146 protein-coding genes, 1 tRNA gene and 1 pseudogene are annotated in these 166,593 nt (G+C 48.3%); 75 read left to right on the top strand and 73 right to left on the bottom strand.

Annotation, left to right across the window (positions count from 1 at the left end):
• Positions 1–323, top strand: a 323-nt coding sequence (locus tag BM202_RS24875; protein WP_177236673.1) for a transposase, incomplete at its 5' end; no start/stop codon positions are given.
• A gap of 156 nt (positions 324–479) precedes the next feature.
• The gene (locus BM202_RS24880) at positions 480–1,226 is read left to right on the top strand and encodes a PI-PLC domain-containing protein (protein ID WP_093831265.1); all 747 of its coding nucleotides are present in this window, start codon (positions 480–482) and stop codon (positions 1,224–1,226) included.
• A gap of 99 nt (positions 1,227–1,325) precedes the next feature.
• Here the strand turns inward: BM202_RS24880 and BM202_RS24885 are convergent, their stop codons facing one another.
• Both BM202_RS24885 and BM202_RS24890 read right to left on the bottom strand, forming a co-directional pair.
• Positions 1,326–3,854: an ATP-dependent Clp protease ATP-binding subunit gene (locus BM202_RS24885; protein WP_093831267.1), complete on the bottom strand. Its 2,529-nt coding sequence runs from the start codon at positions 3,852–3,854 to the stop codon at positions 1,326–1,328.
• A gap of 64 nt (positions 3,855–3,918) precedes the next feature.
• Positions 3,919–4,485 (bottom strand): WbqC family protein, encoded by a 567-nt coding sequence (locus BM202_RS24890; protein ID WP_245776776.1) that lies wholly within the window; start codon positions 4,483–4,485, stop codon positions 3,919–3,921.
• A 215-nt stretch (positions 4,486–4,700) separates the two neighbouring features.
• On the opposite strand from BM202_RS24890, the gene BM202_RS24895 reads away from it, so the two are divergent.
• Positions 4,701–5,573, top strand: a complete 873-nt coding sequence (locus tag BM202_RS24895; RefSeq protein WP_093831269.1) for a lysophospholipid acyltransferase family protein — start codon at positions 4,701–4,703, stop codon at positions 5,571–5,573.
• A 176-nt stretch (positions 5,574–5,749) separates the two neighbouring features.
• Positions 5,750–6,622, top strand: a complete 873-nt coding sequence (locus BM202_RS24900; RefSeq protein ID WP_093831270.1) for a lysophospholipid acyltransferase family protein — start codon at positions 5,750–5,752, stop codon at positions 6,620–6,622.
• Between the two features lie 41 nt (positions 6,623–6,663).
• On the opposite strand, the gene BM202_RS24905 is transcribed toward BM202_RS24900, so the two are convergent.
• Positions 6,664–7,035 (bottom strand): Rcs stress response system protein RcsF, encoded by a 372-nt coding sequence (locus BM202_RS24905; RefSeq protein WP_093831272.1) that lies wholly within the window; start codon positions 7,033–7,035, stop codon positions 6,664–6,666.
• A 278-nt stretch (positions 7,036–7,313) separates the two neighbouring features.
• Here BM202_RS24905 and ispG point away from each other — a divergent pair, with 278 nt between their 5' ends.
• The 4 genes from ispG (at position 7,314) to BM202_RS24925 (ending at position 10,568) form a co-directional block, all read left to right on the top strand.
• A complete protein-coding gene (gene ispG, locus BM202_RS24910; protein ID WP_093831273.1) occupies positions 7,314–9,341 on the top strand; it encodes a (E)-4-hydroxy-3-methylbut-2-enyl-diphosphate synthase in 2,028 nt (675 codons plus the stop codon).
• Positions 9,342–9,425: 84 nt separating this feature from the next.
• Entirely contained in the window at positions 9,426–9,614 is a 189-nt protein-coding gene (locus tag BM202_RS38325; protein WP_093831275.1) for a DUF6728 family protein, read from the top strand.
• Complete coding sequence (locus BM202_RS24920) at positions 9,611–9,973, top strand: MmcQ/YjbR family DNA-binding protein (protein WP_093831277.1); 363 nt, start codon at positions 9,611–9,613, stop codon at positions 9,971–9,973. Before BM202_RS38325 ends, BM202_RS24920 begins: the two co-directional genes overlap by 4 nt.
• Before the next feature lie 46 nt (positions 9,974–10,019).
• Entirely contained in the window at positions 10,020–10,568 is a 549-nt protein-coding gene (locus tag BM202_RS24925; protein WP_093831279.1) for a tetratricopeptide repeat protein, read from the top strand.
• Positions 10,569–10,597: 29 nt separating this feature from the next.
• Here BM202_RS24925 and BM202_RS24930 read toward each other — a convergent pair whose 3' ends face one another.
• Both BM202_RS24930 and gldC read right to left on the bottom strand, forming a co-directional pair.
• Entirely contained in the window at positions 10,598–11,743 is a 1,146-nt protein-coding gene (locus BM202_RS24930; protein ID WP_093831523.1) for a thioredoxin family protein, read from the bottom strand.
• A gap of 68 nt (positions 11,744–11,811) precedes the next feature.
• Positions 11,812–12,162: a gliding motility protein GldC gene (gldC, locus tag BM202_RS24935; protein ID WP_093831281.1), complete on the bottom strand. Its 351-nt coding sequence runs from the start codon at positions 12,160–12,162 to the stop codon at positions 11,812–11,814.
• 165 nt (positions 12,163–12,327) lie between these two features.
• Between gldC and BM202_RS24940 the strand changes: the two genes are divergently transcribed.
• Together BM202_RS24940 and BM202_RS24945 are read left to right on the top strand one after the other, a co-directional pair.
• Positions 12,328–12,675, top strand: coding sequence for an ArsC family reductase (locus BM202_RS24940; RefSeq protein ID WP_093831283.1), 348 nt, complete (start codon positions 12,328–12,330; stop codon positions 12,673–12,675).
• A 30-nt stretch (positions 12,676–12,705) separates the two neighbouring features.
• The gene (locus BM202_RS24945) at positions 12,706–13,089 is read left to right on the top strand and encodes a group III truncated hemoglobin (RefSeq protein ID WP_093831285.1); all 384 of its coding nucleotides are present in this window, start codon (positions 12,706–12,708) and stop codon (positions 13,087–13,089) included.
• A gap of 56 nt (positions 13,090–13,145) precedes the next feature.
• On the opposite strand, the gene BM202_RS24950 is transcribed toward BM202_RS24945, so the two are convergent.
• Positions 13,146–13,907 (bottom strand): DUF4197 domain-containing protein, encoded by a 762-nt coding sequence (locus BM202_RS24950; protein ID WP_394333805.1) that lies wholly within the window; start codon positions 13,905–13,907, stop codon positions 13,146–13,148.
• 211 nt (positions 13,908–14,118) lie between these two features.
• Between BM202_RS24950 and BM202_RS24955 the strand changes: the two genes are divergently transcribed.
• The 3 genes from BM202_RS24955 (at position 14,119) to BM202_RS24965 (ending at position 17,562) form a co-directional block, all read left to right on the top strand.
• Complete coding sequence (locus BM202_RS24955) at positions 14,119–15,372, top strand: competence/damage-inducible protein A (RefSeq protein ID WP_093831289.1); 1,254 nt, start codon at positions 14,119–14,121, stop codon at positions 15,370–15,372.
• Positions 15,373–15,444: 72 nt separating this feature from the next.
• Positions 15,445–16,905 (top strand): dihydrolipoamide acetyltransferase family protein, encoded by a 1,461-nt coding sequence (locus tag BM202_RS24960; protein ID WP_093831291.1) that lies wholly within the window; start codon positions 15,445–15,447, stop codon positions 16,903–16,905.
• 129 nt (positions 16,906–17,034) lie between these two features.
• Complete coding sequence (locus BM202_RS24965; RefSeq protein ID WP_093831293.1) at positions 17,035–17,562, top strand: 5' nucleotidase, NT5C type; 528 nt, start codon at positions 17,035–17,037, stop codon at positions 17,560–17,562.
• A 131-nt stretch (positions 17,563–17,693) separates the two neighbouring features.
• On the opposite strand, the gene BM202_RS24970 is transcribed toward BM202_RS24965, so the two are convergent.
• The 3 genes from BM202_RS24970 to BM202_RS24980 form a co-directional block, all read right to left on the bottom strand.
• A complete protein-coding gene (locus BM202_RS24970) occupies positions 17,694–18,512 on the bottom strand; it encodes an acyl-CoA desaturase (RefSeq protein WP_093831295.1) in 819 nt (272 codons plus the stop codon).
• Between the two features lie 106 nt (positions 18,513–18,618).
• Positions 18,619–19,278 (bottom strand): DUF4159 domain-containing protein, encoded by a 660-nt coding sequence (locus tag BM202_RS24975; RefSeq protein WP_093831297.1) that lies wholly within the window; start codon positions 19,276–19,278, stop codon positions 18,619–18,621.
• The gene (locus BM202_RS24980) at positions 19,275–19,967 is read right to left on the bottom strand and encodes a 16S rRNA (uracil(1498)-N(3))-methyltransferase (protein WP_093831299.1); all 693 of its coding nucleotides are present in this window, start codon (positions 19,965–19,967) and stop codon (positions 19,275–19,277) included. Before BM202_RS24980 ends, BM202_RS24975 begins: the two co-directional genes overlap by 4 nt.
• 82 nt (positions 19,968–20,049) lie before the next feature.
• On the opposite strand from BM202_RS24980, the gene mtaB reads away from it, so the two are divergent.
• Positions 20,050–21,378, top strand: a complete 1,329-nt coding sequence (mtaB, locus tag BM202_RS24985) for a tRNA (N(6)-L-threonylcarbamoyladenosine(37)-C(2))-methylthiotransferase MtaB (protein WP_093831301.1) — start codon at positions 20,050–20,052, stop codon at positions 21,376–21,378.
• Positions 21,379–21,629: 251 nt separating this feature from the next.
• The gene (locus BM202_RS24990; protein ID WP_093831303.1) at positions 21,630–21,992 is read left to right on the top strand and encodes a DUF1304 domain-containing protein; all 363 of its coding nucleotides are present in this window, start codon (positions 21,630–21,632) and stop codon (positions 21,990–21,992) included.
• A gap of 380 nt (positions 21,993–22,372) precedes the next feature.
• Here BM202_RS24990 and BM202_RS24995 read toward each other — a convergent pair whose 3' ends face one another.
• The 3 genes from BM202_RS24995 to BM202_RS25005 all read right to left on the bottom strand — a co-directional run bounded on the left by BM202_RS24995 (position 22,373) and on the right by BM202_RS25005 (position 25,645).
• On the bottom strand, positions 22,373–23,707 hold the full coding sequence (locus BM202_RS24995) for an ammonium transporter (RefSeq protein WP_093831305.1): 1,335 nt from the start codon (positions 23,705–23,707) through the stop codon (positions 22,373–22,375).
• A gap of 65 nt (positions 23,708–23,772) precedes the next feature.
• Positions 23,773–24,939, bottom strand: a complete 1,167-nt coding sequence (locus BM202_RS25000) for a porin (protein ID WP_093831307.1) — start codon at positions 24,937–24,939, stop codon at positions 23,773–23,775.
• 355 nt (positions 24,940–25,294) lie between these two features.
• On the bottom strand, positions 25,295–25,645 hold the full coding sequence (locus BM202_RS25005; protein WP_093831309.1) for a 4Fe-4S binding protein: 351 nt from the start codon (positions 25,643–25,645) through the stop codon (positions 25,295–25,297).
• Positions 25,646–25,779: 134 nt separating this feature from the next.
• Between BM202_RS25005 and BM202_RS25010 the strand changes: the two genes are divergently transcribed.
• On the top strand, positions 25,780–26,799 hold the full coding sequence (locus BM202_RS25010; RefSeq protein ID WP_093831311.1) for an acyl-CoA reductase: 1,020 nt from the start codon (positions 25,780–25,782) through the stop codon (positions 26,797–26,799).
• A gap of 62 nt (positions 26,800–26,861) precedes the next feature.
• On the opposite strand, the gene BM202_RS25015 is transcribed toward BM202_RS25010, so the two are convergent.
• Positions 26,862–28,793, bottom strand: a complete 1,932-nt coding sequence (locus BM202_RS25015) for a DUF4350 domain-containing protein (protein ID WP_093831313.1) — start codon at positions 28,791–28,793, stop codon at positions 26,862–26,864.
• A 231-nt stretch (positions 28,794–29,024) separates the two neighbouring features.
• Between BM202_RS25015 and BM202_RS25020 the strand changes: the two genes are divergently transcribed.
• On the top strand, positions 29,025–30,623 hold the full coding sequence (locus BM202_RS25020) for an NAD(P)/FAD-dependent oxidoreductase (RefSeq protein WP_093831525.1): 1,599 nt from the start codon (positions 29,025–29,027) through the stop codon (positions 30,621–30,623).
• A gap of 85 nt (positions 30,624–30,708) precedes the next feature.
• Positions 30,709–31,338, top strand: coding sequence for an NUDIX hydrolase (locus tag BM202_RS25025; protein ID WP_093831315.1), 630 nt, complete (start codon positions 30,709–30,711; stop codon positions 31,336–31,338).
• 57 nt (positions 31,339–31,395) lie between these two features.
• Here BM202_RS25025 and BM202_RS25030 read toward each other — a convergent pair whose 3' ends face one another.
• Positions 31,396–33,552, bottom strand: a complete 2,157-nt coding sequence (locus BM202_RS25030) for a hypothetical protein (RefSeq protein WP_093831317.1) — start codon at positions 33,550–33,552, stop codon at positions 31,396–31,398.
• Between the two features lie 469 nt (positions 33,553–34,021).
• Here BM202_RS25030 and BM202_RS25035 point away from each other — a divergent pair, with 469 nt between their 5' ends.
• From BM202_RS25035 to BM202_RS25045, 3 genes are all read left to right on the top strand, one after another.
• Positions 34,022–35,161: an efflux RND transporter periplasmic adaptor subunit gene (locus BM202_RS25035; protein WP_093831319.1), complete on the top strand. Its 1,140-nt coding sequence runs from the start codon at positions 34,022–34,024 to the stop codon at positions 35,159–35,161.
• Between the two features lie 110 nt (positions 35,162–35,271).
• Positions 35,272–38,412, top strand: coding sequence for an efflux RND transporter permease subunit (locus BM202_RS25040; protein ID WP_093831321.1), 3,141 nt, complete (start codon positions 35,272–35,274; stop codon positions 38,410–38,412).
• A gap of 209 nt (positions 38,413–38,621) precedes the next feature.
• Positions 38,622–39,797, top strand: a complete 1,176-nt coding sequence (locus BM202_RS25045) for a glycoside hydrolase family 88 protein (RefSeq protein ID WP_093831323.1) — start codon at positions 38,622–38,624, stop codon at positions 39,795–39,797.
• 137 nt (positions 39,798–39,934) lie between these two features.
• Here the strand turns inward: BM202_RS25045 and BM202_RS25050 are convergent, their stop codons facing one another.
• Positions 39,935–40,633: a hypothetical protein gene (locus tag BM202_RS25050; RefSeq protein ID WP_093831325.1), complete on the bottom strand. Its 699-nt coding sequence runs from the start codon at positions 40,631–40,633 to the stop codon at positions 39,935–39,937.
• A 176-nt stretch (positions 40,634–40,809) separates the two neighbouring features.
• Here BM202_RS25050 and BM202_RS25055 point away from each other — a divergent pair, with 176 nt between their 5' ends.
• Both BM202_RS25055 and BM202_RS25060 read left to right on the top strand, forming a co-directional pair.
• Positions 40,810–41,421 (top strand): RNA polymerase sigma factor, encoded by a 612-nt coding sequence (locus BM202_RS25055; protein WP_093831327.1) that lies wholly within the window; start codon positions 40,810–40,812, stop codon positions 41,419–41,421.
• On the top strand, positions 41,411–43,198 hold the full coding sequence (locus tag BM202_RS25060; protein WP_093831329.1) for a hypothetical protein: 1,788 nt from the start codon (positions 41,411–41,413) through the stop codon (positions 43,196–43,198). The genes BM202_RS25055 and BM202_RS25060 overlap by 11 nt, the downstream gene beginning before the upstream one ends.
• A 108-nt stretch (positions 43,199–43,306) precedes the next feature.
• Here BM202_RS25060 and BM202_RS25065 read toward each other — a convergent pair whose 3' ends face one another.
• The 4 genes from BM202_RS25065 to BM202_RS25080 form a co-directional block, all read right to left on the bottom strand.
• Complete coding sequence (locus tag BM202_RS25065) at positions 43,307–44,623, bottom strand: PQQ-dependent sugar dehydrogenase (protein WP_093831331.1); 1,317 nt, start codon at positions 44,621–44,623, stop codon at positions 43,307–43,309.
• Positions 44,624–44,733: 110 nt separating this feature from the next.
• On the bottom strand, positions 44,734–45,096 hold the full coding sequence (locus BM202_RS25070; protein WP_093831333.1) for a DUF3471 domain-containing protein: 363 nt from the start codon (positions 45,094–45,096) through the stop codon (positions 44,734–44,736).
• A 25-nt stretch (positions 45,097–45,121) separates the two neighbouring features.
• Entirely contained in the window at positions 45,122–45,553 is a 432-nt protein-coding gene (locus tag BM202_RS25075) for a GNAT family N-acetyltransferase (protein ID WP_093831335.1), read from the bottom strand.
• Positions 45,554–45,724: 171 nt separating this feature from the next.
• Positions 45,725–46,672 carry a threonine ammonia-lyase gene (locus BM202_RS25080; RefSeq protein WP_093831527.1) on the bottom strand — a complete coding sequence of 316 codons (948 nt, stop codon included), beginning with the start codon at positions 46,670–46,672 and terminating at the stop codon, positions 45,725–45,727.
• Positions 46,673–46,936: 264 nt separating this feature from the next.
• Here BM202_RS25080 and BM202_RS25085 point away from each other — a divergent pair, with 264 nt between their 5' ends.
• Positions 46,937–49,342: a TonB-dependent receptor gene (locus BM202_RS25085; protein ID WP_093831337.1), complete on the top strand. Its 2,406-nt coding sequence runs from the start codon at positions 46,937–46,939 to the stop codon at positions 49,340–49,342.
• Between the two features lie 73 nt (positions 49,343–49,415).
• Here the strand turns inward: BM202_RS25085 and BM202_RS25090 are convergent, their stop codons facing one another.
• Positions 49,416–50,483, bottom strand: coding sequence for a LacI family DNA-binding transcriptional regulator (locus BM202_RS25090; RefSeq protein WP_093831339.1), 1,068 nt, complete (start codon positions 50,481–50,483; stop codon positions 49,416–49,418).
• A gap of 340 nt (positions 50,484–50,823) precedes the next feature.
• Between BM202_RS25090 and BM202_RS25095 the strand changes: the two genes are divergently transcribed.
• The 4 genes from BM202_RS25095 to BM202_RS25110 all read left to right on the top strand — a co-directional run bounded on the left by BM202_RS25095 (position 50,824) and on the right by BM202_RS25110 (position 60,055).
• Entirely contained in the window at positions 50,824–53,886 is a 3,063-nt protein-coding gene (locus tag BM202_RS25095) for a SusC/RagA family TonB-linked outer membrane protein (RefSeq protein ID WP_093831341.1), read from the top strand.
• Between the two features lie 141 nt (positions 53,887–54,027).
• Entirely contained in the window at positions 54,028–55,503 is a 1,476-nt protein-coding gene (locus BM202_RS25100; RefSeq protein ID WP_093831343.1) for a RagB/SusD family nutrient uptake outer membrane protein, read from the top strand.
• 106 nt (positions 55,504–55,609) lie between these two features.
• Positions 55,610–58,177, top strand: coding sequence for a glycerophosphoryl diester phosphodiesterase (locus BM202_RS25105; protein ID WP_093831345.1), 2,568 nt, complete (start codon positions 55,610–55,612; stop codon positions 58,175–58,177).
• 153 nt (positions 58,178–58,330) lie between these two features.
• Positions 58,331–60,055, top strand: coding sequence for a sodium:solute symporter family protein (locus BM202_RS25110; protein ID WP_093831347.1), 1,725 nt, complete (start codon positions 58,331–58,333; stop codon positions 60,053–60,055).
• Positions 60,056–60,414: 359 nt separating this feature from the next.
• On the opposite strand, the gene BM202_RS25120 is transcribed toward BM202_RS25110, so the two are convergent.
• The gene (locus tag BM202_RS25120) at positions 60,415–60,606 is read right to left on the bottom strand and encodes a hypothetical protein (protein WP_093831349.1); all 192 of its coding nucleotides are present in this window, start codon (positions 60,604–60,606) and stop codon (positions 60,415–60,417) included.
• Between the two features lie 112 nt (positions 60,607–60,718).
• Here BM202_RS25120 and BM202_RS25125 point away from each other — a divergent pair, with 112 nt between their 5' ends.
• Entirely contained in the window at positions 60,719–62,767 is a 2,049-nt protein-coding gene (locus BM202_RS25125) for a glycoside hydrolase family 2 protein (protein ID WP_093831351.1), read from the top strand.
• Positions 62,745–65,030, top strand: a complete 2,286-nt coding sequence (locus tag BM202_RS25130) for an FAD-dependent oxidoreductase (protein WP_093831353.1) — start codon at positions 62,745–62,747, stop codon at positions 65,028–65,030. The genes BM202_RS25125 and BM202_RS25130 overlap by 23 nt, the downstream gene beginning before the upstream one ends.
• A gap of 229 nt (positions 65,031–65,259) precedes the next feature.
• Here BM202_RS25130 and BM202_RS37355 read toward each other — a convergent pair whose 3' ends face one another.
• Positions 65,260–65,409 carry a hypothetical protein gene (locus tag BM202_RS37355; protein ID WP_177236674.1) on the bottom strand — a complete coding sequence of 50 codons (150 nt, stop codon included), beginning with the start codon at positions 65,407–65,409 and terminating at the stop codon, positions 65,260–65,262.
• Positions 65,410–65,479: 70 nt separating this feature from the next.
• On the opposite strand from BM202_RS37355, the gene BM202_RS25135 reads away from it, so the two are divergent.
• Positions 65,480–65,947 (top strand): hypothetical protein, encoded by a 468-nt coding sequence (locus tag BM202_RS25135; protein ID WP_093831355.1) that lies wholly within the window; start codon positions 65,480–65,482, stop codon positions 65,945–65,947.
• 220 nt (positions 65,948–66,167) lie between these two features.
• Positions 66,168–67,094, top strand: a complete 927-nt coding sequence (locus BM202_RS25140; RefSeq protein WP_093831357.1) for a sugar phosphate isomerase/epimerase family protein — start codon at positions 66,168–66,170, stop codon at positions 67,092–67,094.
• Positions 67,095–67,145: 51 nt separating this feature from the next.
• Here BM202_RS25140 and BM202_RS25145 read toward each other — a convergent pair whose 3' ends face one another.
• The 3 genes from BM202_RS25145 to BM202_RS25155 form a co-directional block, all read right to left on the bottom strand.
• On the bottom strand, positions 67,146–67,847 hold the full coding sequence (locus BM202_RS25145; RefSeq protein WP_093831359.1) for an SDR family NAD(P)-dependent oxidoreductase: 702 nt from the start codon (positions 67,845–67,847) through the stop codon (positions 67,146–67,148).
• 96 nt (positions 67,848–67,943) lie between these two features.
• Entirely contained in the window at positions 67,944–68,750 is an 807-nt protein-coding gene (gene folE, locus BM202_RS25150) for a GTP cyclohydrolase I FolE (RefSeq protein ID WP_093831361.1), read from the bottom strand.
• A complete protein-coding gene (locus BM202_RS25155; RefSeq protein ID WP_093831363.1) occupies positions 68,713–69,144 on the bottom strand; it encodes a 6-pyruvoyl trahydropterin synthase family protein in 432 nt (143 codons plus the stop codon). The genes folE and BM202_RS25155 overlap by 38 nt, the downstream gene beginning before the upstream one ends.
• Before the next feature lie 357 nt (positions 69,145–69,501).
• Here BM202_RS25155 and BM202_RS25160 point away from each other — a divergent pair, with 357 nt between their 5' ends.
• From BM202_RS25160 to BM202_RS25175, 4 genes are all read left to right on the top strand, one after another.
• Entirely contained in the window at positions 69,502–70,533 is a 1,032-nt protein-coding gene (locus BM202_RS25160; protein ID WP_317039720.1) for an MBL fold metallo-hydrolase, read from the top strand.
• Positions 70,534–70,624: 91 nt separating this feature from the next.
• Positions 70,625–71,986 carry a Gfo/Idh/MocA family protein gene (locus tag BM202_RS25165; RefSeq protein WP_093831367.1) on the top strand — a complete coding sequence of 454 codons (1,362 nt, stop codon included), beginning with the start codon at positions 70,625–70,627 and terminating at the stop codon, positions 71,984–71,986.
• Between the two features lie 131 nt (positions 71,987–72,117).
• Positions 72,118–73,338, top strand: a complete 1,221-nt coding sequence (locus BM202_RS25170; protein ID WP_093831369.1) for a sugar MFS transporter — start codon at positions 72,118–72,120, stop codon at positions 73,336–73,338.
• Positions 73,339–73,418: 80 nt separating this feature from the next.
• On the top strand, positions 73,419–74,489 hold the full coding sequence (locus BM202_RS25175; RefSeq protein ID WP_093831371.1) for a mevalonate kinase family protein: 1,071 nt from the start codon (positions 73,419–73,421) through the stop codon (positions 74,487–74,489).
• A 10-nt stretch (positions 74,490–74,499) separates the two neighbouring features.
• On the opposite strand, the gene BM202_RS25180 is transcribed toward BM202_RS25175, so the two are convergent.
• Entirely contained in the window at positions 74,500–75,711 is a 1,212-nt protein-coding gene (locus BM202_RS25180; RefSeq protein WP_093831373.1) for an ABC transporter permease, read from the bottom strand.
• Positions 75,712–75,790: 79 nt separating this feature from the next.
• Positions 75,791–76,171, bottom strand: a complete 381-nt coding sequence (gene rbfA, locus BM202_RS25185) for a 30S ribosome-binding factor RbfA (protein ID WP_093831375.1) — start codon at positions 76,169–76,171, stop codon at positions 75,791–75,793.
• 269 nt (positions 76,172–76,440) lie between these two features.
• On the opposite strand from rbfA, the gene BM202_RS25190 reads away from it, so the two are divergent.
• The 4 genes from BM202_RS25190 (at position 76,441) to BM202_RS25205 (ending at position 79,927) form a co-directional block, all read left to right on the top strand.
• The gene (locus BM202_RS25190) at positions 76,441–77,853 is read left to right on the top strand and encodes a hypothetical protein (RefSeq protein ID WP_093831377.1); all 1,413 of its coding nucleotides are present in this window, start codon (positions 76,441–76,443) and stop codon (positions 77,851–77,853) included.
• An 80-nt stretch (positions 77,854–77,933) separates the two neighbouring features.
• Complete coding sequence (locus tag BM202_RS25195) at positions 77,934–78,722, top strand: queuosine precursor transporter (protein ID WP_093831379.1); 789 nt, start codon at positions 77,934–77,936, stop codon at positions 78,720–78,722.
• A 106-nt stretch (positions 78,723–78,828) separates the two neighbouring features.
• Positions 78,829–79,467 carry an orotate phosphoribosyltransferase gene (gene pyrE, locus BM202_RS25200; protein WP_093831381.1) on the top strand — a complete coding sequence of 213 codons (639 nt, stop codon included), beginning with the start codon at positions 78,829–78,831 and terminating at the stop codon, positions 79,465–79,467.
• Positions 79,468–79,492: 25 nt separating this feature from the next.
• Positions 79,493–79,927 (top strand): OsmC family protein, encoded by a 435-nt coding sequence (locus BM202_RS25205; RefSeq protein ID WP_093831383.1) that lies wholly within the window; start codon positions 79,493–79,495, stop codon positions 79,925–79,927.
• Between the two features lie 246 nt (positions 79,928–80,173).
• Here BM202_RS25205 and BM202_RS25210 read toward each other — a convergent pair whose 3' ends face one another.
• The 5 genes from BM202_RS25210 to BM202_RS25230 form a co-directional block, all read right to left on the bottom strand.
• A complete protein-coding gene (locus tag BM202_RS25210) occupies positions 80,174–81,523 on the bottom strand; it encodes a dihydrolipoyl dehydrogenase family protein (protein WP_093831385.1) in 1,350 nt (449 codons plus the stop codon).
• A 364-nt stretch (positions 81,524–81,887) separates the two neighbouring features.
• Positions 81,888–82,334, bottom strand: a complete 447-nt coding sequence (locus tag BM202_RS25215; protein WP_093831387.1) for a DUF6934 family protein — start codon at positions 82,332–82,334, stop codon at positions 81,888–81,890.
• Between the two features lie 109 nt (positions 82,335–82,443).
• The gene (locus BM202_RS25220) at positions 82,444–84,075 is read right to left on the bottom strand and encodes an ABC-F family ATP-binding cassette domain-containing protein (RefSeq protein WP_093831388.1); all 1,632 of its coding nucleotides are present in this window, start codon (positions 84,073–84,075) and stop codon (positions 82,444–82,446) included.
• A gap of 96 nt (positions 84,076–84,171) precedes the next feature.
• Positions 84,172–85,680 (bottom strand): sulfatase family protein, encoded by a 1,509-nt coding sequence (locus tag BM202_RS25225; RefSeq protein WP_093831529.1) that lies wholly within the window; start codon positions 85,678–85,680, stop codon positions 84,172–84,174.
• A gap of 135 nt (positions 85,681–85,815) precedes the next feature.
• Positions 85,816–86,733: a hypothetical protein gene (locus BM202_RS25230; RefSeq protein WP_093831531.1), complete on the bottom strand. Its 918-nt coding sequence runs from the start codon at positions 86,731–86,733 to the stop codon at positions 85,816–85,818.
• Positions 86,734–86,845: 112 nt separating this feature from the next.
• On the opposite strand from BM202_RS25230, the gene BM202_RS25235 reads away from it, so the two are divergent.
• Both BM202_RS25235 and BM202_RS25240 read left to right on the top strand, forming a co-directional pair.
• Positions 86,846–87,262 carry a DUF3052 family protein gene (locus BM202_RS25235; protein ID WP_093831533.1) on the top strand — a complete coding sequence of 139 codons (417 nt, stop codon included), beginning with the start codon at positions 86,846–86,848 and terminating at the stop codon, positions 87,260–87,262.
• A gap of 222 nt (positions 87,263–87,484) precedes the next feature.
• Positions 87,485–88,213: an SDR family oxidoreductase gene (locus tag BM202_RS25240; protein WP_093831390.1), complete on the top strand. Its 729-nt coding sequence runs from the start codon at positions 87,485–87,487 to the stop codon at positions 88,211–88,213.
• Positions 88,214–88,423: 210 nt separating this feature from the next.
• Here BM202_RS25240 and BM202_RS25245 read toward each other — a convergent pair whose 3' ends face one another.
• Entirely contained in the window at positions 88,424–89,164 is a 741-nt protein-coding gene (locus tag BM202_RS25245) for an EcsC family protein (protein ID WP_093831392.1), read from the bottom strand.
• A gap of 106 nt (positions 89,165–89,270) precedes the next feature.
• On the opposite strand from BM202_RS25245, the gene BM202_RS25250 reads away from it, so the two are divergent.
• Positions 89,271–90,020 carry a murein L,D-transpeptidase catalytic domain family protein gene (locus BM202_RS25250; RefSeq protein ID WP_394333806.1) on the top strand — a complete coding sequence of 250 codons (750 nt, stop codon included), beginning with the start codon at positions 89,271–89,273 and terminating at the stop codon, positions 90,018–90,020.
• Here the strand turns inward: BM202_RS25250 and BM202_RS25255 are convergent.
• On the bottom strand, positions 89,987–91,258 hold the full coding sequence (locus tag BM202_RS25255; RefSeq protein ID WP_093831394.1) for a L,D-transpeptidase family protein: 1,272 nt from the start codon (positions 91,256–91,258) through the stop codon (positions 89,987–89,989). The genes BM202_RS25250 and BM202_RS25255 overlap by 34 nt on opposite strands.
• Positions 91,259–91,821: 563 nt before the next feature.
• On the opposite strand from BM202_RS25255, the gene BM202_RS25260 reads away from it, so the two are divergent.
• Positions 91,822–92,763, top strand: a complete 942-nt coding sequence (locus tag BM202_RS25260) for a hypothetical protein (RefSeq protein ID WP_245776778.1) — start codon at positions 91,822–91,824, stop codon at positions 92,761–92,763.
• A gap of 2 nt (positions 92,764–92,765) precedes the next feature.
• Here the strand turns inward: BM202_RS25260 and BM202_RS25265 are convergent, their stop codons facing one another.
• Positions 92,766–94,928, bottom strand: a complete 2,163-nt coding sequence (locus tag BM202_RS25265; protein WP_245776779.1) for a gliding motility-associated C-terminal domain-containing protein — start codon at positions 94,926–94,928, stop codon at positions 92,766–92,768.
• A gap of 473 nt (positions 94,929–95,401) precedes the next feature.
• On the opposite strand from BM202_RS25265, the gene BM202_RS25270 reads away from it, so the two are divergent.
• Both BM202_RS25270 and BM202_RS25275 read left to right on the top strand, forming a co-directional pair.
• A complete protein-coding gene (locus tag BM202_RS25270) occupies positions 95,402–95,869 on the top strand; it encodes an FKBP-type peptidyl-prolyl cis-trans isomerase (RefSeq protein WP_093831541.1) in 468 nt (155 codons plus the stop codon).
• Positions 95,870–95,991: 122 nt separating this feature from the next.
• Positions 95,992–96,942: an L-threonylcarbamoyladenylate synthase gene (locus BM202_RS25275; protein ID WP_093831396.1), complete on the top strand. Its 951-nt coding sequence runs from the start codon at positions 95,992–95,994 to the stop codon at positions 96,940–96,942.
• 70 nt (positions 96,943–97,012) lie between these two features.
• On the opposite strand, the gene BM202_RS25280 is transcribed toward BM202_RS25275, so the two are convergent.
• The 11 genes from BM202_RS25280 to BM202_RS25330 all read right to left on the bottom strand — a co-directional run bounded on the left by BM202_RS25280 (position 97,013) and on the right by BM202_RS25330 (position 111,194).
• Complete coding sequence (locus BM202_RS25280) at positions 97,013–99,103, bottom strand: BatA domain-containing protein (protein ID WP_093831398.1); 2,091 nt, start codon at positions 99,101–99,103, stop codon at positions 97,013–97,015.
• Positions 99,104–99,288: 185 nt separating this feature from the next.
• Positions 99,289–100,335: a hypothetical protein gene (locus BM202_RS25285; protein WP_093831400.1), complete on the bottom strand. Its 1,047-nt coding sequence runs from the start codon at positions 100,333–100,335 to the stop codon at positions 99,289–99,291.
• Positions 100,332–101,972 (bottom strand): NAD(P)-binding protein, encoded by a 1,641-nt coding sequence (locus tag BM202_RS25290; RefSeq protein ID WP_093831402.1) that lies wholly within the window; start codon positions 101,970–101,972, stop codon positions 100,332–100,334. Before BM202_RS25290 ends, BM202_RS25285 begins: the two co-directional genes overlap by 4 nt.
• On the bottom strand, positions 101,962–103,509 hold the full coding sequence (locus BM202_RS25295; protein WP_093831404.1) for a polyamine aminopropyltransferase: 1,548 nt from the start codon (positions 103,507–103,509) through the stop codon (positions 101,962–101,964). The genes BM202_RS25290 and BM202_RS25295 overlap by 11 nt, the downstream gene beginning before the upstream one ends.
• The gene (locus tag BM202_RS25300; RefSeq protein WP_093831406.1) at positions 103,502–103,708 is read right to left on the bottom strand and encodes a DUF350 domain-containing protein; all 207 of its coding nucleotides are present in this window, start codon (positions 103,706–103,708) and stop codon (positions 103,502–103,504) included. Before BM202_RS25300 ends, BM202_RS25295 begins: the two co-directional genes overlap by 8 nt.
• Positions 103,709–103,720: 12 nt before the next feature.
• Positions 103,721–103,912, bottom strand: a complete 192-nt coding sequence (locus BM202_RS25305; protein ID WP_093831408.1) for a hypothetical protein — start codon at positions 103,910–103,912, stop codon at positions 103,721–103,723.
• 9 nt (positions 103,913–103,921) lie between these two features.
• On the bottom strand, positions 103,922–105,202 hold the full coding sequence (locus tag BM202_RS25310; protein WP_245776780.1) for a DUF4178 domain-containing protein: 1,281 nt from the start codon (positions 105,200–105,202) through the stop codon (positions 103,922–103,924).
• Between the two features lie 5 nt (positions 105,203–105,207).
• Positions 105,208–105,561, bottom strand: a complete 354-nt coding sequence (locus tag BM202_RS25315; protein WP_093831412.1) for an S-adenosylmethionine decarboxylase family protein — start codon at positions 105,559–105,561, stop codon at positions 105,208–105,210.
• A 160-nt stretch (positions 105,562–105,721) separates the two neighbouring features.
• Positions 105,722–109,177, bottom strand: a complete 3,456-nt coding sequence (gene infB, locus BM202_RS25320; protein ID WP_093831414.1) for a translation initiation factor IF-2 — start codon at positions 109,175–109,177, stop codon at positions 105,722–105,724.
• Positions 109,178–109,350: 173 nt separating this feature from the next.
• A complete protein-coding gene (nusA, locus tag BM202_RS25325) occupies positions 109,351–110,595 on the bottom strand; it encodes a transcription termination factor NusA (protein WP_093831416.1) in 1,245 nt (414 codons plus the stop codon).
• Between the two features lie 86 nt (positions 110,596–110,681).
• Positions 110,682–111,194, bottom strand: coding sequence for a ribosome maturation factor RimP (locus BM202_RS25330; RefSeq protein WP_093831418.1), 513 nt, complete (start codon positions 111,192–111,194; stop codon positions 110,682–110,684).
• A 339-nt stretch (positions 111,195–111,533) separates the two neighbouring features.
• On the opposite strand from BM202_RS25330, the gene BM202_RS25335 reads away from it, so the two are divergent.
• Entirely contained in the window at positions 111,534–112,508 is a 975-nt protein-coding gene (locus tag BM202_RS25335; protein WP_245776781.1) for an endonuclease/exonuclease/phosphatase family protein, read from the top strand.
• 52 nt (positions 112,509–112,560) lie between these two features.
• On the opposite strand, the gene BM202_RS25340 is transcribed toward BM202_RS25335, so the two are convergent.
• The 5 genes from BM202_RS25340 to BM202_RS25360 form a co-directional block, all read right to left on the bottom strand.
• Entirely contained in the window at positions 112,561–112,971 is a 411-nt protein-coding gene (locus BM202_RS25340) for a molybdenum cofactor biosynthesis protein MoaE (RefSeq protein WP_093831420.1), read from the bottom strand.
• 62 nt (positions 112,972–113,033) lie between these two features.
• A complete protein-coding gene (locus BM202_RS25345) occupies positions 113,034–113,282 on the bottom strand; it encodes a MoaD/ThiS family protein (protein ID WP_093831422.1) in 249 nt (82 codons plus the stop codon).
• 137 nt (positions 113,283–113,419) lie between these two features.
• Positions 113,420–113,701 carry a hypothetical protein gene (locus BM202_RS25350; protein ID WP_093831423.1) on the bottom strand — a complete coding sequence of 94 codons (282 nt, stop codon included), beginning with the start codon at positions 113,699–113,701 and terminating at the stop codon, positions 113,420–113,422.
• A gap of 72 nt (positions 113,702–113,773) precedes the next feature.
• On the bottom strand, positions 113,774–114,790 hold the full coding sequence (locus BM202_RS25355; RefSeq protein WP_093831425.1) for a S1C family serine protease: 1,017 nt from the start codon (positions 114,788–114,790) through the stop codon (positions 113,774–113,776).
• A 134-nt stretch (positions 114,791–114,924) separates the two neighbouring features.
• Positions 114,925–115,512, bottom strand: coding sequence for an RNA polymerase sigma factor (locus BM202_RS25360; RefSeq protein ID WP_093831427.1), 588 nt, complete (start codon positions 115,510–115,512; stop codon positions 114,925–114,927).
• Positions 115,513–115,654: 142 nt separating this feature from the next.
• On the opposite strand from BM202_RS25360, the gene BM202_RS37360 reads away from it, so the two are divergent.
• On the top strand, positions 115,655–115,843 hold the full coding sequence (locus BM202_RS37360; protein WP_177236675.1) for a hypothetical protein: 189 nt from the start codon (positions 115,655–115,657) through the stop codon (positions 115,841–115,843).
• A 159-nt stretch (positions 115,844–116,002) separates the two neighbouring features.
• Here BM202_RS37360 and BM202_RS25370 read toward each other — a convergent pair whose 3' ends face one another.
• From BM202_RS25370 to BM202_RS25380, 3 genes are all read right to left on the bottom strand, one after another.
• On the bottom strand, positions 116,003–117,007 hold the full coding sequence (locus BM202_RS25370) for an NAD(P)H-dependent glycerol-3-phosphate dehydrogenase (protein ID WP_093831429.1): 1,005 nt from the start codon (positions 117,005–117,007) through the stop codon (positions 116,003–116,005).
• 129 nt (positions 117,008–117,136) lie between these two features.
• Positions 117,137–118,555 (bottom strand): efflux RND transporter periplasmic adaptor subunit, encoded by a 1,419-nt coding sequence (locus BM202_RS25375; protein WP_093831431.1) that lies wholly within the window; start codon positions 118,553–118,555, stop codon positions 117,137–117,139.
• Positions 118,556–118,620: 65 nt separating this feature from the next.
• A complete protein-coding gene (locus BM202_RS25380) occupies positions 118,621–120,087 on the bottom strand; it encodes a TolC family protein (RefSeq protein ID WP_093831433.1) in 1,467 nt (488 codons plus the stop codon).
• Positions 120,088–120,168: 81 nt separating this feature from the next.
• Between BM202_RS25380 and BM202_RS25385 the strand changes: the two genes are divergently transcribed.
• Positions 120,169–121,014 (top strand): aminotransferase class IV, encoded by an 846-nt coding sequence (locus tag BM202_RS25385; protein WP_093831435.1) that lies wholly within the window; start codon positions 120,169–120,171, stop codon positions 121,012–121,014.
• Here the strand turns inward: BM202_RS25385 and BM202_RS25390 are convergent.
• Positions 120,979–121,680 carry an ABC transporter ATP-binding protein gene (locus BM202_RS25390; RefSeq protein WP_093831437.1) on the bottom strand — a complete coding sequence of 234 codons (702 nt, stop codon included), beginning with the start codon at positions 121,678–121,680 and terminating at the stop codon, positions 120,979–120,981. The genes BM202_RS25385 and BM202_RS25390 overlap by 36 nt on opposite strands.
• 286 nt (positions 121,681–121,966) lie before the next feature.
• Between BM202_RS25390 and BM202_RS25395 the strand changes: the two genes are divergently transcribed.
• The 3 genes from BM202_RS25395 to BM202_RS25405 all read left to right on the top strand — a co-directional run bounded on the left by BM202_RS25395 (position 121,967) and on the right by BM202_RS25405 (position 125,610).
• Complete coding sequence (locus BM202_RS25395; RefSeq protein WP_093831439.1) at positions 121,967–122,665, top strand: head GIN domain-containing protein; 699 nt, start codon at positions 121,967–121,969, stop codon at positions 122,663–122,665.
• Between the two features lie 95 nt (positions 122,666–122,760).
• Positions 122,761–124,425, top strand: coding sequence for a S41 family peptidase (locus tag BM202_RS25400; protein ID WP_093831441.1), 1,665 nt, complete (start codon positions 122,761–122,763; stop codon positions 124,423–124,425).
• Positions 124,426–124,473: 48 nt separating this feature from the next.
• Complete coding sequence (locus BM202_RS25405; protein ID WP_093831443.1) at positions 124,474–125,610, top strand: 5-(carboxyamino)imidazole ribonucleotide synthase; 1,137 nt, start codon at positions 124,474–124,476, stop codon at positions 125,608–125,610.
• A 79-nt stretch (positions 125,611–125,689) separates the two neighbouring features.
• Here the strand turns inward: BM202_RS25405 and BM202_RS25410 are convergent, their stop codons facing one another.
• Complete coding sequence (locus BM202_RS25410) at positions 125,690–126,526, bottom strand: fumarylacetoacetate hydrolase family protein (protein WP_093831445.1); 837 nt, start codon at positions 126,524–126,526, stop codon at positions 125,690–125,692.
• Between the two features lie 120 nt (positions 126,527–126,646).
• Between BM202_RS25410 and BM202_RS25415 the strand changes: the two genes are divergently transcribed.
• From BM202_RS25415 to recO, 5 genes are read left to right on the top strand one after another with little or no spacing between them, the layout of a single operon-like run.
• On the top strand, positions 126,647–126,976 hold the full coding sequence (locus tag BM202_RS25415) for an ArsR/SmtB family transcription factor (RefSeq protein ID WP_093831447.1): 330 nt from the start codon (positions 126,647–126,649) through the stop codon (positions 126,974–126,976).
• A 57-nt stretch (positions 126,977–127,033) separates the two neighbouring features.
• Positions 127,034–127,873, top strand: coding sequence for an arsenite methyltransferase (locus BM202_RS25420; protein ID WP_093831449.1), 840 nt, complete (start codon positions 127,034–127,036; stop codon positions 127,871–127,873).
• Positions 127,874–127,875: 2 nt separating this feature from the next.
• The gene (locus tag BM202_RS25425; protein WP_093831451.1) at positions 127,876–128,292 is read left to right on the top strand and encodes an arsenate reductase ArsC; all 417 of its coding nucleotides are present in this window, start codon (positions 127,876–127,878) and stop codon (positions 128,290–128,292) included.
• Entirely contained in the window at positions 128,292–129,368 is a 1,077-nt protein-coding gene (gene arsB, locus BM202_RS25430; protein WP_093831453.1) for an ACR3 family arsenite efflux transporter, read from the top strand. The genes BM202_RS25425 and arsB overlap by 1 nt, the downstream gene beginning before the upstream one ends.
• Positions 129,369–129,404: 36 nt before the next feature.
• Complete coding sequence (recO, locus tag BM202_RS25435) at positions 129,405–130,097, top strand: DNA repair protein RecO (protein WP_093831455.1); 693 nt, start codon at positions 129,405–129,407, stop codon at positions 130,095–130,097.
• A gap of 23 nt (positions 130,098–130,120) precedes the next feature.
• Here the strand turns inward: recO and lptB are convergent, their stop codons facing one another.
• Both lptB and recJ read right to left on the bottom strand, forming a co-directional pair.
• Positions 130,121–130,852 carry an LPS export ABC transporter ATP-binding protein gene (gene lptB, locus BM202_RS25440; RefSeq protein WP_093831457.1) on the bottom strand — a complete coding sequence of 244 codons (732 nt, stop codon included), beginning with the start codon at positions 130,850–130,852 and terminating at the stop codon, positions 130,121–130,123.
• A gap of 276 nt (positions 130,853–131,128) precedes the next feature.
• Positions 131,129–132,874 carry a single-stranded-DNA-specific exonuclease RecJ gene (recJ, locus tag BM202_RS25445; RefSeq protein ID WP_093831459.1) on the bottom strand — a complete coding sequence of 582 codons (1,746 nt, stop codon included), beginning with the start codon at positions 132,872–132,874 and terminating at the stop codon, positions 131,129–131,131.
• A gap of 40 nt (positions 132,875–132,914) precedes the next feature.
• On the opposite strand from recJ, the gene BM202_RS25450 reads away from it, so the two are divergent.
• Together BM202_RS25450 and guaB are read left to right on the top strand one after the other, a co-directional pair.
• On the top strand, positions 132,915–133,343 hold the full coding sequence (locus tag BM202_RS25450; RefSeq protein ID WP_093831461.1) for a DUF2141 domain-containing protein: 429 nt from the start codon (positions 132,915–132,917) through the stop codon (positions 133,341–133,343).
• A gap of 167 nt (positions 133,344–133,510) precedes the next feature.
• The gene (gene guaB, locus BM202_RS25455) at positions 133,511–134,983 is read left to right on the top strand and encodes an IMP dehydrogenase (protein ID WP_093831463.1); all 1,473 of its coding nucleotides are present in this window, start codon (positions 133,511–133,513) and stop codon (positions 134,981–134,983) included.
• Positions 134,984–135,050: 67 nt separating this feature from the next.
• On the opposite strand, the gene BM202_RS25460 is transcribed toward guaB, so the two are convergent.
• The 7 genes from BM202_RS25460 to BM202_RS25490 all read right to left on the bottom strand — a co-directional run bounded on the left by BM202_RS25460 (position 135,051) and on the right by BM202_RS25490 (position 142,487).
• Positions 135,051–135,782 (bottom strand): metallophosphoesterase family protein, encoded by a 732-nt coding sequence (locus tag BM202_RS25460; RefSeq protein ID WP_093831465.1) that lies wholly within the window; start codon positions 135,780–135,782, stop codon positions 135,051–135,053.
• Positions 135,779–136,630 carry a nucleoside triphosphate pyrophosphohydrolase gene (gene mazG / locus BM202_RS25465; protein ID WP_093831467.1) on the bottom strand — a complete coding sequence of 284 codons (852 nt, stop codon included), beginning with the start codon at positions 136,628–136,630 and terminating at the stop codon, positions 135,779–135,781. Before mazG ends, BM202_RS25460 begins: the two co-directional genes overlap by 4 nt.
• Before the next feature lie 224 nt (positions 136,631–136,854).
• Positions 136,855–138,198 (bottom strand): sulfatase, encoded by a 1,344-nt coding sequence (locus tag BM202_RS25470; RefSeq protein ID WP_093831469.1) that lies wholly within the window; start codon positions 138,196–138,198, stop codon positions 136,855–136,857.
• Between the two features lie 41 nt (positions 138,199–138,239).
• Entirely contained in the window at positions 138,240–138,791 is a 552-nt protein-coding gene (locus BM202_RS25475; RefSeq protein ID WP_093831471.1) for a DUF998 domain-containing protein, read from the bottom strand.
• 144 nt (positions 138,792–138,935) lie between these two features.
• The gene (locus tag BM202_RS25480; RefSeq protein ID WP_093831473.1) at positions 138,936–140,711 is read right to left on the bottom strand and encodes a CocE/NonD family hydrolase; all 1,776 of its coding nucleotides are present in this window, start codon (positions 140,709–140,711) and stop codon (positions 138,936–138,938) included.
• 25 nt (positions 140,712–140,736) lie between these two features.
• A complete protein-coding gene (locus BM202_RS25485) occupies positions 140,737–141,435 on the bottom strand; it encodes a LytR/AlgR family response regulator transcription factor (protein WP_093831475.1) in 699 nt (232 codons plus the stop codon).
• Positions 141,432–142,487 carry a sensor histidine kinase gene (locus tag BM202_RS25490; protein WP_177236676.1) on the bottom strand — a complete coding sequence of 352 codons (1,056 nt, stop codon included), beginning with the start codon at positions 142,485–142,487 and terminating at the stop codon, positions 141,432–141,434. The genes BM202_RS25485 and BM202_RS25490 overlap by 4 nt, the downstream gene beginning before the upstream one ends.
• A 408-nt stretch (positions 142,488–142,895) precedes the next feature.
• On the opposite strand from BM202_RS25490, the gene BM202_RS25495 reads away from it, so the two are divergent.
• The 7 genes from BM202_RS25495 to BM202_RS25525 all read left to right on the top strand — a co-directional run bounded on the left by BM202_RS25495 (position 142,896) and on the right by BM202_RS25525 (position 150,313).
• Complete coding sequence (locus BM202_RS25495) at positions 142,896–143,606, top strand: DUF1361 domain-containing protein (protein WP_093831479.1); 711 nt, start codon at positions 142,896–142,898, stop codon at positions 143,604–143,606.
• A 29-nt stretch (positions 143,607–143,635) separates the two neighbouring features.
• The gene (locus tag BM202_RS25500) at positions 143,636–144,004 is read left to right on the top strand and encodes a diacylglycerol kinase family protein (RefSeq protein WP_093831481.1); all 369 of its coding nucleotides are present in this window, start codon (positions 143,636–143,638) and stop codon (positions 144,002–144,004) included.
• A gap of 59 nt (positions 144,005–144,063) precedes the next feature.
• Complete coding sequence (locus BM202_RS25505; RefSeq protein ID WP_093831483.1) at positions 144,064–144,708, top strand: hypothetical protein; 645 nt, start codon at positions 144,064–144,066, stop codon at positions 144,706–144,708.
• Entirely contained in the window at positions 144,705–145,004 is a 300-nt protein-coding gene (locus tag BM202_RS25510; RefSeq protein WP_093831485.1) for a winged helix-turn-helix domain-containing protein, read from the top strand. The genes BM202_RS25505 and BM202_RS25510 overlap by 4 nt, the downstream gene beginning before the upstream one ends.
• 102 nt (positions 145,005–145,106) lie before the next feature.
• A complete protein-coding gene (locus BM202_RS25515; protein WP_093831487.1) occupies positions 145,107–147,743 on the top strand; it encodes an XrtN system VIT domain-containing protein in 2,637 nt (878 codons plus the stop codon).
• A complete protein-coding gene (gene xrtN, locus BM202_RS25520) occupies positions 147,730–148,845 on the top strand; it encodes an exosortase N (RefSeq protein ID WP_093831489.1) in 1,116 nt (371 codons plus the stop codon). Before BM202_RS25515 ends, xrtN begins: the two co-directional genes overlap by 14 nt.
• Before the next feature lie 46 nt (positions 148,846–148,891).
• On the top strand, positions 148,892–150,313 hold the full coding sequence (locus tag BM202_RS25525; protein WP_093831491.1) for a B12-binding domain-containing radical SAM protein: 1,422 nt from the start codon (positions 148,892–148,894) through the stop codon (positions 150,311–150,313).
• A gap of 161 nt (positions 150,314–150,474) precedes the next feature.
• On the opposite strand, the gene BM202_RS25530 is transcribed toward BM202_RS25525, so the two are convergent.
• Positions 150,475–151,185 (bottom strand): LolA-like protein, encoded by a 711-nt coding sequence (locus BM202_RS25530; RefSeq protein WP_093831493.1) that lies wholly within the window; start codon positions 151,183–151,185, stop codon positions 150,475–150,477.
• Positions 151,186–151,263: 78 nt separating this feature from the next.
• Positions 151,264–152,559: a sodium:proton antiporter NhaD gene (gene nhaD / locus BM202_RS25535; RefSeq protein ID WP_093831495.1), complete on the bottom strand. Its 1,296-nt coding sequence runs from the start codon at positions 152,557–152,559 to the stop codon at positions 151,264–151,266.
• A 240-nt stretch (positions 152,560–152,799) separates the two neighbouring features.
• Between nhaD and BM202_RS25540 the strand changes: the two genes are divergently transcribed.
• From BM202_RS25540 to BM202_RS25550, 3 genes are all read left to right on the top strand, one after another.
• Positions 152,800–152,985: a hypothetical protein gene (locus BM202_RS25540; RefSeq protein ID WP_093831497.1), complete on the top strand. Its 186-nt coding sequence runs from the start codon at positions 152,800–152,802 to the stop codon at positions 152,983–152,985.
• A 100-nt stretch (positions 152,986–153,085) separates the two neighbouring features.
• The gene (locus BM202_RS39100) at positions 153,086–153,220 is read left to right on the top strand and encodes a hypothetical protein (RefSeq protein ID WP_177236677.1); all 135 of its coding nucleotides are present in this window, start codon (positions 153,086–153,088) and stop codon (positions 153,218–153,220) included.
• A gap of 88 nt (positions 153,221–153,308) precedes the next feature.
• Positions 153,309–153,752 (top strand): site-specific integrase, encoded by a 444-nt coding sequence (locus BM202_RS25550; RefSeq protein ID WP_245776782.1) that lies wholly within the window; start codon positions 153,309–153,311, stop codon positions 153,750–153,752.
• 92 nt (positions 153,753–153,844) lie between these two features.
• On the opposite strand, the gene BM202_RS25555 is transcribed toward BM202_RS25550, so the two are convergent.
• Complete coding sequence (locus BM202_RS25555; protein WP_093831501.1) at positions 153,845–154,453, bottom strand: hypothetical protein; 609 nt, start codon at positions 154,451–154,453, stop codon at positions 153,845–153,847.
• Positions 154,454–154,892: 439 nt separating this feature from the next.
• Here BM202_RS25555 and BM202_RS25560 point away from each other — a divergent pair, with 439 nt between their 5' ends.
• Positions 154,893–155,660: a beta propeller repeat protein gene (locus BM202_RS25560; protein WP_093831503.1), complete on the top strand. Its 768-nt coding sequence runs from the start codon at positions 154,893–154,895 to the stop codon at positions 155,658–155,660.
• Between the two features lie 231 nt (positions 155,661–155,891).
• Here the strand turns inward: BM202_RS25560 and BM202_RS25565 are convergent, their stop codons facing one another.
• A complete protein-coding gene (locus tag BM202_RS25565) occupies positions 155,892–156,347 on the bottom strand; it encodes a hypothetical protein (protein ID WP_093831505.1) in 456 nt (151 codons plus the stop codon).
• A gap of 426 nt (positions 156,348–156,773) precedes the next feature.
• Positions 156,774–157,001 carry a hypothetical protein gene (locus BM202_RS25570; RefSeq protein WP_143100750.1) on the bottom strand — a complete coding sequence of 76 codons (228 nt, stop codon included), beginning with the start codon at positions 156,999–157,001 and terminating at the stop codon, positions 156,774–156,776.
• Positions 157,002–157,236: 235 nt separating this feature from the next.
• Here BM202_RS25570 and BM202_RS25575 point away from each other — a divergent pair, with 235 nt between their 5' ends.
• Positions 157,237–157,827 (top strand): chemotaxis protein CheB, encoded by a 591-nt coding sequence (locus BM202_RS25575; protein WP_093831509.1) that lies wholly within the window; start codon positions 157,237–157,239, stop codon positions 157,825–157,827.
• A gap of 900 nt (positions 157,828–158,727) precedes the next feature.
• Positions 158,728–159,051 (top strand): hypothetical protein, encoded by a 324-nt coding sequence (locus BM202_RS25580; RefSeq protein ID WP_093831511.1) that lies wholly within the window; start codon positions 158,728–158,730, stop codon positions 159,049–159,051.
• Positions 159,052–159,100: 49 nt separating this feature from the next.
• Here BM202_RS25580 and BM202_RS25585 read toward each other — a convergent pair whose 3' ends face one another.
• Together BM202_RS25585 and BM202_RS25590 are read right to left on the bottom strand one after the other, a co-directional pair.
• On the bottom strand, positions 159,101–160,282 hold the full coding sequence (locus BM202_RS25585; RefSeq protein ID WP_093831513.1) for a cation:proton antiporter: 1,182 nt from the start codon (positions 160,280–160,282) through the stop codon (positions 159,101–159,103).
• 76 nt (positions 160,283–160,358) lie between these two features.
• Positions 160,359–161,246, bottom strand: a complete 888-nt coding sequence (locus BM202_RS25590; RefSeq protein WP_093831547.1) for a PE-PGRS family protein — start codon at positions 161,244–161,246, stop codon at positions 160,359–160,361.
• A gap of 600 nt (positions 161,247–161,846) precedes the next feature.
• Here BM202_RS25590 and BM202_RS25595 point away from each other — a divergent pair.
• Positions 161,847–163,052, top strand: a complete 1,206-nt coding sequence (locus tag BM202_RS25595; protein ID WP_093831515.1) for an alpha/beta hydrolase family protein — start codon at positions 161,847–161,849, stop codon at positions 163,050–163,052.
• 185 nt (positions 163,053–163,237) lie between these two features.
• Here the strand turns inward: BM202_RS25595 and BM202_RS25600 are convergent, their stop codons facing one another.
• Positions 163,238–165,151 carry a sensor histidine kinase gene (locus tag BM202_RS25600; RefSeq protein WP_093831517.1) on the bottom strand — a complete coding sequence of 638 codons (1,914 nt, stop codon included), beginning with the start codon at positions 165,149–165,151 and terminating at the stop codon, positions 163,238–163,240.
• Between the two features lie 329 nt (positions 165,152–165,480).
• Here BM202_RS25600 and BM202_RS25605 point away from each other — a divergent pair.
• Together BM202_RS25605 and BM202_RS25610 are read left to right on the top strand one after the other, a co-directional pair.
• Positions 165,481–165,553: transfer RNA gene (locus BM202_RS25605), tRNA-Thr, on the top strand.
• A gap of 771 nt (positions 165,554–166,324) precedes the next feature.
• Positions 166,325–166,585, top strand: a pseudogene (locus tag BM202_RS25610) (transposase); the annotation flags it as partial.
• Positions 166,586–166,593: the final 8 nt, after the last annotated feature.

Raw genomic sequence — 166,593 nt, forward strand, 5'->3', positions numbered from 1 at the left:
TGGGCGAGCAACTCGATAAGCTTTCGTTGTTGATTCATCGCTCGACGGTGGTTGTGTTGGACAATGCCCGGATTCACACAGCGGGCTACATCCAAATGATGCGGCCGATTTGGGAAGCCAGAGGGCTATATTTGTTTTTCCTGCCTGTCTACTGTCCCCATCTCAACCTTGCCGAAACCTTATGGCGACATCTGAAAGGGGGGTGGTTGAGGCCCGAGGATTATTTGACTAATGATGATTTAGCCTATGCCCTGAATCGCTGTTTGACGAATGTGGGTGGAAAGTTAAGCATCAACTTCAGTGCTTTTAATGCAAACCAATAAGCGAGGATTACTTAGAACTCATTACCTATTGCTAAAGGCGCTTTTTACTTCGCCCACGAATATTTATTAAACTTTTCGACCTTTAATCGTCTCAGGACAGTGTACTTTTAGCCGTTTAAATCACTTGTCCCTCCGAGGTACTGAACCGAACGTATCATGCTACTACGTACCCTTGCTATATTCTTTTTGACGGCGTCGGCCGCCTTTGCCCAGAAAATTTATTCCTACAATGATTACGCTAAACCTCGTCCATTTGTAGAGGCCTACGAACAACGCGCCGACTTCATAGAAGCCGACATCTGGTTACAGGATGGCAAGCTAGTGGTGTCGCAGGATAAGCCACAGGCCAACGCGCCAACGCTCGACTCACTGTATATAAAACCAATTGCAAAATTATTTCAGCAGAACAAAGACAAGCCAAGTCCAGACCGTGACTACACATTCAGCTTGGTCGTTGACGTGAAAGATAACCCGGCCGATGTATTACCGAAACTGCTGACTTTGTTGCAGGAAAATCTCATGTGCTTTAACCGATCGGCCAATGCGAAAGCCGTTCAAGTCATCATTAGTGGTAACCGACCCAAAGTTGATACGTACCTGGATTACCCAATTCTTCAATTCGATGGGCGACCCAGTGAAGTATATGATCAGGAGACACTCCGCCGTGTTGCCCTAATTAGTGACAACTTTCGATCGTATTCACGCTGGGACGGTACCGGCGACATTTCGGATGAAGATCGCGACAAACTTAAACGCGTTATCAAACGTGCGCACAGTGACAGCAAACCCATTCGCTTCTGGGCTATTCCTGATGTGCCTAATGGCTGGAAGCAAGTGAAAAAGCTAGGTGTCGATATAATAAACACCGATAACGTAGCAGAAGCAGTTAAAGCAATTCGCTAAACGTATTTCCGTTTCGTGAATGCTACGTTATCAGAAATAGGATTCCAACAAAAAAGGGCCGAACTCACGTCCGGCCCTTTTTATGAAAATCTACTAATTTTATTCTGTAACGGCTTCTGGTTTTTTCACTATGATCGTCAGCGTTTCGCCTTCACCGCTGTAATCGGCCAAAATTACGTCGCCATCTTTTAGCTCGCCTTTCAGAATTTCTTCTGCAACGGGATCTTCAAGATACCGCTGAATGGCGCGACTTAATGGACGAGCACCGTATTGCGGATCATACCCTTTCTCTGCCAGGAAGTCTTTCGCTTTCTCGGTCAGTTCGACGGTATAGCCCAAGTTCGTTACACGGCCCAACAGTTTGCCAAGCATTAGATCAATGATCTTATGAATGTCTTCGCGTAGCAGCGAGTTAAACACAATTACATCGTCCAGACGGTTCAGGAACTCAGGCGAGAACGCTTTACGCAGCGCGCTTTGAATCGTGCTCTTCATCAAATCGTCCTGGCTTTCAGCTGATTTCTTCGTGGCAAAACCGATACCGGCACCGAAATCTTTTAGATCACGAACCCCAATGTTCGAGGTCATGATGATGATCGTATTCCGAAAATCTACCCGACGGCCCAGACCGTCTGTCAGGATACCATCGTCAAGCACTTGCAACAGAATGTTAAATACATCCGGGTGTGCTTTTTCGATTTCATCCAACAGCACGACACTGTATGGTTTCCGGCGAATTTTTTCGGTTAATTGACCACCTTCTTCGTAACCAACGTAGCCTGGAGGTGCACCAACCAGTCGGCTGACGCTAAATTTCTCCATGTATTCCGACATGTCGATGCGCACAAGTGCGTCATCTTTGTCGAATAGATACGTAGCCAGAACTTTGGCAAGCTCCGTTTTACCTACGCCCGTTGGGCCGAGGAAGATAAACGAGCCAATTGGTTTCTTAGGATCTTTCAGGCCAACACGTGTTCGTTGAATAGCCTTCACTAACTTGTCGATGGCTGACTGTTGACCAATAACCCGGCCTTTCAGCTCGTCGCCCATGTTAATGAGTTTCTTGCCCTCATCATTCGACACGCTCGTGACCGGAATACCCGTCATCATCGCTACCACTTCAGCTACGTTGTCTTCTGTAACTGTGTACCGACGCTTTTTGGTATCTTCTTCCCACACCTGTTTTGCGCGGTCCAGTTGATCAATCAGGCGTTTTTCTTTGTCGCGAAGCTGAGCGGCCTCTTCATACTTCTGGCTCTTAACAACTTGGTTTTTCTCCTTCTTGATATTTTCGATCTGCTCTTCGAGCTTCAGAATATCTTCAGGAACCGTGATGTTCGAGATGTGTACGCGAGCACCAACTTCGTCCATTACGTCGATGGCTTTATCAGGCAGGAACCGATCGGAGATGTACCGTTCCGACAACTTCACTGCAGCCTCGATTGATTCTTTGGTGTAGTTAACGTGGTGGTGATCTTCGTATTTGTCCTTGATGTTATTCAGGATTTCAATGGTTTCGTCGATTGACGTAGCGTCTACCATAACCATCTGGAAACGACGGGCCAGGGCTCCATCTTTCTCAATGTATTGACGGTATTCGTCGAGCGTTGTGGCACCAATGCATTGAATATCGCCCCGCGCTAATGCTGGCTTGAACATATTCGACGCATCGAGCGAACCCGACGCACCACCTGCACCCACAATGGTATGCAACTCGTCAATGAACAGAATTACTTCCGGCGATTTTTCCAGTTCGTTCATGACGGCTTTCATGCGTTCCTCAAACTGGCCCCGGTATTTTGTACCAGCCACAAGAGACGCCAGATCAAGCGTAACGACGCGTTTGCCAAACAGCACCCGAGAGACTTTCTTCTGCACGATGCGCAGCGCCAGTCCTTCAGCGATAGCGGTTTTACCAACACCTGGTTCACCAATAAGAATTGGATTGTTTTTCTTCCGGCGGCTCAGAATCTGCGCCACACGTTCGATTTCTTTTTCACGACCAACGATGGGGTCGAGTTTGCCAACTTCTGCAAGTTTGGTCAGATCACGGCCGAAGTTGTCCAACACGGGCGTCCGGGATTTCTCCGTGCCTTTTGGATCTTTACCTGAGCTGGAGCTGCTGCCACCAAACATACCACGGTCGTTGTCGTCATCGTCGGTTTCGGGGCCCATCACTGGACGGCTTCCCGAAGATTGATATTCGAGCATCTCCTTAATGACTTCGTATGTAATGTTAAACTTATTGAGAATCTGCGTGGCGACATTGTCTTCATCACGTAGAATCGATAATAATAGGTGCTCCGTACCAATGAGCGGGCTTTTGAAAATCTTAGCTTCCAGATACGTAATTTTCAGCGTCTTTTCCGACTGACGGGTCAGCGGAATATTAGCTAAATTCTTGACGTTGTTGGTGGCTGTTCCTTTTGTTGCCTGTTCAATAGTGACCCGGAGTTCGTCGAGCGAGATGCCAAGTTTTTTTAGCAACCCGACCGCCACACCCTCACCCTCACGAATCATACCCAGCAACAGATGCTCTGTGCCGATGTAGTCGTGGCCTAAGCGCAAGGCTTCTTCCCGGCTCAGCGTGATGACTTCCTTGACGCGGTTTGAGAATTTTGCTTCCATTCGTTTTAGGGTTCTCCTTAGGTAAGCGTACTTACTGGCCTAACGAAGAGTTTTAAGGATTTGTTCACTCCCGAAAGCCAGCCTTCAACACGTCCAAAGCGGACGGTCCCTGGCAAAACAACAGGTCTATTATACTTAAGTTTGGTACAAAATCAACGCCAAAATTTTGCGGGTAGGCAACCGGCTTATGGAATACATACGTTTCCGGGCCATTTCGCGGATTTACCGTCGACCGGGCGTCAAATAGGCCGACTGGGATGGCCTTATCGTACCATTCTGTCAGGCTTATTGATACCCTTAGACGCATCAGTTTCAGACAAATTGTCAGCAACTCGTAGTTCAAATCAAATAAAAATGTCCAGCTTTTGTGATAAACTGGTTCAAATTCTGGTGCGTAGTATTCAAAAAATGGGGCTTTCCCGTATGCGGCTTGCAAGCATCGCCAGTGATGCATCTGCCAGGCCTGATCATTGGCTACCCTAAGTTCACGGATAGGTTGGTGGTGCGTTCCCTGCTGCACTGGTACTGTGAGGGCCTCCACTTTATTGGCTGTCTGAACGTAGCAGCGATTCCGGTAACTTTGCTTTTGGTAATGCTCGTGAGCTTCAAATCGGACCTCTCCGTATTGCATTAGCCCCGACATATAATCTAAGCAGGGCAAGTAGTGTAATTCAACGAGTAAACCGGTCGAATGGGACGCTGGCTGGTACTTTTCCAATAAAAACAAACATATCCGTTCACAAATAAAGCAAAAAATCAATATCACCAACTGTTTTTGTAAATTTTTAATTTTAGGAATCAATCAGCTAAACGTTCGTGTTGTACAATACGCATTATATACCCTGAATGATATTCTTTCGCCTGCTATCGAGATTACCGCTGGGAGTCCTCTATGGTTTGTCCAATTTCCTGTATTTCATGCTGCTCCATGTTATACGGTATCGTCGTGGGGTTGTTCTCGAGAACCTTAACCTGTCGTTTCCAGAGAAATCGCCCACTGAAATCAAGATGATTGCCCGAGGGTTTTATCGTAATCTGGCCGACCTGATTGTTGAAACGATCAAATTACCCAGCCTCACAGCCGACCAGGTAAAACAACGTGTTCGATTCGTTAATCCAGAGGTATTGCAAGCCAGAATTCAAGCCGGGCAAACAGCAATCGGCATGACGTCTCATCAGGGAAACTGGGAGTGGCTTCCTGCAGCTATGGTCTTGAGAGGAATCCCTGTTGACAGCATTTATAAACCCCTGACAAACCCGTTTTTTGAAGACCTGATGCGCTACATCCGGTCTAGTTTTGGACCGGTCCCAACGCCAATGAACACCTTGCCTCGCCAAATGGTGGCGCGCAAGCATGTACCAAGACTTATTGGTATGGTATCTGATCAAGTGCCCGATGTGCCCGAGCAGGCTCACTGGATAGACTTTTTGAACCACGATACACCCTTTTACCCAGGTACTGAGCGACTTGCCCGTAGCCGAAAGCTTCCGGTATTTTATATCGAAATGGTACGTCTGCGCCGAGGTTATTATGAAGTGAAGTTTCAGCTCATTGCTGAACCACCCTACGATGAGCTGCCTCTAGGCACAATAATAGAACGTTACCGCGACTTAATCGAAGTAACGATACGTAACAAACCCTCAGATTGGTTATGGTCGCATAAACGGTGGAAGCACTGGCGAGAAAAATACGCAAAGGTTGGTGCCAAACTGGCGTAGAATCTTAGGCAATTTACAGTTACCAGGCTACAATTAGTATAGACAATTATTCCTTATTTGAGATAAACAGCCCTATTTCGGGAAAGTCTAACGGTACTATGACCAACTAATCTAGTATTCTTCTTACTTTTAGGTTTGCGAGTTACCGTAACTTGCTAGTTGACCCAAAGTTTCTGATGATTTTTTTCCGGCTTTTATCCCGTTTGCCATTCAAAGTCCTGTATGGCATTTCGGGTATTTTGTACTTTTTGTTAGTGCATGTAATCCGTTATCGTCGGGAAGTAATTCTGGAAAATCTACGACTCTCATTCCCCGAAAAATCACAAGCCGATATTCAGCTTCTTGTAAAAGGGTTTTATCATAACCTGACTGACATTTTAGTCGAAACGATCAAGATGTCGGCTATTTCGTCCTGTGAATTGCAGAAACGATTTCGATATACCAATCCCGAAGTGGTTCAGGCATTCCTGAATGCTGGTCAAACTGTAATCTGCACTGGCTCGCATCAGTGTAACTGGGAATGGGTGCCGTCGGCAGCGGTTGTTATTGGTATACCTGTCGATAGTGTCTACAAACCGCTCACCAACGTAGCGATGGAAGAATTTATGCAGGAGGTTCGGTCCAGTCATGGAGCCGTACCGACACCCATGAATCTACTTCCCCGTCAAATGGTGGCTCGCAGAAACATTCCCCGCGTGATTGCACTCGTAGCCGATCAAGTGCCCGATGTGCCTGAACAGGCCCACTGGATGAACTTTATGCACCGCGACACGCCCTTTTATCCCGGCACCGAACGATTGGCCCGCAGCCGTAATTTACCCGTGTTTTTTCTGGAATTAATTCGGCTGCGTCAGGGGTATTATGAAGGTACATTCACGCTCATTGCCGAACCTTGTTACGCCGACTTACCGCAGGGAGCCATTCTGGAGCGCTATCGCGATAAGCTGGAAAAAAGCATATGTAACCATCCTTCCGACTGGCTGTGGTCGCACAAACGCTGGAAACACTGGCGGGGGAAATATGCAAAGGTTGGCGCGAAACTGGAGTAGAGCCGCAATACATCACGGCTCTTACACACGTAGCAAACTTTCTAGAGCGAATCTTTTCTCGCCTTTTCCGCCCTCGATGAATCCCGTTTGTTTTTCAGTTTGCGAGCTTCCGTCGAAATGGCGTCCGATGCATTATCGAGTCCAGTATTGACTTTCGCCCCTACTTTTCGGGCAGTGGTGTCAATTGCTTCACCCGCTATTTTTGCCTTCCGCTTAATACCCTTGCCCACTTCTGTGGCCGTCTCCCCTGCTGCCTGACTCGTATTTTTGAGATCTTCTTTCATTCGGGCTTTCCGTTCAGCTTTTTCCTGCTGACGCATTTCTTTCTTACTCATCGACGTGCTGTCCTGTGCATAAGCTCCAGCTGTAATACATAGAGCAAGTGTGAACGCACTCAATAGCTTGGTTTTCATAGTATTCCTGATTTAACAATAGGTTGTAGTAAATTTTTATGTAAAGCCATCAGTTGTCGATGATAGACAGCTTTATAACTGACTTTAACATCATTTCTATTCCATTGTTTTTTAAATTCAACTCAATAGACTGATTATCAACAATCTTTCTCCTTATATTGATCCATTAATAAACGAACATTTACGTTAACCCTAACGTTTTCCAGATATACAGGCAAGGATACGAAAACCGCTTTTTCTGTACCTTTGTCTGGTCAAACGGCTCTGCCGATACTTGTATGCTCGATTCGCTGCTTACTCCTTCTTTACCGGTCAACGCGCTTGCTTCGCCAGTTCTTTATACGCCTTCGCTTACTCAGTACATTCGTCGGAAAACCATTACGGTCAATATTGGCGATGTGCCAATGGGCTCTGATTATCCAATCCGGGTGCAGTCGATGACGACGGTAGATACGATGGATACACTCGGTTCCATTGCGCAGAGCATCCGGATGATCGAAGCGGGTTGTGAATACATTCGCATTACAGCTCCGAGCGTGAAAGAAGCTCAGAATCTGGAAAATATTCGTAAAGGGCTTCGGGCGCAGGGGTATATGACACCCCTGGTAGCCGATATTCATTTTACACCGAATGCAGCCGAGCTTGCCGCCCGAATCGTTGAAAAGGTACGTATCAATCCCGGTAATTACGCTGACCGCAAGCGCTTCGAATTTATTGAGTATACAGACGCGGCCTATGCAGCCGAACTGGAGCGCATTCGCGCCAAGTTCCTGCCGTTGATACGTATCTGTAAGGAATATGGGACGGCCATGCGTATTGGCACCAACCATGGCTCCCTCTCCGACCGGATTCTAAGTCGGTATGGCGACACGCCCGTTGGTATGGTTGAGTCGGCACTTGAGTTTCTGCGCATTTGTGAAGACGAGAATTACTACAACATTACGTTGTCCATGAAGTCGAGTAACCCACAGGTGATGGTGCAGGCCTATCGATTACTGGTGCAACGCTTAGATCAGGAAGGACTGAAGCCATACCCACTACACCTTGGCGTTACAGAAGCGGGTGAAGCTGAAGATGGACGTATCAAATCGGCGCTGGGGATTGGCACCTTGCTCGAAGATGGCATTGGCGATACGGTTCGTGTTTCGCTTACCGAAGAACCCGAGCGTGAAGCACCCGTTGCCCAGGCCTTAATTGACCGTTACACAAATCGGGCACAAGACAGCGAAGCCATTCCGGCAATCACTACGTATCCAATCAATCCATTTCAATACACCCGCCGGGCAACCCACGAAGTTGCCAATTTTGGTGGACAGAACGTACCGCGCGTTATCGCTGACTTCAGCCGTGTACCCGTTACGGATCACGACGTATTGCATCCAATTGGTCATTTTTACCTGCCAGTTCCTGATAAGTGGCGCATGAATGACCTGGGTGCTGATTACATATATACGGGATCGCATCCAGCCCAGTTCATGCTACCGAACGGGCTGAAGCAAATTCTCGATTATGCTATTTGGCAGATTAATCCAGATCAGGCAAATGTCTTTCCGCTGTTGACAGCTACGGAGTATCTGGACGCCCGTTCAAACTCCGTTCAACTCCAGCCACGGCTGAATTTCGTACGGGTGGCCTTGTCAGACATTTCAGATGAATTACTGACGACATTACGTAGTGACCAGACGATTGTATTACTGATCACAACCGACAACGCGCATGCCATGCCGGAGTTGCGTCGGTTGTTTGTGGAGCTAATCAATCAGGGACGGTCCGATGCTCGGCTTACAACACCTGTTGTTATTCAACGAAGTTACGCTTCGATACCATCCGAAGACGTACCACTTTACGCGGCAACCGATGTGGGTGGTTTATTGATTGACGGTTTAGGCGATGGCATTCTGTTGTCAAGTCCGCTGGCGCAGGCTGATCAATTAAAAACGCTGAACGGATTAGCTTTTGGCATTTTACAGGCTGCCCGAACACGTATTACCAAAACCGAATACATTTCCTGTCCATCGTGCGGACGAACCTTATTCGATTTGCAGGAGACAACGGCCCACATCCGACAACGTACAGATCATCTTAAAGGCGTTAAAATCGGCATTATGGGTTGCATCGTAAATGGACCGGGTGAGATGGCAGATGCCGACTATGGTTACGTAGGTATCGGGCGGGATAAGATTGCCCTATATCGCGGGCAGCAAGTCATCAAAAAGTCGGTACCAGCCGATCGTGCGGTTGATGAGCTGATAGAACTTATCCGCGAAGACAACCGCTGGCTCGAACCAAGCCTGGTGAATGAATAATGAAAATTGTCTGGTGAAATTTATTCTTTATCGCACTGACTTAAATTACACTTTGTTCATATTATAGTATCAATCAATTCGCCGGTGAACAGATTCATTGATTATTTCAAAATTGGACCCGTTTTTAGTTATTTCTTACGGGTCTTTCGTAAACCAGACCCGAACCAGCCAACAAGCACAAACCTGAAGGTGATGCACGGTATCAACCGTATTTCAATCATCATGTTTCTGTTCGCTGTTATAGTGTATACCGTTCGTCACTGCGTCCGATGAATACCGAAACGTTACGTGACTATTGCATCGCTAAACCCGGCGTCACTGAATCGTTTCCGTTTGGCGGTGATGCGCTGGTGTTTAAAATTGGCGGTAAAATGTTCGCTTTACTGGCTACTGAAAGCCAGCCGACAACCATTAATCTGAAATGCGATCCGGAAAAAGCAGTTCAATTGCGGGAAGAACACGAAGCCGTAACACCGGGTTACCACATGAATAAAACGCACTGGAATACAGTCAGAATTGACGGTCGTGTTCGCAGGTCCGATGTTCAGGAATGGATCGACCATTCCTACGAACTCGTTCGAAAAAGTTTACCAAAAGCAGTAAAAGCACAGCTTGATGCGCTAGGTGCTTAAGGCCAAAATTTGTAATTTCGCAGGGGTAAGAAAACTTGACTGGGTTATGGAAGTTGTTCTGCTAAGTCTTTTATTCGTGATCTATCTGACGATTCGGTACTATCTGATGGACCACGATACGTCGTCTGATAAAGACCGGAAACGATTTCAGCGAGGTATTGATTTAGTTACAAACCGAAATTTCGAGGAAGCTCAGCGCTATTTCGACAACGCCGTTCGTCAATATCCAAAATCGGCTGTTGCTTATGCCTACCGGGGTAAATGCCAGTTGGTTCAGGAGAATTACTTTTCAGCCATTTACGATTTAACCCAGGCCATTAACCGGGACAATACGTTGGCTGACTGCTATTTAGATCGCGGTATAGCTTACTATAAAACCGACGAATTTCAACAGGCTTTTCGGGAGTTTGATAAAGCCGTCTGGCATTTTCGTGATGAACAACCCGATGCCTACCGCTGGCGGGCATTAGCCAGAATTCAGGTCCGACAGCTTCCACAAGCTGAAAACGACCTCCGGCGGGCCGTTTCGCTCGGCGATGAGAACTCATTTCATTTATTACTCCAACCGCCGTTTACAAGACCGGTTAAAGTGTAACCGGGATTTTATCAAATCCCGGTTCAGACTTAGCTTGTCTGCGACAGTTCCGTTGCTCTTTGAGCGGCTTTCTGCGCATCTGCACTTTTACCACCCCGACGATAGGCTTCCGATAGCTCGAAATAGAGACTCGCCTGCTCTTTCTGACCTGGCTTCAGGGCAAGCGCTTTATTGATCCACTTTGCCACAGTCGGCGCATCGACGGCATCAGGGCTATTCCGATTGAAGAGTCGCGAAATATAGAGATACTCAGGCACCGTCATCTGATTGGAGTTTACCTGATTGTCCATACGCTCGACGGCCTTAGCCGTCTGACGAGCCCGAAAATAGGCCTTCACCTCAGGCAATAACGTCCGATTGGCAACTACTTTCGAGTCTAGCCCGATTTTAACCAGATCCTGACGAATCTCCAAAATTTTCGCCACTGGAAACTGCTCCCCCCGTCTGCTGTATAACGATGACATCAGGATATCTTCGGCCACCTTTTTCGCCTGATCGGCTCCATACGCTTTTCGATACGTATCCATATGACTTATCATATACTGAGCCATTGGGTTCTCGAAGTCCAGTACCAGCTTCTGCAAAGCGAGCCAGTTTGTCTGATTCGCAAACGTCGCGGGCGATTGCTGTTTAGCATAGTCGTTCATTGCTGTAATGCCCGCTAAGGTATCGTTCGTAATGCGGGCATACATGGCATAGTCAATCAGGAAGTTGGTCGACCGCTCGCCCTGTTGATAACGCGACTTCATTGTCTGGCTACGTACCTTCGGATTCAGGGCATTCGTTCCATGGCGAATTACTTCATCGGTCGAGTTGGTGCTCAAAGCGAAGTGAATCAGGTTTTGCTGCGGATCGAAATACAGAAACGTCGGTAACGACGGCACGAGCAAATGACGGCTGTCTAAAAATGCCCGCGTAGCCGGTTGTGCAATGTCTAATTTCGTGTTGACAAACTTATCGTTGTAAAATTTTCCTACCCGGCTGTCGGCCAGCGTAGGCATGAAACTCTGGCAGGTATGACAGGTTGGCGAATAAATCTCCACAAACACCGGTTTACCTGCCCTCCGAGCATCTTGGAACACACTTTCGACGGTGGCTGATTTAAATTGAATGCCTCCCGACTTTTGAGCAAGAGACATGTTGGCCACGAGCAGTAGCAAAAGAATATTTTTCATAAAAATTAACGACGATGCGTGAACAAGCGCCAGCAAGTTAACGAGCCAATAGCCTCGCTTTGTGTGCGTTATTTTTGTTTTTGCTGCTGTTTGATTTCTTCTTCAAGACGCTTACTCAGTACGCGACAGGTGTTTTCAATATCGTCTGCCATCCGCTGATCACCAGTAGCTCCCACGGCCGTATCGGCGATGCCACTCATAATTTCAATCAGGAAGCGTTTCATATCGATAACTTCCATTTCCTTTGTCCAAAGGTCAATTTTGAGGGTACTGTTGTGGTATTGATCCCAAATTGCAATGGCAATGGCCCGTGTATCGCTCAAGCCCTCGTTCGGGTTATCGGTAGCCTCCCAATAGATTTTTTCGGGAACATTTTGATTATCTAACTCGACCGCAAAGTGAATGTCTGATTTTTTCATAGACACAAATTTACGGAACACTAGCGGAAATGTCGCGCAAACAATTCTATCTACCAGGCGCTATTCTGTACAATTCTAAATCGGTTAGGTTCACAACTTAGCCCAACGCAGCCCGATTAACATGATGAAAAAACAGCTACTTTCGCCCGAAAGCAACCAAACGTTATGTATACTTTATACGCCATTCCCAATTGCGACACTGTGAAGAAAGCCCGCGTCTGGCTCAGCGAACACGGTGTTGACTACCAATTTTACGATTATAAAAAGCAGGGAATCAATCAAAAAACTATTGAGCGCTGGCTGACTCAAAAGCTGTGGGATGACCTGGTAAACCGAACCGGAACAACCTGGAAAAAACTACCCGATGCCCAAAAACCAACCACTGCTGAAGGTGCGATGGCGCTTATGATCGAAAAACCGTCCGTAATTCGTCGCCCGCTCATTGAGGCCGACGGGCGAATTGTTGCCCTGGGTTTTAACGCGGAGCTGTATGAGGAAACATTTTTAGTCTGATTTGGGGTTCTTCCGATAAAGAGTACTAAAATGTCCAGAAGAACGCTGGATTCGCCGGAAGCTGTTCGGTTTCTGGTGGATTCGTTTTATAAAAAAGTACAGGCTGATACGTTCATCGGACCTATTTTCACCGACGTAGCGCAGGTTGATTGGTCGAACCATTTACCCAAAATGTACGCGTTTTGGGAATCGCTGATTCTGGGGAACAATGCCTATGATGGCCACCCTTTTCGCCCGCATCTGGTTATCAATCAAAAACATACGCTCACCATCGACCATTTTGAGCGATGGCTACAGCTGTTTTCAGAAACGATTACAGAGAACTTTACCGGCGAAGCCGCTGAACAGGTACGACAACGAGCGACACAGATTGCGCTCGTCTGGAATAATAAACTTCAGTACCTGAACAGTTAATTATTACATAGTGCGGCCGGGCTAAACCACCAGTAGAAACCCGGCCGCACTACGTATTACTTACCGCCAAATACCTTCTTCAACAAATCAGTTACACGGGCTGCGGGATTTTCACGAATTTTGGCTTCTTCCTGAGCAACCAGCAGAAACAGCCCATCCACCGCTTTGCCGGTTGCATAGGCAGTCAGGTTGGGATTTGCTTTCTGCACAAACGGCACCTTGTTGTAGGTATTTACCAGGTCGCTGTAATATTTGGTCGCGTTGTTTTTCTTCAACGTACTATCAATGATCGGCGTAAATTCAGTAACCAACTGCTGACCTGAAGTTCGACGGAGATACTGAGTTGCAGCATCTTTCTCCCCCCGCAAAATCCCGACGGCATCCTGGATGCTCATAGATGTTATCGCCTTAATAAACACGGGTTTAGCCTTTTTGGCAGCATCTTCGGCGGCCCGGTTCAACGATAACTCAAACTGATCGACCTGTTTGTTTAACCCTATTTGCCGAAGCGTTGAAGCCACCTTTTGTGCTTCGGGAGGAAATGTAAGTTTCAGCAAGGGATTTTTAAAGTATCCATCCAGCGCCGATGCCTGATCCGATCCTTTCCCAATTCCGATTGTGAGGGCTTGCTTTAACGCCGACGCAATATCAGTATTCGTCAAACTTCCTCCCGTTCCAGCCGACGTATTGGTAACGGCTTCCAGAACTTTACCAAAAATACCTTTAGCAGGCGCCTTCTGCTGCGTTGAATCTTGAGCAAAACTGGTTGTACTAATTGTCAGAGCCAGCAAGGCGGCTGTAAGAACATTTTTTTTCATGATCGAATTAATCAGGTTGCCATTTTATAACGGTCAATGGCTCTAAATCGTTTTTTCGTACTTTTGACTCGAAAGAATGCATAATGTATAATGGGCAATGAATAATTATTTATAACATACTAATTGTCAATTAAATATTTTTTTCATTGCCTCACTTGGAAGCGTTAACCAGCCCATTATACATTGTTCATTACTCATTATTAATTCAAGAATGATCAACACCATACGTGCCGAAGTGATTACTATCGGCGACGAAATATTATTCGGACAAATTACCGATACCAATACAGCCTGGATCGGTACAGAACTCACAAACATTGGCATCCGGGTTGTGCGAAAATCGTCCGTTGGCGACCAGGTTGATGCCATTTTGCAAGTCCTGCACGAAGCGCATCAACGAGCGGATGTGATTATTATTACGGGTGGCCTGGGTCCCACGAAAGACGATATTACCAAGAAAACCTTGTGTACATATTTTGGCGTCGGGGTGGTACGTAATGAAGAAGCTCTGGCTTTGGTAACCAGCTTCTTCGAAAAGCGGGGCCGCGAAATGACCGATCTCAACCGCGCTCAGGCTGACCTTCCGGCCAATGCCATTTACATGCAGAACGACTGGGGTACGGCACCGGGCATGTGGTTTGAGTATGAAGGACGCGTATACGTATCGTTACCGGGCGTGCCGTTCGAAATGAAACACCTCATGATGAACCGGATTTTGCCGAAATTGACCGGTCACTTCAAGACGCCCATCATCAAGCATAAAATGATTCGCACAATCGGCATTGGCGAATCGTTTCTGGCCGAACGTATTGAAGCATGGGAGGATGCACTGCCTGACCATATTAAACTGGCTTATCTACCAAGTTTTGGTGGCGTTAAGTTACGTCTGACAGCCACTGGCGAGGACAATACCCTACTGGATCACGAATTGGCCGAACAAGTTGAAAAGGTAATGCCACTCATCACGAAAAACGTATATGGTTTCGATGACGATGAGATTGAAACAGTTGTGGGGCAACTATTAAAAGAAAAAAATCTCACACTGGGTATTGCCGAAAGTTGCACAGGTGGCTACGTATCGGCACAAATTACAAAAGTACCAGGGTCGTCGGCTTATTTCTGGGGGAGTATTGTTAGTTACAGCAACACCGTTAAGGTGCGGCAATTGGGCGTTAAGCCTGAAACGCTGGAGTTGTTTGGAGCTGTAAGCGAAGAAACTATCCAACAGATGGCAGAAGGTGTTCGCAAAACGCTCGGCACAAACATTGGCATTGCAACAAGCGGTATCGCCGGACCCGACGGCGGCACGCCGGACAAACCCGTCGGCACAATCTGGATTGCCTGCTCTACCGAACAACGCACTGTTACGCGTCTGCTAAAACTCGGAAAATACCGGGATCAGAACATTCAGCTAACCTCCAACTACCTGCTAAATATGCTACGGGAAGAGGTTTTAAACCAATGATAAATGATGATTTATGAATATTATAGCATATAACTATTCATCATTTATCATTCACCATTCATCATTAGAAAGATGGCACTCATCGATATGGTTATGCCCAAAATGGGCGAAAGTATAATGGAATGCACGGTCATCACCTGGCTTAAACAGCCTGGCGACCTGGTTGATGTGGACGAGTCGGTACTGGAAGTTGCTACCGACAAAGTAGATACTGAAGTTCCGGCGTCGCACACGGGTATTCTAAAAGAAATTCTGGTAAACGATGGCGACGTTGTTGCGGTTGGTGCACCCATTGCCCGTATCGAGACGAAAGAATCGGCAGGAAAAGAGCCAGACTTACAGGAACCTACTCAGCCCGCACCCAGTGAGGCAGACCAAAGCCCTAAAGGCATTGGCGACGTAGCAAATGTTCCCGCCGAAGCTGAGTCTGTTGACGTAGCTGAAGATACAGAAGCTCTTAAGGCAGCTAGCGATTTAGAAACTACTATTTCCTTAATGAGCAGTCGCGCGGTTCATGTTCCTAAAGCGGTGGCTGTATCAGCGAATGAACTGGCCGATGAATCCACCAGTTTCGCAGATCGGTTTTATTCACCACTGGTTCTGAAAATTGCCAAAGAAGAAGGAATTTCGCGCGATGAGCTTGACCGGATTCCCGGTTCAGGTGCCGAAAACCGAGTGACGAAGAATGATATTCTAGTCTACGTCAACAACCGTACAGATGGGAATTTACCAGGGGCAGTGGGTAGTGGGAAAGGGGTTTTGCCCATCCCCCCGGAGTCCCAAGCACCAAGTCCTATGCCCCCGGCGACTAGCTCTCTGAATGGTCAGGCCGATATCATTCAGATGGATCGGATGCGCAAGCTGATTGCCCAGCGCATGGTGGAGTCAAAGCAGATTTCCCCTCACGTCAGCTCGTTTGTGGAAGCCGATATGACCCAAATTGTACAATGGCGGACACGTACTAAAGACGCATTCAAACAACAAACGGGTGAAAATCTGACCTATACGCCGATTTTTATCGATGCCATTGTGAAAGCCATAAAAGACTTTCCAATGATCAACGTATCGGTTGACGGCGATAAAATTATTTTAAAGAAAGCGATCAATATTGGCATGGCCGTTGCCCTACCGAGCGGCAATTTGATTGTGCCCGTTATTCACAATGCCGACCAGTATAACCTGGTTGGCCTAACTAAAAAAGTGAATGACCTGACCAAACGGGCCCGGGAAAACAAACTCACTGCCGACGATCTGGCTGGTGGTACCTACACAATCTCCAACATTGGTACGTTCGGCAACCTGATGGGAACGCCCATTATCCTGCAACCTCAGGTAGCGATTATGGCCTTTGGGGCAATTGTAAAAAAACCGGCGGTCATCGAAACACCGGAGGGCGATTTCATCGGCATCCGGCAGTTGATGTTCCTTTCCCATTCCTACGACCATCGCGTGGTTGATGGCTCACTGGGCGGTCAATTCATCCGGCGCGTAGCCGATTATCTAGAGAAATTTGATAATAACCTTAAACTCTGACCGGGATTTTTATGATTTTATTGACCGACTTTGATTTTAAAACAAGGCTTTCAAAGAAAGCAATATTCAAAGTCGGTCAATAAAATCACATAAATACCGGCGGGGCCGCCCGCGCGGTCAGACAACCTCATGAAAAAACGCATTGCCATTGACATGGACGACGTGATGGCCGACACTCACGCCAAGTTTATTAAATTGTATCTGGAAGGCGACATGCCTCGCTATACCCTTGATGAACTGAAAGAGAAGTCATTCCACGAATTATTCGACGAGAATGAATACCAGCTTATATCAGAACGGGTTTATGAACCCGGTTTTTTTCGGGATATTAATGTAATGGAAGGTGCACAGGATGTAATCACCGATCTCATGAAAACATATGATGTCTTCATCGCTTCGGCAGCTCAGGAATTTCCTAATTCACTGCGTGAAAAGTGGGATTGGTTACAGGAACATTTTCCCGCCATTTCGTGGCGTAATTACATTTTTCTGGGCGACAAAAGCGTGTTAAATACCGATTTTCTTATCGACGATCTGCCTCGTAACCTTCGCACCTTTCAGGGAAAAGGCTTACTCTTCGACGCGCTGCATAATCGCGATGACCGAGAATTCCAGCGGGCAAAATCCTGGCAGGATATCGCCACGATTTTGTTGTAATGTAGTAGTGAAGCCGGGCTGGCATATGTGATAAAACTTAGGCTGTGGGTTTCCACTGGTACGCCAGCCCGACCGCACTACATAAAAAAAGCTCCGAATCAATTCGGAGCTTTTTTTATGTAGTATAAAATCTAGGCCTCAATTTCTTTTTCCTTTTCAACCTCAACCCGTCGGTCATGACCTACCTCGAATTGGGCCTTTTTTGCTTCGGCAGATGGTCTTAAGCGAACAATATGCAGTTTGTGCAAAAGCCCGATTACAGGGAAGGTTGGATCGAACTCAAACCATTTAGCCCCGAAATTAGCCGAATTTGGTCGTTTGTGGTGATTGTTCTGAAACAACTCACCCATCATCACGACGTCTAGAATCAGCGAATTCTTCGACTGGTCCTGGTTATCGAAGTTAGAATATCCATACTTGTGGCCGCTCCAGTTGATGATAGCACCGTGCACAGGTCCCATTACAAAGTGAACGGGCAACAGGAAGAAGAACGCCCAGTGCATATCCAGGTAAAGGAAAGCAAATAGGTAGAACATGCTGTAGAACACACCCCAGCCAGCACGTGATACCCACGAATCGCCAACTTTTTCGATGAAACTCCACTCTGGATAATTCCGGTCAAACTGCTTTTCAACGGACTGCTTACGGTGAAGAACAGCATTATAAATGTCTTTCGTTTTCCACATCATCGTGAATATATTTTTCGTATGATGGGGCGAATGTGGATCTCTTTCAGTGTCGCTAAAGGCGTGGTGCATACGATGCAGTACCGCATACGCACGCGGGCTTAGGTACGATGAGCCTTGCGATATGTAGGTTAAGGCATAAAAAAACCGCTCCCAGAATTTGTTCATGACAAACATTTTGTGGGCTGAATAACGGTGTAAAAAGAACGTTTGGCAGAACAGGGACAAATACCAGTGCCCAATGAACGCGGCCAGTACAATCACAATGGCGATTAATTAAAGGGTGAAGACTCTACGTGACTAAGAATATTACTACAAAACTAACGAATTTTCGACCGGTTTGGCTTGCTATCCCCAAATAATACTTTACTTAATTTATGGTAGTGGCGTATTGCAGCAGATTCGCGCCCATTCGCAAGGCCTGCTGACGCACGGGTTCGGGATCGTTATACACACTCTGATCCTCCCAGCCGTTACCTAAATCACACTCATAACTATAAAAACATACTAATCGTCCCTGGTAAATTAGGCCGAACCCCTGCGGTGCTTTGGCATCATGCTCATGTACCTTAGGCAGACCACCCGCAAATTTGAACTTCTGCTCATAAACCGGATGGTTAAATGGCAACTCGATGAAATTTAGTTCAGGAAAAACCTTCTTCATCTCGCGCCGGATAAATTTATCTAACCCGTAGTTATCATCAATATGCAAAAAACCACCCGACATCAGGTACCGGCGCAAATTCTGCACATCGGCATCACTAAATGTTACGTTGCCGTGACCCGTCATGTGAACGAACGGATAACCAAACAAGTCAGGACTGCCGGGCTCAACGATGTCTTCTTCGGGGAAGATGTTCATACGCAGGTTCGCATTAGCAAACTTGATCAGGTTGGGTAAAGAGGTTTTGTTGGCATACCAATCGCCCCCGCCGTTATATTTCAGCTTAGCGATTTTGTAGGCATACTGGCCGTTGGCAATAAGGAACGTTGAATGAAGAATGAAGAGTACGGCAAGCAGCTTTTTCATACGTTCAGGAAGTTTAACAATTGGCAGGCTGTTAGAGCTGCCGTTTCAGTACGCAATCGATTTGAGCCAAGCGTTACCATCTGAAAACCGGCAGCAACAGCCTGTTGAATTTCTTTATCCGAAAAATCACCTTCCGGTCCTATCAGAACACTATATTGCCCGTTTACAGTTGCACGTTTCGCTAAATTAATAGGCGGTTCATCGGTGGGCAAATGAGCAATAAAACGTTGTTCTTCAATACTAGTTTTTAGTAACTCACCGAACGGAAGAGCTTCATCCAACCGGGGTAAAAACGATTGCAACGATTGTTTCATGGCAGCGACGGCAATCTTTTCCAACCGCTCCAGTTTCAGTACCCGACGTTCAGAATGCTGTCCGAAAAAGAAGCTTATTCGCTCGACTCCAATCTCGACCGCCTTCTCTACAAACCATTCGATACGGTCCAGATTCTTGGTTGGAGCCACGCAAATCCGTACCGAAAATGGTCGCGGTACCGTTGTCTGCGTGTCAGTTATGCGAAACGAACAACGTCGGGAATCTACCGTACTAATAACGGCCAAATGTCGGTTTCCGTGTCCATCGGTAACGGCAATATCGTCGCCAATTTGGAGACGTAACGTTTTGATGGCGTGCCGGGAATCGTCTTCGGTTAGGTACTCAACAGCAGCAGGCTGGTAGAATAGATGCATAAGTAATACAAAAGTACAACTGCTTACGAAACTGAACCCGCCCCACCAAAATTTTGTAGTTTTGTAGGATAGATTATTTGCTGTGAAAAAAGTCGCTTTTTATACACTCGGTTGTAAACTGAATTTTTCTGAAACTTCTACGCTAGCCCGATTGATGGAAACGCACGGCTACGAGCGTGTAGAGTTCAATCAACAACCCGATATTTTTATTATTAATACGTGCTCAGTGACCGACAATGCCGACAAAAAATGCCGGAAAATTGTCCGCGAAGCCCAGAAAATTAACCCCGACGGCTACGTAGCCATTCTAGGCTGCTATGCTCAGTTGAAGCCTAAAGAAATTTCGGAGATTCCGGGGGTAGATGCCGTATTAGGAGCCGCCGAGAAATTCCGGCTTCACGAAATCATGTCTACGTTCGAGAAAGTACCGACGGGGCAGCCTGCTCAGGTATTCAACTCACCGATTGAAGAAGCTGTCGACTACCATGCGGCCTATTCGCTTAACGATCGGACGCGCACCTTTCTGAAAGTGCAGGACGGTTGTGATTACCCTTGTGCTTACTGCACGATCCCATTAGCCCGCGGAAAAAGCCGCTCCGACACCGTTGCTAACGTAGTGAAAGCCGCTCGCGAAATTGCCGAACGTGGGGTCAAGGAAATTGTATTGACAGGTGTCAACATTGGCGATTTTGGCTTGGTTGATGGCCAGCGGCAGGAAACGTTCTTCGATCTGGTACGTGCTCTGGATGAGGTCGACGGCATCGAACGGTTTCGGATTTCGAGCATTGAACCAAACCTCCTGACTGATGAAATCATCGCCTTTGTCGCCCAGTCGAAACGGTTTGTTCCGCATTTCCATGTTCCGCTGCAATCGGGCAGCAACCGGGTACTGGGGTTAATGCGCCGTCGCTATAAGCGTGAACTCTACGTTGACCGGGTGCAGAAGATCAAGGAACTTATGCCACACGCGTGTATTGGTGTGGACGTAATTGTAGGTCACCCCGGCGAAACAGAAACGGAGTTTAAGGAAACCTATCTGTTTTTGAACGAGCTACCCATTTCGTATCTGCACGTTTTCACCTATTCAGAACGCCCAAATACGACGGCACTAACTATTAAACCTGTGGTACCGGGCCACCTTCGGGCCGAACGCTCGAAGATGTTGCATATTCTGTCGGACAAGAAACGAAGGGCGTTTTATGACTCGCAGGTTGGCCGGGATGCCACCGTGTTATTTGAAGAGGATATTGAGAACGGACGTATGCAGGGCTTTACCGAAAACTATGTCCGCGTCGTGGCGCAGTACGACCCACTTCTTATTAACGAAACACTACCTGTACACATGACTTCCGTGAATGCTGAAGGCTTAATGGAGGTAACTGAATTAGAACCTGTGCTGGAACATCACTGATTTTCGGGAATCTTACATTACCAAGCTTAAAAAGCGAAATTGTCCACAGCGCCACGGAGAATACGGAGATAAAGCAGTAACTTTTACTTCTCTGTATTCTCCGTGGCGCTGTGGACAATTTTGGTTTATTGTTTATTAATTGCTTGCTGTAAACAATATTGAGTCTCTGCTTTCTCCGGAAGGTTTAAGCCAAAACGGCTACGTATCTGAAAAAAAGTTTTCAGATTGCCCTCCTACTAAACTCCCTACCCATGAAATTACTTTCCGAAATTCTGATTGGCCTGGTGGCGCTAGAACATATCTATATTCTGTGGCTGGAAATGTTCGCGTGGACAACAAGAGGCCGAAAAACTTTCAAATCCCTGGCCCCTAATTTATTTGAGCCAACAAAGGCGCTGGCCGCTAACCAGGGACTGTATAATGGTTTCTTGGCCGCTGGACTTTTTTGGTCACTGCTGATCGACGATGCGGCCTGGAGCATCAACGTTGCCTACTTTTTTCTGGGTTGTGTTATCGTAGCGGGAGTATACGGTGCCCTAACAGCCCAAAAATCCATCTTTTATGTTCAGGCTCTCCCCGCCATTTTAGCGTTACTCGCTACCATATTCATTTAAATACTAGTTTGGCAAAGGGCTCAGGAAGCAGGAACACGAGAAATCTGTTGACGATAGGCTCAACCGGTATGTCGGAAAAGGACTTCACGGACGCTTTGGCCTCTGTATTCCTCACCTCATGGGAACAGTAGGTCTTACTGACGTTGCGCCTAATTCCCCAAACAATCGAACATGGGTAGTATGAGCTATATCCCCTAAAAATAGGAAACCGTCCCCAAGTGGGAACGGCTCCATGAGTACAACAAAACCACAGATAAAGCTGTCAGACATTACGGCCAGACAGGATGCCTGTGGCTCTATTGGTATATGATATATAATATAGGATGTCGATGACGAACCATTTCGCATGGGCAGTCCCGATCCTATATCATACATATATTTTACGCTTCAATTAGGAACTCGTCGTGCTGACTTACGTCCAGGCCTACTTTCTCGTCGTCGGCTGTAACACGTAGTGGCAGAATCAGGTCCGTTACTTTAAGCAGTGCATACGACATAACAAAGGCGAAAACTGACACACCCACTAAGGCGATGATATGGGTAATAAACAACTTTGTTTGACCGAAAGCCAGCCCTTCGTCAACAACAGCCGCGTTGACGCTTTTGCTAGCGAAAATGCCCGTCATCAGCATACCAACCATACCGCCAACACCGTGGCAAGGGAATACGTCAAGCGTATCGTCTAACGTCGATTTCGAACGTAGGTGTGCTACGTAGTTCGATACCATTGAGCCAATCGTACCGATGAAAATAGCCGTCGGGATCGTAACAAAACCAGCCGCAGGCGTGATAGCAACCAGCCCAACGACAGCACCGATACAGAATCCAAGGGCCGATACTTTTTTGCCTTTAGCGGCATCGAACAGCACCCAGGCTAAACCAGCCGCTGCAGCCGCTGTGTTGGTCGTAGCGAAAGCCGATGCGGCAAGTGGTGTTGCGCCAACCGCCGAACCAGCGTTGAAACCAAACCAGCCAAACCATAGCAGACCTGTACCCAGCAGCACAAATGGAATGTTGGCGGGCGGGAAATAGCTTGCTTCGATTTGCGATCTCCGACGCTTCAGATACAAGGCGCCAGCCAACGCAGCCCAACCTGCCGACATGTGAACAACCGTACCACCCGCGAAATCAAGCACACCTAACTTGAAAAGGATACCTTCTGGATGCCAAGTCATGTGAGCTAATGGCGCATACACCAATAGGCTAAACAAGATCATGAACAGTACGTAAGACTTGAAATTAATACGTTCGGCCATTGAACCCGTTACAAGAGCAGGTGTGATAACCGCAAATTTCAGTTGGAAAAAAGCGAACACCACCAGCGGAATTGAAGCCGCCAGCGACCAGGGCTTACCATCCAGCACGCCTTTGAACATGAAGTGATCCATTGGATTGCCAATGAAACCACCAATCGACGTACCAAACGCCAGGCTAAAGCCAACTACAACCCATAATACACTGATAACTCCCATCGCGACGAAGCTTTGCAGCATCGTTGAGATAACGTTTTTGTTATTCACCATTCCACCGTAGAAGTACGCCAGACCCGGCGTCATCAACAATACAAGGGCAGTAGCAACAAGCATCCAGGCTGTATCGCCTGAGTTGATACCTTCCGTCACAATTTGTGTCGGAACACCATTGAAGCCAGGCAGTACGCCAAGTACGGCTACAACCAGCAAAATGATTAGAGGAATGTAAGAAGGCTTTTGCATGATAACTAAGGGATTTTTGTTGTACTAAAAGTGAAAATTTGGGTTAAAACTGGTGAGTAAGGCGATTAGAATTTGAATATAGCCGCCATCCCGAGCGTTGCCTGTGACTTGGTCAGTGCGCCATCATTTTTCTCGAATTTGTTGGCCGAGTAACTATCGACCCTGAATTCCGGCTTGAGCAATACGTGTCCATCACCGGCTGTAATGTTGCCCGTTATCGTAATGGAGTTTACACTAGCCCCGGCACCAGTGGCATCGGTCAGCGCACGCACACCGTTTTTGTTGTCGAATGTTTCGTAGCGTATGCCCAGACCGAATTTATCGGTGAAGGCATAGTTTGCGTATCCAGCAACACCACCCCAGGTTCTCGACGTAGCAGGGCCACCAGCATTCTGATAATCACCCTTTTGCGAGCCAGTAGCCGCGTTCAAGCCAAGCATAAATTTCGACGTGATCTGATACGTAGTGGTCAGGTCGTAGAGTTGATACATGGCATCATCTGCCGATACAGACGGCGTTGTAGAGGTTGGCGCTGAGGCTTCATTCGACATAATACCGTTCAGGTACACATTCCAGCCTGCAACTGGTGAGAAGAAGAATTGCCCTATCACGCCTTTCTTTTTGTTATTGTCAACGATGTTATCAACGTTGTTTACCAGACCCAGCATCAAGGAAGCCCTGTCGCTGAATGCGTATTGAGCCTTCAGACCGATGTGATAGAAGGGACCGTTATTGAAGAGGTTAGAGAGCGAGTAGTTATAATTGACCGGAGCGTCAATCACTTCATATCCGATGTGGGTACCGAACTGGCCAGCCGTAAAGGAGAGTTTAGGCGTTGCTTTAAAAACAATGTAAGCCTGCTTGATTGCAAGTGCTGTCGAGCCAGGCGTTCCGAGTAGGGCAACATTATTGCCATAGTTGCCTAAATCAGCAAATGGGCCGAATGCCAGATCCATCACGGCATCAACTTTATCAGACGTGTAGGTGGCTTTGGCCTGAATCAAACCGATACCAAACTGACCCGCTTTCTGGTCAAACGCCCGTGCATTACCGGGGAGAGAACCGTTTAGTCCTAAGTTCGACTGGCTTTTCGGGTTGTTAAAGTTGCCAAAGTAGTAGGTGTCCATGTAGCCTGAGAAGGTAAATTTCCCTGGCGTAGCAGCCGTTGAGTCTTGCGCTTGAGCGCCATAACCTAAAAACAAAGAACTAATAAGTAAAACTATTTTTTTCATAGCAATAATTTGGTGGAGTACAACTTTCCCTGTGGTCTTATGTCGAAGCAAATTTTGTTTAAAAAATTATTGTACGCAACCTGTAACCCCAAATAATTATGTATATTTTTAATATATGTGCAACTTTGTTGAAATTATACTATTATATCTAACATAAATCCCGAAAAAGGTGGTAATTTTCGTTTTTTCAACATATTTGGCCAATTAAACACTTTCCCAAATATTATTCTTTTCGGGAAAATGGCTTTTTCGCTTCAAAATCGGCTATTTCAGAGGTAGCAAAGGGTACAAAACGCAACAATGCCCGGTCAGCGAACTGATCGGGCATTGCCAGTCTGGTGTATGGACTGTAGTACTACGCTTCGGCGTGGAGCCAGGATTTCTTGGCTAGCAGTGTTTCTTCGTCCTCTTCGTGATCAGGATCGGGAACACAGCAGTCAACTGGACAAACAGCCGCGCATTGTGGCTCTTCGTGGAAGCCTACGCACTCAGTGCATTTATCGGAAACGATATAGTAGAATTCGTTAGAGACGGGATATTGAGGAGCTTTGCCACTCACGACCGTGCCGTCCCCGAAATCTACTTCACTTAATTCGGTTCCACCTCCCCAGGTCCATTCGACACCACCTTCATAGATGGCCGTGTTAGGGCATTCGGGTTCGCAGGCACCACAGTTGATGCACTCATCGGTGATCATGATTGCCATGAGCAGTTCAGATTTATAGACGCTAAATTAGTATCCGTGTGAATTGGACAACAAATATAACTATTTAAAGGTTGGCGACAAACTAAAATTTCATTACATTAGTTGATGGTGTATTCCATTTGTTTATCCAATTCATGCTCCAATTAGAACGCCAGCAAACGTTCGTGGCTTTAGGTGACTTTCTGCGCTCAGCCAATGCCCAGTCCGAACTGGACGAAATTGCCCAGCGGGCCAATTATAAAAATAACTGGTTTACGCCTGCTAACTCACTGATTGCCTTACGCGCTATTGCAGATGAATTCCTGACGGCCGATAAATTAGCAGTCTGGGCAAATCAGTATCGATCCGAACCAGAGATTTCAAAAACGGTCGGTGTTGTCATGGCAGGTAATATTCCGGCTGTTGGCTTTCATGACCTTCTCTGTGTACTGATGAGCGGTCACAAGTTATTAGCCAAACTAAGTAGCCAAGATTTTGTATTAATCCACTATTTAATACAAAAATTAAAGGAGATCAATCCATCTTTTAATACTTGGATCGAAGAAGCCGAACGGCTAAACGCTGCCGATGCCTACATCGCTACGGGCAGTAGCAACACCGCCCGATATTTTGAGTACTATTTTGCCAAAAAGCCGCACATCATCCGAAAAAACCGCACCTCGGTGGGATTGCTGATGGGTGAAGAAAATAGCGACGAGTTTCTGAAGCTCGGCCACGATATTTCGGATTATTATGGATTGGGCTGCCGTAACGTATCAACAGTACTAGTGCCTGAAGGCTATGATTTTATTCCACTGCTACGGGCATTGGAACCACAGGTACCAATTTACCTCAATAACCATAAGTATCAGAATAATTACGACTACAACAAGTCGATATATCTTATCAATGGGGTTCCACACCTCGACAATGGCTATTTGCTGTTAACGGAGAATGATGCGCTGGTCTCCCCTATCTCGGTGCTGTACTTCCAGACGTATCAGACACAGGCAGACGCCACAGCCTGGCTCAACGAACGCGCCGAGCGGATTCAGGTAATAACCTCGGCGCAGGGTTGGTTTTCTGGCAGTATACCATTCGGTCAGACGCAGCGCCCCAGCCTCGAGGATTATGCTGATGGCGTTGATACAATGGCCTTTTTGGCAAGTCTTTAGATAAAGACTGATATAGCGATACTTCAGGCTGGTTCTCAATTGAGAACCAGCCTGAAGTACTTTTATTGGGCCAGCAACCAAGTGGCCAACTCTTTAGCTGCCTGGAAATTTTCGAACTGAGCCGGTATTTTTCGACCGTCTACATACTCGTTATAAAGCCAGGGATCACCCACGGCAAAAACGGTTCCCTTGCCTACTTTAGCAACACCCATAATAACATCGCCCGAATCTGTTATGGCCGCTTTAGCAGGAGCCTTCACATCAAGCGGAGCTAATTCTTTGATATAAACCGTTCGGGTTGTTGGGAAGACAGAATTTCTGGCAGGTATGCTGATTTTGCCCTGCTCAAACTGGTTTCCCTGCACCATATTGCGGTTTTTGGGCAGAAACTGCATTCCGAATCGAGCGGCCAGTTTATTGAAATGAAGATGTTCGCAATTGGACGTATCATTAGCCATCAGCATCAGTGTTCCGCCCGTCTGTACCCAATCGGCTATAGCCTTGATATCGGCATCACTAACGTAATTTGGTTTTGGCGTTTCTTTAGGTGTATCAGGATCGACAATGATGTAAACGTCCACGCCTTTCAGTGAAGCGGCTGTTGGTGCGCTCGAAACCGTGACCGTTTTAGCGCCCAACTTCCGAAATGTGGTTCCCCACCACCAGAAACCCGAATGCTGTCGATCCTCCCAGGTGTAATGGAAAGGCTCCGGTTCGCCCATGTCCCCTTTACGAGACTCGTGGTTGAAGTAATTATCTACGGCAACGGTCTTCCCTTTGCCAACTTTACGCTCGTCCTCAATTTCCATTTCGACGCTGGCCATAATAAACGGCCCTACACCTTTTAAATCATCCTGACGTAGTGGTTCGCTCAGGTAATATTCGTAGCTACCATCACGATAAGGAGTACCGCCTAGTCCACCCACGAGCACCGTTTTTTCCAGGTGAATCAGTCCCTTGGCATCGGTCGAGATAAATTGGTTCAGCATGCCATCGTAGCCTTTGCGTGCCGGTGCCATCAGGGAAGCAGGCAAATAACCCATTCGGACCCCTTTTGCCGTTGCATAGACAAACATGCCCGTACCCGAGGCTTCGAGGTAGTTACCCTTATCGCCAAGTCGGTCTGTCACTTGATACCAACAGCCCGATTTAGGGTCCTGGTATTTCAAAATAGCCGGTATAGTACGTTGTAGAATCGTGATCAACTCGCCCCGGCGAGTGTAATTTGCAGGTATGTAATCCAGTACGTCGACCAGTGCCATAACGTACCAACCCATAGCCCGACTCCAGAAATTAGGCGACTTTCCCGTTTGTGGGTTAGCCCATTTTTGCTCCCGGCTTTCGTCCCAGGCATGATAAAGTAAGCCTGTTTTTTCATCCCGGGCGTGTTTCTCCATCCAGACGAACTGATTAACGATGTCGTCGAAATTCTTGGCTGGTCCATATAACTTCGTGTACTCAGCATAGAACGGTTCGGCCATGTACAACCCATCGAGCCACATCTGATTTGGATACCGCTTTTTATGCCAGAAACCGCCTTCCTTCGTTCGTGGCTGTTGCTCCAGTTGCTTACGAAGCAGGTCGGCCGCTTTGCGATATTTTTCTTTACCGGGCAACGTTTGCTGGGCAAGCAACAAAAGAGATCGACCGGGCGTAACAAAGTCGATGTTATAATCATCCAGTCTGTAGGTTCGAATCGTGCCGTCCGGCCCTACAAAACGGTCCATATTTTTCTGAATATACTGGAAGTATTTATCATCAGCCGTACGATACCAGACCTGTTCAACAGCTTCCAGCATAACCCCCATTTCATACTCCCAATGAGCCGGTGCAGCGCTGCCATCCTTGCGCTTGTAGGAAATAGAATCGGGATTACTGGCCATTATGGACGCAACCATACGCTGCGACCAGGGAGTGCTACGTGGCTGGGCGGTCGGCTGAGCCAGCAGGCAATGGCTGAACACCAGCAGATACCCCAAAAGACTACATTTCATGCTCATTTTCTCTCGCTTGATAAGTTAAATAGCGGGTTGAAGGGAATTTACTTTTCCCTAAATAAAGGAAATAGACAGGCGAAACGAGGCTATACCCTTCGTCTGACAAATAATTTTTCGGATTTACTAAAAAAGAACCCAAATTCTTCTCTGCCTGTTACGCATCAGACAGCTTTGCCAATACCCCATTTTATCAATTTGTTGCCAGATAAAAACTGGCCACTGATGCCAATGATTCATCAACTTTCACTGACTCTCCCCCCCGAGCAGGCTTTAGACGAGACAGCCTTCCGGGAGAAACTATTGAGTCAATTCAGTTTACCCGATACAGACGACGTAGTAGTGCGTAAACGACGCCAGTCAATTGATGCACGCAATCGGCACGTTAAAGTGCTGGTTGAAGTTGAGGTATTTGCCGGAGAAACTCCGCCCCCGCTTATTCAGTATCAAAAACCGCAGCAGGATGTCAGCCGTGCTCCACAGGCGATTGTGGTGGGCGCCGGGCCCGCAGGATTGTTTGCCGCCCTCCGCCTGATCGAACTGGGCATAAAACCCATTGTACTGGAACGTGGTAGCGATGTTCGCGCCCGCCGTCGGGATCTTGCCGCCATCAATAAAGATCATGTCGTTAATCCGGAATCGAACTATTGCTTTGGCGAAGGTGGAGCCGGTACGTATTCAGATGGGAAACTGTACACGCGCTCCACAAAACGGGGTGACGTGCGACGTATTCTGGAAGTTTTTGTAGCACATGGAGCTACAGAACAGATTTTGGTCGATGCGCACCCGCACATTGGCACCAACAAATTACCGAACGTAGTAGCCGACCTGCGCGAAAGTATTCTGAACGCTGGGGGCGACGTTCGCTTCGACACCAAAGTAACAGACCTGATTGTTGAGGGAAGCGAGCTAAAGGGCGTTGTGTTAGCCAATGGTGAATCCCTGATAGGCATCGGTGTTATTCTGGCAACGGGCCACTCGGCACGCGACATTTTTTATCTGTTGCACAAACGCAATGTACGTATCGAAGCAAAATCATTTGCGATGGGCGTTCGCATTGAGCATCAGCAGAGTTTAATTGATCAGTTTCAATATCACCGGTCCAATCGTGGCGAATACCTACCAGCCGCGTCGTATAGTTTGGTGGCCCAAACGCGTTTTAAAGGGGTAGAAAGGGGCGTTTTTTCGTTTTGTATGTGTCCGGGTGGATTTATTGTGCCAGCGGCAACGGCTCCGGGCGAATTGGTGGTCAATGGTATGTCGCCCTCACGGCGGGATTCACAATACGCTAATTCGGGGCTGGTGGTAGCGATCACAGATGATGACCTGCGGCCTTATGGGGATGAGGGCCCATTAGCCGGTTTGGCTTTGCAACAGGACCTGGAACGCTGGGCTTGCCGCATGGGCGCTGGTCAAACCATTGGCGATGCATCCCGGCTCCAATCGCAGACCGCTCCAGCACAGCTTGTTGCCGATTTTGTGGACGGGCGTGTATCGAGCGAATTGCTGCCGACCTCCTATCAACCGGGCCTGGCTTCGGTCGATATGAGCGACGTGTTACCCGATCACATTGCTCAACCGCTTCGCCAGGGATTACGTGATTTCGGCCGGAAAATGCGTGGTTACTTAAGCAACGATGGGCAAATAATTGGAGTTGAGAGCAGAACTTCGTCGCCAGTACGTATCCCGCGCGATCGAAATACGTGCGAACACGTAGCACTTCGGCGCTTGTTTCCTTGTGGCGAGGGCGCTGGTTACGCGGGTGGCATCGTATCAGCAGCTATGGATGGCGAACGTTGTGCTGAAGAATTAGTTAAGCTGTATAAATAGGATTACGGTATTTGGTTTTCGGTTTTCGGTCGGCTGACGCATCCACTGTAAATCGTAAGCCGTAAACCGTAACCCAAATACCAATATGATCGACACTTCCTTTCAAACCTTTACCGAAGACCTGCAGAAACGTTTGAAGAAGCCGTTGCCAGGCGAATCAGCCCATCAGAAAATGGCGTCGGCGGCTCGGTATCGACTTGGTATAAAACCCAATGAACGAACGCGTCGAAGTGCCGTGTTGATCTGTTTCTATCCTTACCAGAATTCGATTTATCTGCCACTGATTTTACGTCCGCAGTACGATGGTGTTCATGCTGGTCAAATGGCATTTCCGGGTGGACGGATGGAACGTATTGACGAAAACCTCACCCGTACAGCGCTACGTGAAGCACAGGAGGAGGTTGGCATTCGGGTGTCTGATGTGAAAGTACTGGGCCTGCTGACGGAGCTATTCATTCCGCCAAGCAATTTCTACGTACAGCCCGTCATTGGTGTACTCCCCTACCGACCCGAATTCTATCCTGATCCGCGCGAAGTTGAGGCCGTTGTTGAAGTCGACCTTGAGCGGCTTCTGGACGAAACGATCGTTGGCGACAGCAAGATTGAAGTTCGGGGAATCACCGTCGACGCGCCCTTCTACCAGATTCAGGAGTATCGCGTATGGGGCGCTACGGCCATGATGATCAGTGAATTGCTTATGGTTTTAAGTCGATAGCTACGTAGTGTCAAAACAACTTTCTGAAACCTGTTAGGTTTCAGAAAGTTGAAAGTCTCAGGGCATTGGCTTCAGCCCTTCCCATTTCACCTGCCACGTACCGTCTTTCGGGAAACCAGGATTCGGGTCTCCTGTGTAGCCGTCCCAGCCGGCGCACATCATCGAAATAGCCATTAATAAACCGCCGTTTCCTGGCAAGTAAATGCGTAAGTTACTCCGCTGGTAATTGTGGCCGTTCGGCAGAAATGTGTTCTTTGTCACCTTCATCAGAAGTACGTCAACAGCGTCCTTGGGTTTACCTAAACGGGCAGCAGTCATCGCGACCAGCGGATAATCCCACCCCCAGGTTTCTTCCCACTTCCAGACGTTCATAATCTTGTCAAACGTACGTTGCATGGTCGGCACATCGAGCTGCGACGATGCAGGCAGGAAACCATAGGCCCCCAATACAGCGGGGTGATCGGTCATGTAGGCTGGGAAGGTATACGAATCTGGTGCACTTTCGGCAGCCAGATAGAGCCCATCCTGTACGGGTAATGGCGAAAGTTTGGTCAATACGTCGTCCCATTGCTTGTTTCGGGGCAGGCCAAGTCGCTGCCGCCATTGCTGAGCGACGGTCAGGCCCCAGCGCCAGTAGGCAAGTTCGTAAGTCGGGTTATATGTATCATCGGCTTTGAAACGTTCCTGCGCCGGAATCAGGCCCGGCCCCAGAATATACGCCTTTTTCGCGGGGTCAAAATAAGCGTAGGAAGCCATGAAATCAGCCGTTTCGAATACCAGGTCTTTGTATTTCTCCAGCACCGCCCGATTATGATGGTGACGGTAACACAATTCGGCGAAATACAGGAAATGAGGCTGCTGCCAGATCAGAAAGGGAGCAATAGTCGATGGGCTTTCATTCCCTGTCTGATCGACCATTTTCGGCCAGCGAACGCCTTTAAAACCTTGTCGGGTGGCGATAGCCTGCGCTTTTCTTCGAACTGACCGATACCAGCCGAGGCTTTTCTCTAGCAAGTCGATCCGGTTCCACTGGGCAAAATGAGCGGCATGCCACCAGTGCATTTCGAGGTGTGGTTTGCCATACCAGCTATTATAGGTCAGCCCCGTTTCCTGCGGGGGAGCCGATCCGGCACACTGAATTTTAGTGAGGTATTGCGATAACACGATACGTCGTTCAAGCTCAGCTGCACGGGGGTCCGTACTCCCCGCCAGATCAATGGCTCCGCCCGTTTGCCAGAATTTCTCCCAGCGCTGTTGACTGTTAGTAAGTGTCTCGGTAAATGAGGCTATTGCCTGACCACCCGGTTTGGGCGAGAACCGACAACTCATCTCAAACGATTCGCTCTGACTCGTTGGTTTCAGGACAAACTGGTGCTTTTCCGGTTGCGTTAGCGAGGCCGTCCCACTCCAACCGATACGTACTGAATAGCGGGTGGTATCGAGCGTACGTTCGATAAGCGCTCCGTGACCCGTAGTGGACATGAGCCGCGACTTATGACGCTGCGGGCTTGTCCAGTCGATGGCATTTTCCCAATCGCCGGACCCATAGGGAAAGCGAAACGTCAGAGTAAGTCGTCCGGTTTTCAGCAACGGCGACTGCACGCGAACCGCTATCTGGTCCTGACTCTGATGCGCCACCGTCAGTACGTCTACGGGTTGCCCTTCCAGTTCGAAATGACTCCGAATTTCACCCGTCCATAAATCCAGTTTCTGCCGGACGTTTTGCAAATCCTTCGGTGTGACCGGCGAGCCATCCGCTTTCGTTAAGCCAAACCCAATCTGGCCTAAATGCAGCCGATGCGGATTCTCCCGAAACCAGTCCGATACTGCTTTGAGCCGATCGGGTTTCGAAAAAGCATAGGTATAGGAAACATCCCGATTGTGCGCTTTATAGGTTTTATATACCTCGTCGAGTTGATACTGTTGTGTGTTCGGAAAGCTATGCCAGCCCCATTGCGACTGCGTACCGAGTGAAACACCCTGCTGATAAATATCCGGAAATGTTTGCAGACCCGTTGGATCAACAGTAAAGGCAAATTCGCCATTACCCACCGAAACCGACTGCATCGAATCGAAGCGGGTAGTCACCACATTATGCCGGGCTACAACTGCTTTTCGATCGATACGTTCTGAGCGTACTTTTTGAGAAAAAACAGGCTTAAAAGCGAGGCTGGCAGTGAGGACTATGGTTATGAGAAATAATTGGGGTTTCATGCGGCAAACGGGCGAATGAACAGGAAAGAAGGAAGTATCTGGCTATTACCCAACGAAGATAGGTAGCCTTGCTGGCTAGTTTTGAGGAATTAGCCAGCAAGGATAAAAAACTGGACGACACTACACAGAAGTTTCTTAATTTTTTTATTATTAACCAAATAAGTACTTCCTGAAAATCAATTCATTCCTGTATTTAAACATACTTGGTCAACATCACGTTGACTACTATGAAAAAGGTCTGATTTTCAGTACAAAAAGTCACAATAGAGAGCCTTATCCACTGAGCATTTTTACGCATAATGAGGAGTGCTTTGCATTGGTTTACAGGCAGAAAGCTCAACTAAAATCCCTTTATGTTCAGTCATCTACGCGTTGATATAGTCGTCAACCTTAATAGATTTGCATTTGAAGAACAATCACGGCCTTTCTACCGTTAAAATTTATAGTCTCTTTTGCTAATAACTTCCCTGTGAAAAGATGGATTGCTATCGGTCTCGTCGTTCTGGTACTCGGCGGGATAATTGTGTATAACAAAGTGTTACATCCGGCTCCCGGCGCTAATCCCGCTGGTGGAGGAGGTGGCGGAAAAGGTGGCGGTGGCGCTGCTGGTGGAAAAGGCGGTCCCGGTGGAGGTGGCCCATCGACAATCAGTGGCTTCGTGGTCGCGTTGCAGCGAATTCGGGAAGACATCGTATCCAGTGGATCACTGCTGGCGGCTGAACAGGTTGACATATATCCCGAAATTTCGGCTCGTATTACAGAGCTTAATATTCAGGAGGGTCGACCCGTGACAAAAGGTGCCTTGCTGGTTAAACTCTTTGACACGGACCTGCGGGCACAACTCCAAAAGCTTCAGGCACAGGCCGATAATGCCCGGCGTACAGAAGAACGTAACAAACAATTGCTGGAACGGGGTGGTATCAGCCAACAGGAGTATGACATCGTTACAACCAACCTGCGTTCATCGCTGGCCGACATTGACCTGGTAAAAGCCAACTTGCAACGTACTGAAATTCGGGCACCGTTTTCGGGCGTGATTGGCTTGCGGAATGTTAGTATGGGGGCTGTCGTTTCACCCAGTACGTTGATTGCCCGTTTGCAGCAGATTTCGTCGCTCAAACTTGATTTTTCGATCCCCGAAAAATACGGTCAGGCAGTACACAATGGCAGTATGATTTCGTTTATGGTAGATGGAGATAGCCAGCCAAGTCAGGCAGTAGTTTATGCCATTGAACCAGGCGTTGAAGAGCAAACGCGTAACCTGCGTATACGGGCTCGGGTAAATAACGCATCCACCCGGTTTCGGCCTGGTGCGTTCGCCCGGGTAACGCTCACGATTCAAAACGATCAAAGTCTGGTCGTTCCAACCCAGGCCGTTATTCCACAAACCCGAACGAATCAGGTTATTGTGGTTAAAAATGGTAAGGCGGTTTTTAAAGACGTGAAAACCGGCCTTCGCACCGCTGGTTCGATTCAAATACTATCGGGCCTTCAAGTAGGCGACACCGTAGCAACAACGGGTTTGCTGTTCATCAAGCCTGATTCACCGGTTAAAGTCAATAAGGTTATAACGTTGCCAGGAACTGGCCCTAAAGTAGCAGCAAACTGAGTTCTTCGTATTCTGTTTACAGTTTTCAGTGGTTGATGCAGACGCACGTTGCAAGGCCGAAAACTAAAAACCGTAAGCGGTAAACCAAACATTATAAACTCAATACAGCAATGAGTCTACCCGAGTTAAGTCTGAACAGGCCCGTGTTTGCGATGGTGATGTCCATCGTTATCGTGTTGTTTGGCATCATCGGTTTCACGTTCCTGGGCGTACGTGAATATCCGGCCATTGACCCACCGGTGATTTCGGTGCGGACAAACTATACCGGTGCAAATCCCGACATTGTGGAGTCGCAGATTACGGAACCTATCGAAAAATCGCTCAACAGTATCGAAGGTATCCGTACGATTTCGTCGAATAGCGCGCTGGGTGCCAGCACCATTACGATTGAGTTTAACCTGGATGCAAACCTGGAGCAGGCTGCCAACGACGTACGCGATAAAGTGGCTCAAGCCCAGCGCCAGCTTCCTCAGGACATTGACGCGCCACCCGTAGTGACTAAGGCTGATGCAAACTCTGAACCGATCATTTTCATGACCGTTCAGAGTACGACCCGCAACCCAACCCAATTGTCGGATTACGCCGAGAACGTACTACAGGAGCGGGTGCAAACGATCCCGGGTGTTAGTCAGGCCAACATTTATGGCCTCAAACGTCAGGCGATGCGGCTCTGGATTGATCCGATCAAACTGGCGGCTTACCGCCTGACAGCCCAGGACATTCAAAGCGCCCTGACGGCCCAGAACGTGGAATTGCCCAGCGGTAAGGTGTATGGCAACAACACTGAACTAACCGTAAAAGCCGTTGGGCGGATCACGACCGAAGAAGAATTCAACAACCTGATTCTGCGGCAGACGAGTAATCAGATTGTGCGGTTCAAAGATGTTGGCTATGCTACGTTAGGCGCTGAAAATGAAGAAACCATCTCGAAGCAAAACGGGGCAGTGGGTGTCATTCTGGTGTTGATTCCTCAACCCGGTGCCAACTATGTGAGCATCGCCGATGAGTTCTACAAACGATTCGATCAGCTCAAAAAAGATCTTCCCGACGACATCATTGTCAGCGTTGGCATTGACCGTAGTATTTTCATCCGGCGAGCTATTGAAGAGGTTGGCGAGACACTGATTATTTCATTTGTTCTGGTTGTATTGGTCATTTACTTCTTCTTCCGTGACTGGCTGATCGCTTTCCGTCCGCTAATTGATATTCCCGTATCGCTGATCGGGGCCTTTTTTATCATGTACGTAGCTGACTTCAGTATTAACGTACTAACGTTGCTGGGAATCGTGCTGGCAACTGGTCTCGTGGTGGATGATGGTATTGTGGTTACGGAGAATATTTACAAGAAGATCGAGCAGGGAATGGACACCGAACAGGCGGCCAAAGAAGGTTCCAACGAGATTTTCTTTGCGGTATTGGCCACGTCCATTACCCTGGCTATTGTCTTTCTGCCCATCATCTTTCTGGAAGGTTTCGTTGGGCGGCTGTTCCGGGAGTTTGGTATTGTAGTCGCTGGAGCTGTACTGATTTCTGCTTTTGTGTCGCTGACACTGACGCCAGTGCTTAGCGTGAAAATGACCAGCAAAAACCACGATAAACGATCCTGGTTTTACGAAAAAACGGAGCCGTTATTCCAGTGGCTCGATACGTCCTACCGTAGTTCGCTCGATACGTTTATGCGTCGGCGCGGTTGGGCATTTGTTATGATTGGCGTGTGTTTGCTGCTTATTTTCGGCTTGGGCTCACTGCTGAAATCTGAACTGGCTCCGCTCGAAGATCGCGGCCGGACTCGGGTTTCTATTACGTCGCCAGAAGGTACCAGCTACGAATCACAGGCGGCTACAACCGACCGCGTTATGAATTTCATGCTTGACTCCATTCCAGAAACTAAGCTGGCATTCAGCGTAGTAGCACCAGGATTTTCAGGCGCAGGCGCGGTTAACTCGTCTTTCGTAATGCTTAATATGGTCGACGTCAGCGAACGAAAACGATCACAGCAGGAGATTGTCGATTTCATCAATAAGGGCGTCAGGCGATTTAGTGAGGCCCGCATGTTCGCTACACAGGATCAAACCATTCAGGTGGGCCGGGGGGGTGGGTTACCCGTTCAGTTTGTCATTCAGAATTTGAATTTTGAAAAACTGCGGGAAAAACTGCCTTTGTTTCTGGATGAGGTCCAGAAAGACCCCACGTTCCAGACGTCTGATGTTGACCTTAAATTCAACAAACCTGAACTGAATATCAGCATTGACCGGGAGAAAGCGACCAATTTGGGCATTTCCGTACAGGATGTGGCCCAGACGCTCCAGTTAGCCCTGAGTAACCGGCGCCTTGCTTACTTCCTGATGAATGGGAAACAGTATCAGGTAATTGGACAGGTAGACCGGGCTGACCGCGACGCTCCCGTTGATTTGGGTTCCTTTTATGTACGCTCCAGCCAGGGCCAGCTCATCCAGTTGGATAACCTGGTCAGGTTTCATGAAGTAAGTAGCCCTCCACAGGTATATCACTACAACCGGTTTAAATCGGCGACGGTATCGGCGGGGCTAGCTCCCGGCAAAACCGTTGGCGATGGTGTAGATGCCATGCGGGCTATTGCCGCACGAACGCTTGATGAATCGTTCCAGACAGCTCTGTCCGGTCCTTCCCGTGACTATGCCGAGAGTTCATCCAATACGTTATTTGCTTTCGGCCTCGCCCTGATTCTGGTTTATCTGGTTTTGGCGGCTCAGTTCGATTCGTTTATTGATCCGCTCATTATCATGATCACCGTGCCGCTGGCCCTGGCGGGCGCTGTTTTCTCGCTCTGGATGTTTAACCAGACACTGAATATCTTCAGCCAGATTGGTATCATTATGCTCGTGGGGCTGGTTACTAAAAATGGCATTCTGATAGTAGAGTTTGCTAACGAACAGCGATTAACAGGCAAGAACAAATTTGAAGCCGCAAGGGAGTCAGCCGCACTACGTTTACGCCCTATTCTGATGACTACGCTTGTCGCGGCTTTTGGGGCTTTACCGCTCGCTCTAGCGCTCGGTTCAGCCTCCAAAAGCCGGATTCCGCTGGGTATTGTTATTGTGGGTGGGCTTATGTTCTCGCTTGTGCTAACGCTCTATGTTGTGCCAGTGATTTATACATACATGACACGTAGAAAAGATGTTGAGCCAGAAGGCGGTGAGCAACAATCGCTTCCACAACCAGAAGGGCTTCCAGGTGATACGAGAAAGCCAAAGGAGTTAGCTGTACATTAATCAAACCAACCATTGCTCTTTGAAAGAGGTGAATTCTGATTCGTTCAGATTCACCTCTTTTGCTATCTGTTATACTAACCACCAGGTTTCAACCCGATGTTGCGACATTTCTTTTTTGCATTAGCTGATTAAAAAAGCTGGCTTTGCTGCTTAGAGCAGTAGTCATTCTTCATAAATCCCATAAAAGCCTATTCAAATACGGCAAATCCATGAAACGTTACCTGCCTTTTATCCTGCTTTTCCTGAGCCCGTTTGCTTTTGGGCAATCTCCCATCGATGTTGACAAAGAATTCGCGTTTGCTGCCCAGCAATATGCGCTCATGCTGAAATCTCATCCCGATACCACCAAATTTCCGCAATCCACAAAACCGGATGGCTCACCTGATGACAGGACATCAGATTGGTGGTGCAGTGGTTTTTTTGGCGGTTCGCTCTGGCACATCTATGAGCATACGAAAGCGCCGGTCTGGAAAGCAGCGGCTCAAAAATGGACAATGGCCGTCGCGAAAGAACAGTACAACACCGGTACGCACGACCTGGGTTTTATGCTCTACTGCCCCTTTGGAAACGGTTATCGGCTGACCAAAAATGCTACGTATCCACCGATCTTGCTAACGGGTGCTAAGTCATTATCGACGCGTTTCGACCCGAAGGTTGGCGTTATCAAGTCATGGAATAAATTTCAGAACTACAATTATCCCGTGATCATCGACAACATGATGAACCTGGAGTTTCTGTTCTGGGCTGCCAAAACATCGGGAAATAAAGAATTCTATAACTTATCGGTGACACATGCTGATAACACCATAAAGAACCATTACCGGCCCGATTACAGCAGTTATCACGTCGTTTGCTATAATCCGGACGGCACGGTCGCTGCCAGGAAAACGGCGCAGGGTTATGCGGACAATTCGGCCTGGGCGCGTGGTCAGGCGTGGGGCTTGTATGGCTTTACGGTTATGTATCGGGAAACAAAAGACAAGAAATACCTGGATCAGGCCCGCCACATTGCCGACTTCTATTTAAATCACCCAAACTTACCAGCCGACAAAATTCCGTACTGGGATTTCAACGCCCCAAACATTCCGAATGAAGAACGCGATGCATCAGCTGGTGCTATTACGTCCTCGGCACTTTTCGAACTCTCTACCTACGGCGGTCCTTCGGCAAAAACGTATTATCAGGCCGCGGTAAAGATGCTCGAGAGTTTATCCAGTCCCGCCTATAAAGCTAATCTAGGCGAGAATAACAACTTTATTCTGAAGCACAGCGTAGGTCATAAACCGCAGAAAAGTGAAGTAGACACACCAATCGTTTACGCCGATTATTACTATCTGGAAGCGCTGCTACGTTACGACACACTACGTAGAAAAGCAAAGAGTTAGTATTGAGTAGTGCCGACCAGGACCGTCGGCTCTCCTGTTTCCGAAGAGCTAAAAAGTCCCCGAACGAATTTTTGTTCGGGGACTTTTTAGTTTCTGTTCGTAAAGCAGACGGTCAAAATAGGTTGGTTACAAATTCTTTATTCCTCCCGGCGGATGGCCTGAATCGTAACAATCGTTGGCGCTGACTGATAAAAATCGAACACTGCGCGTCCCAGTAACTCATGACTGACAGCGCTGAGGTGTTCCTTATCATTCGGCAGAAAATATTCCTCACGTGGCTGGATCACCAAATCGGTATCAAACACACTGAATACATGCGCATCCGCTTCATCAAGCAACACCGCTCGGCTCTGCTTCCGTAACCACCTGTCAATTGCGTTCCGGTGCGGAAAGGGCGTCATCAGTAAGACATTGTGGCGATAGGGCCGAAGTTGTTTCATCAATACCGACAGAGCCGTCCGGGCACGTAGCGGCCACAAAAACGTGAGTAACGCGCTTCCGATGCTTTTTAACTGAGTACCTATGGCTGGTGGATTGGCTCGTGGTGCTAACTCAGACGAATAGGGAACGGCAACATAAGGCGGGCCAGTTAAGGTTGAATCCGTAGGTTGTAGTATCGTCTCATCAAGTTGTAGCATAATCAGATCGTACCGATTCAACGGCAGTCGATCCAACGTAGCGACGATTTGGGTCATCGTTAAATTGGCGTAGGCCTCTACGGAAACCGCTTGGCCAGCCTGGCTAAACTGGCGAATAAAATGCCCTATATAACTAAGCTTTCCTCCCGACAGCCCGTAGCCGTATGTATGTTCGTCGCCAATTACCAGCACATTCATTAGATAACACAAACGGAGTGAGTAAATCCGTTTAATATCTTTACGTAACTCGTTGCGTAAGTGTGGCAATCAATTGAAAAAATTAAAAAAGAACCTGGCCGATCGTTGCAACGTTCTAGAACAGAATGGCGTAGTCTAGTTATAATCAGGGATGTTTACGTAAATCTGCTCGAACTTTGTTTTTCCGAAAATCGTCTCCGTTCGCCGAAAATGACCTCCTCAGCGTCATTAGGGCTTGCCGTACAAACGATCCGCGTGCGCAACGAACGCTGTTCAAGCAGTTTTTTGGTTATGCCAAAAGCATCTGTCTGCGCTATACATCGAACGTCGAAGAAGCTGAAGATGTCCTGAATGAAGGCTTTCTGAAGGCTTTCCAGCACCTGGACAGCTACGATGAAAATCTGCCTTTCAAAGCCTGGCTACGTACTATTCTGGTTAATACGGCCATTAGTCATTACCGCAAAAATCAGAAGTTAGAGCAACATACGTCGTCCCTGGAAACGGGTGAACAGGTTGCCTTCGACGAAGACATTGTCGATCACATTGCCGCCGAGGAAATCCTGGCCTTAGTACAACAGTTAACCCCAACCTACCGAACGGTGTTTATGATGCACGTAGTGGATGGCTATAGCCTCCACGAAATTGCCGGGATATTAAGCCATAACGAGGCTACCGTACGATCAAACTTCGCCCGTGCCCGGCAAAAATTACAAGTACTCATCAAACAAGCGTACCCGTTCCACACGAACTCAGGCCCTACAAACTCCATTCCCTACCATGAAAACTGACCGCTTTTCCGATATTATCCGGCGAAAACTGGAAAGTATTCGGCCGGAATTTTCCGAGAAAGACTGGGCCAAGATGCAGTCCACGCTTCAACAGGCAAATATGCCACAACCGGGCTCATCAGGCACAGGCCAACCGGTTACGGGCAGTATCTGGTCGAGTCATCCCTGGATGATGGCCGCAGCCACCGTCAGTACGGTTGCGCTGGTAACGCTTGGCATCTGGCAACGTCACGAAATCAATGAGTTACGCCAAACCGTAGGCCAACTCAACAAACAACAGGTTCAGTCTGCCCAAAAGCCAGCCGAACAGAAATTGCCGGGCGATGCACGGCCGGATTTGACAAACGCCAATGGTCTTCGCCCTAAGGATGCTGACGTATCTTCGACACCATCCAGAAAAATTGACCGACAGTCAGTTCGTCCTGATACGGTTTACATAAATCGATACGTCGCCGTGCCTTCGCCCTCCCGTTCCCAGTCAGCAGTGCCTGACGAAGCTCCCTTGAAGCAACGCATAGCCTTATCAAAGCAGGAACACTATGCGAAAACGAGTGCGAAACCCGCGTCGACAGACGGGGTACGTCAATCAACTAACCAACCATCTACCGCCCAAACTGCCCCTTATGATGTTACGTCTACTTCTGATAAAATTCTCAATAACAAGCCATTAGAAACCAAAGTCGTTTCTACGAATCAACCCGAAAATAACCGGGCGATAGTCGGCCGAAACGTATCTGGCAGAAAAGGAGAAAGCCAGGATGCAGACCATCTGAAGGAGAAAAATCAGATTGCCGGAAACCTGAACGAAAAAAGTCAGGGCGCCGAGCGATTGAATGAGACAAATCAGGTTTCGGATCGTATAATCGGGAAGAACCGGGAGACGAGAGCTACTACGTTAAATCCGGCAAATGCGATCGATAAAACAAATAACGAAGTCACTCAGGTTACGCCAGTCAAAAATGAGTCTTCTACGGAAACAAGCACGGTATCAGCCAGCTATGAGTTAGTTAATAGCCGTCCGCTATCGACTAAAAGCCTTAATTGGACTGCGCTGATGGCGCAGCGTGCCAAGCGTCTGCAACCAGCCAGAAAAGTGCCTGTACCAACAGTGCCGGCACAGATTGCGGAGAAAACAAACGTAAGCGCCCCAGAAAGTCAACCTGTTAACCGGGCAGCTATCCGCTTCCGGGCAGGTGTGGGTGGTGAAATAGCTTCCAGCTTATGGAGTGTTGGTGTGTTCACCGAAACACTGATTGGCAAGCATTTGACCATTGGTGTGGGGATCAGTCAGGCTACGTACAGCGGTATGTTCATTGACGATTTCGATTTCGATGTTCGAACCCGTCGGGATTTCCGGAAAGAATATGGACTTGGGCGCATGATTGATCCCAAACGTGACATTCTGAACATCGACACAAAAACGGCCCGTGTACAGATTCCGCTTTCGCTCGGCTATCGAATCCCGGTTACGCAAACGTTATCGTTACTACCGACAGTTGGTACATCGCTGAATTTAAAAAGTGCAGAAGATGTAACCTTTTATTGTCCAATATACATACCCCAACGTGGATTCGATCAATTCCAGCTTAGCAACAACAATCGATCGGCTCCTTTAATTAATACACTTGCCTTGGGCCTTGGTCTGGAATGGCAACGTGGTCACTGGGTTGTGCAAACCAGCCCGATGCTCACTTTACCAATGCAGTCGGAAAGCGACCCAAACTGGCAGAACAACGCAACACTCGGTTTACGGGCAAGAGTACTGTTCCAGTTTTAGATAAGTCATAAGATAGAAAGGCGTAAGTCGCTGACGCAAGCATTTTGCTCTCGTGTCAGCGACTTACGCCTTTCTATCTTATGACTTTTACGTCTTTTTACTTACACCTTATTTATTGGCTGTCACCCGCCAGATTCGGCCGGAAGTATCATCAGCAACGAGCATTGATCCATCCGGTAACACCGCCACACCCACAGGACGGCCATAGGCGTCTTTATCTTTGCCGGTCAGAAACCCCGTCAGAAAATCCTCTGGCTCACCGGGTTTTCCACCCTTAAACGGCACAAACACGACTTTGTATCCCGACAATTGCGAACGGTTCCAGGAACCATGCTGTCCGATAAAAGCGCCATTTCGGTACTTTTCGGGGAAGGCCGTCTTGTCATAAAAGGCCAGTCCCAGCGAGGCCGTATGGGCTCCCAGCGGTACGTCGGGAACTGTAGCCTTTTTTACTAGATCAGGACGTTCTCCTTTCCGGCGTGGATCTTCGTTTTGTCCGTAATAGGAGTATGGCCACCCATAAAATGCGCCTTCCTTCACGCTCGTCAGGTAGTCCGGTACGAGTTCGTCGCCCAGTTCATCTCGTTCGTTAACAGCTGTATACAGCATCTTTGTGGTTGGTTGCCAGCCCATTCCCACAGGATTACGCAAGCCGCTGGCGTAAATACGTTCGCCACTACCATCGGGATTGATTTCCAGAATATTCGCCCGCCGAACTTCGTTTTCAGGACCATGTTCACCCACGTTACTACCCGACCCAACCGATACGTATATCTTTTTGCCGTCAGCGCTGGCCAGTAGGTTGCGGGTCCAGTGATTGTTATAACCGCCGGCGGGTAAGTTCAGGATTTTCTTACCGGGGGCCGTTATTTTCGTCTGACCAGGTTTGTAGTCGTAACGCATCAATCCATCGGTGTTGGCTGCGTAGAAGTAATTACCTAAAACCAACGTACCAAAAGGCTGATTCAGACCCGTTAAAAAGGGTTGGCGCAGATCGGGTTTTCCGTCTTTGTCGGTATCGCGTAATAGCGTAATTCGATTGGCGCTGGCGGCCGTCCGCTCCGATTTGTTACGTCCGGTAGCCGCATTGATCACGGCATTTTTGGCCCCCTTTCGCTCGGTGTTCGACTCTGCCACAAAGATGTCACCATCGGGTGCTACATATATCCAGCGGGGACTATCCAGATCGCGGGCAAACTCCGTAACTGTAAAACCTGCCGGAGCCTGGGGCGTTTTACCATCCGGCCAGCCAATTACGTTACTATAATTGATCGTCGATTTCGTCGCATAGGGGGCAGGAAGTACAATCGTCGTATCGGCAGTGGTGACCGCTTCAGCCGTTTGATTGGTGTCTTTTTTCTGGCCACAGGACGCCAGTGCCATCGACAGCGTGGTAGCTGCCAGCATAAAGTTCGTTGTTTTCATCGTTGAGTATAACCGTGTTAAGTTTATTCGTGCCGGGGTCGTGCATTCCAGACACGACTTATCCAATCACAAAACCACATAAATACTCAACTCATCGAACAGCCATTTAGTTAAGGATTGTCTTTTTTAGCCGTCAATTCTGTTCCCTGCGCCGATAGTGTCAGGCCCGTAATGGCTTTTGTGGCGGCATCGCGCACAAAGGTGATCATAGAGCTATAGGAACTGGTAGACTGATACGTATCAGCTTTGGCCTGTTTCACCAGTTTGTTCTTACCGTAACTATCGGCTTCTCCAAATAAATCGCCTTTTTCGGCCGTAATCGTGTATTTCTGAATAGGACTACCGCTAGACAGGGTATATGAGCCAAGGTAAGCTTTCAGGTTTGTCGTGTCACTTGACGCCGTTTGGGCATTCGTTACGTTAGTAATAACCAGCAGACTACCCGCTAACAAAAGTGTCAGTACTATTTTCATGATTTTGTCTGATTAAAGGATTCGTTTACAGCAAACTTCGCGAAAATTTGGCGTATGGAATAGGCCCCTTGTAAAACACATCACTAACGGCCTTCATACCAAACCGCCGATAAAAATCGGCCGCATCAAGCCGGGCATCGCACCAGATCGTAGTCGCTCCAAACCGCCGGGACTGGGCGATTACATGGGTTAGCATCAGGGTTCCAATACCCTGCCGCTGGTAGTCAGGACGGGTAGCAAATTTGCGGAAACGTGCCTCTTTACCATTCACAAACAGGGAAATAACCGAGATTAATTCTCCATTATGAAACGCTCCGCAGTGGCGTCCATCGGCATCATTTTCGACTTTTACATAATCGAATGGCTTATCGGGCCAAAGTACAGCGTGGCGCAGGGCATAAGTTTGTTCAGCCGTAATCGATTGAATGGAAAGGGCCGCGGAGGGGGGTACAATCATCTTTGAAACGTCGTGTTTAGGTAGTATTAGGCGGTCAAGTTACCACTTTTGAAAGCTACGAGCCCTATTAGTCGTTAAATCTATTGGATGGCCAGACTGACGGTTCGTGGTTTTCAACGAACGAAGTACTTGTTCCTGCTTTAGTGGCCACACACTAGCCATCGCCATAAATTAGAACGGTAGCTTTCCCAGATCGACGTTGCCACCGGTAAGGATAATGCCGACCTTTTGCCCCGCAAATTGCTCTTTGTGCTTCAGCACGGCGGCCAGTGGCACGGCAGACGACGGCTCGATAATGATTTTCATCCGCTCCCAAACCAGTTTCATGGCCGCGCTAATTTCCGCGTCCGACACCGTTAGAATATCAGCTACGTGTGCCCGAATAATGGCCAGTGTCCGTTCGCTAAGGCTCGTCATTAGCCCGTCGGCAATGGTGTTTATGTAGGGGGCTTTTTCAACCCGACCACTACGAAAGGATAAGATCGCATCAGCTGCACCTTCAGGCTCCCCAGCAACAATTCGGGTCTTTGGCGATAAATAATGTGTGGTTAAAGCCGTGCCACTCAGTAGCCCTCCCCCACCGACCGGCGCCATAATCACGTCGAACATTCGTTCGATTCCAGCATCTTCGATCAGTTCTTTGGCCGCCGTAGCTTGTCCGGCAATCACGCGATCATCGTCAAATGGGTGTACCAGCACCGCGCCCGTTCGTTCGATAACTTCACGTACTCCCGCTTCGCGGGCCTCAAGCGTGGGTTCGCACTCAATTACGTCGGCACCATAACCAAGCACTGCGTCTTTCTTAACCTTTGGAGCCGTGCGCGGCATCACAATGTAAGCGGGCATTCCCACCTGTCGGGCGGCAAACGCGACAGCCTGCGCGTGATTACCCGACGAATGGGTTGTGATTGCCTTTCCTTCCTTATGTTGAACAACCTGCAATACGGCGTTCAATCCACCCCGCGCTTTGAAAGCACCTATTTTCTGGAAGTTTTCACACTTGAAAAAGATCTCGGCGCCCGCCCGTTCATTGATCGTTTGATTGGTCAGAACGGCGGTTCGGTGGATGTAGGGCCGGATGCGGTCGTGGGCCTCTTGAATGGTATCGAAAGAAATCATCAGGAACATATTGGTCGAATAGCGGCAAATTACGAAGAAAACGGCCGCTACGTGCGTTAGCAAATCTGCTTTTCTTCTAAAAAATGTGGTCTACAAAAAGGAGATTTAGCCAGACTTTACCTTCTGAATACGGTTCCCCTCTTTCGATCATCCACTCACGTGCAGACAACCTATTTTTTGACGCAACGGTCGGTTTACGATACGTAATGCGGCATCAAAATAGTTTATCGGCACCATACTCAACATCAAGTTTTTACGTATCGCATGAAATTTTATTTACTACTCCTGAGTTTTTTTACATTATCAACATTAGCGCAGGGCCAACCAGAACGCCAGTTCTCGATTCGGGGCACCCTGGTCGATGATCAGAATAAACCGGTCCCCTTTGGAACCGTTGCGTTGTACCAGAATGCCAAATCCACACCCGTAACCGGTGCTATTTCCGACGAAGCAGGTAAGTTCGAGATACGTAGTAAGGCGGGTCAATTCTCTATAAAAATCAGTGCAATATCATATCAGGATCGAAGCCTTCCATCAGTTGCTATTGTGGATAAAGACCTTGATCTGGGAAACCTTACCATCAAATCCAGCACCAAAAGGCTGGAAGAAGTTGTCGTGAAAGGCGAACGAAGCCAGATGGAGCTGGCTTTGGACAAAAAGATTTTCAACGTAGGAAAAGACCTGGCTAATGCTGGCGGAACGGCCTCCGATATTCTGAGCAACGTACCCTCCGTTGCGGTTGATGCTGAAGGGAATGTTAGCCTGCGAGGAAGCAACAGCGTCCGGATTCTGATTGACGGAAAACCGTCGGGCTTGGTGAGCTTCAAAGGCGGCAGTGGTTTGCAGCAGTTGCAGGGTAGCAGCATCGAGCGGGTTGAGGTGATCACCAACCCATCGGCACGCTACGAGGCCGAAGGTATGGGCGGCATCATCAATATCGTGTTAAAGAAAGAGCATAAAGAAGGCATCAACGGCTCGTTCGACCTGATTACGGGCTATCCGGCCAATTTCGGGCTGGCTGCCAACGTAAATTATCGACGGAAGAATCTCAATTTCTTTGTCAATTATACCGCTTCCTATCGGAATACGCCGGGCCGCAGTTCGCTTTATCAGGAATTATACCGCAACGATACGACCTTCGTTACGCAGCAAAATTCGACGTCTAACCTTAAAGGGCAGAACAACAATGCCCGCGCCGGTCTTGACTATTTTTTCAATGCAAAGAACGTACTGACGGCCGCTTATACGTATCGACTGAGTAAAGGAAAACGCTTTGCCGACATCAATTACCGGGATTACCAATCTAACCTCAATAATCTACGTAGCATTACCAGCCGCACGCAGGACGAAACAGAAACTGAGCCCAATTCGGAATATACCCTGACCTACAAACGAACATTTGCGCGGGAAGGCCATGAACTCACCGCCGACATTCGCTATCTGGATAACTGGGAAAGCTCGGATCAATATTTCGCCCAGCAGACGTTTCAGCCCGATGGCCGGACGCAAATGATACCGTCCGTTCTGCAACGTTCCATCAATGACGAGACAGAAAAGCAGTTTCTGGTTCAGGTCGATTACATTCGGCCGTTCAGCAAAAATGGCAAAGTAGAAGCCGGTTTACGGAGTAGTTCGCGGGATATGACCAATGATTATTCGGTGACGCAACAGGCCGGAGATGGCGCCTGGTCTCCCCTTCCTGGTCTGACCAATTACTTTATCTATGAGGAACGTATCAACGCGGCCTACGGCATTATTGGCAATAAAGCCCGTAAATTTTCCTACCAGGCGGGGTTGCGGGGCGAAATAACCGACGTAACAACTACACTACGGCAAACGAACGACGTTAATCCGCGCCACTACGCTAACCTGTTTCCGAGCGTACACTTCACCTACGATCTACCACGTCAGCATGCGTTGCAACTTAGTTTCAGTCGCCGGATACGTCGGCCGCAATACAACGATCTAAGTCCGTTCAGCACCTTCAGCGACAACCGAAATTTCTGGAGCGGCAACCCCAATTTGAATCCTGAATTTACGAACGCCTTTGAACTTGGGCATATCAAATATTTTGGGAAAGGCTCGATTAGTTCATCGGTCTATTACCGGCATACCAACGATAAAATCCTGTCGATTCGCCGGGTGAATGATCAGGGATACTCCACTACACGACCCGAAAACCTCCAGAGTGAAAACTCATATGGGGCCGAATTCGCGGGGTCATATGCGCCCTATAAATGGTGGAAACTCGACGGTAGTTTCAACTTTTTTCGGGCGGTCACCAACGGCAGCAACCTGGATGTGAATTACCAGAGTGATACGTATAGCTGGTTTACACGGCTTATTTCCCGCTTTACAATCTGGCAATCAACTGATATTCAGTTACGCGGCAACTACGAAGCACCCCAGCAAACGCCCCAGGGCCGCCGGAAAGCGCTTGCTACGTTAGATCTTTCGGTTAGCAAAGATGTGCTCAATAATAACGGTACATTGACGCTCAATGTGCTTGACGTTTTCAATTCGCGTCGCTTCCGGTCAATTACCGAAGGTCCTAACTTCTACGCCGAAAACAGTTCACAGTTCCGGCTTCGTCAGATTAATTTAACGTTCAGCTACCGGTTACGTCAGGCGAAAAAGAAGCCGAAGGAAGGTGGGGAGGGCGAGTTTTAAACCGTTTGCGCATACTTATTGTGAGACTTTACCCCACGGCAGCGGCCGACCGTCCCAACCCCTCCCCTGCTTTTCAGGGGAGGGGCCGGGGGTGGGGTAATTGCGGCAAAATAGTAGCATCACTTCGCACCGTCGAGCCGCGCACAATAAGGCTCGTTGGCAGCACAATCCGTTCAGGCTGAAACTCGTCTTCCTTTGCTTCCAATTGCCTGATTAACAGTTGAGCCGCCTGCTGGCCAAGTTCGCCAACGGGCTGGGAAACCGATGTAAGACCCGGTTCAATGAGCGACGATATTGGGTCATCACTGAACCCTACGATTGCCAGATCGTCAGGAACGGAAATACCCCGGTGTTTCGCTACGTTCAGGGCTTCGAGGGCCGTGGGGTCATTCATGGCGAAGAGCGCGTCGGGTGGATTGGGCAAATTAAGCAGGTGGTTTACGTAGATATTTGCCTTATCCAGATTCAGGTCATACGCGATAACCAACTCAGGATCAACGGGTAAACCATACTGCGTCAGCGCATCCCGGTAGCCACTTAGCCGATTGCGGCTGTTCATGAGTGTATCTGGTCCAGCCAGATGCGCAATCCGACGACGGCCCGTTTGAATGAGATGCTCGACCGCCCGGAACGCCCCGTTATAATCGTCCACCGTTACGTTCGATACGTTCATGTCTTCGCACACTCGATTGAAAAACACGACCGGAATACCTTTGCGCTGGAATACCTTGAAATGGTCGAAGTTGCGGGTCTCTTTTGTGTGCGACACAATGAGCCCATCCACGCGGCTGGCAAGCAGGGCTTTTGCATTCGCCACCTCGGTTTCGTAGGACTCATTCGAGTGGCAAATCACTACGTTGTAACCCGATCTGGCCATTTCTTCCTGGACGCCAATGATGACTTTAGGGAAGAAAAAGCTGATGAATTCCGGCACCATAATCCCAACCGTCCCCGTACGATTCGTCAGCAGTGAAATCGCCAGTTGATTCCGCTGATAGTCGACCTGAGTGGCCATATCGAGGATTCGCTGGCGCGTTTTTTCGTTCACGTTCGGATGGCCCGTTAAAGCTCGCGATACCGTCGATTTGGAAATTCCTAACGCATGGGCAATGTCAATAATCGTAGTCTGGTGGGTTGCCATACAAACCTGAAATGTAATTTATCCAATTTTTACCCCTGCCAGCATTCAGTACTGACATTAATTGATTTTCAAATTTCCCTTTTTATTGGGAACATTCCCAAAATTTTGGGAATGTTCCCAATAAAAAAAGTCAATTAAATCTTTGCAGAATCACTATTAGACAGTAATATCAACATATAGAGCGAAAAATGAGGTTAAAGCTCTCCTGAAAGCAGCATTCGCTTCTGTAAAGAGATTTTTAACGCATAGGCTCTTCCTATATGATAGCCAGTAACCGTTTTGTACTTTTTCAATTTCACTCATTCCTAAAACCAAAAGAGCAGTTTACGCTGCTTTGCTTATGCAATCAACTTTATCACTACGAACCGTGGTCGGGCTAGTCGGTCTTTTGCTGACCACCCTTATGGGACAGGCGCAGGCTCCGCGCGCAACCACTATTACAGGTCGAGTCACCGACGCTGGCACAAACGATGGCCTGCCGGGCGTCAACGTCGTTGTCAAGGGTTCCCAACAGGGTACCACTACGAATGCTACGGGTCAGTATACCATGTCCGTACCAGCTACGAATGCTACGTTAACGTTTTCGTACATTGGGTACGTACCACAGGAGGTAGCGGTGGCAAATCGCAGCACGATCGACATAGCCTTACAAGCCGATGACCGCTCGCTGAATGAAGTCGTTGTAGTGGGGTATGGTACTCAGCGTAAAATCGAGACGACTGGCTCCATTGCCTCCGTCAAATCAGCCGATCTGGTGCAAACGCCCGTTTCCAACGTAGCACAGGGATTACAGGCACGCGTTTCAGGGGTTCAAGTTAGCCAGAACACGGGTGCGCCGGGTGGAAACATCAGTGTCAGGATTCGGGGCACCAACTCAATTAACGGTAACTCCGAACCGCTCTACATTGTCGATGGGATTCAGATTTCCAACGGTAGCAGCAACAGTAGTGAGATCAATAATGTCAGCCCGTTATCAACTATTAATCCGAATGATATCGAGTCAGTCGAAATCCTGAAAGACGCGTCGGCTTCGGCTATTTACGGGTCTCGGGCGGCTAATGGCGTTGTATTGATTACGACCAAACGCGGTAAAACCGGCGCTACCCGTGTGACCATCGATAGTTATTATGGCGTACAGAAAGTAAACAAAACGCTGCCTCTTCTCAATGCCGCCGAGTTTGCCCAGGTAGAAAACGAGACCTTTAAAAATAATTACTACCAAAATCCATCGTCGCTGGGCGAAGGAACCGACTGGCAGAAAATCATTTTCCGGGAGGCTCCCATTCAAAGTCATCAATTATCGATTAATGGCGGAACGGAGAAAACTCAACTCGCACTTTCGGCCAATTATTTCAATCAGGACGGGATTATCATCAACTCCAATTTCAAACGGTATTCCTATCGACTGAACGTCGACCATCGCATCAGTGACCGGATCAAGATAGGGACCAGTATTTTAGGAAGTTATGCCGTTAACGCAGGGGTGACAACGGGTTCGCAAACCATTGGCGATGCCGCCGTTGTTACAAATACCATTCTGGGTGCGGCCGTTGGTGCGCCACCTACGCTGCAGCCCTACCGCGAAGATGGCAGCATTTTCCCATTTGGTGAGCAGGCGAATGGCCAGTATCGGGAGGTTATTAATCCGCTCAACTACACGGCGATACTGAACCAGACCGCCATCCGGCGGACGCTGGCTAACCTGTATGGCGACGTTTCGATCCTGAAAGGGCTGACGTACCGGGCTTCGTTCAACATCGATATGCAGAATAGCCTTCGCGATACGTATTCCCCCCGCTCGATTGTCAACAGAACAGATTTGAATGACAATTCGGGGACAGGGTCCAAAACGAACACGAATAGCATGGCGCTTCTGCACGAAAGTATTCTGACCTATAACACTACGTTCGCCAAAGACCATTCATTCAAGGCCACGGCGGTGTTTGGTACTCAGGTGGAGAATTATAACCAAAATCAAATCAATGCGAATGGTTTCCCGAATGATGCGACCCAGAACGAAGCGCTGCAATTAGCCCTCAACCGCACCGTTAGTAGCTATCGCTCTACGCAACGGCTGGATTCGTATCTTGGACGTATCAACTACGGTTTCAAAGACAAATATTTTCTGGACCTGACGGCCCGTATTGATGGCTCAAGCCGGTTTGGGGCCAACCACAAATATGGGTTGTTTCCGGCGATATCGGCAGGCTGGCGGCTCATTGAAGAACCATTTATTAAATCGGTTAGCTGGCTCTCCGATCTAAAACTGCGGGCCAGCTACGGTATTACCGGAAATGCCGCCGGAATTGACCCTTATCAGTCGCTGGCAACGGTTTCGGCACCAAATCCGGGCAGTGATTATAACATTAATCACGCTTACATGATTGGCATCAATCCGTCGGGTATTGCCAACCCGGATCTGCGCTGGGAGCGTTCGGGCCAAACTGACATTGGCCTGGATGTCGCTTTCCTGAATAACCGGATTAGCCTAATTATGGATGTCTACAAGAAGACGACCAAAGATTTGCTCTACGTAAAAACGCTGCCATTGAGTTCGGGCTATGCTACGATTACCGGCAATTATGCGTCGCTCGAAAACAAAGGGCTGGAACTGGCCGTCAATGCCCGGATTCTAGAGGGGCCTCTAAAGTGGAGTCTATCAGCCAATGCTACGTTCAACCGCAATAAATTACTGGATCTGGATGGCGGCACAACGCAGGAACGATTCGTAACAGCCTATTCCATTTTGCAGGTGGGCAGTCCACTGGGTTTGTTTAAAACGTATGTTTTTGACGGTATTAACCAAACGGGGGAAACGATTTTACCGGGTTATGGTGGTACATTGGGTAGTCAGAAGGTAAAGGATCTTAACGGGGACGGTACGATCTCGTCGGCCGATCAGATCATTACGGGCAATCCAAATCCGAAATTTATTTACGGATTTTCTACGAATCTCTCCTACAAAGGATTTGACTTCAGTGCATTTCTTTCCGGTTCGCAAGGCAACGATATTTACAACGCCAGCCGTCTGTCGTTTAGCCTGCCCCTGGGGCAACGTAACATGCTGAAAGGCGTAGTGAATCGATGGACACCCACGAATCCGAGCACGGAATATCCTGCGCCAGCGCAGGGAGGCCGTATGCCCGTGAGTAATTACGTAGTGGAAGATGGTTCCTACCTGCGTTGTAAGAACGTAACGCTGGGCTATAGCCTTCCCCGCATCAAAGGCATTCAGCAGATTCGGGTGTATGTAAGTGCCAACAACCTCTTCACCATCACTAAATACAGCGGGTTCGATCCGGAGGTCAATACGTATGCGGGTTCAAATACGGCTATTGGTATTGACAACCTTGTATATCCACAAGCCCGATCGTATCTGGGTGGTTTACAAATTACATTTTAAAAGGTGAAATCGGACCGCCCGGAGCGAATGAGTGAACGAGCGAAAAATTGCATCCGCCACTCATTGACCCGTACACTACCTTTTCAATTTGCGTTGGTGGTCTCGCTCTTTTACTCATTTATTCTTTCGCTCTTTAAGTACATGAAAAAGATACTCATTCCTATACTCGCGGCTTTCTGTCTGGCAAGCTGCAAACTGGACGAAACAATTTATTCGTCCATTTATACCGAAGCCTTTTACAAAACGGCCTCCGATGCCGAGAAAGGGTTAATTGCGGCCTATGATCCCCTGGCCGATATGTACAGCGGCCCGGCGATGACGATGGTGCCCGATTTCAGCGATGATCAAACGTACCCACGGGGCGTTGTTGGCCGTAACACATTGACGCTCTTCTCCTACGACATCAATTACACCGTCCAGAAGAGTAATTCCCGGACCAACGAATCGCCCCAGCAAATATGGGCGTCGGGCTACGATGGCATCGAAAAGACCAACTGGATTATCACCAAAGTGCCCGCGGCCAACATGGACGAAACGCGTAAGAAGCAGATTATCGGAGAAGCCTATTACCTGCGGGCCTTCTATATGTGGGCGTTGACCAAAAACTTTGGTGATGTTGTGATCAAAACAACGCCCAGCTATTCGGAAGCCGATGCAGTTGTAGGGAAGAGCACGAAAGCCGATGTCTACAAGCAGATTTACAGCGATCTGGATCAGGCCTTTGCCGCTGGTCTACCCTCCTATCCGGCCGTGGACAAAGGTCGTCCGTCGAAAGAAGTCGTTAACGCCTTGTATGCAAAAGCCGCTTTGTATAACGAGGATTGGGCGAAAGCGCTTGAAAAAGCACAGGCCGTTATTGCTTCCGGTAAATATTCGCTCATGCCCGATGTACGTAACGTGTACAAATATGATCAGGAAGATGCCGCCCGTGTCGAGAATATGTGGGCTTATGAAGTGGACCCCATTTCACCCGGTCGGTCGCACCAGTTGACGGGACTTTGTGGCCCTGCCGGTAGTGCTGGTGCTGAGTATGGCCGAACAACGTTTGGGTCGATGTTCGCCTACATGTCGTTTTATAAATCCTTTAACCCGGTCGATAAACGGCGCCAACTGCTCGATACGAACTACGTTGATCGAACGGGCAAAGTTATTCCGCAACGTAGCATTACGCCCATCACGACCGAGGGAGTGCTTATTAAGAAATACCAGGACCCGAATACGACAACGGGGATGATTTGCAATATTCCCATTCTGCGCGTGGCGGATGTATACCTGATTGCTGCGGAGGCCGAAGCCCGACTGAACGGTCCATCAGCAACAGCTTATGGCTATATCAACACCGTTCGGAAACGCGCTGGGTTAGCGGATTTACAAACGGGGCTCAGTAAAGATGCATTCGTCGATGCCGTGCTTCAGGAACGTGCCTGGGAGTTTTTCGCGGAGGGAGATCGCTGGTACGACCTCACCCGCACGGGTAAATTCCTGACGGTGATTCCGAAAGCGGTAAACAGTGTGTATCCAAGTCGGCCTGTGCAGGCAAAAAACAAGTATTTCCCCATTCCGCAGGATGAGCTGAATGCGAACCTGAAACTGGAACAGAATCCAGACTGGAAGTAAATAGAACCTTCAACCACCTGAAAGGGGCTCTTGCTGATCTTTGAGTTAGTCAAAGCCCCTTCAGGGGGCGAGAGTTTTCAGTATCATCCTTAACCATTCTCTGTCAATGCGTTATATCTGTAAAATTGCTTTTCTGACGTTGTGTTGGTTAACAACCCAGGCGCAGCAGCCGATTTCGCTGACCAACGATCGCGTAAAGGTCATCTGGACAAATACGCCGAAAGGCTGGGCCATTAGTCAGGTATCCGTGCGAAAAGGGAACCAGTGGGTGAACCTGGCCGCTCCATCCGGCGAAAACACCTTGCTGTATGCTGCCGAAAAGCCCTCAGAGAAGGCCGACACTACGTTCAAAGACATGACGGGCCAAGAATTTCCGGGACCCAAATACCACTACCAACAGGAACAATGGGCTGAAAGCACCAATCCGGTTTCGCTGAATAAAGCCGGGCAGGCGATTTATTTTTTTCCAAAATCCGCCACCCAAACAGGCAAAACGAACGTAGCGTTTCAGCAGGAAACGGACGTAGCGACCATCAAAACAGAATGGTCATTTGATCCAAAATATCCGACGGATATTATTGTTAAACAGACAATTACGCCGAAGAAGGACGGCTATTTTTCTCTCGCTTCCCCGACGCTGGCCAGCACAACCGAACAAAACCTGGCCTGGGCGACGGTGCCGGGTTATTTTCAGGGGAATAAATTCCAGAAAAACTTCGCGCTGGCCTACGCTTACGGCCATGGAATTCCGACGTTGCCCGTCGTGTATCGCGAGCGTTGCGCCAGTACGTTGTGCCCGATGGTGAGCACAAAAAATGGCGTCACGATTTCGGTTATTCCCGAACCGGGGCTGTCACGTGATCCCTGGGCGGTCGACAAAAGCACTCAGACACACTGGAACATTGGGTTATCGCATATGAATCGCAAAGCCCAGCTTTCGCCCACGCTTTACTACCCGGTTTTAGGGGAATCGAAATCAGCGATGAAAACGGGGGATGCAATCAGCTACACATTTCGATACAGCCTGACCGACAGAGACTGGTTCAAAGCCCTGAATCACGCGGTTTATGACATTTACCAGTTTAAGCAATCGCTGGCGTTACGTCAGTCAAAACAATCGCTGACGAACCGTATCGAGAAGATGCACCATTACCTGACCGATTCCAAAACGTCCTTGTGGAACATCGAAGAGTTTGAGGGAAAGAAAATTGGCGCTCAGTCGTATCTAGGCGGTGTGGTTGGCTCAAATAAAGACGCCATGAAAAATTCTGATTATGGCGCCATGTGGATGCTCGCCAACGCCACCCATGATCCGTTACTAACCAAAAATGTGCTTCCCTACGCGGAGAATTTCAAATTAGCGCAACAGGAAACCGCCGACAACTTCTTCAAGGGTGCGCCGGAAGGACAGTATTATCTGGCAAAAGCACACAAGTTTGTGGAGGAATGGGGTGAGGTGGTCGAACCAATGGGGCTGACGTATTACACCATGCTCGATATTGGTAATATGCTTTTGTTCGAGCCTACCAACACCGAACTCAAGGCACGACTTCGCCTGGGTGCCGACCGTTTGTTAAGCTGGCAAAAGCCAGATGGACATTGGGCGGTGGCTTATGACCGGCATTCTGATCAGGAAGTTTTCAAAGACATTCAGGATGTTCGTCCTACGTTTTATGGCCTGATTGTCGCCTATCGAATGCTGAACGATCCTAAGTACCTGGCTGCCGCTCGCAAAGGAGCAGACTGGTTCCTTAAAAACGCCATCGAAACGGGGAGCTTTCTGGGCGTTTGCGGAGATGCCCGCTACGCCCCTGATTTCGCCACGGGACAGTCGGCGCAGGCGCTGCTGGATCTGTATGATTTAACCAAAGACGTTCGCTATAAAAACGCAGCCATCATAGCCGCCAAAATATATACGACGTCGATCTACACACATCCCATTGCCAATCATAACCCAAAGACTGTCAACGGAACGCTCCGTGAAGATTGGGAGATTTCGCAGACGGGCCTAAGCTTTGAACATGGTGGCATTTTTGGATCGGCCAATCGGGCAGGCCCCATTCAGTTGTGCAGCCACGCAGGCTTGTTTATCCGCATGTATCAACTCACGAAAGAACCCATTTTCGCCGATATGGCTCGCGCTGGAGCCATTGGTCGTGATGCTTTCGTTGAACCAAAAACAAGTGTAGCGTCCTATTACTGGAATGCCATGAATCGGGGCGCTGGGCCCTATCCGCACCACGCCTGGTGGCAAATCGGCTGGCTAACCGACTACCTTCTGGCCGAAGCAGAACTACGTTCGGCAGGTAAAGTGACCTTCCCGCGCGGCTTTGTGACGCCTAAAGTGGGACCGCACCAGACATATGGCTTCAAAGCTGGAACGGTATACGGCCAACCCGCTACGTTGCTCATTCAGGATAGCCTGGTCCAACCCAGCAGCCCCGTTATTGACTATGTACTGGCTCGTTCTGCCGATCAGAAAAAGCTGTATGTCGTTCTGCAAAACAACCGGGCGCAACCAACCACGGCAACCATCAAACTGAATCCTGATGTACTGAATAAACGTATCACTGAAGTTAAATGGATTCCTACGAATCAGGTCATTTCTGCTGATGCTATTTCGCTCGATTTACCAGGTTTCGGGCAACAGGTGCTGGAAATTGATTTGCAGTGAGTTCGGTGTTTACCCCTCCCCAACCCCTCCCCTTGAAATAAGGGGAGGGGCTAGTTTCCGCAAGTCACTCCTCTCCTGTTTTCAGGGGCTGGGTTAGGACGGTCGGCCGTTGCCGTGGGGTAATTGCAATAAAAAGAACAGCTAAAACCAATTATGAATACAACCATAGATACCGCCGTCATCGTCATTTTTTCGGCTTTTGTACTAGCAATCGGAATGCTCTTTGCCCGAACGGGGCGGAATCTAAAGTCCTTCTTTGCGGGTGGAGAAGCGGTGCCGTGGTTCATTGGTGGACTATCGCTATTCATGAGTTTTTTTTCCGCCGGTACGTTCGTAGCCTGGGGGTCCATTGCCTACAAACACGGCTGGGTGGCCATTACTATCCAATGGACCATGTGTATTGGCGCACTCATCACGGGGCTTTATCTGGCGCCACGCTGGAAAGCAACGGGTGCGCTCACAGCCGCCGAGTTTATCCGGGCGCGACTGGGCGAAACGGTTCAGAAAGTGTATATCTTCATTTTTACGCTGGTGTCGCTGTTCATCAAAGGATCGGTGCTGTATCCGGTTGCCAAACTGGTCAGTTCGTCGCTCAATTTGCCGCTGGTTCCCTGCACCATCGGGCTGGGCTTATTCATGATTGCCTACACCGCCGTGGGTGGCTTGTGGGCCGTGATGGTCACCGACATTTTGCAGTTTGTGGTGCTGTCGGCAGCGGTGTTTATTCTGCTGCCCCTGTCGCTGGACAAAGTGGGCGGCTGGAACGGATTCACCAGCAATGTACCGGACGATTTCTTCAACCTGCTGAATGGCGAATATACTTTCGGATTCATTGCCGCTTTTGTCATTTACCATATTTGCTACATCGGCGGCAACTGGACATTTGTGCAACGTTACACGAGCGTCGACAGTCCGAAGTCAGCCAAAAAAGTGGCGTTTCTGTTTGCGGGCCTGTATCTCATTAGTCCTGTCATCTGGATGATGCCACCCATGATTTACAAGGCCATCAACCCATCCTTAACCGGGCTTGATACCGAAAACGCCTACCTGATGATCTGCAAACTTGTTCTACCGCCGGGTTTGCTGGGTCTGATGCTGACGGGCATGTACTTCTCGACCTCCGCCAGTGCCAATACCGCCCTGAACGTAGTGTCGGCAGTTTTTACGAACGACATCTACAAAGGGTTGATCAATCCAGCGGCTTCGGACAAGAAACTAATGCGTGTGGCGCGTGGCTCATCCTGGGTCTTTGGCCTGGGCATGATTGTAATTGCGTTGCTGGTTCCGGCAGCGGGTGGTATCGTCAACGTAGTGTTGAGCATCTCGTCCATTTCCGGCGGGCCGCTGCTGGCCCCTCCCCTCTGGGCGTTATTTTCCAAACGTCTGAATAGCCGGACGACACTTTGGGTTACGGGTATTGGCCTGACCGTCAATCTATTTTTCAAGGCATTATCGCCCATCCTTTTCGATGTCAAGCTAACACGGGGCGAAGAAACCATCGTTGGCGTGGGCCTGCCGTTGTTGTTATTACTGGCCTACGAACTCTATGCCCGATCGAAAGACGTAGTAGCCGCCGAGTATTATCAATACCTGATCAGCCGTCAGCAAAAGCGCGACGATGCCCAGGTCGAATCACCGGAAGAGGCCTACGCGGTAAAAAAACAGAACCGCTTTGGGCTACAGGTCATTGCAGGATCATTGGTTTTTACGGCCCTGATGTTGTGCGGCCTGAGTTTCCTAACCACACAGGGAGCCACGATAACAGCCGTAATTTCTGGCGTGGTGCTGGTAGCAGCATTGATTCCCTGGCAGGCGTCGAAACGCGTTCAACTATCAAGTCCGGCACCAGTCGAGAAACTCATCAATTCGAATAACTGATAAGCGGGGAAATTCTATGTCACGGAGGATAGAAAAATGGCGGTCTTCAGAAACCAAATGGTCTGCATTCGCAACCAATGCACAATCAGCGTATTTGTTATCGTCGGGGTCATTATGCATTAATCCCCACTCAAAATATATGGATTGCAACGAGCAGTTTTCAAGCGAGAGGAGAAGCTTTACAACATTATCAGCAACCGAAGGGGAGGCTTACTCGGCTAATTTTTCATGGTATTCCGATAAAATATCATTACTCAGGATCAACTCAAACTTGCCCCCTTTTAAGGAATCAAAAATCGGTCGATATTTTGACGTAACAGGAAGGGAAATCAGTAGAACGTTTATATCCAGTACAACTCTCATCGAACAGAGGAACTACGCAAATGCTCATTTTTCCAGTTCTCGATGGTCTGCTCATTCCACCCTTTTTCTTGCCATAACTGATCCATTTCGCTGTCAATTCGCTGGGCAAAATAATCAGCCAGCAAAAGTCGAATTTCCTTTAACTCTTCTTCAGAAACGGTATAAGGATACAACTTCAGTAATTCCATTTGAAGATTGCTCAATTTGTGGGTATGGTCTGAGAGGTTGCCATAGCGTAATTCTTTTTTACAAATATAATATAAAGCTTACCTGATTTATAAGTCGTTTTAAACCCAATATATGACATACCTACGAAACGTTCTGCCCATTCTCTTGATTCTTTGGCTTACACCGACGGCCTTTGCCCAGTATACCATTCGCAACCCAAATGCAATTCCTCTCAGTGGCGAGTGGGTGTTTGCGATGGACCCGATGGAGGCTGGTGAGCGAGGAAAATGGTATCGGGAAGATGCGCCCCTCGGACGCTGGGATAAAGTGACTGTGCCGCACTGCTTTTCTGTTGATCCACGCTATCAATTTTATACCGGAACAGCCTGGTATCGACGAACTTTTCCCTGGCAACCGACCTCTGGCAAACGCGTACTGCTTCACTTCGATGCGTCTTATTACGAAACATCCGTCTGGATCAACGGCCGAAAAGTGGGTACGCACGAAGGTGGATACACGCCTTTTCACTTTGACGTAACAGAATACGTAAAGGCAGGGAACAACGCTATTGCTGTTTCGGTAAACAATAATACCTGGCGGGTTGGCACCATTCCCGGCGCAAAAGATAACGACCAGCCCAACGACGCATTTCCGGGCTGGGTGAATTATGGCGGTCTGATACGTCCCGTTTACCTGACCGTTGAACCGGATGTCTATGTCGAAAACGTAAAAACGGAAGCAGTACCGGACTTAGCAAAAAACACGGCTACACTAAAAATCAAAACGCGTATCCGGAACGCAGGTGGACAGGCGATCACGCCAAAACTAGCCTTTCGGATCGAGCAAAATGGTAAGCTAATAACGCTAGCCTGGAAACAACAAGCCGGTAACGTAGCCCCCAATCAGACGGCTATCGTAGAGGCAGAAACCGTCTTAAAAGCTGCCGATGTAAAGCTGTGGAGCATCGACCAGCCGGTTTTGTATGATGTGCAGGTAATCGCAGCCACAGATACCGTTCGTACTCATTTCGGAATTCGGAAGGTGGAGGTACGTAATGCTCAATTGTTGCTGAACGGTCAGCCAATAAAAGTGGCGGGTGGCAATCGGGTGGTCGATTATGCTGGTTTGGGATCGCTGGAGCCGGATTGGGTGGTTGAGAAAGACATGCGCCTAATGAAAGAAGCGGGTATGGAACTCCATCGCCTGACCCATTACACACCTTCCGAAACTGTCTACGACTGGGCCGACCGCAACGGGATGCTCATTATCAGCGAAGCCGGAAACTGGCAGTTAACGCCCCGCGAAATGGACAACGACACCATCCGAACCAAATTCCGGCAACAGTTTCGGGAGATGGCCGAGCGCGACTGGAATCACCCCTGCGTAATTGCCTATAGTGTTGGCAATGAATACTTATCCGAGCAACCGGCGGGGCAACGCTGGACGAAAGACATGATCGCCTACGCCCGCGAACTCGACCCGACCCGACTCTATACCTTCGCGTCCATGCGGCTCAATACATTACCCAAAAAGCCGGAAGACGAAGCCAGTCAGTATTGCGATTTCATCTCGACCAATACGTATGGCAACCACACGAATGTCCTGAAACACATTCATTCGCTTTATCCTGATAAACCGATTTTCATCAGTGAATATGGTACGCGGGCTGACGGAAAAGATAACGAAGCGGGACAGGTCAGCCACATCGAGAAATTCCTGACCGATATTCGGCAGTTGCCCTATGTAGTGGGCGCTTCGTGGTGGTCGTTCAACGATTACCTGAGTCGGCATGATGGCACAAATCCTGATGGCACACGCCCCTGGGGACTGGTTCGTGGAGATCGCTCGAAACGACCACTCTACAAAACCCATCAGACTGGTATGGCACCCGTTACGGTTGAAAAAGTGAGTTGGGAAGTTGGGAGCGAAGGCGTCCATACCCTTAAACTCCGGGTAACAGCCCGCAATGATTTCCCGGCCTATGCCATCCGGAATTATCACTTGAAAGCAAATAATACAAGCCTGCTTATTCCCGATTTGCAACCGGGTCAACAGGCTACATTATCTATCCCTGTCCGCGGTTTCGACAAAACATTGGTGGCGGAAGTCATCAAACCGACAGGCTTTTCAATTCTTACACAAACCATTGACTTATCGAATGATACGCGAACAGGCAACTGATAAACGAACCCTGAAAACCATTCGCTACGACGCCGATTTGATTGTTGTTGGCGGAGGATTATCAGGCGTTTGCTGCGCGATTACGGCTGCCCGGGCGGGTACCCGCGTTGTGCTGGTACAGGACCGTCCCGTGCTGGGCGGCAACTCATCGTCCGAAGTGCGGCTGTGGGTGCTGGGCGCTACGTCGCACATGGGCAACAACAACCGCTGGGCGCGGGAAGGTGGAGTCATTGATGAGCTTCTCCTCGAAAATTTATACCGGAATCCAGAAGGTAATCCGCTAATTTTAGACACGATTCTGCTGGAAAAAGTGGTGATGGAAGCTAACATTTCATTGTTGCTCAACACGGCTGTCTATGAAGTTGAGAAATCTGACGAGGAGACGATTAGCGGCATAAAAGCTTTTTGCAGTCAAAATAGTACGCTATACGACCTCGTCGCTCCACTTTTCTGCGACGCTTCCGGCGATGGTATCGTTGGGTTTCAGGCCGGTGCCGCGTTCAGGATGGGTGCCGAAAGTCGGGAGGAATTCGATGAAAAATTCGCGCCCACCGCCGAATATGGAGAGTTGCTGGGGCACTCTCTTTATTTCTACACAAAGGATACCGGACGACCGGTTCGCTTTGTGCCACCCGCCTACGCGCTGGACGACATTACGAAAATTCCGCGTTACAAACGATTCAACGCACAGGAATACGGCTGTCAGCTTTGGTGGATTGAATACGGCGGACGGCTCGATACAGTCCACGACACCGAAGCCATCAAATGGGAACTCTGGAAAGTGGTCTACGGGGTTTGGAATTACATTAAAAATTCCGGTCAGTTTCCCGAAGCCGAAACGATGACGCTGGAGTGGGTCGGACAGATTCCCGGCAAACGCGAAAGTCGCCGATTCGAGGGCGATTACATCCTGAAACAGCAGGACGTAGTAGAACAACGAACCCATCCCGATGCTATAGCATTCGGTGGCTGGTCTATCGATTTACACCCTGCCGACGGCATTTTTTCGGAGAAACCGGGCTGTAATCAATGGCATAGCAAAGGTATTTACCAGATTCCGTACCGTTGCCTTTATAGTCGAAACGTAACAAATTTGTTCCTGGCGGGACGTATCATCAGTGCTTCACACGTAGCGTTCGGGTCGTCGCGTGTCATGGGGACGGGTGCTCACGTAGCGCAGGCGGTGGGCATGGCCGCTGCGTTGAGCGCACGGCACCATCTGCTGCCGCGCGACTTAACCGAACCGGCCCGTATGCAGACGTTACAGCAGGAACTGTTAAAAACAGGTCAGCACATTCCTGGTATTACATTGCATGACGATCAGGATATAGCTCAGACTGCTCAACTATCAGCGTCCAGTGAATTTATCCTGACTGAATTGCCGCCTGATGGCCCATTGCTTCCGCTAACATTTTCGGCGGCTCAGATGCTCCCCTTGCCTGCCGGGCCAATTCCCCAACTGACGGCTTTCGTAACTGCCGACCGGGACACCACGCTGACGGTTGAACTGCGAAAAAGTAGCAAGCCCTTTAATCATACGCCGGACGTAACGCTGGAAACGAAAACGCTGTCGATACATAAGGGAAAGCAGGAGGTCGACCTGACATTTGATAGCCACATCGACGAGCCGCAATATGTATTCATTACGTTCCTAAAAAACGAGCATATCCAACTGCAATACAGCCAGTTGCGCGTTACAGGAATTTTGTCGGTGTTCAATAAGATCAATCCAGCCGTCTCGAACTATGGCAAGCAGGAACCTACCGAAGATATTGGCGTCGATACGTTCGAGTTCTGGTGTCCAGAGCGCAGGCCTGCGGGTCAGAATATGGCACTACGTATCGCAACGGGCATCCAGTTGTTTAGCCCGGCCAATAGTCTAAATGGGATTCAACGTCCAACGAATCAGCCAAATGCCTGGGTGTCCGAACGTAATGACCCTAATCCAGCGCTGACGCTAACCTGGCCAACGAAACAACGCATCAGTCGGGTAGAATTATCCTTCGATAGCGATTTCGATCACCCGCTCGAATCGGTGATTATGATTCATCCCGAAACTGTCTCGCCGTTTTGTGTGGACGAGTTTGTTCTTTGTAATGATCGTCAGGAGCGAATTTTTCATAAGACCGATAATCACCAGAGCCGCAGTACGATTCGCTTTGCACAACCTGTCGAAACCAGTAGTCTGACGATTCATCTAAAAACAAACCATGAAAAGGCTCCGGCAGCCTTGATGGAGGTGCGCTGTTACTCAGTTTCGTAGCCTGGACGGCCACGTTCGGGTTGAAACTGCATTATTCTCCGGACGGGCCATCCAGACTAAAAAACCGAGAAAACTACAATCAGCTCAAAAAACGGTCAGCAGCTTAAGTGAACACGTAATTACCGCGAAAACACGAAAGCTTTTATGCTAAATCCGTTTCAGCAAATGCCAGCAGGAGCCCTTAGACGTACTTAGACTAAAAAAGTAACAGGCTTAGAAAAATATTTTTTTAATCCTTGATTTCGGCATGAAGACCAGGGAGTTTTTCAGCAAAAGCTTCAATGCCTTTGAACGCCATAAAATAACGTTTGATCATGCATTTTCCACTGTTCAGACCGTAACCGTTGCCATTAGGAACGTAGCATTCTTGTTTTGTCATGTCGCATAGGTGAGTTCATCTTCCTACACGAGTCACTATGCTCTTGATAGACCAGAAACTTTTTTACGCTATGCTCTTAAAAACTGCTCAATTCACTCAGATTCTGCTCTTTTGCATTATCGCCGGACAGGCTTTCTTTTATTTCATTGGGGGTACGGCGGCTCTAAAGAACGTATCGGCTATAGCATTTATCGAACAGCGCAAAGCAATAGATGCCGAAATTGCCCCCTATCTGAAAGTTATCTATCCACTGACCATCGTGATGAGTGTAGCGATGCTGGTGTTACTACGTCAGCAAATCGGCTCGGCGCTCTTTATACTTTCGGCAGTGGCTTGTTTGCTAGTAGTCATTGATATGGTTATCGCCATAAAGGGGAATATTCCGCTAAATCAACGGATAAGCACCTGGCCGCTGGATGCTTATCCGGGCAATTGGCACGTAGTACGTGACCAGTGGCTTAACTATATGCATTATCGGCAGTTTTGTGGCATTGCCGGTTTGTTTTGTTTACTGGTTGGTATGATCTGGAAACCGTAATGATAAAGATTGGGTAGTCACAGAAACTGTTCGAAAATTAGTTCTTACTCAGCCTGAAAACCCCTAAATCCCCTGAAGGGAACTTTATCTGAGAGGGAGCAAAGTCCCCTTCAGGGGATTTAGGGGTTTTTCATATAACATCTCAGGAACAGGCACTTGTTTTTTAGACGGGGAAATCGGTCTTTTGCTTAGAATTCTTATCTACTAAACCCGTTACGTTATGACCACCGATCGTCGCTCGTTTTTGAAACAAGCCGCTGGATCACTGGCTACCATGGCCTTGCTGCCATCTGCCTTTGCCGAACCCTCCGCAAAAAAGCTTTTCTTCGACATTTCGCTGGCAGAATGGTCGTTGCACAAAGCGCTGTTCGGCAAAAAAATCACGAATCTAGAGTTCCCTGGCATTGCCCGTAAAGAGTTCGATATCAGCATTGTTGAGTACGTCAATCAGTTCTTTAAAGACAAAGCGCAGGACAAAACCTACCTCAACGATCTGTTGGCTCGCTGCAAAGACAATGGCATCACTAACAACCTCATCATGATTGATGGTGAAGGTAATCTGGGCGCCAGCGATGCCGCTGAACGGGCGAAAGCGGTTGAAAATCACCACAAGTGGGTAGAGTGCGCCAAGTATCTGGGCTGCAAAACCATCCGCGTCAACGCAGCCGGACAAGGTACTGCCGAAGAAGTGTCCAAGGCCGCCGTTGATGGATTGAGCAAGCTGGGTGAGTTTGCCAAAACGATGAACATCAATGTTATTGTCGAGAACCACGGCGGCTATTCGTCGAACGGAAAATGGTTGTCCGGTGTCATGAAACAGGTGAACATGAAAAATGTTGGTACGTTGCCTGACTTTGGCAATTTCTGCATTAAACATGGCGAAGGGCATTCCTGCTTGGAAGAGTATGACCGCTATCAGGGTACGCAGGAACTGATGCCTTTCTCGAAAGGGGCATCCGCCAAATTTTACGATTTCGACGCCAATGGAAATTGCGTCGAAACCGACTACAACCGAATCCTGAAAATTGTGAAAGACAGCGGTTTCAAAGGTATTCTAGGTATTGAATACGAAGGCAACGCCCTGGACGAATACGAAGGCATCCGAAAATCCATAGCGCTGCTCAATCGCGTTGGGGCGACGGTATAACCATAACCGACACATTCAATAATTTACTAGCCTGACTACCTATTAGTCAGGCTATTTTATGGACCCCATACCGCCATCTACGCCAATGATCTGCCCCGTAACCCAACTAGCCTGATCGGACAGCAAATAAGCCGCCATACTGGCAATATCGTCTGGACTGCCAATGCGATTGAGCGGGTGACGTTTGTTAGCCGACTCCCGCTTTTCGTCACTACTTAGCAGGTTCTTCGCTAAAGGCGTATCTGTCAGGGAAGGCGCAATGGCATTGACGCGGATGTTGCTCAGCGCAAATTCAGCGGCCAGCGATTTGGTTAGCCCTTCCACTGCCGATTTGGCGACTGACACCGACGAATGCAAACCCATGCCCAGCTTGGCCGCTACGGTACTGAACAGAACAACGCTGCTTCCTTTAGCCGCCTTCAGGGCTACGTAGGCTGCGTGAACAGCGGCAACAGCGCCCAGCACATTGATTTCCAGGTCGGTTCGGTAATCATCGATAGCCAGGCGGTGAAAGGGCTTTAGGTTAATGGTACCGGGACAATAGACCAACCCGTGCAATACCTCGGGGAGTTGCGTGAGCGCATCAGGGGCCGGTGTCTGCAATACGTCCCAGCTCATATGCGTAGACGGAATGCCTTCCGGTACACGTCGACCAGCCGTGAAGAGCGTTGCGCCCTGTTGGTGAAGTTGGTTGGCCAGTGCATACCCGATGCCCGAGCTACCGCCAATAATCAGAATATTTTTGCCTTGCATCAGTTAAGAATCAAAAAGTTGTAGGGTCACTATGGCATAAAGGGTTGGTGAACAGACCAACTTTACGGCACAGTGACCCTACAACTTTTTGATTACTTAAATAGTTATGCTCGGCTGGGCAACGTAGCGCAGAAACTCCTGCCGGGTTGCCTCTTCTTCGAATTTACCACCGTAGGATGAGGTGATGGTCGAGCTATTAATGTCCCGCACGCCCCGTGTTGATACGCATAGGTGTTTGGCGTCGATGATCACCGCTACGTCGTCGGTTTCCAGCACGCGCTTCAGTTCCTCGGCAATTTGTATGGTCAGGCGCTCCTGCACTTGAGGCCGTTTGCTGAAATACTCAACAACCCGGTTCAACTTCGATAAACCAATCACTTTACCGCTGGATATATAGGCGACGTGGGATTTGCCAATGATGGGCACGAAATGGTGTTCGCAGTACGTCTGAACGATAATGTCTTTTTCGACCAGCATTTCTTTATACCGAAACTTATTATCAAAGAGCGTCGGTGTAGGTTTGTTGGCAGGATTCAGACCGCTAAATATCTCATTTACATACATTTTGGCAACACGCCGTGGCGATCCTTTCAGACTATCGTCGGTCAGATCAAGGCCCAGAATGTTCATAATTTCCCGAAAATGCTCTTCAATGAGATCAATTTTGAAATCATCATCCAGGTTGAATGCATCGGGGCGCATGGGCGTATCAATTGACGACGTACCGTGGGCGTCGCCAATTTCGTCAACCAATTCGTCGGTCAGGCAATCACACGCTACCGAATGACCATCCACTGAGGAACCGTTGTGCGAGACGCCATTGGTGGCCCGGCCATCATGCTGAGCATCCGTAGACGAGTGGCCATTAGATGGGGTATTCGACGAAATTCCGTTCAGTTTCATACAATCGGATTTTAAGATCTAAGCCCTCGCTTAGCTGATTACGTAAAATGTTATAGATAACGATGGCAATGTTTTCGGCCGAAGGATTCAGGTCCGCAAACTCTTCGGTATCGAGGTTAAGATTTTTGTGATCAAAGCGGTCGGTAACGTGCTCTTTGACTATTTCGCCGAGCTGCTTCATGTCCATGACATAGCCTGTTTCGGGATCAATAGGGCCGTTGACCTGCACAATCAATTCATAATTGTGGCCGTGATAATTGGGATTGTTGCATTTGCCATACACACGGGTGTTTTTTTCGTCCGACCAGTTAGGGTTGTTCAGACGGTGAGCCGCATTGAAGTGTTCTTTCCGAAACACAGCAACCCGTGGGGCATCGGCCCTGGTATTTTCCATAAATAAGAATCGAAATAGGATTCGATCAACCTGTCGTTACAAAGTTTGTGTACAACACAGGCAGACAGCAGAGCGAGTAGCCAGATCGCTCTTTCGAATGCGATGAACAAGTAAATGGTAAACCGACACGTATCCTATTTTGTTCAACGTTTTTCAAGAAAGATTAAACAAAACACAAGTCAGTTCGGCTCTATAACATCGGCTTATTTAGTATTGTTCCAATGGCTATGGACAGCTTTGTTGAGGACGGAACCGGATAGGCGTTTCCCCCGTTTGCACCACATGAAACGCTTACGCTTTATTATGTTCGTTACACTTATTTTATTAGCTGGGTTGATTGCAGTAACCGTGATATTTATGCAACAAGGCCCTTTTGGCCGCGACCCGGCCGGTATCCGGTTAGACCGCATTACGCATTCCCCAAATTACCGCGACGGCGCCTTCCAGAATCTAGAGCTTACCCCCGTTATGCCCGAAAACGTATCCTACGTGGGTATGATGAGAGATTTCATCAAAAAAGATAAAGACAACATTCCACCCCAGCCGATACCATCCATCAAAACCGACCTGAAAGCGCTTTCCGACTCCGTTCCCACGATTGTCTGGTTTGGCCACTCGTCCTATTTGATCAAATCAAAAGGGGTTACGGTCCTGGTCGATCCCGTTTTCAGCGGCTATACATCGCCGGTTTCGTTTTTCGGAAAAGCCTTTGCAGGTGCTGATGTCTATAAAGTTGACGACATGCCCGACGTTGACATGCTGGTTTTATCCCACGACCATTATGACCACCTTGATTTCGAGACGATTACCAAACTCATTCCGAAAGTCAAAAAATTCTACACCGCCCTGGGCGTTGGCGCTCACCTCGAACGCTGGGGCGTTCCGGCGGATCGGATCGTTGAATTCGACTGGTGGGAAAGCCAGCCTGTAGCGACCGATATTTCCCTGACGGCGGTGCCGGCCCGGCACTTTTCGGGACGTAGTTTCACGCGGGGAAAAACGCTCTGGACAGCTTTTGTGCTGAAACTACACGGCTACAACCTATACCTGGGTGGCGACTCTGGCTATGGTACGCACTTTCGGGCGATTGGCGAAAAGTACGGTCCGTTCGATCTGGCCATTCTCGAATGTGGTCAGTACGGTAAGGACTGGCCGCATATTCATATGTTTCCCGAAGAGGTTGCTCAGGCGGCTCAGGATTTACAGGCCAAAACAATTTTGCCGGTTCACTGGGCTAAGTTCTCGCTGGCTATCCATGCCTGGAACGAACCCATTCAACGGTTAACGAAAAAAGCCGCGGAAGAAAAACTCAACGTAACGACACCCAAAATTGGCGAACCCTTGATGGTAGATAACTACTATCCGAAAACGGTTTGGTGGAATTTCTGATTACGAAATACCCACGCGTGGTTTTTTGCCCCGAAACATCGTTATTTGATCTATTAACCACTCTCTGGATTATAGCAGGTAACCTATTTCTATGCAAACCCCGTCACGACGTCAGTTTATCCGAACGGCCGCCCTCACCGGTGCAGCAACTTCCATTTTTCCCGCCATTCTGACTGGAGCCAAGCCTGCTGACCCGAAGGTTCGACTTGCTTTTATTGGTGTTGGTGCACGGGGACGCAGCCACGTATCGCAGGCACTTTTCCGTGATGATGTTGAGATAACGGCCATCTGTGATCCTGATGCTGAAGCCATCAGCCGCACCAATGCGATGATTGAAAAGGCCGGCCGGAAAGCACCGGTTGCCTATACTAAAGGCGACAAGGCGTTTGAAGACATGCTCAAGCGCGACGACATTGATGGGGTTGTGATTGCTACGCCCTGGGAATGGCATGTACCCATGGCCGTAGCCACCATGAAAGCGGGCAAATATGCTGGGGTTGAAGTATCGGCGACGGTGACGCTCAAGGAATCCTGGGATCTGGTTAACGCGTTCGAGAAAACGGGATCACACTGCATGATTCTGGAGAACGTCTGCTACCGACGCGACGTACTGGCCATCCTGAACATGGTTCGAAAAGGGATGTTTGGCGAAATGACCTACGCCCACTGTGGCTATCAGCATGACCTGCGGAACATCAAATTCAACGACGGTAAATCCATAGCGGGCGTGGGTGCTGAATTCGGGGCAAAAGGCTATTCAGAAGCGCACTGGCGAACGCAGCACTCGGTCGATCGAAACGGCGATATTTATCCTACGCACGGCCTTGGTCCGGTAGCGCACTGGCTCGACATCAATCGGGGAAACCGCTTCATGCACCTCACCAGCACGGCCACCAAAAGCCGGGGGCTGCACAAATACGTAGTAGACAAAGGCGGGCCTGATCACCCAAATGCGAAAGTAAATTTCAAACTTGGCGATGTAGTCACAACGGTTATCGAATGCGCCAACGGCGAAAATATCGTCATCATCCACGATACGAACTCACCCCGCCCCTACTCACTCGGTTTTCGGGCGCAGGGCACGCAGGGTATCTGGATGGATGACAACGACATGATTTATCTGGAAGGCACCAGCCCCAAGCCCCACAATTGGGAGCCGTTTGCGCCTTATCAGGAGAAATACGATCACCCGCTCTGGAAACGCCACGTCCAAACGGCCGAAAATGCAGGCCACGGTGGTATTGACTTTTTCGTGCTTCGGGCGTTTATCGAATCCATCAAAAACAAAACAGCGCCCCCCATCGACGTCTACGACGCAGCCGTCTGGAGTGCCATCAGTCCACTATCTGAGCAAAGTATAGCCGGAGGCAGCAAGCCTATCGAAATTCCCGACTTCACGCGGGGCAAGTGGAAGACCAACAAGCCCATTTTCGGGCTTACGGATAACTACTAATGAATACTGTTTGATGAACCGTGCGGGCGGCCCCCGCATGGATAATAAAAGCAGAAAAGCGTAGTTTAGCAATTCCATGGCTCACACCCGTTTCCTTGTGCATTACACAGTCTACATTATTCAGTAATACAATGACACCTACTGCCCCTCCTAAAACTCAGAATTACACGGGCCCACTGCTCATCATTGGTGCCCTCTTCTTCATTTTTGGCTTTGTTACGTGGGTCAACAGTGTGTTGATTGCTTTTTTCAAACAAGCCTTTAATCTGAGTACGGTCGGCTCGAATCTGGTAGCTTTCGCTTTTTTCATTTCCTATACCCTGATGGCCATCCCTTCATCGGCCGTGCTGAAACGGACAGGCTTTAAAAATGGCATGTCGCTGGGGCTGGTCGTTATGGCGATTGGCACGTTGATTTTTGTACCAGCCGCTAAAGCGGTTTCTTACCCGTTGTTTCTGGTTGGCCTGTTTTTAATTGGCATCGGCCTAACCGTTTTACAAACAGCCTCTAACCCCTACGCGACTATTCTGGGACCGCGCGAAAGTGCTGCCCAACGTATTAGTTTCATGGGGGTTGCCAATAAACTGGCAGGTATTTTCAGCCAGTTTATTTTTGGGGGATTGTTGCTGACGGGCGCGAATGCCGTTTCGGGAGCCGCTTCGCTGGAAAAAGTTGTATCGCCCTATCTGATTCTGACGGGTGTGCTGTTGGTATTAGCCGCGCTGATTCGCTACTCCAATTTACCCGAAGTATCGGAAGAACAGGACGATACGTCATCGGATGTGTCGGCGCACACCAGCGTCTGGCAATTTCCGAATCTGGTGTTAGGCGTTCTGGCCTTGTTCTGCTACGTTGGTGCGGAGGTCATTGCGGGCGATACGATTATCAACTACGGCAAGGCCTTGGGTTTTCATAATGACGAAGCCAAGTATTTCACAACCTACACACTTTATGGCTTGCTGGCGGGTTATATCCTCGGCATTGTTCTGATTCCCCGCTTTATCTCGCAACAGACGGCCCTGCGTTTTGGAGCTGCCTATGGCTTGGTCTTCACAGTGGCCACCCTACTGACCAGCGGTTTTACGTCGGTACTCTGTGTTGCCCTGCTTGGTTTTGGCTTAGCCCCTATCTGGCCTGCTCTGTGGCCACTGGCCCTCAACCGACTTGGACCATTTACAAAAATCGGATCAGCGTTACTTATTATGGGTATATCGGGTGGCGCTTTGCTACCCTTACTGCATGGCTACCTGACGGATACCGTTAGTCCGAAAATGGCCTATGCCTTGTTGCTGCCGTTGTTTGGGTTTATCCTCTACTACGCGACAGTAGGGTATAAGCGAACAAGCTGGTAAGTAGTCAAAAATAAGGCCCGCAACGAACACAACAGATGTACTTTACGGGCCTTGCATTTATTTCCTCTTCTACCTTTAAAATGACGGTATCAACACCCGGCCGCATCTGCCTCTTTGGTGAACACCAGGATTATTTAGGCTTACCTGTTATTGCAGCTGCCATTTCGCGCCGAATTAGTATGGATGCTCAACAGTCTGAGCAACCCGGCTTTCGCCTGAATCTGCCTGATATTGGCGACGTAGTGACTATTCCCTTTGATGGAAAGCCGCTGCACTATCCTAAAATTCGCGACTATTTCCGTTCGGGGATAAATGTGTTGCTGCGCGAAGGGTTTACGTTTTCAAAAGGCATTGAGGGCGAAGTGCGTGGCAATATCCCGATCAACTCGGGCACATCAAGTTCATCGGCACTGCTTGTTACGTGGCTGAACGTATTGTCCCAACTTTCCGACGAACCTCAACAGCTTTCTCGCGAACGATTAGCGGAACTCGCCTACGTAGCCGAAGTGCTGGAATTTGGCGAACCGGGCGGCATGATGGACCACTATTCAACGGCCGTTGGCGATGTCATTTATTTAGAATCAAAACCGAAGATTGCTCTACGGGAACTGCATCCAAATTTAGGCATCTTCGTTCTTGGCGACTCGCAGGAGCCAAAAGATACAATCGGTATTCTGGGCCGGGTTAAGTTCGGCATGCTAAGGATTATTGAAAAACTGAGTATCATCAATCCAACTTTTTCGCTGGATCATTCTGACATTACGGAAGTAACTGAATTCAAAGATTACCTGCCGAAAGACGAGTACATCCTCTTGAAAGGTAACCTCGAAAACCGCGATATTCTATGCGATGCGCTGACAGTTTTACAATCTCCTGATGGTCTTGACAATGTTCGTTTCGGCCAACTCCTGACTGACCATCAGACCAATCTGCGTGACGCCCAACGTATCAGTACGCCCAAGATTGACCGAATGATCGACGGAGCCTTACATGCGGGCGCGCTGGGTGGCAAAATCAATGGGTCAGGTGGTGGCGGCTGTATGTTTGTCTATGCGCCCAACAAGCCCGAACAGGTGGCCGAAGCCATTGAGCGGGAAGGCGGAAAAGCCTATGTCATTTCGGTCGATGCTGGAACCACCATCCAGGCATAAGTCACTTTACCTACTGTTGACTATTAGCCGCCCGCTGGGCGGGAAACCACGAGGTCAGCACCGTAATGAAAATGATGAGGACGGTAGTCATGACAATATCGCGGATATCAAGGCGGACCGGATAGGCGTCAATGATCGAGCTAACCATGCCCATCCCGACCAGGCCGTATTCTTTCTGTGCCACGCAGAGACCAATGCCCAGCACTAGGCCGGCAAACGCTCCGGTCAGGGCAATAATGGCCCCTTCGGTCAGGAAAATCCAGCGTACCATTTTCCTGGTTGCCCCCAGCGCGTATAAAATTTGAATGTCACTTTTCTTCTCAATCACCAGCATCGACAGCGAAAAGAAAATGTTGATGGAAGCCACCAGAATGATAAACGAAAGCGTCAGGGCAACAAATAATTTTTCAATGTAAATGGCCCGATAGAGATCAACGTTCAGATCGTCACGGCTTTTTACGAGTAGGTTTTCCCCTACTACGTCCTGTAACGTTTTTTGAGCGGCAATTTCGTTGGTACCGGGCTGGAGTTGAACTTCGAGGCTTGTTACCTCATCGGGTTTGTAGCCAAACAATTCGCGTGCTACGTTCAACGGAGCCAGCACAAAATTGTCGTAACGCGATTCAATGAAAAACACGCCCGAAACCGTTAATGCCTGGCGATTGAAAGCATCCGGATTTAGTACACTTAAGGTCTGTCCACTCTGCGGATACAGGATTTCAAGAGGGGTTAGAATATCAATCGATGAAATACTCAAATCACTGCGAACGCCCTCAGCTACAATAGCATAGTTGACCTTGTCGCGACGTAGCAGCAGTTTACCTTCCAGCAGGGCCGAGTCGAGTTGCTGGCGCTGGAGATAATTATCGTCCACGCCTTTAAGCTTGATGACCGTCGTTCCGTTGCCATAACGGGCCAGCGCGTTATCCTGCGCCACCGACGTTAGCAGATGTACCCCCGGCGTCTGCCGTAGCTTCGTTAGCAAGGCAGGAGAAGCCAGGAACCGTTTTCCCTCTTTCGGCGAAATGGTCATATCGGCCTCGAACGTTTTGAAAATCTGTCGGTTCAGCTCTTCCATCCCGTTGAAAACTGATAGTACCACCACCAGCGCCATGGTGCCAACACCCACTCCGAGCATAGACAGAGTCGACAACCAGCTAATGAAGCTGCGTTTTCTACGGGAAAAAAAATACCGACGGGCAATCCAAACGGGAAGGTTCATTCACAAAAAAGCGAAAGAGCGAAAGAGTTAATGAGTGAAACAGCGGCTCTTCCATTCGTTGTTTCACTCATTAACTCTTTCACTCTTCGTCTTCCTCCTCCACCGGAGCGGGTGGGATGTCGAGACCGGAGAATAGTTTATCCATCTTGTCGGCGTAATCGGCGGTGTCGTCCAGAAAGAAATTCAGCTCGGGAACGATCCGGAGTTGATGCCGGACCCGGTCGCCGAGGTGTTGACGGAGTACTTTGCCTTTTTCCTGAATGCTTTCCAGCAATAGCTGCTTATTTTTTGTAGCCAGAAAGCTCAGATACACTCGAGCCACGCTCAGATCCGGCGAAATTCGAACGCTGGTCACGGTGATGAATGCTCCATTAAACAAATGCGGCACGTCGCGCTGAAAAATCTCGCTTAGATCTTTTTGTAACTGCCGGGATACTTTCTGCTGTCGTTTCGATTCCATACTAATCGGTACTTGGGTACTAAAATGAACGGTCAACGGCTCGAATAGTTCATGGGAATTATTTCTGAACGAATCATTAACGGGTCTGACCTTTTTCCAGACTGCAAATATCCACCCATTTTTCCGTTCTGCCGAAATTGACTGTAATTTTACCGGTAATAGTCACGGTCCGCCGTTGCAGTCAGTCAGGAGTCGATAGTAACTGGTGCAGGTAGATGACTGACTGCAACGGTGGACCGTGACTATTGACTTCAAACTAAGAACTTATTTTGCTACGTTTCTTTCAATCGTATTTTCCTTATCAATACGCCAGTCTACTGGGCTTGCTCCTGCTGATTCGGCTACCGTTGCTCCTGCATCCGTTCCCACTGCTCATTCCTGAATTGAACTGGATGATCGTGGGCGAGCAGATGAGCCAGGGAAATCTGCTTTATCGTGATATATGGGACAGTGTCAGTCCGCTGTCGGCAATGGTTTACTGGGGCATAGATAGCGTGTTTGGTCGGTCCCCCCTGGTGCTGCATGGAGCAGCAACGCTCGTTTCGGTATTTCAAATCGTGTATTTCAATTACCTGACCAACAACCGGGATATCTATCCCGATCGAACATTCTGGCCGGGGTTGATCTACATGCTGTTCATGCACCTTTCGTTCGACTGCCTGACGCTCTCGCCCGTGCTTATGTCGACCAGCTTTCTGCTGCTTGCCTTTGGGACATTAATTCGGCAGATGGATCGTCGCGGTGCTACGGATGAAGTGTTTGAAGTTGGGTTTTACATTGGTATTGCCGCTCTGTTCTACCTGCCATCAGCGTTATTCATTCTCTGGTCGATTGTATCATTGCTTTTTTATACCGGTTCGACCTTCCGGCAGTACTCGTTGTCGGTTTTCGGCTTTTTGTTTCCGTTTGCGGCCACAGTCCTGTTCTACTACCTATTTGACGGGCTCAACGATTTCAACCGGAATTTGCTGGCCTCGGTGTTCAGGGTTCGGCAGTATTCCCTGTCCGATTTCCAATCGTTGCTGGCGTCGCTACTGATTCCGCTGGGGCTGGGCGTGCTGGGCTTTCTAAGTTTATTCAGCCGGGCAGGTCGCTACGTCAATTTTCAGCAACGGATACAGCAAATTATGGCCATCTGGTTTGTCGTAGCCGTATTGACCATTGCTCTGATGCCCTTTCTGGCCCCCATGGCATTTTTGAGTTTCGTGCCCCCAATGGCTTATTTTGCGTATTATTATTTTGAGAATATCCGTAAAGTGTGGCTGGCGGAGATGAGTTTCTCGATTGCCTTTGTGCTCATCCTGCTCTTGTTCTATCAGGGGGCGCTGGGCATCATTCCAGGCGCTGAACTGGGCCGCCTAAGTAGCTTGCAGGTACGGTCATCCCCGCTGCCCGCCGATATTCGCGATCAGCATGTACTCATCATCGGCGAAGACTTGAGCGCGTATCGCCAAAATCATCTGGCAACCCCCTACCTGAACTGGGATTTGGCGAAATACGACCTGAAAAATCTGGATAATTACGAAGCAGTGATTAACGTGTTCGACCATTTCCGACTCGATCCACCCGATTATATTATTGACCGGGAGAACGTAGTGGAAAAGCTGTTTCAACGCGCCCCGGCTTTAGCCGCCCGATATGAGAAAACAGCAGTAGCCGACGTGTATAAACGGAAAAATTAGCCGCCGGTCGCCAGTCATCAGTAGTTAGTACCGTAACTTGCCAGTACTGCTCTTACTCACCAAATACTAGTAACTTCTTTATGGCTCCCTCCTTTACCAATAAACGTACGAACCTGTATATTTTCCTGAGTGCGGTTTTCCTGACCAACGCACTGGTAGCCGAAATCATAGGCGTTAAAATTTTCTCCGTCGAAGCGCTATTAGGCACCAAGCCGGCTCAGATTCACCTCTTTAGCGACTTTATTCTGGATTTCAACCTCACAGCGGGCGCGGTCATCTGGCCGTTTGTATTCATTACGTCCGATCTGATCAACGAGTACTTTGGCAAATCAGGTGTTCGGCGAATTTCATTTCTGACGGCTGGGTTTGTGGGCTATAGTTTCCTGATTATTTACGCCGTTACGACGCTCCCGCCCGCCCAATTCTGGCTCGACGTCAATGCCAAAGATGGAGCCGGCCATGTGATCAACATCAACAATGCATTCCAGATGATTTTCCGGCAGGGGCTGGGTATTATTATCGGCTCGCTCACGGCGTTTATGATTGGGCAGATTCTCGACGTTTATGTATTTCATTCCCTCCGCAAAATCACCGGAAGTCGTAAAATCTGGTTGCGGGCTACGGGCTCTACATTAGTATCGCAGTTAGTCGATAGTTTCGTGGTTCTGGGCATTGCCTTCTATGTTTTCGGCAACTGGTCGCTGACCCAGGTGTTGGCCGTGGGCATTATCAATTACATCTATAAAGCTACCTCGGCGGTTGTGCTCACGCCCTTACTCTACGTAGCGCATTACTTCATCGATCGGTATTTAGGTAAAGAATACGCCGAAGAACTGGCTAATGAGTCGGCTATGAGTTCGTTTATGTAGCGAAAAATGGGCTTTTTAATCCTAAACTAAGTAATTCAATACAAGGTCAGTACCGAAGAATAGAGCAGTTTACTTACATTTGATCCCATTATTTTTTCATTACTCTGTGGATTCTCAATTTATTCAACAGTCCGTAGCGCGGCATCTACTCGCTGTGCAGGCTGTGCGACTCCAACCGAATCAGCCCTTTACGTGGAGTTCAGGCTGGAAATCACCTATTTACTGCGACAATCGAGTTACGTTGGCCTACCCCGAAGTACGCAGTTTTATCAAAAATTCCCTGGCCGATGCCATTCGGCAGCGCTTTCCGTCTGTGGAAGTGATTGCTGGGGTAGCCACGGCGGGTATTCCGCAAGGTGCGTTGGTCGCCGATGTGCTGGGCCTTCCCTATTGCTACGTTCGGCCAGAGCCTAAAACGCACGGTATGGGTAAGCAGATTGAAGGCCATCTGAAAGCACAGCAGCGAGTGGTCGTTATTGAGGACTTGATTTCGACGGGCGGCAGTTCGCTTAAAGTGGTCAATTCCCTACGGGCGGCTGGTGCCGAAGTGCTGGGCATGGCAGCCATTTTCACTTACGGATTTCCGGTGGCCGCTCAGAATTTTGAGCAGAAGAACGTACCACTCATTTGCCTGAGTAACTACGATGCCTTACTGGTTGAAGCCCAGGCACTCGACTACATCTCGGCCGATGCGATGGACTCTCTCGCTGCCTGGCGGCAAAACCCATCGACCTGGGGACAATAAGTTTTTAAACTAACCGGTACTACCTATGGCCACTGTCACTGCCCGAATTGAACGAACACCTTACGAGACGCACCTGTCCACTGATTCTCAGGTGATAGTGGCCGACGAACCGATCGACATGGGCGGTCAGGACCGGGGTATGCGACCAAGTGAACTGCTGGCAGGAGCGCTGGCCACCTGCATCGTGATGACGCTACGTATGTATGCCGACCGCAAAGGATTACCCCTCGATTCGGCCGTTGTCCATGTCGAATACACGTACGACCCCATAGCAGGACGGTCTCTTTTTACTACGAAATTGATTTTAAATGGTGATATGACCCCCGAACAACGTAACCGTCTACGCGAAATGGCCGATCGATGTCCGGTGCACAAAACGCTGCAAAGCCCGATGGACTTCGAAACAACGCTGGTTGAGGACGCGGGGATGGGACACCATTTACCAAATGCGATCAAATGAGTTATTGACTACTCTACTACGTTGACGGCCATGAGTGAAACACCAGCTCCCGACCTTGCAAAGACCTGTAAGTCTATGATTCGTACAGCCAGCAAAGTGGAACTTTGGGCGATCTCCGAGAAAGTGGGCAGCGTATGCGGATGAAGGTAGCCGACCTGGTTCAGATCGACTACCTTATCACGAAGTTTCCTGCTGACTTCATTCAGCTTGCACCCTACCGGTCAGGAATAAGCAAGGTTTTGTCGATTAGTCGGGTAACATTGACTTTATATCTGATGCATGCGTTGGATACGCCATTAGCGTACCGCCCAGAGCAGTTGCCGAAATGCCGTGCTTCATCGCGAGCGTAAATACGTTAATCAAGTCGTCGCTGCCGGAGCCCAGTACGTGGGCACCAACAATCTGATCCGTTTCTTTATCGACAAGCGTTTTAAATCCGGTGAATGGCTCATTGATGCGTTTGCTGACGTACCAGTCAGTGGTTTCCTGAAACAACACCTTTACGTTGACGCCTTTTTCTTTTGCCTTCTCCTCCGTCAAACCGACAGAAGCTAATGGAGGCACGGTAAAAACTGCCGTCGGAACGGGGGCATCTGTGTACATCTGGTGATTTTCCTTAAGAATATTTTCAGCCACTATACGGCCTTCATAGCCCGCCAATGGCGTGAGCGGCAAGCCTTTATCTGCTACGTCTCCACAGGCATAAACCTTTGGGTTTGATTCACTTTGCAGATACCGGTTAACCGTAATTCCCTTTTCTCCCAGCTCAACACCGGCCTTCTCCAGATTAAGTTCAGCAACATCGGCGACTCGTCCGGCGGCATGGACAACTAACTGTGTCGAGAGCGAATGTTCTTTTCCCTGCCCCTCGTAGTGAATCTTCAGATCCCCCGGTTTGCCTTCAACAGCCGTTACGCTGGCTTCCAGTACAATCTTGATGCCAATGGCTTCCATTGCCTTAACCAGTAGATTCACTACATCGGCATCGAAGCCTTCGAGCGGGCGTTTCCCTTGGTGGAGGATGGTCACGTTCGCGCCAGCACGAGCCGCAATGTGAGCAAACTCAAAGGCGATGTATCCACCGCCTACCAGCGCGATCTTGTCGGGCAATTGCGGCAGTTCCATAAAACCGGTGCTATCAATTAGCAACTCTTCGCCAGGAATGTTAAGCGGCTTGGGGCGTTGCCCCGTGGCAATGACAATGTGTTTGGCACGTAGTGTATCATCACCAACCTGTAGGGTATCTTCTGACAGAAAGGTAGCTGCGCCGTGGAATGTTTTGATGCCCAGATCGGCAAATTTGGTTTCTGTATCTTCAGGAATTGACTCGGTAAATGTTTTTTTGAATCGAATCAGATCAGGCCAGTTAATGACCGCTTTTTCCTCAATGCCTTTGCCGATTAATTGCGCTGAACGGGCGACTAGTTCTGAGGCTCCTACCAGCACTTTTTTGGGGTCGCATCCACGCTGCGAACACGTACCGCCGAAGGGTAATTTATCAATGATAGCCACGCGCTTACCTGCGTCCCGGACGGTTTGCGCAGCCATTGCACCAGCCGAGCCAGTACCAATTACAACAAGATCAAACGAATGCATAGAATATATTTATCAAATAGATTCTATACATAACGCTCAAACGTAACGTAGTGGCTAAAAAAAAATGGGTAATCCGTGAGTCTCCCCACGAATTACCCATCTTATCTAGTGTACTTTTTATTTACGCTACGGCTTCATACCCCCCCCCGCGTTGCGCTTCCAAACGTCTATGAGGGATTTGATTGTCAGGCTTCGGGCTTTATTGTGAAGGGATCTCGTTTAGTGCCTTTGAGCAGAGTTTTGATTCGCTCAATCTTATGTGGAAAAAGCGGTTCATCTCCGTATCGTTCTTCCAATGTAGGATCAACTGTAATCTTACCTCTTGTTTTTGTCTTTAGATTTTTCATCCTTATTCGGTTGTTTCTCAACTGACTTTATAAATAATAAATGCAGCATATTGAATACCAGTTTCAATATCGACTTCGATGCCTTCCTGGTTCAATCCGGTGATTAACAATCGATCTGAAAACTCGTCATAAAACTGCAACACTATTCGATTGTAAAGCATTGTCCTTCTAGTGTCACTTCCAGTAAAGATAACTGTTTCCGTAGGATGAACTTCAAAAAACTGAAGCAATGTTAAGGCCACAGTTGTAATCACTTTTCGCCCGTCACCGTTGTCAGAAATTACACTATCACTGATTCTACCTGTAGCTGGGTCAAAATCACCAAAACCAAGATTCCATACATTGAGAGAATTCACATAGGAGTATTCAACAATTTTCTGAATGTGCCCTTTGGCACCTATGCTAATGAACTCGTAACGCAACCGATTTTTGGAAACAGCAACCTCATAACTTGGGCGATTCATGAAAAGCAAGGTAAACGTTCAGGCAAACATAAGCTAAATAAATTAAAACGGGTAGAATAGTAACTTTCGAAAGTTACTATTCTACCCGTTTTAATTTATTTAAAAGAAGCTACGCCACGGCTTCATACAGCTCCCCGCGTTGCGCTTTCACACGCTCGTCGGCGAGGTATTCGTCGTAGGTCATCAGTTTGTCGAGGATACCCGCCGGTGTGATTTCGATGATGCGGTTGGCAATCGTCTGTACGAACTGGTGATCGTGCGAGGTAAAAAGAACTGGACCTTTGAAGTCGATCAATCCATTATTAAGGGATTCGATGGATTCGAGGTCAAGGTGGTTGGTAGGCTCGTCGAGCATCAGGAAATTAGCACCCGACAGCATCATTTTCGACAGCATACACCGCACTTTTTCGCCCCCGCTCAACACCGTTGCTTTCTTCAGTGACTCCTCACCCGAGAACAACATACGACCCAAGAAGCCCCGAATGAAGCTTTCGTCTTTCTCGACCGAATACTGCCGTAGCCAATCCACTAGATTCAGATCCGTCTGGAAGAATTTTTCCTTTTCGGAATCCGTCGGGAAATACGACATCGTGATCGTAACACCCCACCGGAACGTACCCGAATCCGCTTTGCGATCACCCGCCAGAATATCCATCAGCGCCGATACGGCCAGCCCATCGCGACTAAACAGGAAAACCTTATCCTGCTTGTTCATGGTAAAGGACAGGTTTTCAAAGAGTTTCGTGCCGTCTTCTGCCATATATGTCAGATTTTCGACCGTCAGGATTTGATCACCGGGTTCACGCTCAGCCTTGAAATTTACGTAGGGATATTTCCGCGATGATGGCTGAATATCCTCCAGCGTAAGCTTTTCAAGCAATTTGCCACGGCTCGTAGCCTGCTTGGATTTCGATGCGTTGGCCGAGAATCGTCGAATGAAGTCTTCGAGTTCCTTGCGCTTATCTTCCGTTTTCTTATTCTGGTCCTGGCGTTGTTTCAGCGCTAATTGACTCGATTCATACCAGAATGAATAGTTTCCGGCGAAGAGTTTAACCTTGCTGAAGTCAACGTCTACGATCTGCGTACAAACCTGATCCAAAAAGTGGCGATCGTGGGATACGACGATAACGGTGTTATTGAAATTGGCCAGGAAGTTTTCGAGCCAACTCACCGATTCGACATCAAGGTTGTTGGTCGGCTCATCCAGCAGCAATACGTCAGGGCTACCGAAAATAGCTTGTGCCAGCAGGACACGCACTTTTTCGGAACCGTTCAGGTCCGACATCATCGCGTAGTGCATATCTTCTTTAATGCCCAGCCCAGATAATAAACTGGCGGCATCAGATTCGGCATCCCAGCCGTTCATTTCGGCAAATTCCGATTCAAGTTCGGCAGCTTTCTCGCCGTCAGCATCCGTAAACTCCTCTTTTGCATACAGGGCATCCTTCTCCTGCATGATATCATACAGGCGTTTGTTGCCCAGAATCACCGTTTGTAGCACCGGATACTCGTCATAAGCCGACTGGTTCTGGTTCAGCACCGACATTCGTTCGCCGGGCGACATCGTAACGGAGCCCGTTTGTGGCTCAATTTCGCCCGACAAAATCTTCAAAAACGTCGATTTTCCCGCGCCGTTGGCACCGATAACCCCATAGCAGTTGCCGGACGTAAATTTTATGGTGACGTCGTCGAAAAGCACCCGCTTACCATAGCGAAGTGAGACGTTTTGTACCGATATCATGGCTTAATTTTCTGTTCAGATTGAAGCACAAAGGTACGAAATTTAGCGGGAAAATGGGCGATTTCCCTGGTGCCAAACTAAGCTAACCCCTAGTTATCAGGGTTTACTTTCCACGATCTTCATCGCTTCATCATCCTTGTACTGCGTGATCTGGCCTTTTAATTTGCTTTTCAAGTCGGCGGTAATAGTTTCGTAGCCTTTCTCACCGTACAGATTATGCAGCTCGTGGGGGTCTTTTTTCAGATCGTATAATTCCCAGAAATCCTGCGGCCCATAAAATCGAACCAGCTTGTACTGGTCAGTACGTAGCCCAAGGTGCGGATAAACATGGTGGGGTTTAGGAAATTCGTAGTAGTGGTAGTACGCTTCTTTCCGCCAGGGTATTGTCTCGCCTTTCAATAAGGGCAAAAAGGATTCACCCTGCATTTCTTTCGGAACGGTCGTGCCAGCCAGGTTTAATAACGTAGGCGCCCAGTCGATATTGGAAATCAGCTCATTGATCTCCGTACCCGGCTTAATGACGCCCGGATAACGAATGACAAACGGCGTTTTCAGCGACTCTTCGTAAATAAATCGCTTGTCGAACCAGCCGTGTTCGCCCATATAAAAACCCTGATCAGACGCATAAATAATGACCGTATTTTTGGCCAGTCCGGTTTTATCCAAATGATCGAGTAATTCGCCAATGTTGCGATCCAGGGATCGAGCCGTAGCCAGATAATCCTTCAGATAACGCTGGTATTTCCACTCGACCAGCGCTTTACCACTAAGCTTTTTAGTCTCAAATTCCTTGCTGATCTTGTTCTCGTAATAGTCATAAAAAGGCTTCTTCTGTTCGGGTGAAAAGCGATTATAAATGTCGCTTTTCACGTAATCGGAGTGAACTTTCAAATCCTCTTTCAGGCGCATCGTTTTGTCGATGGTCATGTCCTGATTTTGGGCCGCTATCCGGCCTTTGTAGTCGTCATAGAACGTAGCAGGCAGTGGAAACGTAACGGTATCGAACGCGCCAAGATCCTGTAGATCGGGCAACCATTCGCGGTGCGTAGCTTTATGGCCTACGACCAGAAAAAACGGCTTTGCTTTATCGCGCTGATTGAGCCAGTCCAGCGAGAGTTTCGTCACGACGTTGGTCACATAACCGGGATACCGAACCGTATCTTTCTTCGCATTGACGAAATCGGGGTTATAATACTGGCCCTGTCCCGGCAGCACATTCAGGTAATCGAACCCATTTGGCAGACTGCCCAAATGCATTTTACCAATCCAGGCCGTTTGGTAGCCCTTTTTCTGTAGTTCCTCAGAGAAAACAGGCTGATTTATATCAAATACTTTCTCGTTCAGCTTGTAGCCATTCAGGTGGCTATATTTCCCGGTCAGCAGCGTCGCCCGGCTCGGTCCGCAAATGGAATTGGTTACTACGTTGTACCGTAGAATGGCTCCCTCATTAGCGATTCGGTCGATACTGGGTGTTTTTGTCAACGTACTGCCATACGCGCTAATCGCCTGATAGGCATGATCATCGGAGAAGACGAAAATAATATTAGGTGGTGTTGTCGCAGCTTCTTCCTTCTTTTTGGTTCTGCAACCAGCCACCGTCAGCATACAGACGAGCAACGTAGTACAGACAACAACGTAACGAACTATAACGTGAGAGGGCATCGTAATTTCATTCATTGGTAGTAAGCGGGTTGTTGATAGTCAAAGGAGAAAGTCCTCCTTTTTTTACTTTCGACGCTATCAGGCTACGTTCGACAACTCCTGCCACGAAATCAGGCCAATAGCCAAAATCGCCAGGCCTAACCCGATCTTATTGGCCGTCGAGAGTTTTTCCCGAAAGAATAAAGCCGCCAGCAAAGCGGCCACCAGAATTACGCCAATGTTGTAGAGCGGATAAACAAAGGCCCCATTGCTGCCAAAGGCCGACAGGGCCAGCAGCAGCGTATAAAAACTCAGAAAATTTGGTACGCCTAGGGTTATGGCTCCAATCAGGCTTCCCGGCTGAAACGTCTCCTTGCCCTGAATCAACCGTAGACCGAGCATCAACAATCCGGCTATAATGGCCCCCAACACCATTGTCAGCGTTACCTGAATCGTTTTGTCCGCCGATGGAATGTAATTCAGATTCATGTAATTGATCATGGTATTTGTAGCTCCATAAAACAAAAACACGCCCACTGGCAATAATACGTTGACGCCTGATCGACTGGCTCGAACCGCCGACGAATCGACCGAAGACTCTTTTTTGTACGTTGTCAGACCCACGGCTACCAACGCCAGCCCTAAACCCGTATAGTTCAGCCAATCGAACGTTTTGCCGCCCGTGCGAAAGACGAACAGGCTGAAACAGACCGGAATGACGAGCGAAAGATTGTTTGCCAGAGACGTAGCGGTTATGCCCATACGTTGCGTCGACGCACCCGACAGCAGAAAGGTGAGAATGAAACCCACACCTAGCCCCAGCGCCAGCCACGTCCAGGTCTGGGTGAGGTCTATTGTAAACGATTGACCAGCGGGCATCAGCAACAGCCCTGTCAGAAAACAGACCGGATAATTGAATACAATCGCCTGAAACGTATTGACATCGTAACGCGGAAACACCCGAAAATTCAGCAGGAGAAGCACCGAAAGCACTATACTAAGGCCTAGAAAAAGCATGAACGTAGCGTAGTAATTTCGGGCTAAGTTACACCAGGCGTTATAGATGGCAAACAAGCTAACCGCCGAGCCAGTTTTGTTTGATGAAGTTAGCCACAAACCAATGACGATCATGGAGAAATCTATCTCAACCAAAATGGGCATTAAACCCGGATGGCGTACTTTTCTCATTAATGCCCCTGAAAAGGCTCAGGATGCAATCGGGCTACCCAACCTCGATATACAGTCAACGCTTGATGGTGACTTTGATTACATTCATCTCTTTGTAACGACTCAACAGGAGATGCATACCTATTTTGCCCATCTAAAAAGCCATCTAAAAAAAACGGGTATGCTTTGGATGTCCTGGCCAAAGGCGGGGAAATTGGAGACCGACCTGACATTAACCAAAGTTATCGAGATAGGCTATAATTACGGCCTTGTGGAAAGTAAGTCTTTGAGCATTGACGCTACCTGGTCAGGGTTGAAGTTCACGCACCCCAAAGAGGGAAAGACCTACAATAACAGTTATGGGAATCTCAAGTTATAGACTCTGTGGGCAACTTGAGAAACTCCCGGGCGCCACCTTACACGTACAACAGAAGATACACTTATTTAAGCTCCTCCAACGCCATACTGATGAGTGTTTGCCTCCACTGTATTGAGTTGTTCAATCTATGATTTGAATCTTGCAAACGTTGGATTGATGTTTGCAAACACATGTCCTGCTTTCTTCCCCAACTTTGTTCCATCAATTTCTAATGAAGACGTAATGAATATCAACAACAATAAAATTCTGATTACAGGTGGAGCATCGGGAATTGGTTTGGGGCTTACCGAACGATTCGTCAAAGAAAACAACACCGTACTTATTTGCGGACGGCGGGAAGACGCGCTGAAAGAAGTATCTGACAAATTTCCTTCCGTAATCACACGGGTATGTGATTTATCTCTTCCTGAAGAACGAGAAGCACTTTATCAGTGGATTTCGGATGAACACAGCGACTTGAATGTGCTGGTCAATAATGCGGGGATTCAACAGTGGATATCGGTTTCAGATGATGACTTTTTCCAGCGGGCCAAAAATGAACTTACTGTAAACATTGAGGCACCGCTTCATCTGACCAATCTGTTCATCAACTTACCATCGCTCACCACAATCATTAACGTAACGTCGGGGTTGTCATTTGTGCCGCTCACGAAAGTGCCGGTCTATTCCGCAACCAAGGCTTTCTTCCACTCTTTCACGCTGTCGTTGCGAGCCTTGCTAGCCCCCAAAGACATAGAAGTTATCGAGATGATTCCGCCCGCCCTCAATACAGACCTGGGTGGCAAGGGCTTACACGATCATGCGCCACCGGTAAGCGATTTTATCGATGCGATTTTTGACCAACTAGCCCAGGACAAAACCGAATTAACGTTCGGCTTCAGCGATGCTATGGCCAAAGCAACGCCCGATGAGTTACGGAATACATTCAACAGAATGAACGCCATAGCGTAAGATCCAGTATTGAATGTAGAAACTGGTAAAGCTCTGCCAGGGGCGAACTGTCATTAATAAAATAGGTTCACATTAGACGTTCAAAGCGCCGTAGGTGCGACCTAAATGATAAAGACAGGTCGCACCTACGGCGCTTTACATACAAACTTATTTTGCTAGTAACAGGCCGCCCTAAACGGGGCTTATTTAATTCAGATGGCTCTCAAACCATTATTCGGTCAGCAATGTACGATTCTCGGCCAGTAACCGCATGCGATAGGCGTTCATAGCCGTTCGACCGAGTTGGTTGACGAGCCGGTAGTTGACCACAATGCCCACAGCCGCCCCAATGCCCGGAATCAACTGCGCCATTTTAGCCAGATCAATATAATCCCGGTACTCCTGCTGAAAGGTCAGCCAGTCGAACTGGTTGATGTCAGTTGGAAGCTGGCGGCTATGTTCGGGCCAATTGGCGATGTATTGATACACCACCTGGCGACTCTCCTGGCTCGAGAAGGCCAGTTGGAATACGTACAAAATATACACTCGTTCGCGATAATCGCTGACCGGGTAACCGTACAGGCTGGCAATCTCGAACAGCATCTTCATTTTCAAACTGAGCAGGATCGGGAAATCAGCCAGACTCATCAGAAACCCACCCGCGCCCGTTACGCCCCCTTCGGCTGCGCTGGTTTTTTTGTAGAATTCAATACGTTTCGCTACGGCCGCATCGCGTTGTGTCAGGGTTAACCCTTCGGCCGGTGGACGCGATAAAAACTCCGCACCAAACAAAACCGCCCGAGTCATTTGCTTAATAGCAGCCGTAATGACATCGTGTACTTTCCTGGGAATGATGCGGTTAATTCGGCGCTGAATGCCCGTTGAGAGTCGCCCAAAGGCTGATGGTGGCTTTTGCATAGCTAGTTGCCAGCGGGTTAGTTCTGTACGAACAGCGATTTCATAAGGAGTCATATCAGAGAATTTGGCAAAAAAGTGGTACCTTCATCGAATGAAAAAGTCGGTTAGGCTGTTCTTAGATAGCATCCTTACAAACTCCCAACAACGCCGATTGCCAAGTATGAAACGACGCCGATTACTAGGTATGAAGAATGTTCTTCTGCTTCTGGTTGCTCTCATCTTCGTTTACTTTGCCAGCACCGGATACAAAACCAGCCGTAACGTAGTAGTCGTTGCCAAGCCAGTAGTAGCCCCTAAGAAAGTGGTCTCTATCGCTCATCTTGATGTGTATGATCAACTACAGCTCAGCCAAACTGGTTTACAGAGGTCTGTATTTGAGTTTGCATTACGTGGCTGGCAAAAGATAAGTCCGAACAAATCGACCCTGACGATTGTAGATCTCAGCCAGCCTTCCACACACAAACGTATGTATGTGGTCGATCTGATCAAGAAAAAATTACTTTTCAATACCTACGTTGCTCACGGGCAAAACTCGGGCGATCTGGTTCCCCGTCAGTTTTCCAATAAGCAATCGTCGTTTCAGAGTAGCCTCGGTTTTTATCAGACCCTCAATACCTATATGGGTAAGCACGGCCTGTCACTCCAACTGAAAGGACTCGAAAAAGGCTTCAATGACAACGTCTTCAACCGGAATATCGTTCTGCACGGTGCCGACTACGTTTGTGAGGATTTCATTCGTAAAACGGGTCGTTTAGGACGTAGTCAGGGGTGCCCGGCGGTACCGTACGCCGATTCAAAAGGCATTATTCAGGCAGTTAAAGGGGGCTCCTGTCTGTTCATTTATTCGCCCAATAACGACTACCTGAAGCAGTCTGCCTATTTATCGTCCAGCGAGTACACGTCTTTATAAAATCGGAGTTTTCCGGCCGCATCTACATCGGCGATGTTGTAAGTGATAAACACCGGAAATCGTTTTGGAATCGGCAGTGTCTTGGGTTTCTGATCCAGCAGGCACTCATCCAAAAATTTGTCATCGAAAGTTTCGGCCCCCAATACCAGGTTAGCCAGCTCGACGGGTTTCTGCACCCGAACACAGCCATGACTCCGCCAGCGCTCTTTGGTGTTTTTAAATAGATCACGGCTGTTGGTGTCGTGCAGGTAAATGGCCAGCGGATTCGCCAGATTAAACTTTAGCAACCCCAGCGAATTCTCGCAACCGGCTCCCTGCCGAACACGAAACGGAAAATTGGTCACCGAAATGCTTTTCCAATCAACTGACTTGGGGTTGATTTCGTGGTTTTTATCGTCAAGTAGCTGGAGATTCTGATAGTTGATATAGGTGCTGCTACGTTTCATTCGAGGCAACATTTCCTCCAGCGCGATATTGCGTGGTACGTTCCAATACGGATAGGTCACAATGCTCTGGATATAGGTCGTCATGCAGGGTGTCTGCCGGTCGGGTTTACCCGCAATAACCTGCATTGGCAGTAAACGCTCCCCCGTCCGGTCGAATACGTTCAGTTCGCCTGCGGGAAGGTTAACCACTACAAACCGATCTGGGTTGAAGCGATTTACATATCGGTAAAAGTTAAGCGTTTGCCGGATCAGACGCAACGAATCGGCAATGGCCGGATTGCTGGCAACTTTACTCTTGAGCCGATCGTAATGACCAACCAACTGATTATAAGGGGCAAATTCTGCAAGTCCTGCCAGCACCTTTGGCTCAACGGCCGTTTCAATATTCCTTGCCCAGGCCGAGTCCACTCTTTCTTTCAGGCCATTATATTCCAGTCCTGATGGTTTTTTTCCATAGCGTATTTCCAGCAGCAGTTGCGTCAGTTTGGCATCGGTTATAGGCTTCTTAGCTGTTGACACGACGGTATAACGGGTTGTATCAATGCCAATGGAATCAGCATAGAGGCATACCTGATGCAAGGTCCGTATTGCTTTTTCAGCCGCAAGTCGCGTGGCTTTTTCTTCGGCCTCTTTCGCTTTTTTCTTAGCCAGTTGAGCTGCTTTTTCAATCTTTGCCTGATTACTCCTTCGTTCGTTATCTTCCTTCTGTATAACGAAATACCGGCCAACAAAGAATAGAATAACCAACCCCGCTACCACCGCAATACCAATTCCAATTCTTCGCTTATTCATGTGCAATCGTTACGTAGTTTGTTCACCACTGCGGTTATACTACTTCTTACTTAACGTTTAGAACCTTAGTTAGGTGGCAAAAATCTCTCTATTAATCAGAAGGGCAACCCTCCATGAGCTGCCCTTCTGATTGCTTACCTGTAAGCCGACTTATCAATAGTTGGACTCAGATGCGTTGCAGGCACCATTCAGCCATAAATCGTCGAGGTATATTTGGGTACCTGGCCGTCAATTTCTGAACAGATCGGCTAATGACGTCATTGGTTTGGCCAGGCTGATGTCCTCTACCATAACCTTTCTGATTTTCAATTAAATTTTCACTATCTCTAACCCTCGGTTAACCGTATTGTTCAAAAAATCAGACGGAGAAACTAGCTATATTAACTCATTAAGAACTATCCTAAACGGGGGAAATCCTAATAAATGGCTTACACCCTAAAAAGTCAACGTATTGGCTTTCATTTGATTAAATAGCCACACACATTAAAAATCCTCCAGCTCTTTCTTCCTTTATTTCCTTTCCGATAGATTTATTGGGGAGAAAGCACCTTAGCGGCTAACTAATGAAATCACTACGTATACATTATCTTCTAGGCCTTCATTTATTGTTCTCTTTAACGGCCTGCACTACGTTCAGAAGCCAACCTATTGCCAGGATAACCGATATATATTGCGAACCAGCTATTCGCTATGAGTACGATTCTACGTTCCTTCCTAAGCCAGACATTGAGAAAATACTGCTTGCCGATACGAGTTTAACCCGACGCTACTCAACCCACGATTTGCTGCTGGCCAATGCTACCGGCATTTTACCATTGTTGCAAAAATTGATTGGCCTGGAGAAAAGCAGTCAGCCGGAAGTTCAGTTGGAAAGCGTTCGTATACATCAGCAAATTCTAAACCGACTTCTGCTTGCGTCAACGCAAATAGCCGGTTTGGCGGCTGAACTGGATTGCGAGGGGGAACGGGCCGACCAGGTTGCTACGTATCTGAACCAGCGAGATACGAAACGAATCCGTCGGTTGACGATTCTGTCTGTTGTTATTGGAGCCATTACGACCGTCGCCACCGCCTTAATTCAGTCTGATGACGCCAGTAAGGTGATTGGTATTGGGGGCGGGGTAGTTAGCGCGGGTTTTGGCGGTCTGGCGGCTTTGTCATCCAACCGGGTGGTTCAGTTTGCTCATCAGCGCAATCTGCTCACCGACATCTGGAATCAGTCTACCCAGTCGTCGATCTATCCACCGATGGTCTGGTATGTATTGAATGAGAAGCAGTTTAGTAACAGCAGTCAACAGTCCATTAGCCACAATATTCGGCAACGCTGGCAGGATTATGTAGTAAACGGAGCGTCATCGGAGCAGCTACAAATGCTTTTTGGGCCAGGGGGCAACTATCAGGCCGACGATTTGCATAGTCGGGCCAACATGCTCAATCAACTCCAGTCGTCGGTACGTTCCATCAATCAGGATTTGCAGAGTCTGGTGCTAACGCTCTCCAGATAAACCTAGTGAATGACTGCCAACTGTCCGCGATAAGTAGTGGTCAATGGGCCGGTTCCCGTGCGAATCTGATACGTGTACATGCCTGTTTCTACAGGTACTTTTTTGTATGTACCATCCCAGGGTTGGGCGTATCCCTGCGAGAAGAAAATCAGCTCACCCCAACGACTAAAAATCGATACTTCGCATTGTGGAAATGCACTAATGTTCGGTATGATCCAGACGTCGTTTCGGCCATCGGCATTCGGTGAAAAAGCCGACGGGATAAAGAGTGGCGTCACCACGACTACCAAAACGGGCAGCGTTGCAAAACAGCCGGGCGCACTCGTCGCGGTTACCTGATAAGGTGTTGTTACAGCGGGGCCGGCCTTCGGGCTGGCGACATCGGACCGGTTAAGTGATGTCGGCGGTGTCCATTGATACGTATTGACCGGCATATCGGTTTGTGTTATCAACTGAACGCTATCCCCCACAATCGTCTGATACGTGGCTTGCCCAGTTAATGTAGGGGCCGCCGTTACGACCGCCCAGCGAGTTTGTGTAGACTTACAGCCATTGTCGCCGATGACCGTGTAGGTTATTTTGTGCCGACCCACACCGGCTGTTGCGGGATTGAATTGGCTGCCCTGTACACCCAGCCCCGCAAAGGTTCCGCCGGAGGGTTGCCCCTGTAACGTAACAACTGCCGGATTGGTAATGCAAATGGGTGCGATGGAATCTAACGATACCGACGGGCGGGCATACTGAGTGAGTGTTACTTGATTTGAATTAGCCTTGCAGCCAGATGACGATGTCACATGAACCAGATACGTACCCGCCTGGCGGGCGACAATATGACTTGCCGTATCAGCCAGTTTTGCGCCGTTTGTTTCCCAGACATACTTATTGCCATTGCCAGGATTTGTAACACTTAGCTGCACGGAATCATCCGCACAAAATGCCAATGCAGACGCTTTGATCTCTGCCGTCAGCGTCCCCAGAGTGACTTTGACGGCCTGGGAAGTCGTGTCACTGGCACATACGTTAGCCAGACTTTTAACAACCGTATAAACACCTGACGACTTAATATTGAGTGTATCAGAGGTAGATCCACGTATGTTGGCCCCATCTTTTTGCCATTGATACGCCCATTTCGAGTCTCTCTCAACCGAAAGAACAACCGATTGATTATCACACCACAAAAGCTCAACAGCGGGTTTCCCGTTAACCAGCACAACAGCTGGTGGTGGCGCATTTTTGGAGCAATCAACCACCGGCAATTGAAAATCACGACGTACTACCCCGATTCGTATACCTTTGCGAAACTCTTCACATTGTACGGTAAACAGATATAACCCTTCCTGAGTCGCACGAACGCTCAACTGACCAGTACTCGAATTGATGCTCAGGGTCGGATTTCCGGGAATGATATTGGTTAGACTGTAGCCTGCCGCCCACATAATTGGTGGGTAACTACTCCGGGGAGAATCGTCAGTGCTGGTTTGGTCATTGCGGGTGGTATATCCGTTTAAGGGGGTTACCAGCGAGTAACGAAGTTGGTCACCGTCGGCGTCAACAGCATCGACATTAAACGTAAAGGGCTTATTGACACAAATGTAGCTGCCATTTGGCAAACGAAAATCGGGAGCTGAATTAATAAAGTTCGTTCCGTTTTTCTGCATTGGCGGAAACTCAAGGTAAAAGACCATGGCTGCACCGGCCGTCGTACTTGTGTTTACATTAGTGAGGGCATCGTTTCGACAACACCGTTCCCAAACGATGTAATAACCACCAGGATCAGTATACTTTTGGGGATCAAACTGATGCGTAATGTAATAGCGAGCCTGTGTAAAACTCAACTGCCGAAGCGTAGCACAAGCGGCATTGTCGAAGGTGAGTGGCAACATTTCCTGAAACGGAATCTCAACACGCTCAACCAGTATTGGATTATCTTTGCGATAAATCAGCACTTTTACCGATAGATCACGATTAACGCTACCGAGTCTTGTTTCGTCCCAGTACTGATTCAATTGTAGTTTAAACAGGCCGGGCGTAGCACCAACGGCCTGCATACTCATGTCGCCACCGATGATGTGCGTTGCCCGAACACCCAACGACAGTAAGAAGGCAACTACAACTAGTAACCCCGCCCCTACCCGGCGCAGTAACTTTCTACTAACCACTTGCATACCGCTACCATCAGATTACCTCATTCAACTTGCAAGCCTTATGGAAATAGTACGGAATATACTCAGGATTAGGTAGTGTTCGCATATACTACCCAATTCTATCTATTTTTTCAGCAACTAGGAAAGACGGTCGTGGTCATTTTATACTGTGAAGGCATCATTTTGAAAAGACTCCTCTAGCAATCAAATAGGGGATCAAAAGCCATAAAAGACCTTTAACCAAAAAGAAAAGGAAGCCCAGCCAACCGACGCGTTTAAGCCAATATTTGAACCGTTCATTCATAAAACAAAGATAACGAATTCCGGCTGTTACGCTTCAACGCTCCTGTTTACAGCGTATGCAGGCCGTACACTACGTAAGTGAAACGCTGCCACTGAAGTCCATTGGAAAGAAATTATATCAGTATAAAAGCAACTTTGTTGGTTTAGTGGTTGTAGTTAAAAGATTAACATTGTGCATTAGACGATTAATCATGAATATTACTAAAAACAAAGTAGCCGCCATCCATTATACCCTGCGGGACAGCAACGGTACTGTATTGGACTCCAGCCAGGGCCGCGACCCATTGTATTACCTGCATGGTGCCAATAACCTGATTCCTGGCATGGAAGAAGGACTAGAAGGCCGCACCAAAGGGGAGCATCTCCAGTTAGATGTTGCGCCCGAAAAAGGCTACGGCAAACGTGATCCGGCTCTCGTTGAAGAAGTGCCCCTTAAGGCATTCGGCGGACAGAATATCGAGGTCGGTATGCAATTTGAAGCCAATGATGGACAAGTTATCACCGTCACTAAAGTCGGGTCCGATAGCGTAACCGTTGACGCCAACCACCCTCTGGCAGATCAGAATCTGTATTTCGATGTAGAAGTACTCGACGTTCGCGACGCTACCGCCGACGAACTGGCCCACGGTCACGTCCACGGTCCTGGCGGCCATCATTAACCGGTTTATAGTATTTGGTTTACGGTTTGACGGACACGGTGGGCTAGTGCTTAACTATTGTTTACGTCAGCTTACCGTATACGTCAAACCGTAAACCATCCCTATCTTTGTGCTACAAAACCATGGCACAAATCGGTACAGACAGGCGGGCGGCAAAAAAATTTCTGGAAGCGGGTAACGTTGTAGGCATTCCAACAGAAACAGTCTATGGGCTGGCCGGGAATGCGCTAAACCCCGATGCTGTTCTGACAATTTTTAGGGTCAAAAATCGTCCCTCCTTCGACCCGCTCATTATCCATACAGACGCGCTGGAAAAAATTCACCAGTTCGTTACAAACATTCCAGAACAGGCTCAGTTACTGGCCGACCAATTCTGGCCTGGTCCCCTGACATTGCTTCTCCCCAAGCGCGATGTGATTCCTGATATCGTTACGTCGGGTCTCCCAATGGTAGCGATCCGCATTCCAAATCACCCGCTCACACTTGATTTGCTACGTTCGCTCGACTTTCCACTGGCGGCACCGAGTGCCAATCCATTTGGCTATATAAGCCCAACGACGGCGCAACACGTAGCAGATCAATTAGGCGATCAGGTTCCCTATATTCTGGATGGTGGCCCGGCTGGTGTCGGTATTGAATCCACGATTATTGGTTTTGAAAACAACGTAGCGACGGTATTTCGGTTGGGTGGCATAGCGTTAGACCAGATTGAACGGGTAATTGGCCCAGTGGTAGTGCATACCCATTCAACCTCAAATCCAAGTGCGCCGGGTATGTTAAGCAGTCACTACGCTCCCCGCAAACCACTTCGGTTACTGGCACCGGGCGAAAGTCCTCGACCTCACGAACGGGCTGGTGCGCTAGTTTTCCGTGAGCCCTTCGGCGGGCTCCATCCAGCGAATCAACGCGTTCTCTCCCCTACCGGCAACCTGAATGAAGCGGCTAAAAACCTCTTTGCTCACCTCCGTGCTCTGGATATGTTGCCTATTGATGTCATTTATGCCGAACCTTTGCCAAATGAGGGTTTAGGCTTTGCCATGAACGATCGGCTCCGACGAGCGAGTGTACAGTGAAGGAGCATTATTTCACAATAGAATTTGTCGTGCCGACGAAGGAAGCATGACAAAAAACACTTATCAACCTTTAACTTTTCATGAACCGCACCAGCCCAATCTCGATCAGCATAAATGCCAGGGCGGCCAGCAAGAAATATTTCCAAAGGCTTTTGCCTAAATTTTCCTGCTCTAAAACCTGCACGAAATCGCCATCCTGAATACTGTCGAAAACTTCCACATTAGGCTGGTTGGCAAAGGCTTTACGTAATTCATCGGCAGAGTAAAAGTCCATCGTCGATTCTTCATTACCATGATTAAAGGCTAATAGTCGCTGCGTTTTGCCTTGCCCGTCCTGGAGTTCATAATAACCGGCTTCTACTTCCTGACCAGCGGCCAGTTCATTACTTTTGGGCATTTCGAACAGGAGCTGATTGCCAACGATACGTTGCACCGGAATAATTTCCAGTTTATCATGCTTCAACTTATACACGGCTCGTTCCGAAGGATTGCTCACCGGGATCGACACCAGATTTTCGTCGAACGCATAGGCGGTACGTTGCGCCTGAACGCTTAAAGCGGCCATTTTATACATGACCGGCACAAAAAGCGCATGCTCAGCCAGATTACCATAAGCAGATTCCAGCGGACTAGCGAGTAAATAAACGTTACCCATCTGACCCGTTGACCCACCTACTTTCGACTGCGTCAACAACGGGCTACCATCACGAAGGCTCAACAAGCGCTCGCCCGCACTCCATCGCCAGACAGGTGCAGCCGTTGGCATATTTAACAATTCAGATTGGTAGCTCTGCTGGAAAACGTCGCGGAAGAATGGGTTCCGGCGGTCAGGCTCAGTCACAGGCAATGGTGAAGGTTCAGATGAGGCACTGGCTAAAGACTGCACATTTCCAATACCTAAAGCACTCAGAAAGGGCGCATACGAAATCATGTTTGGATTCTTGGGCGGGATAATCGCTAAACTTCCGCCCTGGCGCACGAACCGTTCGAGTTCAGTACGCAGCGTACCGGTTACTTCGGCTACTTCTTCCAACACCACTAAATCAGTCCCTTTCAATTGCCCGACGTCAAAATTCTGAACATTGAAACTCTGCCGGACGAAAAGGCTATCATTCGAATAAACAGCCTGCACGTAATCGCGGCTCCCGTTCTGTTGACCAACCAGGTGCAGCACCCGAACCGCCGGTGATGCTTCGATGACAAAGAAATATTGATTGTCGAACGTAATAGGATAATCTTCAAACACAATTCGGCCGCGGTGATATCCTTTAGATGTTACGTTAAAGTTGAGCGAAATCGTTGCCGATCCACCCGGCGGCAACGTAGCGGAAGCCGTCGATGTCTGGGTATCATCCAAATACAAACGTACCGGAAGGTTTTTAACATTCTCCTGCCCAGCGTTATTTAACCTGACATTCAGACTGTTATTCTGCATTTCGCGAATGAACGGCGTACTAAGCCAAACGGAATCAACATAGACGTTTTTGGTCGCCTGCGCATCCAGCGGAACAATAAATAATCGATCAGTTGTGTCAATCTTTAGTCGGGATAAGTCGCCAGCCGTGCTTTTTTGAAAATCCGAAAACCAGAACAACTGGTTGCGCCCACCGGGGTTTAGGCTCGCTAACAGATTACGTTGCCGACGATAAACCGTTTCGAGTGTTCGGGGCGTGTGGGCGAAACGTATCGACGTTACCCGATCCCTGATCGACTCGGTGGAACCAGCCTGTTGCTCCGCAGCCGAAAAATCGTTTGTCAGTAATTGCAGCGACGTAGCATTGCGAAACAGCGTTAATAACTCATCTAATCGGCTGGTTGCAATATCTAAATAGCGTTTTGTATTTCGCTCGTTCTGCATACTGAACGAGTTATCGACATACAGACTTGTAACGCCCTGCCGCGAGACGCCCAACTTGTTTTTACTGGGAATGAAGGGTTGCGCAAATGCCAATACCAAACATACCAGAAACAAACAACGGCACGCTAGTATTAGCCAGTGCTTCAGCCGTCGAAACGATTTGGTTTCGGTCTGAACAGTACGTAGTAGCGCTACATTTGTAAAAAAAACGCGTCGTGTTCGCCGGAAATTGAACAGGTGAATCGCAATCGGAACCGACACGGCCAGCAGGCCAAACAAGAAGGAAGGATAGAGGAAATTCATTCAGGGTAGTTTCGGCAAACAGGCTTTCTTTACTAACGACCCGGCATAGGTCTTTCGTTTCCCAGATGCCCAAGTTAATCAGGGATTATGATTTCCAGAAGTGCCAACTGAAATAGATATGCATTCTGGCACATAAATTACTCACAACGGGTTAGGCTCATAGACTGAATATAGAATGGCAATGATCATAAATGGTCTTTTTGGCGCCAGATAAACCCGTCTAGTACATAATGTGTCATTTGTGGAAGGGCGAGTAAGGGGACCAAAAGAGCCAGTATCTGATCGTTGGTTACGACGGGCAACGCCTGAAACCAGCCAAATACGGCAGTGTGTTCGCGCCAGACGAAACCGTCCCACAAACCTTCTTCAAGATAGGCAATAACAACAAGGAATCCGAGGAAGACAAACCAGTTATTGGTAGTTAGTCTAGCCAATAGACCGGTCGTAAAGCTTTTCGTTTTAGACGTTTGCCTGTCGCTGGACCAAATTAGTGCCATGTATGGAATGCCATGCGACAGGACATTGAGCATGGTAAATGCCATATCGCCGTTGAACTGAACAATGCCGAAATACCAGGAAACAGCGGTGCCCAGTACAAGCAAATTACGCGGCCAATTAAACTCACGGAAGCGCTTGTAAAGCCATATTTCTTTAAGCACGTAGACGACCAGCAACAACTCGTAAACGATTGTAGCCATCAACTTTAGCCCCGCTACGTCAGTCTGAAGAAAATCGCTATCAACAAACCAGTTGAAATGCCGGTCAGGGGTTAAATGCCACCAAATGATGGGATAGACCGTGGCAGCATAGATTACTATTGTATCGATATGGGCGGCAAACACAGGTACTTTTTCTCTTCGACTGTAAATGCGCAGAAAGCCATACTGCTGTCTAACAAAATGAAAAACAGCGAGATACGCTAAGCACCGCCAGAACCAAAGTCCATTAATACTATGCAGTAACACACCTGCCAGATAACAACCCAGCGGTACGATCAGGAACAGCATTCGCTGACGCTGGAAACGTGTTTTATTAAAATAGGTACGGAATAGAGTGCTGTAGACGTGCGCTACATCAACGAATACAACCAGGGCCACCCATCCGATAACCGGCATGGCATCGGTTGTTTTAAACCGATCGGGCAAGATCATGACAATTAGTAAGGCGATGAACGGCGGGGCCAGCACGTAGAGGCCATCGAACAAAGGGCTTTTTATCCAGGGCTGTTTCATAGTGCTTTCATTGCCTCCTTAGCCGCCCGAATCCCCTGATAAAACGCTTCTTCGAAAATGGAAATACCGCTTAAATCTGAGTGCGCGAAAAAAATACTGTCGGCTATGGGCTGGATGGCCTGCTGACGTTCCTGCCCCCAAATGAAGCCGGGCGACGGCGAAATCATACCGTGCCCCCATACCCAGATATCCACCTGCGACACGAAGGCTGTAATACCCGAATGGGCAACCTCCAGTTCATCCAGAATCTGCGTAAGCCATTGCTCATACGTAGTGGTATACGCCCTTCTTCGCGCTACGTCTGGCTCTTCGTCGGTCAAAGGTTTGTAATATGTGATAACCTTGTTTGGGTTGTCGCGCAGGTCCTGATGATTGGCTGAAATATAGCCTACCGAGGCTGTGTCATACATAACGTTATCCCAGCAAAGCGGTAGTCCACGGCCTTGAGGTAGCCCGGAGATCGTCAAGTTAGCAACTACCCAGGGCGCATAGTGGAACCCGGTACAGGTGCTACGTTCCGGCATCAGATGCTGTACCAGATGTTTTGTAATGAACTGAGGGGTAGCCACAATAACCTTGCGAGCCTCCATGACAACAGTACGGTTAGTGGCTACGTCACAGGCCTGCACGGTCACACCAGTGGCACTACGTTGCAAACCGTAACCCAGTAAATTTTGGCGAATAGGTGAGTCGGCTTGTGCGCGAAGTTGATCGGCCAGAAAACCGTTCCCCTGCGGCCAGGTCAGCACCGAAGATGCATTGGCATTTGCGGCCTGGCCTTTGCGTGAAGCAAAGTAGTGAATACCCGCCCAGGCGGAAGTGGTTTCGAGCGTGGAGCCGTAATCGTCGCGGCAACTGTAGGTCAGGTACCACTGTAGGAAAGGGGAAGTAAATCCTTTTTCTGTCAGGTAACTGGCGAACGAGATCGTATCTAACTGACGGAATTTTTCGTCGCGGGAGGAGCGCTCGAGCGGAATCGTAAATGCGTCGAGGCCATCAGCACCTTTGGCCTGTTTGTATTCATCGACTAACTGAAAAAACTGCTTAATCTGCTGTTTATCGCTAGTTGGAACGCCCATTTCTGGTACCAATCCCTCTTGCCAGAAGCCGTTGATGAATAACCGTTCTTCGGGATCGTGGCAGAGAAAATAGTCACTGTAGATAGGTAAGTTCTTCGTATCGAATCCTGTAATGGCACCAACCTCCTCCAAAAAGCGAACCAATTCCTTGTTTCGTAGATCAGGAATTGGGAGGTAATGAGCGCCAAATGGGTAAGCGGAAATGGCATTTTTTCCATAGGCTGCATTCCCACCCGTTTTGGCATCCATTTCCAGCAACAGCACATCCCGAATGCCTTTCTGATTCAACCACCGCCGAGCCGACAATCCCGAAACACCCCCGCCAATAATCAATACATCGGTAGTTAATCGTTCCGAAATCGGCAACTTATACAAGGCCGGAATATTCCGCAATTTGTGCCCAGCCTGATGATTCGCCCCCACCATCCCACCTTGAATATGACTTGTTGAGCGTGAGGAGCAGGACAACGTAGCAGCGCCCGTTAGCAAAACTGCGGCACCTGCACTGGCTTGCACCAGAAACTCACGTCGGCTAATTAGGTCAGGATTATTGTCCATATGGCGCCCATTCTTCTTCAAATGACTGAACCAGAGCCTGATTATTCAGTTTATTGATTGCGGTTGGTACTTCCGCCATATCGGGTGAAAAGTACAGCATATCACGAATCGTTTGTGTGTTTACGTAACGCAAACCCGTCGGCAACGGGCCATCAACCCGCCAATGATGATTCCGTAAGGCCAATACGTAGCCCCATTCGCCAAACGACGGTACGTAGGCATGATACGGAATGGTCTGAAAACCAACAGTCGCCAGCGTGTTCCGAATACACCAGAATGACTTCCGTGCTACGTAGGGTGAGGTCGATTGCACAACAAAGACGCCGTCTGGAGCCAGTCGCTTTTCCAGTTCCGTATAGAACGTAGTACTGTACAGTTTACCAATCGAATAGTTCGAGGGATCGGGGAAGTCAACAATCACTACGTCATAGCGAGCCGTGTCCTGCCGTATCCATGAAAAGGCATCATTATTTGTGATCTGCACTTTAGGCGATAATAATGATCGCTTATTCAATGACACTAACGTCTCGTTCTGCTGAAACAAGGATGTCATTCCTGGGTCTAAATCGACCAAACGAATGTGCTGAATCGCCGGGTATTTCAGAAGTTCCCGCACCGCCATACCATCACCCCCACCCAACACCAATACGCGTTTGGCATTTGGGCGAGCCTGCATAACGGGATGAACGAGCGCTTCGTGGTAGCGGTATTCATCCGCCGAGCTAAATTGCAGATTCCCATTCAGGTATAAACGTAGTTCGCGGTTGTTGCGGGTCAACACAATACGTTGGTAAGGCGTGCTCTTACTGTAAATAACCCTGTCCTGAAACGTAACGCCTTCCGCGTAGGTCATGATCCGCTCGGCGTATACAAAACCCACGGTTAGCATCGTCACCGACGCCAATAAGACAGCTGTAAATCCAGCCCGAAAAGACCGTGTCTCGCTGAAACGATACAGCAAAAAACCAGCAACTCCAATGTTCAATAAACCAAAAAACAGGGAGGTACGTATAAGCCCCAGTTGCGGGATCAGGATCATTGGAAAGATCAGAGATGCCAGCAAAGCACCAATGTAGTCGAATGTAAATACCCGCGATACGAGATCTTTGAATGACAATTGATTCTCCAGAATGCGCATCAGCAGCGGGATCTCCAGGCCAACTAGAATACCCGTTAGTCCTACTAATGTATATAGGATAAATCGAAACGATGCTACGTATTCAAACAGTACAAAAAGCAAAGGAGCACTGAAACCGCCGACCAGACCAACGAGAATTTCTATGCGAATGAACCATTTGAGCAGATTTCCGTCGAGGTATTTGGATAACCATGACCCTATGCCCATCGAGAACAGATATACCCCAATAATGGTCGAAAACTGCATAACGGAGTCGCCCAGCAGGTAACTGGCCAACGTACCGGCAACAAGTTCATAGATCAGCCCGCAGGTCGCAATGACAAACACAGACACTAACAGGAGCCAGTGCAGTGATGTTAAGCCCGGCGGAGCAATGAACTGCTCCTTTTCACTAACCATGAATGGCTGAACTGATAATAATGGACACGGCAATCATGAAGGCAGCCGCGAGGATGGCCAACGCTACGTTCTGATCATCAACAATTTTCTTCCAGAGATTCTCAGGCGCGATTTTTTCGATTACAACGAAGCAGATTACCAAAATGGCAATACCCAGCAATGAGTAAACAACGGAGGCCGTAATGTATTTATATTCCATATGGGATTTAGGTTATTTATGGTAAAATCGGGAACCGTGACCACCCGAATGGCCTGAGTTTCCGTAATAACTATTCTGGTTTTCAACGCTTTCATTATCATCGCCCATCAGACGCATTCCGGTGAGACCAGCCCACATAAACACACCCAGTGCAACAAGAGCAGCGACGACGTAGTATTTTATTTTAGAGAGTTCTTTCAGCATAGCCGTAAATTATTCTTCCTTATCCGCAAAATCACTATTACTCCAACGTCGAGTCTCGAATGATTGCCTACTCCAGAAGAGATAAGCGGGAAAAATGGCGAGTAGTACCAAGATACCAACAAGGTTGGACGTTAGTGTCGTATTCTGCTCGACGATCACCCTGAACGGTATTAGTCTAACTCCTTCTATAGCCGGGTAAATATTCAGATGATAACGACCTGATGGAATACGCGATAGCACAGCATTATCGGTTGAACTACCCTCAGACCAACTCTCTCCGCTTTCCACTCCGTGGTAGTATTCTAACGTCTTTGTAAATTCATAAACTCTACCCGACTGTTCATTAACTAGTGTAATGGGCAACTCAATCCAGGCGTTCGCAAGCGTAGCCGACAGATCAAAGTTTAGGGCTGCCGAACCAGCTACGTCGAATGAAGAAGTGATGACTGGCTTTACAGCCCCAGCCGAATCGACTTCGGTGCGAAACGATTCGTTGAGTAACTGCTTCGACGGTTTAACAATATTAAGAATAACCTGAGCGACGATAACTGCGACTAACATCATACCTGTAAAAGCGAATGCAGCACCCCAACGGTCTTCAGGATCAGCCGGTTCAATGGCGCCTACCCCATAGGAAGCAGGCAAACTCTGTTTGTCAATTGCAAACGCTTTTGCCAGATCTACCTGACTTATATAGTGTGCTTCATACCAGTCAGATCGTTTATCATCTTCTTCGCTTATCAGCATGTAAGGCGGATTAATGTATTCCGAGACACTCAACGTCTTGTCGTCAAGAATATTCCAGTCAAATTCACCGGCGGCATTCAGTATGTCGGCTTTATATCGATTGAAGAGCTTGTATGACTTACCATCTGCATCAATATAATTCGACCCAGGACTAAATTGACGGTAGATGCGCTCCGTTGGCTCAATAACCATCCAGTGCCCCTGGTATTCGGCCAACTGGACGTAGCGACCATCCTGTTGCAAGAGCATGTGTTCGGTCCAGTTATAAGACGTACCAGCTTCCTGTTTATGTATGAACCCGACAACTCGCACAAACTGGTTATTTAAGTAGCCTTCTGTACCAATTGGGAAAACCAGGGAGGGATTGGTATTAGGGAAATCCGTTAGAATCTCAGGCGGCTCTCCGTTTTCGTATTTAAAAAATGTATAGCAGTTTGGACACACGTAGTACAAGCTACCCGATACGTCGTAATACGTAATCGTAGTTTGGCACTTGGGACAGGGAAGCGTGGCCGATGGTGACGTCTGGCCAAAGGTAGCCATATCAATCATCGGAACAGTTCCTGTTTAGTGAGTTCGGTAGCGGCAAAATGAGTCAGAACTTCGTCATAGAGTTGACGAGTCTTAGCTGTATTGTCGTGAAGGTAATTAGAGAGAAACACGTCGAACGTAGCCATTTCAAGCTCTGGCCATGTATGAATCGATACGTGTGATTCGGTCAGGCAAACCACTGCCGTAAAGCCTCCATTCGGAAAAACATGGTAGACTTCGCCAACTTTCGTTAACGCCAACATATCAATAAGCTCATCGAAGGCACGTCGACAGGCTGAGGCATCAGTAAGGCATTCTGCCGAAGCTGAAAACGTAGATAGCAGATGCAGACCCGGACGGTATGCTGTCATGGTTTAGGCTATAGAACGATAGTGAAATATAAGGCACAAAGTTATACGTAGCCGAATAAGTCGGTCAAAAAATAGAATATCGGTCTAAAGTCTGGATAATAGGTATAAAAAAGCCCTAACTGGTTGTCCAGTTAGGGCTTTTTGTTTTTTATCTTGGCGACTACAGCGTCCGTTTCACTTCTTTCAGTTCGAAGCTTTCGATCACGTCACCCACTTCGATGTCATTGAAGTTCTTGATACTCAAGCCACATTCGTAGCCGAATTTCACTTCACTAACATCTTCTTTGAAGCGTTTTAGTGCACTGATTTCACCGGTATGAACCACGATAAAGTCGCGGATGATACGGATTTTGTTGTTCCGCTTGATATTACCTTCCGTTACGTAGCAACCGGCTACTGTTCCGATCTTACTGATCTTGAACACCTCGCGTACTTCAATATTACCAACAATGACTTCTTCAACAGTCGGTGCCAACAGGCCCTCCATTGCATCTTTCACCTCATTGATAGCGTCGTAGATAATCGAGTAGAGACGAATTTCAATCTGCTCCTGTTCTGACAGTTTCCGGGCACTAGCCGATGGCCTTACCTGAAAGCCAACAATAACAGCATCCGAAGCCGAGGCCAGCAGCACATCAGATTCGGAAATCTGCCCAACTGCTTTATGGATGATATTTACCTGTACTTCTTCGGTAGACAATTGCAACAGCGAATCCGACAAGGCTTCAACCGAGCCATCCACGTCACCTTTCACAATGACATTCAACTCTTTGAATGAACCAATGGCCTTCCGGCGACCGATTTCTTCGAGCGTAATGTGCTTACGGGTACGTAGCGTTTGCTCACGCAGTAACTGCTCTCGTTTGTTCGCAATTTCACGTGCCTCTCGGTCCGTTTCCATTACATTGAACTTGTCACCCGCCTGTGGAGCACCCGGCAGCCCCAGAATCTGAACTGGTTGAGCCGGACCGGCTTCTTTAATACGTTCGCCCCGGTCATTTGTCATAGCACGGATACGACCGTAATGCGCACCGACAAGCATGATATCACCCTGGCGCAACGTACCGTTTTCTACCAGTACGGTCGACACATATCCCCGACCTTTATCGAGTGAGGCTTCAATAACCGTGCCTAACGCCCGACGCTCGGGGTTGGCTTTCAGTTCAAGTAGCTCTGCTTCTAATAAAACCTTTTCGAGGAGATCATCGACGCCCAAGCCCGATTTCGACGAAATTTCCTGCGCCTGATATTTACCACCCCACTCTTCAACGAGCATATTCATGGCAGCCAGTTCAGCCCGGATTTTTTCGGTATCTGCCCCTGGCTTATCCACTTTTGAGAAAGCAAAGACAATGGGTACGCCAGCAACCTGCGCGTGGTTAATAGCTTCGCGCGTTTGTGGCATAATACTATCGTCAGCGGCAATCACGATGATAACGACATCAGTCACTTTAGCACCCCGTGCCCGCATGGCCGTAAAAGCTTCGTGACCCGGCGTATCAAGGAACGTGATCATCCGATCGTCGGTCGTTTTAACACTGTAAGCACCAATATGCTGTGTTATTCCGCCCGCTTCACCAGCCGCAACTTTCGCCCGGCGGATGTAATCGAGTAACGAGGTTTTACCATGGTCAACGTGGCCCATGATGGTCACAATTGGTGCCCGCGGCTGTAGATCGTCCGGATCATCGGCTTCAATGTCAATACTAGCTTCTGTTTCATCTTCAGCTGATATGAACTGAACATCGTATCCAAATTCATCGGCAATAACCGTAATTGCTTCAGCATCTAAACGTTGGTTGATCGAGACGAACATACCCAGGTTCAAACAAACCGAGATAACTTCATTAATCGATACATCCATCATTGATGCCAGGTCGTTGGCGGAAACGAACTCGGTAACTTTCAGCGTTTTTGCTTCCAGTTCCTCCTGCTCATTCAAGGAACGACGGTCTTCTTCCCGCTGACTCCGGCGATCGCGTCGGCGGTCAGCCCCCCGGTTTGGCGAGTTACCCGCCATCCGTGCATTCGTTTGCTGAATTGACTTACGAACGTCGGCTTGTGTTGGTGCCTCACGACGACCTCCACCGCCCCGATTGGCATTGCTGCCACCACGGTTGGCATTGTTACCGCCAGCCCCGGCCGGACGATTCCCACCACCAGCACGATTGGCATTGTTACCGCCAGCGCCAGTCTGCCCACTACCACCACGATTGGCATTATTACCACTCTGGTTCGTACCAGTACCAGCGGTGCCCGTACGATTGGCTGGAGTAGCCGTACCACCTGCACGATTAGCTGGTGCTTGGCTATTACCTTGTCCTTGAACTGGTGGACGATTGCCATCCCGCTGGCCGCCCGCTTGATTACGGTCACCTTCGCGCGGAGGACGATCTCCCTGCACTCTATTAACTGGGCCGCGGTCGCCTTCGCGTGGAGGACGATCAGGGCGGTTATTATTGCCACCCTGGCCTTGTGGTTGATTACCGCCACCCTGATTCGGTTGAGCCGTGCTACCAAGAGCCCCTTCTCGCCCACCGCGAATCCGTTTGCGTTTTTTCTTATCAGCGTTGCTATTACCGCCACCACCCTGACGAGGGTTATTAACGGGCAACTCAATTTTACCAAGAATTTTCAATCCACCGAGCTGATGGCTACCAGCCGCCCGAATGGTTTCGGTTGGCTTAACGGGCTCATCTACCGATTCAGAAGCATCTGGTTTGACAGACTGAGGCTCTGGTTTCGTTCGGTTATCTTGACGAACACTCGAACGATTCTCCGGCTGCCGTTCTGGTCTCACCTGATTAACGGCAGGTGCTACTAGCTTGGGTGTTTCCGTTCGTACAGGGGGCTGTTCAGGCTCCACTTTAGCTACAGGAGGTTGAATTGGCTGTGATTGAACTACAGGCGCTTGCGGAACCTCTTTAGGTGGCTCTGGTAGTACGACTGGTGCCTTAGGCGTTTCAACCTTACTGATCGTTGGCTCCGGCTGAACCGGAGTCGATTTAGGGATTTCTGCTACAGGCGGAACATTTATTGGCTGTGGCGCGACAGGCGCAGGCGTATCCACAACTACCGGTTTAGGTGTATCTACAACAGGAGCCTGCACGCGGCTTTCTGGCTGCGTAGGTACAGCAGTTGGTTTTACGTCCTGTGGCACCGCAGGTTTTACTTGCGGCACAGGCGTCGAAGCGGGCTTTGCATTCAGATCAATTTTACCCACCACTTTTAGTCCTGGCAAACCGGTCTGGGCAGTTTGCGGAGTTAATTTCGACTCTACTGGAGCCGACTTGGGTAATTCAGCCGGAGCAGTCTCCGACTTGGGATCAACAATTGGACGTCTCGCGTCATCACGACGGTACAAAACGACATCCTCCTCCTGACGACGCGGTGGCTCGGCGGCTACAACCGGCGGTTCAGCCCGGCGAGTTCCGTTCAGGAGTTCCGTAGATTTATACTCCTTCGCTAACACCTCCAACTGTTCTGTGTTGATTTTGGTGTTAGGATTAATTTCGACCTTAAACCCTTTGGCAGACAGACTACTCGCAACAGAGGATAACCCTTTGTTGAGAATTTTTGCCACTTGGCTCAGGCGCATTGACTTTTCTTCTGCCATACTTTGGTCTATATTCCGCAAATTTAATAGTTGTTGGTATCTTATGAACACCACTTACAACAATAAAAATCCCTCCCTTTGATAATGAACAATGAAAAGTGAAGAATAAATGATTGATCAATATTCTTCATTCTTCACCGCACCAGCGGCCCGGTTTTCATTGTTCATTCATTTTACTCAAATTCCTGCTTCAGAATATTCAAAATCTCCTGAACAGTATCTTCTTCCAAATCCGTACGACGAACGAGTTCTTCATTACTCAAAGCCAATACGCTCTTGGCCGTATCAAGACCTACTTTACGAAGCTCATCAATCATCCACTCGTCAATTTCGTCGGAGAATTCCATGAGGTCAACGTCTTCATCATCTTCCTGGCCTTCGTTATCCCGGAATACGTCAATTTCCATATCAACCAATCGGCCAGCCAGTTTAATATTCTGACCACCTTTACCGATAGCTAACGAAACCTGATCCGGTTTCAGAAAAACCGAGACGCGCTTGGTTTCACGATCAATCTGCATCGAACTGATTTTAGCAGGACTCAATGCCCGGCTAATTAGTAGTTCAAGATTCTCGGTGTAATTTATAACGTCAATATTTTCGTTACCCAGTTCACGAACGATGCCATGAATTCGGGAACCTTTCATACCCACGCAGGCCCCAACGGGATCAATACGGTCATCGTATGATTCGACAGCCACCTTCGCCCGTTCGCCGGGTTCCCGAACGATTTTACGAATGGAGATTAAGCCGTCGTAAATTTCAGGCACCTCAATTTCGAACAGCCGCTCTAAAAATACGGGCGATGTTCGCGATAGAACGATTTTAGGCGTACCATTCAACATCTCCACCCGGCTGATAACGGCCTTTACCGCTTCACCTTTCCGGTAACGGTCTTTGGGAATTTGATCAGTACGGGGTAAGCTCAATTCATTGCCTTCACCGTCAACCAGAATGATTTCATGCTTTAGCAATTGGTAAACTTCTGTACTCACTAAGTCACCCACCTGATCCTTATATTTCTGATAAAGGAGTTCTTTCTCCATATCCTTTATCTTCTGAATCAATGTCTGGCGAGCGGTCTGCACAACCCGACGACCGAAATCCTCCAGTTTAACCTCTTCGGCAACCTGTTCGCCTACCTCAAAGTCATCCTGAATCTTCCGGGCTTCAGCAAGCGGAATTTTGTCATAATCCCAGATGTCTTCAGAGTTGTCGTCCACAATTTCGCGTGTACGCCACATCTCTAAATCGCCACTTTCGGCATTAATAATAACGTCGAAATTTTCGTCGGTACCGTATTTTTTACGAATCATTGTCCGGAAGACTTCTTCCAGAATAGCGATCATGGTCGGCCGGTCAATATTTTTCGACCGGGCAAAGTCAGCAAACGATTCAATTAACAGTCCACTGGTCATTTTAGTGTTGGGTCAGTAGTCGAGAGTCGTTCGTCAATAGTAGTCGTTTGTTCGCACTTACAACTATTGGCTGTCGACTAGCGACATTATTTAAATGATACTTCTACATTAGCTTTTTTAATCTGTCCGAAGGGAATCGGCGTAGGCCCGACTGGTGGTGCTTCAGTAACTAAATCAGCTTCTTTTTTCTTTTTACTCTTCGACTTCTTTTCAGCTTCAATATTCAAAACAATATGATCGTCGGCAACGGACTCGAGTGTACCTTTTCGAGTACTTCCGTCCAAAAGGGTAGCAACCACTGTTCGACCAATATTGCGAACGTATTGCCGCTGAAACGTTAATGGGAAGTCAATTCCAGGTGATGAAACTTCGAGCGTAAACGGAGATTCATCAAAAAAATTTAATTCATCCATTTGCGCACCCAGTCTTCGGCTAATACTGGCGCACTCTTCGATCGTAATACCCGAATCGCTATCGAGCAAAACGGTCACTTTAATTCGTCCTCCCCGACGCCCTACCACCTGAACATCAACAACATACAAATGATCGTCGTTCAGATACGGGTGGAGAAGTTCATTTATTTTCGCTTTATCGTCCATAAGTTACGGCTAACAAAAAAGGGAGTGCGACTCCCTTTTTTGATCAATGCCATATGGTTTTTGTGCCACAAAGATAATACGTTTCCCTGTGCATAGCAAGCCCCTCCTTTTTCTCGATTATGGGCTTTCCAGTCAGAATGCCTTATTTTGGGACTTACAAGGCATTTGTCTTTTCTCAATGACGGTGATATGACGATAAGAATACGAGTCCGCACGATGATTGTCTTTTTTTTTCGGTCCTTGCTGTGGTCTCTCAATCTGTTATTAGTGTTTTACACATGCTTAGCGTACTGGTTGCTCTATAGTTTACCCACACAACATTGGTCGGCCAGCCTAATCATGATCACGATTCCAGTAGCCTGGATGTTGAATTTAGTTGTGGTGTGTTTGTGGCTTACCGATCGCCCCTGGCGGAGCTGGCTTTCAGGGGTCGTGTTAATTGCGGGTGTCGTCTTGTTTGGATCAAGAACCTTTGGCTGGAATCAGATCAAAGACTTGACAGGCACTGGCACTCAAATCAAAGTATTCAGCTACAATGTAAAAACATTTGATCTTAACTTCGGAAGAGACCTCAATAGATACCCAAGTTCACCTCGATTTCGGCGACTGGCTAATTATGTAATACATTATGATGCTCCAGTTAAGTGTTTTCAAGAGTATTATTCGAAAAGAACCAAGCCTGAATACGATTTTATTAAGCGATTTCGTCAGGCTGGCTTCATTTATTCCGTTATTCTACATCCAGAAAATGTTCAAAGCAGTGGAGTTGCTATGGGAATGGCTATCTTTTCTATTTACCCAATTGTGAATTCGGGACGGGAAGCTTTCGACTTGCCCAATGGCCTCCTTTGGGCCGATGTTAAAATAGGGAACGATACAATTCGCGTTATAAATGTTCACCTGCATTCGATGGGTATCCGAATAGGGAAGGTCTTGAAGAAAGATGAAATGAGTGAAGTGAAACACGAGACTCGGGGTATATTGAGTGCACTTCGTACGGGCTTTGTTGAGCGAAACTTACAGGTCACCAAGCTTCAGCAATACGTTAAGGACAGCCCCCATCCAGTAATTATTACCGGAGATTTTAATGACACACCGTACGGTGTTGTTTATGAGCGAATGCGCCGACTATTACCTAACAGTTTCGAAGAAGAAGGGCACGGTTTCGGCTTTACTTATAACCATATGCCTAATTTCATTCGTATTGATCACCAGTTTCATGACCCTCGCCTACCTGTCTTGAATTTCGAAACGATTAATTACGTCTCAGACTCAGACCATTATCCCATCGTGGGGACATATGTAGTGAAATAGTCGTAAGTCGATAGCTATCAACGTCAGTTACTGATGACTCTTAACTATCGACTTATGGATGTGCATTTACCCATTCTTCGCCATCCATAAATACTTCTTTTTTCCAGATAGGCACTGTCTTTTTGATGGTATCGATGATGTAACGGCAAGCCTCAAACGCATCAGCGCGATGAGCCGTAGCGACACCGATCAGGACAGCGATCTCACCGATTTGCAACGTACCTTTCCGATGAATGATCGTGTAACGCAAGATGGGCCAACGCTGGTGAGCCTGATCAGCAATTTTCTCCATTTCATTGATGGCCATACGATCGTAGGCTTCGTACTCGAGCCGATTCACCGAACGCTCCTGCGTATTGTCGCGCACGACACCCAGAAATAAATCAATAGCACCCGCTTGCTCCGATTCGATGGACTTTAGAGCAGCAGCAACGTCAATGGGATCAGTAGTAATAGAAATCATAAATCAATTATCAGTAACCAGACAAAAAACATAACCCGTTGGCTAGGATATGTTAACTGAAATCAACCTCCACTCACAGGGGGAATGAGAGCTATCTCGTCATTATAGCCAATTAACTGATCTTGTTCGGCATATTCACCATTAACAGCGACCAATAGCGATTTAATACCTGCTAATGCTGGATAGTCCTGATGCAATCGGCTAAGTAAATCGATAACACGCGTATGCTCACTAAGGGGCACCACAACCTTCGACTGTCCAGTCAGGTCGCGGGTAATACCAAATAAGAGTACTGAAACGGAAGAAGCCATTCGTTAGACTAGTTTCTGAATTTACTACGTAGTAAAAGAACGTAGCAATGCCCAATTGAAGTTCGCAGGGTACAAACAAAAAACTGTGCCAGCCTCAACGGGCAATGGCACAGTTTGTATTATGAATAAGACAGGCCTTATTTCGAGTTATTCAACTTTCGTTCAGCCTTCTTCATCTTCTTATCGGTTTTATCGAGGGCTTTATTCGTACCATCTTTAACGTCCTCTTTCGTATTTTTGGCGGCTTTGGATATTTTATCTCCTGCCTTATCGGCCTCACGACCAACCTTTTTGCCAGCAGCTTTTGTCGTTTCTTTCACCTGGCTGCCAGCCTCTTTTGCTTTCTCTTTCGTATCCTGAGCGGATACAACGGCAATTGAAAAAACCACCGCAGCGGCTATCATTATGAGCTTTTTCATGACTGTTGAATTAGTTTATTGAACTCAATAACCGATAGCCTTCTCAATTGTTTTGCGATCTAACCGATTACGTTACTCCTTGTGCTTGAAAACTTTCACTTGATAAACGTAGTCCTGCATCCGCTTAATCTGTTGCTTGCGCGGCAAACTTGCCAGCGTACTCTTGCGGTTTAATCGTAATGGCTGCCCTTTAAGCGAATCCGGTGGAATACTATTCAGGGCTTCAAACAGATAATTCGTTTTCACCGCAAAACTGACCCCTTCGGAGGTGGTCTGCTTACCGCTGATAATGCCAATGACGTTACCTTTTTCATCTAAAAGTGGCCCCCCCGAGTTGCCGGGATTGACACTAATAGCCACCTGATAGGCCGTTGAATCGCCCCGATAACCCGTACCGGAACTAAGGTAGCCTTCGCCGTAAACAATTTCTTCGCGCGGGTAACCAAGCGTATACACACGTTCGCCTAGGTCAGACGACTTGGCATCAAAGCTGTAAGGAACTGGAGGCAACGTCCGAAAGGCGCTGTCATCACAGAGTTGCAGAACAGCCAGATCGTGGGCCTGATCGGCATAAACGATACGTGCTTTGTAAACCTCGCCCTTACCACTTTGCACATAGACCGAATCGGCCTCCCGAATTATGTGATTATTCGTTATAAAGTAACCATCGGACGTGAGCAAAAAACCTGATCCAGCTACCTGCGCCGGATTAATACCCAACCCTCGACCTCGTCCATTGAAATCATTCAGGAGTCTACGCTGTGATGTTTTAACAGCCTGAATTTCCTTGCTCAGTAAGCTATACTGTTGCTCCTGCTGTTTATGCCCCTGCAAATAAGAACGGTACAGAAAAATTGAGCCAAACGTAGTAATGATGGCTGCCGAAGCGGCTACTGCCAACGTAGTGCGATACGTATGCCAGAGTTTACGAATCTGGCCCGACGCTTCGGCTGGAGAATTATACAAGTCAGCATCCTGCCGCATAGCGTCCATGTCGATGCTGGCCTGCATCATCTGCAAACGCTGCTTAAACCGGATTCGCTCGCCGTAGGCGTGCAACGCGTTTTCAATATCTTTTTCCTCGTTCATCTCTGTAAAAGAGTTAAAGAGTTATAGAGTTGACAAGTTATAAGGTTGATGGACTGCAAACGCAATTATCAACCGCACGGGCGGCCCCGCGCAACGGTGGACCGTTTATAACTGTACGACTTTATAACGTAGTACTACTGTTTGTATTCCGCAAAGAACAATCGCTTCAGGCGCATCAGACATTTATACTTCTGCGTTTTGGCGTTATCAGCATTGGTATAGCCAAACTTTTCAGTAATATCCTGCATACTCAAATGCTGAATATAAAAATCATCCAGTAACGTTCGACAGGGTTCACCAAGTCGGCCAAGTGAGTCGGCCATGAGGGTAAACTGTCGATCGCGCTCCTCATGGTCAATCAGGTCATCGTTCAGTTGATCAATGGCCATCTCATCCGAAGCGGGCGTTTCTACATCCCGTATCACAAATCGACTACGTTGAGCTAACTGCTTCAGCCACAAACGCCTGCCAATTGAATAGAGGTACGTTTTTAGCTGACAATGCAATTCCAGCGAACCACTTCTTACCTTTTCATACAACACGATCAGTGCTTCCTGGTAGATATCCTTGGCGTCGTCTTCATTCCCACTATTACTGGTAACGAAGTGGAGCACCATTGGAAAATACCGTCGATACAACTGACCTAATGCGTCGTCGGAGCCATCGGCCAAACCCAGCAGCAACTCATCATCAGTTAATACGGGTTGCCTACTTTCCTTCATTGAGTTGAGTCATTACTTAATACGGAAACACCTTGGATGTAACCCAAAAAAAAGTTAAAAATTGTTGGGTTACCTTTTTCTCTATCTAGTATTAACGTTGACATTGAATCATTAATCACTAAACAAAAACATCCCCAAAAATATGAAAGCAATCACGAAATCCGCCTTCTTTTTCATGGCTATGATCGCCCTGGCTACGTCTTGCAGCTCGAAGAAGACCGAAAGCACCGAAACGACTACGACCACGACGGATTCAACTTCGACGATGGCTACGGATTCGACGATGGCTACGGATTCTGCTTCGACGATGTCTGCTGATAGCGCGAAGTAATTTCTACTAAGGCACAACTGCCGGTACAACTTACCGACAACGCTATAAACGATATAAGAGCCTCCTGATGATTCAGGGGGCTTTTGTTTTTTAAGTTGTTAGTGACTGACGAAACAATTTGCTTTCACACCAGCCACTAACAACTATCGACTGACGACTTCATGTCAATACTTCTTTCAACACATTCATGGCACCAGTTGGTGCCGCTTTTTCATACAGTATCGTATATACGGCATTCGTAATGGGCATATCGACGCCAAATTGCCGATTGATTTCAAAAATACTTTTCACGGCGTAATAGCCTTCAGCAATCATGTTCATTTCGGCTTGTGCCGATTGAATTGTGTATCCCCGGCCGATCAGTGTGCCAAATGTGCGGTTTCGACTAAAGGGTGAGTAGGCTGTTACAAGCAGATCACCGAGGTAGGCAGAACCACTTAAATCACGATGCTTAGGGTAAACAGCATCGACAAATCGCTTAATTTCCTGCATGGCATTAGACACCAGTACCGCCTGAAAATTGTCGCCATAGCCGAGCCCTCGTGTGATACCGCACGCCAGCGCAATAATATTTTTCATCACAGCGCTATACTCAACTCCATAAATATCGTCTACGGGTGTCGTTTGTACGAAACGGCAACGTAGCAGATCCGCCACTTCTTCAGCACAGGTATGATCCTGGGAGGCAATAGTCAGATACGAGTGTTTTTCAAGAGCAACTTCTTCGGCATGACAAGGCCCGGCAATGACAGACATCTTGTTCGTTGGAACGCCGTATTGATCACTGACCCAATCCGTTACTAATTGATTAGCCCCAGGAATCATTCCTTTAATAGCCGACACTACGTACTTTCCGGCAAAATGCTCGGGTTTGAGTCCTGTCAACGCATCGGCAATAAAAGCTGTCGGAACGGCCAATACTACGTAGTCACTATCCCGAATGGCATCTCGAATTTTAGTGCAAACCTTCACCTTTCGAGTATTGATCTGCACATCACTCAGGTAACTGGGGTTATGGCCAAATTTTTTAATGTGATCGGCATCAGATTTTTTGCGAAGCCACCATTTAACACTGACATTATTTTCGGAGAGGATTTTGACAAGCGCTGTCGCCCAGCTTCCTCCCCCGACCATCGTCAGCCGAACGGGTTGTGTTACTTTCATGGGGTAAAGGAAGGAAAAAAGCAGGTGCAGGGCAAATTTGCCCTACACCTGCTTTCCTTTCAAAATAATTATGTAAATAAATATCTATTGACTGTTGGTGCGAGCGCCATACTGCCGCCCGTTCACACCTTACTCCTCCTTCTCATCTTTCTTTTTATTCTTATTCGGATCGCGTTTAACGACGAGTTCACCATCTTTTAGCTTCTTGGATACCGCAATGAACGGTCCCGAAATAATCTGTTCGCCCGCCTTCAGGCCCGATACGATTTCAATATTTTCGAAGTCACTGATACCGGTTTTCACTTCACGCTGCGACGCCTTGCCACCAACATTGACGAAAACAATCTCTTTGGGTTTTTCTTTCTTTTCAACCTGCGTAGCTGGCCTTTCATCGACATCCCCGTTTGACTTCGTCTTTATTTCCTCAGTGTCGATGGCGCTTGAATCGGCGGCTCGTGTCGTTACCGCGGCAATTGGCACGGCTAATACACCCATTTTCCGATCGGTAATGATCTCAACCGAAGCGGTCATACCCGGCTTAAATGGATATCCCTTCTTGTCTTTCTGAGCCAGTAAATCACTGTATGAACTGTTCAAAATTTTCACTTTCACTTCAAACTCCGTTACAGCATCGGCAGAAAGTGAGGCAGCCGCAGCCGCTCCTGATGAACTGGTCAGGCCGTTAGCCGTATTGGCAATTTCGTAGACAACGCCCTTGAATTTACGTCCAGCCATTGTGTAGGAGTCCACTTCAATATCAGCCGTGTCGCCCAGATTAGCCCGGACAATGTCATTCTCGTTGACGTTGACACGTACCTCCATATTTTGCAGATTGGCAATACGCATGATTTCCGTACCCGCCATTTGCGATGTACCCACAACGCGTTCGCCCAGTTCGATATTAAGCTTTGAAACGGTACCGTTGACGGGAGAATAAATTGTCGTTTTACGCAGGTTTTCATTGGCGTCGCGTAAACTGGCTTCGGCGCTCTGGATGTTGAACTGCGCAGCCCGGACGTTGGCATTAGCGGCTTCGACTTCCTGTTTTGCTACGTTAAAATTAGCCTCACTGGTTTCCAAATCAGCGGAGGAAACGACTTTATCGGCAAACAGTTTTTTATTACGTTCGTAGTCGGCTTTGGCCCGAATCAGTCGGGCACTCGATTGAGCTACCGATGCTTTCGATTGTTCCAGTTGGGCCCGGCTTTGATTGACCGTTGCCCGTGCCCTCGCCAATAATGATTCGTAGTTATCAGGGCGAATGCGGCACAACAATTGACCCGCTTTTACGGGGTCCCCCTCGTTAACGTATAAGCCAATAATTTCACCAGATACGTCGGGGCTGATTTTCACCTCTACCTGCGGCTGAACACGCCCCGATGCACTAACACGTTCCGTAATATCGGTCCGCTTAACCAAGCCAAAATCAACCTCCGTCGACTTCGGCTTGCCGATCATACCGGCCTGTTTAGCCGCAACGAAACCACCCACCAGCAGGACAACAAGCCCACCTAATATCCACCAAATTCGACTTGACTTCTTCTTCATAGGGAGAGAGCGAAAGAATGAAAGAGCGAATTACACCGGATGGCTTTCGTTCTTTCGCTCTTTCACTAATTAAAACTAAGGGATTTGTTCTGGTAATAATCTAAAATCTTGGTCCGAAATACATAATCATACTTGGCCTGTACAAGGCTGGCACGGGCACGATCAAGGTTCGTTTTGGCAATGCTATAATCCGTTGCATTAATGGCACCCGCATTTAACCGGCTTTCAGCCATCTGAAACGCCCGTTCGAGCGACAACACCTGCACCTGAGTAGCTCGATACTTATTAGCTCCCGCTTTCATCTGGGTATAGGCCGTTTCAATTTGCTGACGCAGCGTTAAACGGGTATTAAGCGCTGTCAATTCGGCGTTCTGCTGCTGAATCTTAGCCGTTGTGATCCGATTTCGTGACAAGTTTCCCTGAAAAATCGGAACCCGCAAAAACAAAGAAGCGGACTGGCTAAAGTTATTGCTCAATTGAGAACCATACGAAATACCAGTACGATCATACCCCGGGGTCGACGCATTGACAGGTATATTCGCACCAGTTACCGGATCAACAATGAAACCAATCGTTGTCTGAGTAGACTGCCCATTGGGTGATGCTACACTCGCAGCACTGGAATAGATCGTGCTCAGATTACCATTCAGCGACAGCGTCGGGTATAGTCCCCCTTTCGCCACCTGAACACCTAACGTAGCACTTTTGACACGTAAATCAGCTCCTTTTACTTCGGGCAGATTTGTTGAAGCCACATCATACAACTGCTGCACAGAGGCCGTGTAAGGATCTAAACCCGGATCAGGCACATTAATAGGTTCTACTTCAAAGTTCTGATTGATCGGTACGTTCATGGCCTGCAGCAACGCTACTTTAGCCAGATCAAGCGTGTTCTGCGCCGTAACAATGTCAACTTCATTGCTGGCCAGCGTAGCCTGAAGATCGAACACGTTCGATTCGGGCGCCGATCCGGCAGCTACCAAGCGTTGCATACGCTCCAGTTGCGCTCGTGTTACGTCAGCCTGACGTTGGGTCACGGCTAATTGCTCCGTACCTGTCAGTACGTTCAGGTAGTTTTGGGCAACCGTCAGCGAGACATTATTCTGCGTAGCATTTAATTCCTGCTGGCCTGCCTGAAGGGCAATTTCATTTTGCTTGACGGTACTACGTAGTACGCCACCATTATACAACGTAACCGATGTATTAAGCTGAAAGCTACTTGAATTAATCGTCTGCTGGACGAATTCGTTGGATTGTGGGTTGATACTGCGTCCTCCATTTATGGACTGGTTGCCCTGAAAAACGGCGGTCGGTAACTGATTTAACCGTGACTGTCGTACTTGCAGATCACTGTTAGCCACCGTTAGTCTTCCCTGTCGAATCAGTATGTTATTCTGCTGAGCAATGTCGATGCACTGCTGTAAATTTACCCGAGCGGGTGCGCTCGCTGTGGTTTGCGCGTATGCTCCCGACAATCCTGTCGTTAACAATAGAGCCATTACGACCCGCATCTGTTTCCACGCCACTTGCATACACATACTATTTGATGGTTCAATGTTACAAACTTACCTTCGGCGCGGCTATCGTTTTGGGATAAACGGCGCAAACTAAGCATGTTTCTGGTTTATAATTCGGATGTACTTCCCGAGAGCGACTTTCAGCTATCGGTAAACGACCGGGCCTTTCAGTATGGCGACGGTTTATTCGAGACAATTCGGTACTCAACTGAACAAATCTGGTTCTGGTCTGACCACTTTGCCCGGCTCTCGGCTGGCATGGACGCTTTGCAGCTAACCCAACCTACCGGATTCTCCGCCGAAGCGGTTCACCAAGCCATTTTACAGGTACTTTCGGCGAACAAACTCATCAATCAACCCGCCCGAATCAAGATTCAGGTCTGGCGGCAATCAGGTGGTTTATATACGCCTTCAACAAACAAGGCTAACGTACTGATCACGGCTCGACCTGGAAGCCCGTTTTCGGTTACTGAAAAAGCCAAAACGGGCATTTATGATCTTTTCCGCTTGTCTCCCTCTCCAGTTTCGGCGTTTAAAACGCTAAACTCGCTACCCTACGTATTGGCCGGACTCTACAAACAACAGCATGGACTCGACGAGATAATTTTGCTCGACTCTCAGGGTCATCTTGCCGAATGTCTGGCGTCGAATCTATTTTGGTGTTCAGGCAAAACGCTCTACACGCCCTCGCTCGACTCTGGCTGCATCAATGGCATTATTCGACAGCAATTGGTACGGTTAGCTCCAGCAGTTAGCCTCACCGTATCCGAAGGGTTATTTCCCCCTGCTATTCTGACAACGGCTGATGCGGTTTTCTGTGCGAACGTTATGGGGATTCAGTGGTTGCGTAGTATAAACGACCTGGATGTTGACACCAGGCCGCTCTCGTTTGGCGACACCGAAAGCCTACTTAACGCCCTCTTCGCTCAGTTTCAGGGCTGAAGAATCTTCCAGCCATCCATCTTTCAGACGGATCACCCGTGAACCGTATTTAGCATTTACTTCGGAGTGCGTCACCTGAACAATGGTCACGCCATCTTTCTGATTCAACTCGCGGAACAGTTCCATGATGTCGCGGGCCTGGTCGGAGTGCAGATTACCCGTTGGCTCATCAGCAAAAATAACGCTTGGTTCGGCCGCCAACGCCCGGGCAATGCCTACCAGTTGTTGCTGACCACCCGATAGTTGCGCCGGGAACAGGTCTTTTTTAGCCACCATGTTGAATCGGTCGAGCAGTTCGGCTACGCGGCTTTTACGCTCCGATCCATTGAGGCCTTTGTAGAGTAGCGGTGTTTCAATGTTTTCATATACGGTTAATTCGTCAATCAAATGATACGCCTGAAATACGAAGCCAATGCGCGTCCGGTGCAGTTCAGTACGTCTCTTTTCGGATAGTTTCTGAACCGGCTGATCGTCAAACAGGTATTCGCCTTCGGAGGGTTCTTCGAGCAGACCCAGAATATGCAGCAAAGTGGACTTCCCCGATCCCGACGGGCCCATGATGGACACAAACTCGCCCTGAACGATGTTGAGGTTGATATTACGCAACACATAGACCCGACCGAAGCCAGCAGGGTAGAACTTGGAAACGTTGCGGAGTTGAATCATAATTAATTACTTTTGAAAAGGTTTTAGTTCGGCAAGAAAGGCTGGTTAGCCATATACGTTCCTGACATTACTCAAATTTAATATGAATTCTTTTCTGTTAAGGCTCAAGCGTCGTGCCAAATACCTAATTTATTGATTAATAGATTTTTACAGATATTCTAAGGCCCATCAACGTCCGCTAGCGGACAAAGTTACTTTTGAAACCGGACACCTTTTTTATACGTCCGATGCAACGTAGTACGTGTTTTTACCATCTTCTCATAAATATCTAAAACTGTCTTCAACAATGAAAGCACTTGTATTATCTATCCTAATGCTAACAGCGGGTATCAACACCACCAGCGACGATTGGAAAAAAGACCGAACCGTTTCGGGCTTCACCGGATTAAGTGTTAGCAGTGGCATCGATGTCTATCTGACCCAGGGAAATTCTGAAAAACTAACCTTCGATGTGAAAGGCGTTGACGAGGATCGAGTCATCTCGGAAGTGAAAAACGGCGTATTGAAACTGTATATAGAACGCAAAGGATTTAGTGGCTGGAATCTCGGACGTAACAACTATGTAAAAGCCTATGTGACCTTCAAGCAGTTAAATAATTTGGAGGCATCGGGTGGGGCCGACGTTTTCGGACAGGGCAGCCTGTCCTTCAAAGACCTTAATCTGGAAGCATCCGGTGGATCTGATGTGAAGTTAGACCTCAAAGCTGACGATCTGAACGTATCGGCGTCGGGCGGTGCCGATGCCGTTTTGCAGGGCTCAGCCCGGACACTCAACGCCAATGGGTCGGGCGGTGCTGATCTGGACGCTCGAAAACTGACTGTCGATGTATGCAATGCTAATTCATCGGGTGGCTCAGACGTCTACGTTAACGCCAGTAAAGAACTGACAATGAAGGCATCGGGCGGCTCGGATATTTATTACTACGGCTCAGCCAAAGTGCTGTCCCAAAGCAAATCAGGAGGTTCGGATATTTCGCGGAAATAGTAGAAAACCCTTCGATACGTTGCTTTAACAAGATTTAACGCACTCAACATAGCCCAGCTATATTGAGTGCGTTATTTTTACCCAAAATCAATCGTATGCGTTTTGGGTACATTTTCGTATTTATATCTTTAAGTTGCTCAGCCCAGTCACTAACAGAAACGCAGAAGCTGGCGTCATTGGGTGAGGTATGGGGATTTCTAAAATACTATCATCCGGCCGTAGCAACAGGCAGACTAAATTGGGATGAACAACTTGTTACATTGGTTCCGCAGATTCAGCAAGCCCATGACCGGAATGAACTATCAACAATTTACTTACGGCTTATTGATAATCTGGGTATAGTTACCCCCTGCCAGACATGTTCATTTGCAGAATCTATTCCTATCCGGCTTCGGCGTAATTTCGATCTATCGTTACTGAACGACTCAACCCTATTTTCGACACCACTACGTGACCGACTGCACTATATTGCCCGAAACCGTAATCAGGGCAAAAATCACTACGTCCAGTGGGTACGTCAAACAGAAAACGCCAACTACAGCAACGAGAAAACGTACGCGGAGATGCGTGTCCCCAACGAAGCGTATCGACTACTGACCCTATTTCGCTACTGGAACGTAGTGCACTATTTCTTCCCGTATAAGTACGCTATTGATAAAAACTGGCATGATGTACTGATGGATCAGATTCCGGTATTCCAGCAAGCGAATAGTGAGCAGGCCTATCAATTGGCACTCTATCGCATGGTAGCCCAGATTCAGGATAGTCACGGCTTTGTGAGCAATACCAACAAAAGCGTCTGTCTGCGGTGCGATCTGGGTCGAAATTGGGTGCCGTTCGAGATGACTATACTTGACGACAAAGCCATTATTACGCGTTTTTACAATGATTCGCTTGCGGCCATTAACAACCTAAAAATCGGGATGGTCATCAGTCACATCGACGGAGAAACTATCCATGACCGCCTTGAGCGCGAACGTCCCTACGTAGCAGCGTCTAATGAATCGGCACTGCGACGTAACATAGCCATCCTTATGGGCATTGGGCCAACAGAAAAAGCGAAACTGACAATTGAAACGGATGGACAGGATTCTGTACTTATCGTACAGCGTTATGCCTATAGTGCGTTCGGCAGACAGGCAAAGGAGTCGATCAACAGCCGAAATCCTGTTAGCCGGTGGCTACCCAACAGCATAGGATACGTAAACATGGGGCGGCTGGCAGCCCATCAAGTCGATAGTGTAATAAATACATTTATGGTGGCAAAGGCCATACTTTTCGATGTGCGCCATTACCCGCAAGGAACAATGGGCCAAGTTTTAAAGCACTTAAACGTAACCGATAAGTTCGTACAGTTTATTGTGCCTGATTTAACTTATCCCGGTATGATGAAACCAGGCCCAGTGAACTCCGTCAGCTACAGAAATAAAGTACACTTCAAAGGCAAGGTGATTGTGCTGCAAAATGAAGAAACCCAGAGTCAGGCCGAATTTACCATTATGGCGTTACAAACGGTGCCAAACGTAATTGTAATTGGCAGTCAAACGGCTGGTGCCGATGGAGGCTACATAGAAATTCCACTACCTGGTGGCTATCTGGCAACCATGACCGGGCAAGGAATTTACTATCCTGATGGTCGCGAAACGCAGCGAATCGGTATTGTCCCCGATGTAGTGGTTCGACCTACGATTCGGGGGATTCAGGCTGGGCGAGACGAGGTACTTGAAAGGGCAATTGAAGCAGCACGACAGAAAAAGTAAACCGTCCTTATAACTGAACTGCTTACTTTTGCAAAAAAAACAATCCTCTTGACACCCACTATCGGTATCCTCGGCGGGGGCCAGCTCGGTCTGATGCTCCTGCAAGCCGCCATTGACTGGAACCTTCGCGTTCATATTCTTGATCCAGATGCAGAAGCTCCCTGCCGCAATCTCTGCACTAAATTCACGCAGGGGTCTCTAACTGACTACGACACGGTCTATCAATTCGGGCAGGCTGTTGACGTACTGACCATTGAAATTGAGCGCGTGAATGTTGAAGCCCTTGAAGCCCTCGAACGTGAAGGAAAGCGGGTATTCCCGCAACCATCCGTTATTCGGGTTATTCAGGACAAACGACTCCAAAAGCAGTTTTACCGCGACCATAATCTCCCCACCGCCGATTTCATTCTGACAGAAACCCGTGCCGACGTGGCTCTGCTGGAAATTGATCAGCCTGATTTGTTCCCCGCTTTCCACAAACTCGGCCGTGATGGGTACGACGGGCGCGGTGTTCAGCGCATAGCGTCCGTTGCCGATGTCGGGAAAGCTTTCGACGCGCCGGGCGTCCTGGAGAAAGCCGTCGATTTTGAGAAAGAATTAGCCGTCATCGTAGCCCGCAACGAACGGGGCGACGTGCAAACTTTCCCAACGGTCGAGATGGTGTTTCACCCCGAACTGAACCTGGTTGATTATCTGTTTGCTCCCGCTCAAATTTCAGATGAGATCAACCAGCAGGCGCAGGCTATTGCGCGACATACTGCCGAAGCCTTCGGGATTGTCGGTTTATTAGCAGTGGAATTATTTCTGGATAAACAAGGCAACGTATTGATTAACGAAGTGGCCCCACGTCCGCACAACAGCGGCCACCATACCATGCGCGCCAACGTCACGTCACAGTTTGAACAGCACTGGCGCGCCATCCTCAACTATCCGCTGGGCAATACGTCGGCTTATCAACCTGCCGCGATGGTCAATTTACTGGGCGAAGATGGCCACACGGGTCCAGCGGTTTACGAAGGGCTGGAAAACCTGCTGGCTATGCCTGGTGTCTTCCCCTTTTTCTACGGTAAAGCCATCACAAAGCCCTTCCGCAAAATGGGCCACGTAACGGTCATGGACGAATCGTTGGATTTATTGCGGGAGAAAGTAGAAGCGGTGAAAACCGGCATCCGAGTGATTTCATAAACACAGAGAGACGGAGGAAGCACGGAGCAAATAGAGAAAATCCTTTGTGTACTCCGTACTTCCTCCGTTCCCTCTGTGTTTACCCCACTACGTTCGTCAGTGTACCAATTCCCTCAATCGTAATGCTTATTTCGTCGCCGGAACGTAGCGTGAAATCATCGGGGGGAACGATGCCAGTGCCGGTCATTAAGAAACAACCGTTTGAGAAAGAACACTCACGGTACAGGAACTCGACGAGTTCGGTATGCTGACGTTTCATCTGGCTAATAGCAATACTATTTGTGAAAACAGCCTGCTCATTTCGGACAATTTCCAGCCGGATCTGTGTATCAGGCGAAATTGGGTTTTCGGGTACGAACAAGCACGGACCTAAAGCAGCTGCGCCATCGTATGATTTGGCTTGTGGCAAGTACAGTGGGTTTTCGCCCTCAATGCTCCGTGAACTCATGTCGTTGCCGCAGGTGTAGCCGACAATTTTACCAGTTGATGTTATAAACAGCGTCAGTTCGGGCTCGGGTACGTTCCAGGTCGAGTCGGCGCGGATACGGACGTTGGCGCCCGGTCCTACTACGCGTTCGGGTGTCGATTTGAAAAATAATTCAGGTCGTTCGGCGTCGTAAACCCGGTCATAAAAATTATCACCCCCCGATTTTTTCGACTCTTCCATGCGAGCATTGCGACTGCGCAGGTACGTAACACCCGACGCCCACACTTCCTGCCGGCCAATGGGTGCCAGCAAACCGGTTTTAGTCCAGGCCTCGTATTGTTCTGACGCCGTTTTCGACGTAGTGATCTGCTGTAAATCAGCGTATAAACTATCCTGATTGATTAACGTATCCCAATTGTCTGATGGAACGGCGTAAAACTGATTGGCGGATTCAAGAACGATGCCGGAGCGGGTATTGTAGAGTTTCATAAATAAAGTCAGAGTACGTTTGGTAAAGAAAATTTGTATCAGATTTTACTTTATCGTATTATTGCGATGAATTAACAGATCAAACTGTAAAATGAACTTATTCAGGCAGTTCACACAGAAATGGGCGTAACAAAAACCGAGATATTTACGGATCACCAGAACCGCGTAGCTGAGTTAGCCAAAGCATTTGCGCATCCGGCGCGGGTAGCGATTCTACAGCTTTTAGCCGAGCGTAAAGCCTGCGTTTGTGGCGATCTGGTTGATGAACTGCCATTGGCACAGGCCACTGTATCGCAGCATCTGAAAGAACTCAAACGTATCGGTATCATCAAAGGTGATATTGATCCACCCCGCGTTTGCTATTGCATTAACGAACCCGTTTGGGAGGAAGCCCGCACCTTGTTTGGGAACGTATTAGACGCCTTCATCAGTAGTCCAACCTGCTGTTAAAAGGGTAACTTTTTTTTGCTTAAATCAATCGTAATATTACAATAAACCAATCGAACTATGAACACGGCAGAAGAACTCAAGGAAATCGTTCGACAGAAGTACGGCGAAATTGCTCAGGCCGATAATGCACAAGGCGTTGACTGCGGTTGTGGACCAACGTCCTGCTGTAATCCCGACTCATCTACAGAGGCATCGTACACAATTTTGATGAACGATGAGTACGCAACGGTCAACGGATACGCAGCCGATGCCGATCTGGGTTTAGGCTGCGGTTTACCAACGCAGTTTGCAAAAATTGAACCCGGCGACGTAGTGGTTGATTTGGGTTCCGGTGCCGGAAACGACTGTTTTGTGGCCCGTGCCGAAACCGGCGAAATGGGTCGCGTCATTGGGCTCGATATGACGCCCGCCATGATTGACCGCGCTCGAAAAAATGCGAAATCACTAGGTTACACCAACGTTGACTTTGTTTACGGTGATATTGAGGACATGCCTTTACCGAACGATCTGGCCGACGTAGTGGTGAGCAATTGCGTGATGAATCTCGTACCTGATAAACCAAAAGCCTTTGCTGAAACGTACCGAATTCTGAAACCGGGCGGACATTTCAGCATTTCCGACATTGTATTGACGGGTGATCTTCCGGACGGTTTGCAACATGACGCCGAACTATATGCCGGTTGTGTATCGGGCGCTATTCAGCAGGACGATTATTTGCAAATTATTACCGATACTGGCTTTACGAATGTTCAGATTCAGAAGAAAAAAGTGATTAATCTGCCCAGCGAATTGCTCCTCAAGTACCTAAAGCCAGAAGAAAGTCAAACCTATCAACAGGCTGTAGAAGGCCATCCAGCCCGGGGAATTTTCAGTATTACCGTTTACGCCGAAAAATAAGCATGAAACGAATCCTTGTTCTTTGCACGGGCAACTCGACCCGTAGCCAGATGGCGCATGGCTATCTCCAGAAGTTTGCGGGCAGCCGCGCTGAAGTACTGAGCGCCGGTGTCGAAACGCACGGCTTGAACCCCAAAGCGGTGCAGGTGATGGGGGAGGATGGTGTTGATATCAGCCACCATACGTCGAACCTGGTAGACGAATACGAGCTCCTTTCGTTCGATCATGTCATCACCGTATGTGATAGCGCGAGTGAGCGTTGTCCGCTCTGGATTGGCCGAACGCACCGGCTCCACCACAATTTTACCGATCCTTCCAAAGCGACCGGATCGCCCGAGGAAATTATGGCATCCTACCGAACTACTCGGGACGAAATCAGGCAATTCAGCCAGGATTTTGTTAGTAAGAACGTACTATAATGACCACAAAAACGATTTTACCAATCAGTCAAAAAAAGCGTCTGTCGTTCCTGGATCGCTTCCTAACGCTCTGGATATTTCTGGCGATGGTACTCGGTGTTAGCATCGGCTATTTCGTTCCACGAACGGAATCGTTTATTAATCAATTCAACTCGGGTTCTACCAACGTACCGCTGGCGATTGGACTGATTTTGATGATGTATCCACCTTTGGCGAAAGTGCGCTATGCTGAATTGCCAAAGGTATTCAGTAACACCAAAATCCTGGGATTATCGTTGGTCCAGAACTGGATTATCGGACCATTATTGATGTTTGGATTAGCCGTTGTGTTTTTGCCTGACAAACCCGAATACATGACGGGTTTGATCCTGATTGGCATTGCCCGCTGCATCGCGATGGTTATCGTGTGGAACGATCTCGCCAACGGTGACCGACTGTATGCGGCTGGTTTAGTGGCCTTTAACAGTATCTTCCAAGTGCTGTTTTACAGCGTCTATGCCTACATTTTCATCACCCTACTCCCTCCCTTGTTTGGCTTGCGCGGATTTGTAGTCAATATTACCATTGGCGACGTAGCGCAGAGTGTATTCATCTATTTGGGCATTCCGTTTTTGGCAGGACTACTGTCGCGATTGATTTTGTCACGGCTGTTCAGTCGACACTGGTACGAAGAGACGTTTTTGCCCGCTATCAGCCCTGTTACGTTGATCGCCCTTTTGTTTACTATCGTCGTGATGTTCAGTCTGAAAGGTAATCTGATCGTTTCCATTCCGTTCGATGTGCTACGTATCGCCCTGCCGCTCACGATCTATTTTGCTATCATGTTCTTCTCGGCATTTTACCTTTCTAAACGAGCCGGAGCCGATTATGGAAAGTCTACGTCGCTCGCGTTTACGGCGGCCGGGAATAATTTTGAACTGGGGATTGCGGTTGCCATTTCCGTTTTTGGCATTAATTCGGGTGCGGCTTTTGCGGCTGTTATCGGCCCACTTATTGAGGTTCCCGTATTGATCCTGATGGTGAATTTCTCACTGAAACAACGTAGTCGGTTTTTACCGTCAAAAGTAGTATCTTAGTACACTACTGCTTACTGCTTCGGCGGTTCAATACAAATGCTGCAAAAAACACGGGGGATTGCCCTTAGCTACATCCGGTATCGAGAAACGTCCATTATTGCCCGTATTTATACCGAAGAGTTCGGATTGCAAAGTTATATCGTCAACAGCGTTCGTACGGCTCGGAATAAGAACAACAAAATTGCCTTATTTCAGCCATTGACCTTGTTAGACATGGTCGTGTACAACAAACCCGACCGCGAGCTTCACCGACTTTCGGAGATGAAGACCAGTTATCCGTTTCAGAGCCTGCCGTTTGAAGTGGCAAAATCGACCATTGCGATGTTCGTAACGGAAATGCTGAACAAAGTATTGAAAGAAGAAGCGGGCAGTCCGCCCCTTTTTAAATTCCTGATGGATTCTGTTTTGTTTCTGGAAGAAGCGAAAACAAACTACGAAAACTTCCATATTGCCTTCCTGCTTAAGCTGTCGTTTTACCTGGGCTTCGGACCGGAGTCGGCCCGCGAGTTCGAAAGTCAGCTTCGGGAGAATTCGTACCCGTTTCTACCCGACGACGAAATGGAAACGGCTCTTAATACGATGCTACGTTATCCACTCGGAACGCCCATAAAACTTGCTCGCTCTGCCCGTAATGAACTCGTAGACGCGTTGGTAACGTATTACCACATTCACCTCGATTCTCTTGGCGAAGTAAAGTCGTTACCGGTGTTGCGGGAGGTGTTAGGGTAAGTTAACGCAGGTTTCCATCCGCGTTATACTTTCCGTTTCAACTCAAAATTCTGGCCCAGATACAGACGTCTGACCTGCTCGTCGTTGGCGAGTTCTTCGGCGGAACCCTGCTTCAGGATTTTGCCCTCGAACAGCAGATACGCCCTATCAGTAATGGAGAGCGTTTCGTTCACGTTGTGGTCCGTAATGAGAATGCCGATATTCTTGTGTTTTAGCTTGGCCACAATGCTTTGAATGTCTTCTACAGCAATCGGGTCAACGCCCGCGAAGGGTTCATCTAAGAGAATAAATTTAGGATCTACGGCCAGCGCGCGGGCAATTTCAGTACGTCGGCGTTCACCACCGGATAATACCTTGCCTTTGCTCTTCCGAACGTGCGTCAGGCTAAACTCCTCCAGCAATTCTTCTACCTTCCCTTTACGTTCTTTTTTAGGCAAATCACTCATTTCCAGCACAGCCAATACGTTCTCCTCAACGGTTAGGTCCCGGAATACCGACGCTTCCTGCGCCAAATAACCCAGCCCAAGCCGCGCCCGCTTATACATCGGCAGATCCGTTACATCTTTGTCGTCGATGAAAACTTTGCCGCTGTTGGGCTTCACTAAACCGACAGCCATATAGAACGAGGTAGTTTTGCCCGCACCATTTGGCCCCAGTAAACCCACAATTTCGCCCGTTTCCACTTGATACGATACGTTATTGTTGACCAACCGCGAGCCGTATTTTTTAATTAAATTTTCAGTTCTGAGAATCATTTCGATACGTTATACGAATACGGCCAGCACTAAATCGCACTAAGCCGTCAACGACCGATGCAAAGGTCGCGGTAATACAACCCTCTGCCAACTATTTTTAGCTACAGCAAAGGCGAATACCCATTTATTAACAATTATTAGGACTCCTCCGTTTGGTCATGAACGCATTTGCGCTTTGAGCGTTGGTCAAAACCCGGTGCTATGCAGGCCGAAAGATGCTGGCTTGGGATCAGTAAAATAGGCAGGGAGATAACAACAAGATCAAGTTGCCGGGGTCTATTCGCTGAACTTTATATCCCGCAGCATGAGCTGTAACGATACGTTCCCATTGAAGAAATTCTGCTCTACCTGATAACAAATCGAAAAGGGTTTACCCAGCCGAAGCTGATCGGCCAGGTGGGCGAAACCGAAACCAATCGCGGTTAATGTCTGCCCCGTTCTGCTCTGCCGAACATTGATTTTCAGGTGTTTTTCCTTCATGATAATCGGCTCGCTAACCAGATACACATCGTCGGTCATAAAGGTCGGCTGCATGTTATGCGGACCAAATGGTCCCATTTGCTTCACAATCCTGACGAGTTTGTCAGTGATCTCGCTAAAGTCAAGCGGAAGATCAATATCAACCAATGGCGTGAGGTGCTCCTCCTTGATGGTACGTGATACAACTTCTTCAAATTTCTGCCGAAAGGCGTCGATATTATCGATCGACATGGTCATGCCGGCGGCAAACGTGTGTCCGCCAAACTGTTCGAGCAAATCGGCACATTCTTCAATGGCTTCGTAGACGTCGAAACCCGGCACCGATCGTGCTGATCCGGCGGCCTTGTTATTCGATTGGGTCAGGATGATGGTTGGCCGGTGGAAATGCTCGATGCAGCGCGACGCGACAATGCCAATAACGCCCTTGTGCCACGTAGCATCGTAAAGCACCGTACTTTTGGCATGGGTCAGCGCGTCACTATCCCGAATCATGGACAACGCCTGTTCCGTGATGCTGCTGTCAAATTCGCGTCGGCTATTATTGTGCTTGTTAATGGCCATGGCAAACTCGTCGGCTTCCTCCTCCGATTCGGCCAGCAACAGTTGTACGGCGGCTTTCGCGTGCTGAATCCGACCAGCGGCATTGATACGTGGTCCAAGGCCAAACACTACGTTCGTAATATCCAGTTCGCGCGAGAAACCAGCTACTTTAATCAACGCTTTCAGGCCCGTACGCGGATTGGAATTCAGGTGTTTTAGCCCATAATAGGCCATCACCCGGTTCTCGCCCGTTAACGGCACAATGTCTGACGCGATACTAACGGCAACCAGATCGAGACTGGGATACAACAATTCCAGCTCAATGTCTTTAAGCATACAGAATGCCTGAAGCAGTTTAAAGCCCACCCCACAACCGCTCAATTCCTTGTACGGGTACTGACAATCGTCGCGCTTGGGATCAAGCACAGCGGCTGCATCGGGCAATTCGGGGCCGGGGCGGTGGTGGTCACAGATGATAAAATCGACGCCCAACGCTTTTGCTTCAGCCACGCGCTCAATCGACTTGATGCCGCAGTCCAGGGCAATGATCAGCGTGAAACCATTTTCGGCCGCCCAGTGAATTCCTTGCTGCGAGATACCGTACCCCTCCTTGTAACGGTCCGGAATATAATAATCGATGGCCGTATGGTAATTTTTTAGAAAACCATAAACTAAGGCTACCGATGTGGTGCCATCTACGTCGTAGTCGCCATAAATCAGAATTTTTTCCTCCCGTTCGGGGAGCATAGCCATTTGCAGGCGCATAATGGCCCGATCCATATCCTTCATGTCGAAGGGATTGTGCAAATGATTTATCTCGGGACGGAAGAAAGTCCGGGCTTCTTCGTAGGTATGAACACTACGCTGTACCAACAAAGCCGCTAAAAAAGGACTTATGTTTAGTGAGCTTGTTAGTGACGCGATAGCTGCCTGCTGTTCTGCCGAATCAGGAAAGGGTTTGGTAATCCATCGTTTGGCAGGAGGTGGGGATTGGGCTATCATAATTGCAAGATAAATCCGTTTTAACAAAAACTTTCAATCTATGCTCTTTTTGCTTTCGACACTTAGCCTTTTTCTGACGGATGATCCCTATTCTTCGTCACCACCGAAAACTAATTTAAAGGTTGATATTCATAATGTTGCACAAAAAAAGGGAGCCGTTTACGTTGCTTTATTCCGTTCCGGCAAAGATTTTCCCACGGGCAAGCCAACTGAAGGAAAAAAAATAGACGCTACCCATAGCCAGCTCCAGACTACATTTTCGGTTGAACCGGGGGAATATGCCATTGCCATTTTTCACGACGAAAACGGCAATGGCAAAATGGACAAAAAATTATTCGGTATTCCCAAAGAGCCCTATGGATTCAGCAATAACTTCCGCCCCAAAATGTCGGCGCCGAAATTCAGTGATTGCCAGTTCAGCGTTGATCATGACGAAAAGAAGATAAGTATTACGTTGAACGGATTCTGACCCCGCAGGCGACTTTGCAGGATTATGTGATTTAAATGATTTTTAGGATTTTACCCTTAACCGATGGTAAAGTGACCAAAATCCTGAAAATCATTTGAGGCATGTGAATCCCGGTTCAGAAATTTTATGTAATTTTACCCGGCAAATAACAAATCTGCTATTTGCTCATGAGCTTAGATACCAGCAAGTTTCTTTACGAGGCTCTCACCTACGACGACGTACTGCTTTTGCCTTCCTATTCGGAAGTTCTCCCGCGCGATACGCAAACCACTACCCAACTTACACGTACCATCCAGCTGAACATTCCGCTTATATCGGCGGCTATGGACACAGTGACCGAATCGGCGCTGGCTATTGCGATGGCGCAGGAGGGCGGTATCGGTATCATTCACAAAAATATGAGCGTTGAAGCCCAGGCCGATCAGGTCCGCAAGGTGAAGCGCTCAGAAAGCGGCATGATTATCGACCCCATCACGCTGCTCGAAACCGCCACACTGACTGATGCGCTCAAGATTATGCGCGAGTTCAAAATCGGAGGAATTCCCGTTGTGGACGAGGATGGTAAGTTGGTCGGCATTCTGACCAACCGTGATCTACGTTTCCAAACGGACTTATCACGGCCGGTTACCGACATCATGACCCGCGAAAAACTGATTACCGCGCGGGAAGGTCTAACACTGGAAGAGGCTGAGAGTATTCTGCAACAGTATCGTATTGAGAAGTTGCCCATCGTTAATGATGCCTACCACTTGGTTGGGCTGATTACGTATAAAGACATTCTGAAGAAAAAGAGCCACCCAAACGCCTGCAAAGACGAATTGGGGCGGTTGCGCGTAGGGGCTGCCGTTGGCGTAACGCCCGACCTGACCCGACGCATTGAGGCCCTCGTGAAAGCGGGCGTTGACGTAATCAGCGTTGATACGGCGCATGGTCACTCGAAGGGTGTTCTGGATGCCGTTCGGAACATTAAACAGCAATTCCCTAAACTTCAGGTAATTGCCGGAAACGTAGCGACAGGTGAAGGCGCCAAGGCCCTTGCCGATGCAGGAGCAGATGCCGTAAAAGTAGGCGTCGGGCCAGGGAGTATCTGCACAACACGTATCATTGCCGGTATTGGCATGCCACAACTGACAGCCGTTTACGAATCGGCTAAAGCGTTGCTGGGAACTGGTGTTCCCGTCATTGCCGACGGAGGTATTCGTTTCTCGGGCGATATCACAAAAGCCCTGGCGGGCGGGGCTAGTACGGTCATGATTGGTTCGCTACTGGCCGGAACCGAAGAAGCTCCTGGCGAAGTGGTGCTGTATGAAGGTCGTCGGTTTAAAACCTACCGGGGCATGGGATCAGTGGAAGCGATGGAAGATGGTTCCAAGGATCGCTATTTCCAGGATGCAGAAGATGATATCAAGAAACTTGTACCCGAAGGTATTGTCGGACGCGTACCATTCAAAGGCAAAGTCGCCGAGATTGTCTATCAAATGGTTGGTGGGCTGAAAGCCGGTATGGGTTACTGCGGAGCCGCCGACATTACCGCCTTGCAGAATGCCAAATTTGTGAAGATCACCACAGCAGGTTCGCGCGAGAGTCACCCGCACGATATTTCGATTCAGAAAGAAGCGCCAAATTATTCGGTGCGGTAGACAACTATATATCCAGTATGAAACAGGCCCTGATGAAGTTTCATCAGGGCCTTTCAGTTAAAGCGATTTAGAGATAATGCACCGTGCTGTTTGTGCCATGCGTTGTCAGGTTAATTTCGCGGATGCCGACGCAATGATTGTCAACCGTAAATTCGGGTGTATCCTGCTTCATCTGGTAAAAGGTCGAGGGAGTGACCAATACCAGCAGATTACTACGCTGTATAACCTTTTCGACATGGTAATGTCCACAGACAACTGTAATATGGCAAGTCGACTCCTCTACCAGCTCCAGAAATTCATCGCTTTGCCGGAATGGATAATGTGAATCCATAAAGGCCACATCCGCAGGAATGGGCGGATGGTGCATAACGATCAATACGTTGGTGTCACGTAGCGCCTTCATATAATCACGGAACCAGGTCCATTGCTCATCGGAGAACTCTCCTTTAGCCGAATCCAGAAACAGTACCGGGCGGCCCTCCAGCGGCAATGCGTAATACAACTCGCCCTGATTCAAGTCGTGCGTCAATTTGAACACCTCGGCGATGAGCGCCGAATCGTCGTGATTGCCCGAAACAATATAGTACGGCAACGGCAATTTATCCAACTGCACTTTCACCCACTCATACACGGCCCGGTCGCCACCGGTGCTGCAAAAATCTCCGCCAATGATCAAGCAGTTCGGCTTCAGTTCGGTCAGGAAAGCTAATGCATTCAGGAAGTTCTGGCGAACATCAACGCCCTGTGGCTTCTCATTTTCGGCACCAATGTGAATGTCGGTTATAAACGCTATTCTCATTTCGTTTTCGCTTCGTTCCAGTATACATCCATTTCGGCTAGTGTCATGTCGCTCAGGAGTTTACCATTAGCGCGGGCTTGCTCTTCGATATACTGAAAGCGTTTAATAAACTTTTTATTGGTGCGTTCGAGCGCCGTTTCGGGATTTATATCAATAAAGCGGGCGTAGTTAACGAGCGAGAACAGCAAATCACCAAACTCGCCTTCGGCCTTATCCACATCAATCGCCCCGGCAACACCATCCAACCCGTTATCAATGTCAAATTCAGCTTTGAATTCCTGCATTTCCTCCTCCACTTTCGCCCACACCTGCTCTTTCTCATCCCAGTCGAAGCCCGCACCCCGCGCTTTTTCCTGAATCCGCATGGCCTTCACCAGGGCGGGCAAGGCACCCGGCACCCCACCCAACACCGACTTGTTGCCTTCTTTGAGTTTCAACTGTTCCCAATTGGCTTTAACCTGCTCTTCAGTTTCGGCGACAACGTTGCCATAAATGTGAGGATGGCGGCTGATCAGCTTGTCGCACACGCTATTCAATACGTCGGCTATATCGAACCGGGCAGTCGCACTGGGACCCGACGTATCATTACTGGCTTCAGATGCGATTTTAGCATAAAAAACCAGGTGTAACTGAATGTCACCCAGTTCTTTGCGAATTTCGGGGAGATTGTTCTCCAGAATGGCGTCGGAGAGTTCGTAGGTTTCTTCGATTGTGAGGTGACGCAGGCTTTCCAGGGTTTGTTTGCGATCCCAGGGGCACTGTTCACGCAACTCGTCCATAATGGTCAGCAGTCTGTCAAAAGCCGTCAGTTGTTCCTGACGACGGGGAGTCAATTGGTCGAACGTCATGACGTAAAGCTACGCACAAAACACGTACCCGAAATCGATTGAAACGTCTCAATCTGGCAGTTTGTCTCTCAGAAAAGCAGAAGTTGAGGAAGAAAATGCCTCACGGGATCAGAAAAGTGTAATGCCCACTGCGTTCTCTGCCGGTTCCGAAGTGCTGTAATGGACAAACAGTCTATGAAATTGCTGACAGGAATCACTACGAGCCATTGGGCAACCAGTTTACATCATTTTTGAGCGGATACGGTCTTACGCCAGGTCTGGAGCTGGTTTAGTAGCTGCTGGCGAACCGCTGGTAACGTATCGGCTAAATCGGTTTGCTCACCAGGATCTTCGACCAGATTAAAGAGCTGTACTTGAGGCTTATCGAAGTACTCAATCAACTTAAAAGCACCACTCCGAATGGCCCCGGCTGATCGGCCACCCAGAAAATGAGGCTTGGGAAGTGGATAATGCCAGTAGAGGGTTCGGACAGAAAGTTTCGCACTTCCTTTTAATACCGGTGCGATACTGACTCCATCAAGTACCAGCTCTTTAGTGGGTTTTATGGCGGCAAGTTCCAGTAACGTGGGATAAATGTCCAACGTATTGATCACCTGTGCAGAAACCCCACCCGGCTTTATGTGGCCCGGCCAATACGCAATAAACGGCTCCCGAATTCCACCTTCGTACAACTCCGATTTGCCGCCACGCAACGGCGCATTCGACGTTACGTTCAATTCTCCCCCATTGTCGGACGTAAACAAAATCAGGGTGTTCTTACTCAATCCAAGTTCGTTGATCGTGTTGACAATCTGCCCAACCCCATCGTCTATACTTTCCAGCATGGCGGCTAATTCGGGGTTGTTCTGCCTGGAACCAGCGCCGGGCTTATTCTGATACTTCGCTACCTTGTCGGGCTTCCCGGCGAGTTTGGTATGCACCGCGTAATGGGATACATACAGAAAAAATGGTTTAGTCTGATTGCGTTTGATAAAATCAACTGCTTCTGCATTCAGTCGATCCGTCAGGTATTCGCCGGTGGTTTTGGCTTCGACGTCCGGCATAAAAAAGTAGGGATGCGTATAATCTCCGTTAGCGATATAGCCTGTTTCGGAGCAGATCACCTCATCCCAGCCGTGTTTAGCGGGCTCGCCTTTTTTCCGGGTGTAATCGCCGGTCAAATGCCATTTGCCAATCAATCCCGAATGATAGCCCGCTTTCGTCAATTGCTCGTTAAGGGTAACGTAGTCCGGCGACAGATACTTTTCATCGTTAGCATCCAGGTAATCCGTAATGCCTACACGCGCCGGATGCTGTCCGGTCATCAGGGCAATGCGGGTAGGCGTACAAACGGGGGCGGTGGCATAGGCCTGCGTAAAACGCATACCTCCCGCAGCTAATTGATTCAGGTTAGGCGTTTCATTAAAGCGCGGTCCGTCGTTAGGGTTTCCATAGCAGCCTAATTCGCTCCAACCCAGGTCATCGGCCAGAATGATAATGATGTTCGGTGGGGTGCTGGATCTCGCGCTTTGGGCGAAGCCAGTTACTATCCAGCCACAAAAAAAGAGCGTGTAAATGAGTCTTGTCATTGGCTTTAATAACTACCGATGGAATGAGTTCAGCTAAAGCCCTACCGCAAGCCAGCCGATCCCCAGGCCATAGTAAGCAAATACCCAAATAGAATTACTTCCATACTTAGCTGGACAAGGCCCCGCAGCCGCAAACCAGCGATGGCCACGAGTACGGTTCCCACCAGTATGCCTATCGCCCCGATCCGAAAGAACGTACCGCCAGCGTCGGTTTGGTTAGCGAACTGAAATAAAATGTAAGCACTACCCAGGTATTCGATGGCCCCGCCCAGGTTGTGAATCTGCTGTCTGGCACTGCCTGATGAAGGGGAACCGACATCACAGGGAAAGAAAGCGGCTGTGGCATAACCGGTACCTACGCAAACGGCCAGCGCTGACCAAAGCATAGGGGAGCTTAACCAGGCAATCAAAAAGAGTAACAAGCCGACGGGTAAAAATAAGCCATAACTAACGCGCCGGGACAACGTACTACCGATCTCGCCTAACTCACTGATTGTATCGGAGAGGTGGCTATAGTTCGCCTTTTTCCGACCGAAGTAAAAAATGCCGACAAACAAATACAAAGCCGTAAAACTCGTTAGTAGGAGAAGCATTTTCCCTTTCTGGTAGATCTGTGACGACAAGGTTATCGCCAGAAATATGCATCGGTGTTCTGGGAAATCGTACGCGTTTTTTAATGACGGATTTTTTTAAGGGTTCAATGGAAAAATCACGACTTGTTGCTTAACCCAATAGAATCAAAAACGTACCAGATTATCCTGAACAGGGAGTTGAATAAAACTATCGGTTGACCACTGAACCGTTAAAGGCAATCCGGCATCGCGGATCGTCTCCTGGCTTACGTCCTTTCCCGTTCCATAATTGATCTGGGCAAAAGGATTTTTATCAATATTCAACACCACGAGCAACCGGCTACCTTTCCTTAGCTGGCGACTGACCAGCCTCGTCTTCGAAAAAGGAATCGTTTCCATAACACCAGACTTTAATAGATTTCGGTGGCTGGCATCCCTGGCGTAACTGGCCCTGCCCAAAAAGTAGGACAATGCGACATACTCGCCCTGCGGTGTCACCTCATAAAGCACCACCCCAATGTCCATATCTTTTTTATTGATGATCGCCTTCAATTCTCCCGAAAACATCCCGTTAATTGAAATCTCATGATCAACCGGCTCGCTGATAAAAAATAAGCCATTGCTCCGGTTTAGTACGTTCCGGATGATCGGGTCTGGATAATAATCGTTGTTAGACGTACTACGGTCGGCCAGGTCAACTTCCTGTTTAAGCGATCGGGGCACGTTAGGTTTTTGTCTGGCCAGTCGATAGTTGTCCCCTTCTTTTTGGTCCGTCAGATACAGTTTTAAATGGGTATTGCTCATTTTTGCGATGGATGGAGCGTGTCGCCACACATTGGCTCCCATTACCTCGTAATTAATCCGGTCTTTCAATAACGCCGGTTTTGGGCCACCCTTCAATACGTAATCCAGCCAGTCGAACGTGATTATCTTCGTATTGATTAACGCTACGGAGTCCACCGAATAACCACGCAATACGGGCACGCCCCCCTTTTGCGCGCCAAAGTGGTCATACGGGCCAATGATCAGGTAATGTTCGGCATCGGGCCGGTATTTGTAGTGCTCCCTAACGTAGTGCATGGCCGAAATCTGTCCGTCATCATAATAGCCCGTAATGCTCAGCACCGGAATCGTGATTTTCGAAAAGTCATTTCCGTAAGGTACCATGCGTTGCCAGTACGCATCGTAGTCAGGATGCTTCAGCCATTTCTGCAGCCACGGATTGGGCGTGCCGTCGATGCTGTCGATCCTGTTATACGCGACACCCGTCTCATACCACCTATTGCGCATCCGTCGCCACCGCTGATTGTCATTATTCATCTCATTATCAACGTACTTGTTGTTAGTCACGTAAAAAGCCCACTGACAATTGGCGTTCAGGAATACGTTGTTTTCCATCGGCAAACCCTGCCCCGGAATGGCCGCTACGTAGGGCACGATTGTTTTCAGCGCCGGGTGCAGGTACTTCGTTGCTGCCCATTGCGCGAAACCGGAATAACTGCCTCCATACATACCCACCTTCCCATTGCTCCAGGGTTGCTGAACGATCCAGTCGATCACCGAATTCACATCCCTGGCTTCATGTTCATAAGGAGCCACTGGATCAGGACTTAGGCGTTTGCCCCTCGTGTCGGCAACCACCCCTACATACCCTCGTGCGGCCGCGTATTTTGCTTCCGCCAAACTTCGGGCCGTATTGGAATACATAAAATAGAGTAACGCCGTGGGCTGCGGAGTTGTAAGTCCCCGTTTACGAACGACCACGGCCGACAACATAGCACCATCTTTCGTTTTGATCAGTACGCTATCTTCGATGATAAACTGGCGTTCATCTTCTGCCAGCCTGAGACTATCGGCCCTAGTTATACTTATAACCTGCTGTGCGGGGGATACGGTGGTCCAGAAAAGGCATAGCAATCCCAGCATGAGTTTTTCCATCATGTCATTTTTCAGTTTACAAATTGACTTAGATTTTCCCCGTCTTTTTTAGTTGAACCGATTGCCGTTGCGACACCTTCAGGGTTTGTCCTGAGTTCAGCGTAATTGTCAGGCGGCCATGCTCGGTCGTGTTAATCGTTTGAATAAAATTCGTATTGACCACCTGCGCCCTGTTGATGCAGATGAACATCGCGTCGTCCAGTGTTTTTACCAGTTGGTTCAGCGAACGTTTTAGCCAGGCATTTTTCCCCTCATAAAATAGCCGGGCGTAGTTGTCCATCGATTCGACCAGATAGACTTTTTCCCAACGGATGAAATGATATTGATCCCGGTCTTTCACAAAAATTTGCCTGCTTTGGATAGAAAGAGCCGCTTTCCCATTCAGCTTGGCAATGGCCTGCGCGAACCGTTCGGCTCTGATCGGTTTCAGCAGGTAATCCAACGCACTCACCTCAAACGCTTTTACGGCGTACTGGTCAAAGGCCGTCGTGAAAATGACTTCCGGTACGTCCTCCAAACTCTGCAATAAATCAAATCCACTACGTTCCGGCATTTGGATATCTAAAAACAGCAGGTCGGGGTGAATATCCTCGATAAGTTGTTGTGCTTCATCGGCGTTTTTTGCCTCGCCAACCAACTCCATCTCGGGAAAACCGGCGATCAATCGCTTGAGCTCCATGCGGGCATAACGCTCATCATCAATGATTAACACACGTATCTTTTTCATGCGTTCGGGATACGTAGTGTGGCAGAAACAATTCCTTCCGGCTCATTTGTTACGTTCAAACTGGCTTTATCGGTAAATGTCAGTTGCAATCGTTCGGCTAGATTGGCCAGCCCTAAACCGCTTACCGGTATACGCGCATCGAGACGACCGGGATTTTGAATCCTAATCTGGATAAATTCCTCCTGCCTGGAAATCTGAATATGGACCAATCCACCGGCCTTCGTCGTGGCTATTCCGTGCTTAAGTGCGTTCTCCACCAACGTTTGAATCGACAGGCGCAGGATACGTACCGATGCCAGCGTATCGTCCATGTCGATCTGATACGTTAATCGTTCTTCAAAGCGAAGTTTTTCCAGTTCCAGATAGTCCCTGACCAGCCCAAGCTCCTCTTTAACCGAAATAAGCACGTCATCCCCCGCGTATAGTCCGGTTCGCAACAGATCCGACAGCAAATCAATAGCCCGCCTGGCCGAATCCGGCTCATCGACCACCAGCGCTTTGATCGTATTGAGTGAGTTGAACAGCAAATGCGGGTTAAGTTGGGTAGAAAGATTACTCAAACGGGCATCCCTGGTCATGATTTCCAGCCGGGCATTCTCTCGTGTCGACTTGACCTCCCGTTGTGCGTAGTGGTACAAATGATAGGCGAGCAGCCATATTGACATCAACCGAATGCCCGCCATAAACAGCGTTACGCCATTAAGCTGAATAAATTGATAACCATTTAGTTGAGGACCGGTGTCGAACCAAACTTGGAACAAAAGGATTTTAGCCGCTGTCACCACCAGATAGATGAACCCCAGCACAAAAGCAGCCGGAATAATCCGCTTCAGCAACGGGTTGATTTCCAGATCCGTCCAGTGATGACGCCGGGCAAAATTCCGATACAGATGCGTAATCAGGCTATAAACAGCGACATCCGTCACAAATTGAAGGATGCCTACTGCCACATTGAACCGCCCACCCGAAATCCCGGTGTACCCCCAATAAAGGGCGGCCAGTGACCAACCGGCCAACTGGCATTTCCAGTAAAGGGACAATCGATTTTTCAAGGGCGTTTCGGCGTATAGTTTTATCAAAGCAACATAATCTGTACCCACTGATAAAATAAAGTACAGGAACGTAGCATTTTGGGGGATAAACGTCAGACATGGGTAACCCTGCTACGTTGCTATTATCTAAAAATAGCGTGCCTATCCAGACTCGACTAGTGCTCTACCAAGGTAAACCTATAAGGCTTGCTCTACAACTTAAGGCTGTGTATCACCAAATGAGATAAAGTTTAGAAGCTTTTTATAGCTTTTCAATGAGGTTCAATTATTTAACAGCCCCGGTGGTCCGACCCGATTAAATTGAAAAGCTTAAGCACTCTTGGCCATCCTCATAAAAATATTTTTGTCCCTTTGCTTGACTGATAGTCTTTTCATTCACTTACTTTGCAATACAAAGTACTTTTATACATGAATCAAGCACTGACATCCTCCTATCATTCACCTTTGCCATTTACCCGGAATAGCCAGTCTGGCAAAGGTCTGCGTGCATTGACGCTGTTGACATTAACCGGGTTAACCTTAGTAACAGCCCGAGGCTTACTAACAGGCAACTGGTGGTTCTTCATCATGCTGAACTGGAATCTGGCGCTGGCCTGGTTTCCGCTAGGTGTCGTGCTGGTTCTGCGTGATCTGCGCACCAGCACCGCCGAACGACCAGCCTTTAGCAGCAAGTGGCTATTAGTGAGCGCTTTGCTTGTCTGGCTGGCGTTTTTACCCAACGCACCCTACATCATTACGGATCTATATCACATAAAAAGTATCGAGCAGTCATTACTTTGGTTCGATACCATGGCGATATTCCTGTATGCGCTAACGGGCTTGCTGACAGGCTTATATTCTACATTGATCGCTCATCGAATGCTACGTCCGCTGGTGGGGAATTGGCGAACCTGGGTGCTGATGCTGAGCAGTCAGATCCTGTCGGGGTTTGGCATTTATCTGGGTCGGGTTGGCCGGTGGAACAGTTGGGACGTACTGACTAATCCCTCATCGCTGACACTGGCGGTTGCCCGTGCCTACCAGGATCATTTAAGTGTGAAACTCACCCTGGCCTACGGTTTCGTACTGGTCGTTATGTACGTCGCGTTTTACTGGTATGTTGAGCACGAGAGCGAGTAACATACCCCCATTCACACTATGTTTGCCGAATGATTGACTTCCGTAAAGTCCTGCGTAGTTTTCGTTTTGCCGGTCAGGGCATTATTGACTTATTTCGCTACGAGAATAACGCCAAAGTGCACCTCTTACTGGCTATTCTGGTCGTTGCCGCTGGCGCTTATCTGGAGTTAAGCCGTACGGAATGGGCCATTATTCTAACGCAGATCGGACTGGTTTGGGCCGCCGAGGCCTTCAATACAGCCATCGAAAAGTTATGTGATTTTGTGTCGCCCGGTCTGCATCCACAAATCAAAGCGATTAAAGACATATCGTCTGGTGCGGTGCTCATTCTGGCCATCACCGCCGTTGTAATTGGCCTGATTATCCTTGGTGGCCATTTACTGGCACTAGCTCAATAAATTTCGTATGAACTACCTATTCACCCGTTCACTTATTCACCCTTTTGCTCTTTAGATCTATGCACGAATCGCGCGAACACCTGCAAACGCTGACGGAAATCCGTAGCCTGATGGAACGCTCTTCCAAATTCCTGTCGCTCAGCGGCTTATCGGGTGTCTCGGCGGGTATAATTGCCCTGGCAGGAGCCGTCAGTGTGTATATGCGAACGCAACTAGGCCTGTTTACGCCCATTCGTGATTACCAGTTAACCCCCACGGATGTACATCATCAGGATGTCAGAGAGTTTTTGGTGAAAGTGGCCGTTACGGTTTTAGTACTGGCCCTTCTATCTGGCATGTATTTCACCGTCCGCAGAGCCCGACGCCATGGACAAACTGTCTGGAACAAGTCGTCGCAGCGTTTGCTGTGGGCGTTGCTTGTCCCCTTGGCAACGGGTGGCGTATTTTGCCTCGCCTTATTGCATTATAACCTGATCTGGCTGGCGTTTCCGGCAACGCTTATTTTTTATGGACTGTCGCTACTTAACGGCAGTAAATACACCCTTCGTGATGTCGAATCATTAGCTTACTGCGAAATTGGGCTAGGGTTGATATCCTTATTCTGGCCGGGCTACAACCTGCTTACCTGGGGTCTTGGGTTCGGCGTCCTGCACATTGTCTATGGGTTGGCGATGTATTTCAAATATGAACGTACTACCGCATGAAGAACGACCTGCTCGCTCAGTTCAACAAAGCCTTTGAAAGCAAAGCGCGGCTAAGCATCATGTCGGTCCTGATGGTCAATGAGTTCATGAGTTTCAACGCCCTAAAAGAACTACTCGGCCTGACCGATGGCAACCTCGCCACGCACCTGCGGGCGCTGGAAGAGTCGGGCTACGTTGCCGTACAAAAACAGTTCATCGGCCGAAAACCCAATACCACCTATTCGGCAACCACGGCTGGGCAGCAAGCCTTTACGGACCACCTGAACGCGCTGGAGGCTTTTATCAAGAATTTGTAGCGTAGCTGCAAGGCCATATTACCGTATTGATTGCCCAGTGATGGACAGCTCATTACACGTGCTTTTTAGTTTATTTTCACTTTGTAAAACAAAGTACTTTTCATGAAAACAGACATCCAGGAATCCTACCTCCGGCCCGAAGCCGACGTACCCGTTGGTCAACCCAGCGAAATCGGGAATGCACTACCACCCTCTCCCCGCTCGCGTTTGCTGGAGCCATTTCGTGATTCAATTTTTGGTATTGGTCTATTGCTGCTACTGATATCAGTCAGCGTATTTTTTCTGTATGATCTGCTAAGCGATCCACGCCAGAAAGTCGAAAACAACGCTATCCTGATAATGCTCCATTACGGCATTGCGCTGACATTTTCGCTGATTTTATGGACGAATGGGTTTCTGAAAAATCAGGGAATCAGAGATGGCAGCGGTCGACCAACCCGGTGGCTGGGTTTGCTGATCTGGCTCATCAGCGCCTATGCTCTAAACCGCGAAATGGCCGTCTTTCAGCAATCCACCGAATGGCTCTGCTGGGCGCTGGTGATCGTTGGTACAGCGATGGTACTGTATGCCTGGAAAGATGGACTGTCGATACGTGTCCAGCAACTATTGTATGCTGTGTTGGCCTTCGGATGGTGGCTGTTTGCCTACATGGCTCTGTATATCGTTGGTCTATACCCGGTTAGCTTTCCCCTTATGATCGGGTTAGGATTGTCAGCCCATACGTTTGTGCCCTTGGCTTTTGCCATTTCGTTGGGCAAGGTACTCTGGCAGGATTCGCGTCAGGAAGAACACCTGAGGCTCGGCGTTTATGCTGGATTGATGATACCGATCCTCGCTGTTGGCATCTTTTTGTCGGGCTGGATCGGTGACGTAACCCGCATCGAACAAACCCGGCAGGAAGCTAGCCTTCGAAAAACCAGTGATCTGCCCGACTGGGTGCTGATTGCGCAGCAACTCAAACTCGGCTGGATCACCAATCGGTTATTACTGAGCAATCGGGTATACGATCTGGGGCGTTTTCTGGGAGGCATGGATTGGGACCTGGGCGGTTTAACAGCACTTGACGATGTTCGGCAACATGATCCTTTGGTTGTCATGGCGTCAAACTTATTTCCGGCTGATGTTTTGCCCGATGCAGACCAGCTTTCGCTCATAAAAACGGTTCTGGCCGAACGGCACAGCACCGTGGAAAAATTCTGGACCGGCCGCCATCTGACCACGGAGGACGTAGTGTCGCAGGTACGTATCTGGCCACAATTCCGGCTGAGCTATACCGAACAAACCATTCGGATTCGCAATCAGGCACGTGGACGTACAGAAGAAGCGTTACTGACATTCCATTTGCCAGCGGGATCGGTCGTATCATCCATGTCGTTATGGGTAAACGGCAAAGAAGAATCCGCCCGGCTAACAACTGTTGCCAAAGCGGATACGGCCTATCGAACCGTTGTGGGCGTTGAATCGCGTGTGGCTGCCCGCGACCCGTCGGTAGTGTTCTGGCAGGAAGGAAATCGCGTAACCGTACGTGTGTTTCCCTGCCAGGCAGGCGCAGATCGGCGCGTGAAAGTTGGTATTACGTCACCGTTGCGGTTCGAAAACAGTACGTTAGTCTATCAGAATCCAACCCTAGAGGGACCTACCAGTAGTTCAGCAGATGAGCTGATTTCAATTGACTTCACATCGGCGCCAACCGCTTTAGAAACACCCTGGTTGCTTGAAAAATCGACCGGCAGCACCATCACGCACCGCGGCCGTTATGATCCCAGCTGGACGCTGCGATTCGATGCCCCTCCCCTATCAGCAGAGCCGTTTGTGCTCGATGGCCGATCGTATCAACTGGAAGCTTATCAACCAACGCTTGAGTCGTTCACCCCAACCGATGTGTTTTTGGACGTGAATGCCGAATGGAGCCGATTTGAATTTGAAATGGCGGTGGAAGCGGCCAAACAACGTCAACTTCCCGCCTGGGTCTTTGCCGATGGATTGCAACGAATCAATACCCAGAATCTCGATGCGCTCTACGACCAGTTAACCCGTCAGTCGTTCAGTCTGTTTCCGGTTTACCGAATTGCCAACCCTGCCACGGCGTTATTGATCACAAAAGGATCGCCTTCGTCGCCAATTCTGTCGGATTTGAAAGGCAGCCAGTTCGCCGAATCGTTCGACCGCCTGAGCGAGCAGACAGCATCCATCCGCACGTTTTGCCTAAGCCCGGAATTATCACCTTACCTTAAAACGCTGGCCGAACTGCGCGTTTTGACCGTAGCAAACGGAACGTCCGACGATTTGACCAAGCTTCTGACAACCACCCGGCAATTTCCGAAACAACCGGACAGGCAGGATCGAATTGTTCTGGCAGATGCGCAGGTGGCTATTCGCGAACGTCAGGCACAGGATGTGAAAGCGTCCCTTGCGCCTGATCATCTGGCACGGTTGTTCACCTACAATCACCTGTTGCAGCAAATAGGACGTCATTATTTTAGTCCGAATTACCAGACTGACGCCCTGATTCAGGAAGCCCAGCATGCACACGTCGTATCCCCTCTATCGAGTTTAGTGGTGCTCGAAACCGTAGCGGATTATGATCGATTCGGTATCAAAAAAGACACGTCGGGCCTGGGCAATGCGACACTGAAAGAAGAGGGTGCCGTGCCAGAACCGCACGAATGGGCGTTGCTGGTCATGGTTTTGGGATTACTTGGCTGGCTATACTGGAGAAAGCGCTATGCCTTCAATTGACCTGACAACACTCCTTTCGTTCGCCTTGCTGGTTTTCGCCTGGTGGCCGGGGAGCACCGGACGAAATCGCTGGACTGGCCGACTGCTGGCATTGGTATTGCTGTCGCCGGGGCTGCGTTACTTTTCGGCTTTGTTCACGTTCCCAATCCGGCTGCAATTAAGCGCCTGGGCTGCCAGTCTGCTACGTATCCTGGGCATGAACGTGCAGGCCGACGGCAATAGCCTTATCAATAATAGCCCAGCAACCGGCCCTATCGAGATGTCGGTAGACCCAGCCTGCATGGGCCTGCAAATGACTGGCGTATCACTTCTGGCGGGCTTGTTTGTCCTGATCTGGCACGAACGGGAGACTAGGACGCAGGTATCCTTTGGCTGGGTTTGTGCCTTTGGGGTAAGCGTTTTCGGCCTGACGATTGTCTGTAATTTGTTCCGGATTGTGCTTTTGGTTGCCTTTGGCGCCATGCCCGATACATGGGCGCATGAAGGCATCGGGTTAGGCTGCGTTGCGGCATACGGCTGGCTCCCCACCTGGAGGCTGGCCCGGCTGCTGGTTCAGCGGACAGGGTGCGACGACGTAGTGGTTGAAAAATCGGGTGCTACGTTGACATCAATGGGTTGGGGCGTTGGCTTGCTGGCCGTTGGCCTGAGTATTATGGCTTTTGCAGCCCGTCCCAACAAACCCATGAAGAACCTTTGCAATTTGGCGCAGATCGCGGCTTCGGGTTGGCAGCAATACGGAGCAGACTGTCAATGCAAAACCCTCTCGAATGGATTCGTGCAACTGGCCAAGCCGGGCGTCCTGATCTACCTCAAACCACAACCCGACTGGTTCAGCGCCGACCATAGTCCAACGGCCTGCTGGCGAGGCAGTGGTTACGAGCTTCGGCGCGTTCATGAAACGATGCTGGACGGTCACCCGGCCTACGTTGGCGAATTGCGCAAAAAGAACAAAATTCTTCATACGGCCTGGTGGTTCAGCAACGGGAACATCAACACGACCAGCCAGATAACGATGCGCTGGCAAATGCTACGTAGTGAGCCTGCCTTTGTGCTGGTGAATGTAACGCTGGAGAAGAAGCAAACCGCTTTATTTTCAAAATAATGACCTCATTCGATCGCAAGACCGGCTGTAATAAAAACCTTACGTCATGAAAGTAAAATTCATATTACCAGCCTTAGCGGAAGCAGAAAGCCCATTTTGGAGACCAATAAAATATTCCTTATTTCCTCCTCTTGGACTTGCCACGTTAGCGGCCTATCTATCCCCCGATGACGAGATTACTTTGCAAGATCAACATGTAGAAGAGCTTACGTTTAATGACACACCCGATCTCGTCATTATTCAGGTTTATATTACGAATGCGTACCGAGCCTATAAAATTGCGGATCACTATAGACGTATAGGTGCTTACGTTTTACTTGGCGGTCTTCATGTTACGTCCTTACCAGACGAAGCCGCAATCCATGCAGACACTATATTTTTGGGGCCGGGAGAAGAAACCTTTCCCCGATTCCTTAGAGACTTTGCGAACAAATCTCCTAAAAAAATATATAGTTCTGCGATTAGAACACTGGACAAAATACCGCCAATAAAGCGAGATCTGATTAAAAGAAACCGTTATCTGGTCCCAAACTCAATTGTCGTTACAAGAGGTTGTCCACATCATTGCAATTTCTGTTATAAAGACGCTTTCTTCGAAGGTGGCAAAACATTCTATACGCAACTTGTTGATGACGCCTTAGCCGAAATAGACCGACTTCCCGGAAGACATTTGTATTTCCTTGACGATCATTTGTTAGGCAACACGAAATTCGCGAGCGAGTTATTTGAAGGCATGAAAGGCATGAACCGTGTTTTTCAGGGTGCCGCCACTATTGACTCTATACTGCGAGGGAATTTAATTGAAAAAGCAGCAGAAGCCGGTTTACGGAGCCTGTTCGTAGGTTTTGAAACGTTCTCGCCAGTCAATTTAAAGCAAAGCAATAAAAAACAGAACCTGGAAAAAGATTATGGCAAGGCCGTAAATCGACTACACTCGCTGGGAATAATGATTAACGGAAGCTTCGTTTTTGGTCTTGATGAAGATGATAGCGATGTTTTCAAACGAACCGTTGAATGGGGTGTCGAAAATTCAATTACAACATCCACATACCATATTCTTACGCCTTATCCCGGCACAAAACTTTACAAGGATATGGAGAATCAAAATCGCATTCTGACAAGAAATTGGGATTTATATGACACTCGGAATGTGGTTTATAAAACAACAAATCTCACCGCAGATGAACTAAAAAACGGCTACGATTGGGCATATAAAGAATTCTACAGCTGGTCAAATATTATCAAGTCAAGTTTTAAACACGATTCGAACAGGCATAAATTAAAACATCTGTTCTATTCGGGAGGATGGAAAAAATTTGAGCCTGTCTGGAATTTTCTGATTAAAACAAAAAGCCTGAATAATATGCTGCCTGTCTTAGAATCTATTCTATCAAAAATCAAAACAACAGACGCGCAACTCCCACCAGCAGAAGTTAAAAATCAAAGTCAACAGTTATTCAGCGATTAGCTAGTGAACGTAACGCTGGATAAGGAAAGTATTCAGTAAATCAGACCATGCCGGGTTGGCTTCCTTTATTAGCAGTGCCGATGAGGATTTACTACGTAGCAAAAAGGCCATTGGGATCACCAATGGCCTTTTTTATAGTAACTAATTCACTCGGCATGTAATCACTTTGCCGTAAAATCTGAATCTTTCAACCCTTTATTCACCTTAACATTATCGACCGACATGGTCATGGGTCCACGGGGCGATTGCTGATTTATGGTCATCGGAAACTTGATACCACCCGTGTCTTTATAATCCGAATAGACCATTGTCGAAGTCATTTCGCCCTGCGGTGACTTGTTCGTCACGACCGACTGCACTTTCAGCCCCGTTGCTACGTCGAAATTATCAGTCCAGGTGGTCGCGCCATCAGCGGTCATATGGCTCAGTTTGTAAGTATCCTTGCCATCCACTTTCTCCGGTCCGACCAGCGTTGTTTTTACGCCATTTTCGGCATAATGCAGTTCCGGGAACAGCGTATTCATTACGGTCATCTGTTGCGCAGCCGGCCCTTCCAAGGTGCGGCTCCCCTGCATACCACCCATCACGACCGTTGACCCATCGCCGGTTTGCTTCATCACTTCCATACCGTTCGCATTGATGACCATCGAGAATTTGTTGGGCAGCTTCTGCTTACGGGTAACAATGATGGCATTGCCGTTCATATCCGACGACATACTCGTCGTCATATCGGTCACTTTCATTAGGGCCTCTTTCCCGCCAATAGCGGCAATATACTTGTCCATCACTTCCTCAGCCGTTGGGGTCGACTGAGCCAGAACCAGCCGCCCAAACGCAACCAGCAGCCATACGAATGTTAGTATTTTTTTCATGATTTCCAGCGAACGTTTTTTTTCAAATGTAACGTATCAGTTATACAACGACAAGGTGTTTTACTAAGCAATTATACTCTATTGAATCAAGGCAAATTCGGCCAGATAAACCACCGCTCCAGCTACGTATCCGATCAGCGCCAGCCAGCTGATTTTACGCAGATACCAGCCGAATTCCAGCTTCTCCATGCCCATGACGGCTACGCCCGCTGCCGACCCTATCAATAAGATACTGCCCCCCGTACCGGCGCAATAGGCCAGAAACTCCCATAGTTTAGCATCCGTCGGATACGTTTGCAGGTCATACATACCCATGGCAGCCGCAACGATCGGTACGTTATCGACCACCGCCGATACGATCCCAATCAGCAGTACAATAACGTCCAGATTACCAACCGACTGATTTAGCGACTCGGCCAAGGCACGTAGTACACCCGTTGATTCCAGGGCGCCAACCGCCAGCAGAATGCCCAGGAAAAACAGAATACTCGACGTATCAATCCGGCTCAAGGCATAGGCCGCCGTAAATTTCTGCCGTTCGGCTTCATCTTTGTCACTGTGCAGCACCTCGGAAACGACCCAGATTACACCCAGCACCAGCAACATGCCCATATAGGGAGGTAAATGGGTGACCGTTTTGAAAATGGGGACAAACAGCATACCACCGAGCCCGGTCGCCAGCATGATCCGTCGCTCACGTCGGGCCATTGGCGTTACGTAGGGACGGCTAATACCTTTGGTAGCGGTTGACGTAGCGGGCAGCGTTTCAGATTTATACATACGAGTCAACAGCATAAGTGGAACCAGCATCGACACCAGGCTGGGCAGCAAAAGCGTACGGATAATGTTAGTGGTTGTAACCTGCTCACCAATCCAGAGCATCGTTGTGGTTACGTCGCCAATGGGCGACCAGGCACCGCCTGCATTGGATGCTACAATGATCATACCGGCTACAATACGTCGTTGCTCTGCATTCCGAATCAATTTGCGCGCTACGGATACCATCACGATGGCCGTCGTGAGGTTATCCAACAGCGCCGATAAAACGAACGCCAGCAGACTAATGATCCAGAGTAAGGTGCGGATATTTCGGCTGGCAACTCGGTCGGTGATCAGCGTGAAACCGTCGTGAACATCAATCAGCTCCACTACGGTCATAGCCCCCATCAGGAAGAACAGAATTTCGGCCGTTTGTGCTAGATGCTCACCGAGGTGATGCATGACGGATTCTGTATGGGCATCAAAAAGTGCATAGGCCGTCCAGCAAACTACGCCCGTAATGAGCGCCGTAGCTGTTTTATTGATCTTGATCGGGTGTTCGAGCGTAATGAGCAAATACCCGACAACGAAGAAACTAATCAGCAAAAAGGTCATACGATAAACTGGTCAACTCGGCAGCGAATGAATAAATTTGTCCACCTTCTTGCTAGAGGAAAGCTGGACTTACAAAATAAGCCCTATACAAGTCATTACTAATCTCCCCTTAGTGGCTGTAAAAGAACAATTTTAAGCGTTGAAGCATATAGTTGAGATATGTTTATTATACAGTTGTTCAGTAGAATACTGTCCCTTTGGTGTATGCTAAGATAAAAATCTTAATGTTCGAAGGTACAAATGAAAGCTACCCTCCGTGAGAAGCCGATCAACGACGGGCGGAAAAGCCTGTATTTAGACTTTTATCCATCGATCCCTCACCCTGAACCGGGAACATCTACGCGCCGGGAATTCCTTAGCCTATATGTATCTGAGAAGGCACGTGGTGATCTGGAGCGCAAACATAACAAAGAGACCGGCTATTGAGTGAGACTATTTGCGCTCAGCGTCAGCCTGCCATTCAGAGTGAGCACTACGGCTTTTTGAAAAATCGGCGCCCAGTGCGGACTTTCTGGATTGGTTTAAAGTGCAGGCCGAAGAGAAAAAGCGGGGGGCTGATGCTGGTAGACGTACCCTATGGACATGTACATACAAACACCTGGAATACTTCAGTGGTAGTACGTTATTAGCCAGCGACTTGACCGAAGGTTTTTGCCCGTAAAGGAAACGCAGCGTGAGTTTGTAACAATGGCCGAACTTCAGTCACTTGCCAAGGCTGATTGCGACCTGGATGAACTAAACGAGCGGCCTTGTTTTCGGCCCTCACCGGACTTCGCTACAGCGATATTGCTAAACTCACATGGTCGGAAGTGTTTAGCGACGCCAGCGAGCACTCGCTACGGTTCACTCAAAAGAAAACCGAAGGTGTCGAAACCTTGCCCATATCTGAGTTAGCTTGTGGGCTCTTAGGGGAACGAATGGCAGGATCTGAAAAGGTATTCCCTAATCTGTCTTATTCGTCCTGGCAGAATTTAAAGCTGCAACAGTGGTGTCTACGCGCTGGCATATCCCGAACCATTAAGTTTCACGCCTTCCGCCATACGTTCGCTACACTACAACTCTCGTTGGGCACGGACCTCTACACCATTTCCAAGATGCTTGGCCATCGGGACATTAGCACGACTCAGATTTATGCCAAGGTGGTCGATAAGTCCAAGCGTGAAGCTGCTGACAAGATTAAACTGACCCTTTAAAAAGTGACAGCAGTGGATTGTCCATATATTACATTTCCGCTGTATCGAAGAATGCTATCAAAAAGTCATATAAACAGTAGTTGGATAAACTGTCAATAACGGTCAGGTACCATAGGCGTAAGGGCCTGGGTTTGGATGGTTCCGTTCGGATACACTGTCACGGCGTTCTGGATCGCTGTATTACCCAGAGACCACTGATTACTGCCTACCAGATGGTCGTCAATGCTGGCAATGACCTTAGCATTGACCGCTGATGCCAAGTAACGCATAAACTTGACGCCCTGCCCGTTCGGATTACCCGTATACTTACCCGACTTTTTGACTCTTCCGGGTTGCAGCATATCCACATGGACGGTCGTCTCACTGGCGATGGCACAGGAATGCAGCTCGACCCGGCCAGCCGAATCGAAGCACCCCCGTAATGTCCACCATTCATAGATGTTGTCCTCGGTATAGACTTTGCCCAGAAAAAAGGCCCCACTATCGCCATGGGCGACAATCCGCAGGATGTGGATTTTATTGGGGCCAATCTGTTGCTTGATCCACTGCACAATGTCGCCCGCTGACATGGCAAAGGGGACGAGCAGTTTGTAGGTTGTCATATGATTCACCCTCTTGCCGTCATCTTTTTGAAACAGGGTAGCGAAGTTCTTGTCGACCTTGTCGAATAGGTGTACGGATACGGATTCAAATTCAGCCATACGAATCGGGAATTACATGGTTTAGCATCGTTATCTTCAGATGAACCGCCCCAGCCTAGCCAGAACGACAGCCCGGCCTGAGCAGATCAGAACCCGCAACCGGTACGGGTAGAGTAATCGGGTTGGATGCGGTCATATAAAGATCTTCACCAAGTAAATGAATCGAACCATTGGAGCCTTTAAGTATTTATTCTATGGTTGATACACCCCGACTTTTATTCATCCATATCGCTCATTAGTATCGCGTTGCCGAGTCATGAATACAATTTGTTTGGGTTATTAAGAAAGCCGGCTGATTGTACATTAGAAAGGGAAGAAGAAAGGCCGGTATTATGTTGATGGAATAGCTGTAGAATGACAGCATGACCGTTGGTTACCTCATAGAGTAAAAGCCATTGTTTTTGCCTTTTAAAAGCAGTACAATCAAGACTCAACAACCATGAAAACGTTGCTTTACGGTAGCCTACTGCTACTAGCCTTGTCGTGTAAAAAGGCTCCAGCTGACATCGTCGATCCTGAGCACGACACCGTGCTGGCCGAATACCCAGACTGGTACACGCTCAAAGCGCCAGTGGACAAAGACATTCAAGGGGTGTGGGGCGATCGAGACAAGACCGTACTCATCACCACGGGCTTCGCCGTATTCCGATCGACCGATCAAGGTCGGCACTGGCAAGAAGTACTGCCCCAACAGTCCATTGGCATATTTGGTATCGTTCAGAATCAGGATACCTTGTTTACCATGAGTGGCCTAAACAATCAATCCGCCGGGGATACCTATCAGCAAGTATTGGTTCATGCCAATCAGTACAGTCTGGACGATGGCGTAACTTGGCAGCCCTATACAAGACGAAATCCACTCCTGAGAGATACGCCTGTTTATGGAGCTGTTGATAAACGTTTACTGATTAATCCTGTTATTACCTCAACGGGCGCTCAATACAGGATTAATCGCGTCTTCTTAGATGGTCCTTCAGCTACGAGTGGTCAATTTGAAACGCCTGGCGTGGTTACCTCGGATGGGCGACGGGTTGACCTACCTCAACTTCATCAACTCAACAGTCTCTTCTTAGATAGTCAGCAACGACTTTACGTAGCGGGTACTGACGCGGTTTGCGGACGAGGCAAAACGGGTGAGCCTTTCTCCTTTTGCAACAGTAAACAGGGTCGGGGCGTGGTCTATATTTCCAAGCATCCATTGCCATAGCTTATTATAATGCCAGTGGCTGTTGCAAAAGTAATCGGATGATTCAGTAAGCCGAATATCAACCAATATTTGACTCGTTTGAGATGGGAAACCAATGCCAAAAGGCGCGCAAGTATGCCTGTACCGACTTTTACAACAGCCACACCGATTATGTTACGAAACTTTAAACAGAAAGTGATTGATCACTCGATGAGTCAGTCGGCTTCTTAAACAAGTTTAACTTAGGGGACTTTACTGATTACGTACATAATCAACTTGATAATCAGATGGTAATTTAGCCACGACCACAAAATTACCACGGCCATCAATTGGAGAGGAATGACTATAGTACTCCTCACTAACCGTATAAGTTATCTTCTTAGCTGTATCATCTCGCTTTACATCATAAATGTATCGGCTGTTACTCCCTTTGTTTACAGTGGTCAAACCCAGAATCTCATACTGAGCGAAATCAAGACTGTCTAAACGGTTTTGGCAACAGTGAGCGAATACCTGTTTGTACTGATTTGCCGTAGAAATTCGGATTCCATCACGGCTTAGGTCCTCTCCCTGTTTCTGATCATAAGCGGAATAACTTCTATCCAGAGTACGAAGAACTAATCCCGTCGTTTGATCAGTCCCTTGCTGGCAGTCAGGTTCTTGACAGGCCCATAAGCTAATGAGTGAAAGTAGATATAGTTTTTTCATAGCTATGTTGACTCTTTTGAATGCAAAAAGGTTGCAACATTCTAAACTATTATATAAGGGCAATTATGTGAAGTTAGGATATCCTATCCTCTATATAACGTTTCTTGAACTGTGGCTTGAGGTTGGCCTACGTAGTATTCAAGAAACCAACCAATACTTTTTTTAGATAAATCGTAACTACTATGTAATGCTTCGATGAACGAATTTATCTCCTCATTGACTCCTGTCGTGACGTATAAGCAAATAGACGTTTCAGGCTCCCCTATTAATGATGTGCTTGATTAGCTCACGCATTTCTTTACTTTCAGCAACATAGTGGCTTTCTATCCCTCTACATGGACGTGATTTGTTAGCATGTGTAAGAGGGTAAAGGCGCGCAAAATCTGTTGTGTAAGTGATTTATTTACGTTAAACCAATGGTCAGTTTTAGCTTATCAGCCATGTCATTATTAAGCCAGCTGCTACCGCCACACTGGTTGTCAGCCAGCCTAAAGCCCTTGATCGAATCCAACCACTTAATCCTAAGCTAACTACCGGGCTGGTTTCATCGCCCCATTTTCGGGCTGCTGCCTGAGCTACGTCATACAGATAACCCGTGATTGTAAATAAATAGAATTCTACGTGATGGTCGGTCAGCCCTTCGGATGACATCATCGCGTTTATCTACTCCAGGGGAATTTCAGGCTCCATCATGAGGGGGCTAGTTTGTCTGAATAGCTATTCCGGCCGTAATTCTACGCGGTGAAGTCATCAAACCCTTATGGTTACTTTTTTCAACGGTACAGACCGGCTCAACCTGCTACCTCTACCCGCTACCACCGACTTTCCCCTTGTAATTACCGACTGGGTTAATAACTTCACCGGCAGTTCCTCTTAAAAGTCGGTTTCTATGATCAATGAAAGTAAATTTTATGTAGTTGCGGTCGGATTATCGGCCGGGGGTTTTGAGCCTCTATGGGACTTCTTTTCCGAGATACCCGGTGACTGTGGCGCTGCTTTTATTGTCATTCAACATTTGAATCGAGACCATCAAAGCATTGCCGATAGACTCTTAGCTAAACACACCAGCATGGCGGTCGAATGGGCAACCAATCAACAACTGGTGAAACCTAATTGTATCTATATGCTGCCAATCAATAAAACGATGACCATCGAAGACGGCTATCTTTACTTACAGGACAGACGGCGAGAGGATAAATCGAATTGGGCGGTTGATATATTCTTCCGTTCCCTGGCTAAAGGAGAAAAAGCCGCAGCCATTGGCATTGTCTTATCAGGGGCGGGTTCAGATGGAACCTTAGGGGCCATTGGTATTTACGACGAAGGGGGCACGGTGATGGTGCAAGACCCCCAAACGGCTACTTTTACGAGTATGCCCGACTCGGCTATTTTAAAAGATCACCCCCAGGAGATTTTAGCGCCTAAACGCCTGGCGCATGCCCTACTGGAGTTTATGGCCGCTCATAGCTTGCCCGCCTAGACTCGTGGCCATCGGACACCAAAAAATCGATCTGGCTTCCGCCTATCCAAAGAGGAGTAGTCTTTGGGCTGAGTGTCGATCAATCTTACAACGATAGTAGGTTGAAGAGAATCCTGTCTGTATTGAACTACTAACGTTCATTCATGGCCATGAGAACTACGTCGCTATTTGTCGCCTTGGTTAGTATCGTTTTATCGAGTTGCTCCCCCAAAGAACCCTTGCCGGAGGTCTGGTCACAGAGCTGTGTGCAACTGGCGCCGTATCAGGGTATATATAGGCTAACCGGTATGTGCTGTTCGACCCTGGATGTACCAAGGATTGACGTCCAAAGTGATCTTACGTTTTCCACGGTGGGCAATTTATATACTAACCGTTTCGCTGATACGGCGGGAAGACCAATCCTGGTTACGGGTAATCTATCACCGGATAGAAGTACGTTAACGATCCATTATTTAACCCAATCCTATACGCTTAAACCGGGGTATGCTACAGCCTCCTGCTATTGCGTCTGTCAGTATTGACACTCACTAAGTAAAATTGCGAGGGATTCTTGGGTTACCTCTTTAACAGGATCGTATATCCCTCAAGCAATCAAGGGCGAAACACCTTTTTTTGTATTCTTCTTGAGCACATCTATGCTAATAGACCTACATAGTATTTATTGCCATCCGTTTACCCCAAGATAATTTGTTGAATTGTGTAAGTGATAAGGTTTGTTTGCAAAGAAAGATAAGGCCCTGACTGATAAATTATATAATGCTGTAAATTCGAATGTATTTTAATTCTTTTTGATCACTATCTGTACCTCAGCCAACAATGAACTAATGTATATTGTTGATAATCAGATATGTAATATCATTTCAACTTCTTGTTACTCTCAATTGTACACTAAAAGCAGGCATGTTTATCGTCCAGATTTCTTCACTTGGCCCCAACGGTATGGCTCTGTTTCCGTTCATTTTGGTACGGCAACCCAATCCAGGTCCTACCTTACTTAACCACGAGCGGATTCATCTGAGGCAACAACTTGAATTGGGCATTTTGCTGTTTTATCTCTGGTATGTCATTGAATACGGCATTCGACGGGTTCAATACCGCAACCATTATTTGGCTTACCGAAATATCTCGTTTGAACGCGAAGCCTTCGCCAATGATCAGAACCTAACCTATTTAAAAAACCGATCTTTCTGGCAATTCTGGCGATACGTAACGAGTGAAAAATGAAGCGTATAGAATGAAGAATATATGCGCTCCGTAATATATTCTTCATTTTTCACTCTAAACTTTTCACTGATTTATCGCCTAACGCACTCACCATCATCACCACCGACGACAGCACCACGACTAATATGGGGATGCCCTCCCGAAAGCCAAGTAAGCGCAAATCTTCGGGAATATTCAGATAAAGCAGGATGGTAATCAGGCCCCGCGGAGCAATCCAGAGTAACGATCCCGGAATGCCCCGATACGTCAGCCGCAGCGTTACCCATCGCCAGCCGATAATAACGATGATAAACAAAATACTCACAATCAGGGCATCTGTATCCAGTAGCGTGCGGGGAACGGCCGCATAGCCAAGAATCAGGAAAAAGAACGTACGCACGACAAAGGCACCTTCGGCCGTCAGGTTTTTCAGTTGATCCAACTCCTTTTCGAATAAATCGTTTTTCAGAATCCGACTTAACCGACCTCGAATAACGAGTTCCGTGTTGTTCAGAAACAGCCCAAAGATCAGAATCAACAGCAGTGAGGACAAGTGATTTATTTCGGCAAGGGCATATACCAGGAATAAAACCGAAATAATAGGCAGAAATTTGATGCGATGGTTAATACGTCCAATCAAATACAAGAGCAAGAAACAGCAGGCCAGCGAAATAATAGCCATAGCGAGCGTATCGCGGGTGAACGACCAAATCGCACCTAGTATAGAATTTCTACTCAGTAACAGGAAGTTATAGGCCATAACGCCTAAAATGCTGGCAAATGCCGACTCATATACGGCAAATTCCTGTTGCCCTGACGATAGATTCAATATACCTGGAATGGTTACCGCGCTGCTAACAATTGAGAAAGGCAAGGCCGCAATCAGGCAATGATAGAACGAGTCATTCAGCAGGAAATACAGCATGCCGGCCATAATCAGGGTTCCCCCAATGATAGACAGCAAAGACGCTACCAGCGTCCGCCGAAGAACACTCAGGTGATCGACCTGGAGTTCCAAATCCAGGCCACCTTCCAGCACAATCAGAATCAGCCCCAACGTACCAAGCGTGGGCAGAATGGAATTGACATAAGGTACCTGGACATTGAAGTACTCGGTTGCCTGCCTTGTTAGTATACCCAGTATCAACAGCAGCAAAACGGAAGGCGTTTTAAATCGGCTGCTGAACAGGTCGAAGGCATAGGAAATCAACACCGACAAGCTCAGAACTATGATCAGAATTGATGAATCCATGCGGGTAAGTCGTCAGTCGGTAGGCGCTGGTCATCAGTAGCTGTTTTCTATTGACTGATGATCAGCGCCTAATGACTTATTTTCTGGCGTAATAAAGTAGATCGACCGACGTAGCACTCGCGCGTTCACTGATCGTAAAAAATCCTTTGCTGTCTTTGTCGAAACAAATGGCTTCGCCCTGTGGCTCCAGGCGGGTAACCAATTGACGGCTGGTTCCCCGCTGAAGCGCATCGGCTACGGACTGACCGGCGCTACGTTTCCAATAAAATACCTGCGTGTAGGTACGTACCAGAATTTCGCTGCCGTCGGGCGAGATGGCAGCTCCCGTTACGTAGTTGGGCAGTCCGCCCCCCCCAAAAGAGGGTAATTCACCAAAGGCTTCAGCAACGGTAACTTCATTGATATTTTGGGGGTAGGCTAGCCGGTACAGATGCACCTTTGCTTCCCGTTTCGAGATAATGTAGATGTCTTTCGTCTGGGGTTCAACAAACATAGCTTCGGCATCACGGGGCCCATCGGGGTAGCGAAAATTGATACGTTCAACCTGCGTAATGGGCGTTTGCAGATTAGCGGGTTCGGGTAGTCGATAAATCTGGCAAAGGGGATAATCGGCATTGTTATCGCCAATCTCGCCAATGTAAATATAATTGATACCATCCTGCGGACCCGGCCCGATGGCTAACTCCTCCCAATCACGGTTGGTGACGCTAGGCACACTGATTTTGCCCTTTACTTTGCCATCATAGCCCAAAAGTGCCAGCTCAGCTGGACTACCGCTGTCCTGTTCGATCCATACATTGCCTGGTTGACTACGGCTGTCGGCCATTCCCGATGCTTCGTCAATGCTCCCCGGCGCTACGGAGGCAGCAGTTGGGGTTGACGAGAATTGAGCATCGCCACCGGCAAGTTCCAGTTTGCAAGAGGCCGTAACCAGCAAACCAAGTAGTATAATAACTAGTCGCATGAGCGCGTTCAGGGTTGATTCTGTGTCAAAGTAACGAAACAGCTTCCGAAATAGTAAACTAACCAGCAATAAAGCATTCATCTACTTAGCGAACGCAGTAAGCCTGGCCAACTCATACACAGTGCGCGCTTAGCTGGTACGAGCATCATTGTGTGAAAGATAATTTCACACTCTTGGGACAGGGCAGCCCGACTAAAACACAAATAATTGAATTTACTACGTAGGTTATAGCTTATAAATCAAGCATTTCGTAGATTGCTCTCCCGAAAACTACCTCCTTATCTCCTTATAAATCAATCTATATATGAAGAATTTTACCTCTGTCATACATCTGCTTTTATAGCCAGCAGGCAGCTATCTTTTTCTTTCCATTTACTCCAGCCAATAAGAACTCTCTTCTTTTTTCATTGGTGCAACCCGTTCAGTTGCCTCTATGGCTTCTTTCTGTTAGGCTGGAAATAAAGCTGTGAGATTTTTATCGGTACTCCGCGCTGGCAAGCGAAGCTCAATAGAATGACCTGGCACATTTAGAATTGTGCCAACCTGTTTAATTATTTATCTCTTTTAACCAATTCCTTATCCTTTAACCATCTCAATCTCATGAAGTCGCTCAGAACAGTCCGCTTCTGGTATCCCGTATGCATCGCGTTGTTTATGTCTTTCGCCTTGGGGAGTTGTATGAATATCCTGCAGGAAGATCATCCCGCCACCAGCTATTTAGTAAGCAGTACAAAAGTGGGTAATGATATTCCGCTACAACAATTACAAGCGATCGTAAGCCAGACAAACCCGACTTATCTAGGCCTGCTAAAGTATGGGATAACGGCCTACAAGCTGGTCTATAGAACGAAAAACTGGGATGGGACAACCATCAATGCGTCGGGCTTGCTGATCGTACCCGCCACTACAAATTCAGTCCCCGTGATCGGTCAGCAACACGGCACCATCTTTACGGACGCCGAAGCCCCCTCCTATTTTGGGCCCGCCAGCGAAGCCTTCCAGTTCTCGTCCATCTTTGCGTCTAATGGCTATATCCTGGCCTGCCCGGATTACATTGGCTTCGGAGAATCCAAAAACGTGATTCATACCTATGAGCACCGGGCTAGCCAGGCCCAGACCAGTCTCGACATGCTACGGGCGGCCCGGGAATATATTAAAGCAAATTCGGCCATTAAATGGGATTCGCGCTTGTATCTGGCGGGCTATTCGGAAGGCGGTTATGCGACTATGGCTCTCTACAAGAAAATGCAGGAAGAAGTACCCACAGAATTTAACCTGAAGGCGGTATCCACGGGAGCGGGAGCTTATGACAAAACCAATTTCACCAAAGCCGTCGTAGGGCTGCCTTCTGCCGGAAATCCCAATTGGAACCGGGCCTTTCTCTGGGTACTGTTCACGTATAATACAATCTATAGCGACTTACGTCGACCCATGGACTATTATTTTGTGGAGCCCTACCTGACGGATGTCAAGACGAATGGGCTGGCCGCCAACCTGAACGTTAGCATTGATCAGACCTTTACGACTGCGTTCAAACAGGGCGTTTTGCTGGGTACGGATAAAGCGTTTCTGGCTGCATTGGCCGACAATGACATCTATAACTGGAAACCGCTGATTCCCCTTCTGTTAACGCATGGTGATGCAGACCAGCAGGTATACCCCCTGAATACCGCCAGCGCTTTTGCGGCTATGACGGCTCAAGGCTCCCAGGTGGTTATCCCAAATATTGTGCCCGGCAAGACTCACGTTGAAACGATTCCGTATTGGTTGGATGCTACGTATGCGTTGTTTCAAAAGTTTCAATAAGTGTAAGCCTTTCGGAGCTTTGACACGGTTTTCCAGGCAGCTCGGTTAAACCCTGGCAAAGCTCCGAAAGGCCTAAATTGACTAAAATCGATGGGGTCTTGTCAGCACTATCAGCACCTGCTGGTTTTTCTGACAAGACCCCATCGATTACCTATAAAGCAAGGCAACCTCCCGACGGCTTTTCATTACGACACAGGCAAGGCAATATAAAAAGTAGCTCCCTCACCCGGGCGTCCTTCCGCCCATATATAACCCTGGTGATTATCAACTACTTTCTGGACAATGGCCAGCCCAATGCCTGTTCCCTTATACTCGCTACGGGTATGCAGTCGCTGAAACACCTCAAAAATTCGTTCAGCCTGGTGCGGATCAAAACCAATGCCATTGTCAGCGACCTCAATAAGGTGAAACTTCCGGTAGGGGTCAATCGAAGAGCCCATTAGTGTGGCCAGTTCATTTCCCTTAACTCGGCGGGTTGTAATGGCAATAGTAGGCGGATCGTCGGTTTTACTCACCTTCGTAAACTTCAGCGCATTGCTGATCAGGTTTTGGAAAAGTTGACGGAGCTGGGCCGCATCGCCACGTACTGTTGGGAGTAGGTCAACCGATACGATAGCAGCTTTATCACTAATAAGCGTATCGATATCACTCAGCACGTAGTCTACGATTTTATTCAGGTCTACAGAGGTAACGGTTTCCCGATTGTTGGCGATGCGGGAATAAGCCAATACGTCTTTAATCAGCAATTGCATCCGGGCTGCTGCCGACTGCATCCGCCCAATCATATCGGCGCCCCCTTCTCCAAGGATTGGCGAAAACTGGGCCTGGATGATATCGCCAAAGGCCTGAATCTTACGGAGTGGCTCCTGTAGATCGTGACTTGCTACATAAGCAAACTGCTCCAGGTTTTTGTTCGAGCGTTGCAGATCAATAATAGAGTTTTCCAGCTGTTGCTGAAGCTGCTTAAGTGGCGTATAATCTGAGAATGTAACCAGTACTTCGTCGCCCATTTTTGTGGACAGAATGTCGAGCCAGGCATTAATACCTCCTCCATCGTAGTGAAAATCAAACCGTTGTGGCTCACCCGTAGCATAGGTTCTGTAATAGGCATCGAACAACCCATTGGTTCTATAATCCGGAAACCATGTGCTGCCTAATGCGCCAATAACGTCATCCGTTTTCTGCCCAACATAAGACGCCAGTTGCTGGTTAGCAACACGAAACCGAAAATCCACTACGTTGCCCGCCGAATTCCGCACCGGACTAAACAGAAAAATACCCGTCTGACTGGTATCAATAACCGTTTGTAACTCACTTGCCGACGCTTCCAGGCGTTGCTGAAGTTTCTTAAAATCAGTATAGTCGGAGAACGTGATTAGTACATCATCCGCTAATCGAACGCCCGTTATGTTTACCCAACTATCAATCGTGTCGCTATGCAGATGGAAATTAAAATGTTGCGTCCGGCCCGTATCAAAAATGGTGACGTACCGCTGGAACAACCCATTGGTCAGATAAGCAGGAAACCATCGGCTTATCAGTTCACCAATAAGGGCATCTGGCTCCTGACCAACGTAGCTGGCAATCATCTGATTAGCCATTCGAAACCGAAAATCAACAATTTTTCCAACGGCATTCCGGACTGGATGTATGAGAAAAATAGCGACCTGGGCTGAATCAATTACCGTTCGTAACTCAGTTGTCGATTGATCATCGCTGTCTTTTAGTGTTGGAATAGTACGTGCAATACTCAGAATTCCATCGGCTAGCTTGGCCAGGCGGATGTGACACGATGCTTCGTAATTCGAGCTAACATACTCAAATTCGTGCGCCTGGTTGGTTTCCATCACCTGGCACAGTTGCTGAAAATTTTTCTTATTTAGTCCTGGATCGTTCAGACTGTCGGTTAATACTCGCAGGCCAGCTTTTAGTTGATTATTCTCTTCGACGTTGTGTTGTGCTTGTTGGTTTACGTAGGTTATTTCAAAATCAATGATCTGATTCGTTTCGTCACGTAGAGCCCGTACCCATACCGCAGCATCTGATAGGGCCTCGAGCAATTGTTTCACTAGCACATCGGTAGGCTGATCTGACAGCATTGAGACGTAAACGTTAGTAAAAACTAAAAGTAGTTAGGTAAAAAGATTGTAGACTCATGGCTACAATCTTTTACTATATACTTCATCTTCTCCTCAGTTGTTCAGGTTTATTACAACGAATTGCGTGTAAAGTCTCATTGAACCTGGTATATTATTAAAAAACTGAAAACCTGTGATAGTGGAAGACGAGGGCAATTTTCGTGCACCAGCCAAACCGACAACCGCAAAAAAAATACCTCTACTTTGGCGTAAAATGGTGTAAAAAATGAATAGGCACTTGCGTTCTTATTATTCACTCTGTTATATTTGCATCCTCAAAAGCGCTAAAAGCCTCCTTAGCTCAGTTGGTAGAGCACTTCATTCGTAATGAAGGGGTCGTAGGTTCAAGTCCTATAGGAGGCTCTATTTTTGAATCAAGGCTAATCAGTGTTAGAGAATCAAACCTCTATATCTACTGGTTAGCCTTTTTCCTTTTAAAACAATACCGGATGGTAAAGCCAATCCGTCTCCTTTTCCGTCCCCACGTATTATTACTTGGTATTGACAAAACCAAGTATTTCTATGAAAACTATATCCGAACAGGATATAAAATTTCTCTTAAAAGAGGCCAACTCCGACCGACCGACCAACCTTGATTAACCTCGTTTTTCGGTATAATAACACCCGCTTTAAATCATCAACGGGCCTCACTATTGAGCCTTTTCAGTGGGATGCTGACCGGTAACAAGCCTATACCAATCAGAAAAATCGGATTGCCCACGAGCCGTTTGAAACGATTAACGCTCATCTTGACCGCTGGCGATCGGCGGTAAAAAAGTACTGACTAATCTCCAGCTCGCTCAAATCACCTTCACCAACGAGACGATTAAGCAGCATCTGGATATAGAGTTAGGGCGCACTAAAGAGACCAAGCCCGCTGGAGATGCAGCGGTGGATCAGAAATTCTTCATCGCCTATACTGGGCGATTCGTCCAGGAAGCGGAAGTGAACAAACAATTTAACTGGCGCAGTATCCACTATACGGCCAATACACTGGCTGGATACATGAAGCTCAAGTGGGTTCTGAAACACTACCATACTGACACTGGCAACTCTGTTTGTCCTGATCCCCTAAATGTGAGCCAGTGAAAAATAGAGTAAAAAACTTAAATTTCACTGGTAATTGGAAAGGGAATGAAAGCAGGACGATTTAGTGAATCGCAGATCGTGGCGATTCTTAAGCAACAGGACAGCGGCCAAACGGTCGCCCAAATCACGCGGGAACATGGCGTGAGCGAAGCTACTTTTTATAACTGGAAAGCTAAGTACGGCGGCATGCAGGTCTCGGAAGTGAAGCGGCTCAAGGATCTTGAGGAAGAAAATAGGCGCTTGAAGAAGATGTACGCTGAGTTGAGTTTGCAACACGAGATTACGAAGGAAGCTCTCCAAAAAAAGTGGTAGGG

The sequence above is a fragment of the Spirosoma endophyticum genome (assembly GCF_900112365.1).
GTDB classification, from domain to species: domain Bacteria; phylum Bacteroidota; class Bacteroidia; order Cytophagales; family Spirosomataceae; genus Spirosoma; species Spirosoma endophyticum.

Bases quoted from the DNA above. Each gene is read 5' to 3' on its own strand.
- BM202_RS24880 (WP_093831265.1), top strand. From the start codon at position 480: ATGCTACTACGTACCCTTGCTATATTCTTTTTGACGGCGTCGGCCGCC.
- BM202_RS24885 (WP_093831267.1), bottom strand. From the start codon at position 3,854: ATGGAAGCAAAATTCTCAAACCGCGTCAAGGAAGTCATCACGCTGAGC.
- BM202_RS24890 (WP_245776776.1), bottom strand. From the start codon at position 4,485: ATGCAATACGGAGAGGTCCGATTTGAAGCTCACGAGCATTACCAAAAG.
- BM202_RS24895 (WP_093831269.1), top strand. From the start codon at position 4,701: ATGATATTCTTTCGCCTGCTATCGAGATTACCGCTGGGAGTCCTCTAT.
- BM202_RS24900 (WP_093831270.1), top strand. From the start codon at position 5,750: ATGATTTTTTTCCGGCTTTTATCCCGTTTGCCATTCAAAGTCCTGTAT.
- BM202_RS24905 (WP_093831272.1), bottom strand. From the start codon at position 7,035: ATGAAAACCAAGCTATTGAGTGCGTTCACACTTGCTCTATGTATTACA.
- ispG (WP_093831273.1), top strand. From the start codon at position 7,314: ATGCTCGATTCGCTGCTTACTCCTTCTTTACCGGTCAACGCGCTTGCT.
- BM202_RS24920 (WP_093831277.1), top strand. From the start codon at position 9,611: ATGAATACCGAAACGTTACGTGACTATTGCATCGCTAAACCCGGCGTC.
- BM202_RS24925 (WP_093831279.1), top strand. From the start codon at position 10,020: ATGGAAGTTGTTCTGCTAAGTCTTTTATTCGTGATCTATCTGACGATT.
- BM202_RS24930 (WP_093831523.1), bottom strand. From the start codon at position 11,743: ATGAAAAATATTCTTTTGCTACTGCTCGTGGCCAACATGTCTCTTGCT.
- gldC (WP_093831281.1), bottom strand. From the start codon at position 12,162: ATGAAAAAATCAGACATTCACTTTGCGGTCGAGTTAGATAATCAAAAT.
- BM202_RS24940 (WP_093831283.1), top strand. From the start codon at position 12,328: ATGTATACTTTATACGCCATTCCCAATTGCGACACTGTGAAGAAAGCC.
- BM202_RS24945 (WP_093831285.1), top strand. From the start codon at position 12,706: ATGTCCAGAAGAACGCTGGATTCGCCGGAAGCTGTTCGGTTTCTGGTG.
- BM202_RS24950 (WP_394333805.1), bottom strand. From the start codon at position 13,907: ATGAAAAAAAATGTTCTTACAGCCGCCTTGCTGGCTCTGACAATTAGT.
- BM202_RS24955 (WP_093831289.1), top strand. From the start codon at position 14,119: ATGATCAACACCATACGTGCCGAAGTGATTACTATCGGCGACGAAATA.
- BM202_RS24960 (WP_093831291.1), top strand. From the start codon at position 15,445: ATGGCACTCATCGATATGGTTATGCCCAAAATGGGCGAAAGTATAATG.
- BM202_RS24965 (WP_093831293.1), top strand. From the start codon at position 17,035: ATGAAAAAACGCATTGCCATTGACATGGACGACGTGATGGCCGACACT.
- BM202_RS24975 (WP_093831297.1), bottom strand. From the start codon at position 19,278: ATGAAAAAGCTGCTTGCCGTACTCTTCATTCTTCATTCAACGTTCCTT.
- BM202_RS24980 (WP_093831299.1), bottom strand. From the start codon at position 19,967: ATGCATCTATTCTACCAGCCTGCTGCTGTTGAGTACCTAACCGAAGAC.
- BM202_RS24990 (WP_093831303.1), top strand. From the start codon at position 21,630: ATGAAATTACTTTCCGAAATTCTGATTGGCCTGGTGGCGCTAGAACAT.
- BM202_RS24995 (WP_093831305.1), bottom strand. From the start codon at position 23,707: ATGCAAAAGCCTTCTTACATTCCTCTAATCATTTTGCTGGTTGTAGCC.
- BM202_RS25000 (WP_093831307.1), bottom strand. From the start codon at position 24,939: ATGAAAAAAATAGTTTTACTTATTAGTTCTTTGTTTTTAGGTTATGGC.
- BM202_RS25005 (WP_093831309.1), bottom strand. From the start codon at position 25,645: ATGGCAATCATGATCACCGATGAGTGCATCAACTGTGGTGCCTGCGAA.
- BM202_RS25010 (WP_093831311.1), top strand. From the start codon at position 25,780: ATGCTCCAATTAGAACGCCAGCAAACGTTCGTGGCTTTAGGTGACTTT.
- BM202_RS25015 (WP_093831313.1), bottom strand. From the start codon at position 28,793: ATGAAATGTAGTCTTTTGGGGTATCTGCTGGTGTTCAGCCATTGCCTG.
- BM202_RS25020 (WP_093831525.1), top strand. From the start codon at position 29,025: ATGATTCATCAACTTTCACTGACTCTCCCCCCCGAGCAGGCTTTAGAC.
- BM202_RS25025 (WP_093831315.1), top strand. From the start codon at position 30,709: ATGATCGACACTTCCTTTCAAACCTTTACCGAAGACCTGCAGAAACGT.
- BM202_RS25030 (WP_093831317.1), bottom strand. From the start codon at position 33,552: ATGAAACCCCAATTATTTCTCATAACCATAGTCCTCACTGCCAGCCTC.
- BM202_RS25040 (WP_093831321.1), top strand. From the start codon at position 35,272: ATGAGTCTACCCGAGTTAAGTCTGAACAGGCCCGTGTTTGCGATGGTG.
- BM202_RS25045 (WP_093831323.1), top strand. From the start codon at position 38,622: ATGAAACGTTACCTGCCTTTTATCCTGCTTTTCCTGAGCCCGTTTGCT.
- BM202_RS25050 (WP_093831325.1), bottom strand. From the start codon at position 40,633: ATGAATGTGCTGGTAATTGGCGACGAACATACATACGGCTACGGGCTG.
- BM202_RS25060 (WP_093831329.1), top strand. From the start codon at position 41,411: ATGAAAACTGACCGCTTTTCCGATATTATCCGGCGAAAACTGGAAAGT.
- BM202_RS25065 (WP_093831331.1), bottom strand. From the start codon at position 44,623: ATGAAAACAACGAACTTTATGCTGGCAGCTACCACGCTGTCGATGGCA.
- BM202_RS25070 (WP_093831333.1), bottom strand. From the start codon at position 45,096: ATGAAAATAGTACTGACACTTTTGTTAGCGGGTAGTCTGCTGGTTATT.
- BM202_RS25075 (WP_093831335.1), bottom strand. From the start codon at position 45,553: ATGATTGTACCCCCCTCCGCGGCCCTTTCCATTCAATCGATTACGGCT.
- BM202_RS25080 (WP_093831527.1), bottom strand. From the start codon at position 46,672: ATGATTTCTTTCGATACCATTCAAGAGGCCCACGACCGCATCCGGCCC.
- BM202_RS25085 (WP_093831337.1), top strand. From the start codon at position 46,937: ATGAAATTTTATTTACTACTCCTGAGTTTTTTTACATTATCAACATTA.
- BM202_RS25090 (WP_093831339.1), bottom strand. From the start codon at position 50,483: ATGGCAACCCACCAGACTACGATTATTGACATTGCCCATGCGTTAGGA.
- BM202_RS25095 (WP_093831341.1), top strand. From the start codon at position 50,824: ATGCAATCAACTTTATCACTACGAACCGTGGTCGGGCTAGTCGGTCTT.
- BM202_RS25100 (WP_093831343.1), top strand. From the start codon at position 54,028: ATGAAAAAGATACTCATTCCTATACTCGCGGCTTTCTGTCTGGCAAGC.
- BM202_RS25105 (WP_093831345.1), top strand. From the start codon at position 55,610: ATGCGTTATATCTGTAAAATTGCTTTTCTGACGTTGTGTTGGTTAACA.
- BM202_RS25110 (WP_093831347.1), top strand. From the start codon at position 58,331: ATGAATACAACCATAGATACCGCCGTCATCGTCATTTTTTCGGCTTTT.
- BM202_RS25120 (WP_093831349.1), bottom strand. From the start codon at position 60,606: ATGGAATTACTGAAGTTGTATCCTTATACCGTTTCTGAAGAAGAGTTA.
- BM202_RS25125 (WP_093831351.1), top strand. From the start codon at position 60,719: ATGACATACCTACGAAACGTTCTGCCCATTCTCTTGATTCTTTGGCTT.
- BM202_RS25130 (WP_093831353.1), top strand. From the start codon at position 62,745: ATGATACGCGAACAGGCAACTGATAAACGAACCCTGAAAACCATTCGC.
- BM202_RS37355 (WP_177236674.1), bottom strand. From the start codon at position 65,409: ATGACAAAACAAGAATGCTACGTTCCTAATGGCAACGGTTACGGTCTG.
- BM202_RS25135 (WP_093831355.1), top strand. From the start codon at position 65,480: ATGCTCTTAAAAACTGCTCAATTCACTCAGATTCTGCTCTTTTGCATT.
- BM202_RS25140 (WP_093831357.1), top strand. From the start codon at position 66,168: ATGACCACCGATCGTCGCTCGTTTTTGAAACAAGCCGCTGGATCACTG.
- BM202_RS25145 (WP_093831359.1), bottom strand. From the start codon at position 67,847: ATGCAAGGCAAAAATATTCTGATTATTGGCGGTAGCTCGGGCATCGGG.
- folE (WP_093831361.1), bottom strand. From the start codon at position 68,750: ATGAAACTGAACGGAATTTCGTCGAATACCCCATCTAATGGCCACTCG.
- BM202_RS25155 (WP_093831363.1), bottom strand. From the start codon at position 69,144: ATGGAAAATACCAGGGCCGATGCCCCACGGGTTGCTGTGTTTCGGAAA.
- BM202_RS25160 (WP_317039720.1), top strand. From the start codon at position 69,502: ATGCAACAAGGCCCTTTTGGCCGCGACCCGGCCGGTATCCGGTTAGAC.
- BM202_RS25165 (WP_093831367.1), top strand. From the start codon at position 70,625: ATGCAAACCCCGTCACGACGTCAGTTTATCCGAACGGCCGCCCTCACC.
- BM202_RS25170 (WP_093831369.1), top strand. From the start codon at position 72,118: ATGACACCTACTGCCCCTCCTAAAACTCAGAATTACACGGGCCCACTG.
- BM202_RS25175 (WP_093831371.1), top strand. From the start codon at position 73,419: ATGACGGTATCAACACCCGGCCGCATCTGCCTCTTTGGTGAACACCAG.
- BM202_RS25180 (WP_093831373.1), bottom strand. From the start codon at position 75,711: ATGAACCTTCCCGTTTGGATTGCCCGTCGGTATTTTTTTTCCCGTAGA.
- rbfA (WP_093831375.1), bottom strand. From the start codon at position 76,171: ATGGAATCGAAACGACAGCAGAAAGTATCCCGGCAGTTACAAAAAGAT.
- BM202_RS25195 (WP_093831379.1), top strand. From the start codon at position 77,934: ATGGCTCCCTCCTTTACCAATAAACGTACGAACCTGTATATTTTCCTG.
- BM202_RS25205 (WP_093831383.1), top strand. From the start codon at position 79,493: ATGGCCACTGTCACTGCCCGAATTGAACGAACACCTTACGAGACGCAC.
- BM202_RS25210 (WP_093831385.1), bottom strand. From the start codon at position 81,523: ATGCATTCGTTTGATCTTGTTGTAATTGGTACTGGCTCGGCTGGTGCA.
- BM202_RS25215 (WP_093831387.1), bottom strand. From the start codon at position 82,334: ATGAATCGCCCAAGTTATGAGGTTGCTGTTTCCAAAAATCGGTTGCGT.
- BM202_RS25220 (WP_093831388.1), bottom strand. From the start codon at position 84,075: ATGATATCGGTACAAAACGTCTCACTTCGCTATGGTAAGCGGGTGCTT.
- BM202_RS25225 (WP_093831529.1), bottom strand. From the start codon at position 85,680: ATGCTGACGGTGGCTGGTTGCAGAACCAAAAAGAAGGAAGAAGCTGCG.
- BM202_RS25230 (WP_093831531.1), bottom strand. From the start codon at position 86,733: ATGCTTTTTCTAGGCCTTAGTATAGTGCTTTCGGTGCTTCTCCTGCTG.
- BM202_RS25235 (WP_093831533.1), top strand. From the start codon at position 86,846: ATGGAGAAATCTATCTCAACCAAAATGGGCATTAAACCCGGATGGCGT.
- BM202_RS25240 (WP_093831390.1), top strand. From the start codon at position 87,485: ATGAATATCAACAACAATAAAATTCTGATTACAGGTGGAGCATCGGGA.
- BM202_RS25245 (WP_093831392.1), bottom strand. From the start codon at position 89,164: ATGACTCCTTATGAAATCGCTGTTCGTACAGAACTAACCCGCTGGCAA.
- BM202_RS25250 (WP_394333806.1), top strand. From the start codon at position 89,271: ATGAAACGACGCCGATTACTAGGTATGAAGAATGTTCTTCTGCTTCTG.
- BM202_RS25255 (WP_093831394.1), bottom strand. From the start codon at position 91,258: ATGAATAAGCGAAGAATTGGAATTGGTATTGCGGTGGTAGCGGGGTTG.
- BM202_RS25260 (WP_245776778.1), top strand. From the start codon at position 91,822: ATGAAATCACTACGTATACATTATCTTCTAGGCCTTCATTTATTGTTC.
- BM202_RS25265 (WP_245776779.1), bottom strand. From the start codon at position 94,928: ATGCAAGTGGTTAGTAGAAAGTTACTGCGCCGGGTAGGGGCGGGGTTA.
- BM202_RS25270 (WP_093831541.1), top strand. From the start codon at position 95,402: ATGAATATTACTAAAAACAAAGTAGCCGCCATCCATTATACCCTGCGG.
- BM202_RS25275 (WP_093831396.1), top strand. From the start codon at position 95,992: ATGGCACAAATCGGTACAGACAGGCGGGCGGCAAAAAAATTTCTGGAA.
- BM202_RS25280 (WP_093831398.1), bottom strand. From the start codon at position 99,103: ATGAATTTCCTCTATCCTTCCTTCTTGTTTGGCCTGCTGGCCGTGTCG.
- BM202_RS25285 (WP_093831400.1), bottom strand. From the start codon at position 100,335: ATGAAACAGCCCTGGATAAAAAGCCCTTTGTTCGATGGCCTCTACGTG.
- BM202_RS25290 (WP_093831402.1), bottom strand. From the start codon at position 101,972: ATGGACAATAATCCTGACCTAATTAGCCGACGTGAGTTTCTGGTGCAA.
- BM202_RS25295 (WP_093831404.1), bottom strand. From the start codon at position 103,509: ATGGTTAGTGAAAAGGAGCAGTTCATTGCTCCGCCGGGCTTAACATCA.
- BM202_RS25300 (WP_093831406.1), bottom strand. From the start codon at position 103,708: ATGGAATATAAATACATTACGGCCTCCGTTGTTTACTCATTGCTGGGT.
- BM202_RS25305 (WP_093831408.1), bottom strand. From the start codon at position 103,912: ATGCTGAAAGAACTCTCTAAAATAAAATACTACGTCGTCGCTGCTCTT.
- BM202_RS25310 (WP_245776780.1), bottom strand. From the start codon at position 105,202: ATGGCTACCTTTGGCCAGACGTCACCATCGGCCACGCTTCCCTGTCCC.
- BM202_RS25315 (WP_093831412.1), bottom strand. From the start codon at position 105,561: ATGACAGCATACCGTCCGGGTCTGCATCTGCTATCTACGTTTTCAGCT.
- infB (WP_093831414.1), bottom strand. From the start codon at position 109,177: ATGGCAGAAGAAAAGTCAATGCGCCTGAGCCAAGTGGCAAAAATTCTC.
- nusA (WP_093831416.1), bottom strand. From the start codon at position 110,595: ATGACCAGTGGACTGTTAATTGAATCGTTTGCTGACTTTGCCCGGTCG.
- BM202_RS25330 (WP_093831418.1), bottom strand. From the start codon at position 111,194: ATGGACGATAAAGCGAAAATAAATGAACTTCTCCACCCGTATCTGAAC.
- BM202_RS25335 (WP_245776781.1), top strand. From the start codon at position 111,534: ATGATCACGATTCCAGTAGCCTGGATGTTGAATTTAGTTGTGGTGTGT.
- BM202_RS25340 (WP_093831420.1), bottom strand. From the start codon at position 112,971: ATGATTTCTATTACTACTGATCCCATTGACGTTGCTGCTGCTCTAAAG.
- BM202_RS25345 (WP_093831422.1), bottom strand. From the start codon at position 113,282: ATGGCTTCTTCCGTTTCAGTACTCTTATTTGGTATTACCCGCGACCTG.
- BM202_RS25350 (WP_093831423.1), bottom strand. From the start codon at position 113,701: ATGAAAAAGCTCATAATGATAGCCGCTGCGGTGGTTTTTTCAATTGCC.
- BM202_RS25355 (WP_093831425.1), bottom strand. From the start codon at position 114,790: ATGAACGAGGAAAAAGATATTGAAAACGCGTTGCACGCCTACGGCGAG.
- BM202_RS25360 (WP_093831427.1), bottom strand. From the start codon at position 115,512: ATGAAGGAAAGTAGGCAACCCGTATTAACTGATGATGAGTTGCTGCTG.
- BM202_RS37360 (WP_177236675.1), top strand. From the start codon at position 115,655: ATGAAAGCAATCACGAAATCCGCCTTCTTTTTCATGGCTATGATCGCC.
- BM202_RS25370 (WP_093831429.1), bottom strand. From the start codon at position 117,007: ATGAAAGTAACACAACCCGTTCGGCTGACGATGGTCGGGGGAGGAAGC.
- BM202_RS25375 (WP_093831431.1), bottom strand. From the start codon at position 118,555: ATGAAGAAGAAGTCAAGTCGAATTTGGTGGATATTAGGTGGGCTTGTT.
- BM202_RS25380 (WP_093831433.1), bottom strand. From the start codon at position 120,087: ATGCAAGTGGCGTGGAAACAGATGCGGGTCGTAATGGCTCTATTGTTA.
- BM202_RS25385 (WP_093831435.1), top strand. From the start codon at position 120,169: ATGTTTCTGGTTTATAATTCGGATGTACTTCCCGAGAGCGACTTTCAG.
- BM202_RS25390 (WP_093831437.1), bottom strand. From the start codon at position 121,680: ATGATTCAACTCCGCAACGTTTCCAAGTTCTACCCTGCTGGCTTCGGT.
- BM202_RS25395 (WP_093831439.1), top strand. From the start codon at position 121,967: ATGAAAGCACTTGTATTATCTATCCTAATGCTAACAGCGGGTATCAAC.
- BM202_RS25400 (WP_093831441.1), top strand. From the start codon at position 122,761: ATGCGTTTTGGGTACATTTTCGTATTTATATCTTTAAGTTGCTCAGCC.
- BM202_RS25410 (WP_093831445.1), bottom strand. From the start codon at position 126,526: ATGAAACTCTACAATACCCGCTCCGGCATCGTTCTTGAATCCGCCAAT.
- BM202_RS25415 (WP_093831447.1), top strand. From the start codon at position 126,647: ATGGGCGTAACAAAAACCGAGATATTTACGGATCACCAGAACCGCGTA.
- BM202_RS25420 (WP_093831449.1), top strand. From the start codon at position 127,034: ATGAACACGGCAGAAGAACTCAAGGAAATCGTTCGACAGAAGTACGGC.
- BM202_RS25425 (WP_093831451.1), top strand. From the start codon at position 127,876: ATGAAACGAATCCTTGTTCTTTGCACGGGCAACTCGACCCGTAGCCAG.
- arsB (WP_093831453.1), top strand. From the start codon at position 128,292: ATGACCACAAAAACGATTTTACCAATCAGTCAAAAAAAGCGTCTGTCG.
- recO (WP_093831455.1), top strand. From the start codon at position 129,405: ATGCTGCAAAAAACACGGGGGATTGCCCTTAGCTACATCCGGTATCGA.
- lptB (WP_093831457.1), bottom strand. From the start codon at position 130,852: ATGATTCTCAGAACTGAAAATTTAATTAAAAAATACGGCTCGCGGTTG.
- recJ (WP_093831459.1), bottom strand. From the start codon at position 132,874: ATGATAGCCCAATCCCCACCTCCTGCCAAACGATGGATTACCAAACCC.
- BM202_RS25450 (WP_093831461.1), top strand. From the start codon at position 132,915: ATGCTCTTTTTGCTTTCGACACTTAGCCTTTTTCTGACGGATGATCCC.
- guaB (WP_093831463.1), top strand. From the start codon at position 133,511: ATGAGCTTAGATACCAGCAAGTTTCTTTACGAGGCTCTCACCTACGAC.
- BM202_RS25460 (WP_093831465.1), bottom strand. From the start codon at position 135,782: ATGAGAATAGCGTTTATAACCGACATTCACATTGGTGCCGAAAATGAG.
- mazG (WP_093831467.1), bottom strand. From the start codon at position 136,630: ATGACGTTCGACCAATTGACTCCCCGTCGTCAGGAACAACTGACGGCT.
- BM202_RS25470 (WP_093831469.1), bottom strand. From the start codon at position 138,198: ATGACAAGACTCATTTACACGCTCTTTTTTTGTGGCTGGATAGTAACT.
- BM202_RS25475 (WP_093831471.1), bottom strand. From the start codon at position 138,791: ATGCTTCTCCTACTAACGAGTTTTACGGCTTTGTATTTGTTTGTCGGC.
- BM202_RS25480 (WP_093831473.1), bottom strand. From the start codon at position 140,711: ATGATGGAAAAACTCATGCTGGGATTGCTATGCCTTTTCTGGACCACC.
- BM202_RS25485 (WP_093831475.1), bottom strand. From the start codon at position 141,435: ATGAAAAAGATACGTGTGTTAATCATTGATGATGAGCGTTATGCCCGC.
- BM202_RS25495 (WP_093831479.1), top strand. From the start codon at position 142,896: ATGAATCAAGCACTGACATCCTCCTATCATTCACCTTTGCCATTTACC.
- BM202_RS25500 (WP_093831481.1), top strand. From the start codon at position 143,636: ATGATTGACTTCCGTAAAGTCCTGCGTAGTTTTCGTTTTGCCGGTCAG.
- BM202_RS25505 (WP_093831483.1), top strand. From the start codon at position 144,064: ATGCACGAATCGCGCGAACACCTGCAAACGCTGACGGAAATCCGTAGC.
- BM202_RS25510 (WP_093831485.1), top strand. From the start codon at position 144,705: ATGAAGAACGACCTGCTCGCTCAGTTCAACAAAGCCTTTGAAAGCAAA.
- BM202_RS25515 (WP_093831487.1), top strand. From the start codon at position 145,107: ATGAAAACAGACATCCAGGAATCCTACCTCCGGCCCGAAGCCGACGTA.
- xrtN (WP_093831489.1), top strand. From the start codon at position 147,730: ATGCCTTCAATTGACCTGACAACACTCCTTTCGTTCGCCTTGCTGGTT.
- BM202_RS25525 (WP_093831491.1), top strand. From the start codon at position 148,892: ATGAAAGTAAAATTCATATTACCAGCCTTAGCGGAAGCAGAAAGCCCA.
- BM202_RS25530 (WP_093831493.1), bottom strand. From the start codon at position 151,185: ATGAAAAAAATACTAACATTCGTATGGCTGCTGGTTGCGTTTGGGCGG.
- nhaD (WP_093831495.1), bottom strand. From the start codon at position 152,559: ATGACCTTTTTGCTGATTAGTTTCTTCGTTGTCGGGTATTTGCTCATT.
- BM202_RS25540 (WP_093831497.1), top strand. From the start codon at position 152,800: ATGAAAGCTACCCTCCGTGAGAAGCCGATCAACGACGGGCGGAAAAGC.
- BM202_RS25555 (WP_093831501.1), bottom strand. From the start codon at position 154,453: ATGGCTGAATTTGAATCCGTATCCGTACACCTATTCGACAAGGTCGAC.
- BM202_RS25560 (WP_093831503.1), top strand. From the start codon at position 154,893: ATGAAAACGTTGCTTTACGGTAGCCTACTGCTACTAGCCTTGTCGTGT.
- BM202_RS25565 (WP_093831505.1), bottom strand. From the start codon at position 156,347: ATGAAAAAACTATATCTACTTTCACTCATTAGCTTATGGGCCTGTCAA.
- BM202_RS25570 (WP_143100750.1), bottom strand. From the start codon at position 157,001: ATGATGTCATCCGAAGGGCTGACCGACCATCACGTAGAATTCTATTTA.
- BM202_RS25575 (WP_093831509.1), top strand. From the start codon at position 157,237: ATGATCAATGAAAGTAAATTTTATGTAGTTGCGGTCGGATTATCGGCC.
- BM202_RS25580 (WP_093831511.1), top strand. From the start codon at position 158,728: ATGTTTATCGTCCAGATTTCTTCACTTGGCCCCAACGGTATGGCTCTG.
- BM202_RS25585 (WP_093831513.1), bottom strand. From the start codon at position 160,282: ATGGATTCATCAATTCTGATCATAGTTCTGAGCTTGTCGGTGTTGATT.
- BM202_RS25590 (WP_093831547.1), bottom strand. From the start codon at position 161,246: ATGCGACTAGTTATTATACTACTTGGTTTGCTGGTTACGGCCTCTTGC.
- BM202_RS25595 (WP_093831515.1), top strand. From the start codon at position 161,847: ATGAAGTCGCTCAGAACAGTCCGCTTCTGGTATCCCGTATGCATCGCG.
- BM202_RS25600 (WP_093831517.1), bottom strand. From the start codon at position 165,151: ATGCTGTCAGATCAGCCTACCGATGTGCTAGTGAAACAATTGCTCGAG.